Consider the following 230,686-nt stretch of genomic DNA (forward strand, 5'->3'; position numbering starts at 1 on the left):
CGGCGCCGACGATGAGCACCTGCGGCGAGTGCGGCATCTGCTGACTCCTTCGGTCGGGTGTCCCGCCTGGAGCGCGGGGCCGGCGGGCCGCGGCGCGCGAAGGCGCGGGGGTGCGGGGGTGCGGGCTTGGTACGGCCATGGGGCGGGAGACGCGCTGGGAAACGACGGCGCGCGAGGCAGGCGAAAGGGCGGTACGCGGGCCGCTTTCTCCGGGACGCACGACCAGTTAAGGGTGCGGCGCGCGGCGGCCGCAAGCAGGTGAGAACGGGGTGAGAGGCCCCTAAGAGCGGGCGGCCTGGCGGTGATACCGGTTTGAGAACAGGGCTCGTTAGCGTCACGCCCCGACGAGGCCGCGCCTTGTCCCGAGCCCGCTGGGGCCTCCCGTCCAGGGGGCCTCCGGAGGGTCGGTCCCGCCCGCGAAGAATTCCGTTGTCCAGCCCGCTGGGAGGCGTCAGGTATGACCGCTGAAGGGCGGGAACCGTTCCGCGCACCGGATGCCCGAGACCTCGAAGCCCTCCTGGGCATCCGCCACTTCGAAACCGTGCTGCTGAGGATGTTCTCCGAGGGGCGGCTGAACGGGACCACGCACACCTGCCTGGGGCAGGAGTACGTCCCGGTCGCCCTGGCGCCGCTCCTGGCGGGTGACTTCGTGCTCAGCAACCACCGGGGCCACGGCCACTACCTGGCCCTGTTCCGCGACCCCGCCGGCCTGCTCGCGGAGATCATGGGCCGGGCCGGGGCGGTGTGTTCGGGTGTCGGCGGCAGCCAGCACATCCGGCGCGAGGGGTTCCACTCCACCGGTGTCCAGGGGCAGAGCCTGCCGCTGGCGGTGGGGCTCGGCCTGCACTGCAAGCGCACCGGGTCCGGCCGTATCGCCGTGGCGTTCACCGGTGACGGCACCTGGGGCGAGGGCGCGGTGTACGAAGCACTCAACATGGCCGCGCTGTGGCAGGTGCCGGTGCTCGTCGTCGTGGAGCACAACGGCATCGCCCAGTCCACGCCGACGCACCTGGAGATGGCCGGTTCCCTCGCGGACCGCGCCGCCGCGTTCGGCATCGACTTCCTGGAGATCACCGGCCACGGCATACCGGAGATCCGGGAGCGGATGGCGCCGCTGGTGCGGCGGGTGCGCGAGGAACACCGCCCGGCGGTGGTGCAGTTCACCACGCGCCGCCTCGGCCCGCACAGCAAGGGCGACGACACCCGCCCCCGCGACGAGGTCGACGCCCTGTGGGCGGCCGACTGGCATCAGGAGCTGGCCGCCCGTCTGGGCCGGCCGTTCCTCGAACTCGACGCGCGCATACGAACGGAGATGGAGAGGGTGGCCGAGGAGGTGGAGGCGCGGCCGCCGGCCCAGTGGACGGCGGCCGGCCCGAGCGACACGAGGATGGTGAGCTCATGAGCGAACTGACCCGGCTGGTGGCCGACGTCCTGCAGGTGCCCGCCGAGGAGGTGACCGAGGACACCGGTCCGGCCACCACGGCGGCCTGGAGCAGCCTGCGGCACGTCCAGATCGTCGCCCACGTGGAGAAGAGGTACGGGATACGGCTCACCGCCCGTGAGGCACGCGCCTGCCGGTCGGTCGGCAGGCTGCGGGCGATCCTCGCGGAGAAGGAGAGGGAGAAGGAGAAGGAGAAGGGGAGCACAGGGTGACGACGCAGCCCGCGCCCCGGGTCGTGGAGGCCCTCAACAGCGCCCTGCACCGGCTCTTCGACGAGCGGCCGGCCCTCCATCTGCTCGGCGAGGACGTACACGATCCCTACGGCGGCGCCTTCAAGGTGACCCGGGGTCTTTCGACCCGCCACCCGGACCGGGTGCTGACCACCCCCCTGAGCGAGGCGGGCATCTCCGGGGTCGCGGCCGGCCTCGCGCTCGCGGGCGATCAGGCCGTGGTGGAGATGATGTTCGGCGACTTCGCCGCGCTCGCCTTCGACCAGATCCTCAACATGATCTCCAAGTCGGTGACCATGTACGGCGACCGGGTGCCGATGCGGGTGGTCGTGCGCTGTCCGGTGGGCGGCAACCGGGGCTACGGCCCGACCCACAGTCAGAGCGTGCAGAAGCACTTCCTCGGCATCCCGAATCTGGCGCTGTACGAGACGACGCCGTTCCACGATCCCTACGCGCTGCTGTCGCAGGGGCTGGATGACGGGCCCGCGATGCTGTTCGAGGACAAGGTCCTCTACACCCGGCGCCTGTTCCGCCACGGTGTCGTGGACGAGGCCCACCGGTTCTCCCTGCTGGACGGTCCGACCGGCTGGGCGCACGTGAGCGCCACGGACGACAGCCGCGCCGACGTGGTGCTGCTCTGCCCCGGCGGGGTCGCCCACCGTGCCCTGGACGCCGCCCGGCAGCTGCGCGAGCGGGGACGGGGCGTGCGGCTGCTCGTGCCCGCCCGGCTGTATCCGCTGGACCTGGAGCCGGTGCTGCCGCTGATCACGGGTGCCCGGCTCGTGGCGGTGGCCGAGGAGAGCACCGAGGGCGGCACCTGGGGGGCCGACGTGGCGGCCCGGATTCATCAGCTCGCCTGGCGCGAGCTGCACGCCCCGGTGCTGCTGCTGTCGTCGGCCGACTCCGTGGTTCCCACCGCGCCGCACCTGGAGGCCCAGGTGCTGCTCGGGGTCCGGCAGATCGTGGACGCGGTGACGCAGGCCCTCGCGCCGGACACGCGGCCGGCCGGACCGGCGGCGCGACAGACCGCCCCCGACACGCGGACAGCCGCCCCGGACACGCAGGCGGCCGAGCCGGACACGCGGGCGGCCGGAGTGCCGGTCGCGGTGCCCAAGCTGAACAACAACGACACCGCCTACCTGGTGCTCGACTGGCAGGCCGAGGACGGACAGTACGTGGAGCAGGGCGCGCCGCTGGTCGAGGTCGAGACCTCCAAGGCCGTGGAGGAGATCGAGGCACCGGCGTCCGGGTACCTCAGGGTGCACGCCCCGGCCGGCGTCGAGATCGGGGTGGGCGAGTTCCTCGCCGAGCTGTTCACCGCACCCCCCGGCCCGGCCTTCGCCCCGCCCCCCGGCCCCTCCCCCGCCGCGGCGGCCGAGGAAGCCGTACCTCCCGTGGCGGCCGAGGAAGCCGTACCCGCCGCCCGCGCGGCCGGGCCGGGCCGGCGTATCCATGTCCTGGACCGTGTCCAGCAGGGCACCGCCGCCGTGGTCTCCCGTGCGCACCGCGAGGTGCCCGCTGCGTTCTCGGCGGTCGAGGTCCAGGTGGACGCCCTGCTGGCGCGCCTTCGGACGCTGTCGGAGAAGTCCGGCGCGGACGTCGGCCTGCCGGAGGCGGTCATCAGGGCGGTGGCCGCGGCGCAGCCCGTCTTCCCGCACCTGTTCGGCACGCTCCTGGACGAGCGGACCGTGGAGCTGGCCGACGGCGCGGACGTGGCGGTGACCGTGGACGTCGGCAACGGCCTGTACGCCCCGGTGCTGCGGGACTGCGCCGACCGGCCGCTGACCGAACTCGCCGACGACCTGATGGACTTCCGGCTCAAGGCGTTCCGGGGCGAGCTCACCGCGGGAGAGCTCGCCGACGGGGCCATCACGGTGTCGCTGAACGTCGAGCCCGGAGTCGTCGTCGTCCAGCCGATCGTGATGTGGCCGCAGTTGTGCATGGTCTCGGTGGGCGGCCCGCTCACCCGGCTCGTCCTGGCGGACGGGGCGCCCGTGCCGGCCACGGTGGTCACCCTCGGTCTCGCCTACGACCACCGGGTGGTCAACGGCCGGGAGGCGGTCGCGTTCCTGCGGGCCGTCTCGGACTCCCTCAGCGACCCCGAACAGCTCGAGCGACTCGTCGACCTACCGTGAGGTGCGCCAATGGATTACGGGTTGAGTGCCTTCGGCGTCGCCCTGGGCGAAGAGATCGCCGTGAAGGACATCGTGGCCGAGTACACCGAGGACATCGAACGCGTCCTGGGATACGGCTACGAGTACCTCCACCGTGCGCTGCCCGAGGTGAGCGTCACCGACCTGGCCGTGGAGGCGGGCGCGCGGGCCCTGCGGGGCGTCGACCCGCGCGATGTGGATCTGGTCGTGGTGGCCCTCACCGACCTGGCCGACCACCTGTACTGGGACGCCGCGGCCCGGGTCCAGCAGGCGCTGGGCCTGGTCCGTGCCGAGGCCGTGCTCGTGGACCAGGGCTGTGTCGGCGGCGTCACCGCCCTGGACACCCTGGCGGGCCGGTTCGCCACCCACCCCGACTACGGCACGGCCCTGGTGATCGGCGCCAACCGCACCGTCGAGGCGTACTGGAACCGTCTGGACACCCACTCGCTGCTGTTCTCCGACGGCGCCGCCGCGGCGCTCGCGGTGCGGGGCGCGCCGGGTCTGCGCTGGCGGGCCTCCTACGCGGAGAGCGACGGGCGGTACGCGGACTTCTTCCGGATGGACGTCGGCGGCGGGCGGCACCCGTTCGTGCCCGGGACCGAGATGCCCGCGGTGCGCGACGCCTGGGACATCGTCGAGCACTTCGGCCACGACGCCGACCGGATGGCCGCCTTCGCCGAGGAGATCGACGAGCGCACCGCGCGCGCGGTGCACCGCGCCTGCCGCCACGCCGGGTGCACGGAGGAGGACCTGGCACGGCTGGTGCTGCTCAACGACAACACCCGGGTGCTCGGCGCCCAGGCCGAGCTGATCGGGGTGCCGGTGGAGCGGACGAACGCCCGCCTGGCGGCCCGCCACGGACACTTGGGCGCCGCCGATCACCTGTTCTGCCTGGCCCGTCTCGACGAGGCGGGCGAGCTGGCGGCCGGGGACCTCGTGGCGCTCGCCGCCAACGGCCGCGGGATGCACTGGGCGTGCGCGATCCTCCAGCGCTGACCCCTGCCCCGGCTTCTGCCGGGGACCCCTTTTCCTCTCTTCGTCTCTCGTGCCGAGCCGATGACCACCGGATAGATCGGAGCGCAACATCATGACCCGTCACCCCGTTCGGCGTGCCCTGGCCGCGGCCGCGGCGCTGGCGTGCGCCACCTGGGGAGCTGCCGCGTGCGGCAGTTCCTCGGCCACGGAGCCGCCGGCCTCCGACACCCCGGCCTGCACGATGCTGCGGCCCGTCGCGCAGGAGCTGGGCCTGAGCGAGCCCGCCGTCAGTTCCATCGCCGAGGACGGCTGCACCGCGCAGGAGCACGAGTACGGCACGCTCACCCTGAGGCCGGAGGACCGCCCGCTCGACGCCGCCGTCTCCGGCGACGGAAAGCGCACGAAGATGGAGATCAAGGGCAGGGACGCCGTGATGCTGGAGGGCGCCCTCAACGGCGTCTGCAAGGTCTTCCTGGCGGACGGGGACCGGTCCAGCGTCGAGCTGCGCCTGTCGCGGACCACGGCGATGACCCCGCAGATCTGCCGTGACGTGAAGAAGGCGGCCGGCGTCCTGGCCGGCCGCCTGCCCGCGCAGCAGCAGACGGGCTGACCCGTCGCCGCCCCACGACGGCCCGTGCGGCCCGTGCGGCGCGTGAGGCAGGAACGGCCCGGGCCGGGTGATCCGGCCCGGGCCGTTCTGTGTGGGCCGGCCGGCGGCCCGGCGGCGGCCACACCTTCTGCCCGGCGGCGGGAACTTCGGCGCCGGCGCACGCTGTCGGCTGCGCGCACCGGGGGTGGGGTCCGCCGATGTCGGTGCGCTGCCGGGGTCGGGGAGGCCCGCGGGGAGGCTTCACGGCCCGGCGTGGCCTCGGCCGTCGCGGGCCTCTCTAGCCGAGTGTGCGGGCGGTCATGACCATGGTGGCCTCGCTGAAGGAGGCCACGCCGAGGGCCGGGGGGCGGGGTTCGGACCGCGGCTGGTCCCCCGGGTCGGCCGGCGGTCCCGTCGTGCGGTCGATGACCCGGACGGTCACCGGTCCCGGTGCCAGCTCCAGTTCCAACCGCAGTCCGCGGTCGGGTACTTGGCGGACCCACAGCTCCCACGGCGGGTTGCCGGCCGGGGTGTCCCGGTGGTGTCCGGGTACGCCGGTGAGGGTGTAGCCGCGTACGGCCGCGCCCGTCACCAGGAACACCAGTTCCCGGGCGCCGCGCCGTGATGCGGCGGTGACGCGCACGCGCCGCCCGTCGGCGCCGTCGTCCCCGACGAGTGTCGTGGTGAGCTTGGGGGCGGCGAGCGGGCGCACTGCGGCCGGGCCGCGCCGGACCGGTACCTGCCAGCCCGGCCACAGGTCGGCCACCGAGGCCGGCTCGGCCCCCTGGGGCAGGAACCGCTCGCTGGACGCGTCCGGCGGGGAGCCGCTCAGCCAGTGCGCCCGGCGCCGGTCCGCGTCGAGGACGTAGAGCAGGTCGGCCCGGCCGGGGTGGTCGTCCCGCACGGGGAACAGGGCGGTGGCCGCGAGGAGCGCGGCGCTGACGGCCGCGGCCGTGGCCGGGACGAGCGGCAGCAGCCGTGGCCGCGGCGCGGGCGGCAGCACGGCGGGCAGCAGTGCGCTCATCAGGACCACGAACACCACCGGTCCGGCCACCAGGCCGAGCCCGAGCGCGGTCGGCAGGAGCAGTACGAGCGGGAGGACGAGCAGGCCGAGCGGGAGGACGCCGAGGACGGCCGCCAGGATCCGGTCCGCCGTTGCCGCGCCGGCGCGGGAGGTGAGCAGCGCGGCGGCGACGAGGCCGAGGGCGGGCCAGGTGAACACGTGGCTGGCGCCGGGCAGGAATGCCGCCGTGGCGCAGGCGAGCAGCAGCCAGAGCACGATCGCGCCCGTGACCTGGTCGCGGCGGCCGGCCCAGCGGCGGGTGAGCAGCGCCAGTGCCGTGCCGAGGGCGAGCGCGAGCAGCAGGAACCCGGTGACGGCCGGCCCGTGGCCGGGGATGTCGCCGTAGTGGCTGAACTCGGCGTGCCCGGACGCCGTCAGCGGTGCCAGGGCGAAGGCGGCACCGCAGGCGAGCAGCACTTGGCCCAGGACGACCGTCAGGCCGCGGGCGGTGCCCTTGACGGTGACCGTCGCCCGGGCGCGGAGCCGCAGGAACAGGGCCAGGGCGAGGCCGGTCACCGCGAGGGCGGTCGGCAGGGCCACCGCCGCCGGATAGGAGAGGAGCCGTCCGGCGACCTGGAAGTAGACGGAGTCGCCGCGCGGGGTGTGCGCGAGGTCGGCGGCGCCCAGGCCGCGGGCCAGGGCGAGGGCCTGGTCGCCCTGGTGCTGGACCGTGGCCGGGTCGACGTTCTCGGGGCTGTCGTCCGGCCCGTGGTAGTGGGTGTAGCCGTCGAGGTAGGCCAGGTTGAGTCCTTGGTGGCCGGCCCTTTTGAACACGGTGAAGTCGGTGAGGTTGGGCAGATAGCCGTAGGCGGCGTCGAGCAGGGAACTGGTGCGGGGGTCGGGGGCGTGGTCGGCGAGCGCGTCGACCAGCCAGGCGGCGTCGGGCCCGGTTTCGAACATCAGGCTGGGCCCTTTGCTGCCGCGTGCCTCGAAGTTCAGCACCACGGCGTCGCGCGGCAGCACGTCGGGTGAGTTCACCAGGGCCTGCGCGCCCAGCAGGCCGCTCTCTTCGGCGTCCGTGAGGATGAACAGCACGTCGTTGCGTGGTGGGGGGCCGGATCGCAGCGCGCGCGCCGTCTCCAGGAGCACCGACACCGGGACCCCGGCGTCGTTGGCGCCGGGGCCGGCCTCCACGGAGTCGTAGTGCGTGACCAGGGCGACCGGGCGGGTGCTGTCCGTGCCGGGGATACGGGCGACGATGTTGTCCAGGCGCAGGCTGGCGTACCGGGAGTCCGCTCCGGTGGGGGACAGATCGGGCATGTGGGCGGCGGCGGCTCCCGTGTGGACCCGGGTGTCGATGCCGAGGCCGGTCAGGGTGCGTACGAGGTGATCGCGGGCGCGTGACTGCGCGGCGGACCCGTGGGGGCGCGGTTCCTGTGCGATGGCGCGGACGTGCGCGGTGGCCCGCGCGGCGGAGAAGGTTCCGGCGGGCGCGTCGGGTCCGCGCGGCCCGGGCATCCGGCTGTCCCACGCGGCCAGGGCCAGGCACAGCAGGGCGAGGACGAGGGTGGCGGACAGCGGCCACCACGGCCTCGGCGCCGTGGTGCGGCCGTCGCCCGCGGCGGCGGGCGCGGGGCGCGGTGTCCGCCGCCGGAGCGCGGGCGGCTCAAACCACTTGACTGCCATAGCTCCTTGACTTTCCGTTCGGGTGGTGGCGGCCGGTGCCCGCGGCGGACAGCTGTCCCGGCCGCAGGGGGCGCGCGATCCGGTCGGCCGTGCCGCGTGCGGCCGGTCCGAGTTCCGCTTCGGCGCGCTGCCAGGCGTAGTCGCGCACCAGGGGGTTGAACCCGTAGGTGGGGCCGTCGGCCGCGTCGCCCGGGGCGACGGTCAGCAGGTGCTGGTTGACCAGGGTGTCGAGCATGCGCTGGGTGTCCTCGGCGGGCCGGCCGGAGAGGGCTGAGGCCGTCCGCTCCGGGACGGCCTCCAGGTCGCACTGGCTGAGCCGCAGCCACAGCTGGTAGCCGGCCGGGGAGAGCTGGTCGAGGGTCGAGGCCAGGCGCGCGCCCACGTCCAGGGAGCCGATGGAGAGTTCGGCCGTACGGTTGTGCCGGTCCTCCAGGCGGTCCACGAAGCTGCTCAGGGTGCCGTGCGGGCGGGTCCGCAGGCGCGCTCCGGCTGCCCGGATGGCCAGCGGGAGACGGCCGCACAGTTCGGTGATCTGCCGGGCGCTGTCCGCCTCCGCGAGGACCCGTTCGACGCCCGCCACCGAGGCGAGCAGGTCCAGTGCCTCCTCGGCGGGCAGCCCGTCGACGCGGTACTCGATCAGGCCGGGGATCTTCAGGAGGCTGGCCCGGCCGGTGCACAGCACCGCGCTCTCCCCGCTGGGCAGCAGGGCCTCGTACCGGGTGGACTCGGCGATGTCGTCGAGGACGATGAGCAGGCGCTTGCCGGCGGTGGTGCTGCGGAACAGCGCCGCCCGGGCGGCGAGGCCGGCCGGAATCCGGTGCTCGGGCACGCCGAGGGCGTCGAGGAAGCCCCGCAGGGCCTCCTGGGGCGGCACGGGCTCGCTCTGGCCGCGCAGATCCGCGTAGAGCTGGCCGTCGGGGAAGTGTTCCTCGACGCTGTGTCCCGCGTGTACGGCGAGTGCGGTCTTGCCGCTGCCGCCGCAGCCCGCGAGGGAGACCACGCGGGGTCCGCCCACCGCGCGCAGGTCCCGGGTGATGCGGTGGATCAGATCGTGCCGGCCGGTGAAGTCGCTTATCCGGGCGGGGAGCTGGGCGGGGGGACGGCCGGGCCGCGGGGTGCGCCGCGGTGCGGTGGGCGGTGGTGCGACCGGCTCGCCGGCGAGGATCTGCTGATGGACCTCCTGGAGCCGGGCGCCGGGTTCCAGGCCGAGCTTGTTGATCAGTGTGGTGCGGCTGTTGCGGTAGACGGCGAGTGCCTCGGCCCGGCGCTGGGAGAGGTACAGCGCCGTCATCAGCTGGGCGCACAGCCGCTCGCGCATCGGGTACTCGGCGACCAGCGGCTTGAGTTCGCTGATCAGCTCGGCGTGCCGGCCGAGGGCGAGCGAGACGTCGAGCCACTCCTCCAGGACGGTGAAGCGGCGCTCGTCCCAGTGGGCCGCGACGCTGTAGGCGAGCGGCCCGGTGAGGTCGGCGAGCGGCTTGCCCCGGAACAGGGACAGGGCGCTCTGGTAGCGGGCCATGGCGCTCTCCAGGTCGCCGGCCGCAGCCTGTTCGCGGGCCTGGCGCACGGTCGTCTCGAAGACGTGGACGTCGAGGTCCTCGTCGGTGAGCCGCATCCGGTAGCCGCCCTGGGCGGTGTCGATGAGCCCGGCCGGGGCGCCCGCGGCCGCGAAGGCGTTGCGCAGCCGCCAGATGCAGGTCTGGATCTGTTTGTCGGCGGTGGCCGGGGGTTCGGAACACCACACCGCGTCGACCAGGGAGCCGACGGGGACGATCTTGTTGGCGTTGAGGAGCAGCACGGCCAGGACGGTCCGCTGGCGGTTCCTGCCCATGCGGATCGGCTTGCCGTCGATGACGACCTGCAGGGGGCCGAGGATGCCAAAGGAGATGTCGCGGCCGGTGTCGTCGGTTTCCGCGAGGGGGTGGCCGCACGGCTGAGGGGAGTTTCCCGTGTGGGTCGGCAAGCTGGGCCTCCACGATTCGTCGAAGAGAGAGGAGCCGGCCGCCCGGGGCTTTGGGGCTGTCGGCCGCCTTGGCGCATGCGGGAGTCAGGGGCTGGTACCGGTCGGGCGGTGCGCGGGGGGCGCCAGGCCGCCCGGTGGGCGGTCGAGCCGGGCTCGACGCACCCGCCCCGGCCGCCGGTTCGCCGGCGCGCCGCGGAGCAGTACCGTTTCGCCAGACCTCATACCCGCACAGTGCCCTGACCGGCGGGAGGAGGGACAGGCCCACGCGCAGGGGTGCTAGGGAACGTCGAGCCGGGCTCGACCGTCCTTCCGGCGGCCGGCCGCCGGGGCACGCCGCAAGAGGCCGCGCCGCGGGCGCCTGGGGTGCACGTGGGGGTTGTCGTAGCGGGGCGTGGAGGAGCTGTTCAGGCGCCGTATCCAACCCAGCATCGGCCACATGGGAGGTCTCCGGTTCTCTGGCGGTGGGACGTGACGAAGGCGCCGAGGACTGTGGGGGGAGCCTGGGCGCCGGGCGGGGCCCCTCCGGTCGAGGATCTTCAGGGGTGCGGCCCGAGGACGCCGTCCCGGCCCGGCGTGGTGGCGGGCGGAGGCGGGCGCGGTCGCCGGTCCGGACGCGCGGTCCCCTTCGGACGGGTGGTGCGTGGCGGTCGGGCCGGCCGGGTCCGCGACCACGCCAAAGGGCGAGGACACGGGGGGCGGTCCCGGGCCGGGGGGGTGCACCGTGGTCGGCTTTCGGGTTCGCCCTGTCGTCATGGTCCGGGCGGCTGCTCGAAGGCGCGTCGAAGGATGCTCGAGGTTCGCTGCCGCCGGGGTCGCGGAACGCCTCCCCTTCCCGCATGGGGCGGGTGGGTCCGCGGGACGTGCGAGCCGTGCTCGACCAGGATTCCGGGGCGGTGCCGTCGAATCGTGACCATGTGCTTGCCCCGGGTGGACCGTGGGCGGGCGCCCGGGACCGGCAGGCCTGACGTCAGGAGGCGACCGTGCGGCAACTCAACGGCGAGCAGCGGGAGGCGGCGGTTGCCTCCCGCAGGATGCTCTACGACCAGCTTCCGTCCCGGGCGCTGGTCGTCGTGGTCCAGATCGGCGTTCCGGACCTGCTCGCCGAGGGCCCGCTGGCCGTCGACGTGATCGCGGAGCGTACCGGTACCGACGCGGCCGCGCTCAACCGGCTGCTGCGCGCTCTGGCCGTTCTGGGTGCCTTCGAGGAAGTCGCCGAGCGGGTCTACGGGCTCACCGCGCTCGGCAGGGCCCTGACCCTGGACCACCCGGCTTCCGTGCAGCCGTCGGCGAAGCTGGTGGCGGGAGTGTTCGGGTCGGCCTGGGACGACCTTCTGCAGACGGTGCGCACCGGCACGTCGCCGCTCGAACGGGCGCGGGGAGCGTCCCTGTTCACGCTCATGGAGCGGGACGACGAGCTGCGCCGTGTCTTCGACGACTCCCAGGGCCGCGGGCTGGTGCTCGAACTCGACGAGCTCCTGCGGTACGTGGACTTCTCCGGGTACGGGACGGTCGTCGACGTCGGCGGCAGCGACGGCACGTTTCTGCGCCGGATCCTGGAGAAGCATCCGCAGACGCGGGGCATCTGCTTCGATCTGCCGGGCTCGGTGTCGCTGCAGGCCCAGCGGGCGGAACCCGATCCGCTCGCCGACCGCTACCGCGTCGTGGGCGGTTCGTTCTTCGACAGCGTCCCCGGCGGCGGGGATCTCTATCTGCTGTCGCACATCCTCCACGACTGGGACGACGACAAGGCCGTGCACATCCTGCGGACCGTCCGGGCCGCCATGACGGACTCCTCGACGGTGATGATCGTGGATCTGATCGGGGCGGGCCTCGGACAGCGTGACGAGTGGCTGCGCACCGCGGCCGTCATGGACCTCTACATGCTCTCGCTGTTCGGCGGCACCGGCGGGCAGGAACGCACCACCGCGCAGGTCGAGTCCCTGCTGTCCAAGGCCGGGTTCCGGGTCAGCCGGGTCGACGCCCTGCCCAGTGGCATGAATGTCATCCGCGCCGTTCCCGCCGAGGCCACCGGGGTGTGATGCGCCGCATCGCTGTCACCGGCTCCCGCGGCACGGCGCGGTGCGGTGCGGTGCGGCTGCCGGTTCCTGCCGCGGCCACCCGTACCCGCCCTCCGTACCGGCCGTGCCGCGCGAGCGCCCGGCTCCTCGTGCCCCGGCGGACCGGCGTCGGCTCTCGGGGGAGTTCCTGCGGCCACCTGGCGCGGTGCACCGGGCGCCGTCGCGTCCACCGCCTGGAGGCGCGCTGCTCCCACACCCGCCCGCCCCGGCCCACATCGGCCTGAAACCTTAGGAGTTCTTCCATGCCCTCGCCCACAGCCCACTTTTCGGACTTCAAGGTCGCTGACCTGTCCCTGGCCGAGTTCGGCCGCAAGGAGATCACGCTCGCCGAGCACGAGATGCCCGGCCTGATGGCGATCCGCAAGGAGTACGCCGAGGCCCAGCCTCTCGCCGGCGCCCGCGTCACCGGCTCCCTGCACATGACCGTGCAGACCGCCGTCCTCATCGAGACCCTGGTCGCCCTCGGCGCCCAGGTCCGCTGGGCCTCCTGCAACATCTTCTCCACCCAGGACCACGCCGCCGCCGCGATCGCGGTCGGCCCGAACGGCACGGTGGACAACCCGCAGGGCGTCCCGGTCTTCGCCTGGAAGGGCGAGACCCTGGAGGAGTACTGGTGGTGCACGGAGCAGGCGCTGACCTGGCCGGACAGCCCGACCGGCGGCCCGAACATGATCCTGGACGACGGCGGTGACGCCACCCTCCTCGTCCACAAGGGCGTCGAGTACGAGAAGGACGGCAAGGTCCCTGCCGTCGACACCGCCGAGAACGACGAGCACCGCGTCGTCCTCGAACTCCTGAACCGCACCATCACCGACGGCTCCCAGAAGTGGACCCAGCTCGCCTCGGAGATCCGTGGTGTGACGGAGGAGACCACGACGGGTGTCCACCGGTTGTACGAGATGCAGCGTGACGGTGTGCTGCTGTTCCCGGCGATCAATGTGAACGACGCGGTCACCAAGTCGAAGTTCGACAACAAGTACGGCTGCCGGCATTCCCTGATCGATGGCATCAACCGGGCCACGGATGTTCTCATCGGCGGCAAGACGGCCGTCGTGTGCGGTTACGGTGATGTGGGCAAGGGCTGTGCGGAGTCGCTGCGGGGGCAGGGCGCCCGGGTGATCGTCACCGAGATCGACCCGATCTGCGCGCTGCAGGCGGCGATGGACGGCTACCAGGTCACGACCCTGGACGAGGTCGTGGAGACGGCCGACATCTTCATCACCACGACCGGCAACAAGGACATCATCATGGCCTCGGACATGGCCAGGATGAAGCACCAGGCGATCGTCGGGAACATCGGCCACTTCGACAACGAGATCGACATGGCCGGTCTGGCGCGGATCCCGGGCATCGTCAAGGACGAGGTCAAGCCACAGGTCCACACCTGGACGTTCCCCGGCGGCAAGGTCCTCATCGTGCTGTCGGAGGGCCGTCTGCTGAACCTGGGCAACGCCACCGGTCACCCGTCGTTCGTGATGTCCAACTCCTTCGCGGACCAGACGCTGGCCCAGATCGAGCTGTTCACCAAGCAGTCGCAGTACCCGATCGGCGTCTACACGCTGCCCAAGCACCTCGACGAGAAGGTCGCCCGTCTCCACCTCGACGCGCTCGGCGTGAAGCTGACCACGCTCCGCCCCGAGCAGGCCGCCTACATCGGTGTCGAGGTCGAGGGCCCCTACAAGTCGGACCAGTACCGCTACTGATCCGCCCGGCGGCGACCGACCGACCCAGACCACCCAGTACCGACCGGCCCCGGCCCCGGCCCCGGCCCCGGTCCCGAGACGGAGTCCTGCCAAGGTGATCGGAATCCCTGAGCCTGTCGAGTCCCTGCACACCGTCACCGTGATCGGTGCCGGCCTGATCGGCACCTCGATCGCGCTCGCGCTCAGCGGGCAGGGCGTCGCAGTGCATCTGCAGGATGTCCGCCGCGAGTCCCTGCGCATCGCCGAGGCCATGGGCGCGGGCACCGCCCGCGCCCCCGGCCGCCCGACGGATCTGGCCGTGCTCGCGGTGCCCCCGCACCAGGTGTACACCGCCGTCGCCGAGGCGCAGCGCCGCGGTATCGCCCGCCACTACACCGATGTGGCCAGCGTGAAGGCCGCTCTCGCGGGGGGCGGGGCGGATGTCGAGGCCTCCCTCTTCATCGGCGGGCACCCCATCGCGGGGCGTGAGCTGCACGGCCCCGGGGCCGCCCGCGAGGACCTCTTCCGCGGCAAGCCGTGGATCCTCACTCCGTCGGCGAGCACCTCGGCCCAGACCGCCCGGGCCGCCCTGCTGCTGGTCGAGCTGTGCGGCGGGCATGCCGTGACCATGGAGGCCGAGGCCCACGACCGTGCCATCGCCGTCACCTCGCATCTGCCGCACCTGGTCAGTGCCGTGACGGCCCGGATGCTGCGCTCCTGTGACAGCAAGACGCTCGGCCTGTGCGGGTCCGGTCTGCGTGACTTCACCCGGATCGCGGCCGGTGACGCGGAGCTGTGGACCGACATCCTCGGCTCCAACGCCTCGGCGGTCCTGGACGCCCTGGACATCCTCGTCGAGGATCTCGGTCTCGTCCGGCGCTCGCTGTCCGCGCTGGCCGGCCGTGCCCCCGACGGGCCGGCCGACGAGGGGGCCGCCTACCGCGAACTGCTGCGCCACCTGCTCGACCAGGGGCGCGCCGGGCAGGCGCTGATCCCCCAGAAGTACGGTGCGCAGGGCCGCTCCTACCAGGATGTGCGGGTGCCGCTGGCCGACCAGGAGGGTGAGCTGGCCCGGCTGCTCGCCGATGTGAGCCGGCGCGGGGTCAACGTGGAGGATCTGCGGATCGAGGAGTCCCCGGCCTCCCCGACGGGCATCGCCGTCCTGTCCGTGCAGGCGTCCGCCGCCGACCCGCTGGGCGACTGGCTGCGCGTGCGGCGCGGCTGGCCCGTACTGCGCGACCACCCGACGCCTCCCCCCGCCCCCGCCCCCGGCGCCTCCTCCCCCGCCTCCCCTGGCGCCTCCCCTGCTCCCGGCGCCGAGAAGCCGGAGCCGGTGCGGACGGCTTCGTAGGCACGCCTTTCGGCCCGCAGCGCGGCGCCCCGGTCCACGCCCGGGGGCCGGCCCCCGCACACGAAGGGGCCCGGCCCCCGGGCGTTGGCGGTCCGGGGGCCGGGCGGTGCGCGGACCCGGTGGTGTACCGGGGGCGCGGTGCTTACTTGGTGGCGATGATGACGCCGTGCGGAGTCCAGCCCGGGAACTCGATCCGCTCGAAGGCGGACTCGTCGAACCCGGCCTTGCGCAGGGACTCCTCGTAGGTCTTCCAGGGGTAGATCATGCCTCCCTCGGCCGGCAGCGCGGCGAAGTAGACGCTGTCCAGGGCGGCCACGACGGGGCCGTCCCCCTCGTCGTTGGACATGGAGTTGAAGATGATGACGCGGCCGCCCTCGGGCAGCGTCTCGTACGCCTTGCGCAGCAGCGCCGTGTTCTCCTCCGGGGTCCAGATGACCAGCTGGTGGGCGAACATGACGGTGTCGTAGCCGGTGGGGAACTCGTCGGCGTGCATGTCGCCCGGCTTGACGTCGATGCGGTCGCTGAGACCGGCCTCCTCGATCTTCTTCTCGGTGATCGGGGCGGTCGCCGCGATCTCCAGGATGGTCGCGGACAGGTGCGGGTTGGCCTGGGTGAGGGCGATGGAGTTCACCGCGTCGCCGCCGCCGCAGTCGAGCAGCCGGCGGCTGCCCGACAGGTCGAGTTTCTCCACCAGGTGCTGGTTGGCCAGCTCCGACCAGGACCGCATGTACTTGTAGAACACCGACTCCATGTGCGGGTTCTCGCTGAGGCGGTGGTACAGGTCGCGGCCGGTGCCGCGGACACGGCGCAGACCGACGTTGCTGTTGGTGCGCAGCGACTCCGTGAAGTCGAGCTGGCCCTCGTAGACGACGTACTGCTCGAAGGCGACGGTGTCCTTGAAGCGCTGCCAGTCGGGGGTCTTGACGAGGTCCGAGAGGACGGCCGCCACCTGGTAGCGGCCGTCCTGGACGGTGAGCGTGCCCAGGGAGGCGGCGCCGAGCAGGAGGATGTCGGTGGCCCGCTCGGCCAGGCCCAGCTCGGCACCGATCTCCTCGCCGGTCAGACCCGGCTTCGCCTCGAGGAGCTCGTACAGGTTCAGTTCACAGGCCGCGTTCAGGTACTGGAACGCGGCGTGGCCGAAGAGGATCCAGGCCAGGCCGTCCATGTCCAGCGGGGTCCTGCCGGTGGGCGGGCCGCCGGCGGCGGCCGTGAGCGGGGACAGGTCCGGGGCGTTCAGGGTCATGTGATCTCCTTGTCGGTTCCTGCGGTGTCAGGTGGCAGCCGTCGGTTCGGGCCAGACGGACGCGATGTTCTCGAGGCAGGCGTCGCGCGGCCCGCTGACACCGGTGGCGCGCCAACCCTCGGGGATCGCGCGCTCCTGCGGCCAAATCGAGTACTGTCCCTTGTCGTTGACGACCACCGCACATGCGACGGAGTCGTCTTCTCCCAGGAAAGTGGGCACCCTCTGCGTTCCTCTCGAGTCTGGGTCGACTGTCATTGCGGGTGAGTCCGGGCCGGTATCCGCACGGTGGCCGCCACCAGTGAGGCGTTGCCCCAGGTGTCGACGTGCAGGGCGGCTGCCGGGTGGTGCTCCCCGGGGCCGGTGCCGCCCGCCGGCAGGCCGGCGGGTTCCCGGGGCAGTCCGTCCACCCGGTCGAGCAGCCTCAACCGCACCGGAGCGGACGGAAGTTCGAGTTCGACCCGGATGCCCGAGTCGGGTACGCCGTGCAGCCACAGCTCCCAGCCGCCGTCCTGGGGGCCGGCCGGCGCGTGGGGTGACGGGGTGCGGGCGGTGGGTTCGCTCCACGGGCCGTCCTCGACGCGCCAGCGCCGTACCCCGGTGTCCAGGGCCGCGAGCGAGAGCTGGCGGGCGCCCCGCGGGGAGCGCAGCAGCAGCCGTACGCTGCGGCAGCCCGCCTCGCCGGGAGCCTCGCCCTCGATGTCCGCCCGTGGTGCGGGCAGGTCGACGGTCGGGGCCGGGGCGTGGTGGAAGGAGTAGTTCCAGCCGGGGAACAGCTCGGGCAGCGGGCCGTGTTCGGGGGTGTCCCCCAGGGCGGCCCGGGCGCGCGGGGTGGGGGTGGCGTCGCTGCTGAGCCACAGTGCCTCGCCGCGCTCGGGGAGGTGGAGATGGCTGAGGGTCTCGGGCGGCGGGGTGCCTTTGCCGCGGCGGGCCAGGCGCCGGGCGGCGACGCCGGCGGCGAGCAGCAGTCCGCCCGCGACGGCGGTGCGGCGCACCCGGGGGTCGAGTCCGGCCAGGGCGGGTGCCGCGAGTTCCCCGGCGAGCTGGACGGCGACGACACCGGTCCCGGCCAGGCGCGGGGTGAGCCCGTCGAAGAGCAGCCGGGTCAGCGGCAGGAGCAGCGCGGCGGCGGGCACGGCGGCCGCGGTGGCGCCGGCGGCGTGCCGCAGATCGGCGGCCCGGCCGGTGTCGTCGGCGGTCAGCAGCCACAGGCCGGTGCCGGCGCCGAGCCAGGGCCACAGGGTCAGATAGCTGCCGCCCGGAAGGGCGCCCGCCAGGGCGGCGGACGCGGCCGTCAGCGGCAGGGTGGCGGCCGCGGCCCGTGAAGCGGCGCGGGAGCGGTCGCCGCGCTGGGCGAGGGCCGCGGCCGAGGCGAGGCCGAGGACGGCCGCGTACACATCGCCCGAGCCGTGGAAGTCGCCGTGCCGGCGGAACTCGGGGGCGGCCCTGCCGAGCGCCGCGGTGAACGCCGTGCCGGCGGCGGCGCCCGCGAGGGCCTTGGCGGCGAGCAGGGCGCCGTCACCGGCGAGGCGGCGGCCGTCGAGGGTGCCGCGGCGCAGTGCGCTGCGCAGGCCGCCGGCCCAGACAAGTCCTGCGGTGGCGGTCAGCGCGGGCACCGCGGCTGCCGGGAGGCGGGCCAGGGTGCCGCGTTTGACGGGGAAGAACACCGCGTCGCCGCCGGTGAGTTCGGCGAGGTCGGCGTCGCCGAGGCGGCGGGCCAGTGCCAGGGCCAGGTCGCCGTGGTGCTGCAGGGCCCGGTGGTCGACGTGGTCGAGGTCGTCCAGGGGGCCGTGGTAGCGGGAGAAGCCGCCGATGTGGGCGAAGTTGAGGCCCGGCAGGCCGTGCTGCTTGGCGACGGAGAAGTCGGTGGCGTTGGTCATGCGCCGGTAGACGGCGTCGAACAGGGAGCTGGCGAAGACGGGGACGCCGGTCCGGGCGAGGTGTTCGAGGACGGGGCCGTTGCCCGGCCCGGCCTCGAACATCAGCACCGGGCCGCGGGTGCCGCGCGCCTCGAAGTTGAGGACGACGCCGACGGTGGCGGCGAGCGGGTGCTGGTCGAAGAAGGCCCGGCCGCCCAGGAGTCCGGCCTCCTCGCCGTCGGTGAAGACCACGAGCAGGTCGTTGAGGAGGGTGCGGCCGTCGGCGCGCAGTGCGCGCACCGCCTCCAGGAGGGCGGCGACCGGCACGCCCGCGTCGCTGGCGCCGGGGCCCTGCGGCACGGAGTCGTAGTGCGTCATGAGCAGGACGGACCTGCCGGGCACGGAGCCGGGCAGGCGGCCGATGACGTTGCGTACGCGGCCCGCGGCCAGGTACTCGGGGCCGTAGGGGGTACGGCCGACGGCGTGGCCGGCGACGGCGTCCTGGACCTCGGTCTCCAGGCCCAGTTCCTTGAGTTCGGCCAGGAGGTGGGCGCGTACCCGGTCGGCGGCCGGGGAGCCCGTCGGGTGCGGTTCCGACGCCACTTCGCGCAGGTGGCGCAGGGCGCGGGCGGCGGAGAAGTCGCGGTCGGGGGCGTCCTGGGGGCGGGGGCGCGGCGCGGTGAGGGCGGTGGCGGCCACCGCGGCGGCGGCGGTGGCGGCCGCGGCCGGGCCGAACCGGGTCAGGGCCCGCCGCAGGGCGTGGGTCGGGCGGCTCACGTGGGTTCCCCGTGCGCGGCGGGCGGGGCGGGCGGGGTGGACGCGGGAGCGCCGGTGCCGGAGTCGGCCGGGCACGCGTGAGGTGCTGCGGCGGCGTCCGGGGCGGTGGTGTGCGATGCGGCGTCCGGGTCGGCGGTGGCAGGGGCGGTGGTGTGCGATGCGGCGTCCGGGCCGGCGGTGTGCGATGCGGTGTTGGGGGCGGCGGTGTGCGGGTCGGCGGTGGCAGGGGCGGTGGTGTGCGATGCGGCGTCCGGGCCGGCGGTGTGCGATGCGGTGTTGGGGGCGGCAGGGGCGGTGGTGTGCGATGCGGTGTTGGGGGCGGTGGCGTCCGGGTCGGCCGGTGTCGGCAGGGCGCCGAGGCGGACGCGGCGCAGCTGGGAGAGGACGCCGACCGCGGAACGCGAGGAGCGCTGGGTGGCGAGCAGGCTGGGTGCCATGTCGCCGACGAAGTGCCCGCACACGCCGCGGTGCGCGTCGTAGGCCTCGCCGAGCACGTGCCGGAACTCGCCGAGCAGGCCCGGGCGCCGGGCCTCCAGCCACTGCCAGGCGGGGCCGCTGCGGCCCAGTTCCACGATGAGCGCCTCGTGGTCGCGCCAGTGCAGGCCGCTCATCTTCGGCGGGGCGACGGGCGGCATCAGGGTGGGCCGGATCTGCTCGTTGTACTGGTCGCGGTTGGCGCTGCCGGCGTAGGCGAGCGCGCCGTGGCAGCCGCGCATCAGTTCCACGGTGGCGGCGGCGGCCGCCGCGGCGGCGCCGGGGTCGGCGTGTTCGGCGCTGTTCTGCAGGACGCGGGCGGCGGTGGTGGCGGCCTGCGCGAACACCATGAACACGTGGTGTCCGCGCACCCAGCGGCGCAGCGCGTCCTGCGGTGCGGGGGCCGCGGGCGGTCCGGCGGCGGGCATCGCGCTCACCGCGGGGGCGCGGCCGGGGTCGGCGAGCCAGCCGAAGAGGGCGTCGAAGCCGCCGAGGAAGCGCTGCCAGGTCGGGGCGTCGAGGTCGCTGCCGTGGTCGGCGGCCACCTCCAGGATGCCGATGAGGGCGTGGACGCCGGCGTCGACGAGGAGTTCGGCGGCCGGGCCGCGGGTGCGGACGATGCCGAAGGCGAGGTCGTTGTCCCCGTTGGCCTCCGACTCCTCGGGGTCCTCGCCGACCGGTCCGGTGCCGGTGGGGGTCAGCTCGTCCCGGGCGGTGCGGGCGGCGGACAGGAGGCCGGCGAGGCTGTCCCGGGCGCCGGGCCCGGACAGCCGGCCGAGTACCTGTGCCGCCCGGCCGGCGGCGGCGTCGCGGATCCGCGGGCCGGTGGCGGGCAGTTCCTCGGGGCGGCCGAGCAGGAAGGGCACCGTGGCCACCTGGGCCACGTAGTCGGGCCGGCCTGAGGGCGCGGTGTGGTCGAGGTCGGTCATCGGGTCTCCCCTGCGGTCCAGGCGTCGGGCACGATGTCGGCGGGCGCGGGCATGAAACCGGTGCGGACCAGGTAGTCCAGGACGGCGTGCGCGTCGGCCTCGGTGGTCGGCGGGCAGTGCACGTCGCTGCCCTGGAGCATGCGCAGTGTCCGGGCGCATTCGAGGGCGGGCCGGACCTCGTGCAGGTACTTGGGGTCCAGGGCCCGGTGCGGCTCGGCCTCGGCGTCCTTGATCAGCGGTACCAGCGGGTACAGCAGGTGGCCCGGGCCGACGCCGAGGGCCCGCCGCCTGCCCTCCTCGAAGGGCACGGTGTCGAACTCGTAGCCGTAGCTTCTGATCCAGTCGCAGAAGGTGCGCAGCGGCACCGGTGCGGGGTTGAACAGGTGGTAGAAGCCGCCGAGGGCTTCGGGTTTGCCGGAGATGTGCACGATGGCCCGGGCGACGTGGTCGACGGGGATGACGTCGAAGATGCGGGGGTAGTCGGGCAGGATCCGCATCGGCAGGTAGCCGCGCAGGGCGACCAGCAGGTAGTCGATGGTCTGGGTGGCGCCGTTGCGGGTGTGGCCCAGGATGAGGCCGGGGCGGTAGACGCAGACGGGGATGCCGCGTTTGCGGGCCTCGTTGACGACTTTCTCGGCGACCCACTTGCTGCCGGTGTAGCCGGCCGGGACGCCGACCGCGGAGTTCAGCGGGGCGTCGGTCTCCAGGAACGGGCGGGGCATGTGGGTGGCGAGCAGGGTGTCGATGGTGGAGACGTGGTGGACGCTCTTCAGCCGGGTGGTGCAGGCCAGTTCGATGACCCGCTGGGTGCCGCCGACGTTGGCGGCCTTGAGCGCGGAGTAGGGGTAGACGAAGTTGACCAGGGCGCCGTTGTGGTAGATGACGTCGACGGTGGCCGCCAGGTCGTGCCACTGCCGCGGGGTCAGGCCGAGGCGTTCCTCGGCGAGGTCGCCGCTCACGCAGGTCACCCGGTGGAGCTGGTCGTCGATGTCGATCTCGTAGAGCGCGAAGCCGTCCCGGAGCCGCCGCATGGCGTGTTCGGCGTCGCGGGCCCGGCACAGCGTGACGACCTCGGCGTCCGTGCGGCGCAGGAGCTGCTCCAGGAGGTGGAGTCCGAGGTAGCCGGTGGCGCCGGTGAGGAAGACGCGCCGGGGGTTGTCCCAGTCGGCGCGGGGCAGCCCGTCGGGGGTGATGGACGCGTCCAGGGTGCCGTCGTTCTCCAGCGTCGCGGCGTGCTTGCGGCCGAGGACTCCCGCGATGCCCTCGCGCCGGTACACCTCGATGGTCTCGGCGACGCCGGCGGCGGTCGGGGTGCGGAAGAACTCGTGCAGCGGGATGTCCACGTCGTGCCGGTCGCCGAGCAGGGAGGCCAGCCGGGCGAGCATCAGTGAGGTGCCGCCGGCGTCGAAGAAGTCGGCGTGGAGGTCGACGGCGTCCACGCGCAGCACCTCGGCGAAGGCCTGGGCGACGGAGCGCTCCACGGCGTTGCGGGGCTCGGTGGTGCCCTGGGGTGTGCCGTGGCCCGGCTCGGGTGCGTCGGCGAGGAGTTCGGCGACGCGGCGGCGGTCGGCCTTGCCGTTGGGGGTGCGCGGCAGCTGGTCGACGACCAGGAACCGGTCGGGCACCAGATGGGCGGGCAGCTGCTGGGCGAGGGCCTCGCGGAGCCGCTCGGGCGTGGGACGGCCGTCCTGGCCGTCCTGGCCGGGCAGGACGACGGCGGCGGCCAGCCGGGCGTGCTCGGTGCCGGCGTCCAGGGCGGTGACGCAGGCGTCCAGGACGCCGGGTACGGCGGTGACGGCGCTCTCGACCTCGGACAGTTCGACGCGGTGGCCGCGGATCTTGACCTGGTCGTCGATGCGGCCGAGGAACTGGATGTTTCCGTCGGGCAGCCGGCGGCCCAGGTCGCCGGTGCGGTACAGGCGTCCTGCGGGGGTGTCGAAGGGGTCGGGCAGGAAGCGCCGGGCGGACAGCTCGGGCCGGTCGTGGTAGCCGGCCGCCAGGCCGGCGCCGGTGACGACGATCTCGCCGGGTATGTCGTCGGGTACGGGCCGCAGTTGGGCGTCGACGACGTGGACGCCGGTGTTGTCGACGGCGCGGCCGATCGGCAGCGGCATGGTGCGGGCGCCGGCGGGCACGGTGTAGGCGGTGGCGTCGATGGTGGCCTCGGTGGGCCCGTACAGGTTGACGACGTCCGCGGACCAGGTGGTGGAGATCCGCTCCAGGAGGGTGTCGGTGAGCGGCTCGGCGCCGGACAGGACGAGGCGGACGCGGGTGCAGGCTCCGGCGTCGCGGTGGTCGAGCAGCACGGTGAGCAGGGAGGGGACGCCGCCCAGGACGGTGACCTGCTCGTTGCGGAGGGTCTGCAGCATCGCGTTGGGGTCGGTCATCTGCTCCTGTGCGGCCAGGACGACGCACGCGCCGGCGGCCAGGGGCCAGAACACCGCCCAGATGGCGGGGTCGAAGCTGAAGCTGTGGTTGTGCAGGACCCGGTCGTCGGCGTTCAGCGGCCAGGTGCGCTGCCGCCAGCGCAGGTTGTTGACCACGCTGGAGTGGCGGACGAGGACGCCCTTGGGGCGGCCGGTGGATCCGGAGGTGTAGATCATGTAGGCGGGGGCGTGCGCCGGGACCCGTTCGGGTCTGGCGGGGCCCTGGGTGGGGGTGGCGGGCAGCCGGTCCAGGAGGAGGGTGGGCACGCCGGGGTCGGCGGATCCGGGCACCGAGCTGTCGCTCACCACGAGCGCGGGCCGGGCGTCGGCCAGGAGGTAGCGGACCCGTTCCTCGGGGTAGGCGGCGTCGACGGGTACGAACACGGCGCCCGCGGCGAGGACGGCGAGCAGGGTGGTGACGGTGGCGGGGGTGCGGTGCAGCCAGACGGCGACGCGGTCGCCGGGGCGCACGCCCCGGGCAGCCAGTTCGTCGGCGAGGCGGGTGGCGCCGGCCCACAGCTGGGCGTAGGTGAGGTGGGTGTCGCTCTGGCGCAGGGCGAGGGCGTCGGGGGTTTCGGCGGCGCGGTCGCGGACCAGGTCGACCAGGGAGTTGCCGCAGTCCTCGATGGGTGTTCCGCGTCCCGCCCGGACGGCGCGGGCGGCCGCGGCGTCGTCGTGCAGGACGACGGTGGCGGGGGTGAGCCGGGCGTCGCCGCCGGGCAGTACGGCGTCGAGGACGGCGGCGAACTGGGAGCCGAGGCCGCGCACGCGCTCTTCGGGGTGCAGGGCGCTGTCGTAGTCGATGCGCAGGTGCAGGGCGTCCTGGTCGGGGCGGAGGGTGAGTTCGAGGTCGTATTCGGTGCCGCCCGCGGCGCCCGGCACGGGGCGGGCCGCGCCGCGCCCGGCGCGGTGGGTGCGCACGACGGTCTGCAGATACGGGGTGCGGCTGAGGTCGCGGCGCGGTGGCGCGCTCTGCACGAGGTGGGCGAAGGGCACGTCGGCGGCGGGGGTGCGCAGTTGTGCGGCGACCTCGGTGAGGAGGTCGCCGAGCGGGCGGTCGGCGGCGTCGTCCACGCGGACCGGGCGCAGGGTGTCCAGCGGGCCGGCCACGGCGGCCAGTTCGGCGGGCCGGCCGGTGCGGACGCCGCACTGGGCGGCGCCCGTGGCCTGGTTGCGCAGGAGCACGGTGAGCCAGGCGGTGGCGGCGTGCGCGTCGAGGTCGTCGGTGTCCGCGGCGCGGGCGGCGAGGGCGGCGGGCAGCCGCAGTTCCACGCGGGCGTGGGCGTTCTGTTTGACCTCGGGGCGGGGTCCGTGGCCGGGGATGTCGGTGGCGGCGGGACGGGCGAGCTGCCCGGCCCAGGCGGTGAGCCGGGGTTTGAGGCCCTCGTCTGCCAGGGCGGTGCGCTGCGCGGCCAGGGCCGTGGAGAGGGCGTCGGGGGGTTCGGTGACGTCGGCGCCGAGGAGTTCGGCGGCGAGCAGGTCCAGGGAGGTGGCGTCGAGGGCGAGTCGGTGTCCGGCCAGGACGAGTTCGCTGTCCGTGCCGGCGGAGCGCAGCAGCAGGACGCGCAGGAGCGGGCCGTGGCCGAGCGGGAACTCCTCCTGGACCGTGTGGCGCACGAGTTCCTCGACGGCGGCCGGGTCCTGCCGGCCGGTGTCGTCGACGGTGCGCATCAGGGGCTGGGCGAAGGGCAGCACCAGGCGGGCGGGGCGGCCGGCGACGTCGACGAAGACGCTGCGCAGCGTCTCGTGCCGGGACACCAGGGTGGCCAGGCGCAGCTGCAGTTCGGCGGGGTCGGTGGCGGCGGGGATGCGGTAGCGGGCGCTGACCACCGCCCAGGCGCCGTCGGCGATGCCGCCCAGCAGCCACAGCCGTTTCTGCTCCGCGGACAGCGGGGCGGCGGCGTCCGCGCCGCGCTCGGCCAGCACCTGCTGCAGGGTCTGGCCGAATGAGGGGGCGTCCTGCTTGCTCACTGCACAACCTCCTGGTGAACGGGGACTTGGCCGGGCACGGTGCGGCGGACGGCGGGGAAGTCCCAGTCGTCGGCGGGGGCCGGCTGCCCCGGGGACGCGGGCTCGGTGTGCTGTGGCGTTCGGCCGTGGGGGCCGTGGAGTGCGGTGTCGTCGCCGTGCAGCTGGCCCACGGTCCGGGCGAGCCGGGCGACGGTCGGTTCGATGAAGAACTCGGCCACGGGCACGCGGGTGCCGAGGTCGTCGTCGATGCGTTGCAGCAGCCGGGCGGCGAGCATGGAGTGGCCGCCCAGGCCGAAGAAGTCGTCGTGGATGCCGACTTCGGGCAGGCCCAGGAGTTCGCACCACAGCCGGGCGACGGCGCGTTCGGCGCCGGTGGAGGGTGCGACGCGCTCGTGGCCGCCGTCCAGGCGCCGTCCGCTGCCGGGCAGGGCACGCCGGTCGACCTTGCCGTTGGGGTTGAGCGGCACGGCGTCGAGCGCGTACAGCTCGGTGGGGAGATACGCGGCGGGCAGCACCTGGGCGAGGCGGCCGCGCAGGGCCGTCGCCGCGTCGGGGGCGTCGAGGGCGTCGCCGTCGGCGACGAGGAAGGCGGCGATGCGGGCGGCGCCGCGCGGATCGAGGACGGTGGCCGCGGCGTGGCGTATGCCGGGCAGGGCGTGCAGGGCGGCCTCGATCTCGCCGAGTTCGATGCGGTGGCCGCGCACCTTGACCTGGTCGTCGGCGCGGCCCACGAACTCGATCAGGCCGTCGGGGCGGACCCGCACCAGGTCGCCGGTGCGGTAGAGGCGTTCGCCGGTGCGGTCGGGGTCGGGCACGAAGCGGGCGGCGGTGCGCCGCGGGTCGCCGAGGTAGCCGGTGGCCACGCCGGGCCCGCCGATGAGGAGTTCACCGCAGACGCCGGCCGGGACGGGGCGCAGTGCGGCGTCCGCGACCAGGACGCGGGTGCCGGGCAGGGGGTGGCCGATGGTGACCGGCTCGCCGGGGCGCACGGTGGCGGCGCAGGACCAGATGGTCGTCTCGGTGGGCCCGTACAGGTTGTGGACGTCGGCCGGGGTGCGGGCCAGGGCGTCGGCCAGGTCGGGCGGCAGGGCCTCGCCCCCGGACAGCAGGGTGAAGCCCTGTCTGGGCTGCCAGCCGGCGGACAGGGCGAGCCGCCACACGGCGGGGGTGGCCTGGGCGACGGTGATGCCTGCGGCGCTGAGCCGGTCGGCGAGTTCGACGGCGCCGCGCTGGGCGGAGGCGGGGGCGACGACGACGGTGGCGCCGGTGACCAGGGGCCCGAGCAGTTCGAGCAGGGAGATGTCGAACGCGGTGGTGGTCAGGGCCAGCCACCGGTCGCCGGGGCCCAGTTCGATCCGGCCGGTGAGGGCGTGCAGGAAGGAGGTGAGGCTGGCGTGGCTGACGGCGACGCCCTTGGGGCGTCCCGTGGAGCCGGAGGTGAACATCAGGTAGGCGGTGTCGGGCGGGCGGGCACCGCCGGCGGGCAGCGGCGCGGACGCGACCGCTGCCCGGGCGGCGGCGGGTGAGGGCCGGGCGGGCGGACGGGCGGGGTCGGGGGCCAGGGCGGCGGCGGGCAGGGTGCGGGCCCGGTGGGCGTCGGGGACGGTCGCCGGGTCGGTGGCGACGACGACGGCGGGGGCGGCCTGGTCGAGGATCATCGCGCGCCGCGGCGGCGGGGCCGCCGGGTCGAGGGGCACGTACACCGCCCGGAGCCGCCAGCAGGCGAGCAGGGCCACGACGGTGTCGGCGTCCCGTTCGACGCAGACCGCGACGCGGTCGCCCGCGCCCGCTCCGGCCCGGTGCAGCCGGGCCGCGGCCGTTTCGACGCGGGCGAGCAGGGTGGTGTAGTCGAGGGCGCGGCGCTCGTCGCGGACCGCCTCGGCGTCGGGGTGCCGGCCGGCGATCTCGACGATGCGCGGCCACACCAGCGGCCAGGGCTGCTCCAGCGGTCCGCCGTCGATGCGGGCGGTGGTGTCGCCGCCGACGCCGGTGAGGTCGACCGCGGAGACGGGCACGTCCGCGTCGCGCAGCAGCTGGTTCAGCACGCGGTGGAGCTGGTCGGCGAACCGCTCGACGGTGGAGTGCTCGAACAGCGCGGTGGCGTACTCCAGGAATCCCTCGAAGGCCCCGGAGCGGTCCTCGAAGAGGAACAGCGACAGATCGACGCGGGCGCTGCCGCAGTCGGCGTCGGTGACGTCGACGTGGAGTCCGGGCAGGTCCCAGCTGCGCCGCACGTCCTGCTGGAGGCCGAACAGCACCTGGAAGAGGGGGTTGCGTTCGGGCATGCGCGGCGGCGCGAGCAGGTCGACGAGTTCACCGAAGGGCAGGTCGGCGTGGTCGAGGACGCCGGTGAGCGTGGTGTAGAGCGTGCGGCTGAGGTCGCCGAGGGTCGGGTCGGTGCGCAGGTCGGCGCGCAGGGGGCAGGTGTTGGCGAGGTATCCGACGGTGCCGGACAGGTCGGGGTGGCCGCGTCCGGCGACGGGCAGGCCGACGAGCAGGTCGTCGCAGCCGCTGGTGCGGGACAGGACGACGACGTACGCGGTGAGCAGTGCGGTGAAGGGGGTGACCCCGTGGGCGGCGGACCAGTCGCGCAGCCGGTCGGCGTAGGCGGGTGCCAGGCGTACGGGGACGCGGGCGCCGGCGTGGGACTGCAGGGCGGGGCGGCGGCGGTCGGTGGGCAGTTCGAGGATGTGGGGGGCGCCGGTGAGGGTGTCGGTCCAGTGGTCGCGGGCCCGCCGGCGGCGCGCGGCCCACTGGGGGTCGGGGGTGCCGTCGTCGTCGGGGGCGCCGCTGTTCCAGACGACGTAGTCGGCGAACTGCAGGGGTTCGGTGTCCGGGTCGAGGCCGCCCTGGGTGTAGGCCTGCAGCAGGTCGCGCAGGACGATCTGCAGGGAGAGCCCGTCGCACACGGCGTGGTGGACGGTCAGCAGCAGCACGTGGTGGTCGTCGGCCAGGCGGGCGAGGAGGCAGCGCAGCAGGGGCGGCTGGGCGAGGTTCCAGGGGCGGCGGGTCTCCTGGCCGAGCAGCCGGTCGAGTTCGCGGCGCCGGCACTCGTCGTCGTCTGCGGCGGTGTCGGTCAGGTCGACCAGGGGCAGGCCGGCGGTGATGCCGGGCACGACGACCTGGGTGAGCCGGCCGTCGACCTGGCGCAGTGCGGTGCGCAGTGCTTCGTGGCGTTCCATGACGCGGTTGAGGGCGGCCTGCAGGGTGGTGTGTTCCAGGGCGCCTTTGAGGTCCAGCCGCAGGGCCAGTGTGTAGGCCCGGCTCGCCGTGGCGTTCATCCGGTCCAGGAACCACAGCCGCTCCTGGCCCGGGGAGGCGGGAAAGAGGTGCGCGTCTGGCGGTATCCGGTCTTTCACTGGGGCTCCAAGGCGTCGCAGCCGAATCGGGGCGGGCGGGCGGTGTCGGGCGGGCGGCGGGAGGCGGCCAGGCCGGGGACGCGGGTCAGGGGGTGCCGCGGCTCCGGCCGGCGGCCGTGTAGCGGCTGCGGTCCAGGCGGCGTGGGGAGCCGGGGGTGGCGGGGGTCGGCGGGGCGGGCTGCCGGGCGAGTTCGCTGAGGTAGGCGGCCTGTTCGGCGACGGTGGTGCGGGTGCGCAGCTCCGTCAGGGGTACGTGGACGTCGAAGGCGCGGCCCAGGAGGTGGGCGAGGCGGCTGAGCATCAGCGAGTGGCCGCCGAGGTCGAGGAATTCGTCGCTCACGGCGACTTCGGTGGTGGGCAGGACCTGCCGCCAGCAGGCGGCGACGCGCCGTTCGGGCTCGTCGCGCGGGGCGATCCGGCTGCCGGTGCGCAGTGCCGAGGCCGGGATGTGGGCGAGGCGGTGGCGGTCGAGTTTGCCGTGCCGGTTGCGTGGGAGTTCCTCCAGGACGGCGTACTGGCCGGGCACCATGTAGCCGGGCAGTTCGCGGCCGAGCCGGCGGCGGATGCCGCGCAGCCAGGGGGCGGGGTCGCCGTCGAGGGGCTGTTCGGGCACCAGGTAGGCGGCCAGGCGGCGGCCGGTGCCCTCGCCCAGTGCCAGGACGGCGGCGTCCTTGAGGGGGGCGACCGTGCGCAGTGCCTTCTCCACGTCGCCGAGTTCGATGCGGAATCCGCGGACCTTGACCTGGTGGTCGGTGCGGCCGATGAACTCCAGCTGTCCGTCGGGCCGCCACCGCACCAGGTCGCCGGTGCGGTACCGGGTGCGGCCGGGGCTGTCGGGGTCGGGCAGGAAGCGGGCGGCGGTCAGGTCGGCGCGGCCGGCGTAGCCGCGGGCGACTCCGGCGCCGCCGATGAGGAGTTCACCGGTGCCGCCCGGGGGCACCGGGCGCAGGTCGGCGTCGACGACGGCCAGGGTGGTGCCGCCGACGGGGCGGCCGATGGGCACCGGGTCGGTGGTGCCCGGCGGCAGTTCGGCGTAGGTGGAGTAGGTGGTGGTCTCACTGGGCCCGTACAGGTTGACCACGCGGACGCCGGGGAGGGTGTCGTGCAGGGTGCGCACCAGGCCGGCGGTGAGGGGTTCGCCGGCCACGTTGACGGTGCGCAGCGAGGCGGGCAGGGTGCCGCGCTCGGCGAGGGTGGCGACGGCCGAGGGCACGGTGTTGAGGAGGGTGGCGCCCCGGGCGTGGGCGGGGGCGTCGGACAGGTCCAGGACGCTGTCGAGGATGTGTACCTGGCAGCCGCGGGCCAGCGGCACGAACAGTTCGAACACCGACAGGTCGAAGGTGGTGGGGGTGACGGCGAGGGTGCGGGCCAGTTCGTCGTCCCGGTAGGCGCGGCCGGCCCAGCGGACCAGGTTGACGGCGCCGCGGTGGCGGATGACGACTCCTTTGGGGCGTCCGGTGGAGCCGGAGGTGAACAGCAGATACGCCGGGTCGTCGGGGCCGGTGGCGGTCTCCGGCACCGGGATGTGGGTCCGGTGTGCGTCGCGGAGGGCGGCGTCGAGGCCGACGAGGGTGACGGGCAGGAGGTGGTCGCGCTCCACGGCCACGGAGCCGGTGAGGACATGGCGGCAGCCCGCGTCCTGGAGGACGGCGGCGACACGGTCGGGCGGGGTGGCGGGGTCCAGCGGGAGATAGGCGGCGCCCGCGCGCAGCACACCGAGGAGTGCGGCGGGCAGGTCGCGGCCGCGGGGGGCGAGGACGCCGACGGTGCTGCCGGGGCCGCATCCGGCCGCGGCGAGGGCGGCGGCCACGCGGGCGGAGCGGTCGGCGAGTTCCCGGTAGCTGAGGCTGCCGTCGTAGGCGACGACGGCGGTGCGCCCCGGGTGGCGGCGGGCGGTGTCGAGCACCAGTTCGTGCAGCGTCGACTCGCCGTTCTCCGGCAGTGCCGGCCGGGACCAGCGCGCCATGCGGGCCCGCTGCTCGTCGTCGACGGCGCTGATGTCGTCGACGGCCCGGTCCGCTCCGGCGCTCAGGCCGTCGACGACGGCGGTGAAGGCCGTGGCGAACTGGCCGGCCAGCCAGTCGGCGTACCGGGCGGGGTCTGCCTCCACGCGGCCGGTGAGGGTGCCGTCGTTCTCGGTGAGGAGGGTGGTGAGGCCGAACGGGCCGATGCTCGGCGGGGTGACCGTCACGCCGAGGTGGAGGTCGCCGAGGCGCACGCCGGCGCCGAGGAGCCCGGTGCCGAGGCCGCGGGGGGCGCCGGGGGTGTCCTGCTGCAGCAGGAGGGCCGCGTCCGGTGCGGGGATGTCGGGGCCGTTGTCGGCGGCGGACAGGGCGACGAGTTCGGGGTGGCCGACGGTGTGGTGGGCGAGGGCGCCGCGCAGGGCGTGGGAGGCACGGGCGACCAGGTCGCCGACGGTGCCGGTGGCGGTGTCGAGGGGCACGGGGACGGTGGAGACGAGAAAGCCGACGGCGTGATGTGTGCCGGAGGTGCGGCCGTGCATCGGGACGCCGACAGGGACCCTGGCGGTGTTGGTGAGCCGGGCCAGGGTGAGGGACTGGGCGGCGAGCAGGACCGCGTACAGGGTGGCGCCGCATTCCTTGGCGAGGGCCTTCAGGGCCCGGGTGCGGGCGGCGTCCAGGGTGAGCGGGGCGTGGACGGCGGTGCGGGCCAGGCCCTTGCCCTCTTCGGTGTCCTTCTCGGGGCGGGTCTGGGCGGGCGGGAGCTGGAGAGGGTCGACGCCGTGGCCCCAGAGTTCGCGCCAGAACCGCCAGGCGCGAGCGGTGCGCCGGGGGTCGGGGCGGGCCGCGGGGGTGGCGGGCGGGGCGGGCAGTGCCGCCGCGGCGGTGGCGGGGTCCACCTCGGTGAGGAGGGCGGCGAGTTCGGTGGCGAGCACGCCGATCGACCACAGGTCGGCGACCGCGTGGTGGACGGTGACCGCGAGGTGGGCGCCGTAGGTGCCGCAGAGCACCATCTCGGCGTGGAACAGCGGGCCTTCGGTGAGGTCGGGGACGCGGCGGCAGTGTTCGTCGAGCAGGCCGAGGAGTTCGTCCTCGCCGGTGGCGAGGAGGCGGGTGAGCGCGCAGTAGCGGCCCCAGGTTGCGGCCGGGTCGGGGGCGGCGTCGATGACGCGGGTCCACTCCTGGCCGCGGCGCAGCAGGCGGCTGCGCAGCGCGGGGTGGCGGGCGACCAGGGCGTTCAGGGCGCGGGCGACGTGTTCGGGGGGGATCGCCTGCGGCAGGGCGAAGGCGATACCGAGGGACAGGCCGGGGGCGGCCGGGTCGAGTTCGTGGAGCAGGGCGAGGGACTCCTGGCCCGGGGTGAGGGGCGCCGGCCCGTCCGGGGCGGCGAGGGGTGCGCCGGCGGTGGGCGCGGACCGGATGAGTTCGGCGAGCCGGCCGGCGTCGACGCCGGCGAGCACGTCGGCGGGCGGCAGCAGGATCCGGAAGATCCGTGAGGTCTCGCCCGCCAGGCGGGCGGCGGTGAGGGAGTCCGGGGCCCACGCGGGGGCGTCGCCGCCTGGGCCCCCGGTGGGGGCGTCGCCGCCGCCGAAGTGGGCGATGACGGTGGCCGCGAGCGCGTGCAGCAGGTCGCCGTCGGCCGTGTGGGGGGCCGCCGGGTTCCCGGCCGGCCGGGGCCCGGTGCCGGGCGGGGGCGGGGAGGCGGCGCCGGGCGGGGGCGGGGAGGCGGCGCCGGGCGGGGGCGAGGAGACGAGGGCGGGCGGGGGCGGAGAGGCAACACCGGGCGAGAGCGAGGAGACGGCACCCGGCGGGGGCGAGGAGGCGAGGGCGGGCGGGGGCGGAGAGGCAACACCGGGCGGGGGCGGGGAGGCGGTGTCGCACCACAGTGTGTCGAGGGAGCCGTCGAGGTGTGCGGCGCGGGCGGCCCGGCGCCGCACCTTGCCGCTGGAGGTCTTGGGCAGGGTCGCGGGGCGGATGAGGTGGACGGCGGCGACGGGCACGGAGTGTTCGCGGGCCAGGGCCGCACGCACCGCGGCGGCGGTGCGGCGGGCTGCGGCCGGGTCGCCGGCAGCCTCCTTGCGCAGTTCGGCGACGAGGAGGATCTCCTCGCTGCCGTCGGGGCCGGGCAGTGCGCTGACGGCGACACAGCCCTTGCGGATCGCCGGGTCGGTGTCCTGCGCGGTGCGTTCGAGGTCCTGCGGGTGGATGTTGCGGCCGCGTACGACGATGACGTCCTTGACGCGGGCGACCGGCACCAGTTCGCCGTCGTCGGTGAGGAAGCCGAGGTCGCCGGTGCGGATCCAGGTCCTGGACGATCCGGCGACGCGCACGCCGAAGACCCGTGCGCTCTCCTCGGGTTCGTCGTGATAACCGGTGGCGACGCCGTCGGAGGCGACGAGGATTTCTCCGACGGTGCCGGCCGGGCGGCGGCTGCCGTCCAGGGGGTCGGCGATCAGCACGTCGGTGCCGGCGACCGGGGGGCCGCTGGTGACCAGTTCGGTGACGGCGGCGCCCTCCCGGGGCTCCTGGACGCGGCCTTGGGCCAGCGCGTCGGTGTCCGCGCGTACGGTGCGCGGCCCGGCGCCGGCCCGGGCGCCACTGACGATGAGGGTGGCCTCGGCCAGTCCGTAGCAGGGCAGGAAGACGTCCGGGCGCAGGCCGGCGGGGGCGAAGGTGTGCGCGAAGGCCCGCAGGGTTGCCGGGTCGACGGGTTCGGCGCCGCAGAAGGCGACCTCGAGGGCGCTCAGGTCGAGGGCGGCGATGTCCTGCCGCGTGGCGCGCCGGGTGGCCAGCGCGTAGCCGAAGTTGGGGGCACCGGTGTGTGTGGCCCTGGTCCGGTCGAGCAGCCGCAGCCAGCTCATCGGGTCGGCGAGGAACGACAGGGGCGACAGCAGGTGGACGGGGAAGCCGGTGAGCAGGGGGGTGAGGATGCCGCCGACGAGCCCCATGTCGTGGTAGGGCGGCAGCCACAGCGCGCCGGTGCTGGTGGGGCCGAGCCCGAACCGGCCGGTGATGGCGGCGACGTTGGCGAGCAGGTTGCGGTGCGCGACGACGACGCCGCGCGGGGTGCCGGTGGACCCGGAGGTGAACTGGATGAACAGCGGGTCGTCGGCGCGTACGGCGGGCTCGCGCCATGCGTCGGCGAGCGCGTCGTCGGCCGCGGTGTCGAGGAGCCGGGCGGGGTCGATGTGCGGCAGCCGCTCGGCGAACAGTGCGCGCAGCGGCTGGAGCAGGCCCGGTTCGGTGAGCAGGGTGGCGTCGGGGAGCTTGGCGAGGATCGCGCCGAGCCGGGTGAAGTCCCGCCGTACGTCTGCGGGGTTGGGCGGGTAGACGGGCGCGGCGGGCAGCCCGGCGTAGGTGGTGGCGAGGAAGGCGGTGAGGTAGTCGGGGCCCGGCTGCATCAGCAGCAGGACGGGCGCGTCGCCGTGGCGGCGCAGTCCGACCGCGAGTGCGCGGGCGGCGCGGTCCAGGCCGGCGCGGGTGAAGCGGGTCTCGTCGGGCCGGCCGAGCGCGGGCTGGGCGGGGAACACCGCGGCCACCGCGCCGGGGTCGCGGTCGCACGCCGACCGGATGGCGGCGAGCACCGTCTGCTCGTTCGTACGCGCATGCAAGGCGCTCGCCCTTTCCTCGATGCTTCTTCGCGGTCGTCGCGGCCCACGCGAAGGGGGCGTTCGGACGTGGCCCGGGACCCAGGACACCTGAACCGCCTTGCGCGGTCCCTGAGTGGAATTAGGGCGTCGCTGGACGAGGGGCTGAGCCTCGGTGCACCGCATGTTTCTTTTCCGGGGAATTCTGTTCGGCGCACCGTTTTCGGGTGATGGTTTGACGGGTTGGGACACGCGGCTTCCGTACGCGGGCACCCGAAATCACGAACGCACGTCATTCGGCACGTCGTTCGGCACTTTTTTCGGCACGTTTTTCGGCACGTTATTTCGAGAGGACAATCGCCATGCCTCGACCTTCTCCCGCCCCGGCCGGGGCGGGACGGCTTGCCGGACCGGCGGATGTGCTGGGGCTGCGCCGGATGGCGGCGGGGCTGAACCTGCTGCGCCGTCCGCTGCCCTTTCTGTGCCGGCTGCGGCGCGAGTACGGTGCCGTGTGCGCGCTGCCCGCGTCCCGGCCGCGCACGCTGTTCGCGTTCGGTCCCGAGCAGGCGCGTCAGGTCCTGACCGGCGCGGGCTTCGTGTCGGACTCCTTCCGGCACCTGCGGCTGCCCGCGGGCTCCCCGATGATGCTGTTGACCAGCGGGCTCCTGCGGTTGAACGGCACGGTGCACCGGCGGCACCGCCAGGCCATGCAGCGGGCCTTCTCGCCGCGGTACGTCAACGCCTACAGCGATGCCATCGTGCGGTTCACCGACGAGATGCTCGACCGGTGGCGGCCCGGCGCGCAGGTGGTGCTGCACGAGGAGCTGGCGCGGCTGGTGACCCGGATCTCCCTGGCCACGATGGCCGGGCTGGAGGATCCGGTGGCCGCCGAGCGCCTCAACGACAAGATGGTGCGGCTGGCCGCGGCGGCCGGTCATCCGCTGACCGCGCTGGTGCAGGTGCCGCTGCCGGGCACGCCGTACGCGCGGATGACCCGGCTGGCGGCCGAGATCGAGGAGATCCTGCGCGCCCTGGTCGCCGACCGTCGCGCCGGCGGGGCGGGCGGTGACCTGCTGGGCAGGCTGGCGGGGCCAGAGGGGCAGGAGGGGGAGCGGCTCACCGATGACGAGCTGCTCGGCGAGGCGTACACGGCGTTGTGCCACGACAGTGTGGCCTCCTCGCTGTTGTGGACCCTGGTCCTGCTCGACCAGCACCGCCCGTGGTGGCGGCGGCTGCGCGAGGAGGTGGTCCAGGTCGCCGGGCAGGCGCCGCCGACGCCCGCGACGCTGGCCCGGATGCCGGTGCTCGGCCGGGTCGTGAAGGAGAGTCTGCGGCTGATGCCGCCGGCGTCGTTCGGTGTGCGCTACGCCGACGAGGGGGCCGAGGTGGACGGGTGTCCGGTGCCGCGCGGCGCGATGGCGGTGGTGAGCTCCTTCGTGACGCACCGCGACCCGGCGACGTTCCCGCAGCCGCTGCGTTTTCGCCCGGAGCGCTGGGAGGACGCCAGGCCCGCGCAGCACGAGTACTTCCCCTTCGGGCTGGGTCGGCACAACTGCATCGGCCGGAACCTGGCGCTCCTGGAGATGCAGCTGGTGCTGACCCGGATCATGCAGCGGGCGCCCGTCGTCCTTCCGGCCGGCACGGTCATCGACCCGGTCGTGCGTATCTCCACGGTCCCCGGCGGCACGGTGCGGGCCCTGGTCACGGCGCCGGGAGCCGAGGCGCCGGCCTGTGTCCCGATATCCGGTTCGCTCACCGAGCTGGTCGCCCTGCCGCGCTGACGGCGAAAGTGTTCCTCAAGTAATTCTCAAGTGGCTTGCCGGTATGGCCCGTTATGGTGACGGGCGGCGTAAGAAGTGCACAGCAGGAAATTCGACGCCCGTGCCACGAAAGGGTTTGGAGACCAATGCTCGCCAACCTGTCCGAAGACGTCACCGACGTTCTGCGACGAGTACGAGTCTGTGAGCTCGCCACGCTTTCCAAGGAGGGGCGCTCCGTCGCCTGGCCCCTGGCGTATCTGTGGAAGCCCGAGCAGAACGAGATCGTGCTGAGCACGGGGGTGGCCTATCCGCGCAAGCTGGAGCACATCCACCGCGACGACCGGGTCTCCCTGCTCTTCTCCGACTTCACCGGCAGCGGTCTGCCCTCCACCACGGCTCCGGTGCTCGTCCAGGGCCGCGCCACCGCGCCGGACGAGCTGCACACCGCCGAGGGCCTGGAGGACTTCTGGGCCGAACTGTTCCGCAGGCAGCCCGACTCGCTGCACGGCGTCCTGTCCCCCGAGAGCCGGGAGATGACGCCCAAGGGCTACTGGTGGCGGGTGCGGATCACCGTCACCCCCGAGCGGGTGTGGACCTTTTCGAAGAACGAGACGGGCGAGCAGATCCTGGAGCGTGTGGCATGACGGCGTGGTCCGAACTCGACAAGTACCTGCACCTGTTCAGCCGTCCGGTGCTCTCCTTCGCGGACCTCGACGGGTACCCGTTCAGCCTGCGGGTGCAGCCGCGCCAGGACCGGGAGTCCTCGGTGATGGTGCTCGCGCTGCCGGAGGGCACCCCGGCCGCGGAGGGGCCGGCGTGGCTGCTCTGGCACAGCCACGACGAACGGCTCGGCTCGATCCAGCTGCTGTCGGTCACCGGCCGCCTGGCCCGGCACGGCGAGGGCTGGGGGTTCACGCCCGAGCGGGTCATTCCCGGGCCCGGTCTGGGCTCGGAGGGCTGGGCGGGCGTCGCCGAGGCCATGGAGCGTGAGACCGCGCGCTACCTCAAGGCGCGCGGGCTCACGCCTCCGGAGTCGATCCAGTGGGACAGGCTGGAGGAGATCGCCCGGTCCGTGCTGAAGGAGAGCCAGGACTTCAGCCCCTGACCCCGGCCCCGGCCCCTGCCCTGGGCCTGGGCCTGGGCCCGGCCACGGCGGGGCGGGCAGCCCTCACGGGAGCGGCGGGCCCCCTTCATGTGATGGGCCCTGCGTCTTGGTGATGTGCCCTGCGTCGACAGCGCCGGAAAGGCGGAGCAAGCCATGGCAGACCCCGGACACGTGCGCACCTTCAACCGGATCGCGCCGCGCTACGACGCCAAGTTCGGCAAGGACTGCGTGGCCGCCCACGACCTGGTGCTCGGCTGGGCCCAGCAGGCCCGTCTCGCCCCGGACACCGTGCTCGACATCGGCTGCGGCACCGGGCAGCTGCTGTCCGCGGCCGCCGAGCGGTGGCCGGGCGCCCGCCTGCACGGCGTGGACCCGGCCGAGGCGATGCTCGCCATCGCCGGCAAGCGGCTGCCCGCCGCTTCGCTCCACGCCGGCCGCGCCGAGAGGCTGCCGCTGCCGGACGGCGGTGTCGACCTGGTGCTCAGCACCACCTCGTTCGGCCACTGGACGGACGCGGAGGCGGGGCTCAGGGAGGTGCGGCGGGTGCTGCGCCCGGGCGGATCCGTCCTGATCGCCGAGCACGCCCCGCCGGGAGCGCTGCTCACCGTGGTCCTGAAGGCTCTGGGCCGGCTGCCCCGGCTGTACGGCGCCGAGGAGATGCGGGCCCTGGTACGGCGGGCCGGCCTCTGCCCGCGCCGGGCGGAGACCCACCCGGGCGTCTTCGTCGTCACCCACGCCGTACGCCCCGTATGACCGCTGCGGCCCGACAGGCACCTTCAGGAGCGCCGATGTCCACGTCCCCGTCCGTCCTCGTGGTGGGAGCCGGGCCCACCGGTCTCACGCTTGCCGCGGAGCTGTGCGCGGCAGGCCTCACCTGCCATGTGATCGACAAGCGGCCGGCGGCGTCCGACCGCTCCCGGGCCTTCGGTCTGCTCCCGCGCACCCTCGAACTGCTCGACCTGCGGGGCCGCGCCGAGCCGTTCGTGGAGCGGGGGCTGCCGTGGGCGCACGCCGCCCTGGGCGACGGCAAGGGCTGGCTGGACTACGGCAGGGCCGACACCCCCTTCCCGTACATGCTGGTCATCCCGCAACACCGGACCGAGGAGCAGCTGCGCCGCTGGGCGGTGGAGCGCGGCGCCCGCATCAGGCGTGGTGTCGAACTGACCGGGCTGCGGCAGGACGCCGGCGGTGTGAGCGCCGACCTCACCACCGCGGAGGGCACCACGGTGCTGCACACGGACTTCGTGGTCGGCTGCGACGGGGCGCACAGCACGGTGCGGCGGCTGGCCGGTATCCGGTTCGAGGGGTCGGCCTATGAGAGTTCGCTGATCGTCGCCGACGTGCGGCTCGCCGTCGAGCCCGACCCGGTGGTGTACGCGCGCATGGGGCGGCGCGGCATGGTGGTCCTCTTCCCGTTCGGTGACGGCACGTTCCGGCTGATCGTCCTGGACCGTGAGCGGATGGCGGTGCCGGTGGACACGCCGGTGACGGTGGCGGAGCTGCGGGACAGCTGCCGGTCGGTCCTGGGCACCGACTTCGGTCTGCACGACCCTTTGTGGATGTCCCGGTTCCGCAGCGAGCAGCGGCTCAGCGAGCGTTACCGGCTGGGCCGGGTGCTGCTCGCCGGTGACGCCGCGCACACCCATATCCCCTCCGGCGGCCAGGGGTTGCAGACGGGTGTCCAGGACGCGCTGAACCTGGGCTGGAAGCTCGCGGCCCATCTGCGGGGCCGCTGTCCCGCGCATGTCCTGGACACCTACCAGCGCGAGCGCCGCCCCATCGCCCGTGCCACGCTGCGCACGACGGATCTGCTCTACCGCTTCGAGGTGTCCAGGTCGCCCGCCGCGCGCGTGGTGCGTTCGCTGAGCACCCGGCTGATGGGGCTGCCCCTGGTGCAGTCCGCGGTCGTCGATCAGTTGTCCGGTCTCACGCTGCGGTATCCGCCGCTGCCCGGCGCCGTTGACGGCCCGGTGCACCGGCTCGTGGGGCGCCGGCTGCCGGATGCGGCGCTGCGGCCGGCCGGGGCCGGCCCCGGGCCCGGGGCCGGGCGGCTGTACGAGCTGTTCCGGGAGGGCACGTTCGTCCTGCTCGACCAGTCCGCGGGAGGTGTCTGCGCGGGTGCCGCCCAGGGGTGGGCCGACCGGGTCACCGTCGTACGGGGCCGGGCGGAGCGCACCGATCTGGCCGAGGCGCTGCTCGTGCGGCCGGACGGGTACATCGCCTGGGCCGGTCACGGCGGTGGCACCGGGCAGCTGCGGCACAGCCTGCGGTACTGGTGCGGCCCGGCCCGCCCGGGCGGCGGCGCCCGGGCGGGCGCCGGCGCCCGCGGGGGGACGGCCCCCGCCTGAGGCGGCGGCGTGAGGACCCACCGGTGCGGTGCCCCTCGCCTTCGGGCCCGCTCGGCGAGCAAAGGCACGGGCCGGCCGGTATGGCCGGCCCGTGCCGGTCAGCGGACGGCTTCCTCGGCCGGGCCCGGCTTCGCGGAGCCGCCGTCGCCGGTGCCTGCGCCGTCCGGCTGCCCCGCCCGTTCGCGGGGCAGCGCCAGGACGCAGACGACCATGAGGACGGGCAGTGTGAGGGACCACAGGAAACCCGCCCGGAACCCGTCGGTCAGCGCCTGCGGGCCGCCGCCGGCGGCGACCGCGGCCACCACGGTGTTCAGGGCCGCGAGGAAGACGGCCGCACCGATCTGCTGCGAGGTGCCCAGGATCCCGGAGGCGAGCCCCTGGTCCTCGTCGGCGACGCCGGTGGTGCACAGGATCATCGCCGGGGTGAAGCTGAGCGCCGCGCCCAGGCCGCTGAACAGCAGCCCGGGAAGCACCTGCACCCAGTAGGAGCCGTCGACGGTGACCAGGCTGAGCAGCAGCGCCCCGATCACGAGGCAGAGCGCGGAGACATGCAGCAGCGTCCGCACGCCGAACCTCTTCACCAGCGGCTGGATCCGCATCGACACCACCAGGATCAGCGCGGTGACCGGGACGAACCCCAGGCCGGCCGTCATCGGGCTCAGGCCGAGCACCTGCTGCAGGTAGAGGGTGGTGAGGAACACCGAGACGGTGCCCACGCCGGAGGTGAGCATGCACACCAGGTTGCCGTAGGCCACGTACCGGTTGCGGAACATCGACAGGCGGACCACGGGGTGGGCGGCCCGGGATTCGTGGAGGGTGAAGGCCACCAGGACGAGCAGCCCGCCGGCGCCGGTGGCCAGGACACTGGTGTCCAGGGCGTGTTCGGCCGCCCGGGTCACCGCGGTCACCAGCAGGACGACGCCCGCGGTGAGCAGCGCCGCGCCCGGCAGGTCGATGCGTCCCTGGGCGCGGGGCCGGTCCTTGCGCACATACGCCGCCACGGCGACGATCACGGCGATGCCGATGGGCACGTTGATCAGGAAGATGGAGCGCCATCCGGCCAGGTCGGTGAGGACTCCGCCGAGCAGTTGTCCGGCGATCGCGCCGCCCGAGGAGACGGCCCCCCAGATGCCGAGCGCCTTGTTGCGGTCCTCGCCCTCGCCGAAGCTGGTGGTGACCAGGGTCAGCGCGGCCGGGGAGACGAGGGCGGCGCCGAATCCCTGTACGGCGCGGGCGACGAAGAGCAGGCCGCCGCCGGGGGCCAGGCCGCATGCGGCGGAGGCGAGAGCGAAGACGGCCAGGCCGGCCAGGAGGATGCGCTTGGGTCCGAAGAGGTCGGCCGCGCGGCCCGCGGCGACCAGGAAGCCGCCGAAGGCCAGGCCGTAGGCGGTGGAGACCCACTGGATGTCCGCCGTGGAGACGCCCAGTTGGGACTGGATCGAGGGCACGGCCACCGCGACGACGGCGAGGTCCAGGATCAGCATGAACTGAGCCATGCAGAGCAGTGCGAGGAGTATCTTGCCCGCACCGTTGCTCGTGCCGGCTCGTGGGTCGGCCATGTGTGTCACCTTCTTGGTCGGGTATCGGATTTCCACCGGGGGTCGTTCACCGGAGGGGCGTTCACCGGCTCCGGTGGCGCCAGTCGGGCCGGTCGCCGGTCACATCCGTGAAGCCGTGCTCCTCGGCGAGCTCCCAACTGGCGTACAGGTCTCCCGACCTGCCGGGTGCGTGCGGGTCGGCGGCCGGCCGCGCCACACCGCGCCGCAGGTGGCGCGGGCTCGCGGAGAACGCGAAGAGCGCGTCGGCGGCGATCGCCTCGCGCCGGTTCTCCTCGCTCACCCCGACGTGGTCGGGCATCGCCTGCGAGCGCGGGAGTCCCGGGGTGACGGCCACGGCCGCGACGTGGTGCCGTGCCAGTTCCGCGGCCTGGGCGCGGGCGAGCCGGACCACCGCGTGTTCGGCCGGGTCGCAGCAGAGGTCGTCGCGGTGGCCGTCGGTGCCGCCGGCCTCCTGGACCAGGGCCGCGGTCTCCTCGGTGGTCTCCGGGCGGCCCCTCTCGAAGGGGGTGCCCGGCACAGGTGCGGCCGGTGACGTACACGGTCGCGCCGGCTGCGCCGGGTCCGGTGGCGATGCCGCGGCCGCAGCCGCGTGGCCGTCGGCGACGACGGCCACGCGGCCTTTGAGCGGGTGCCTGGAGCTCACACGATCCCCTGTGCGAAGGAGAACAGGCGGTGCGGGTCGTAGGTGCGCTTGACGGTGGTGAGCCGCTCGTAGTTCTCGCCGTAGTAGGAGGACTTCCAGTCGGTGAGCGCGGGGTCGATGAAGTTCTGGTAGCTCTCCTTGTTGGAGAGCGGGTCGATGACCGCGAAGGCCTTGTCGTCCCAGGCGCGGGCGGCCGCCTCGTCCTCCGGGGTGGGGCTGGGGTCGGACAGCCCCACCGAGAAGCCGGTGTAGAACTCGGTGTCCCGGTGGACGTACGCCGCCGCGGTGCGCTCGACGTCGTTGGCGGCGCCGCCGAAGGCGAAGAGGCTGAGGTAGCGGAACTGCCCGGGGCGCCGGTCGGCGTAGAAGACGTTCAGCATGTCGTGCAGGCCCTGGTCGGGGACGGGGCCGGAGAACATCCGGTTGCGGTCGAGCGCGAAGTTCTCCCGGGGCAGTTTCGCCTCGGGGGTGTAGCCGACGGTGTGGCACTGCTGCGGTGTCAGGTCGGCGCAGCCGTACCAGGACATCATGGCGTCGCGGTAGGACAGTTCCTTGATGTCCCGGGTCGCGGGTGCCGAACCGGCCATGGAGATCAGCGAGTCGAGGACCGCCGGGAACCTGTCCGGCGCGCCCAGCCAGGCGCCGTAGACCATGAGGTCGACGGCGTCGCTGCCGGCGTCGGTCATCTGCAGGCCCAGGGCCGCCCCCAGTTCGCGGGGGCCGTCGATCACCCAGTTCTGCCAGGCGGCCATGAGCCGCTGGGCGGCGTCGGCCGGCCAGGTGAGCTGGAAGTTCACCATGGAGCGCACGTCGAACGCCCGCATCTCGTAGCGGGTGACGACACCGAAGTTGCCGCCGCCTCCGCCGCGCATCGCCCAGAACAGGTCGGGGTGCTCCTTGGGGGAGGCCCGCACGACGCGCCCGTCGGCGAGGACGACCTGCGCGGAGACGAGGGTGTCGCACGCCATGCCGTACTGGCGGGTCAGCCAGCCCAGGCCGCCGCCCTGCACGAAGCCGCCGGGGCACACCCCGGGACAGATGCCGCTGGCCACGGCGATGCCCTGGGGGGCGAGTTGCTGGAGGACGTCGACCTGCTGGGCGGCGGGGCCCACGTGGACGGTGCGCGTGCCGAGGCGGACCGTATCGAGGCGGGAGAGGTTGAGCACCAGGCCGTCGGAGACGGAGTAGCCGCCGAAGCTGTGGCCGCCGCTGCGGATCGTCGGCCGGATCGCGTGGTCCTGCGCGAACTTCAGGGCCGTGCGGACGTCCTCGGTGTTGTCCAGGTAGGCGACGGCCTGCGGTCTGACCCGGTCGTAGTAGCCGATGTAGATCTTGCGGGCGCGGTCGTAGTCCGCCTCCCCCGGCAGGACGACGTCCCCCGACAGGTGGCGCCGCAGCGCGTTCCAGTCGGGGCCCGCGGCGCGGCGGCGGCCGGACGGCGCGGCCCCCGCGGTGGGGGCGGACAGGGCACCGCCGAGTGCGGTGGCGGCGCCGGCGCCTATGCCCAGGCGGACGGCTCCTCTGCGGTTGATCATGGTTCTCCCCCGGTTGTCGGCTGTGGTGCGGAAAAGGGCGGTGCGGGTGGGACAGGCGGGGCGCAGGGCCGGTTGTGGGTTCCTCGCCGGCCGTCGGCCTTGAGCACCGTAACGGGCCGCGCGGGGCAAAACGCCGTTTTCCGCCCGGACTCGAGCGGTCGTCGAGCGGAAGTCCAGCGGGCCGCCGGATGCCTGCCCGGCGGGGGCGTCTCAGAGGGGGGCGGCGTCGTGGCCGTGCACCGGGTGTCCCAGGCGGTAGACGCCGCGCACCTCGGTCAGCGCCGCCATGTCCAGGACCGGGTCGGCCCCCAGGACGAGCAGATCGGCGTCGGCGCCCGGCGCGAGGCGTCCCTTGCGGCCCTGGACCCCGCAGGCCTCGGCCGCCTCGCCGGTGACCATGCGCAGCGCGGCGGCACCGTCGACGCCGAGCCGCACGGCATCGCGCACGCCCTCGACGAGTGCGTCGTGGGGCTTGGTCGGCCCGATCCCGGCGTCCGAGCCCAGGACGATCCGGGCGCCCGCCGCCCTCAGCGGCGGCAGCACCGTCGCCAGGCACTGGAGCATCTTCGCGGCCAGCGGCGGCGCGGCGGCCCGGTCCGCGCAGACGTCCCCGGCCGTCAGCGAGGCGAAGGTCCCGGCGCTCACGAGCGCGTCGATGACGGCGGCCCGCGGACGGAAGCGGTCGCCCGTCATGAACGAGACGTGTTCGACCGTCGCGAAGCCCGCGCGCGCCGCGTCGAGGATGGCGGCCGGGGCGTGCGCGTGCGCGGCCGTGTTCATTCCCAGAGCGTGCGCCTGTTCGGCCACGGCCCGCAGTTCGTCCGCGGTGAACTGCCGCAGGGAGGGGTCGCTGCCCGGGGTGACGCTGCCGCCGCTGGCCATCACCTTCACCGTGTGGCAGCCGCGGTCGAACCGCTCGCGCACCGCGCGCCGCAGCGCGTGCGCCCCCGCGGTGCCGCCGCCGAGGAAGTGGCAGTGGCCCCGGGGCGTGGTCAAGGGGGGCCCGGCGGCGAGCAGTTCGGGCAGTTCGTGCCGGCGGGGTGCGGCGGCGTCGCGTACCGCCACGACCGCGTAGTCGCGGTCGCCCAGGTCCCGGACGGTGGTGATGCCCGCCCGCAGGGCGCGGGCGGCGGCCGCCCGGACGTTGGCGTGCAGGGTGGCCTGCGGGTCCGCGGTGACGGCGGCGACGGCGTCGGGCCCGGCGTTCCAGCACAGATGGCTGTGGGCGTCGATGAGCCCGGGCAGCAGGAAGGAGCCGGGCCCCAGTTCATGGACGGCCGCGTCGCAGGGGGGAGCGGTGTTGGCCGTCTCGACGCCGGTGATGACCCCCTGCCGTATGAAGACGGTGCCCGGTCCGCGCACCCGGTCACCGTCGAAGATGTTCGCGGCCCGGACGGCGGTCAGGCGGCCGGGCTCGGCAGGGGCGGGTGGGTGCACGGTCGGCTCCGTCTTCTTCTCGCGTGCGGGCCGGGGCCCGGGGCCCGGTGGCGGACGCCGCGGCCGGGCCGCCGGCCCCGGGGGGGTGAGGGCCGGCGGCCGGCGGTCGCGGGGGGGGCTGGTTCCCCAAGTGAAGCGGGGTCCGCCCGGCAGGGCCACGGTCCCCCACCGGGGCTCGAGCGATCCTGGAGGGCACGGGGCGCACGGGGCGCACGGGGCGGGGGCGCGTCCGGCCGGCCAGGACACGGACGTCGGCCGGGCGGTGGCCGTGTCACCATCGGCCGGCGGTGGCCGCCGGCCCCGCTGCACCAGCGGTGCAGTTTCGCTCGGGGATCCGTCGAGCACGGCGCGGAATTCGCGGCGGATGTCCTCCTCTGTCCCGTGTGGGACCGCCTCCCCCCGGGGTGACGCACGTAGCGTGCCAGGCGACGCATGCCAGGGGAGGATCACATGGACAGCAGCACGATCGCGGTCGTCACCGGTGCGGCGCGCGGCATCGGCCGGGGCACGGCGCTCGTCCTCGGCGAGGCCGGCGCGACCGTCTACGTCACCGACCGGGAGTCCCGCGGGCGGCGCTACAGCGACCTGCCGGGAACCGTGGAGGACACGGCCGAGCAGGTGACGGCCCGTGGCGGCACGGGGATCGGGGTGGTCGTCGATCACGCCGACGACAAGGCGGTGGCCGCCCTGTTCGACCGGATCCGTGCCGAACAGGGCGGCATCGACCTCATGGTCGCCAACGCCTTCAACGGCAACGCGCTGCCCTTCGTGGGCGGGCCGTTCTGGACACTGCCGCTGGAACACTGGTCGAACATGGTCGACGTCGGTGTCCGCAGCCACATGGTCTCCGCCTGGCACGCCGCACCGCTGCTCATCGAGCGTCGCGGCCTGCTGGTCTTCACCGGCTACACCGATCCCGGCTCCGAGGTCCTGGGCGGGCACGTGTTCTACGACCTGGCGATGACGGCCGTGAGCCGGCTCGCCCGCACCGTCGCGCACGACCTGCGCCCGCACGGCGCCACGGCGCTGGCGCTCTCGCCGGGGTTCACCCGCACCGAGGCGGTCATGGCGGCGACCAGCGCGGACCGGATTCCGGCGGACACCGACTCGCTGGAATTCCCCGGCCGCGCAATCCACGCGCTGTTCGAGAGCGCGCACCTCGACCGGTACGCGGGGCGGACCGTTCCGGTCGCGGAACTCGCCTCGGCCTTCAAGCTCCGCGACATCGACGCCTAGGGGCTTCTGACGGAGCTCCGTGGAAGAAGGAGCGGCGGTCGGTGCGTGCTCCCGGCGTGCCGGGCGGAAGTCCTCGTAGCGGAGCTAGTCGGGCTTTCGTCCGGTGCGGCGAGAGTGCGTGCCGGGCGTCGCGACGCCGCGGAGATCCATCAGAAGCCCCCTAGCCGCCCGCACCGCGCTCCCGCGCGGTGCGGGTCCGGCGGCTCCACGGACGGTCAAGCCCGCCTCGACCGGCGCGGTCGTGACCGGACCGATACTGCCGATGTCCGTGCACCGTTCCGCCGTGCACGGCGACCACTTCGACCAGGGAGGGCCGCGGTGCCCCTGTTGACCCGTCCCCTGCCCCGTCCCCGAGCGCGGCGCAGACGCCTGGGCGCGCTCGTGGCCGCCGCCGGGCTCCTGTGCACGCTCCTGACGACGACTCAGGCGGGTGCGGCCCCCGGCCCCGGCACCACCGCGCCGTCCCCGGGCGGCGTCCCGGCTCCCGACGGGATCGTCCACTCGGCCAACATCGAACCCGTGGCCAGTCTCCCCAACCAGGCGCTGCCGGGCTTCAACACGGATATCGCCTTCCAGGGGAGGTACGCCTTCGCGGGCAACTTCGACGGTTTCCGGATCTTCGACATGAGCGTGCCCGCGTCCCCGAAGACCGTCGCCCAGGTCTTCTGCCCGGGCTGGCAGAACGACATATCCGTCTCAGGGAACCTGCTCTTCCTGTCCACCGACTCCTCGCGCAGCGACGACTCCTGCGCCAGCACCGAACAGCCGGAGACCGAGAAGTCCTCCTGGGAGGGCATGAAGGTCTTCGACATCAGCGACAAGGCGAACCCGAAGTACGTCGCCGCCGTCGAGACCCCCTGCGGCTCGCACACCCACACCCTGGTGCCCGAGCGCCGGAGCGTCTACATCTACGTCTCCTCCTACGGCCCCAGCGCCACCTACCCCGACTGCCGGCCGCCGCTCGACGGCATCTCGGTCATCAAGGTGCCGCGCGGCGCCCCGCACAAGGCCGCCGTGGTCGGCTTCCCGGTGCTCTTCCCCGGCGACGGACCGGACGGCGGCGGCAACCCGGGCGAGCCCACCCACCCGGGCGTCACCAAGACCACCGGCTGCCACGACATCACCGTGCTGCCCTCCGAGGACCTCGCGGCAGGCGCCTGCATGGGCGACGGCGTCCTCCTCGACATCGCCGACCCCGAGCGCCCCCGGGTCATCGACCAGGTCCAGGACAACGTCAACTTCGCGTTCTGGCACTCGGCGACCTTCAACCAGAAAGCCGACAAGGTCGTCTTCACCGACGAGCTGGGCGGCGGCGGCGCGGCCACCTGCAACGCGGAGATCGGACCCGACCGAGGCGCCGACGGCATCTACGACATCGTCGGCAAGGGCGACCGGCGCAAGCTCGTCTTCAGGAGCTACTACAAGATCCCGCGCCACCAGACGGCCACCGAGAACTGCGTCGCCCACAACGGCTCACTGATCCCGGTCAAGGGCAAGGACATCATGGTCCAGGCCTGGTACCAGGGCGGTGTCTCCGTCTGGGACTTCACCGACTCCGCCAGGCCCAGGGAGATCGCCTACTTCGAGCGCGGCCCGCTCACCACGGACGCCGTCGCATGGGGCGGCTCGTGGTCGGCGTACTACTACAACGGCCACATCTACTCGAGCGACCTGGTCAAGGGGCTCGACGTCCTGAAGATCAACGACAGGCGGACCGACCCCGCGCGGAAGATCCGGCTGCGCGAGCTCAACGTGCAGACCCAGCCGGACTACTTCGGCGCCGACGACTGACCGCGCACGGGGGCCGGCGCAAACGCGGCCGCGGGCACGGGTTCCGGCACGGACGCCCGGCCCTCGGCGCCGGGTGCCGGCGCCGAGGGCCGGGCGCTCACACGCCGCTGGCGGCGGGACGGTCGTCGCGGGGCGCGGCGGGCAGGCGGCGCGGGGACGTGCCGGCCCGGTAGCGGGCCGGGCGGACGGTACCGGGCAGGACGCGTGCGGGCAGCGGTGGCGCTCCGCAGTCGGCGGCCAGGTGCCGGGCGCGCCGCAGGACCCCGCCGGCGGTGAAGTCGTCCCCCAGGTCGTGCAGGCAGTCCCCCAGGTCGGCCAGCGCACGGGCGAGCTCCGGGCGGTCGGCGCAGGCGCGCAGTTCGACGATCGCCCGGGCGAGCGTGGCCGGCCGCCGGGCCGGTTCCTCGGTGGCCGCCAGCAGACGCAAGGCGACGCCCCGGTACCTGGGGCCGAGGACGGCGGTGCGGGCGAGCTGTTCGCGGACCAGTTCCGCGGCCTGCCGGCAGCGGCCCAGCCCCAGCAGGGCCTCGGCCGCGTCGGTCCGCCAGGGAAGGTGCAAGAACAGGCCCGCGTCGGGACGGTTCACCCCTCCCCCGGTCCGCCGGAAGTCGGCGAGGGCCTCCGCGGGGCGCCGCACGGCCAGGCGGTGCCGGCCGCGGGCCCTGAGGTACGGCAGGGCGTACGCCGTGGACGGCAGCGGTCCGCGGGCGGCGTCGCGCAGTTGCCGGTCCGCCTCCTCGTACCGGCCCGTCTCGGTCAGTGTCTGCGCCAGGACCGCCGCCGGCCACAGCACCAGGGCACCGCCGGGCGGGGCGGCCCGTACCGCGGCGGCGGCCTCACGCTCGGCCCACCCGGCGTCGCCCAGGCACAGCAGGGACTCCGCGCGCAGCGCGCCGAACGCGGCCTGCCAGCCGGGTGTCCTGGCGTGCGGGGCACCCCCGAGCAGGTGTGCGCAGCGGTCGGCCGCCCGGCGCGGGTCGCCGGACAGCAGCAGGGCCTGGGCGTCCCGCAGCCGGGGCTCGGACAGCATCGGGCACGGCGGGAGCTGCGCGTGGAGGGCCATGGCGCCAAGTGAACCCCGGGCCCGTGGCAGGGGCCACGGATCTCGAGCGCGGCTCAAGCGGTCCTGCGGGCCCCGCCCCGCCCCGTCCCGCCCCGTCCGGTGCGGCCGGTCCAGTGCGGTGCGGTGCGGCGGGGTGCGGTGCCTGCCGTGCGCGCCGCCCGTGCCGATCCGGTGTCAGCGGGCGGCCGAGAGGGCGTGGGGACCGCGCAGGGCGCGGTGGATGTTCCGGTGGATCTCCAGGGTCGCGGTGGACCGGTTGAGAGTGATGTAGTGCAGGCCGGGAGCGCCCTCGGCCAGCAGCCGTTCGGCCATGGCGGTGGCGTGCTCGACGCCGACGCGGTGTCCGTCCGCCGGGTTGCCGCGGCAGGCGTCCAGCCTTCGGGCGAGGTCGTCGGGGAAGGTGGCGTGGGACAGTTCGGCGAACCGCGCGATCTGCCGGACGTCGGTCGCGGGCATGATCTCGGGGATGACCGGGGTGTCGCAGCCCGCCGCCGCGACCCGGTCGCGCAACCGCAGGTAGTCCTCCGCCCGGAAGAACATCTGGGTGACGGCGTAGTCGGCGCCCGCACGGCACTTGGCCACGAAGTGGCGGATGTCGGTGTCCCAGTCGGGCGAACGGGGGTGGCGCTCGGGGAAGGCGGCCACGCCCACGCTGAAGCCGCCCGACCTGCGCACCAGCGAGACCAGTTCGTGGGCGTGGGTGAAGCCCCCGGGATGCGGGACCCAGGGCGCGTTCGGGTCGCCCGGCGGGTCGCCGCGCAGTGCGAGCACGTCGCGCACGCCCGCGTCCGCGTACTGGCCGATGATGTGTCTCAGCTCGTCGGCGGAGTGGCCCACGGCGGTCAGGTGCGCCACGGGCCGCAGCGTGGTCTGGGCGGCGATGCGTTTGGTGACCTCGATCGTGCGCTCCCGCGAGGAGCCGCCGGCCCCGTAGGTGACCGAGACGAAGGTGGGGGCGAGCGGTTCGATCCGGCGGATCGCGTTCCACAGCGTCCGGGTCCCGGCGTGTGTCTTCGGCGGGAAGAACTCGAAGGAGACGGAGTGGGCGCCGCCCGCCAGGATCTCCCGCAGGGTGCTCAAGGCCGGCCCCCCGCGCTGAAATAGCCCGCCTCGGGGTGGTGGACCACGAGGGCGTCGGTGGACTGTTCGGGATGCAGCTGGAACTCCTGCGACAGGCGCACACCGATGCGTTCCGGCTGCAGCAGTTCAGCGATCTTGGCGCGGTCCTCCAGGTCGGGGCAGGCCGGGTAGCCCAGGGAGTAGCGGCACCCCTGGTACTCGGTGCGCAACAGGCCGTCCAGTGAGCGGGCGTCGCCGGCGGCGATACCGAGTTCGGCGCGCACCCGGGCGTGCCAGTACTCGGCGAGTGCCTCGGCCAGCTGCACGGACAGCCCGTGCAGTTCGAGGTAGTCGCGGTAGGCGTCGGCCTCGAAGAGCCTGGCGGTCTCCTCGCCGATGCGGGAGCCGACGGTGACGACCTGGAGGCCGACGACGTCCATCTCGCCGGAGTCCTCGGGGCGGAAGAAGTCGGCCAGGCACAGCCGGCGGCCGCGGCGCTGGCGGGGGAAGGAGAAGCGGGTGCGTTCGTTGCCCTGCTCGTCCAGGATGATCAGGTCGTCGCCCTTGGAGACGCAGGGGAAGTAGCCGTGGACGACGGCCGCTTCGAGGAGGTTGCCGGTCTGGAGCCGGTCCAGCAGGCCGCGCAGGCGGGGCCGGCCCTCGGTCTCGACCAGCTCCTTGGTCAGGCCCCACTGGCCGCGGAACAGCGCGGTCTCGTCGAGCCAGGCCGCGTACTCCTTGAGCTGGATGCCCTTGACGACGCGGGTGCCCCGGAACGGGGGTGTGGGGACGGGGTTGTCGGTGGCCACGTCGGAGCGGACGTGCCCCTCCTCCGGGCGCTCCTCGACCGCGGTGGCCGTGGCCGTCGCCCGTACCCGGCGCTGCCTGAGCTCGGGCAGCTTCGCGCCCGGCACGCCCCGTTTGACGCCGATCAGGGCGTCCATCAGCCGCAGCCCCTCGAACGCGTCCCGGGCGTAGCGGACCTCGCCCTCGTAGATCTCGTGCAGGTCCTGCTCGACATAGGCGCGGGTCAGGGCGGCCCCGCCGAGGATGACCGGGTAGTCGGCGGCCAGCTTGCGCTGGTTGAGCTCCTGAAGGTTCTCCTTCATGATCACCGTGGACTTGACCAGCAGCCCGGACATCCCGATCACATCGGCCCGGTGCTCCTTGGCGGCGTCCAGGATCGCCGAGACCGGCTGCTTGATACCGAGATTGACCACCGTGTAGCCGTTGTTGGACAGAATGATGTCCACGAGGTTCTTGCCGATGTCATGGACGTCACCGCGCACCGTGGCCAGCACGATGGTGCCCTTGCCCTCGTCGTCGGTCTTCTCCATGTGCGGCTCCAGATGCGCCACCGCACTCTTCATGACCTCGGCGGACTGCAGCACGAACGGCAGCTGCATCTGGCCGGAGCCGAACAGCTCACCGACCACCTTCATCCCGTCCAGCAGCGTGTCGTTGACGATGTCCAGCGCCGGCCGCTCCCGCAGGGCCGCGTCCAGGTCGGCCTCCAGGCCGTTCTTCTCACCGTCGATGATGCGGCGCTTGAGCCGCTCCTCCAGCGGCAGCGCCGCCAGCTCCTCGGCCTTGCCCGCCTTCAGCGACCTGGCGGTGGCGCCCTCGAACAGCGCCATCAGCTTCTGCAGCGGGTCATACCCCTCGGCCCGCCGGTCATGGATGAGGTCCAGAGCGGTGGTGACCTCCTCCTCGCTGAAGCGGGCGATCGGCAGGATCTTCGAGGCGTGCACGATCGCCGAGTCCAGGCCCGCCTTCACACACTCGTCCAGGAAGACGGAGTTCAGCAGGATCCGGGCGGCCGGGTTCAGACCGAAGGAGATGTTCGACAGCCCCAGCGTGGTCTGCACCTGCGGATGGCGGCGCTTGAGCTCACGGATCGCCTCGATGGTGGCGATACCGTCCCCGCGGGACTCCTCCTGACCGGTACAGATCGTGAAGGTCAGGGTGTCGATGAGGATGTCCGACTCGTGGATACCCCAGTTCCCGGTCAGATCCGCGATCAGCCGTTCGGCGATCTCGACCTTCTTCTGCGGGGTGCGGGCCTGCCCCTCCTCGTCGATGGTCAGCGCGATCAGCGCCGCCCCGTGCTCCCGCGCCAGCTGCGTGACCTTCGCGAAGCGGGAGGCGGGGCCGTCACCGTCCTCGTAGTTGACGGAGTTGATGACCGCCCGCCCGCCCAGCTTCTCCAGCCCGGCCCTAATGACGGGCACCTCGGTGGAGTCCAAAACGATGGGCAGGGTCGAGGCGGTGGCGAACCGGCCGGCCAGCTCGGCCATGTCGGCCACACCGTCACGGCCCACATAGTCCACACACAGGTCGAGCATGTGGGCGCCCTCACGGATCTGGTCGCGGGCCATCTCCACACAGTCGTCCCAGCGGGCCTCCAGCATCGCCTCACGGAACTTCTTCGACCCGTTGGCGTTCGTCCGCTCCCCGATCGCCATGTACGCGGTGTCCTGGCGGAAGGGCACGCTCTGGTAGAGGGAGGCGGCACCCGGCTCGGGACGCGCCTCGCGCGGGGCGGGCGTGAGGCCACGGACCCGCTCCACCACCTGCCGCAGATGCTCGGGCGTGGTCCCGCAGCAACCGCCGACCAGGGACAGACCGTACTCGCGGACGAAGTTCTCCTGGGCGTCGGCCAGGCCCTTGGGACCGAGGGGGAAGTGGGCGCCGTCCCTGGTCAGTACCGGCAGGCCGGCGTTGGGCATGCACAGCAGCGGGATGCGGGAGTGGCGGGCCAGATGGCGCAGGTGCTCGCTCATCTCGGCGGGGCCGGTCGAGCAGTTCAGGCCGATCATGTCGATGCCCAGCGGCTCCAGCGCGGTCAGCGCGGCGCCGATCTCCGAGCCCAGCAGCATGGTGCCGGTCGTCTCGAACGCCAGCGACACCAGCAGGGGAACCTGGGCGCCCGCCGCCCGCATCGCGCGGCGGGCGCCCAGGACGGCGGCCTTCGTCTGGAGCAGGTCCTGCGTGGTCTCCACGATCAGCGCGTCCGCGCCGCCGGCGAGCAGGCCCTCCGCGTTGGCCTGGAAACCGTCCCGGATCGTCGTGTACCCGATGTGGCCCAGGGTGGGCAGTTTGGTGCCCGGGCCGATGGAGCCCAGCACCCACCGCTGCCGGCCGTCGCGGGCGGTGTACTCGTCCGCCGTCTCGCGGGCGATCCGCGCCCCCGCCTCGGACAGTTCGTGCACACGATCGGGGATGTCGTACTCCGCCAGGGCCGCGTGGTTCGCGCCGAAGGTGTTGGTCTCCACGCAGTCCACACCCGCCTCGAAGTACGCGGCGTGCACCGAGCGCACGATGTCGGGGCGGGTGGCGTTGAGGACCTCGTTGCAGCCCTCCAGCTGCTGGAAGTCCTCCATGGTCGGGTCCTGCGCCTGCAGCATCGTGCCCATCGCGCCGTCGGCGACCACCACACGGGTGGCCAGCGCCTCGCGCAGGGCGTCCGTCCGGGTCGTGTTCACTACGCCTCCCTCGGGCTGGGGCGGCCGGCCGTTTCAGAGGCCGGCCGCGTCCTTCAGGTGCCGGGCGCGGTCGGTGCGCTCCCAGGTGAAGTCGGGCAGTTCGCGGCCGAAGTGGCCGTAGGCGGCGGTCCGCGTGTAGATCGGGCGCAGCAGGTCGAGGTCGCGGATGATGGCGGCCGGGCGCAGGTCGAAGACCTGGGCGATGGCGTCCTCGATACGGTTCTGGGGGACCTCGCCGGTGCCGAAGGTCTCCACGAACACGCTGACCGGTTCGGCCTTGCCGATCGCGTACGCCACCTGCACCTCGCAGCGCTCGGCCAGGCCCGCGGCCACGACGTTCTTGGCGACCCAGCGCATCGCGTAGGCGGCGGAGCGGTCGACCTTGGAGGGGTCCTTGCCGGAGAAGGCGCCGCCGCCGTGGCGGGCCATGCCGCCGTAGGTGTCGATGATGATCTTGCGGCCGGTCAGGCCGGCGTCGCCCATGGGGCCGCCGATCTCGAAGCGTCCGGTCGGGTTGACCAGCAGGCGGTGGTCCTCGGTGTCCAGTTTGATGCCGTCCTCGGCCAGGCCGGCCAGCACGTGGTCGACGACGTGGCGGCGGATGTCCGGCGCGAGCAGTGTGTCGAGGTCGACGTCGGCGGCGTGCTGCGAGGAGACGACGACCGTGTCCAGGCGGACCGGGGTGTGGCCCCGGTACTCGAGGGTGACCTGGGTCTTGCCGTCGGGCCGCAGGTAGGGCACGGTGCCGTTCTTGCGCACCTCGGCCAGGCGGCGGGACAGCCGGTGGGCGAGCTCGATGGGCAGCGGCATCAGGGACGGTGTCTCGTCGGTGGCGTAGCCGAACATCAGGCCCTGGTCGCCGGCGCCCTGCCGGTCCAGTGCGTCGTCGGCGCCGGCCGTCCGGGCCTCGTAGGCGGTGTCGACGCCCTGGGCGATGTCGGGCGACTGGGCGCCGAGGGAGAGGGAGACGCCGCAGGAGGCGCCGTCGAAGCCCTTGGCGGAGGAGTCGTATCCGATGGACAGGACGGTGTCGCGGACGATCTGGGCGATCGGCGCGTAGGCCGTGGTGGTGACCTCTCCGGCGATGTGGACCTGGCCGGTCGTGATCAGTGTCTCGACGGCCACACGGGCGTGGGGGTCCTGGCGCAGCAGGGCGTCCAGGACGGCGTCGCTGATCTGGTCGGCGATCTTGTCGGGGTGGCCCTCGGTCACGGACTCCGAGGTGAACAGGCGACGGGACATGTCTCTCCAGGGGTGTAGGGGGTCGCGTGACGGCCGGCCGGCCGTCCCTGGCTCATGGCGGCGCCGCCGGGGCCGGTCATCCGGTGCGTCCGGGGTGCCCGGCCTGGGCGGCGGCGGTTTCGAGCAGCCGGGCGAGGCGGTCCGCGCCGGTCGCGGCGCCGGTGAGCACCGTGAGCGGGGGCCGGCCGCCGGCCGCCGCGATACGCCGGGCGATCTCGTAGGCGGTGCTTCCGCCGCCGGAGAAGCCGCCCAGGACCAGGAGCCGGCCGGCGCGGGCCAGGGGGCGTAGCGCGGTGTACCGGGCGTGCGGCCCGCCGGGTACCGCGCGCAGCAGGATCACCGCTTCGGGGCCCTGGTAGGCGCGGGCGAGCCGGTCGTAGCGGGCGCGGGGGACGTGGGGGGTCTGGAGCAGGCAGACGGTGCCCGCCCGGGCGTCGGCGGCGGCCCGCAGCGGCAGCAGTGGGGGCTGCGCCTGGGCGTGTGGCCGGGTGTCCGCGCGGTGGGCGGCGCCGGTGGGTGGGGTGGGGGGTGACGCGGGCGTCGTGGTGGTGTCGGCGGCGGGCAGCAGCCGCAGCAGGTCGGCCACGGTCGTGGAGTCGTCGGCCACGTAGGGCAGTTCGCCCAGGAGCAGGGCGCTGTGGGTCAGGACGTCGGTGGCGTCGGCGATCCGGGAGCGGTCGTGGACGGCGGTCAGGACGAGCTGTTCGTCGCCGTCGTGGTGGGCGACGAGCGTGAGGGGGAAGGCCGTGGGGGTTCCCAGGGTCTCGGGGTGCTCCACGCGGATGCCGCGGGCGGCGAGGGCGGCGGTCAGGTCGTCCGGGTCGCGGAACCTGTTCTCGAAGACGAGGAGGGTGCCGTCCTCGGTGCCGGTGGGGCTGCGCGTGCCGTCCTCGGTGCCGGTGGGGCTGCGCGTGCCGTCCTCGGTGCCGGTGGGGCTGCGCGTGCCGTCCTCGGTGCCGGTGGGGCTGCGCGTGCCGTCCTCGGTGCCGGTGGGGCTGCGCGTGCCGTCCTCGGTGCCGGTGGGGCTGCGCGTGCCGTCCTCGGTGCCGGTGGGGCTGCGCGTACCGTCCTCGGTGCCGGTGGGGCTGCGCGTGCCGTCCTCGGTGCCGGTGGGGCTGTGCGTACCGTCCTCGGTGCCGGTGGGGCTGTGCGTACCGTCCTCGGTGCCGGTGGGGCTGTGCGTACCGTCCTCGGTGCCGGTGGGGCTGTGCGTACCGTCCTCGGTGCCGGTGGGGCTGTGCGTACCGTCCTCGGTGCCGGTGGGGCTGTGCGTACCGTCCTCGGTGCCGGTGGGGCTGTGCGTACCGTTGGCCGCGTGGTGCTGCGGGGCCGTCCAGGAGCGGATCTGTCCCGGTGAGAGCCATTCATAGGCCGAGCGTTCCAGGATCCGGTCGCGCAGATCGCTGAGCAGCGTCGCCACGGTGGAGTGGGGGGCGACCTCGACGGACAGCGGCCAGGCGGTGCTCAGCGCGGCCGGCATGCGGGGGGCGCCCTCGAAGGGGATGCCGCGTCCGGAGGCGGTGACGCTGAACCGGACGGGGGCCGCGGCCCGGGCCCCGCCGGCCCGGTACAGCAGCAGGGACCAGACGGCTTGCAGTGCGCCGCTCTCGGTGCTGCCCCAGCGTGCCGCCCAGGCGGCGAGCCGCTCGGTCTGGGCGGCACTCAGGCGCAGCCGGGTGCGTCCGACGGGGCCGGCCGGGGCGGGGGCGGTGTGCCGGGCGGGCCAGGCGGCCGCGGTGCGCGGCGGTACGGCCCGCGTCCAGAAGTCCCTGGCCGGGGCGGTGTCCTGACGGCGCAGCCAGCGGACGTAGTCGCGCAGATCGGGGCGCCGTTCACCGCCGGGCAGGCGGCCGTCCGCCAGGTAGGCGCGGTAGAACGCCCGCAGCAGCAGGCGTGCGCTCCAGTCGTCGAGCAGGGCGTGGTGGTAGGTGAGCAGGACCCGGGCGGGCTCGGCGGGGGGCGTGGGGGCGGGAGCGCCGGCGAGGACGGTGACGCGCAGGGCGCCGGGCCGGCGCGGGTCGATGCCGCGCCGGCGGTCGTCCTCCAGTACGTCGGGCCAGCGGGCGGTGCCGTGCGGCAGCCACAGCACCTCGGCGTCGGTGTGCTCGTGCCGTACGAGGAGGGGTTCGCAGCTGTCGTCGAAGGCGGTGCGCAGCACGCTCTCGTGGTCGACGACCGACTGCCAGGCGGTGTGGAAGCGTTCGCTGTCCAGGGGGCCGTGCCAGGCCCAGGCGAGCTGGGCGAGGTGCCGGCCGGGGAGGGCGTCGGCGTCGGCGAGCAGCTCGCGCTGCAGCGGGGTGGGCACCAGGGTGGGGGCGGGCCGTGCGGGCGTGGAGCGGGTGAGCAGGTCGGCGAGCAGGCCGTAGGGGAAGGCGTCGCCCGGTGTGTGCACGTCGTCGGCGGCCAGCCGCAGCGCGTGGTGCTCGTGGCCGAGGCGGTCGATCCGGTGACGCCACACCGGCGCGTCGGGGTTGTCGGCGGCGAGGTGGTCCAGGGCGGCCTCGAGCCGGGCCGGGCCCAGCGGGCCGCGCAGTTCGAGGGCGGGGGTGTCATAGGGGGGCCGGCCGAGGTCGACGACGACGGTCGTCATCTCCTCGGGCGGCGTGGATGAGGTGTGGTCGGCGGTCATCGGCTGTCCGGGGCGCGCACGTCCGCGTGGCCGCGCGTACGCCGCCCCTGGACGCGTACGGCTGTGTGCACGGCTTGTGCGGACGACTGCGGAGAACCCCCTGCCTCCCCTCTCTGCGAGCGCGCAACGAGTATGCGAAGGCCGGCCCATACGGGCCTGACACGGCGCTGACACGGCGGTGGTCCGGCGGTGGCCCCGCGGGTGCGGCGTGCCCGGCCGGGCACGGCGGGATGGCGCGGGTGCGGCCGGGCGGGAGCAGCGCGGGTGCCCTCCCCCAAGGCGACGGCGCGGGTGCCGTTTCGAAGGCGCGGCTCGTCCTGGCGTGCGGCCGGGCGGGAGCGGCGCAGGTGCCCTCCCCAAGGCGCGGCTCGTCCTGGCGGTGCGGCCAGGCGGGAGCGGCGCAGGTGCCCTCCCCAAGGCGCGGCTCGTCCTGGCGGTGCGGCCAGGCGGGAGCGGCGCAGGTGCCCTCCCCAAGGCGCGGCTCGTCCTGGGGTGGGCGGGAGCGGCGCGTGCACCGGCCGCTCGCCGTTGGGCCGGGAACCGGCGGGCGCGTGCCCTCGCCTGTCGCCCCGGTCGGGGGCGGAATTACCGGCCCTGCGTGGCGGTGCCGTCCAGCCGGGGCGGGGCAGCCCGGCGCCCGGGGGCGAGAGAGAGGGGTCAGCGCCGGGGCGGGTCGTCGGGGTGCAGCAGGCCGGCGACGGCGCTTATGAAGCCCTCGTCGAGCATGGTGTGGGGGGCGGTGTCGCGGGAGGTGTCGAGGCCGGTGTCGTAGCAGGCCACGCTGATGAGGTAGCGGCCGAGCACGCGGTGGGTCGCGAACGCCCATTCGTCCCGGGCCGCGGGCCGGCCGTCGGGGGTGAGCAGGCCGTTGCCGCCCACGCCGAAGCCGAACTCGGTGAAACCGAGCCGCATTCCCTGTCCGAGGGCCTTGGTGTAGGCCTCCTTCAGGGTCCACAGCCGCAGCAGTTCGGCGGCTCGCCGGGCTTCGGGCAGTTGTTGCAGTTCGGCGCGCTCGGCGGGTGTGCACACGTGGCTGTGGAGCAGGTCGAACGACATGGGCCGTCCGGCGGGTTCGGCGTCCACGCCGATCCGTCCGTTGCGGCTGACGCCGACGGCGATCAGGTCGTCGGTGTGGGTGAGGCTCACGTCGATCTGGTCCAGGCCGCGCAGATAGGGGCGTCCCCCGATCTTGTAGGCCAGGTCGAGTGCGGCCGGCTGTGTGCCCAGCGCGGCGGCGGCCGTGAACTTCGTGGCCATGCGGGAGGCCACGAACCGCAGGCGCACGACCGGTTCGGTGGTATGCCGGTAGCGCTGCCAGTCGCGGCCGAGCAGGTGCCGCAGCGTGGGGTCGGTGACGGCGGCGGTGAGCCATTCGCCCCAGGTGGTGTACACCACGGCGCTGCCCCGCAGGTCCATGTCCTCGCGCACCCCGTGCCAGGGCCCGTCGGGGCCGCTGACGTGGACCGGTTCGGGGATGCGGGCGGCGCCGGTCGGCCGGGCCGCCGCGGCCGGTTCGGTGTGCGTCAACGGGTTCACCCTGGCTGCCCTTCCTGTTCCGCGTTCTGCCCTTCCTTGCTCTGCCCTGTCTGTGCCGCCGGCCCCTTGGGCGGCCGGCGCCTTGGGCGGCCGGCGCCTTGGGCGGCCGGCGCCTTGGGTTTTCGGGGCCATCCGTCGGGCCGGCGCGCGTGCGGGGGTGCTGTCACTGGGCCAGGAGCGTGGCGTCCAGGTCGCAGCTGAGGCCGGTCCGGTAGCGGCGGAGCAGTTCTTCCAGTACCCGTGCCGCACAGCCGTCGGGCAGGTCGGGCACGGGGACGCCGAGCCGCTGGCCGATCCGGGACAGGGCGAGCACGGCCCAGGCCGGGTCGGAGAGGAAGGGGTCGCTGCCGTCCTGGCCCTCCCAGATGCCGAGGACCGCGGCGGCGCCGACGATCAGGCTGTAGCGGTCGCCGAGTACGCACACCGCGGGATCGGCGAGCGCCGGGGACCCGTACCCGGGCAGCCGCCGGCATGCCTCGCGCAGGGCCCGCAGTTCGGTGACGAACACCTCGGCCAGCGCGGCCAGCGCGGTGATCTGGCCGCCGGCGCGGCGGGCGGGGGCGAGCCGGGCGGCCGATCCGAGGAGGGAGGCGGCCATGAAGTCGCCGCCGCCGGCGATGCCCAGCAGCCGGTAGTCCAGCGGGGGCAGTTCGGCGCGTTCGCGAAACAGCGCGGGCGGCGGCTCCTCCTCGATGAACCAGGAGCTCTCGGCGAGGGTCCTGAGCTGCGGCACGATCACGGCCTGGCAGGCGGCGGTGCCGGCGTGGCCGAGTCCGGCGACGGGCAGGTCCCGCAGGAGCTTGTCGAGGGCGCCGTAGTGGGGGCTGCCGTGTTCGTAGCCGCGGGCGCCCAGCACGGTGGCGAGTTCCTCCAGGTCCTCCCGCAGCAGGTCGGGCACGACGTACTTGACGGCGGCGGCGAACAGATGGGCGGCTTCGGGCAGCAGCCCCAGGGCGCGCAGGGCGACCGTGGCCATGCTGTCGCAGGCCAGCAGGTCGGCGAAGACCCCGGTGAGCGGCTTGCCCCAGCGGCGGGCGACGGGGCCGCTGCGGCCGTCGGTCGCGGCCCGGACCGCGGAGTGCAGGACGGTGCCCGCGGCCGCGGTGAGGACCCCGCAGATCACGCTGCGGTTGACCTGGAACGTGCGCAGGGCGAGGGCGATGCCGTCTCCCGTGCCGCCGACGAGGGCGTCGCCGGGGACGGGGCGGCCGGTGAACTCCAGCCCGGAGAAGAGCGCCCCTCGCATGCCGGAGGTGGGCACCCGCGGGAGGTGGCGCACGCCCTCGCCGCCGGGCGGCCCGGCGTCGAACAGCACCGAGTGGCTGCGCGGGCCGCTGCCGGTGCGGGCGTAGACGACCCGCGCCGTGGCGCGTGCGGCGTTGATGATGACGTCCTTGCGTCCGTCGAGCCGGTAACCGCCGCCGGGCACGGCGCGGCCGGTGAACTCGTGCCGCAGGATCGCGTTGGCGTGGGCGAGTTCGTGGTGCAGGATCGCGGCCCGGCCGCCGGCGAGCAGCAGGCCGGCCAGGCGCCGGCGCTGTTCGGGGGTGCCGGCCGCCCAGACGGCGCCGGCGGCGAACAGCGAGGTGATGCCGTGGCCGAAGCCGAGGGCGACGTCGCGCCGGAAGACCGGGCGCAGGACGCGGGCGAGGAGATCGGCCCGGGTGAGCCGGCCGCCGTACTCGGCGGGCACGAACTCGGCGGCGAGCGCGGCCCCGGTGAGCAGTTCCTCGGTGGCGGCGGGCGGCTGACGGCGCTCGTCCGCGGCGAACAGGGCGCGCAGCCCGTGCGGGTTGGCGGGGTCGTAGGGGTCGCCGAGCAGGGCCTCGAGCCGGGCCGCGCGGCCCCGGGTGTCGGCCTCCCACTGACCGGGGCCGGCGGGCGTGGTCCCGATGGCGGTGGTGGTCATGGCTGACATCCTGACGAAGGCGGCTCAAAAGCGGTTCCAAAGCGGCTCGAAGACGACTCGAAGACGGCTCGGAGGCGGCTCGGAGGCGGCTCGGAGGCGGCTCGGAGGGCGGCTCGATCGGGCGCCCGGGTTCGGCCGGAGCACCGTTTCGCGCGCCTCCGGCGGCCGCTTGAGGACCTGCGCATGCGCGGGCCGGCACCGTCGCGGCCCTTCACCGCGGTCGACGGCACGGCGGAAAGGCTCCCGCCCGGTGCGTGCCGTCGCCTCCTGCCCGGCGACGGGCGGCCCGGTCACCGCGGCCCGGTCACCGCGGCCCGGTCATCGCGGCCCGGTCATCGCGGCCCGGTCATCGCGGCCCGGTCACCGATTCCGCGTGCCGGCGGGCCAGGTGGAGGGTGGCGGTGGAGTTGCGGCCCAGGGCCTCGCGGACGTGGCGGCGGGCCTGGGCGAGGTCCGCGTCGGGGCCCAGGACGCGCCGCACGGCCTCCTCGCGGAGCAGGACGCTGTGCTGCGCGACAGCCATCACTCCGTGTTCACCGTGCAGGACGTTCCACTCGCCGGTGTGCGCCTGCATGAGGGCCGGCGTGACGGTCTGCTTGTAGACGATGCGGCCGGCGTGCGGGAAGCACAACCGGAGCGAGGCGGTGGTGACCAGCCCGTCGGCGGTGAGCGTGTCCATCGTCACGACCTGCACCCCGGGGGTGTCCTCGGTCAGCTCCAGCCGCGACACGTGCGGGATCCGCCGGGGCCAGTCGCCGACCCGGTACAGGAAGTCGTACACCGGCTCGACGGGCGCGTCGATCGCCACCGCGTCCTCGAAGGAGAGCACCAGTTCGTCGAACCGTGTCCACCGCTCGGCGAGCGAGCGCAGACTGCCCAGCTCGGCCGGGGAGTTGACGCCCAGGGCCCGCTCCGTCCAGGCGACGTCCTCGGCCCGGTCGCCGTGGACCGTGAAGTCGTGCAGCAGGGTCAGCAGGCTGCTCCCGCCCGGACGTTCCTCGACGACCCAGGTGCCGTTCATGGTCCTCACGGGCGCCTGCAGGTGCTGCTGGCAAAACTGCACGCACCGGGTGCGCGGGTCCTGCACGCGCGTGGAGATCCAGGATCTGACCTGGCTGCCGGCGGTCGCCCACATGCGCAGCCGCTCGTTGGTCCCGTCGAACTCCAGCCGCTCCACATGCACGGTCGAGGGCAGGAGCAGAGGCCACCGGACCGCGTCCGAGATCAGTCCGTACACGACACCGGCCGGTGCGGCCACCTCGATCGAGTGCGACGTACGGTGCACGCGCTCACCCGTCACCACAAGCACCCTTCCCTTCGTCGTCGAGACCTCGGCCGCGGTCGGCACCGCGGCCACATCCGCCGAACCCGCCGAACCCGCCGAACCCGCCGAACCCGCCGAACCCGCCGAACCCGCCGAACCCGCCGAGCCCGCCGAGCCCGCCGAGCCCGCCGAGCCCGCCCGGCCGTGGGGGCGACGCCGGGCGCGAGGCCCCGGGAGGCGCCGGTCCGGCTGCCGGGAGACCTCCGGCCCCGGAGCGCCCCGCCCCGCCCCCGCCCCCTCCCCCGTCCCGCCCGGTCCCGCCCGGTCCCGTTCCGTTCCGTTCGGTCTCGTTCTTGTTCCGTCGGTGACCGGTGCGGCGGGTGGCGGGCCGCGGTCAGTGTTCCCTGGGCCGGTATGTGGAGGCGGGCCGGGCGACGTCCGGTTCGGGGGGTGCCTGCCCGGCCAGCGGGGCGGCCGGGCGCAGCGGGGCCAGGGCCCGGTTCAGCGCGGCGCGGGTGAGCCGGTCCCCGCGTGCGGCGACATAGCCGTCCGGGCGCACCAGCAGCCAGCAGCCCGGGGCCAGTTGGAGCGCGGCGCGCAGCCGGGCGCCGGTGTCGGCGAGGGGGGCGGGCCCGTCGGGGCCCGTACCGCCCACCGTCCGCACCGACAGCCACTCGCCGTACTGGACAGCGGCCGTCAGGGCCACGCCGACGGGGGTGTCGCCGGGGCCGGTGCCGCCCGCGGCCAGCAGCAGCGACCAGCGGGGATCGCGCAGTTCGTCGTGCAGGGCGCGGCAGCCCGGCGCGCGCGGGTGGTGGACCGGCGCCGCCGTGATCCGTGTGCCGGGGGCGGGGGTGGCCGGGGGGATCCGCACGGGCACGGACATCGCCAGGAAGCCGGTTTGGGCGTCCTCGTCGCAGGCGGTGGTGGTCAGGCAGGACGCGCCGTATCCGATGCGCAGTCCGGACATGCCGCCGAGCACCTTGCGCTGGACGGCGCGGCGCAGCGCGGGCAGCGCCCGTACGGCGGCGAAGACGGCCGGCAGCGCGGCCGCGGCGAGCAGGTTCTTCAGCTGGACGAGGAAGGTGGCGGTGCGGGCGGAGCCGAGCAGCGCCTCGCCGAGGGGCACCCGCTCCTGGCTGTAGGTGGCCAGCAGTTCGCTTCCGGCGTGTCCCTGTTCCACCTGGGCGAGTTTCCAGGCGAGGTTGTACGCCTCCTGGATGCCGGTGTTCATGCCCTGTCCGGAGGCGGGGCTGTGCACGTGGGCGGCGTCCCCGGCCACGAAGACGCGGCCGTCCTGCATGCGCTGCACCATCCGCTGCCGGAAGGTGAACACGGAGGTCCACACGGGTTCGCCGACCCGGACCCGGCGGCCGAACCCGGCCGGCAGCCTGGCGCTCAGCCGCTCGGCGGCACCGTCTTCGCCGGATGCGCCGGGGGCCGGGGCGGTGTCGAGGAGGCGCCAGTGCCCGTCGCGGGCGTAGGGCACCGTCAACCGGGCCTGGCCGCCGGTGTGGGTCCAGTAGACGGTGTCGGGCGGCAGGTCGGTGCCTGCGGGCGCGTCGGCGAGCATCCACGTCTCGCTGCTGTGGCCGGGCAGTTCCGGACCGAGCAGGCGGCGCACGGTGCTGTGTCCCCCGTCGCAGCCGACCAGCCAGCCGGTCTCGGCGCTCTCCTGGCCGCCGTCGGCCCGTGCCAGCCGCACGCGCACCCGCTCGGTGTCCTGCTCCAGTCCCGTCAGCCGTACGCCCCACTCGATGTCGACCCCGCACCGGGCCACCGCTTCGCGCAGCACGGCCTCGGTCTCGGTCTGGGGGATGACCAGCGTGTACGGGTAGGAGGTGGGCATCGTGGAGTAGTCGGCCTCCAGGCGGACCGGCCGGCGTCCGCCGGCGTACATGGTGAAGGCCCGGTTCTTGCGCCCGCGTGCCGTCATGGCGTCGACGACGCCCATCTGCGCGAACGTCTCCAGTGTGCGCGGATGCACGGCCACGGCCCTGCTGGTGCGGGCGGGCCCGGCCGCGGCGTCGACGACCCGCACCCGCAGCCCCCTGCGGGCCAGTTCGTAGGCGGCGGTCAGTCCGACGGGGCCCGCGCCGACGACCATCGCCCGGGGCCGGCCGGGGTGGGCCCTCACGCGCTCGCCTCCACCGTCTCGTACCGTCCCCGGTCGGGCGTGGCCGGCGGGCGCAGGCTCTGGAGCAGGGTCTGGAACTCCTGGCCGCGCACGGCCCGGCGGTGGGCGGCGGTGTCCTGCCGGAGGGCCGGTTCCAGGAAGCGGCCGAGGCCGCCGTGCACGGTCAGCTTGTTGACGAAGGTCACCATGTTGACGGTCAGCTTGTTGACGAAGGTCACCATGGTCTGCTCCTGGCGGGTTCGGTCAGGGGTGGGGGTGAACGGCCCGACGGCGGCCCGTGCCCGCAGCCGGGTGCGGACCAGGGCACGGGCCGGCTTGCCGGTGGGGGTGCGGGGTACGGCGTCGCAGGCTTCGGTGAGGCGGATCCGCCCGAAGGGGGCGAGGCGTTCGTCGGCGCGGGCCGCGATGGCGTGCAGGGGGCCGTCGCCGTCGTGGTTCCCGGGCGTCTCGCGCAGGACGATGCCCGCCCGGACGAGGTGGGCGAGCGCGGTCTGGCGGGCGTTGGCGACCGGATCGCGGTGGGTGAGCAGTACGCGTACACCCTTGGGCCGGCCGGTGGTGCCGGTGGTGAACTGCGCGCAGGCGACGGTGTCCCGGCCGGGGGCGGTGCTCGGCGGGGGCGTCGGGCGCGGTGTCCAGGGCGGTGCGCAGCGGCAGGCATCCGCTGGGCACCGTGCCGTCGGGCGGGCCCATCACCACCAGGGTGCGCAGCGCGGGCAGCGCGTCCCGCGTCCTGGCCGGCAGGCGGGCCGTGGCCAAGGACACCAGGGCGATCCGGGCGGCGGCCGCGGCCAGGACGTACCGCAGCCCGTCCTTGCCGGTCAGCGGGTTGACCAGGACAACCGTGGCACCGGCGCGTATCACTCCGTAGTAGGCGGCCGCGAAGACGGGGTCGTCGAGGACGCCCGCGACGGCGACATGCACGCCGGGCCGGCCGGCGGTCTCCTGCTGCACGAACGCGGCGATCCGGCCGGCCTGGGCGTCCAGTTCGCCGTAGGACAGCGCCGTGCGCGCGGCGCGGACGGCGACGCTGTCGGGGCTGCGGGCGGCGGCCGTGCGCAGCAGGCCGTCCACCGGGAGGCCGGGGTACGTCAGGTGCGCCACGGCTGGTGTCCTCCGGGTCTCGGCGGGCGGCGCGTGCACCGCTGGGGGCTCTCACGTTCTGCCTGTGCGCTCGAGGACCGTTCGAAGAGCGCTCGCGGCCCCTGGCGCACCCGGGTACGGCGTCCTCCGTGACGGCCTCCGTGACGGCCTCCGTGACGGCCTCCGTGACGGCCTCCGTGACGGCCTGCCGCCGAGGCGTCCGGCGGTCCGGCGGTCCGGCGGCGGGGCCGGTGGGCCGGTGGGGGCCGGCCTGTCCGGGCCGCCGCGGGCGGGGGTGTCAGGTGTGCTCTGTCCGGGGGCCTTTTTCGAACAGGTCGGTCAGGTCGGTGCGTACGGTGACGGCGTCGGCGCCGTGGGCGATGCGGTGGGTGCGGTGCTCGCCCAGCCGGGAGCGGGTGAGCAGTGCGGCGGCGCCGGAGCGCAGCTGTGCGGTCACGGGTCCGCCGCGGCCGAGCGGTGCCCTGGGCCTGTATCCGCTCCCATGCGGTGCACGGCCGCGGCCGTGCGGGCGCGCCGCTGCTGGTAGGGCGGCAGCCGCATCCGGCTGGTGTCGCCGGCGTGGAGCGCGTCGAGCAGCACGGGGTGGGCGGCGGCCGCGTCCTGCAGGGCGAGGTTGATGCCCGCCGGCGGGCCGGCGGTGCCGCAGCGCGCCGGGGGCGCGGGCGGGGCCGGTGCCAGGCGCCCAGCGACGCGGCAGGCCTCTCCCGGCGGCCGGGGTGGTGCGGGTCCGCGGACGAAGAAGGGGCCGCCCGGCTGTTCGTCGCGCATCGGCCGTTCCTCCTGGTGGGTCCGCGCCTGATGAGGGTGGCGCCGGCGCCTGGAGTGCCGTTGGGGTTCAGACCGCGTACAGGTTGAAGGTGGAGGTGCGGCGCGGCCCGCACACCACGTCCAGGGCCGGGTCGACGGTGAGCATCGCCTGGTGCAGCCGTTGCAGCTGCGGCGAGGGCTCGATGCCCAGTTCCTCGATCAGACGCATGCGCAGCCGGCGGTAGACGTCCAGTGCCGTGGCCTGCCGGCCGGAGCGGTAGAACGCCACCATGGCCTGGGAGTGCAGCCCCTCGTGCTTGGGGTGACGTGCCGTCAGGTCGGTGAGTTCGGCGATGAGTTCGGTGTGCCGGCCGAGTCTGAGGTCGGCGTCTATGCGCCGCTCGACGGTGACCAGACGGCTCTCCTCGAGCCGCATGACCTCGATCTCGAGGATGGGACCGACGCGTACGTCGACCAGCGCGGGTCCCTGCCACATGGCCAGGGCGTCGCGGAACAGGTCCGCCGCCCGTGTGTCCTGGCCCTCCTCGCAGGCCGACTGTCCGGCCGTGACCAGCTGTTCGTAGCGGTGGACGTCGACGCTCTCGGGCGGGATCTGCAGCACGTAGCCGCCGTGCCGGGTGGCCAGCACCTCCTTGGCCGTTCCGGGGGCGTCGGGGCCCATCGCGGTCCCCAGGCGGCGGCGGAGCTGGAGGATGTACGTCTGCATGGTGGTCATGGCGCTCTGGGGCATGTGGGCGCCCCAGATCTCCTCCATGAGCATGGACACGGGCATCACCCGGCTGGGGTAGAAGGCGAGCAGGGCGAGCATCTGCCTCGGCTTGCCCGCGGTCGGGACGATCGACACCCCGTTGACCTCAGCGCTCAACGGTCCCAGGACCTGCAACTCCATGGTTTCCTCCCCGTATCGATCGAGTTCCCTCGATGGCTTGAGAGCCGTCGGCCGTTCAGCACGCTAGCCCCGTTCCCGCCACCCCCCTCGGTAGCTCCAGCCAAGTTCGAGTGACCTTCCACAGCCGGGGCCCGCCCCGCCGGGCCGGTCCGCTCAAGAACGCTTGTACGGATGGTGGAACCTGCCTCGTGCGCCCGGCCGCCGCCCCGGCCGGGCGGATATCGTCCGACCGGCCGGGCGCCTCACCCGCGCTCACCAGGTGCCCGGGCGACGAGCACCGCGGGGCCGCCAACGGCCACCGCCGCCCGGCCGGCAGCCGACGGCCATGGCCATGGCGATGGCGATGGCCAGCCGCCCGGCCATCGGCTGCCGGCTGTCGGCTGTCGGCTGCCGGCTGTCGGCTGTCGGCTGTCGGCTGTCGGCTGTCGGCTGTCGGCCAGGAGGGGAGTCACGATGGAGCTGCGGCTGTTGGTGTTTCGCCACGCCGGTGGTTCCCCTGCGGCCTGCCGTGAGCGGCCGCGCCGGTTCCCCGGCGGCTCGCGGATCGCCGGGGGCGTCCGCCGGGCCGGACCGCACCGCGCGGTGGCGCGGTGAGCGTGCCGGGCGGGGGCGCGGCGTCCGCCGCCGGAGCGGACAGCGCCGGGGTTCTTGCCGTGCCCGCCGGGGGGACGGAGTTCCGGCTGCTGGGGCCGGTGGAGATACACGACGGCCGCACGGGCGAGGACATCGTGCCGCCGGGGTCCAAGCAGCGCGCCCTGTTCTCGGCGCTGGTGCTGTGTGCCGGCCGGCTGCTGTCCGCCGAGGAGCTCACCGAGGAGCTGTGGGGCGGGCACCCGCCGTCGAACGCGGGGAACGCGCTGCAGGCGCATGTGGCCCGGTTGCGGCGGCTGCTGCCCGAGCCGCGCCTTGCGGTGCCCGGCCACGAGTGGATCACCACGCTGCCGACCGGCTATCTGCTGAGCCTGGGCCGCGCCACCACCGATGTCGAACGGTTCTGCCGGCTCTCGGCGAAGGGCCGGGCGGCGGCCGCCACCGATCCGCGGTCCGCGGCCCGGCTGCTGCGCGGCGCGCTGGCCCTGTGGCGCGGGCCGGCGCTCCAGGACAGCCGGTACGGGCCGATCTGCACGAGCGAGGCGGACCGGCTGGAGGAGAACCGCCTGAGCGTGCTGGAGACGCTGTACGAGGTGTGTCTGCGCTGTGCGCAGCACGACGAGATCACCGGCGAGCTGGAGAAGCTGACGGCCGATCATCCGCTGCGCGAGCGGTTCTACGACCTGCTGATGGTCGCCCTGTACCGCGGCGGCCGGCAGGCCGAGGCGCTGGGTGTCTACGAGCGGGCCCGGCGCCGTCTGGTGGAGGCCCTGGGGATCGAGCCGGGTCCGGTGCTGCGCGGCCGGCTGGAGGCGATCCTCAACCATGCCCCCGACCTGTCCGTCCCGGCCCGCCCGGACCTGCCGTCCGCTGCGACGACACCGGCGCAGGCGCAGGCGCTGGAACTGGGCGCCGAGATCGCCCGGCTCCAGCAGCGTGTCGAGGAACTGGGCCGCCGCCAGGAGGTGTTGCTGCGCCGCTTCGACGCCCTGGCCACCCGGCTGCCGGGGACGACGTAGCCGCTCGCCGCAAGCCGGAGGCGGCGTGACGGCACGCGGCACGCGGCACGCGGCACGCGGCGTGGGGCGTGGGGTTCGGGGTGCGGGGTGCGGGGCGGTGGACCGTCCAGGAGCGCGGGAGCGGGGCGTGCCGGCTGGTCCTGCTGCACGACTTCACCGTGGGCGGTGACCGCGCCGAGGACGCCGAGTGGGTCCGCCGGGCCACCGACACCAACAGCAGGGCGGAACTCTGCCGGCTGAAGGACCTCGCCGAGCGGTGGGAGCGACTGGATCAGCTGGTGCTGTCCTTCGAGGACAGCATCCGGGTCCAGGGCCCGCCCGAGCCGGTCTACGGCTTCCTCCACCGCGTCGCCGACTGGCCCCGGCTCCTGCCCCGCGTCGCCCGCCTGGAGGTGGCCGAGGACACCCCCGGCGTGCAGGTCATGACCATGGACACGCGGACCGCCGACGGCGCCGCGCACACCACGCAGTCCGTACGCGTCTGCTTCCCAGACAGCGGCCGGATCGTCTACAAGCAGACCCGCACACCGGCGCTGATGCACTCCCACACCGGCCAGTGGTCCGTCGTCCCGGACGCGTCGGGTGTCACCGTCACCTCCCGGCACACGGTCCTGCTGCGGGAGGAGGCCATCGGGCCCGTCCTGGGCGAGGGCACCACCGTGGAACAGGCCCGCCGCTGCCTGCGCCGGGCACTGGGCCACAACTCCACCGCCACCCTCGCCCTGGCCAAGCGGCATACGCAAGCCACCCCACACGGCCCCCCACACGGCCCGGTGACAGCACCGGCTGCGCGCCCGCGCCCGGCGGGCCGGGCACCTCGGTGACCGTGGGCCCGCCGCCCGGCCCACGGCCGGCAGGCAGGCAGGCAGGCAGGCCAGCGGGCCGGACACCTGCCCCGCCCGCCCTGCCCCCCCTGCCTGCCCTGTCCCTCTGTCCCTCTGTCCCTCTGCGGTCCTGCACCCGGCCTACACCCGGGCGCGGGCGGGTTCGGGCAGGGGCAGCAGCCGGGGAGCGGCTCGCCCCCACGGGAATCCGTGGTGCAGGTGGAGCACGGCCTGTGTGCCGGTGTCGGCCAGGACGGCCACGGCGGCCAGCACGCCGGGCACCGGCTCCAGTTCCACAAAGCGCCACCGCGGGTCGGCGTCGTTGTCGGGCGGCCGGAAGCCGGTCACCCCCAGGTCCTCGGCCAGGGTGAAGGAGAACGCGTCGAAGGGCAGTGCGAGGCCGAGGCCGCGGGCCTTGGAGTAGGCCTCCTTCAGTGTCCACAGCCGCAGCACCCGCCGGTCGCGGGCCCGGCCCGGCGCGGCCCGCGCCACCCACCGGCGCTCGTCCTCGGCGAAGGACGCCACGACGGCGTCGAAGCCCTGGCCGCCGCGGTCGAGCCGCTCCACGTCCACCCCGATGCGGTGGCGGCGCACCACGCCGAGCAGGTTGTGGCCGCCCGAGTGGGAGAGGTTGAAGTCCAGCTCCCGGCCCCCGCGCGGCAGCCCCTCGGGCGGTTTGTGCAGGAACGGCCGGCCGCGCGAGGAACGCCAGATCACCGCCTCGGCCTCCGGGATACCGCTCTCCAGTGCCAGGACGCGTCGTACGAGGGCGTGGGCGACGAGGTACTGGCGCCGGTCGCGTTCGAAGAGGAAGCGGCCCGCGGTCTCCCGCTCGTGCTCGTCCAGCCAGTGCGCGGCCAGGATCGCGGTCATGCCGGGGGCGAGTTCCTCGTTGGGGCAGAACCACAGTTTCACCGGCTGCGGCCCCTGCCGGGCAGAGGTGTGCCGCCCCGGGTCCTGGCCGGTCATCCGGCCCGCTCCGTACCGGACGCCGGGGTACCGGACACCGGAGAGCCGGACGCCGGGGTGGCGGGGGCCGGGGTGGCGGGGGCCGGGCCGGACGCCGGGGTGGCGGGCGCCGGGCCGGACGCCGGGGTGGCGGGCGCCGGGCCGGACGCCGGGGTGCCGGGGGCCGGGGTGCCGGGGGCCGGGTCCAGCCACAGCGGCCGGCGCAGGAACGCCGAGGGCGGCGGTACGGCGGCCGGTGTCCCGGCACCCGGACCCGGTTCCAGCGCGGCCCAGTCGACGTCGAGCCCGGACAGCCACAGCCCGGTGAGCTGCCGGAGGTGTCCGCCCCGCCACAGCGCGGCCAGGTAGGCGCCGGTCTCCGGCAGGGCGCCCAGGCCCATCGGGTCGCCGCCGTGCCCGCGCAGGTCGGCGTAGCGGACGTCGCCGCCGGCGGCCGGGTGTCCGGCGAAGCGGCGCAGCCCGGCGACGAGCCGGGGCAGGTCGGTGACGAGCAGCGCGATCCGGCAGGGCAGGGCGGCCCGGCCGGTGCGCAGGGCCCGCGCCACGTCGGCGAGGACCGGCCCGCCGGCCGCGCCTCCGCCTCCGCCTCCGCCGTCGCCGTCGCCGTCGGGCGGTGGGGTGGGCCGGGTGAGCCAGTCGGCGAGCCTGGCGGCGGTGGCGGCGAGGTGGGCGGGCGTGGGCGCGGACACCACCACCAGTTCCTCGCGGCCGGGGGTGTCCTCCGGTGCCGGGGGGCGGTGCGCCGGCGGGGGCGCGAGGTGTTCCTGGAGGACGACGCGTGCGGTGAAGCCGCCGTCGGCCGCCACCTCGACCGTGGCGGTACGGGGCGTCGGGCGCCCCTGTCCGTCGCGGGGGCGCGGCCACGGCCGGGCGGTGGGCCGGCTGGCCGCGGGGGCGAGGGTGCCGTGGCCGAGCTGGAGCACGGCGGCGGTCAGGGCCGCCAGTCCGGTGGCCGCCCCGGCGTCGCCGATGCGGCGCACGGTCGCCTCGCGGGTCTCGTGCAGGCCGGCGGCAGGCGCGGGCGCGGGGGGCGGGGCGAATCCGCTGGAGGTGGCGCGGATGACGGCATACACCCGGTCCCCGTCCGCGAGCGCCCGGCGCAGCGGTTTGACGACGGCCGCGCCGACGCCCTCCCCCGCGGCGTCCCGGGCCCGTGAGGGGTGCAGCAGCAGTTCGGCGGCGCCGACGACGGCGGCGGCGCATTCACCGCGGCGCAGGGCCTGCACGGCGAGGTGGAGGGCGGTCAGGGCCGAGCACTGGGCGGTGTCGACGGCCTGCCCGGGCCCGCTCAGGCCGAGCAGCGCGGCCAGCCTGCCGGGCAGGCCCCAGTGGCCGCTGCGGGGCACGGCGGGCCGGCCGCGGCTGAAGGACGCGGCGGCCAGCAGCGCGTAGTCGCCGGCGCTGGCGCCGACGAAGACACCGACCGCGCGCGGGGTGCCGTCCGGGCCGCGCAGCGCGTCCAGCCGGGCTCCGGTGCAGCCCGCGTCCTCCAGCGCTTCCCAGGCGGTCTCCAGGAAGAGCCGCTCCTGCGGGTCCGTCAGAGCGCCTTCCTCGGGGGCGAACTGGAAGAACTCCGCGTCGAAGTCGGCGGCACCGTCCAGGAAGTGCCCGCGCTGCCCCTCCTCCAGGGGGGAAGGGCCGGGCCGGCCGGCGGGCGCGTCCGAGGAGGTGTCACGGCCCTCGCGGAGGTTGTCCCAGAAGACGTTCAGGTCCGCCGCCGCAGGGTAGCGCCCGGCAAGGCCGACGACGGCGTAACCGTCCTCCACACCCGGGATGTCACCGCCCGCCGCCGGTACGGCCCCGGCCCCGGCCCCGGAGGGAAGGACCGGCCCGCACTCCGCCACGACGGGCGGAAAAGGCCGGGACACCGGTGCCCCCGGTGCGGGCGGTGCGGGCGGTGCGGGCGGAGACACCGATGCCCCCGGTGCCGCCGGGGACACAGGTGCGGCCGGGGACACAGGTGCCGCCTGGGACAGGGGCGCGGCCGGGGATACCGCAGGGGACACCGGTGGGGGCGGGGACACAGGTGCCGCCTGGGACAGGGGCGCGGCCGGGGACAGGGGCGGGGCCGGGGACGGGGGCGCGGCCGGGGGTACCGCAGGGGACACCGGTGGGGGCGGGGACGGGGGTGCGGGCCGGGGGGTTTCGGGTCCGCGCCGTGTCTGCCGCGTCAGCAGGCGGGTGGCCTGCTCGCGGTCGAGGGTTCCGGCCCTGAGCCGGGTGAGGATCTCGCGTTCGTCCATCGTCCGCGGCCGTCAGGCGCGCCGGGGCAGCAGTTCGAGCGCCTCGTCGACGGAGATCCGGTGGTCGGACACGGCGTCGAGGAGGGCAGCGAGTCCGATCGCCCCGGCGGCCGTACCGGACACCGGGACCTGTACCGGAAGCGAGACCGCGGGGACAGCCGCAGAAGCGGCCGCGAACGCGGGTGCGAACGCGGGTGCAGAAGCGGACACGGACGCGGGGGCGGGTGCGGGTGCGGGGACGGGGACGGTGGCGGACGCGGGTGCGGGGATGGCCGCGGGTGCGGGGACGATGGCGGCCGCGGGGGCGGCGACTGATGCGGATACGGGTGCCGGGACGGATGCGGATGCGGGTGCGGTGGCGGTGGCGGTGGCGGCGATGTGGGCGGCCAGCGCCGCGAGGCTGGTGTGGTCGTAGAGCGTGACGGGCCGCTCCCGCAGACCGTAGATGCGCCTGACCTCCGCCACGAACTCCGCCCCCAGGATGGAGTCCACGCCCAGGAGACTGAAGGCGGCCGTGGTGTCGATGTCCCACGGGTCGCAGCACAGGGTGCGGGCCAGTTCCTCGCGCAGCACGTCGAGGACCGCTTGCTTCGTGAACGCGGGCCCGGGCCACAGGAGCGCCGCCGGAGCGGGAGCCTGCCGGCCGCGGGCCGGGGGGCCGGAGGGAGCCGCGTGCGGGGTCTGCCGCTCGCCCGCCACGTACCGGGCGAACGCGAGGGGGGTGGGGTGGTCGAACAGGGCGTCGGCCTTGACGTCCGTGGCGTAGCGGGTGTTGACGGTGGCGACGAACTCGACGGTCAGCAGCGAGTCGAGTTCCAGCGACCGGAACGTCTGCCCGGGGTCGATCTTCTCGGCCTTCAGCCGCAGCACGGCGGCGAGGATCTCCACGAGTCCGGTCAGCAGATCGGCCGGCGGGGCGGGGAGCGGGGCGGCCGGGAGCGGCCGGCTGTCATCGATCATGTGTGACTCCAAGGGACGGTCCGTCCCGGCCGGCCGGCGACGGACGCTGCTGGGGGTGCGGGACGCGGCCGCCGGACGCGGCCGCCGGGGGCGGCGGGCACCGCGCCGAGGGGCGTGGCCGTTCAGGGCCGCTTCACCAAGGCCCCGCCCCCGGCCGGGGCGGGCCGGGGCGGGGCGGGGCGGCCGTGGGCGTCCCCGGGGATGCTCCGCCGCCGGGGACGGCGGCAGGCCCTCCCGCCACCCGCCCGCGTCGCGCCGGAGCCGGGGGCAGGACGTAGGCCGCTGCCGGACAGGACCGGCGCGGGCCGCCGCCCGCGCATCCGTGCGTCCGCCCCGGGGGCCGGAGCGGCGCCCGTACCGCCCCCGGCCCGGATCCCGCCCGCCTGCCCCGGGAGAGGTCACGCGCTGCTGAGGGCATGACGGCCGGTCAGCCGACGCGGGTGAGGCGCTCGTTGCGCACCGGCGTATCGAGCGCCGGCTCCGGACCGGCCACCAGGATCGAGCGCTGCAGCCGGCGCAGCCCGGCCGAGGGCTCCAGGCCCAGCTCGCGGACCAGGGCGTTACGCAGCCGCTGGTAGACGTCGAGGGCCTCACTGCGCCGGCCCGAGCGGTGCAGGGCCAGCATGAACTGGCCGTGCAGCTTCTCATGGGTTGCGTAGCGGCTGACCAGGACGGTGAGCTCGCCCAGCAGTTCGCGGTGGCGGCCCAGCCGCAGATCGGCCTCGATACGCTGATCGAACGCGCACAGCCGGGTCTCCTCCAGCCGCCTGGTCTCCATCCCCAGCTGCGGGCCGGTCTGTATGTCGGCCAGAGCGGCGCCGGTCCACAGCGCGAGGGCCTCGCGCAGGTGGCGGGCCGCGCCGGCGAAGTCACCGGCGTCCATGGCCCGGTACCCGCTGCCGGCCAGCCGCTCGAACTCCCCGACATCGCTGGCACCGCCCCAGGTGTCGAGCCGGTACCCGCCCGGCGTGGTGACCAGCACATCCTTGGCCGTACGCGCCGGGGCGCCCGCCGCGTCGCGCGCCAGGGCCGCGGAGATGAGCTCACGCAGCTGCAGCACGTAGGTCTGCAGCGTGGTGCGCGCACTGCGCGGGGGCCGCTCGCCCCAGAGTTCCTCGATCAGCGCGGCGACCGGCACCACCTGGTCGGCGTGCAGGGCCAGCAGCGCCAGGACCTGGCGCGGTTTCGGCGCCGTGGGAGTCACCGAGACCCCGTTCTCCCGGACGTCCAGCGCGCCCAGTACAGCGATGTCCATGCCGTCCCCCTCATTTGCTGCATGAAGTCCTGCACGAGTGCGAGCAAGTGGTCAGTCCTTTTCGCGCCTGGTCCCGGCGGAGCCGCTGCCGGCATGCCCCCCAGTAAAAAACGGCACGGACGGTTTGTCAATATCAAACCGTCCGTGCTGTTTTTTGTTCGCGCGACCGCCTCCGGCCCCACCCCGCAGACACGCCCCGGCAAACCCCCCGGCCACCGGGACGGCCGACGGCAAACGCGGGCACTTCACCGCACGCGGAGACCCACCGGCCTACCGGCGCGGGCACTTCACGGCGGGGAGACGCACGGGCGCACCGGCGCGGGCACTTCACCGCACGCGGAGACGCACAGGCGCACCGGCGCGGGCACTTCACCGCACGCGGAGACGCACAGGCGCACCGGCGCGGGCACTTCACCGCACGCGGAGACGCACAGGCGTACCAGCGCGGGCACTTCACGGCGGGGAGACGCACAGGCGCACCGGCGCGGGCACTTCACGGCGCGGAGACGCACGGGCGCACCGGCGCGGGCACTTCACCGCACGCGGAGACGCACAGGCGTACCAGCGCGGGCACTTCACCGCACGGAGGCGTACGGGTGTCCGGGTGTACGGGCAGGGGGCTTCCCGGCGGGGAGAGGTACGGGTGTCCGGGTGTGTGCGGGTGGAGTGCGCAGGGCCGGAGCGGTCCGGCAGGGTGTTACCGCCGCGGCCCGCTGTCGCCGGCGTCCCCGGGCACCAGGGCGTGCGGGGCGGTCAGCCGGGGCAGCAGCAGGCCCCACAGCCCCGTGACCTTCCGCTCGGAGAGCCACGCCCGGTCCGTGCCGGCGAGCACCTCGAAGCCGACCGTGGCGGCCACGACGGCGGTCGCGGCGTCATCCGCGGAGACCCCCTCGGCCAGCCAGCCGTCCCGTTCGGCGCGCAGCAGCGTCTCCTCCACCCAGCGCTGCCACTCCCCCCGCAGCGAGGAACCCTCCCGGCGGCGCGGACCGCCGCCCAGCTCGAACCCCGCCCGCACCACGACGTCATCGGCGATCCGGCCCATCAGGCCGTACGTCGCCTCCACCAGCACCCGCAGAGGGCCGCCGTCCTGGCGCAGGGCATCACGCACGACCTGCCGCATCCCTTCCAGCGCCTCGGCCTCGACCGCCTGCGCCAGCGCCTTCTTGCTCGCGAAATGGAAGTGCAGCGCACCGTTGCTGACCCCCGCCCGTCTGCTGATCGCCGACAGCGAAGCGGGCGCGAAGCCCTCCTGCGCGAACACTTCGGCCCCGGCACGGATGAGTGCCCCGCGGGTACGGGCCGCGCGCTCCTGCTTGACCATCGGCTGTCTCCTGGCTGGCACTGCGGTCCCGCGGCACCCCCGGCAACAGGGCGTGCGGCGTCCGGTGGATCATCGGTTCGCTCATCACACGAGGGCGGGTCGGGCGTGTCCGCGCACGGGCCGGCGCGCCACGCCCCACCCGCGCAGCACCGGACCCGGACGGACCGGCCACGCACCGGACGCCGACAGCCCGCCGCCCGGCGACACGGCCACGTCACCGGCCGTGTCACCGGCCGGTGACGTGGCCGGCCAGGCCGTGCCCCGGCCGCGCGGCCGGGGCACCCCGCCCCGGCCCGGCACACCGTGACCGCCCGCCCGCCCGGGGGAACCCCGGCTCCGGCACCGCGCCGACGCCGACGCTGGCACTGGCACTGGCACTGGCACTGGCACTGGCACTGGCACTGGCACTGGCAGACCGTCCCCGCACCCGCGTCCCCGCAGGTGCGTCCACGCGCGCGCCAGGCCCGTACCGGCGGGCACACCGTCCCTCACGACGCACCCACCACCGTAGGCCTTGCCACCGACCAGCCGGCGCAGGGCCCCCGCCCGCGCCGCACGCAGGAGTCCGCCCCCGGCCCGCGCCCCGGCACACACCCAGCGGCACCACGCCAACCCCGCCCCGCCCCGCCCCCGCCCGGCCCCGCCCGCGAAACCCCGGCACGCCACCGAGGACACCCACGCCCCGGACACCGGCAGACACCGCCCGCAGGCCCCGCCCCGCCCCCGCCCGGCCATCACACCAACGGGGTACGGCCCGTCCCCCCACCGGCCCGGCACCCGCCACACGCCGCCCCGGACCGCCCTGGCCCCGCCGAAGAGACCCGGACCGCGCGGCCGCCCGGCCCCACCGCCGGGACCCGGACGCGGGGCGGACCGCTCCGCTTACGGGCCGCCGCGCCGCCCCCCACCTGCCGCGCCGCGCCCGCCCTCCCGCCGCACGCGGCCCAAGCCCGCACACCGGCCCCCGGTGCCGCCCCCGCACACCGGACGGCACCCGCCACGCCAGACCCCTTCCGCGACAGACCGAAGGAGATCCCGCCCCCGCTCCCGGCCCGGCAGCCGGCCGCACGCTCCGCCGTACCGCGCAGCCGCTCCCCCTCACCGCCAACTCCCCGGCGGCCGGCAGCCATCACGCCCCCCGCACCAGCCCGGCCCGCCCCCCGCACCAGCACCGCCGGCCGGCCCCGCCGCCCGGACAGCCGGGCCGCCGCACAGCACGAACAGCACGAACAGCACCACGGCAACGGCCGCCAGTCCCCTCCCACCGGCCCCACCGCACTCCACCCGCAGCACCGGGGCCGCTCCACCACGCCCGTCCATGGATCCCTCCCGCCGGCCATGCTCCACCGCCGCCCTGGAGAAAACCCTTGGTTCCGCTTGAGCCCCGCCCGGCCCGCCGCGCCCGCACCCTCACCCCGCCCAAGTGCGCGGCAACCGCCGCCCGCACCCCCCGGACACACCCCACCGCACACCCCCCCGTTCCGGATTAGCGGAGTCCCGGCTACCGCTAGAAACAAAACCGGTTGGTATGTATGTTGGGGCGCCCAGAGGGCCCCAAGGCCCCCGCCAGGGGGCCGGACGGCCCACCTCCCACAGTCGTGTTCAAGGGGGATCAATGACCGCGAGCACATTCCAGGTCGAACACCCAACGCTCCGCACAGCACCGCCGAAAGCCCTCACCGGGGCCTCCAGCCTCCCCGGCGCCTTCGACCACCTCGCCCTCACCACCACCGTCCCCAAAGAGTTCGTCCACCGCGCAGCGGTCGCGGAAGTCCTGCTCACCGGCTGGGAACGCACCGACGACACCCGCTTCACCGTCAGAGCCCAATGGCCCCGCGCCCACAGCTTCTTCACCGCCGTCGAAGGCCGCCACGACCCGCTCATCGCAGCCGAAACAATCCGCCAGGTCGGCTCACTCCTGGCCCACGCAGAATTCGGCGTCCCCCTCGGCCACCACTTCCTGATGTGGGAACTCAACATCGCCGTACACCCCGAACAGCTCCACATCGGCGCCGCCCCCGCCTCCCTGGAACTCGACATCACCTGCCCCGACATCAAACGCCGCGGCCGCACCCTGGCAGCCCTGCGCTACGAAGCAGTGATCCGACGCGACGGACAACCCCTCGCCACCGGCAGCGCCTCCTACTCCTGCGCCTCCCCCACCGTCTACCAGCGCCTCCGCACCCCCCACACACCCCCCACCACACACCCCCGCCTCCCCCTCACCGCCCCCGTCGCACCACAAACCGTCGGACGCACATCCCCCACCGACGTCGTCCTCACCCCCCTCACCACACCCCACCACTGGCAACTACGCCTCGACACCCGCCACCCCGTCCTCTTCGACCACCCCGTCGACCACGTGCCCGGCATGGTCCTGATCGAAGCCGCCCGCCAGGCCACCGCAACCGTCCTGCCCCACCCCCTCCTCCCCCTCTCCCTCACCAGCACCTTCCACCGCTACGCCGAACTCCACACCCCCTGCATCATCAAAGCCACCCCCACCCCCAACCCCGGCCCCAACCCCGGCCCCCACACACCCGTCCAGATCACCGGCCACCAAAACGGCCAACCCGTCTTCCACTGCACCGTAACCCCCACCCCCCACTGACCAGCACAAACCACCCCACCCCACCCCACAGACACCAACCAACACACCAGGCACCCACACCACCACCCCACACCCAACAACCCACCCCCCCCCACAGACACACCCCCAGCACCCCAGCACCCCAGCACCCCAGCACCCGAGCCGGTCTCCCCCTCCAGCCCGCACCCAGCCCCCAGCCCCAACTGCCGGAAGCCGGACCCAACACCCCCACAGACACACCCCCAAGGCAGACCCGACACCCCCGGCACCCCCACCCCCCGCTGCCGGAAGCCGGACCCAACACCCCTCAGGGCAGGCCCAACACCCCCGGGACGGGAACCCAACACCCCCCAGGCACAGGTCAGGCACCCCGGGAGAACCCCCGCCACCGAAAAACCAAGCCCGCCGGACCCCCGGGAGCCCCCCACACCCGCGGGCGCAGGTCAGGCACCCCGGGGGAACCCCCGCCACCCAAGCCCGCCAAGACCACACACACCGGGAGCAGGCCCGACACCCCCCAACACCCCCGCGGGCAGAACCCCACACCCCCGCAGGCACACACCCCCAAAGACACGGCAACAAAACAACAGCGCCAGCCAGGAACAAACCAGCCACTACGACAGCCCCAAACCCCACCACCACACACACCACACACGAGCCAGCCCGAGCCAGCCCGAGCCAGCCCGACCCAGCCCGACCCAGCCCGACCCAGGCCAGGGCAGCCCGAGGCAGGCCGAGGCAGGCCGAGGCAGGCCGAGGCAGGCCAGGGCAGCCCGGAGCAGACCGGCGCGGCGGACATCACCCACACGAACCGGCCGCACCCCCACCCCCGGACAACCCACCACACCACCCGGGAAAGCACACCCCCACCACCCCACCACCCCACACCCCAGCACCCCGGCACCCCGGCACCCCGGCACCCCAACACCCCGGCACCCCAGCACCCCAGCACCCCAGCACCCCAGCACCCCAGCCGGTCTCCCCCTCCAGCCCGCACCCACCCCCGGCACCCGCACCCCGGCCCCCCGCTCACCGCACCCGGCACAGCGGACCACCCCACCCCCCACCCCACCCCCGCTGTAATATACGTACTAGGCGGTTTCTTTACCGGAGCCCGTCAGCCACGACACACACGGGGAGACCGCATGGCAAAACAGGACCGGGCCATCCGCACACACCGAACCATCCTCCTCGCCGCAGCCAAAGTATTCGAAGAACGCGGCTACCAAGCCGCCACCATCTCCGAAATCCTCAACTGCGCCGGAGTCACCAAAGGAGCCCTCTACTTCCACTTCCGATCCAAAGAAGAACTCGCCCTCGGCGTCCTCGACGCCCAGGACAACCACTTCCACATCCCCCGCAGACCCTGCAGAACACAAGAACTCGTCGACATCGTCATGCTCCACGCCCACCGCCTCCAGACCGACCCCATGGTCCGCGCCAGCGTCCGCCTCGCCATGGACCAAATGGCCACCACCCTCGACCGCACCGGCCCCTTCCAACGCTGGAGCCAACTCATCCAGGAAATCCTCGAAAACGCCCAAACCCAAGGCGAACTCCTCCCCCACATCCACCCCCCCACCACCTCCGACGTCATCGTCGGCTCCTTCGCCGGCATCCAATCCATGTCCCAAGCCTTCACCGACTACAACGACCTCACCACCCGAGCCACCCACCTCCTACGCCACCTCCTCCCCACCATCACCCAACCCCCCATCATCACCAACCTCCACCTCACCCCCACCCGCGGCGCCCACGTCCACCAAGAAACCCAACAACCCCAAAACCAACCCACAACCACAACCACAACCAGCTAGCCAAACCACAGCCCGCTGAACCCCAAACACCCCGCCCGCGCACTTCAAGGACACACCGGCACACCCTCACCCAGCGGACCCCACGGCGCCGGCGCCCACTGGCCGGTTGCACCCACAACTCCCCCGCCACCGACCACCAAGAGGGCCCCAACATGAAAAGACTGGCCGGCAAAACAGCCCTGGTCACAGGAGCCAGCCGCGGAATCGGCCGGGGCATCGCACGCAAACTGGCCCAGGAAGGAGCCCTCACCGCAGTCCACTACGGCACCAACGAACAAGCCGCCCAGGAAACCCTCCGCCTCATCACCCAAGAAGGCGGCCACGCCTTCCCCATACGCGCCGAACTAGGCACCCCCAACGACATCAACACTCTCTACACCCAACTCCAAAACGGCCTCACTCAACACGGGAAAAAAAACCAACTCGACATCCTCGTCAACAACGCGGCAGCCAGCGGATCCGCCCGCATCCACGAAGTCACGCCCGAACTCTTCGACCACCTCTTCACCATCAACACCAAATCACTCCTCTTCCTCGTCCAACGAACCCTCCCCCACATCCCCAACGGCGGCCGCATCATCAACATCTCCTCCGCAGCGACCCGCATCGCCTACCCCGAATCCATCGTCTACTCCATGACCAAAGGCGCCCTCAACACCTTCACTCTCGCCCTCGCTAAAGAACTCGCCCCCCGCGCCATAACCGTCAACACCATCAACCCCGGATATATAGAAACCGACATGAACAAACGCAAACGCACCACACCTGCAGCCACCACTCACCTCGCCAACCAGTCCGCCTTCAACCGCCTCGGCCAACCCACCGACATCGCCGACATCACCGCCTTCCTCGCCTCCGACCAATCCCGCTGGATCACCGGCCAACACCTCGACGCCAGCGGCGGCACCCACCTTTAACGCCAGGGGGTGCGCTCGCTGTTTCTTGTGTCGCGTCTGGGCTCGGACGCCGACACCCTCGAAGCCGCCCGGCAGGCGGGAGTGGAGCACATCGTGCTGGTGTCGTCCATCACCGTCCAGACCCACCCGCACCTCGGCCCCGCCGACGAGAACCTTGCGGTGGAGCAACTGCTCAAGGAAACCGGCATGGCCTGGACGATCCTGCGGCCGACGCAGTTCGCGTCGAACGCCCTGATGTGGGCTGCGTCCATCCGTGGCCGCGAGACCGTCCGCGCGCCGTACGCCGAGACCGCGCTGCCGACCATCCACCCCGCGGACATCGCATCGGTGGCACGGATGGCACTGACCGAGCCCGGCCACCACGGACGCACGTATGCCTTGACCGGGCCAGAGCCGATAACCGCCCGACAGCAGGTCGAGGCCATCGCGGCAGTACTGGGTCGGGAGGTTCCCTTCGCCGAGATCAGCCGTCGGCAGGCCCACGCGCAGATGGTCGCGGTCTTCGGGGTCAAGGCCGCGGACGCGGTGCTCGACGTCACTGGTGGAGACGTGAACCCCGAGCTGCTGATGGTGCGCGACACGGTTTCTCAGGTCACCGGAACGCCAGCTCGCCCGTTCCGGCAGTGGGCTTCGGAGAACGCCGACGCCTTCCGTTGAATCGCCAGGGCCTGAGCACGTTCATCCGTACCCAGGTGCGCATTTTCAGGAGTACGCCGACACCCGTTCCCAAACCGTGGACCTCATGGCCTCGAACGCGTGGAATGGCCCGGCGGAACGGGTCATGTGGCCCCGTTCAATGATCTTCGAGGTCCCTCGTGAACGAGTCGATCGGCGCCAGGAGGTGGCCGTCGTAGCGTGCTTGTCGCCGCGTTGGGCGAGCCGTCACACGACTGATCACGAGCTGCCCAGTCTCGTGACCGGGTCGCCGATCCGTACCGTGCCGGGTTCGAGGACGTCCAGATATACCCCGACGCACGACAGCCGGCCCAGGTCGAAGACCGGTATGCGGTGCTCGCGGGCGACGGCACGCATGATGCCGGGGTCGGCTGGCAACTCTTCCTGAGCGAGCGTGGGGATCACGCACCGGGGTGTGGGCACCACGACCCGGAAGAGAGCCTCGCCGATGCGCAGATGGGAATGTATCCAGGCATCCTCGGGGAATCCTGGCCCGTCGTGCGGGTCGACGACCAGGTTGGGGCGGAAGCGGCGCGGGTCGAAGTCCCCCGTGGGGTACGTGGCGCGCAGCCGTGCCAGGGCAGCTGTGGTGACGAGGTGGACTGTGCCGTAGTCGAAGAAGGTCCCCGGTGCGACCTGGCCGGAGGTGATGGCCGCGCCGGTAGCGTCGGTGGTTGCTGTGCTCCGGAGGGCGTCTGGGACACCACCCTCGTATTCGGGCACTGCCCGTTCGAGCACGCCGCCGTGCTCCCGTGGGGTGTCCGACAAGGAAACGTGGCGACCCAGCAGCTTGGACAGCCGCGCGTCCAGGTCAGGGTCTCCGGCCGACTGGACGATTCCGTCCGGCAGCTCGACCATGACCGTGTCGGTGCCGTTCAGCGTGGCGCGGCAGCGGAGCAGCGGGCCCCACTTGCGGGGGTGCTTGGCGCTGCCGACCGTGCCCGAATCGTCGAGAACGGCGGACACCCGGTCTCCGCGCAGCCCGCGTTCGGTGACCGCCACGCTTGTCAGAGCCTCGCCGAGCATGGACTTCACCGGGTACCGGCGTAACGCCGTCACGGTTCCCATGGATCAATCATGGGCGCTGTCACACCGCCCCGCGTGCGTTTCAGACCAGGGTGATCGCGACTCTGCCGGCGACCGTACGGCACGTGCGCGCGATGGCTGGTGTCCGCAGAGGTCGTGTGCGGGTGACCCCGTGTGGCGATGAGCAGGCGTGTCATTACGGACCACTTCGCGACGCAGGCAGCCGGAGATGTTGCGTTCCGAGATCATCGACGTGATGCGCACCACTCTCCGGGTGCTTGGGGTCGGGCATGCGCGATCATGATCTGAATGGAGTCTCGTTTTCTTGGTATCGCTGATCTGGTGGAAACCCCGTCGGTCGCGGTCGTGGTCGACGTCATGCGTGCTTTCACCGTGGCTGCCTGGGCCTTTGCTCAGGGGGCGGAAAAGATCGTTCTAGCTGAGTCGCTGGACGACGCCCGGGCCCTCAAGGCTCGCCACCCGGACTGGGTGGCGCTCAAGGACGGGCCGCCCGCGCCCGGGTTCGACATGGTCAACTCGCCGGGCCTGCTGCGCTCTGTTGACCTCGGCGGACGGACCGTTGTGCAGAAGACGACGGCAGGGACGGTCGGCGCCCTTGCGGTCAAGGAGGCGCCGCTGGTGCTGTGCGCCAGTTTCGTGGTGGCGGAGGCAACGGCGCAGCTCTTGCGGACGCGCAAGAGCGACAGTGTCACGTTCGTGGTCACTGGCGACGATGGGCAGGCCGATGAAGATATGGCGTGTGCTCAGTACATCGCTCGGAGGGCCACCGGGTCTGGGACGGATGCTGCCGGGTTTCTCCGCCGCGCTGCAGAGTCGCGCGCTGCCGCCGAACTGACGGAGGGGGTGCGCCAAGGCGTCCATCCTGATGACGTTGCGCTCTGTCTTGAGGTGGACCGGTTCCCCTTTGCCATGGTGGCGACCTTGGAAGGCTCGCTCATGGTCCTGCGTCCACGAGCGATGCCTTCGCTGACTGACGAGGACCCGGTCCGATAGCTGGTGAGGTCCACTTTCAACCTGCGCGAGCGAGCACCTGGTCGGGCTTGCGGCAGGAACTGCATGTCCCGATGGCTGTGGTTCGGAGCGGCGGCAGGCGGCTGAACCGGGTTGTTGCGGCGGCGACTTCGCCGAGCCGGTCCGCGCTGCCGTGGGCAAGTGTCTGCGCCAAGTGGGCGTACAGGCGCAGCCGTACGCCGCGCTGTCCCGGGCCCCCCGGTCGTACGGTCGCCGGCGGCGATCGCCCACTGGTCGGCGACAACGGCCTGGAGGGCGCCCGCGGTCGCGTCGGCGGCGGCCGCGATGTCCACGACCACGAGGCCGGCCGTGCCACACGTACTTCCTGGAGCGGCTCCCTACCCAGGACGACGGGCGGAGGCAGCGAGTTCACCCGGCGTTGTGTCCTCACCCCACCGGGTACACCCCTGCTTCGGGTTGCCGACGGTGGTGAACGGGCCTGCGGCACAAGCGCGACGGCGGTCCGCCGCAACGGGTGGGCGCGGGAGCGGTCGGCCAGGCATGCCGAGGCGCGACCTGCCGTGGTCGGGGTCATGGGGTGTCCCATCACCGTGGTCGGGCTGTTGGTCGGGGCGACGATTCAGGGGGTGTCACCGGAATAGTAGAAGCGGCAGCTCACCCCCGGGCCCGGTGTACGCGGATCGCCGGGGCGTGGGTCGTAGAGCGCCCGCCCGCCGGGAAACTTCCCCAGTTCGGTGGGCAGGGCGACGCCGTCGTCGACCTCCTCTGGCCGCCAGCCCGTGATGTCCAGCAGCAGGCCGTCCAGCGGCCCGCCTGTGAGCGTGGCGTAGGTCTGCCACGGGCGTGGGCCCGGGTCGGGGTCGTCGTGGTCGTGGCCGTAGACCCGGCCGCGCAGCAGCTGTTCGTCGCCGTTCATGGCGTCCAGCCTTCCAGCCGCCACTGACATTGATACGCGTAAGCGGTTCCGATGATCGTGGCTCTGCCACTGACTGACTGACTGACGCGGCGCGGGCTGGTGGGGTAACGGCGGCCTGGCCGCGCGGCAGGGCCAGTGGGAAACTCGGCGGTCGGCATGATCAGCGACTTCGGGGCCATGAGTATCCGCTCGGCGAGGTCCGACGCGACCATCACCCGGCCTACCCCCGTCACCGGTACGCGACGCCCTCGAAACCGAGCTTGTTCCTCGACGCTCAGGCTTCGGGGTCGAGCAGGCTGACCATCGCGGCCGTCGCGAGGAAGCCGGTGGGCGGACAACGGCGCGCAGGCTCTTGGCCGTTGGGCGCGGCAAGTGAGATCGTCCGGAGGTGACCGACGCTGCTGGGGAAACGATTTCCGCACGACCGGACGACCGGGGTGCGTCCGGCCTGCGCTTCGCGGTGGAACTCGTCGCCTGGGTGGCGACCCCCTGGGCGCTGGCCGGCCACTCATGGCTGCTTGCCGCCCTGTCCGTGGTGTTCTTGATCGGCCTTCCCACGTGCCTGTCCACTCCGGGTGACAAGGCACATGTGATCATCCCAGTTCCGGGCTGGGTCACGATCCTTCTGGTGCTTCTCCAGCTTGCCTCGGCCGTGGCTTCCTCGTGGCTGGCCTGGCCCGCGTGGGCGGCGTGTCTGGTGACCCTGTTGGCCGCCGCCACCCTCGTCACGGAGCGCCGACGCTGGCGATGGCTGGCCTCCGGCGAACCAACTCGTCGGCTGAGGCGCTCGTCCACCGACTGAGGCACTCAGGCCGCCGTCTGCGCGCCCGCGTCGGTATGACTTACCAGCCATCTCATGGGGCTGGTGAGGACGCCCGTATCTGCCGAGACGCCCCAGCCCGGCCCACCGGAGTCATGGCGTGTGAGCAGCCAGGGTTCACGTGTCGGAGTGTCGTCAAGGCTCCGCGTCAGGACGGGGCGAGGACGCAGAACGCGTGGCCCTCCGGGTCGGCCAGGCACGTCCACGGGACGTCGCCCTGGCCCACGGCGGCAGGCGTCGCACCGCAAGACCGCAGGCGCGCGACCGGCTCCGCCTGATCGGCCACAGAGGTGGTGGCGAGATCGAGGTGCAAGGGGTTCCTTGTCGTCTTGAGTTCCGGGACGGCAACGACATCGACGCAGACAGTGGCAGGGTCCAGCCAGTCGAAGCCGACGGGTTCAACGGCGATCACGCCGGGTTCCTCGTCGATGGCACACCAGCCGAGCGCCTCCTCCTTCCCCGGCACCGGCCGACCGCCGGGGCATCGAGAGCCTCTATGTGCACCAGAACAGGTTGCAGTGCCCTGCCTGCGATCCTCTGCGCCCGCTCTGCAATGACCTTCGCAAGCACCGTCGCCAGACTGAGATCAGCTCGCTCACCAGCCGCGGTGCTCTGCTCGCCAACCAAAGAGTCGGTGTGTGAAGGCGGATGACGCGTGCGGGCCCTGTGCGCTGGTCGTTGTGCAAGAGGCCCCACTGCGGTCCGGAACGAGGCCTGCGATGGCCTGGTAGGCGGCGGGCAGCCGGTCTCGGCGGTGGTCCAGCGGGTCGGTTGCCGCAAGCGTTTGTGTCGACGAGGGCGTGTTCGGCGGTTGCGTGCTCAGTGTGAACCGCCGGATGCCCGGCCCGTGTTCAGCCGGGCATCCGGCCGTTGGCGACGGCGACGTTTACGGTACGGAGACGGTCGGCACCGTCTGCACCCTGCCCCGGGGACGCGGCGAAGACCAGCTCGGGCTCTCCGGTGCGTCCGTGGGGGCACTCGGCTGTCTCCAGGCCCGGTGGGAAGGCCCCGGAACGCGGGCCCACACGCCCCTAGAGGTCGCGTCGCACGAGGAACGCCGCCAGCGCCCGTAGCTCGTCGCCGACCGTGCCCCGCACCGAGACGTCCGCCAGTGCGACCTGCGCCGCCGAGATGTGCCCCCGTGCCTCGTCCAGCGCCGCCGCCCGGCCGCCCGCCGCCGCGACGAGTACGGCCGCCTCCTGTGGGTCCGCTCCCGACTGCAGCAGCGCGGCCAGACGCCGCGCCTCAGGGGATGGAGAGTCGAGCGCAGCCAGCACGGGGAAGGTCTTCTTGCGCTCCCGAAGATCGCCGTGAACGGGTTTGCCGGTGACCTCGGGGTCGCCCCAGATGCCCAGCAGGTCGTCGACGATCTGGAAGGCCAGCCCGAGACGGCGGCCGGCCCGGTCGAGAGCGGCGACCGCGGACGGCGGGCCGCCGCCGAGCAGGGCGCCGAGCGCGGCCGCGCAGCCCAGCAGCGCGCCTGTCTTGCGCTCGGCCATCGTCCGGTACTCCGCCGGTCGCACACGCCCCGGCCCCGTCCAGGGGCGTGCGGCGAACAGCAGGTCGTCCGCCTGCCCGCGCACCAGATCGCCCAGCGCCGCCGACAGCATCCGCAACGCGGACGCACCCCCCTCGGTGGCGGCGAGCGTCTCTACGGCCAGCGCGAACAGGGCGTCGCCCGCGAGAACCGCGGGCCCGGTGCCGTATGCCTTCCAGACCGCGGGGCGACGGCGCCGGGCCTGGTCGCCGTCCATGATGTCGTCGTGGAGCAGTGAGAAGGCGTGCACCAGTTCCACCGCGACCGCCGCGGGTACCCCGGCCCGGCCAGGGGCACCCACCGCCTCGGCCCCGAGCACGGCCAGTGCCTGCCGCACCCCCTTGCCACCGGATGAGGCAGCGGGAGCGCCGCCCACCTCACACCAGCCGAAGGAGTACGAGGCCATCTCACTCACCCAGGGATGCATCCGCCCGACCGCCTCCAGCAGCGCGGGCCGCACCATCTCACGGCAGCGTTCCAGGACGAGGGGGACCTCGACCGGAGCCTGCAGCGCCGAGGAGATCGGCGTCACCGTGCGACCTCCGCCGGGACGCCGCGATCCTCCTGGGCGGCCCGCGCACCGAGTTCGCCCCGGGCCCGCACACCGAATTCGTCCTGCGCCCGCACACCGAGTTCGTCCTGCGCCCGCCCCACCATCTCCCTGGCGTGCCGTAGCCCGATCCGTTCCAACTCTCGTGCCAGATCGGCCAGGTCGGCAGCCGTCTCGGCGCGGTCGCGGCCCAGGCGGGCGAGTGACTTGGCCAGCCCCAGCCGGGCCAGCGCCTGCCCACGTGGCTCGCTCATCTCGCGGAACTCCGTCAGTGCACGCTCGTACGTGTCGCGCGCCTCGGCGTAACGCCCGGCCCGGTAAAGGACGTTGCCCCGCATCTTGTGGTTGTAGGCCAGCGCGCTGGAGAGCCGCATCGCCCGGCAGGTGGCCTCCGCCTCCGACAGCAGGGCGAGTGCCCGCTCGACGTCCCCGTCCCGCGCCGAGACGATGTCGGCAAGCCCGCGCAGCGCCCAGGCGTGGCCGCGCCGATCGTCGGCGCCCGCGGCTATTCCGGCCGCCTCCTCGAACATCGCGTACGCGCTGTCGTACGCCCCCCGCTGGCGGTGGATCTGCGCGATGCCCTCCAGCGCCCACACCGTGTGCCGGGCCTCACCGCGCCGCCGGGCCTCGGCCAGCAACTGCTCGTGCAGCCGGGCGACGGCCTCGTAGTCGCCCTGGATCCTGCCCGTCTCAGCCAGCCCTGCGAGGGAGTAGCCGCGCACGACGACATCACCTCCCTGTTCACCCAGCCCGGCCGCGAGTCCGAGCAGGCGCCGGGCCAGCGCGAACGAGCCCCGTTGCCGGGCAAGAGTGCCGCCGCTCCACAGCGCCCAGGCCATCGCCCCCTTGTCTCCCACCACCCGGGCCGCCCGGTAACTCGCCTTCCACGCCCGGTCGGCCTCCCCGATCTGTCCCAGCCGCCGGTGCGCCTCGGCCACCGCGAGCCCGGAGCGCGCCGCCTCGCCGTGTTCCCCGGCGCGCTCGGCCTCTCTCAACTGCCGCGTGCCGGCCGCCAGTACCTCTGGAAGAGAGGAGTTCACGGACAGGGTGGTCAGGGCGCCCTGGTATTCGGGGGCGAACGCCTTGCCGTACATGGTTGCCTTTCGGTCCGTACGCATGCCGTCTATACACGCGATCTATACATAGCGTGTATACATGATGTGTATAGAGCGTCGGAAATGAACGCTTGCCCGGGGGCCTCGGCATCATCTGTTGCCGATCAAGACGTCATGTGCACCAAGGTGGTTGCCCCTGAGGCGCAGATCACCTCACGAGGGGCCGAGAGGGCCGCCTTCCCCACTGGTCAGCCCTTCATGTCCTGCTTGATCATTGCCAGTTGGGCCATGGCTTCGCAGTGGTGGGGTGCTCGGAGGGGCCACCTCCTCGATGGAGGCTTGGCCGGCGACGGCGTCCCGCACGCTCGCGGCCGCGATCCAGCACCGCCAGGAGCAGGCCGGCTGCGGTGGTGCTCCGTGAGTCGATGACGCACGACCAGGCTCGGCCTCCCGGCTTCCCTGCCAGCAGACTTGGCGGAAAGTGCAGCTGACGAGGTGTCAGCGCCCGCTTATGCGGCACGCCGGTTGCAGATACCCGTGGTGGAGGCCGACGCGACGTTCATGGCCGAGGCGTAGCCCTTGAACCGCCGGGTCGGGCGAGGGGGCCCTCGACCGCCCACCGGGTCTCGATGACGTCCGATGCCACGCCCTTCGGACGCCGTTTTGCCGGACCGGCAACAGGAGTGGCAGACCGGAACGCGGTGGGCGACGGTGGGCCCGTGACCGACAACATCGCAGCAGGATCGCCCGCGTCCGACATCCCGTCGCCTGCCGACGGATACGTCGGAGACCCCGCAGTTCGGGCGGAGTGGGACAACCGGTACGCCGACCGACCACAGTTGTGGAGCGGCCGGCCCAATGGTGCGCTCGTGGCCGAGATCGACGGGCTCATACCCGGGCGGGTGCTCGACGTCGGCTGCGGCGAAGGCGCGGACGCCGTCTGGCTCGCGCGCGGCGGCTGGGACGTGACCGCGATCGAGGTCTCCGGCGTGGCGCTGGAGCGGGCGGCCGGACACGCGCGGGACGCCGGCGTCGCCGTTCACTGGGTACACGCCGCACTCACCGAGGCGACGCTCCCGCCGGCCTCCTTCGACCTGGTCTCCGCGCAGTACCCGGCCTTGCTGCGCACCCCCGACGCCGCCGCCGAGCGAGCGCTGCTCGCGGCCGTCGCGCCCGGCGGCGTGCTGCTGCTCGTCCACCACGCGGGGATGGACACCCAGCAGGCGCACGACAACGGCTTCGACCCGGCTGACTACGTCTGGCCCTCGATGGTCGCCGATCTCCTCGACGACGACTGGGAGGTAGAGGTGGACGAGCAACGGCCGCGCGTGGCACCAGAGGGTGGTGCCGGCGCGCACCATGCCGACGACCTGGTGCTGCGGGTGCGCCGACTGCGCTGAGACCCTCGGCTCGCGGCGGGACCGGTCGTCGCCGCGGCTGCCCGCTGGGTGGAGTGAGACAACTCGCCGTGCGGCCCGGGGCTGCTTCGACCGGGGCGCAGGTGTGCGAGGCGGTCACACACCCTTGCCGACCCTCGGTGTCTGCGGGCATCAGCCGCGGGTCGGCGTCGGAAGGCCGTGCCGGGCCGGCCGCCGTATCGTCGGGGCGTCAGAAGCCTGTCGGCGAGCCGACGAAGTGAGGCTGATGCCATGAGCGTGCTTCAGATCGCACTGCAGGAAGGTTTCCAGGGCGAGCACGTCGTGGTCGCCGTGGACGGAACCGTCGTCCTGGACGATGCCTCGGTGCACACCAGACGGCAGATCGGCCTGGCCCGCTCCCTCGAGGTTCCGGTGCGGGACGGCGGGGTCACGGTGGAGGTCTCGGTCCGGGGAGGGCCACGCGAGAGCGTGGAGATCGACACCACCGTCAGCAAGGCGGTCCTGGTCGACCTCGACGCCGACAACGCCCTCATCGTCCGCGCGAGCGGAGACCTCCCCGGTTACGTGTGACCGGGGAGCGTTACGTGTGGACGGGGAGGTCTGCCGGGCGAGGCGCTCCACGGACGGGCTCGATCGGGCGTGGTCGAATTGCGATCCGGGGTGGCCGGGCTTCCACTTGAAGGGGTCCGGCCTTCCGACGGCGGGTGTGTGCGCTCAGCGGCGCAACCGGACGGGGCACACGCTCCGGCCCGGTTCGGCAGCCGTCCGCATCGCGCTCAGGCGTGCCCACCGTTGCAGCTCCCTGCCCTGACGCGGCACGCCATGTCGGCACGCCAGACGCCCGCAGACCGCGCGTCAACGCGTCCCGAAGCGGCCGGACACCCACCCCTTCCGCTGCACCACCACGCCCGGGCGACGGATCCCGGGCTGAGGAGAGGCCGGCATGACCACACAGAAGCACCGTCCGCCGAGTGGGCTCGACGAGCTCGTCCGCGCCGTCGTCGAGGAGATCTCCCGCCTCGCCGGTGACGGCCGGGAACGAGCCGGGTACGGCTCGGGCCCGTACGCCGAGGGCGTCCAGGACCGCTGGGACACGGCGGCCGACGCTCAACCAGGAGCGGCAGCGGCCCTCCTGGTCCGGCGCAGCGGCGTGTACGTCCGCACTGACCTGCCCATCGTCCCCACCCCCGAGCACGACGGCGCGCAGGTCGTGCAGAGCGTACCGGCGATGCCCGGCATGGCCGCGACCGTCGCGCCGGAGGTGCGGCCGACCGGTTCGGCGATGCCGGGAGGTGTCCTTCCCGAAGAGAACGGGACCCCGGTCGAGCAGCCCCGGACCGGTCAGCCGCCGGCGGAGACGATCCCGCCCGGCGCCGCCCTCGGACTGTTCGAGGAACTCCGCGTGGACGTGGACGGGCCGGCCCCCACGATGACCGTCTCGGGCCGTGTCTGGCGCCTCATGACCGGCGGTCTCACCTGGATCGCCAAGGTGACCAAGCAGCCGGACGGCTCGTACACCGGCCCTATCACCCACCGCGACGGCAACGCCGCCCTGCGGTCCGCCACCAGGATCCGCGTGCAGCTCTCCGGCCGGCCACCGCTGCAGCCTCCCGCCGCGCGGGTGACCTTCAGCAGCCCGGGCGCCGCCGATCTGGTCCTCGGCTACACCTTCGCCCGGTCGGCGTTCCGCGAGGTCGGGATCGAGTTCGACCGCGTCGAGGGAGCCGAGCAGACGGATGCGTACGCGCTGCACGACCACCCGGTGCGCCCCGCCGGCCTCCCCGACATCACCCTCACGGTGGAGGACGCCTACGCCCGCCAGGGAATCAAGGTCACCCGCACCCGCGGCAGCAACGTGATCCCGCGCTCGGCCTCCGTCAACGACAAGTGGTCCGACATCGAGATGCACGACGCGATGCAGCAGCACTGGTCCGAGTGGAAGCCGGGGCCCGGCGGGCAGGGCGTCGCCCAGTGGCAGGTGTGGACCCTGTTCGCGGGCCTTCACGACCTGGGCCGAAGGCTCGGCGGCATCATGTTCGATGACATCGGCACCGCCCAGCGGCAGGGCTGCGCGATCTTCTCCGACTCGTTCATCTCCGAGCTCCCGCCGAACGACCCCGCGCCCGAGGCGTTCGCCCGCCGGATGCGCTTCTGGACTGCCGTGCACGAGATCGGGCACTGCTTCAACCTCGCGCACGCCTGGGACAAGGAATCGGAGTGGGGAACTCCGTGGATCCCGCTCGCCAACGAGCCCGAGTCCCGGAGCTTCATGAACTACCCGTCCAAGGTCAACGGTAGGGAGCCGGCGTTCTTCCGCGACTTCCAGTACTTCTTCTCGGAGAACGAACTGCGGTTCCTGCGGCACGCGCCCGAGCGGTTCGCGCAGATGGGCAACATCCCCTGGTTCGACCACCATGCCTTCGAGCAGGTCCGCCAGTACTCCGCCCCCAGCCCGCTGACGCTCTCTCTTCGGGCCAGCCGCAACCCCGACCACCAGGGTGCGTACCGCTACGGCATGCTCGAGCCGGTGATCGGGGAGCTGAAGCTGGCCAACACCTCCACCGACCCGGTGATGGTCGACGGCAACGAGCTGATGGGCGACGGCATCGGCATCGTCATCCAGCGCGAAGGGGAGGCCGAGGCCCGGATGCACCGGCCGTACTTGAAGTACTGCATGCGCCCCGAACCCATCGTGCTGCAGCCCGGCGAGGCTCTCTACGAGCAGATCGTGCTCAGTTCCGGACTCGGCGGCTGGCAGATCGCCGAACCCGGCACGTACCGCGTGTACGCCGCGCTGCGCACGGCCGTCGGCGGCGCAGCGGCCTCCGTCGCCGGTGCCTCGGCCGGACAGGTCATGGCCGCGCCGCTCATGCTCCGGGTGGAACGCCCGGCCAGCCGTGAGCAGGAGCGGCTGGCGGACGACGTCTGCACGGACGCCGTGGGACGTGTGCTGGCGCTGGGCGGAAGCCGGGTGCTGCACGCGGCCAACGACGTGCTGCGCGAGGTCGTGGACCGGATTCCCGGCGAGGCCGTCGCCAAGCACGCCGCCGCCTGCCTGGCGCTGGCAGAGACCGTCCCTGGCAAGGTCATGCGGGGTGGTGGCGACGGTTCGGGTCCGCGCCTGGAGCTCACGACGGCCGACACCGAGTCGGGTCGGCAGCGCGCCGAGCAGGCGTACGGAGACCTGAACGCCGCCGCCGAGACGTTCGGCCACATCCGTCTGGCCCGCGACATCGAGCACCTCGCCCGGTCGCTCGACCAGCAGGGCAAGAGCGAGCCCGCCACCCGGCTGGTGAGCGGTCTCGCCCGGACCCTGGAGAACCGCCGGGTCAAGCCCAGTGTGGTGAAGCGGGCCCGCAAGCTGGAACAGCAGCTCGCCGGCGACGGCCAGTAGGCGGCCGCCCCCGCCGGGCTGTGTCACCCGCCCCCTCCCGGTGTTGTCCGGGAGGGGGCGAGTGCGGCGGGCTGGTCGCTGAAGTTGACCGCGTCCGGGCCGACCACCTCGCGCGTGTACGGGTCCGCGAAGGTCTGCCCCATGGACTCGAGGTCGTCGAAGTACAGCTCGGTCACGGAGTCGCGAGGCAGCGTCACCTGGTAGCCCACATCGCCGAGCGCGCCATAGGCGCCGTCGAGCACATGGTTCTGGACGTATTTGCGCACGGTCAGCCTGTCGGCGAGAGCTATCCCGCCGTGCACGTTCTCGATGTACTCGGCGTACTCGGCGTGCGTCATGCCGGGGCGTCGCCGTACGGCGGCCACCAACTTGATCATTGATTCTCCTGGTGTGGCGAGGTGGGGCAGATGGATGTGGCGGATGTCCGTGACGGCCCGGTCAGGGGGCGAGGGTTCCCTTCAGGGCGTCCGCGAGGAGGGAGCGGAGGACGTCTTCGGTGACCGGTCGTGGATTGGCGTAGGGCTGAGCCTGCGCCTGGGCGGTGATTTCGTCGAAGTCGCGCTCGGTGAGGCCCAGTTCGGCCAGGGAGCACGGGGCGCCGAGTTCGGCGGACGCTCGCGCGAGGTGCTTCGGTACGTCGTCGGTGGCCAGCGCGCGGCACAGGGCATGCTCGGCGGCGGGTGCCGCGGGGAGGTTGAAGGCGGCGACGTACGGGAGCAGGACGGTGTGGGTGGCGGCGTGGGGCAGGTCGAAGGTGCCGCCCAGGATGTGGCACAGCTTGTGGTGCAGCGACATGGTCGTGGCCCCCAGGCACGCCCCGCACAGCCACGCTCCACGCAGCGCGTCGGTGCGGGCCCGCAGGTCGCCGGGGTCGGCGGCGACGACCGGCAGGGCCGCGACCAGCGAGCGCACCCCTTCCTCGGCCATCAGGGACACGATCGGTGAGGCGTCCGGCGCGTACAGGGCTTCCACGGCATGGGCGATGGCGTTGAAGCCGCTGGTCACCGACAGGTCCGCGGGGAGGCCGACGGTGAGTTCGGGGTCGTAGAGCACACTGCGGGGCAGGACCGCGCGGTCGCGGCCGGTGCGCTTGCGTCCGTCCTCGGTGAGTCCCCATACGGTGGTCATCTCCGAGCCGGCGTAGGTCGTCGGCACACTGATCACGGGCAGGCCCGAGCTCAGGGCGATCGCCTTGCCCAGACCGATGGTGGAGCCGCCGCCGATGGCCAGGCAGCCGTCCGCGTCGGCATCGTGTGCGGCCGTACGGGCCGCTTCGGCGACTTCGACCGGCACGTGCGTCCGGGCCCCGGTGAACAGTGCGACGCACGCGTCGCCCAGCAGGCCGGCCGCGTGCTCGGCGAGAGCGCGCTGGCCGGGGGTGGACAGCACCAGCAGCCGTCGCAGGCCCAACCGCTCGACTTCCTGGGGAAGTCGGCGCAGGCTTCCGGTGCCGAACACCACCCGCATCGGCAAGGCTTCGTAGGTGAAGGTCATCCTGCCGCCTCGGCTTCCGAGGCCAGCACGATGTCGAACCGGGCGTGTGTGAAGGGGACGCTCACACCGAAGCGCTCGGCCTCCCGCTCCTCGTACGAGGCGGTGAAGTCGGTGATCAGGCCTCGCTTGACCGCGAAGACCGCGTCGGAGTCGACGTACGGGCTGCCCGCGACGAACGCGTGGGTGGTGACCGGGCGGTGGTGCCCGGCACTCGCGATGAAGTGGATGTGGGCGGGCCGGTAGGGGTGCCGGCCGGTGGCTTCGAGGAGACGGCCGACGGGGCCGTCGGTGGGGATCGGGTAGTGGGAGGGGACGACGGTACGGAACCAGTAGCGGCCTTCGCCGTCCGTGCGGAAGAGCCCGCGGCCGTTGCCCGGCGGCTGTACGTCGGGCTGCTGCACGTCGTAGACGCCGTCCTGCGAGCACTGCCACACGTCGAGTTCGGTGTCCGGCAGCGGGGTGCCGTCGGCGGCGAGCACGCGGCCGGACACCACACACGGGCGGCCGGTGCCGAGGAGGTCGATGCGGGCGCCGAGCTCGCGGCGGGGTGACTCCGTCATGTGGAAGGGTCCGAGGACGGTGCTCTCGGTTCCCTCCTCGGCCCCGTTCAGGGTCTCGACGAGCATGGAGACGCCCAGGACGTCGGAGAGCAGGACGAACTCCTGGCGGGTGTCGTCGCAGGTCTGGCCGACGGCGGTGAGGAAACCGATCGCGGCCTCCCATTCCTCCATGGTCGGTTCGATGTCCCGCACGAAGTCGTGGAGGTGGCGGGCCAGACTCTCCATGACCTGCCGCAGCCGCTGATCCTCGGTCTGCCGGAAGCTCTCCACCACCGCGTCGGTGGCGGTCTCGACGGTGAAGTCCACTGGGTGTTCCTAACGGTTCGGGGTGGCTTGGCCGACGAGGAGGTCGCTGAACCAGTCACCGGTGAGCGCGTCGCGTTCGGCCGCGTGGTTGTAGAGGGTGTGCTCGCCGTCGGGCCAGATCCGCACGGTCGAGGTGGCGGGGTCGGCGGCGTGGAGGAACGGCTCCTGGTCCTCGTAGCGGGCGAGGGGGTCACGGCCGCCGTGCAGCAGGAGCAGCGGGCAGCCGATGCGGTGCTTGTCCGGGTCGAAGCGCAGGCCGTTCATGACCTCCGCCACCCGCACCAGGTCGTCGGTGCCGACCACGGCGGCCATCTGCTCGCGGGCGGTACGGAATTCCGGGACGGTCGGGACCGCTGGAGCACCGTTGACGACCACCGCGCCGACGCGCGGATCGGCGGCGGCCAAGTGGGCGGCGAACAGGCCGCCGAAGCTGACGCCCTGGACTCCGATGGCACCGTCGAGGCGGGGATCGGCCTCGACCAGGTCGACGAAGCGGGCGAAGCCGTCGGTGACGTGCTCGTCGACGTACAGTCCGTGGCGCAGCCGTGACTCGCCCTGACCGGGGCCTTCGGCGAGCAGACAGGCCAGGCCGCGCGCCGTGTACGCGTCGGCGAGGGCGAGATACGCGGCCCCCCAACCGCTCAGACCGCCCCACACGATGACGGTGGCCCGGGGCGGGGCGGCCTCCGGCAGCGACAGCCAGCCGCCGAGGACGCCGCCTCGGTGAGTGATCTCCACCCGCTCCACGCGGGGTGCGAGAGCTGCGGTCGCGGCGGTGTGGCGGGCGTACAGCTCCCGCTTCTCCGCCGTGTCGCTCTGGTAGGCCATCTGCGCGAACATCAGCGCCGCGGAAGCGAACCGGTAGGCCTGCGAGGCGGTGGTGCTGTGCCCGGAGGCTTCCGCCGACCGCGCGCGCTCCAGTTGTACGTCGGCGACCAGCGCGGCGGCATCCTGCCACGGGATTCCGGCGCTGGTGTCGGCGAGCAGCCGTCGGGCGTCGGCGAGGTCCATGCCGCAGTCGGTGAGCCGGGTGAAGGGCATGGCCCGGTGCTGGGCGGCGACCAGCGGCGGCAACTGGGCCCCCGCGCCGGGATCTCCGGTCGTCATACGGCCGCACCCACTGTCCCGGACAGTGCGACGTCGAGGTCGTCCACCAGAGCGCCCAGGTCAGTGGTGTCGGCCGCCGTACCGAACAGCACGAAGTCGGGACGTGCCAGATACGCGACCACGCCGAGCCGGTGGAGGTACTCCCGGTGTCGTCCGTCGAGGTCCTCGACCGTGTCGAGGGGGACCACGGCGCAGTCCAGGCGCTCCAACCGGGCGAGCCGCTCGGGCCCCAGGGCGTCGGCGGGATCCTCGGCGGTGACCAGGGTGAAGCCGTATCCGGTCAGGTCGTCGAGTCGTCCGGTGCGGCCGTCGGCCAGACGGATGCGGCCCTGGGGGGTGAGGGTGCCGACCGGCGTGCCGGCTTCCCTGCGCAGCACTCCGCCGCTCAGCGGGGGGAACGGCGGCGGCGGGGGCACCTTGCCGCTGAAGAAGGCCGCGTCCCGGGCCGCGGCGGCCTCGGTGTCGTGCATGTTGGCGACCTTGCCGAGGCCGATCGCCGCGTGGGTGATCGCGGTGACGTGCGGGCGGCGCTCGCTCTCGTAGGTGTCCATGAGTGCGTCGGGCGCCAGGCCGCCGAGCACGAGGTGCAGCTTCCAGGCGAGATTGGTGGCGTCGCGCAGGCCGCTGCACGCGCCCTGGCCGAGGTACGGCGGCATGGTGTGGGCGGCGTCGCCGGCCAGGAAGACCCTGCCGGTCCGCCAGCGGGTGGCGATGCGGGCCTCGAAGCCGTAGACCAGCTGCCGGATGATCCGCACGTCCTCCGGGCCGAGGTCGTGGTACTCGCGCAGGAGCCGCCAGGCGGTCTCCGGGGTGTTCATGTCCTCGCGGTTCTCGCCCGGGAGGAGGGCGAACTCGAAGCGCTGGCGGGTCGCGCCGATGTTGATGGTCATGTGCCCGCGCGCGGGATCGCAGTACTGGGTGCCGTACGCGAACTGGGCGGGCTGGGGGCACAGCCACTCGGCGTCCACGTTGACCCACTGCTCGTTGAAGCCGAAGTCCTGGCGCTCCACGTCGAGCAGTTCGCGGATTCCGCTGCGGCTGCCGTCGGCGGCGATCACATAGCGGGCCCGGACGCTGTCGTGCGGTCCGTCCGCGCACATGGCGTCGGTGTTCCAGCCGCGCAGACGCAGGTCGACACCGTCGTCGTCCTGGTCGATGCCGGTGACCGCCCAGCCCTGACGGACGTCGACCGTGCCGTAGCCGCGCAACCGCCTGTCGATCGCGTTCTCCACATCCGGCTGGTACATGGAGATGTGATCCGGATACCCCATCGGGCCCTCGGGGTTCGCCGGGATGGTCACCAGGTTCTCGCCCTTGCCGTTGACCCACACGTACTGGCACATCGACGAGTCCCGCAGCGCCTCGTCGACATCACCGGCCGCCTGGACGGTCCGGGCGGTCTCGTCGTCGATGTGGGTGAGTCTGGGCAGCCCGTAGAGGCCGGGCCAGCGCTCGCAGACCACCACCCGGTGGCCCAGCCGGCCGAGCAGGGACGCGGCGGTGAGGCCGGTCGGTCCGTAGCCGACGACGGCGATGTCGTAGAGGGGAGCGATGAGACACCTCCAGGAACAGCCCCGCGCCATGGCGAGGGGTGAGGTGGGAAGAGAGAGGGGCGCGGCTCGGCCGTTCACGCCGAGGTCCGCATGTGAAGCGCGATTCACATTTAATGTGAGTGGAGATTCACATACCAGCGACATGGACGTCAAGAGGTCGGTCGATAAACTGCGCGGGTGACCGAGCCCTCCACCGGCAGACCTGCCGCCCTCCAGGAACGCAGCCGCCGTTCGCAGCAGGACATCCTGCGGGCCGGGTACGCACTGCTCGCGGAGGGCGGAGTGGACGCGCTCACCGTGGCCGCCGTCGCCGAGCGGGCCGGCATGGCGGTCGGCAGCATCTACCGGCGGTTCGGCGACAAGGAAGGCCTGCTGCTGGCCATCCAGCGCGCGTTCACCGAGAACCTCCAGGCCGAGATCACGGGGCGCATGTCCGCGGAGCGCTTGCGGATCCTGCGCGATCCGGCCGTGGCGGTCGCCGAGGCGGTGGGCGCGATCACCGACAGCTTCCAGGCACATGAGGCCCTGCTGCGCGTCTTCCTGCTGCTCGGCACCCGCCACGAAGCGGTACGAGCCGAGGGCTCCCGAGTGAGCCTCGAGGGCAATCGCCACTTCACCGAGGCACTGCGTCACACACCCGTCGCACATCCGGACCCCGAGGTCGCGCTGGACTTCGCGTACCGCCTGATCTACGCCACGGTCGCGCACCGCATCACCCAGGGCGAGTTCCTGGAGTCCGACCGCCCGCTGCCCTGGAACGAACTGCGCTGCCACCTCCAGACCGCCGTCGTGTCCTACCTCCTCGGGACCCCGGAAGGGCGCTGAGCCCGGATTCCCCTCTCACGGAGAGGTGCGCGCGGCCCTGGACGGTCGATGCGGCGGTATGTGAGCTTGCCGTCCGACTCAATGCGAGTCCCAGTTCACATCAAGGGGGCCTCTGTGTCCGAACCGCCAGAGTCCGGCTGACCCGAGTCACGACGCGGGGCCGGCCCGCGAGCACTGTCGGCGCGCGAACGGCTCCCCCGCCGACGGTGCCTTCGTGAACCAGCACCACCAGCACCACCAGCACCACCGGCACCAGCAGTTCCAGGACCAGGGAGGCGGAAGAAGTTCCGGCGGCGCGCGGCGTGACGACCGTCCGGGTGCGGACCCGCTGAGCCAAGTCGCCGTCTTCACTCGACCCGTCGCTCCGAACACATCCTACGTATCGGGTCGGCTGGCCTGAGGGTCGAACGCGCCTGACCGCCGCTACCTCGGTATTGATCTGGCGATTTCTGTCGAGACTATAGACAGGCCCCTAGCCGGCATCTACTAATACATCCGATGTTGCTTAGCCGAACACCCGCTGCACGCAAGGCCGTCATGACACCACGTGCTGCCCTGCGAGCGGCTCTCTCTTCCCGGGCGACGACGGCGCGGCCGGCCAGGGCAGCCCTGTCGCCTGCAGCCGGGCACACCCCGGCACCCAGGCCACCGCCGACCGTCCCAGCAGGCCGTCACCACAAGCAATGCCATCGATCCACAGGAGTGGACCTTGTCCTCATCGAGAATGTCTCGCCGTACGTTTCTCGGGGCGGCGGGTGCGGCGACCGCCGCGACCGCCCTGCCGATCGTCCCCGGCTTCTCCGGTCTTCTGTCGCAGGCGGCCGCCGCGGACACGCAGACCAACCTGAGCAGGATGGTCGACATGCGGTTCGGCATGTTCAACCACTTCAGCCTGGGCACGTTCACGAACCAGGAGTGGGCCGAACCCCACCAGAGCCCCACCCTCTTCGCTCCCCCGAGCGTCAACTGCGCGCAGTGGGCCGACGCGGCGGCCGCCGCCAAGATGAGTTACGGCATCCTGACCACCAAGCACCATGACGGTTTCGCCCTGTGGCCGAGCGCCCATGGCACCCAGAACGTCGCGAACAGCTCCTACAAGCAGGACGTGGTGCGGGCGTACTGCGACGCGTTCCGGGCGAAGGGACTGAAGGTCGGGTTCTACTACTCGATCTGGGACCGTACCTTCGGCGTCGAGGCGTGGGAGAGCCGGCACAAGGTGACCGGGCTGGAAATCACCGATGCCATCAAGCCCGACCACATGACCTTCATGCTCGGTCAGATCCGCGAGCTGCTCACCAACTACGGCACCATCGACATGTTCATGACCGACGGTTACGCATGGCAGATGGGACAGCAGGCCGTCTCCTACCAGCGGATCCGTTCACTGGTGAAGGAGCTGCAGCCGGACTGCGTCATGATCGACATCGGCGGGCTGTCGGAGCCCTTCCTCAGCGACGCGATCTTCTTCGAGGAGCCACTGGGCGTCACGGCGCCGGCGGGCAACACCTACGCCGGCATGCAGGGACAGACCATCAGCAACGGCTGGTTCTGGCATCCCTCCACCCCGACCGAGGGCCTGATGAGCAAGGCCGCGATCCTCTCCCACCTGGCCGACCTGGAACCCAAGTACACCTCCTTCATCCTCAACTGCCCGCCCAACCGCAACGGCCTGCTGGACACCAACGTCGTCAACCGGCTCGCCGAGGTCGGCGCGGCCTGGAGCCCGAACACCTCCCGGCCGCCGCTGCCCACCCAGCCACTGCGCGCCGAACACCCCGTCACCCCGGTAAACGCGTACGCCACCGCCTTCCGCACCGGCGAGGGACCACTCAACGCCATCGACGGACTCAGCGACGTCCGCTACGAGACCTGCTGGTCGACCTGGGGCCTGTCCCCGGCCCTGCCTCACTCGATCACGATCGACCTGGGCGGCGTGTGGAGCAACGTCTCCACCCTGGAGTACCTGCCCAAACAGTGGAACCGAAGCAACTCCACCGACGGCGACATCACCTCCTACACCATCCTCACCAGCACCGACGGCGTCACCTTCACCCAGGTCGCCACCGGCACCTGGGCCGGCAACGGCAAGTACAAGCTGGTCGAGTGGCCCAACCGGAACGTGGGTTTCGTACGCATCCAGGTCAACGCGGCCACCGGCGGTTACGCCAACATCAGCGGCGTCAGGATCGGCGGCCGGTCGGTCAAGCCTGCCCTTGTCTCGAGGGTCCTGCCGGGCGACGGCACCGTGTACCGGCTGGTCAACCGCAACAGCGGCAAGGTCGCCGACGTGAGCGGGAACGGAACCGCCAACGGCACCAACATCCTCCAGTGGCCCTGGCTGAACCGGAACAACCAGAAGTGGACCTTCGCCTCCACAGGCGACGGCTACTACGAGATCAAGGGCGTCAGCAGCGGCAAGCTCATGGAAGTGGCCGGGCTCTCCCGCGACGACGGCGGCAATGTGGCCATCTATGCGGACTCCAACGTCCCCCAGCAGCACTGGGCCGTCACGCCCACCGGTGACGGCTACTACTTCCTCATCAACCGCTACAGCGGCCTCTGCCTCGGCGTCGACGAGGGCAGCACCGCCGACGGAGCCAACATCGAACAACAGCCGTACGCGTCACAGACACGGCAGCAATGGCAGATCGTCCCCGTCTGATCCTGCCCTCCTCCGCCGACTTCCCGGCCTGTTGTGAGGAGCGGCGGTGACGGCCCTCTGCGGGCGCGGGGCGCTTGAGCACCCCGCGCCCGCACAACGCGCGCGTGCCTGATTGCCCTGGTCGTCATTCCAGTCCTACAACCACCCCGACTGCTACATCCGCCACTACGCATACCTGCTGCGGCTCGAAACGATCACCACCGCCGCAGGACGCGGCGACGCCACCTTCCGGGTGACGGGCTGACCTGACCGGGATGCTGTGCCGGCGACGCGGCCGTATCTGTCTCGCGGTCGGGACGACCTCGACGCAGTGGCCGGACTCGATCAGGGCATGCCCGCCGGGATCCGTCCCTCGGTCCTGCCGATCGGACCGACCCCGGCGGTCACACCGCGTCAGCAGGTCACGGCAGGGGCGGGTAGGCGTTGCGCAGCAGCTGCTGGAACTGGGCGGAGAACCAGTGTCCGGCCAGCGGCGAGTCCGGCAGCGAGCCCGGAGGGTTGTTGCCGTTGCGGGCGTTGCCACCGTACGTCGGGTCGCACATCCGGTCGAAGCCCTTGCCCTCGTCGTTGGGGACGGGGGTGCTGTTGCCGTCCGACTCCCCCGGCGGCTTGACCCACACGTAGGCGTCGATGCCGGCGGCGGGAGCCGCGGTCGGTCGTGCGCCGATGCCCGCACCGCTCTGGTTGCACCAGTTGCCGGCGTGGATGCGCCGGTCGATGCGACTGGCGTCGACGTAGCCGTCCACGGTGGTCTGCGCTCCGGGACCGCCGGGCCGGGCGGAGCCGCCCCAGCCGTTGCGTGAGGTGTCGATCAGCATGCCGAGTCCGGAGTTGAATCCGGCCGCGACGAGCTTGTCGCGGAGCGCCTGGGCGAAGGACTGCTCGTCCACGTACTGGTTCCAGTCGACCCACTTCGACTGACGTACGGTCTGTCCGCCCACCGTGTCGGTGACCTTGAGGTACGGCTCCTTGGTGGGGCTGTAGTTCGCGGTGTTGACGATGAAGCCGGCCACGTCGTTCACGCTCGCGCCGTTCGTCGTCGCCACCTTGTGGAACTGCTGCACCGCGGGACCGAGGTTGCTGTCCCAGCCGAGCCAGCCGTGGTGGGCGGCGTCGATGTAGTTGTAGACGTTGGGGATGGCGCCCAGCTTGTCCAGGGCGTAGCTGACGCCCTTCTCGTAGTTGCCGTTGCCCTTCATGGTCACGCAGGCGTCGGTGGTGGTCGGGGTTCCACCTGCGTTGGTGACCAGGTTGGGCAGCGAGTCGGGCTCGATGACGGTGGCGATCCGCAGGCCCGCGTACTTGGACTCGGACAGGATCGCCGTGATCGGGTGGATGTACTGGGACTTGTACTTGTCGAGATCGTTGGGTCCCAGCTCGCCGTTGGAGGCGAGGGCAGCGCAGTCGCGGCCGGCCAGGTCGTAGATGACGAGCTGGACGACGAGGTCGCCGGAACCCTTCTGCTTCAAGGCCTCGTCGAGGTGGGCGCGCAGACCCATGCCGCCCTTGACTCCGTTGATGGCGGCGATGCGGTCGAGCCAGACTGCGGCCTGCAAGGTGGCGTACGGGGCGAACTCCTGGCAGGGCGGCTTCACCGCCGACGTCACCATCACCAACACCGGATCCTCCCGCGTCAGCGGCTGGAAGCTCGCGTTCACCCTCCCGTCCGGGCAGCAGATCACCCATGCCTGGAACGCGAACATGTCCGGGTCGTCACGAGCTGTCACAGCGAGCAACGTGGTCCACAACGCGGAGCTGGCGGCCGGCGGCCAAGCGACCTTCGGGTTCCAGGGCACCTCCAGCGGCACCTTCGCCAAGCCCACCGATTTCAGCCTGAACGGGACCGCCTGCACCACCGGGTGACACCCGCTCACCCTCCGGGGCCCGCCCGGTCCCTCCACACCGACCGGCGGGTCCCCGGAGGCCGCACGGCGTCCCCGGCTCCACCGTGTTTCCCCCCTCCGGGAAAGCCGACGCCGTGCTCGGCTCGGCCTTCGCGCCCGCGCCGGCCCCGGTCGGCGGGTGGTTCGGAGGGGGCCCACTGGTGGCGGCGGGGTCAGTGCCGTGCGAACTGGAACCGCGTCGGCTGCACAACCTCCGGCCGCAGAGCGATCCCGTCGATGGTCAGCCGTTCTCCGTAGATGTCGGTGATCCTGATCGCGCCGCCGCACCCGCTGCCGTCGGGGGAAAGGAAGTAGTTGTAGTCGGTACGGGTCAGTTGGCGCCAGCCGCCACCGGTGCGGACCTCCAGCCGAGCGAGCGGGTTGCGGTGGCCGATTGCCTGAATGCCGCACCAGTAGGGGCTGGATCCGTTCTTGTAGCGGATCGAGATCGTGCCCGGCGTGCTCGGGCTCAACAGGCTCCAGGTGATCGCGATCCGGCCGGTCGAGACGGGGGCCAGTTCGGCGAAGGCCTGTTCGCTGAGGTCGAGTTGCCCCGGCGCACAGGGCAGGGGGCATTCGTTGGTGATCCGGACCGTGACGGAAGCGCCGTTCGCCGCGCGGACGAGCACGTAGGCCCCACAGGCCGCGGAGGTCTCGTAGTCGGTGGTGTTCATCGCCGCGATCATCATGTCGCCGCTCGGGCCGTACGAGCAGGCACCGTCCCCTACGCCGGCCTTGTAGACCGTGGCGACTCCCTGATACGTGCTCTTGGGGCGGATCCGTCCGGCCAGCGATGACGTGGCTGGAGCCTTCCGCGGAGAGGCCGATGACGGGGACGGGGACGGGGACGGGGACGGGGAGGCCTTCGGCTTCTTGGCGCCGGCCGACGGGGACGCGGAGATCTCGGACGGGGAGGGTGCGAGGGACTTCTTCTTCCCGGACGATGTCGGCGGGTGACTCTCCTGGGAGTTGGCGACGGCCGTGGCCGGGGCTCGCCCGGCATCCTCCTCGCGGTCCGGCTGCATCGTCATGACCAGGCAGACGAGAAGACCTGTGACGACCAGCCCCGCGGTGGTGCCCACCATCAGCCGGCGTCTGCGTCTGCGCTGCCGCGCGGCCTGGCGTGTTTCTTGCATGTTCATCCGTTCGGAAGCGCGTTTCGGTGTTGCACTGCTCAGTGGCCGCAGGTGGCGAAAAGGTTGCCGCCGATTTTCGGTCGGACCGGATGCCGGGACATGTGCCGCGGATGGAGACGCTGGGACGGTCTCCGCGACGTCCACGTGCTCCCACCCAACGTCTCTCGGGTGGGAGCACGGCCTGCTTGCGCAGTTCACTGCTTCTGCGGGGTGGTGATCACCCGCAGGGTCGGCCGGGACCGGCAGGATGACCACCGCATCGGTACCGGGTGAGCCGGGGTGGCGGACCAGGGCGCGCCACCCCGGGGATGCTCAGCCGACCTTGGTCATGTTCCACTGCTGCGGGGCACCGCCGTTGGGGGTCCACTGGATGACCTGGGTGTTGTCCGCGCCGTTGTTGGCGTTGTCCAGCGCCTTTCCGCTGTGCCGGTTGATGAGCCGGAACGCGCCGCCGCCCAGCGCGGTGACGGCCCACTGTTGCTGACGACTGCCGTTGTCGGTCCGCTGCACCATCACCGCGCTGTCGGACGTGCTGTTGTTGTTGTCGAGGGCCTTGCCGCTGCGGGCGCAGACCAGCTTGTAGTAGCCGTGGCCGAGGTCGGTGACCGTCCACTGCTGCGGCGAGCCACCGTTGACGGTCCACTGGATGATCGGGGTGCCGTCGCCGCCGACGTTGCCGTTGTCGAGAGCCTTGCCGCTCCGGGCGCAGACCAGCCGGTAGACACCATGGGCCAGGACGGCCGGCATGCCGTTGACCTCCACGCAGACCACGGAGTCGTTCGCGTTGGGCGCGGTGGTCGGCACCTGGACGTTGATCTGGCCGCCGCTGACCCAGTAGGTGAGGTTGGTGCCGGGGTTGTTCATCAGGTAGACGCGGTTGATCGTGTTGTACACCGCCGGAATCTGCAGGGTGCCGCCCGTCGGCCAGTTGAAGACGTGGGCGAAGAGCTTGCCGTTCTTCTTGGTGATCCTGCCCCAGGACGGTTCGGTGGCGAAGGGGCTGCCGCTGGTGCCGTGGATGCTGTCGCCGTGGGTGGCCATCCACGAGGCCATGCCGTTCAGAACGGTCACGGTCCCGGCGGTCACGGAGCCATCGCCCTTGGGGCCGATGTTGAGCAGGTAGTTGCCGTCCCGCGAGACGACGGTGACCATCTCCCGGATGATGGTCTGGACCGAGCGGTACTGGTTCTCCTTCCACTCGTTGTAACCCCAGGCGTCGTTCATGGTGGCGCAGGCCTCCCACGGCCGCTCCAGCGGCGCGTCGGGGATACCGAACTCCGCGACCGCGTAGTCGCCGAGACCGTGGTCCCGCTTGACGCGCTCGTTGACGACGAGGCCTGGCTTGCGGGCCATCAGCCAGTTGTACAGCTCCGCGCCGTCGGCCTGGGTCCACCAGTCGTCGAGGTTGGGGGTGGAGGGGTTGGCGCACCAGTCACCGTCGAACCAGAGGACGGCCGGGTCGTAGCGGTTCAGCAGTTCCTGCAGTTGGGCCTTCATGTCGTTGATGTAGGCCGTGCGGGCGGACAGCGACGACATGTCGGAGAAGTAGGCGCCGCGATCGATGGTCTGGGAGGGGTGGCTCCAGTCGAGGATCGAGTAGTAGAGCCCGAACTTGATGCCCCGGCTCTCGCACTCGGTCTTCAGCTGGGCCAGCAGGTCGGGCTGAAAGTTGTTGTAGTCGCGCAGGTTGTACAACTTGGTGCCGGTGACATCGGTGAAGCCCGGGACGTTGGAGTCCCACATCGCGTACCCCTCGTGGTGCTTGGCGGTGATCACGAGGTACTTCATGCCGGCGCTCTGGGCCAGTTGGGCGATGGTGGCCGCGTTGAAGGCGTTCGGGTTGAACTTCGAGGTCACGTCGGCCTGGTAACTGGCCTTGGTCCAAAGAGGGTTGGAATCGGCGCTGAACGCCCACTCACCGCGGCCGAGGTAGGAGTAGGACCCGAAGTGGATGAACATCCCGAACCGGGCCTGGTACCACCAGTTCATCTTCGCGTCGACGGAGTAGGCCTCGGCCGTGGCGGGCCACAGGGCCTGCGGCAGACCGAAGGCCACGGTGCCGCCGGCGAGGGCCGCGGCCTTGATGAGGGAGCGCCTGCTGAGGGGAGCGGAGGACATCGTGCGGCTCCTGGAGGGTGAAGGACTCAGGGTGTCGGCAACTGCTTGTCCGCGGCACCGCACAGACAGCGGAGTACGAGTACGGCGGTCCGGGCCCGGCGGGGACTTGAGCAGCCCCCAGGGACATCGGATGTATTAATAGGCACAGCCTCACCCCGTGTCCAGCGCGCTGACAAATAATTCAGGACATCCCTGTTCGTGGCCCCGTAGCTCAAATTCCTAGATAGAAGAGATAGGATGTCTATCCAGCTGCCCGGTGGTGGAAGAGGACGTTCGGTCGGCGGAACACGGCGGTGACCGTGCGAAGGGGGTAGGTCGTCGGGGCGCTCGGTACCGGCTCGCCGGACAACGCTCCCCGCATCGCGCTCAGGACGGTCTCGCGGCCGTTCTTCGGAGCCATGCGCATGGGGTTTCCTGGGGCGGGGCCTGCCGTGCGGTGACGGGCAGCCCGCAGGTCCGCACGGCCGTGCCGGTGAAGACGTCATGGCGCTCGGCCGGCCCGACTCCGGCCGTCAACTCGCTCGCGGCGGCGATCACTTCGGCGTACGCGGCGGCGAGCCGGCAGACGGGCCAGGCGCACGCCTGGTGGTGGGCGTCCACGATGCCGGGCACGGTTTTGGGCAGGGAACAAGTCCGTGCCGCTGCGCAAACCGTCCGTTCCCTCACCCCACGGCACGGATGACAGCGGTGAGTTCCTCGGGTGCCCTCGATGCGCGGCCTCGTAGTGCCGGGTCCGGTCGGCGCGGACCTAGGTGGGCAGGGCGGCTGTCATGACGGCTTCGTCGACGGCTTGGCTTCCCCGGTCGGCATGGCTTCCCCGGTCGGTGCGGCTTCCCCGGTCAGTGCGGCTTCCCCGGTCAGTGCGGACGTCCTCGTTGGGGATCCAGGGTGCATGCTCGAGGCGCCGCACGAGCCCCTGCCGAGGAGGACGGCCACAGCGGCTCGACTGCCCTCGACGTACGGGATTCCGTTCGCGCAGCCCGTCTTCCACCAGGTACGCGCAGAAGGACCGCACGGCCACCACACGTTGCTGGACGGTCGCGTTCGCCAGTCCCGTCTCCGGATGCAGCGGCGCCTTCGCTGATCGCTGGCGGGGACGGTCGAGCATGTCCCCGATCCAGGCGGCAACCGTGTCCGCACCGGCCAGTACGGGATCCGTGCCTTCAACGGCACAGAACCGCAGGTCGTCCTCGACCGCCCGCCCGTACGCGTCGATCGTGTTGGAAGCCCGACCGATGTTCGCCATTAACTGCAGCCACCGGCGGGCCAGTTGATGTTCAGCGAGAGTGGGGAACTTGCCCCACGGGATGGGGGCCATGACAACAGGCCAGTAGTGGCGACCGTGCCTACTTGCGCACGTGGAAGCGCAGCATGGTGACCCCGCCCGACTGGACGTTGCTGAACGGTTCCAGGTCGATCCGGTCGAGGCCCGGCGGCGCGAAGCGGACGCCGTCGCCGAGCAGCACCGGCAGCACGTACACCAGGATCTCGTCGACGAGGCCGCGCTGCAGGCACTGGGCGGCCACGTCGGCGCCGAGGATCTCCAGGTTCTTGTCGCCGGCGGCGCGGCGTGCCGTGGCCACGGCTTCCTCGATGTCGCAGGTGAGGAAGGTGACGTTGGGGTCCGGCTCGTCGGGCGGGCGGTGGGTGAGGACGAACTGCGCCCCGCCGTCGTAGTCGGTGTTCTCGTCGGACATGCGCTTGCCGACTTCGTACGTGCCCCGGCCGATGAGCATGGCGCCCGTGGCCGCCATGACCTCCGGGAACGTCGCCGACGTCATGTGCTCGAAGATCCAGTCCATCGTGTGGCCGGGACCGGCGATGAACCCATCGAGGGACATCACCCTGTTCACGACCACTTTGCCGGTGCTCGCATCCGTCATGCGTCTTCTCCAAGCAGGTGGAGGGCCGGGATCGCATCATAGGTCGGTGAGCAACATCTTCTCCGGCGGTAGCCACGACCTGGACCGGTCCAATGGCGCCACCGTGGTGTTCATCGACGTGCTGATGCCGGTCGTGTCCGATCTCGCCTCCGAGGACTGGGACTTCCGCTTCGCGGCGCTGCTGACCCCGCAGGACGTGCGACGGAGCGGGAACGCGCCCGCGCGAAGGACTTCGTGCTGCGTGCCACAGCACTCGCGGCGAGCGGACATCGCTGGAGCGAGCTGGGCTACCACCCGCCCCGCGTGCATGACTACCTGCACCGCTTCACGACCATGGTGGAGTCCTGCACCCCGCCCGCCGACAGCAGCGCCGCACGCGGCTTCCCCGGCCCGGACGAGGCCGCGATGGCCTCGTGCGTGCGTCACCGCGTCCTCAGCGCGCTCGGAATCTCCAGGTCTAGCACGGCATCCAGCCTCGACTCCGAGTCGGCCAGGATGCCGTCCAGTGCCTCCGCCTGGGCAAGATTGCGGGGGAAGCCGTCCAGCAGGAATCCACGCTCGGTGTCCGGGCGGGCAAGGCGTTCTTTGATCACTTCGATGGTGACCTCGTCCGGTGCCAGAAGGCCGGCGCGTATGTGCGTGTGGGCGTACTGCCCGAGCTCGGTGCCCTGGTCGATGTGCTCTCGGAACAGGTCACCGGTGGAGATGTGCTGGATCGACAGATGCGCGGCAAGACGCACTGCCTGCGTGCCCTTGCCGGCTCCGGGCGGCCCGATCAGGAGGATGCGCATCGATGAGGTGTCCCTTCGTCATGCGTGGCATCAAGCCGTCTCTGTGACACACGATCGCCGCGCACCGATGTCATTGCCCATCCAGTAAGCCACCCCCTGGCGGTGGGGATAACCACACCATGGGACATCGCCGCGTTGAGGTTGATGCTCCTCCGGTCCCGATCCCGATCCCGGTCCCGATCCCGATCCCGATCGTTCGGACAGAGCCAGGTCCAGGCCGAAAACGATGAGCACCGTTCGGGTGGCCGATCAGGTTCAGAAACACGTACTGACGGATGAGGCGATCGACAAGATCAAGGCGATGATCGTCGCCGACGAACTCGCGCCCGGCTCCCGGCTGCCCAAGGAGGAGACCCTCGCCGGACAGCTCGGCCTGTCCCGGAACTCCCTGCGCGAGGCCGTCCGGGCACTGACCGCCATGCGGATCCTGATCACCCGCCAGGGCGACGGCACGTACGTCTCCAGCCTTGAGCCCCATCTCCTGCTGGAAAGCCTCTCCTTCGCCGCCGACGTCTCCCAGGGACACACGGCTCTGCAGTTGGTCCAGGTACGACGACTGCTCGAACCGCAGGCGACAGGGCTGGCCGCCGCGCTGCTGAAGCAGAAGGACCTCCGGGAACTGCGGAACATTCTGGACCGGTCCCGGACCGTCACCACCGTGGAGGAGTTCGTCGCCCATGACATCGCCTTCCACCTCAGGATCGTCGAAGCCGTCGGCAACCCGAAGCCGTCGGCAACCCCGTGCTGTCGATGCTGCTGCAAGTGCTCTCCGCCCGCACCCAGCGTGTTCGCATCGTCCGCGGCAGTCAGACCGGTCACGCCCTCAACAACGCCCACCACGACCACGAGCAGATTCTCAGCGCGCTTCAGTCACGCGACGCCGTGCTCGCCGCCTCCGCGGCGACCGTCCACATCACCGCCGTGGAGCAGTGGCTGGCCACCAGTCTGACCGATGACCCGATACGGGCGATCGACGACTGACCTCGCGCTTCCCCCCACCCCCGCCGCCATCCGGTCTCCCCTTCCCACGCCCCGACCGGGTGGCGGCGCCATGCCCGGAACGCACCGGCGCCGCGTCCCCCCGCATCCGTTCGGGGGCGGCGCCCGGTCCGGTTCGGGCCCGCGCCATGAACGCACCGGAGCCGCCCCCGACCCGTTCCGCGGGCTTTCCGCGCGGGCCGTCGCGGCGGGCGATCGCCGGGCAGTGTCCACGTCGGGTGCGTCCAGCGCGCTGTGGCTCAGTGCCGTTGCATTGAGACCAGGCACCTCAATCAAGTGACATGAACGAGCGACATTGTCAGCTGACAATGTCGCCTGTATGGTTTGGGGCACCCGGTACCACTGACGGCAGGGAGTGACCATGAGCAGCACGCGGACCACGGACGTCACCACGTCACGTCAGAGCCGCAGGGCGGACGTCGTGGTGATCGGTGCGGGGCTGGCCGGACTGACCGCGGCGCGGGAACTCATCGCGGCGGGCAAGTCCGTGGCCGTCCTGGAGGCCCGTGACCGGGTCGGTGGCCGACTGCTCAACCACGACCTCGGTGACGGCCAAGTCACGGAGATCGGCGGGCAGTTCGTCGGTCCCACCCAGGACCACATCCTGGCGCTGGCCAAGGAGGTCGGTGTGGACACCTACCAGGCAGCCGTCCCCGGCGAGACCGTCTACGTCCACGACGGCAGGGCCAAGCGCTTCTCCGGCCACACCCCTCCGGACCTGTTCGCCCTGCCGGACATGGGCATCGCCCTGGCTCGCATCGCCAAGGAGGCCGCCAAGTTGAACCCGGCCGCCCCGTGGCGGGCCCCCCACGCCCGCGAACTCGACGGTATGACCTACGAGACCTGGCTGCGCAGGGCCGAACTCACCGGCGACGCCGTCGACATGATCAGCCTCTTCCTCAACTCCGCCTACGGCGGCGAGGCACGCGACGCGTCCGCCCTGTTCAGCCTCTGGTATGTCGCCACCTTCGGCAACGAGACCCACCCCGGCACCATGGAACGCGGCACCGGCACCACCGGCGGCGCCCAGGACAGCCGGTTCGTCGGCGGCTCGCAGCTCGTCGCCCAGCGGCTGGCCGAGGAACTCGACGGCCGCGTCCACCTGTCCGCCCCGGTACGGCGCATCAGCCAGGACTCCTCCGGCGCCACCGTCGTCTCGGACGCCGGTGACTGGCGGGCCGACCAGGTGATCGTCGCCATCCCGCCGCTGCTCGCCGCGCGGATCGTGTGGGACCCGCTGCTGCCGCCCCAGCAGGACCAGCTCTTCCAGCGGCTGCCGTTCGGCACCCTCATGAAGTGCGTCGCCGTCTACGACAAGCCGTTCTGGCGCGAGGACGGCCTGTCCGGCATGGGTCTGCTGCGTGGCGGCTCCCCCATCCGCGAGATGTTCGACAACACCCCGCCCGACGGTGGACCGGGCGTCCTCATGGGCTTCCTCGGCGGCCGGGAATGGCGCAAGTGGGCCCATCGCCCGGCCGCCGAGCGCCGAGGAGCGGTCCTGCGCTCCTTCGCGCAGGTCGTCGGGGACCGGGCCTTCGACACCGTCGACTACGTCGAGCAGGACTGGACCGCCGAGCAGTGGACCCAGGGCGGCCCCACCTCCGTCGCCGCCCCCGGCGTGCTCAGCGACTTCGGCCAGTGGATGGGTCGGGCCTTCGGCCGTGTGCGGTGGGCGGGCGCCGAATTCTCCCCGTACTGGAACGGCTTCATGGACGGCGCCGTCCGCTCCGGCAAGCACACCGCCACCGAAGTCCTGGGTCGGGACTGAGCGCAACAGACACCGACCAACCGACCAGAGGCACCAGGCACCAGGCACCGAGCACCGAGCACCGAGCACCGAGCACCGAGCACCGACAGGACAGGACAGGAACACCGTGATGAACAAGTACGTGGTCACCGAGCAGGCCGTCATCAACGCACCCGTGGGACACGTCTGGGACGTCATCTCCCGCACCGACCGGTACGCCGAGTGGGTCGCCGGGGCGATCGAGGTCACCGACCACCACGGCATCGCCACCGTCGGCAAGACCTACGCCGAACGCAACCGCACGCTCGGCCCCTTCAAGACCGACTCGGTCTGGACGGTCAGAGAGAGCGAGCCGTACGAGCGTCGCGTCGACACCGGCACCGGATTCGCCCCGCTCCAGGACGTGACCAACGTCTTCGCGTTCCGGCCGATCCGGAGCGGGGACGGCCGGGAGATGACAGAGATGACCTACCAGGTCGAGTACGCCATCGGGCTGGGACCGCTGGGGGACTTGCTGAACCGCGTCCAGGAGCCGGGGATGCGCTCCGCGATGCGCACCTCCATGACCAACCTCGACAGGTTGCTCCGTTCGGAGAACTCGACGACCGCCCGTTGACGGGTAGGAAGACATGCCATGTCTGACCATGAATGAATGGCTCGAAAGGCTGTATAGCCCTCAAAGTGCCCTCTGCGTGCGGCCTTTCATCCCTCCACACCGTTGACATTCCGGTGTTGCTTGCCTGAACTTCATGCGTAACGTCTGGCGCCCGAGACTCGTGAGTGCCGCAGCACCCGTGTGTCTTCTCCGTACCAAGGATGCCCTCACGCACTTCGGCGGGCTTGCGCTGTTCCCCTCCCCGCAGCCGGAGAGGATTCGGCTCCTTCGGAACGGTCCTGTGGCGCTGAAGCCACCGAAATGGGAGTGAGAGCATGCCGTCAGGAAACCTGTCCCGCCGTACGCTGCTCGGGGCCGGCGCCGCTGCCGCCGCGACGGTGCTGCCCGTGGTCCCCGGCTTCTCGGGCCTGGTGTCCGAGGCGGTGGCCGCCGATCCCCAGACCAACCTGAACGACATGGTGAACATGCGGTTCGGCATGTTCAACCACTTCAACATGGGCACGTTCACCAACGAGGAGTGGGCCGCCCCGAACCACGACCCCGCCCTGTTCGCCCCCACTGCCGTGGACTGTGCCCAGTGGGCGGCCGCCGCCGCGGCGGCGAAGATGAGCTACGGCGTGCTGACGACCAAGCACCACGACGGCTTCTGTCTCTGGCCGACGGCGTACACCGACTACAACGTCGCCAACAGCTCCTACCAGCAGGACATCGTCGCCCAGTACGTCGACGCGTTCCGGGCCAAGGGTCTGAAGGTGGGCCTGTACTTCTCGATCTGGGACCGCACCTACAGCGTCCAGGCGTACGACACCCGGCACGGCGTCGCCGCCGACCAGACGATCCAGCCCGGCGACCTCACCTACATGCTGAACCAGATCACCGAACTGCTGACCGACTACGGCACCATCGACATGTTCATCACCGATGGCTACGCGTGGCAGATGGGCCAGCAGGCCGTCTCCTACCAGCGGATCCGCGAGCATGTGAAAGCGCTCCAGCCGGACATCGTCATGATCGACCACGGTGGGCTGTCGGTACCGTTCCTCGGCGACGCGATCTATTTCGAGGAGCCGCTGGGCATCACCTCGCCGGCCGGAAACACCTACGCCTCCATGCAGGGACAGACGATCAGCAACGGATGGTTCTGGCATCCGTCCACGCCGACCGAAGGCCTGATGAGCAAGGCGTCGATCCTGTCGCACCTCGCTGACCTGGAACCGAAGTACACCTCGTTCATCCTCAACTGCCCGCCCAACCGCAACGGCAAGCTGGACACCAATGCCGTCAACCGGCTCGCCGAAGTCGGGGCGGCATGGAGCCCCGACACCTCCAGGGCGCCGTTGCCGACACAGATGCCACGCGCCGAGCACCCGGTGACACCCGTCAGCGCCTACGCGAGCGGATTCCACACCGGCGAGGGCCCGATGCACGCGATCGACGGGCTGAGCGACAAGGGCTTCGAGACCTGCTGGTCGACTTGGGGACTTTCCCCGTCCCTCCCCCACTCGATCACGATCGACCTGGGCGGGGTGTGGAGCGGGGTCTCCACCTTGGAGTATCTGCCCAAGCAGTGGAACCGCAGCAACTCCACCGACGGCGACATCACTTCGTACACCGTCTCCACCAGCACCGACGGCACGACCTTCACCCAGGTCGCCACCGGTTCCTGGGCCGGCGACCGCGTCACCAAGGTGGCCGAGTGGAGCGCCAGGAATGCCGGTTTCATACGGATCCAGGCCACCGCCGGCACCGGCGGATACGTCAACGTGGGCGGCCTCCGGATCGGCGGCAGGACCGCCAAGCCGGCCCTCGTGTCGCGTGTCCTGCCGGGCGACGGAACCGTCTATCGCCTGGTCAACCGCGACAGCGGCCTGGTCGCCGACGTGTACCGGAACCGAACCGCCAACGGCACGAGCATCCTCCAGTGGCCCTGGCTGAACCAGGCCAACCAGAAGTGGACGTTCACCTCCACCGGCGACGGCTACTACAAGATCAAGAGCGTCAGCAGCGGCAAACTCATGGAAGTGGCCGGCCTCTCGCGTGCCAGCGGCGGCAAGGTGGGCATCTGGTCGGACGACAGCGTCTTCCAACAGCACTGGGCCGTGACACCCACCGGCGACGGCTACTCCTACCTCACCAACCGGCTCAGCGCACTGTCACTCGACGTCGACCGCGCCTCCACCGCCAACGGCGCCGGCCTCGAGCAGGAGACGTACGACCGGGCACCCCAGCAGCAGTGGCAGATCATCGCCGTGTGATAGATGGGCGGCTCGGCGACGGCGCGCTACACGCTCCTGTCGGACGCGAAGGACGTCGTCACCGGAGTCGACCACACCTGCCGCGACCGCACCCGTGCGGTGCGGCCGCCGCAGGTGGCTGCCGCACCGTTCCACCGGGCGGATACCTGCCGCCATCACCGGGTCACTTCGGCGAACTCCCCATGACGGCGCAGGCCGTGCCGTTGAGGGTGCAGGAACTCGGCGGGGCGGTATCGCCGGTGTGGGTGGCCTGGAAGCCCGAAGTTCTGGACGGTGCAGCCGCTGTTCCTGACGAACCCGTCCCGCATCGTCCGTCCGCCGGAGATGCCGAGGACACTGTCGCGGAGGCCGTGCACCCCGAGGTAGGCGATGGGCCGGGTGCCACCGCTCCGCTGAGCTGCCCGCCGCTCTGGACCGCGACCGCACGGAAGACCGTCGCCCGGAAACACGCGAGCGCGTACGACATGGCGGCGCTGTAGCTGAATCTGAGAGCGAAGCGCTGGGTCGTGTCCACACACAGGTCCGCTTCGATAGAGAGGTCTTGTGCTGGTCATCATGCAACTCCCTTTCGGAGCATCGCCGTGTGCGGACAGAGGTCCGACTGCGCGCTGAGCAAGCTCATGAGGACGTGCTTCGGGGCCGGGCCATCGGGGTGCGGTCGCGGAAGAGGCGCGGGTTTCCCGTCAGGGCTCGTTCGTAGTATCGAACGTCATTCGGATCGCCAGGCAGTTCCGGATCATAGAGATGCAGCCCACCCTGTCAACAGCTTTCGACTCATCGGCCGCGGGATCAGGACACCCCGAGAAGGCGCCACGGCCTGCCGACCGGCCCCGCGTACGCCGGTCACGGTTCGAGGGACGAAGAGATGCCCCCACCAGCAACCGCGCCACGACCTGCAGCAACCCGCTCAGCTGAAGAGCGGCAGAAGAACGGGACCGCGGCGGTCCGTCACCGGGAAGGGTCTGGACCAGGCGCGCGAACCCCCGAGAAGCGATCGGCGCCCGACCGCTCGGAGCGCACCGGCAGAGCGAAATGTTTCGATGTCGGGAGCGAATCATGCGAGAGGTATTGACGGGGTTCGTCAGCCTCCTATCATCCAGAATGCTCGATGTGCCGATGGGTGTCCGAGATGGCGAACCGGGGTCGACCGACCCGGCCGCCGCGCGCCGCGAGAAGAAGCAGACCCCCCGCCCCACGCACGTCGGCACAGCGTCCACTCCTCAGCCGTGAGACTCACGGCGGTTGCACGTGCCACCCACAACGGCTCGGCCGTACAAGGAGAACGACATGGATATGTCATGCCCTCATCAGCCGATGGGTCGCCGTCGAGCGCTGGCCGCGGCCACCGGTCTGCTGACGAGCGCCTCCCTTCCCCTGGTGGGAGCGTCCCGGAGCACCGCGGCCTCCGGCGTCGCCCGAGGGCAGGCCCTCGCGGCCGCTGCGGAGTACACCAACCCGGTCATCTGGCAGGACTTCGCGGACATCGACGTGATCCGCGTCGGCGGCACCTACTACGCCTCGGCCTCGACGATGCACTACTCACCGGGCGCCCCCGTACTGCGCTCGTACGACCTGGTGAACTGGGAGATCGCCGGGCATTCGGTGCCGACCCTCGACTTCGGCGCCAAGTACGACCTCAGCGGCGGCCGTGGCTACGTCCGGGGCATCTGGGCGTCGTCGCTGGCCCACCGCCCGAGCAACGGCACCTTCTACTGGCTCGGCCAGATCGACTTCGCCAGGACGTACCTCTACACCGCCACCGCGGTCGAGGGGCCGTGGAACAGACTCACCACGATCAGCACGCCGTACTACGACGCCGGCCTGCTCGTCGACAGTGACGACACCCTGTACGTGGCGTACGGAAACACCACCATCAGCGTGGCCCAGCTCTCGCGCGACGGCCGCACCCAGGTCCGCACGCAGCAGGTGTTCACCACCCCGTCGAGTGTCGGCACCCTGGAGGGCTCCCGCTTCTACAAGATCAACGGGCAGTACTACATCTTCCTGACCCGGCCGGCCAACGGCCAGTACATCCTCAAGTCGTCGAGCGGCCCCTTCGGTCCGTACACGCTCCGGCAGGTCCTGCTCGACCTGCGCGGGCCGATCCCCGGCGGTGGCGTTCCGCACCAGGGCGGGCTGGTGCAGACGCAGAGCGGCGCCTGGTACTACCTGGCCTTCGTGGACGCGTACCCCGGCGGCCGGGTGCCCGCGCTGGCGCCGGTCAGCTGGACCCCGGACGGCTGGCCCGTCGTGCAACTCGTGAACGGCGCGTGGGGCACCTCGTATCCCCACCCGACCGTGCCCACCCCACCCCGCCAGGTCACCCCCATGGTGGGTGTCGACACCTTCGACGGTACGACCCTCAAGCCGAAGTGGGAGTGGAACCACAACCCGGACAACACCAAGTGGTCGGTCGGCAACGGGCTGACCCTGCGGACCGCGACCGTCACCAACGACCTGTACTGGGCCCGCAACACGCTCACCCACCGCATCCAGGGGCCCACCTCCACCGCCACGGTCGAGCTCGACTTCTCGGCGATGCGGGACGGCGACCGGGCCGGACTCGCGCTGTTGCGTGACTCCTCCGCCTGGATCGGTGTCAAACGCGACGGTGGCGTGACGCGGGTGGTGATGGTCAACGGGCTGACCATGGACGGCAACTGGAACACCACCGGCACCGGCACCGAGGTCGCGAGCGCGACCGTGTCCGGCAGTCGTGTGCGGCTGCGCGCGACCGCGGACATCCGCCCCGGCGCGGCCCGCCCCGGAACCTTCTCCTACAACGTCGACGGCATCAACTTCACCCGCCTCGGCCCCTCCTTCTCCATGGGCAACGACTGGCGGTTCTTCATGGGCTACCGATTCGCCCTCTTCAACCACGCAACCCAGGCACTCGGCGGCGCGGTCCGCTTCCCGCGGTTCGAGCTGTCCACGCCCTGACCCGACCCCACCGATCGCACCACCCAACCCCCCGCCAACCGTACGAGGAGAACCATGAACCCGCTGAAACGGCTCGGCCGTCGCCGAGCCTCGGTGTTATCCCTGCTGGCCGTGGCCACCCTGGTATCGCCGGAGGCCGCGACCGCCGCGCCCGACTCGCCCGACGCCGTCCGGGCCTCCGCACTCGGCGCGCAAGCCGCCCAGTCCGGACGGTACTTCGGGACGGCGGTGGCCGCCGGAAAGCTCGGTGACGGCGTGTACACCGGCATCCTGGACCGCGAGTTCAACTCGGTGACAGCCGAGAACGAGATGAAGTGGGACGCCACCGAGCGATCCCGCGGCTCGTTCACCTTCGGCCCCGCCGACCAGATCGTGAACCGCGCGACGGCCCGCGGTCAGCGCGTGCGCGGCCACACGCTGGTGTGGCACTCCCAACTGCCCGGCTGGGTCAGCTCGATCACGGACGCGAACACGCTGCGCAGCGTGATGAACAACCACATCACCACGGTGGCGAACCGCTACAAGGGCCGGATCCACTCCTGGGACGTGGTCAACGAGGCCTTCGCCGACGGCGGCAGCGGCCAGCACCGCCCCTCGGTGTTCCAGAACCTGCTGGGCAACGGGTTCATCGAGCAGGCCTTCCGCACCGCGCGGTCGGCGGACCCGGCGGCCAAGCTCTGCTACAACGACTACAACATCGAGGACTGGAACGCCGCCAAGACCCAGGGCGTGTACCGCATGGTGCGCGACTTCAAGGCGCGCGGCGTGCCCATCGACTGCGTCGGCCTCCAGGCCCACTTCGGCGCCGGCGGTCCGCCCGCCAGTTTCCAGACGACGCTGTCGAGCTTCGCCGCCCTCGGCGTGGACGTACAGATCACCGAGCTGGACATCGCGCAGGCACCGACGACGGCGTACGCGAACACGGTCAGGGCCTGTATGAACGTGGCGCGCTGCACCGGCATCACCGTCTGGGGCATCCGCGACAGCGACTCCTGGCGCAGCGGGGAGAACCCCCTGCTGTTCGACCGCAACGGGAACAAGAAGGCGGCCTACCAGTCGACCCTCACCACCATGGGCGGAACGCCGACGACACAACGGGCATCCGCGTCGGCGACGGGCGCAACGAGCGACGCCCGGCCGGCCGACTCCCGTTCGCCCGGGTCCGCCGCCGCGCTGCCCTCCCGCTTCTCCTGGAGCTCCAGCGGAGCGCTGATCTCACCGAAGTCGGACGCCACCCACAACATCGCCGGAATCAAGGATCCGACGGTCGTCCAGTACAACGGCAAGTACCACGTGTTCGCCAGTACGGCGAGCTCCTCCGGATACAACCTGGTGTATCTGAACTTCAGCGACTGGTCACAGGCCGGCTCGGCCACGCACCACTACCTGGACCGCGGCGCCATCGGAGCCGGGTACCGGGCCGCGCCGGAGGTCTTCTACTACGCGCCGCAACGCCTGTGGTACCTCGTGTACCAGACGGGCAACGCGTCCTATTCCACCAACCCCGACATCAGCAATCCGAACGGGTGGAGCGCACCGCGCAACTTCTACTCGTCGATGCCCGACATCATCAGGCAGAACATCGGCAACGGCTACTGGGTCGACATGTGGGTGATCTGCGACAGCGCCAACTGCTATCTGTTCTCCTCCGACGACAACGGGCATCTGTACCGCTCCCAGACGACCGTCGGGCAGTTCCCGAACGGCTTCACCAACACCGTCATCGCGGCCCAGGACTCCAAATACGCCCTGTTCGAGGCGAGCAACGTGTACAAGGTGCAGGGATCCAACCAGTATGTGCTGCTGGTCGAGGCCATCGGATCGGACGGCCGACGCTACTTCCGCTCCTGGACGACGAGCAGCCTCGCCGGCTCGTGGACGCCCCTGGCCGCGTCCGAGAGCAACCCCTTCGCCAAGTCGAACAACGTCACCTTCCCGTCGGGCGCCTGGACCAGGGACGTCAGCCACGGTGAGATGATCCGTGCCGGTTACGACCAGACACTGACCATCCCCGCCTGCCGGCTCCAGTACCTCTACCAGGGCATGAACCCCAACGCGAGCGGCGACTACAACACCCTCCCGTGGCGGCTCGGCCTCCTCACCCAGACCAACTCGGCCTGCTGACCGACACAGGCCCCCGGCGCAACCTTCCGGGGGCCTGTCCCTCCGGCGGAGCCCCGTGCGTCTTCTCAGCCCCAGCGCAGGATGCGTGGGGCGAAGGTTCCCTCGGGGCCGTCGGCGCGGCCGACCGACCACACCGTCGCCGTGCCGGGTACCGGTGCCAGCTGCAGCCGAGAGGAGTCACCCTCCCCGGCCACCGCCGGTTCGCCGTACCCGGTGAACGACTCCCCGTTCCAGGCGAGGAAATCCGGGCCGGGCACGAACGGCGGATAGCTGCCCGGCGGGCCCCACTTCTGCGAGCGGGCCACCGAGACCCAGGCCAGCGCGCCGGAGGTGTCGGGCGCCAGTGAGGTGACCGAGCCGAAGTCGGTGGGCATGGTCACCCGGCTCCACGCCTGCCCGTCCCAGCGCACCAGCAGGGGCGGAATCGGCCGGCCCACGGGGCCGCCCACGAACCCGGCGGTGCCACCCGCCCACACCTCCGTCGCCGAGACGGCCAGCACACTGCCCACGGCCGACCGCGGGAACCCGTCCACGATCGTCTGCTGCCACGCCTGGCCGTCCCAGTGCGACACGGCCGCACCCGAGCCGGTGGCGCCCGCGGCCCAGACGTCGTCGGCCGCCAGGCTGTGCAGGCCGTACACGGCTCCCGGCGGCACCGGCACGTCCCGCCAGCCGCGCCCGTCCCAGCGCAGCAGTGCCTGCGCGCCGTCCCGCGAACCGATCAGCCAGGTCTCACCGCCGCCGGCGACGACCTTCGTCAGTACGACACCGCCCGGCGGCCGGCTCTCGGACCAGGATCTGCCGTCGAAGCGGAGCAGGTGGGCGCCGCCCGCCGAGTCACGGCCGACCGCCCAGACCGCGGTCGGTGAGGTCGCGGCGACGGACACCAGCTCTCCCTGCCAGCCGATACCGGGCAGAGGCTGGCGCTGCCACGCGGTCCCGTCCCAGCGCAGCACCAGCGGGAAGCCCGGTGCCTCGCGACCGACGGCGTCGGCACCCACCGCCCACGCCCGGTCCGGCCCGAACGCCACGGCCTCGTTCAGCCCGGCCTGCGGGCGTACCTGCGCCGGGACCGGAACGTGTTGCCAGGACAGGGTTTCCGCCGCCGCCGAGGCCATCAGGGTCATGAAGGCCATGGCGGCAGCGAGGGCCGCGACGACAAGTCTGCGTGCCATGGTCAGCCTCCCAGCCGCTCGCTCATCAGATTCGGTTTCGAGCCGTAGATCTCGACGGTCCCGAAGGACAGCAGTGAGAATCCGGCCTTCGACAGTGCACGCGGTTTGACGTCGATCGCGTTCGTGCGCTCCGGGCCGTAGGAGAAGGTGGTGCGGGGGCCGTCCACGCGTGCGTACTTCGACTGGAACGCGCGGTCGCTGCGCACCGGCAGCCACAGCGCACCGTCCGGGCCGCGCACCATGTCCTCGGTGTAGGTGTCGCCCAGCGGCGGGTAGGTGGTGCGCCAGGCGTGCCCGTTCCAGGTCATCAGGTAGGTGCGGGCCGCGCCGTCGGTGTACTGGCTGCCGCCGATCGTCACCCGGCCGGACGGTTCGGGCAGGATCGTGTGGACGTTGCTGTTCGGCGGCAGCGGCACCCGCGCGTCCCGCCACGCCGTGCCGTCCCAGCGCAGGACGGTGGTCCCGGTGCTGGTGTCCGCCCAGGCCCAGGCGTCGGTGGCCGTACGCGCGGTGATCCCCATCAGATACAGCACGCCGTCCGGGGCGGACTGTGTGGTCCAGCCGGAGCCGTCGTAGTGCAACACCTTCAGCCCGGTGTCGTCCTCGCCGACCACCCACGCGGCACCCGGTACCGCGGTGAAGTCCTGGTAGGTCCACAGGGGCCGCGGCAGCGGGACGGCACTCCAGCCGCCCGCCGACCGGCGCAGGATCTCCCCCGCCCCGACCCGTTCGTGGAAGATCCACACCTCTTTGCCGACGAACTGCACCTTGCCGAGCCGGCCCAGTTCGTCGGCGCCGGGGAAGGTGGTGTCCCGGCTCCACGCCGTTCCGTCCCACCGGTACAACATCGGCCGCGGTCCATCGGCGGCTTGCTCGTACCCGGTCGCCCATGCCTCGCCCGGCCCGCGGGCGGCGAGGTCGGACACGGTCACCGGCGGGGCCGCTGCCGGTACCGGCAGCGCGGACCAGCTCGGCGTCACGGCCGCGGCCGGCGACACCACCGCGACACAAGCGATCACAAGGCACACAAGGACTGTACGGAGACCGTTCATGGGACCCCCCAGTACGCGAAGGTCGCACAGGCTATGGGCGTTCACCCACCCGTGAACAGACGGCATTCGGCCGAACACGGCCCCCTCCGGAGGCCCACCGTGCCGTAGGACTCCCGCAACCACGAGCGCGGCCCGGGGCCGCACAGAACACAGGCACCTTTCGAGTGCCGCCCCCCCCCCAGGGCGGGCGGTGCCACACTGGCGCCATGGGAAAGCCGCAGACGATCGACGCGTACATCGAGGGGTTCGCGGGGCCCGGCCGCGAGATCCTTGAGCAGCTACGGGCGCTGGCCGGCGAGGCGGTGCCCGCGGCGAGTGAGGCGGTCAAGTGGGGCCATCCCGCGTGGGTTCACCCGTCCGGGACGATCCTGTTCATGGTCAGCGGCCACGCGAAGCACGCGAACGTCGTGTTCACCCCCAGCACCCGCGAGGCGTTCGACGCCGATCTGGCCGACTTCACCACCGGCAAGGGCTCGGTCAAGCTCCCGTACGGCCGGCCCGTGCCACACGACCTGCTGCGCCGGATGATCGCGTTCCGTGTGCGCGAACACCAGGACGACGGCGTGCTGTGGATGTGACGGCCGGGCAGACCGGCGGAGCGGTGGCCAGAACCCCACAGCTCCCCTGGGGCACGCGCCCGGGTCCCGCGCTTCGGCATGCCCCGAACGCGGTCATGTGGCTGCCAGGAGGATGGCCGTGTAGTGCGCGGTGAAGGCGGCGATGGTCAGGGCGTGGAAGACCTCGTGGAAGCCGAACCAGGCCGGTGACGGGTCGGGGCGCTTGAGTCCGTAGACGACGGCGCCCGCGGTGTAGAGCAGACCGCCGGCGATGACGAGTACGACGACCGCGGTGCCGCCGGTGCGTGCGAAGTCGGGCAGGTAGAAGACGGCGACCCAGCCCAGCGCGATGTAGCACGGGGTGTACAGCCACCGGGGAGCCCCGATCCACAGGATGCGGAAGGCGATGCCGGCCAGGGCGCCCGCCCACACCAGGGCCAGCAGCACCAGCTGCCGGCCCGCGGGCAGCAGCAACACCGCCAGCGGGGTGTAGGTGCCGGCGATGATCAGGAAGATGTTCGCGTGGTCCAGCCGCCGCAGGACCGCCTCCCCGCGCGGCCCCCACGTCCCGCGGTGGTAGACCCCGCTGGTACCGAACAGCAGGCAGGTCGACAGCGCGTACACCGTGCAGGCCGCCACTGCCGCCGCCGAACGCGAAAGGGCGATCAGGACGATGCCGCCGACCAGAGACAGGGGGAACATCCCGGCGTGCAGCCAGCCCCGCATCCTCGGCTTCAGAGCGGCGGCCGCGCGCTCCACCCCGTCTTCGAGGTCGGCGGCTGTCCGCGCGGCAGCCAGCCGGCCGGTTGTGCCCGCAGGCGAATCAGCCGCCGGGGTGCGGAGGGAGTCGGGCGTGGTGCCGGGGCGGGGCGTGGACTTCCGTCCGCGTGCCGACGGCTGGGCGTCTTCGGCGGTCATGCGCTCACATCAGAAATCGGCGGAAGGGTGCGGCATCGGATCCTTGCCGCGGACCGCGGGTCAGATGCCCGCCGTGTGCGGGGATGCGGTGCGCCGGTGTTCGGCGTTGATGCGCTGCGCTTCCTCGAGTTGGTCTTCGAGGACGACGATGCGGCAGGCGGCCTCGATGGGGGTGCCGGCGTCGACGAGTTCACGGGCGCGGGCGGCGATGCGCAGCTGGTATCGGGAGTAGCGGCGGTGGCCGCCCTCGGAGCGCAGCGGGGTGATGAGGCGCGCTTCGCCGATGGCGCGGAGGAAGGCGGGGGTGGTGCCGAGTATGTCCGCGGCCCGGCCCATGGTGTAGGCGGGATAGTCGTCATCGTCGAGCCGGCCGTACGAGTCATCTGCTGTCATTGCACCTCTCTGTGGAACGCGTGGAGGGGCTCTGGTGCCGTACGGCACCAGAGCCCCGAAGGAACTGGCTACACCATCGGCCGGCCCTGGTACTGCGCCGGCCTACTGTTTCCGCAGCCCCGACGAAGTCGCTGTCGGGGGTGCTGGGATCGCGGTTGCTCGACCGGAGACCACCTCACTATCGATGTCCTGCGGTACCCGGGCTCAAGACTTCCGTCCGGGCGATCCTGATGGCGCTCGGCTCCTCCGTTCTTCCCTCGGTGATCAACTGCTGACAAGCGGGGTACTGCGTACTGCTGGGTACTGCGAACTGCACCTACAGGTACTGCCACTGCGTGAACTGCGGTACTGCTCGTGGCGGCCCCTGATCACTGCGGGCCACCCGGTGCGGTCGTCACTCCCGTCGCCGTCCTGCATCAACGCTGGCTTCGGAAGTCCACCACCGCACCGCCCTGCGAACTGCAACTGCGTACTGCCGCCCGGCAGTTCGTGTCTGCCGGGCCCTGTTGTCTTTCTGGGCTACGAGAGAAACCATAACCACAGCACCGGCCAATGTCTACTCTGACCACCATAGATTTCTGCGTGTTCGACAGTGAGGTAATCGTCTTCGAACAGTGAGGAAGGGGTGGAAGGGCTGGAAGGACTGGGGAGGACGCAACCGGCCCCCCACCCGGTCGGACGGAGCCGTCGCGCTCACCGTGCCCCGAGCGAAGGCAGGGCATCGAACAGTCCTCTACCGCACCAGGCAGGGGCGCTTGCTGTCGAACTCCCAGTCAGGGACGAGGTAGTGCATGGTGACGGCATCGTCGCGTGCCCCCAAGCCCTTCTCCCGGTAGAGGTCGTGGGCCGCGAGGAGCCGGTCCATGTCGAGGTGGACGCCGAGCCCGGGGGCGTCCGGGACGGCGATCTCGCCGCCGACGATGCACGGCGGGGTGGTGGTGAGCCGTTCCAGCCCTTCCTGCCAGATCCAGTGGGTGTCCAGGGCGTTGTACTCGCCTGGGGCCGCGGCGCCGCAGTGGGTCACCATGGCCAGGGAGATGTCGAAGTGGTTGTTGGAGTGGCAACCCCAGGTCAGGCCCATGGCGTGGCACAGCTGCGCCACGCGCACGGAGCCCTGCAGGGTCCAGAAGTGCGGGTCGGCCAGCGGAATGGAGACCGACTGGAGGGTCAGGGCGTGAGCCATCTGGCGCCAGTCGGTGGCGATCATGTTGGTTGCGGTGGGAAGGCCGGTGGCGCGGCGGAACTCGGCGAGGATCTCCCGTCCGGAGTAGCCGCCTTCGGCTCCACAGGGGTCCTCGGCGTAGGCCAGCGTGCCCACCAGTGGCCGGCACAGCTCGATCGCCTCGCGCAGCGACCACGCGCCGTTCGGGTCGAGGGTGATCCGGGCCTCGGGGAAGCGGTCCTTGAGGGCGCGTACGGCCCTGACCTCCTCGGCGCCCTCCAGGACACCCCCCTTCAGCTTGAAGTCCCGGAACCCGTAGAGGTCGTAGGCCGCCTCGGCCTGGCGGACAATCGCCTCCGGGGTCAGTGCCTCCTCGTGCCGGATCCGGTACCACTCCACCGGGGAGTCGGGTTCACGGACGTACTCCAGGTCGGTGCGGTCCGGGTCGCCGACGTAGAAGAGGTAGCCCAATACCCGAACCGAAGCCCGTTGTTGGCCGTCGCCCAGGAGTGCCGCGACGGGCACGTCGAGGTGCTGGCCGAGGAGGTCGAGCAGCGCCGACTCGACGGCGGTGACCGTGTGGACGGTGGTCCGCAGGTCGAAGGTCTGGGCGCCTCGTCCGCCGGTGTCGCGGTCGGCGAACCGGTCGCCGATCTCGCGCAGGACGCGCTTGTAGTCGCCCACCTTCGCCCCGAGGACGAGGGGTTCGGCATCACGGAGCGTCTGTGTGATCTTCTCGCCGCCGGGCACCTCCCCCAGCCCGGTACGCCCCTCCGAGTCGGTGAGGACGACGATGTTGCGGGTGAAGTAGGGGCCGTGCGCGCCGGACAGGTTCAGCTCCATACTGTCCCGCCCGGCGACCGGGTAGACGGAGAACGCCGTGACGGTCGGCTGTCCGATGCTCATCGGGTGCCCTTCTGCGGTGAGGTGGTGCGGGTGGTCGGGAATGTCGCGCGTTCAGAGGTGGAGGATGTCGAGGGCCCACTCGGCCACCAGGACGCCGCCCAGGCCGAGGACTGCGAGCACCGTCGTATAGGTGGTACGGACCTTGATCGCTTCGATGACGGAGAGGTTGAAGTACTCCTTGAACAGCCAGAATCCCGGGTCGTTGACATGGGAGCAGGCGATGGAGCCGCAGGCGACGGCGAGCACCATCATCTCCGGGTGGACCCCGCTGCCCGCCAACAGCGGCAGCACCACGCCGGAGGCCGTGACGACGGCGACCGTCGCCGAGCCGAGCGCGATGCGGAGGATGACGGCGACGAGCCAGGCGAGGGCGATCGGCGAGATGGACCAGCTGTCCGTGGTGTCCTTGATGTAGTCGGAGATCCCGCCTTCGACGAGGACGTTCTTGAAGGCCCCGCCGGCGCCGATCACCAGGAGGATCATCGCCATCGCCTTCGCCGCCGAGGTGCAGGAGGCGCCGACCTCCTCCAGGCTCCGGCCGATCCGCGGCCCGAACGCCCAGATCGCCAGGCACAGGGTCAGCAGCAGCGCGATCGGTGCCGAGCCGATGAAGGCGACGACGTTCAGGAACGGGCTCTCGGCGGAGGTGGCCATGTCGGTCACGGCGGCGGCCACGATCAGCACCACGGGGAAGAGCGCCACGAACAGCGACCAGCCGAGGCCGGGCATCTCCTCGTCGGTGAACTCGCGCTCGCTGACCAGGCCCTTGGGGATGGCCGGGTCCATCGCCCCGACGAAGGGGAGACGGGGCCAGGTCAGGGCGATGAACGCACCGGCGGGAACGGCGATGAACAGGCCGTAGAACAGCGTCAGTCCGACGGAGGCGTGGAACGTCGCGGCGACGGCGGTGGGGCCGGGGTGCGGCGGCAGGAAGCTGTGCATGGTGGACAGCGCGATGGACATCGGCAGACCGACCCACAGCAGCTTCGCCCCGGTGACCCTGACCAGGGTGAACGCGATGGGCACGATGATGATGAAGGCGACCTCGTAGAACATGGTCACGCCGATCAGCATGGACGTGACCACCATGGCCACCTGGACCCAGCGCGGACCGAAGGCGTCGAGGAGCTTGCCGGCTATCCGCTGCGCGGCGCCGGAGTCCCCCATGACTCGGCCGACCATGGCGCCGAGGCCGATGGTGAGCATGGTGTCGCCGATCTGGCCCCCGATGCCCTCGGAGAGGACGTCCGGGATGGTCGCCACCGGAATTCCCCGGACCAGTGCGACGCCGACGGCCACGAGCAGGAGGGCGGCGAAGCCGTTGAGTTTGAGCCTGGTCATGAGCAGCAGCAGGATCAGGACACTGATCCCGACTACGATCAGGGGCATGACAGTTCTCCTTTGAACTGTTGACGGTCGAAGGCTCCGGCGGCTCTGCGTGCGGCCCACGGTTGGTCCGGGGCCACGGTTGGTCCGGGGCCGCGGCCGGTCCGGGCCGCGGGTCATCCGGCGGCGCGACAGGCGCCCGCGGGTTCGTCGGGGTGGGCACGGAGCGTGCCCGCGCCTGTCAGGCGGATCGCCGTACGGCGCCGACGAGGCTCAGGCCGTGGTCCAGCACCTTCTCCAGGTCGGCGAGGTCGGTAGGGCCGGGGTCGGTGAGCGGGGCACGCACCGGACCGACCGGGAGGCCGCGCAGCCTGGCGGCGGCCTTGACCAGGGAGACGGCGTACCCCGACACCCGGTCGCGCAATTCCACCAGCGGGACGTAGAACTCGCGCAGGTACGTGGTCACACTGGCGTCGTCCCCGTCCCGCAGGGCGGCGAAGAAGGCGTTCGCGATCTCGGGCGCGAAGGCGTGGACGGCCGACGAGTAGGCGGGGACACCGACGGTGGCGTAGGCGCGGGCCTGGATCTCGGCGGTGGCGGCGCCGTTGAAGAAGAGGAAGCCTTCGGGCGCGGCGAGGGTGAGGCGCTGGAGCCGGTCCAGGTCGCTGTGTCCGTCCTTCAGTCCGACGACGGTGGGGATCCGCGCGATCCGGCGCAGGCCGTCGGCGGTGAACGTGACCTGGCCGCGCTGGTACGCGATCAGCGGTAGCCGGGTCCCGGCGGCGATGCGGCGCAGCTGCTCCACCAGACCGTCCTGTGGGGCTCCGACCAGGTAGTGGGGCAGTACCAGCGCGGCGTCCGCGCCGACTTCCTCCGCGATACGGGCGAACCGCAGCGCCTGCGCCCAGCCGTAGCCGACGCCCGCGACGACCGGCAGCCGCCCGTCGGCGACCTCGACCGTCGCCCGCACGACCGCCCGGTACTCGTCCTCGTCCAGCGAGAAGAACTCACCGGTCCCGCAGGCCGGGAACACCGCGCCGGGTGCGGTGGCCAACCGGTCGGCCAGGTACGCCCGGTAGGCGTCCAGGTCGAGGCCGCCGTCGTCCCGGAAGCCCGTGAGGGGGAAGGACAGCACCCCGTTCGTCATTCCGTCACGGAGCCGCTGGGCGACCCCTGCGATCTCCGCGCTGATGCCTGCCATCACTCTCATCCCCATATGCAGATGCCGTCCACGTATGCAGATGGAGGTTAGATCGGTGAACGGGACGGGTCAATGGGTGATCGACCTCATCGCCGCGCACAACGGAGGCATCCGGCCCCGCGAGATCACCCGGAACAAGATTCTTCTCTGCTGCTCGAAGCCGCTGGAAGTCGTCGTGATCGACGCGTGGCAAGGGCCCCTGACGCTCGGTTCGCATCGCGATCCCGAGCCGGCAGGGGCCCTTCGTGAGGCCGGTCAGAGTGGGTTGACGGCCGTTCAGTTGATGCGGACGATCTTCCAGAGCTGGTCGTCGTTGCTCACGTCGTTCCACTGGACGACCGGAGCGCCGTTGCTCGTGGAGGACTGGGCGACGCCGGCGTGGAATCCGCTCCTGACGTTCTTGAGTTCGTAGTAGCCGTCGCCCGCTTCGACGAGGGTCCATTTCTGTGAATCGGCGGCGGAGGGGGTGTTCTGGACGACGACGGCTCCGGCGGTGGTGGAGCTGTCGCGGATGTCGAGGTTGAGGCCGCTGTTGACGTTCTTGATCGCCCAGGCTCCGCCGCCGGCGGACTGGAAGGTGAACAGTTGGCAGACGCAGGCGGAGTTCTGCCACTGGTTGGCGGCGGTGTTGGTGGCGGTGGAACCCTGGGGGATGTCGAGGTACTTGCCACTGTTCTTGTTGACGAGGATGTACTGCCCGGTGCCCAGGGGCGGCAGGGCGGTCTGGGTGAAGTCCCAGCGCTGGCAGTCACAGCTGGTGCCGCTCCACTGGACGGCGTTGGTGCCGGTGGCGGTGGATGCGTTGGGTATCTCCAGGTGCTTGCCGCTCACGCGGTTGGTGATCGTGTAGCCGCCGGCGGGGTGCGGGGCGACGGCCCATTCGTGGTCGAGGGTGCCGTTGTCGTCCCACTGCAGGATCCTGGCGCCGTTGGCGGTGGACTGGTTCTCCACGCCGAGGACCTTGCCACTGGCCACGTTGAAGATCTTGAAGTAGCCGGACGACTGCTGGACGAAGCGCCACCGCTGATCCGTGGCGGTGGTGGAGTTCTGCTGGGTCGCGCCGGTGCCGTTGGTGGTGGAACCGCCGGCGATGGTGAGCCTCAGGTCACTGCCCGCGTTGGACAGGGTGTAGGTGGCACCGTCCGAGATGCCGCCGCCCAGATCGATGGTGCTGTACGTGACCGGGTTGACGCCGGTGCTTCGCGCACTCCCCCCGCTGAGCACCAGCAGGCTGTGGCCGTCGGCCAGCGGGAGCATGCCCCGGCTGTATCCGGGGGCGACGTTGGAGTTGATGCGGGTCCAGGTGTTGGCGGCGCCGTTCTGGGTGTTGAGGAACAGGTCGCCTGTGCTGTAGGCGCCGACGACGAGGGTGCCGTTCGGGCCGCCGGTGGGCAGCCAGGTGATGTAGGGAGTGCTGGTGGGAACCACACCGTCCGTGGACCGCAGGGGGATGCCCGTGACGGAGTCGAACGCCTCCGGGTCGGAGGAGATCTTGTAGTAGACGGCGAAGTTGCCGGCAGGGGAGCCGCCGTACTCGTACGTCATGACGTAGTTGCCGTTGGGCAGTTTCGCGACGGTGGCCATGCCGGGGCGCTGGCTGAAGGTGGGCATCGCCACGTCGTCCACGACCGGGCCCCAGTTGCGGAGGTCCGTGGAGACCTGGTGGACGAGCTTCTGGCCGTGGTCGGGGTCGCGCTGGTCGGAGTAGTAGACGATCAGCTTGCCGTTGGCGACGAGGAAGAACGGCTCCCACACGGGAGTGTTGCCATTGCCGTTCTGGTCGTATGCCGGGCCGCCGGTGGCGATGTTGCTGACGAAGCTCCAGGTCTGTCCGCGGTCGGTGCTGGCATAGACATCGATCTTGATGGCCGAGCGGTCGGCCGGAACGGAAGCCCCGGCGGCGAGGATCGTTCCTGCGGGGAAGCCGCCCATCGCCGTGGGCAGTTCGAAGAGCTCGGGCTGCCAGCGCATGCCCCAGCCGTTCTGGGTGTCGGCGACCTCGGAGATCTTCGTCCAGGAGTTGCCGTTGTCGGTGCTGCGGTAGATCGGGAAGACCGGCGTGCCGGAGGTGTACTGCTCGAAGGTGGCGAGCATCGTGCCGTTGGCCGAGCCGTTGTACTGCAGTCGCATCGCCCGCGGATAGTACGACCCGGGTGAGGGCGCGTTCGACGGCGGCGTGTACATCGTCTGGGACGGACGCGAGAGTGCGTCCGCCCGGCCGGCGCCCGGCAGGACCAGCGTCGCCACCGCTGCGAGCAGGGCGACCATCAACGTCAGGAGGGAGAAGGGACGGGAACGCGGAACGGCGCCAGGTCTGGCGTCTGTCTGCGCAGGGGACATTGCGGCTCCCGGGGGAAGGGATGGGGATGTGTATCACGGCCCGCCGCGCACCGGATGGGTCCAGGCACAGAACGGCGGAGTAGAGGGGTGACGTCGACCGGTACGACCGGGCGGACGACGTGGAGGTGGAGAGGGAGAGGGAGAGGGAGGGGCGCGACGGGGCTGGGCTCAGGTGGTACCGGGTGCCGTCCGGCCCGGGCGGGAGGGCGGGGGTGCGGTCGAGCCGCGGAGGACGAGTTCGACCGGTAGTTCGCTCGCGGGAGGCAGGTCGGTGTCGGGCGTCTCGATGGCGTGGACGAGGAGTCTGATTCCCTCTCGTGCCGCCTCGTCGAAGGGCTGTCGCACAGTGGTCAGGGGCGGGGTGACGTAGGCGAAGACGGGGTTGCCGTCGAAGCCCACGACGCTGATGTCCTCCGGCACCCGCCGGCCGGCTTCCCGCAGCGCGTGGATCAGACCGATCGCCATCTCGTCGCCCGCCGCGAACACCGCCGTCACCGAGCCGTCCGCAGCCAGCTCACGGCCCGCCGCGTAGCCGGACTCGGGTGACCAGTCACCCTCGATCAGAGGAGGTTCGGGCGCACCCCGTTCCGCGAGAGCCGCCCGCCAGCCCTCGACACGGTCCGTGGAGGCGTACCAGCGTTGCGGACCGGCAAGGTGGTGAACGGTTGCATGGCCCAGATCCAGCAGGTGAGCGGTGGCCGCCCTCGCCAGTTCGTACGCGCCCACGCCCACGGTCAGGGTCCGGGCGGAGGCGAAGGCCGGTGGCGCGCCCAGGAAGAGGACGGGCGCGTCGATCATGACGGGCACCTCCCCTTCCACGACGGGCTCGGAGACGACGACACCGTCAACTCCCTGTTCGAGGAGCGACATCACGGCGCCGGCGATGCCTTCGGGGTCACCGTCCACCGTGTTGACCACACGGAGCGCGTAGCCTGCGTCCCGTACGGCCCTCTCGATGCCCACCAGGAGCGAGGCCGTTCCGTATCCGGCGGTCCCCAGGGCCACGACACCGATGGACCGGCTCCGGCCGGAGGCCAGCGCCCGCGCCGCATGGTTCAGGCGGTAGCCGAGCTCCTCCGCGACTTCGAGGACGCGTCGACGGACCTCGTCGGAGACGTACGGCTCGCTGTTGAGGACCCGCGACACCGTCTTGCGCGAGACCCCGGCCGCACGAGCCACGTCCTCGCTGCGCGGCGCGGGGGAACCCACGTCACGCCCCACCACTCGTGTCATGAGAGCTCCCGACGGCCGAATGCATCGAACGAGGTCAACCGTATGACCGCGCGGTCACTGACCGCGCGGTCATGTCTACGCAGCCGCATACTCCCGCGTCAAGAGAACGCACAGCATTTCTTGCCTCGACAGGCCGGACGGCCCCGGCCGGAGAGGTCCGCTCGACGCGTTCTCCGCAGAGCCTTGACAGCGAACCCTCGGAGAGCTCACTCTTCGACGCGTCCACCGATCGACTTTGTCCGATCGCGTTTCTTTCCGGCCGCATCGTCGACCGCCTCCCGCAGGGCGGCCGACACCTCCGCGTGCTCACCGCTGCAGATGAAGGCGCTCGCCACCTCGCGGCGCACGGTCTCAGCCTGTCGGCGTGATCGTTCGAGCCAGGTACGGTCCGGTCGCGCTCCCCTCCGCCCGTGCCACTTCGGCCGGCGTTCCCGCCGCCATGATCCGCCCGCCCGCGTCGCCGCCGCCCGGTCCCAGGTCGATCACCCAGTCGGCGCCGGCGACCACGGCCATGTCGTGCTCGACGACCACCACGGTGTGCCCGGCGTCGACGAGGCCGTGCAGCTGGCGCATCAGGACCTCCACGTCGGCCGGGTGGAGGCCGGTCGTGGGCTCGTCGAGGACGTACAGGGTGTGGCTGCGGCGCCCGTGTCGCAGTTCGCCGGCGAGTTTGATGCGCTGGGCCTCGCCGCCGGACAGCTCGGTCGCGGGCTGGCCGAGGCGCAGGTAGCCGAGGCCCACGTCGAGCAGCGTGCCGAGACTGCGGGCGGCGGCCGGGATGTCCGCGAAGAACTCCGCCGCCGCCTCGACCGTCAGGTCCAACACCTGCGCGATGGTGTGACCCCGGTAGGTCACCTCCAGTGTCCGAGGGTTGTAGCGGGAGCCGCCGCATTCCGGGCAGGGCGCGTAGGTGCTGGGCAGGAACAGCAGCTCCACGCTCACGAAGCCCTCGCCCTGGCAGGTCTCGCAGCGCCCGCCCGCCACGTTGAAGGAGAACCGCCCGACGCCGTAACCGCGCTCGCGCGCCCCGTCAGTGGCCGCGAACACCTTCCGTACGACATCGAAGAGGCCGGTGTACGTCGCCAGGTTCGAGCGCGGGGTGCGACCGATGGGCTTCTGGTCGACCGACACCAGCCGTCCCACACCCGCCGCGTCCTCCCTGAGTTCACCGATGAGCGTGGACTTCCCGGATCCGGACACCCCGGTGACCGCGGTGAACACGCCCAGCGGAAATTCCGCCGTGATTCCGCGCAGGTTGTGCCGGGTCACCGGCCCGACCTTCAACTGTCCCCGAGGGGAACGGTTGTGGCGGGCCGGTGCGGGAGAGTGCCCGAAGAGGAAGCGGGCTGTCGCCGACTCCGCGACCGAGGCCAGCTCCGACACCGGCCCGCTGTGCAGCACCCTCCCGCCGTGCTCGCCGGCGAGTGGGCCCACGTCCACCAGCCAGTCGGCGCCGCGCATCACGTCGAGGTGGTGCTCCACCACGAACACCGAGTTGCCCGCCGTCTTCAGCCGGTCCAGCATGGTGAGCAGGGCCTCGGTGTCCGCCGGATGCAGTCCCGCGGACGGCTCGTCGAGGACGTACACCACGCCGAACAGTCCGGACCGCAACTGCGTGGCCAGCCGTAGCCGTTGCAGCTCGCCCGCCGACAGGGTGGGCGTCGCACGGTCCAGGCTGAGATAGCCGAGACCCAGTTCGAGGATCGGCTCGATGCGGGACCTGAGGTCGTCGGTGAGGACACGTGCCGTCGGGGAGGTGCCGACCGGCAGGTCGGCCAGCTCCGCCAGCGGTGACGCGGCGAGTTCGGCGATCGTGCGGCCCGCGAAGGTCACCGCCAGGGCCTCGGGCCGCAGCCTGCTTCCGCCGCACGCCGGACAGTGCTCGCTGTGCAGGAAGCGTTCCGCCTTCGTTCGCAGGGCCGCGCTCCTGGTGTCGGCGAACGTCTTCATCACATACCGGCGGACGCTCATGTACGTGCCCTTGTAGGGGCGTTGGATGCGGTCGGCGTCCCGGACCGGATGCACCGTGACGACCGGCTGGTCGTCCGTGAACAGGATCCACTCCCGCTGGTCGGCGGGCAGGTCGCGCCAGGGCCGGTCCACGTCGTATCCGAGCGCGTCGAGGATGTCGCGCAGGTTCTTGCCCTGCCACGCACCGGGCCACGCCGCGATGGCACCCTCGCGGATGGACAGGGAGGCGTCCGGGACCAGTGACTCCTCGGTCGTACGGTGCACGCGGCCGAGCCCGTGGCACTTCGGGCACGCTCCGGCCGCCGTGTTCGGGGAGAAGGCGTCCGAGTCGAGGCGCTCCGCGCCGGGTGGGTAGGCGCCCGCGCGGGAGAAGAGCATCCGCAGGGAGTTGGACAGGTTCGTGAGCGTCCCGACCGACGAGCGCGACGTGGGCGCCGCGCGCCGCTGCTGCAGCGAGACGGCGGGCGGCAGACCGGTGATCTCGGCGACCCTCGGTGCGCCGACCTGGTGGATGAGACGGCGGGCGTACGGTGCCACCGACTCGAAGTAGCGGCGCTGCGCCTCGGCGTAGATCGTGCCGAACGCCAGCGACGACTTGCCGGAGCCGGACACGCCGGTGAACACCACGAGCGCGTCGCGTGGGATGTCGACGTCCACTCCCCTGAGGTTGTGCTCGCGAGCGCCGCGGACGCGGACGTACGGGTCATGGGGACCGGGCATGGTGGAGGCTCCGTACGGGTCTGGTGCCGAGCAGGGACAAACCCTGCGATTTTACGCCAGGGGCATGCGGCCTTCCGCGCGTCCGGCCGACAGCCGGGGCGGCGAACCCTGGAGCGCCCGAGAGGCTCGCTCGCGGGCAGGGTTCCCCCGGCACTCGTTCCGGTGCCACATGGCTGCGGCCCACGTCTGTCGGTGCCGGCGATCGACCGCCGCCTCACACGCCCACGGCACCAGGAGAAGGGAGGCCGCGCTCACCGAGGGTCGATCAGGGGCGGCGCCGCGAGCGGCAGGGCAGCCTGCAGGGTCAGTAGGCGACAGGCCATCCGCTGCTCCAGTTCAGCAGGTTGATGCCGAGCTTCGGGGTGCCGTTGTCCTGACCGTCGTAGTAGTGGTAGACGATCAGGTCGCCGTCCGCGTCGTTCATGATCGACTGTCCGCCTGGGCCGATGTACCGGCCGTGCGACTCCAGCACAGGCGTACCGCCGTTGTTCATCATGGCGACGCCGTTCTTGTCGTGGTACGGGCCGGTGACGCTGGTGGCCCGGCCGACCTTGACCTTGTACGTGGAGCTGGTGCCGGCGCAGCAGGTGTCGTACGAGGCGAACAGGTAGTAGTAGCCGTTCCGTTTGACGATGTAGGGGGCCTCGACGGCCTTGGTGCCGGTGGGGCGGGAGGCGAGCGAGTAGCGGGTGGTGTTGGACGAGAGCTGCTTCCCGGTCGACGGGTTGATCTGGATCATCTTGATCCCGGTCCACCAACTGCCGAAGGACAGCCACCACTTGCCGTCGTCGTTCACGAAGAGGTTCGGGTCGATGGCGTTGTAGTCGTTCGACGAACTCGACGTGTAGACGATGCCCTGGTCGGTCCAGCTGCCCGGCCGGCCGGTCGTCGACGTGGCCAGCCCGATGGCCGAGTTCTGCGAGCCGAAGGACGAGACGGAGTAGTACATCAGGTACTTGCCGCCGTGGAACGAGATGTCGGGCGCCCAGGCCTCCGGCACGGAGGAGTAGGTGCGCCACCAGCTCGGCCTGCCGGCGAAGGCGTCCGCGCCGCCGGTGAAGGCGATGCGGTTGGTGGAGGCGCGGTTGCCGATGCCGCCGCCGGTGGCGTACAGCAGGTACTGGCCCGCCGAGGTGCGGATCATCGTCGGGTCGTGGACCACGATCGAGCCGGTGACGGTGCCCGGGTTCGGATACGCGGACGCCGAGCTCGGGACGAGTGCGAGCAGGATCGCCGCGGGGACGGCGAGGAGAGCGGTTCTGCGGGAGGTGCGGCTCACGCGGATCCTCCATGTGTGGGGGCGGAGGGAGGGACGAACCCGTTCGAAGACGTTCGACATGATGAACGCCGGTCACGACTTCGAACGGGACCGTAGAATCGAACCCCTTGCGCGTCAACGGTTCGCGCAGCGACTCCCGTCACGACGGTCGTCGAACCGCGTTCGACGACTCATCTGCCACACGGGCCGCGGCGCCCCTCACTGCCCTGCCAACCCCGTGTGCGCCACCCCCCGCACGATCTGCCGCTGGAACAGCGCGAAGACGATCAGGAGCGGCAGGCCCGCGATGACGACCGACGCCATCATCTGCTCGTAGCGGAGGCCGTAGGACGTCTGGACGTTGACCAGGCCCACCGGGAGCGTCATGCCGCCCGGGTCCGTGGTCACCAGGAACGGCCAGAGGAAGTTGTTCCAGGTCGAGATGAACGTGAAGATGCCGACCGCCGCCAGGACCGGACGGGACAGGGGCATCACGATCGTCCAGAAGACGCGCCAGCGGCCCGCGCCGTCGACGAAGGCCGCCTCCTCCAGTTCACGGGGGACGCCGTCGAAGAACTTGACCAGGATGAACACCATGGCGGGCACCGCGACTTGGGGCAGAATCACACCCCAGTACGTGTCGACCAGGCCCAGCTGCACCATCTCCGCGAACAACGGGGCCATCAGGACCTGGGGCGGGACCATGATCCCGGCCAGGACGACGGCGTACAGCGCCTTGCGGCCACGGAACTCCGTGCGCGAGAAGCCGTACGCCGCCATCGCGCACAGCAGGACCGTCAGGATCGTCGTCATCACCGAGATGTACGCCGTGTTGAACATCCAGCGCCCGATGTCGCCCGCCTCCCACACCTTCCGGTACGCGTCGAAGGTGAAGTGGGAGCCGAGCCAGCGCAGGGGTGTCCGTGTCGCCTCGCCTTCCGGTTTGAAGGACGTCGCCAGGGCCCAGGCCAGAGGAAGGACCCACACCACCGCCAGAAGCAGCGCCGCGGCCAGCATCACACGTCGGCCCGGGGTCCAACGGACCTTGCGGCCCTCGTCCGTTGACAGCAAGGCGCTCATGCCGACTCTCCACTCCGCCGCGAGAACCGCAGCTGCACCAGCGACACGATCACGATCAGGGCGAAGAAGAGGTACGAGACCGCCGAGGCGTAGCCGATGCGGTAACCGGTGAAGCCGGACTGGTAGACGTACTGGAGGATCGGGCGGGTCGAGTCGTCGGGGCCGCCTCCGGTCATGATGTACACCTGGTCGAAGATCTTGAGGGAGGCCAGGATCTGGAGGACCAGGACGACTCCCGTGGTGCGCTTCAGCAGGGGGAGGGTCACATGCCGCAGCCGCTGCCAGGCGCCCGCGCCGTCCAACTCCGCCGCCTCGTACAGGTGTCGCGGAATCGACTGCAACGCGGCCAGGTAGAGAAGGAAGTTGAAGCCGACCGTCCACCAGACGGTGGCCGCCACGATCGACAGCATCGCGTACCGCTCGTCCGTCAGCCAGCCGATCCCCGGGTGCAGGCCGAACCAGGCGAGCAGCTGGTCCGCGAAGCCGAAGTCGGAGGGGAAGATCACCCAGAGGAAGAGCAGCCCGATCACGCCCGACGGCAGGAGGAAGGGCGCGAACCAGGAGAGCCGCCACAGCCACTGGACGAACCGCAGATGGTGCGAGAGCAGGGCGAGGACCAGGCCCGTCACCACCAACGGGACCGTGGACAGGACCGTGAACCAGATCGTGTTCCCCAGCGACGACCAGACATGGGGATCCCGGAAGGCCTCCGTGTAGTTGTCGAAACCGACGAACTCCCCGCCCTCACCGGTGATGTTGTCGCTGCGCAGGCTCATGCCGATGCCGGACACCAGCGGCCAGAGCAGGAACAGCGCATAGGTGAGGAAGAAGGGAGCGATGAACACCAGACCGTGCTCGGTCCACCTGCGGCGGACGGTGACGGGTTTCTGCGTCGGCTGCTCCGCCGGGACCGGGACCACGGTCGTGGTCGTCGTCGTGGTCACGCGGCACCTCCTTCGCCGACCAGTGCCTCGCTGCCGAGAGCACGACCGCCGGGGCCGCCGGGGCCGCTGTCGAGCGGATCGGGCGTGTCGAGCAGCTTCCGCAGCCGCTTCTTCGCCTCGCGCAGGGCGCCCGACGGCGTGCGCGATCCGGTGAGTACCCCGGAGAAGACAGCGCCCAGCTGGATCCACATCGGCGAGGCGGAGCCCGCGAACCAGGCGGGCTGGTCGAGGGCCACGTCGTCGATGACGGACCGGTACGCGGACTGTGGCTCCAGTTCCAGATAGTCCGGTCGCGTCAGCGTGGGCAGATACGCCGGTACGTGGCCGCCCTTGGCCCAGTCCACGGAGTGCTGGAGCATCCAGGCGACGAAGGTGTGGGCCGCCTCGTTCGCCCCGTCCGAGCGGCCGTCCTGGTGTGGGAGCACGAAGGCGTGGCAGTCGGCCTGGGCGGTGGGACGCCCGAACAGCGCGGGTACGCGGGTCATGGAGAACGGCAGCCCGGCGGCGGTGAAGGTCGACACCTCCCACTCGCCGTTGAGGTGGAAGGCGGTCTTGCCGGCGTTGAACACCCCGATGGACCCGGGGTAGTCGAGGCGGCGCGCCATCAGCCCCTCCGCCGTGAGCCGGGCCATGAACTCCAGGATCTCCAGGGCCTTGGCGTCGTCGAGTGCGAGGCGTTTGCCGTCCGGGGACAGGACCGTGCCGCCCAGCTGTGCGTAGAAGGTGGCGAACAGCCGCCAGGGGGTGACGCAGTCCGGTCCGGTCGTCTCGGCGCACAGCCCGGGCGCGCCCGTGGTCTTCTTGGCCGTGCGCAGGGCGTCCATGAACTCCCGCGCACCGCGGACGGGGCGGAGCTGACCATCGTCGCCGAGCAGCCCGGCCTTCGCACAGACGTCGGTGTTGTAGTAGAGCACCATGGGGTGGGTGTCGAGCGGAATCGCGTACTGCCGCCCGTCGACCGTGCCGCGCTCGAAGATGGCCTCGGGAAACTGGTCGGCCCCCACGCCCAGTTCGCGCAGCAGGTTCAGGTCGAAGGGGTCGAGGAGCCGCCCGGGCCCGAACCCCGCGAGCCGTGCGAGGTGGAGCACCGCGACCTCGGGCGCCCGTCCGCCGGCCCCCGCCATGCCCAGCTTCGTGTAGTACGGCGTACCCCATTGAAGCTGGGTCGCCTCCAGGCCGATATCAGGGTGTTCCTCGGCGAACGCGTCGACCAGCGCGGTCATATTGGCCCCGTCGCCTCCACCGAAGAGGTGCCAGTAACGCAGCCGGGCCTTCCCCTCGGCACCGAAGGAGGGCGCGGCACATCCCGCCGCGCCCAGCGCCAGCCCTCCGGTGCCGACGAGTAACTTCCTTCTGCTCAGGCGTGGTTCATCGGTCACGGCCCATCCCTCAGTCGTCCGAAATGCCGAACTGTGCTCGTGAATTCGGACGGACGGTAGAGTCGAAGCGCTTCCGAGTCAACGGTTCACACAGGCATTCACTCGGGACACCTCCCCCGTCGACCCCCGTCGTCAGCCGTCTCAGCCATCTCAGCCGCCTTACGCCTACGCCTCAGCCGCCTCAGCCGTTGGCCGCAGCCGTGCGCGGCTGCCGGTAGGGCCGTACCGCGCGGCGCGCTATGGCGAAGCGATGCGTCTCCGACGGGCCGTCGTAGATCCGGAACGGCCGTACCTCCCTGAACAGTCGGGCCAGCGGGGCGTCGTCGGCCGAGATGCCGAGGGCTCCGCAGATCTGCACGGCCCGGTCGACCACCCGGTTCACCGCCTCCGCCACGAAGGTCTTGGACACGGAGGTGAGTTGGGAGGCGGCGGCGGAGCCGGTGTCCAGCTCCCAGGCGGTCCGCAGGATCAGGGCGCGGCTCGCCTCGATGTCGATCTCGGAGTCGGCCAGCATCTGCTGGACCATGCCGAGGTCTCCCAGCGCCGAGCCGAACGCCATCCGGCTGCCCGCCCGTTCCAGAGCGACGTCCTGGGCTCGGCGGGCCGCCCCGAGCCAGCGCATGCAGTGGGTCATCCGGGCGGGGCCGAGCCGGACCTGGGCACCTTCGAAACCTCGGTCCACCTCACCGAGCACCTGCTCCTCCCCCACCACGCACGCGTCGAAGACGATCTCGCTGTGCCCGCCGAAGAGCGATTCGTCCAGCGTCTCGATGGTGCGGACGAGGCGCATGCCGGGAGTGTCGGCGTCGACCAGGAACATGGTGGCGCCGCCCGGGTCGCCGGGGCTGCCGGAGGTGCGGGCCATGACGATGGCGAAACCGGCTCCCTGGGCACCGGTGATGAACCACTTGCGTCCGTCGAGGCGCCAGCCGCCGGAGACCCGGGTCGCGGTGGTGCGCAGGGAACGGGGGTCGGCACCCGCGCCCGGAGCCGGTTCGGTCATGGCGAAGCAGGACCGCGTCCCGCCCGCGGCGAGTGGACGCAGATACGTCTGCTTCTGCTCTTCGGTGGCGAGCTTCTCCAGCAGGTGCATATTGCCCTCGTCCGGGGCCGCGCAGTTCAGCGCCAGCGGTCCGAGCAGCGAGTAGCCCGCCGCTTCGAACACCACCGCCTGCCCGCGCAGGTCCAGCCCGTGTCCGCCCCAGCGGGTCGGCACGTGCGGAGCGAACACGCCCGCTTGGCGGGCGGCTTTCTGCAGGGTTTCCCGCAGCGCCTCGGGGGCGTCGTGCACGGAACCGCCGCACTCACGCTCGGCCGGAATGACCACCTCGCGCACGAACGCGGCCGTGGACTCGGCGAGTTGGGCGACGGTCGGATCGATATCGAACTGGATGGGCACGGGGCCTCCCGCCGGCAGGCGTACGGGCATCGGTGCCCGTCGCGTCCTAGAAACTGTATAGCGTCTTCAGTATCTTGCGGGGAAGCACCCGGCGACGGGAAGACGACAGGAGAAACGCCAATGAGTCCGACCGTGAGCACCGAGCCGGTCCGGATCGTCCGCCATCCCGGCGGGGTCGTCGAGCTGAGACTCGACGATCCGGGGCGGGGCAATGCCCTGGACCTGAGGACGGCCGAGGCACTGCGGGACAAGGCCGCCGACGTGGCCGCGGACCCGGGCGGCGCCGTCCTGCTGCGGTCCGCGGGCGGCAGCTTCTGCGTGGGCGGTGACCTGCGCGCGTTCGCCGGTCGCGGCGCCCGGACCGGCGCCTACGTGCACGCCGTGGCGAGCGCCGCGCACGCCGCGATACAGGCGCTGTACGACCTGCCGGTGCCGTTGGTGACCGCCGTGCGCGGCGCGGCCGCGGGCGGCGGGATCGGTCTCGCCCTCGTGGGCGACATCGTGCTGGCGGCCCGGTCCGCGCGGTTCCGGCTGGCGTACACGGCGATCGGCCTCACGCCGGACTGCGGGGCCTCCTGGTTCCTGCCGCGCCTGGTGGGCCCCCGCAGGGCGGCGGACCTGATTCTGACGAATCGGGTCCTGACCGGCGACGACGCCGAACGATGGGGCCTGGCCTCCCGGTGCGTGGACGACGGGGAACTGGACGACGCGGCACACCGCGCCGCGGCCGATCTCGCCGCCGGCGCCGGTGACGCGCTACGCGCCGCGAAGGGTCTGCTGCGCGCCGGCGCCGGTGACGACCTGCGCCGTCACCTCGACGAGGAGGCACGGTCGATCGCCGCGCTGGCGGACGGCCCGGAGGCGCAGGACCGCATGGCGTCGTTCCTCACCGCGCGGGGCCGCCCGAAGGCGGGCGACGACCGGGCCGCGGACAGGGAATCCGAAAGTGTTTCTTGAGACCCTCTTCACTAACACGTCCGCCGAGGCGTAACCTCCGGGCAACACAGAACCGATGGAACCGGTCACCACAGAACCGGGGAAAAGGTGTGGCGATGCAATCTGCTGCCGTAGGCCTTCCGGACACTCTCGACGGGCCCCTCACCGAAGCCGTCGTCGACCTCGTTCTGCGGGGGATGTGGCGCGGCCGGCCGGAGTCCGAGCACCGTCCGCTGGTCGACGCCGGCCTGGCCATGGTGAAGGGGCCGGTGGTGCTGCCGACCGAGCCCGCCAAGGCCGTCGCCGCGCGGATCCTGCGGGTTCCCGCAGGATCCGAGCAGGAAGAACGGATCACCGCCGCGTACGAGGCGTTCCTGCCGGTCAACCGGAAGATCCGCGATGTGTGCACGGCATGGCAGTGCCGCCCCGACGGCACCGTCAACGACCACTCCGACGACGTCTACGACGCCGGGGTGCGCGAGTCGCTGGAAGACGTGCACGAGGCCATCCAGCCCGTGCTGCGCAGGCTGGACCTGGTCCTCGCGGGCAGCGGACGCTACCTGACGGCCCTGGCGGAGGCCCTCGACCGCTTCGACGACGGCGCACCCGAGTGGCTGGCCTCGCCGCTGTGCGACTCGTACCACACGGTGTGGATGCGGCTGCACCAGGAGCTGCTGTTGGTGCTGGACATCAGCCGGGCCGAGGACGAGGCCCGTGAAGAGGAGCTGGTCACGGGGAGCCGGGGTTGAGCGTCACCGACCGCGAGGCGGACCCGCGCGCACAGTCCGGCCTTCCGCTCACGCGGTCCGGGGCTCCCCTCGCGCAGGCCGAGGCCCCTCTCCCCCGGGCCGAGGCGGCTCCCCTCACGCCTTCCGGAGCCCCCGGCCGGATCCTGGTCCCCTACGGGCAGGGACGTATCCGGGGCCTGGACGCCGACGAGCTGGGTGCGCACGGCGCGGCGATGGACCGGCTGGTGGCCCTCGGGCTGCCGGTCGTGCCGGGGCTCACCGTGCCCGCCGGTGCCGCCGCGTCGCTCTGCGACTCCGACACCGCCGAAGCCGCCGTGGAGCTGGTCGAACAGCTGGCGGGGCGGCGGATCGGGGACACGGCCCGGCCGCTGCTGCTGCGCCTGTCGGCGAGCGCGCCGACCGAGATCGCCGGACTGCCGCCCGACCTGGCCTGTCTCGGCATCGCCCCGGCCCGTGCCGACGACCTGTGCGCCGTCATCGGACGCGCGGACGCACTGCACGAGGTGTGGGCCGCCACCGTGCGCATGATCGCCGAGTACGCCCTCGACGTGCCCGGCGCGGTGCTCGACGACGCCCTCCTGGACGCGCCCGGGCCACGGGCACGGGTGGAGGTGCTGCTGTCCCTCGTGGCGGAGCACGGCTCCCACCCCTTCCCCGACGACCCGGCGCAGCAGCTCGCGCTGGCCGCCCGCGCCCTTCTCGGCCGGTGGGACTCACCGCGTGCGCGAAGATCCCGCCGGGCCCAGCGGCTCCCCGCCGAGCTGGCCCTCGCCCTGCATGTGCAGGCGCTGCGGATCGGTCCGGCGGACCACTCCGGCTACGGCACGGCCGTCAGCCGCGATCCCGAGACCGGGCGCCTCTCCCCCCGGGGCTCCTTCTTCCGGGGAGTGCGCCGCAGCGCCCCGCCGCCGGACACCGGTGAACCGCTGGACCGGCTCGCGGGCGGCACCGCGCTGCTCGAGCACTCCCTGCTCACCCTGGAGCGGCACCTGCGCGCACCGGTGTCGGTCGACTTCGAGGTGCGCGACGACGAGATCTCGCTGCTCGCCGCCTCGGCGCAACTCCGCCCGCCGCTGCGGGCCTCGGTGTGTCTGGCCGCGGACCTGGCCCGGGACGGGGCGCTCGCCCGCGAGGAGGCCGTACGACGGATCACCCCCGCGCAGGTGCAGGAACTGCTGCACCCCCAGCTCCGGCTGACCGGCGGGGAGGAGCTCCTGGTGAGAGGGCTGCCCGCGTCGCCGGGGGCGGCGACCGGAGCGGTCGTGCTGTCCAGCGAACGTGCCCTCGAACTGGCCGCGGACGGTACGCAGGTCGTGCTCGTGGCCGCCGAGACGACCCCGGCGGACGTCCCCGGGATGCTGGCCTCCGTCGCCGTACTGACCGGCAGTGGCGGCATCGCCTCGCACGCCGCCGTGGTGGCGCGGGGCGCCGGCAAGCCCGCCGTGTGCGGCGCCGAGGGGCTGCGCGTGGAGCTGGCCGCCGGGACGGTCCGCTTCGGGGAGCGGGTGGTGCGCGAGGGCGACCCGGTCTCGCTGGACGGCCGTACCGGCGCCGTCTACGCGGGGACGCTGAGCGTCAGTGTGGCCGGGCCGCCGCCCGAGCTGTCCACCTTGTTGGAGTGGGCGGACGGCGTGCGCCGACTGGGCGTGCGGGTCAACGCCGACACGGCCGCCGAGGTGGACACCGCCCTCGCCCTGGGCGCGGAGGGGGTCGGGCTGTGCCGTACGGAGCACCAGTTCCTCGGCGAGCGGCTGCCGCTGATCCGCCGGGTGCTGCTGGCCGCCGACCCGACCGCCCGCGACGAGGCGCTGCTCGCACTGGAGCGCGCCCAGCACGAGGACTTCACCGCGCTGCTGGCCGCCGTGGGGAACCGCCCGGTGACCGTGCGCCTGCTGGACGCGCCGCTGCACGAGTTCCTGCCCGCCCCCGGGCAGGCCCTGGACGCGGCCGAGGAGCAGCGGGCCGTCGCGCTGCGCGAGGCGAACCCGATGCTCGGGCTGCGCGGAGTGCGGCTCGCGCTGCTGCACGAGCGGCTCTACCCGGCGCAGGCCGAGGCGCTGTTCACCGCCTGGGCCGATGTCGCCGCCACCGGGGTACGGCCGGAGCTGGAGGTGATGATCCCGCTGGTCAGCATGCCGGAGGAGCTGGCCGCCGCGGCCGCGTACGTACGCGGTGCCGCCGACGCGGTCGCCGCCCGCACCGGGGTGGAGGTGCCGTACCGGCTCGGCACGATGATCGAGACCCCGCGGGCCGCGCTGCTGGCCGGCGAGCTCGCCGAACACGCCGAGTTCTTCTCCTTCGGCACCAACGACCTGACGCAGCTCACCTACGGGTTCTCCCGGGACGACGTCGAACGCCAGGTGCTCGCCTCGTACCAGGAGCGCGGGTTCCTGACCGCCAGCCCGTTCGCCCGGCTCGATCCGCACGGGGTGGGCGCCCTGGTCGCCCTGGCGGCCGAGCGGGCACGGAGCGTTCGGCCCGGCATCAAGCTGGGCGTGTGCGGTGAGCACGGCGGGGATCCCGAGTCGATCGCGTTCTGCGACGACCTCGGTCTCGACTACGTCTCCTGTTCCGCGCACCGCGTGCCGGTGGCCCGGATGGCGGCCGCGCACAGTGTCCTGCGCCGGCGGCAGGACGAGCAGCGGCAGGACGAGGAGCGGCACGACGAGGGCGGGAGCGCACGATGACGAGCACCGCGACCGAGGGCACGGCCCTGTCGGACACCGAGCTGGAGGACCTGCGCGAGACCGTTCGGTCGGTGTGTGCGGACGCCGGCGGCACCGCCGCCGTACGCCGGATGTCCGAGGAGGCTCCCGGCATCGACGCCGGGTTGTGGGACGCCCTCGGCCGGCAGGTCGGCCTCGCGGCCCTCGGCCTGCCCGAGTCGGCGGGGGGCATCGGCGGCCTCGCCGAGATCGCCGTCGTCTGCGAGGAGCTGGGCCGGACGCTGGCCCCGGTCCCGCTGCTGTCCTCCACCGTGCTGGCCGGGCAGGTGCTGGCCGGCTGCGGTACGGCCGACAAGGCGCTGGCCGAGCTGGCCGGGGGCGTCGTGCATGCCCTGGCGGTGGCCGCGCCCGACGGGACATGGCGGGCCGACGCCGTGCCGGTGGCCGTCTCCTGGCGGGGCGGCGTTCCGCTGCTGGACGGCGCCGCGCCGTTCGTCCTCGACGGCGCCGACGCCGAGGCGCTGGTGGTGGCCGCGGCCGGGGCCGACGGCGTGGACCTCTTCCTCGTCGACCCGCGCGAGCCGGGGGTCACGGTGCGTCGCGTGCCCACGCTGGACCTCAGCCGGGGCCAGGCGGTGGTCACCTTCTCGGGGGTCCGGGCCCGGGCGCTGACCGCCGGAGGTGAGGGGGCGGATGTCGTCTCCTGTGCCCTGGACGTGGCCCTGGTGGCGCTGGCCGCCGAGCAACTGGGCGGTGCGCAGGCCGCGTTGGACATGACGCTGGCCCATGTGCGTGACCGTACCCAGTTCGGCAGGGCGATCGGCGGCTTCCAGGCGGTCAAGCACGCCTGCGCCGACATGCTGCTCCAGGTCGAGGCGGCGCGGTCGGCCGTGGTGCGCGCGGTTCTGGCGGACGGCTCGCCTCAGGCGTCGGCCGAGGCGGCGGCGGTGGCGCAGGCGTGGTGCGGTGAGGCGTTCGTCTCCGTGGCCGCCGAGTGCGTGCAGTTCCACGGCGGCATGGGCTTCACCTGGGAGCACGACGCGCACCTGTACTTCCGGCGCGCCCAGTCGGACGCGGTCCTGCTGGGCGGCGCCGCACACCATCGGGAACGGCTGGCCGGGCTGCTCGGCTGGTGACATGGAAGGCGGGACGGCATGGCCACCAGACTCATCGACGAGTCCCTGTTCGAGAACGGGGAGTACGGCGACGGGGATCCACCGCGTCTCGTGGGCGCCCGCTGCTCCGGCTGCGCCACAGTCGTCTTCCCCCGGCAGGACTCGTGCCCCAGGTGTTCGGACGGGACGATGACGCCGCGGGTGCTGCCGGTGAGCGGGCGGGTGTGGTCGTGGACGCTTCAGGCGTTCCCGCCGAAGTCGCCGTACCGGGTGCCGGCCGGCGGCCACCGGCCCTACCACGTGGGCTATGTGGACCTCGGTGAGGTGCTGGTCGAAGCGCGGCTCGCGGTGCCCCGCGCGGAGATCCGGATCGGACTGCCGGTCCGGCTCACCACCGTGCCCGCCTACCAGGACGAGGACGGAACCGAGGTGGTGACCTTCGCGTTCCGCCCGGAGCGGGACGGAGAGCGATGAGCGGGTCGGACGACGTGTACGTGGTCGGGTGCGGGATGCATGCCTTCGGCCGGGACGAGAGCGTCACGGGAATGGACATGGCCGAGCGCGCGGTGCGCGAGGCGCTGGCCGACGCCGGTGTCGCCTGGGAGGACATCGGCTACGCGGCCGGCGGGTCCGACGTGTCCGGCAAGCCCGACACACTGGTGGGCCGGCTGGGCCTGACCGGAGTGCCGTTCGTCAACGTGCAGAACGGCTGCGCCACCGGTGCCTCCACCGTGCTCACGGTGGCGAACGCGCTGCGCGCGGGCGAGGCCTCGCTGGGGCTCGCGGTGGGGTTCGACAAGCACGAGCGGGGCGCGTTCCACGTCTCCGCGGCCCGCTACGGTCTGGGCGACTGGTACGCCGAGACCGGCATGATGCTCACGACGCAGTTCTTCGCGCTGAAGACCCAGCGGTATCTGTACGAGCACGGGATCTCGGAGCGGGCGCTGGCGATGGTGGCCGCGCGGGCCTTCCGCAACGGCTCGCACCACCCCCTGGCGTGGCGGCGCAAACCGCTGACGGAGCGGGAGATCCTGGACTCCGCCGAGGTCAGTCCCCCGCTCACCCAGTACATGTTCTGTTCCCCGGGACAGGGCGCGGCGGCCCTGGTCCTTGCCCTCGGCGACCGTGCGTTCGACCTGTGCGACCGACCGGTCAGGCTGGCGTCGCTGGCCTTCCGGACCAGGCGGTTCGGTTCGTTCGAGGTGTTCTCGCCCTGGCTGCCGCCGGGGCCGCACCGCAGCCCCAGCGTCGACGCCGCGGAGGCGGTCTTCCGCGCGGCGGGGGTGCGGCCCGCCGACGTACGGGTCGCGCAGTTGCAGGACACCGACAGCGGCTCGGAGCTGATCCACCTGGCGGAGACCGGGCTGTGCGGCCACGGCGAGCAGGAGGAGCTGCTGGCCTCGGGGGCCACCGAACCCACGGGCCGGATACCGGTCAACACCGACGGCGGCTGTCTGGCCGGCGGGGAGCCCGTCGGCGCCTCCGGGCTGCGCCAGTTCCACGAGGTCGTACGACAGTTGCAGGGCCGGGCGCCCGGTGTGCAGGTGCCGGGCGCCCCCCGGGTGGGCTTCACCCATGTGTACGGGGCGCCCGGGATCAGCGCCTGCTCGGTCCTGACGGTGTGAGAGGCGGGGAGCACGTCATGCGGCACGGCGGCAGAACAGCGCTGGTGACCGGCGGGGCACGCGGCATCGGTCTGGAGATCGGCCGACAGCTCGCGGACCGGGGGCTACGGGTCCTGGTCGGGGCGCGGCAACGGGCGGCGGCCGAGGAGGCGTGCCGCGCCATCGGCCGGGCGGCACTGCCGCTGGCGCTGGACGTGACCTCCGCGAAGAGCGTCGCCGAAGCGGTCCGGGAGGCACGGGAGCTGACCGGCGGGATCGACGTCCTGGTGAACAACGCGGGAGTGTCTCTCGACGGGGAACTGCGGCCCCCGTACGTCGACGAGGACATTCTGCGGGCGACGCTGGACACGAACCTCACCGGCGCCTGGCGCGTGGCGGAGGCCGTCGTTCCGGGCATGGTGGAGGTCGGCTACGGCCGAATCGTGAACGTGACCAGCTCGTACGGTTCGCTGGCGCTGATGGACTCCGGCCGGCACCCCGCCTACCGCATCTCCAAGACGGCGCTCAACGCCCTGACCCGTATGCTCGCGGCCGAGCTGGCCGACACGGGTGTCCTGGTCAACGCCGCCGACCCCGGCTGGACTCGAAGCGGCATGGGCGGTCCGTCCGCCCCGCGCGGGCCGGAGGAGGGTGCGGACACCACGGTCTGGCTGGCGACCCTCCCCGAGGGCGACCGGACGACGGGCGGGCTGTTCGCCGAGCGCGGGCCACTTCCCTGGTGAACCGCCTCAGCTCGGGGACGTGGCCGGGGCCGGTGCCGGCTTCGCCGGGTTCTGCTCGGTGGCGACGATGCGCAGCGCCAGCTCCCTGACCGCCTCCAGCACGGACCGGGAGGGCAACTGGGACAGCGGTCCTCCCTCCGCCCGCAGCGCGGTGACGAGCACGGTCGTACTGATGAGCGTGCGGACCGCGAGGGCCTGTGCCGCGTGCCGGGCCTTCGCCGCCCGGGGGCTGCGGGTGGTGCTCTCCGGCAGATAGTCGTAGCCGCGCTGGATGTGCCGCTGCTCGAACTCGTCCCGCAGCACCTTGACGCTGCCGTTGGCCGAGGCGACCTGGACCTGGTAGAGGCGGGCCTCGTCCGGGTTCTTCTCCACCCAGTCCCACACGGCGTCGATGACGCGGATCAGACCCTCTTGGTCACCCGGCTCGGACTCCGGCCGGGCCGCCTCCACGACCGCGTTCAGCTGGTCGAAGACCCGGCGCATGGCCAGTTCGAGCAGCTCCTCCTTGCCGTCGAAGTGGTAGTAGACGGCCGTCGGCACCACCTGCGCCTCGTCCGCGATGTCCTGGATGCTGGTCTCCGCGAACCCGTTGCGGCCGAACACCCGGACGGCGGCGGTGATGATGTGCTGCCGCCGCGAGGGGCGGTGGGCGGGCTGCTTGCCGTTCTTCGTGGTGGCCATCATGCTCCCTGCCGACTGCCGTGAACCCTCGTCCGTGGTCCCTGCGTACTGACCATTCTATGCAGTAACTCCAACCACCGGTCGGCATAATTCCTGTTACGGATGGGGATCCGAGGCCCTCGGGTCCCGGCATACTTGACAGCATGACGACCTCCCGGACCCGCGCCGCTCACCGTCCGTCGCGCAAACAGTGGGTGATCGAAGCAGCCACCGAGCTGTTCGCCACCCAGCCGCCGGACGAGGTGACGGTGGCCGACATCGCCGCTCGCGCGGAGATGACCTCGGCAGCGGTGTACTACCACTTCTCCTCCAAGGACCAGGTCCTGGCGGAGGGGATGCGGGTGTTCGCCGCAGCGCTGCGCGAGCAGTTGCAGGCGCTCACGGATGCCCACGAACCCGGCGCGGACATCGCGGCGGCGGTCACCACGCTGCTGGCCTGGATGGGCGAGCACCGATCCGCCGCCACCGTGTTCTTCGTGTCGTCGGCCGGCATGAGCCAGGACGCGGAGGCACTGCGCCAGGAAAGCCGTAGCGAGTTGCTCGACGAGCTGATGCGGCTGATGCGCAAGGCCCGCGAGTCCGTCTCCGACGCCGAGGCGGCGGTGATCGGCCTGGGCCTGCTGGCGTTGCTGGAGACCGCGGCGATCTCACAGGTCCGGGGCGACGACGTCTACCGGTCGCTGGGGCACCGTTCCTTCGTCCGCGAGGTCGGCGAGCTGGCGGAACGGATCGCCGACCCGACCACCTAGTGTTCTGAGTCGGGAATTCTGTTCAGATAACTGGCGAGGCGTTCGAGGATCTCGTCTGCGGTCTTCGTCCAGACGTAGGGCTTCGGGTCGGTGTTCCAGGCGGCGATCCAGTTGCGGATGTCCTTCTCCAGGGCTTGGACGGACCTGTGAACGCCGCGCCGTATCTGCTTGTTGGTCAGTTCGGCGAACCATCGCTCGACGAGGTTCAGCCAGGACGAGCCGGTCGGTGTGAAGTGCAGGTGGAAGCGGGGGTGGGCCGGCAGCCACTTCTTGATGGCGGGGGTCTTGTGGGTGGCGTAGTTGTCGCAGATGAGGTGGACATCCAGGTCGGCGGGCACCTCTTTGTCGAGCTTGGTGAGGAACTTCTTGAACTCCTCAGCCCGATGTCTGCGGTGCAGGGAGCCGGTCACTTTGCCGGTGGCGACCTCGAGGGCGGCGAACAGGGTGGTGGTGCCGGCGCGGACGTGGTCGTGGGTCACCCGCTCGGGAACCCCGGGCATCATTGGCAGCACGGGCTGGGATCGGTCCAGGGCCTGGATCTGCGACTTCTCGTCGGCGCAGAACACCAGGGCCCGCTCGGGCGGGTCCAGGTAAAGGCCGACGACATCGTGGACCTTGTCGACGAAGTACGGATCGGTCGACAGTTTGAAGGTCTCCGACCGGTGCGGCTGCAGGCCGAAGGCCCGCCAGATCCGTGAAACCGACGACTGCGAGAGGCCCGTCTCCTTCGCCATCGACCGCGTCGACCAGTGCGTTGCGTTCTTCGGAGTGGATTCCAGCGTCTTGGTGACTACCGCGGCAACCTGCTCGTCCGTCACGGTCCTTGGGCCGCCCGGACGCGGCATGTCACCCAGACCGGCGATCCGGTACTGCACGAACCGGGCCCGCCAGCGGCCCACCGCATGGGGTGTGGAACCGAGCTGAGCAGCCACGTCCTTGTTCGAGGCGCCCTCGGCGCAGGCCAGGATGATCCGACACCGCAACGCCCATGCCTGCGGCGTGGAACGTCGCCGCACCCACTCCTCGAGTGCGGCCCGTTCTTCGTCCGACAGTGTCAACTCGGCCTTCGGCCGCCCCGTCCGTGCCATGGAGCAAGCCTATACATCTGAACAGAATTCCCGACTCAGAACACTAGGGCGAGTTTCGGAAGTCCCTTCGTCGCCCGAAGGGCGGCTCTGCGGCGTCCGGTGCGTGCTCTCGGCGCGCCGGACGCCGCAGAGCAGAAGGGACTTCCGAAACACGCCCTAGCGAGCGTCTGGACGGAGTCAGGGTCACGGCAGAGAAACGGCGCTGTAGTCGTCGGCGCACGAATAGGTGAAGGTGCTGCCCACGGCACCTGACGGGAAGTCCATGACGCCGTAGTGGAAGTGGTTCAGCGTCGTGTCGCTGCGGTCCAGTCGAACGTTCTCCGGGTACTCCTCCGCGCCGCCCTGGTCGAGGCACGACGTCTGGGGGCTGCGCAAGGTCGCATCTCCGGCGGAGGCGAACACCAGTTGCAGACCGCTGGACGTACGGTCCGCAGACAGGACGACGGCGAAGAACTCGTCGCTGTAGATGGAGATGCCGATGTGGGGCACGGTCGCTGTGCCCAGGGCGACGTCCGAGTAGTCGTCTCGGCAGGAGTAGCGGAGAACGTAGCTGCCCGACACGAGCAGCGGGAAGGTGAGCGTCCCGTCGAAGACACCGGGCCGGGCCGTCTCCGCGTTCTGTTCGGACGGACGCACCGTGAACGTCCCGTCCGGTCCCCGCACGACGAGACATGTGGTGTCCGCCGCCCGCAGGTCCGCCTCGCCTCTCGCCCGCAGGGCGACCGTCAGCCGATGGCCGTGCGCCTCCACGGAGGTCACCGTGGCCGCGTAGCCCGGGTGTTGGTAGCGGGACACGCCCAGTGTCCCGCGCGTGAACGTGGGCGGCTCGGGTGCCGCGGCCGACGGAGCGCGGGCGGGCTCCGCCGGTGTGCCCGCGGGCGTGGCGGTGTCCGGGGGCGGGGTGGTACCGCTCGACGCCTTCCCGTCGTCGAACGGCTCGGCCGAGGCCGTGACCGTCGTGCCGGGCGCGGCACCCGGTACTCCGTCCTCGGCCCCGGACCCGCTGTCCTGTCCCGCCAGTGACACACCCGTCACGACGAGCAGGCTCGCCGCCAGCACCAGGGCGACGGTGAGAGCGAGCCTCTTCCCGGAGGCGGGCGGGGGAACGAAACCTGCCGGACGGCCGGTCGGGCTGGTGGGGACCCGCGTGGACGCCCCACCTCCCGAGTGCGCGTGCGCGGTCGCCGTGGGCTGCTGGTGAGCGCCCGCGGACCGCGGGTCGAGCGCCGTCGGTGGGTGGGTGACGGCCAGCAGCCCCTCCGAACTCCGGCGCACCGAACGGGAGACGGAGTCGGGAAGCCACCGGTAGGTGCCATGGCCGTCGGGACGCGGGAGTTCGGCCAGCATGCCGGGAACCTCGTCCGGCGACGGCCGGGCGTCCGGGTTCCGCGTGAGGCACTTCCGCACGATCGTCCGCAGGTCCGGCGGCAGGGACGTGAGTGAGGGGGTGCGGCCGTCGACGGCGTCGGCCGCGAGCGGGGTGCCCTGCGCGGAGAGCACCGCCTCGCCCGACGCCTCGGCGAGCACGACCCCGAGCGAGAACATGTCGCTCCGCGGACCGACCTGTTGGGCGAGTAACTGCTCGGGGGAGGCATAGACGACACTGCCGACGAACTGTCCCGTGGAGGTGAGCCCGACCTGTCCCACGGGCCGTGCGACCCCGAAGTCGACGAGGCGTGGCCCGGTCTCGGCGAGGATGATGTTGGACGGCTTCACATCACGATGCACGATGCCCGCGGTGTGGATCGCCGTCAGCGCCTCCGCCAGACTGGCCGCCAGGACACGCACGCTGCCCTCGGGCAGTCGGCCGTGCGCGGCGAGCACGTCCGCGAGGTTGGGGCCGCGGACGAGTTCCGTCGCCAGCCAGGGCACGTCCGCCCCGGCGTCGAAGTCGACGAGTTGCGCCGTGTGCACGCTGCGGACCGCCCGGGCGATCTCGATCTCACGGGCGAAGCGTTCGCGGTAACCCGGTTCCGCCGAGAGCTCGGCCCGGATGGTCTTGAGCGCCACGAGCAGACCTCCGCCGGTACGGCGAGCCAGGTACACGCTGCCCATGCCGCCGGAGCCCAGACGGCCCATCAGCTCGAACGGGCCGACACGCCCAGGATCCGTACCATGCCGAAGCGGCTCCACCACGATGCACCCTCACCCGTCCGTCGACGTCCCCACAGACAGCCGCGCCGTCTGCCGGGAGCCATGACCGACGGTCGGGGCGCGGCCACGGACGCGGCAAGGGCCGGGAGACTCGTGTCCCCCGTGCCGAACCGGCTCCGATCTCCGTGAGCCGAGGGGTGACATTCTGACGAGCCACGCCCCATCGCCACAGGGCGCACAGCAGCGCAGACGGCGCGCGGGCGGCGTGAGGAGTGGCTCTGCCCCTCACCTCACACCAGGAGGCGGAGGGGCTTGTGCAGCAACTCACCGACCGTGCGCAGGTATTCGGCGGCGGGTGCCCCGTCGACGGCACGGTGGTCGAAGGTGAGGCTCAGGGTGAGCACCCGTGTCCGCAGCGGTCGGTCGTCGTCCCACTCGACGCCGTCCCTGAGCCTGCCCACCCCGAGGATCGCGACGTTGCCGGGGTTGATCACGGGGGTGAAGAAGTCGACGCCGTATCCGCCGAGCGAGGTGACGGTGAAGGTGGCCCCTTCCAGTTGGGCGGGGGAGATCCGCCCCTCGCGCGCGGCGTGGGCCAGGGCCCTCGTCCGGCGGGCGATCTCGGGCAGCGGCAGTGCCACCGCGTCCTCGATCACGGGCACCATGAGGCCGCCCGGGACGGCCACCGCGAAGCCCAGGTGGATGCCGTCGAGCAGATGGATGCCGTCCTCCCGCACCGTGGCGTTGAGCAGCGGATGCTCACGCAGGGCCAGGGCGGCGGCCTTCAGGAGGAAGTCGTTGAGGCTGGGCACCGGCAGGTCGCTGTCGGCCCATTCCTCCCTGAGGCGCTCCCGCAGGGACACCACGGCGTCCATGCGCACCTCGTAGCCGTGCGTCAGCTGTGCCATCTCCTGGAGGCTGGCGTGCATCCGGCGCGCGATGGTCCCGCGCATCCCGGTGAGCGGGAGGACGTCGCCGGGACGAGGGGCCGCGTTCCGGCGAACGGGCGCGGGAGCGACGGCGTCGAGGTCGGAGCGGCGGACCCGGCCGCCGGGGCCGGTGCCGTTCACCCCGGAGAGGTCGATGCCCCGCTCCTTCGCGAGCTTGCGGACCAGCGGCGAGGAGGGGGCGCCGCCCGACGGGGCCGACGGGGCCGACATGACGACGTCGTCGGCGAGGGCGGCGAGGAACTCCTCCACGTCCTCGGAGACGATCCGGCCGCCCGGCCCCGTGCCGTGTACGGCGGCGAGGTCCACGTCGGCGTTCGCGGCGACCCTTCGAGCGTTCGGTGAGGACGGCAGCCGGTCGGCGGTGCCGTTGACGGAGGGCACCCCGGCGTCGGGGGCCGCACCGGTGCCGGTGAGCGTCGGCAGGACGCCCGGACCCACGCGGCCGTCGGGGGCAGGCACGGTGGCCGGTTTTCCACCGCCGTTGTCCAGGGCGGGCACGACCGCCACACCCGCGCCGGAGCCGGACCCGGCGGGCATCGGCGTACCCCCCGGGTCCGGTGGCTGCTCGCCCTCGGCGAGCAGCCAGCCGATGAGGGCCCCGGCGGGGACTGTGGCGCCCGCCGGGACCACCGGGTGGAACAGTCCCCCGGCCTCCGCCTCGACGTCCACGTCGACCTTGTCGGTGGCCAGCCGCATCAGTGCGTCGCCCTCCGCGACGGCCGCGCCGGTGGGCACCAGCCATTCGTCGATCGTGCCTTCCTGCATGGTCAGGCCGATCTTCGGCAGCAGAACCTCGACCGCCACGTCGGTCACGACCTTTCGAGGAGACGTCGGCAGCCCTGGGCGATACGGGCGCGATCGGGCACGTACGCCTTCTCCAGGACGGGCGAGAAGGGCACCGGGGAGAAAGGGGCGCCGATGCGCAGGACCGGCGCGTCCAGGTAGTCGAAGACCACGTCCTGGATCTGGGCGGCGATCTCCGCACCGAGCCCGCCGAAGGTGACGGCCTCGTGCACCACGAGCACCCGGTTGGTGCGGCGGACGGAGGCGAACATCGTCTCGGTGTCCAGGGGTTGCACGGTGCGGGGGTCGATCACCTCGATCTCCACGCCCTCGGCGGCGAGTTCGTCGGCGGCCGCGAGGGCCTCCCCCACCATGCGGCCGAGGGCGATCACGGTGACGTCGGAGCCCTGCCGGGCGGTGTGCGCCTGGCCCAGCGGGATGCCGTAGATCTCCTCGGGCACCTCGCTGGTGCTGCCGAGAAGGACCTTGTTGAGCATGACGACGACCGGGTTGTCGTCCCGGATGGCCGAGACGGTCAGGCCCTTGGCGGTGTAGGCGTCGCTCGGCATGACCACCTTGAGGCCGGGCACGTGGGCCAGCCAGGCCTCCAGGCTCTGGCTGTGCTGCGCGGCGGCGCCGAGGCCGGCGCCGGAGGCGGTGGTGATGGTCAGCGGCACGGACAACCCGCCGCCGAACATGTACTTCATCTTGGCCGCCTGGTTGACGATCTGGTCGAGGCAGACGCCGATGAAGTCCATGAACATCAGGTCGACGACGGGGCGCAGACCCCGGGCGGCGGCTCCCACCCCGAGGCCGACCAGGGCGGCTTCGGAGATCGGGGTGTCGATCATGCGGCGGGGGCCGAACTCGTCGAGCAGGTTGTCGAACATGCGGAACACGCCGCCGTATCCGGCCACGTCCTCGCCGGCGACGAAGACGTTCTCGTCCTCGCGCATGGCCTGCGCGAGACCTTCGTTGAAGGCCTTGACGTAGGACAGCTTGCGGGCGGCTGCGACCGGGGCGCCGGCCGGTGCTTCGGTGGTGAGGGTCATGGCGGTCATCCCGAATAGACGTTGAGGAGCAGGTCGGCGGGGTCGGGCAGGGGGCTCGCCTCCGCGTACGCGATGGCTTCGGCGATCTCGTCGCGCGTGCGCTGCCACACGTCGTCCAGCTCCGCGCGGGTCGCGGTACCGTCGGCGACGGCGCGAGCCTCGATCAGGTCGATGGGGTCGCGCGACTTCCACTCGGCGACCTCCTCGTCCGAGCGGTAGGGGTGCCGCAGGCCCTTGACGCCCTGGTGGTCGAAGAAGCGGTAGGTCTTGGCCTCGATCATCATCGGGCCCGCGCCGGACCGGGCCCGTTCGACGGCCTCGGTGGCGGCCCGGTGCACGGCGACCGCGTCCATGCCGTCGACGATCACGCTCGGCATGCCGTAGGCGGCGGCCCGGTCGGCGACGTCGGTGATCAGCATGTGCGCGGACTGCGGGGTGAACTCCGCGTAGCCGTTGTTCTCGCAGACGAAGACCACGGGCAGGCCGAGGATCGCGGCCATGTTGGCGCCCTCGTGCCAGGCGCCGATGTTGGTGGCGCCGTCCCCGAAGAAGGTCACCGCGATGTTGTCCTCGCCCTTGTACCGGGCGGCGAAGGCCGCGCCGACGGCGATCGGGACGCCGGCCCCGACGATGCCGTTGGCGCCGAGCATGCCGCGGGTGAGGTCGTTGATGTGCATGCTTCCGCCGCGGCCGAGGCAGGCGCCGGTGACCCGGCCGTACAGCTCGGAGTACATCTCGCGGAAGCCGACGCCCTTGGCCACGGCGTGCCCATGACCTCGGTGGGTGGAGGTGATCTGGTCGTCGTCGCGCAGGGCCGCCATCACGCCGGCGGCCACGGCTTCCTGGCCGACGTAGAGGTGCAGGAAGCCGGGGAGTTTGCCGGCCTCCATGAGCTTTCCCGCCTCGGTCTCGAAGAGCCGGATGCGCACCATGCGTTCGTGTAGGTCCCTGATGACCTGCGCGGATGCTTGGTGTGTGGTCTTCGCGGCCGACTTCCGCGGTGCTTTTTGAACCATCGTCCGCCCCTTCGCCCCGTTGCGAGGTTTCCAACCGATCGGACTTTCTGTTGCCGGTCTACAGTAACCAGCAGGGCGCACCTTACTGAAGAGGTTCTCTAATTACTATGGGCCGGGTTCAACGGGTCTCCTGGTCACCGCCTCGCCGGTCCACCAGTTCGAGGACGTTGCCCTCCGGATCCGCCCAGAAGCTGATCCGCCGGTCCCGCGCCACCACGACGATCGGGGACGACAGCGGCCGGGCACCGGCGGCCGGCAGTGCGGCGACCACCGGCACGATGTCGTCGAAGTGAAAGGTGACATAGGACAAGCCGCGGCGTGCGGCCAGCGGTACGGCCGACGGCCGCGCAGCCGCGCCCGCATCCGCATCCGCATCCGCCCGAAGTCGTATCAGCTTGATCCGGCCCCCGGACGGCACCTGAAGCCAGACGACCAGCAGGGGCCCGCCCAATCCGGCCGGGCCGCCGATCGCGTGCGGGATGTGCGAGTGGTGCACCGGGACACAGCCGAGCACCTCGCGATAGAAGCGCTCCAACACCTCCAGGTCCCGCACCACGACACCGACCTCGAAGGGCTTGGTCATCGCCACTTCTCGGGACACCCGAGCCGGCTCGGCCATCTCATCGACCACGGGACCCCTTCCACCCACTCGCCACCCGCACCCACCCTTCGGCTGGAGTCGATCCCCAGAAAGATCGACCTGAGCGGGGGTTACCCTCGCAGCAGAAAGCGAAGGTGACCTGCGGAATGCCGCACAGCCGAACTTCGGGACTTTCTATTGACACACAACACTAACTCCTGTTGTTGTGGCGGTCACAGCGGAGCTGTAGCACAGGAACCCTTCATCAGCTCGCGACTGGGAGGATTGAGGACATCGTGGTCCAGATCTCACCGGAGACCCGAGCGGCAGGCGACGAGCGCCCCTTGCCGCCCCCCGCCCCGGAATACCACTCATGGATCGGCCAGGACCGCTCCAGCGATGACGCGGGCAAGGCGATGCGGCAGGATGCGGCCGACCTTGCCGAGCGTGTCATCGAGCACTACCGGAACAACACGACCCACGAGGCCGAGGAGCAGTGGACGGAGCCCGTCGACAACTACCTCGACGTCGACCGCTGGCTGCGTGAGATGGACGCCGTCCACCGGAGCGTCCCGCTGCCGCTCGCCATGTCGTCCGAGCTCCCCAAGCCCGGGACCTACAAGGCACTGGACGTGCTCGGCACCCCCATCCTCATCACCCGGGACCGCCAGGGTGTGGTCCACGCGATGATCAACGCCTGCCGGCACCGCGGCGCCGAGCTCGTCGAGCCGGGCTGCGGCGTGGCGAAGCGGATCACCTGCCCGTACCACGCCTGGTCCTACGACCTGTCGGGGGAACTGCGCGGCGTGTACGCCGAGAAGACCTTCGGCGACGTACCACGCGAGAAGCGCAGCCTGATACAGCTCCCCGTCGGTGAGCGCGCCGGCATCGTCTTCGTATCGCTCGATCCGAACGCCGAGCACGACCTGGACGCCTGGCTGGGGGATCTGCAGCCACTGCTGGAGGGGCTCCGCTTCGCGGACTGCCACCACTACGCGACCCGAGAGCTGACCAGCCCGAACTGGAAGGTCACCCTCGACGGGTACCTGGAGACGTACCACTTCGCCTCGCTGCACACGAAGACGGTCTTCGAGACGAACTTCTCCAACATGATGGCCCACGACACCTGGGGGCCCCACCAGCGTCTCGCTGCGGCCCTGCGGCCCATCGCCGACATGGTGGACCTGCCCGCGGACAAGCGTGACCCCGGCGACATCGTCGGAGCCATCTACTGGCTCTTCCCCGGCCTGGCCATCGCCGGCACGTGGCGCAACAAGATCGCCGTCTCCATCGTGATCCCCCGGACGGCCACCGAATCGGTGACCCAGCAGATCATCCTGCTGCGCCAACCGGCCGTCACCGAGGAGGAGCGCCACGCCGCGGACCAGTTCGGCGAGTGGTTCTACGAGGTGGTCCGCGACGAGGACTACGCGACCACCTACGGAGTCCAACGGGGGCTGAAGGCCCTCGCCGGGACCGACTTCGTCTTCGGACGCAACGAACCCGGACTGCAGCACTTCCACCGCACCATCCACCGCCTCCTGGACGAAGCATCCAGATGACGAACCCTCAGAAACCGCAGGAGAACAACATGGTGGCTACGGGCAGCCTCGACGGACGTGTCGCGGTGATCACGGGCAGCACGCGCAGTATCGGCCGCGCCATCGCCGAGGCCTTCCTGGCCGACGGAGCCACGGTCGTGCTCAGCGGCCGCTCCGAGATCAAGGGCAAGCAGGCCCTGGAAGAACTCCAGGCCGGCGACAAGGCCGTCTTCCACACCTGCGACTCGAGCCGCCAGTCGGACATCGAGGCGCTGGTCGACTGGACGGTCGAGCGCTTCGGTCGACTGGACGTCATGGTCAACAACGTCGGAGGCACCGAGGGCTTCGCCCCGGTCCACGAGCTGAGCGACGAGGCGTGGCACAAGGCGCTCGACCTCAACCTCAACGCCTACTTCTACGGCACCCGCCGTGCGCTCAGGCCCATGCTGGAAGGCGGCTGGGGCCGGGTCATCAACATCTCCTCGGTCGAGGGCAAGCAGGCCAACAAACCCGCGATCAGCCACTACATCACCAACAAGCACGCCATCCACGGTCTGACCAAGGCGACCGCCTTCGAGTACGGCACCATGGGCATCACCTGCAACGCGATCTGCCCCGGCGCCGTCGACACCGACCTGATGCGGGCCGCCGGGCCGGCCGCGGCCGAGGCCGAGGGCATCTCGTACGAGGAGTGGCTGGCTCGGTTCGCCGAGCACGCCGCCACCAAGAAGATCACCACCGTGGAACAGATCGCGGGCGTCGCCTCGCTGCTCGCGAGCGACGCCGGCGCGGGCATCACGGGCACCCTGATCAGCGTCGACGGCGGAACGGCGCAGTGGTGAGCGCCGGAACGGACGGCGGGAGCCCCCTCGCCATGAAGCACTGGATCACCGACTGGCAGCGCAGCGAGCGGCTGCCCCACTACACCCGGGCCAACGCGGGCGAAACCCTGCCGGAGCCGGCCAGCCCGCTGGGCTGGACCCTGGTATGGGGGCGCGGCCTGCAGGGCTGGCGTCGCGGTTTCATCGAGTTCGGCGTCTACCGCGGGGACGAGATCAGCGGCCCTCGCCCTCCGTTCGTCGGAATCTTCGGCGGTTACTTCTACCTCAACCTGTCGCACCTGCGGCTGTTCGGCATCCGCATGGGGCAGACCGCGGACCAGATCGACACCGCCTTCGTGGGCCAGCGCTCCGACACGCCGGTGTACGTGCCGCACCCCGACGACCTGGACGCGGAGCTGACGGCCAAGGCCACAGCGACGCTGCAGGGGATGCTCGGCCAGGCCGACTACCCGGAGGGCGACGCCGACCATGAGCGGCTGCGCCGTATCAGGCGCGAGCGACCCGACCTGACGCTCCTGTCCGACGTCGAGTTGGTGGCCTACGCCCGCTCGTTGCTGGCCGACGTGGAGACGACCTTCCAACGGCATGTCGAGTCCTCGCTGCCCGCGTCCGTCGGGCCGGCGATCCTCGGACCGCTGTGCGCGAGCGTCGACCGTCCCGGCGCGATGCTCGACCTCATCGGCGGGCTGGGAGGCGTGGACTCCGCCTCTCCGTCAACCGGGCTGTGGACGCTGTCCCGCCAGGTGGTCGCCTCGGCGGAGCTGACAGCTCTGTTCGACCGGGGTCCGGCCGCGGTGCAGCAGGCCCTCGAAGGGGCGACCGGAGACGTCAAGGCGTTCCGTGACTCCTTCGACGAGTTCATCGCCGAGTCCGGCGACCGCGGCCCCAACGAGTGGGACATCCACGCGCTGTCCTGGGAGGCGGCGCCGGTCCAGGCGCTGGCTCTGGTCGATCGGATCCGGCACACCTCCGACGACAACTCTCCGGCCGCGCGTCACCGCAGGCTGACCGAGCGCCGCGAACAACTCGCGGCGGAGATCCGAGCGGCCCTCCCCGAGGACACTCGGCCGGTGTTCGACGCCGGCATGCACGCTTCCCAGGTGTGGATCCCGGCACGTGAGCGGACCAAGGCCAACTGTGTGACCGTCATCAACGAAATCCGCATGACGGTGAGGGAGCTGGGGCGCCGCGGAGTCGAGGCGGGACGCTTCGCCGAGCCCGAGGACGTGATGATGCTGCTGGAGACGGAGCTCGACGACTATGTCGCCGACCCCGGCGGCTTCGAGTCCGTCATCGCCCAGCGGCTTCAGGAATACGCCGGGCTGCGCGAGCTGGAACCGCCGTTCTTCGTCGCACAGGACGCACAGACCGAGATCGACGGCTGGCCGCGGCGCAGCGAGGATGGCGTCGCGACCGCCGCCGAGGGCGATGTGCTCACGGGCGTCGGCGGAAGCCACGGCGCCTACACCGGCAGGGTGCGGGTGGTCACCGACCCGGCCTCGTGCGAGGCGCTGGAGCCGGGCGAGGTGCTGGTGGCGCCGATCACGGACGCGGCCTGGACCCCGCTGTTCCTCGTGGCGGGAGCAGCCGTCGTGGACGTGGGCGCGCTCAACAGCCACGCCGTCGTGGTCTGCCGCGAACTCGGCATCCCGGCCGTCATCTCCGTCGAGGGCGGTACGCGGCGGCTGCGGGACGGCATGGTGATCACGGTCGACGGCGAGAAGGGCACGGTCACCGTGGACGGCGTCCCGGCGGCACTCGGCATCTGAGCAACCATGGGCCCGTCGCTCCTTCCTGACAGAGGGGCGGCGGGCCCACGGTCATGAGCCATGACCGTGGAAGGGGAAAGGACCACCGTGTCAGAGGAAATCATCGTCGCCGGCTGGATGGACTACGAGCCCGCGGACCGCGACACGATGCTCAGGCACCTCGTCGAAGTCGGGAAGCGCACCCGCGAGGAAGAGCCCGGCTGCCTGGACTACGCCATGACGGCGGACCCCACGGACGGCCGCCGGATCCGGGTGTTCGAGCGGTGGGTGTCCCAGCAGGCCCTCGACGAGCACTTCGCCACCCCGCACATCAAGGACTTCCGGACCGCCGTGGCCGGACTGACCCGGTTGGGGGTCTCCCTGCAGGCACATACGGTCGCCGCGTCGCGGCCCATGCGCTGACCGTGGTCCCGGCCCATGCGACTGGCGGGGCCCGCGTCGCGGGCGCCGCCAGTCGTCAGCCATTCAGCCATTCATTCAGTCATTCAGTCATTCAGTCATTCAGTCGGACCAGCATCTTGCCGATGTTGCCGCCCCGCAGCAGGGACAGCAGGGCTTGTGCCGCGTTGTCCAGACCGTCCACGACCGTCTCGCGCGCGGTGATCCGGCCCTCGGCGAGCCAGCCCGCGACCCGCCGTTCGAACTCCGGCCGCAGGTCGTCATGGTCGCGGACGATGAATCCGCGCAGGGTCAGCCGTTTGAGGACCGCCTGGATCAACTGGTTGAGGTCGGCGGACCGTCGGTCGCCGCCGAACTGCGACATCATGCCGCACAGGGCGACCCGGCCACCGGTGCGCAGCGCGTGCAGCGCGGCGGCGAGCTGCTCACCGCCGACGTTGTCGAAGTACACGTCGATGCCGTCGGGCGCCAGCCGGGCCAGCGCGTCCCGCACGGGCTCCGCGCGGTAGTCCGCGGCGGCGTCGTAGCCGAACTCCTTCACCAGCAGGGCGCACTTGTCCGGGCCTCCGGCGGTCCCGATGACGCGGTCCGCGCCCAGCAGACGCGCGAACTGGCCGGCCGCGGTGCCGACCGCGCCGGCCGCCGCCGACACGAGGACGGTGTCGCCCGGACGCAGTTCCGCGATCCGGGTCAGGCCCACGTACGCGGTGAACCCGGTCTGGCCGAGCAGGCCCAGCCAGGTGGGCAGCGGGGCGAGCCGGGGATCGATACGGCCTGCGCCGTCGGTGTCCGCCGCGTCGAGCACGGCCCGCTCCCGCCAGCCGAGTTGGTGGCGTACGTACGTGCCCGGCGGCACCGAGGCGCAGCGGCTCTCCTCCACGACACCGAGGGCGCGGCCGTCGAGCGGCGAGCCCGGGGTGAAGTTGTGCGTGTAGTGCTTCTCGGTGCTCTCCAGGCGCCCGCGCATCGACGGGTCGACGCTCATGTAGAGGTTGCGCACGAGCAGCTGTCCCTCGCCCAGGGGCGGCAGCGGGCGGTCCTCCACGGCGAAGTCGCCGGGGAGCGGTTCACCGTCGGGTCGGCGCACCAGACAGACCACCCGGGTGGTACGGGGCGTCACGGGGTTCACCGCTCCGGCTGCGGGGGCGTACGCCGCTGGGCGAGGCGGCCGACCCAGCCGGCCATCTGGAGGTCGGCGTGGCGCAGTTCGCCCGACTGCCACCGGGCCTGGAAGTCGAAGACGCCCTGCGCCCCTGTCCCGGGGTCGGTCACCTCGACCAGTCCGTCCTCCGTGAGCCGGTACACGTGCCCGGTGAGTGGGTGGATCACTTGCTTGGACATGGTGGCCTCACTCCTGCACTCGGCGGCGCACGCCGCGCTTGGTCACGGTCACCGGGCCGTCGACCCGGAGCCGGCAGGCGAGCCGGGTCAGGCCGTCCACCGGTCTGCGCAGGGACTCGATGCCCTCGCGTTCCAGCGGGCCCACCGGGGAACAGTTCTCGGCGCCCTCGTCGACCTGGACGAAGCAGGTACGGCAGGTGCCCCTGCCGCCGCAGACGGTGGGCCAGCGGTAGCCGAGCCGCTGGGCGGCGGTGAACAGGTCCTCGCCGTCGAGGACTTCGAGTTCGACGCCGGAGGGTCTGACCGCCACCCGGTGGGTCACTTGTTCATCCACTGGTCGAGCGTCTGGTTGAAGTGGCGGATGCGGCTCTCCTGGTAGTTGGCCAGAGTGATGCCGGGCTTGCGCATCGCCTTCAGACCCTGCTGGACGTAGGGCAGGTTCTCGCAGTCCTGGTCGAAGACCGGGCCGAGCACACCGAGTTCGGGGATGTCGGCGAAGAGCATGTCCTCGGGCACCCAGCGGATCTTCGCCGGGGGTGGCGTCTCGCCGGGCTGCTTCGGGGAGGACATGAAGATGATCTCGGCGGTGCAGGAGTCGGGGTCGAGTCCGTGGGGCCGGAACCGGTAGATGATGTTCGACTTGGCGCCGCCCCAGGGGTTGAAGTTGGGGAAGAGCAGGTAGTTGATGGCGTCCAGCAGTTCGGTGTCGGGGGTCTTGGAGAAGTCCTGCTGCGAGGTGGCCTCCAACTGCGCGCGCATCCGCTCGGCGAGGACCTGCCGGGCGGTGCCACCGGGCGGGATCGCCGGCAGTGCGTCGCCCTCCCCCATCACCAGGTCACGGCCCTGGGCGGCGGCGTAGAAGGACCGCGAGTCGTAGAACGTCTCCAGGACGTCCTCCTCCGTGACGGAGTCCGCCACGTGCGGACTGGGCGCGCCCTGGATGTTGATCATCCGGTTCCAGTTCGGCTGGTCCGCCATGACGTCGTACTGCGAGTTGGCGTCGGCGAGCCACGGCAGCATCTGCGGGTGCGTGGCGATCACGTGGAAGGACTCGATGAACGCGTCCTGGGCGACCTTCCAGTTGCAGGGCAGCACCTTGCCGATGTGCAGCGACTTGTAGCGGTTCTCCAGCGGCCAGATGTAGTAGTCGTCGAAGGTGCCGCGGTAGCTGTCGAAGGACTCGGCGTACGGGTCCATGTTGATGAAGACGAAGCCGCGCCAGGTGGCCACCTGGGCCTCGGGGAGGGCGAACTTCTCCGGGGTGACGTGGGGGAAGTCCCAGGCGCAGGGCGGGGTCCGCATCGTGCCGTCGAGGTTCCAGGCGAAGCCGTGGAACGAGCAGCGGAACTCGCTGACGTTGCCGCCGCCGGTGCGCAGTTTGCGGCCGCGGTGCAGGCAGACGTTGACGTAGGCGCGGATCTCGTCGGGGGCCGTGCGGACGACGATGAGGGAGTCGTCACCGATCTCGTAGACCTCGTGGTCGCCGACCTCGGGGATCTCGCTCTCCAGGCAGGCGAACTGCCAGACGCGCCGCCAGACCTGCCGCATCTCGCGTTCGGCCCACTCGCGGGAAGTGAAGCGGGCGGTGTCGATGTCCTCGCTGCCGAGGTAGTCGTTGCGCTCGTACCTCAGGGCGGGGGGAACGGGGCGGCTGTCCCGGTCGAGGTAGTCCTGGACGCTGGGCCCGGGGCACCGCGCCGTGGGCGGCTCCGACGTTTCGTCCATCATCTCTCCTCCGGCAGAAACTTTAGAGTGAGTGTAGTTACGGGTGGCGGCATGGAGCAACACTCATGCCGGTGGCCGACCCCTCGCGTTTTCCTCGCCCACCACGACATTCACCGCTGAGACCGGAATTTCTTACGGCGGCCCTCTCCCCAAGACCGCTGGGGCATGTCACACTCCGACCCACTTGAGGCTGTAGTTCCTCAAAAGTTTCTCCGTTCCTGGACGGTCTCCGCCGTCCCGGCCCCAGCGCCGCGGCGTCCTCGCCCCGGGGCGACACAGAATCGATCCGCCTGACCGGAGCCCGACCGCCGCGGACGCGGGAGCGACGCGGGTCGCGGCAGCGCAGGCGACACCTCTCGGGAGTACTCAACGATGAGTTCCAGACCCCGTCGCGCGGTCCGCCGTGCCCTCACCGCAACCCTCTCCGTCGCCTCACTGCTCGCCCTGGCGGCGTGCGGTACCGGCACCACTCCGGCCGCCGACTCCACGCAGGCGGCCGCACCGGGCTCCCCCGGCCTGACGGCGGCCCGCGAGGCCCTGGCGAAGTACTCCGAGCGCCCGGAGTCGATCTCCGTCACCCAGCCCGTCGGCAAGAAGATCCCCAAGGGCAAGAAGATCGACTTCATCCTCTGCGGCGTCCAGTCCTGCAAGGACCTCGCCGACTTCTTCACCGAGGCCGCCGAGGAACTCGGCTGGGAGGTGAAGCAGATCGCCACCCAGGGCACCCCGGAGTCCGTCCAGGCCGCCTACGAACAGGCCCTGCGCGACAAGCCGGACGCCGTCATCGCCTCCGGTTTCCCGCGTGCCGTCTACGCCAAGCAGCTGGCCCGGCTGAAGGCCGCCGAGATCCCCGTCATCCAGTCGAACGCCGACGACCTGCTGGGCGACGGCATCTCCCTGCTCAAGAACGGGCCGGACGACGTCGGCGTCCAGGGCGAGATGCTCGCCTCATGGGTGGTGTCGAACAGTGACGCCAAGGCGAACACGGTCTACTTCGACCTTCCGGCCTACACGATCCTCAAGCCCGTCAAGGACTCCTTCGCCGCCAAGTACAAGAAGTGGTGCGACGGTTGCGGGCTGGACAACGTCGATGTGCCGATCACCGCCGTGGGCAAGGACATGCCGGACCGCGTGGTGTCGTACCTCCGGTCGCACCCGAAGGTGACCCACGTCGTCTTCTCCCTGGGCCTGCTCAACGTGGGCGTGCCGACCGCGCTGAAGACCGCCGGCATCACCGGCAAGCACATCGTCGTCAACGTCGGTGACGCGCAGAACTACCAGTACATCCAGAGCGGTCTCACCGACGGCGCGATGGCGCTCAACTCCCACGAGACGGCCTGGCTCCAGGCCGACGCGCTGGCCCGGCACTTCACCGGCCAGCCCATGGACGTGGACCAGAAGGCCGCACTGCCCAACATGCTCGTCACCAAGGACAACCTGCCCTCGGCCGACGGCGACTTCCCGATCGTCGAGGACTACCAGGCGCAGTTCAAGGCGCTGTGGGGGCTGAGTTGACCGGCCCGGTGCTGCGGGTGGCCGCCCTGTCGAAGAGATTCGGCGGCACCCAAGCGCTCGAAGACGTCGATCTGGAGGTCGCGCCGGGCGAGATCCACGCCCTGATCGGGCCCAACGGCTCCGGCAAGTCCACCCTCATCAAGATCCTCGCCGGCTACCACCACGCGGAGCCCGGCGCCGTGGCCGAACTCGACGGTGAGCCCTTCGACCTCGGCCAGGTCACGGCTTCCCGGCACGACCGGCTCCGCTTCGTCCACCAGGAGCTGGGGCTGGTGGGCGAGTTGAGCGCCATCGACAACCTCGCGCTCAGCCACGGCTTCGCCAGAACGGCCTTCGGCAACATCCGCTGGCCGGAGATGGAGCGGCGCACGAGCGCCCTCGTCGAACGGTTCGGCCTCGGTATCGACGTACGCCGGCCGCTGGCGACGGCGACCCCCGTCCAGCGCACGGTGGTGGCCATCGCCGCCGCGCTGCAGGGCTGGGAGGGCCGGCGCGGTGTCCTGGTGCTCGACGAGCCGACCGCCGTGCTGCCGCCCGGCGAGGTGGCCCGCCTCTTCGACATCGTGCGGGAGGTCCGCGACGCGGGCGCCGGCGTCCTGTACGTCTCGCACCGGATGGACGAGATCTTCGCGCTCGCCGACCGGGTCACCGTGATCCGCGGCGGACGCCGGATCGCCACCCGCCCGGTCGCCGAGCTCACCCCGCGTGCGCTGGCGGAGCTGATGGCGGGCGAGGAGATGGAGACCGACCACCGACCACCGCCCCCTGCGAGCCGCGCCGACCCGGTGCTGGAGGTCAGGGACCTGTGGGCCGGGCCCCTGCGGGGCGTCGGGTTCGACCTGGCCGGCGGCGAGCGTCTGGGCATCACCGGCCTGGCCGGCTCCGGCCACGAGATCGTGCCGTACGCGGTGTGCGGGGCCCATGCCGGGCGGGTGAACGGCAGGCTGCGGCTGCCCCGGCGCTCCGAGCGGTGGACGCAGGCGCGCGACGCCGACGGTCTGGGCCTTCCCCTGGTTCCCGCGGACCGGGCGGGCGAGGGCGTGATCGGCGACTTCTCGGTCGGCGAGAACCTCACCCTGCCGCTCCTGGGCCGATTGCGCGCCCGTTCCGGGCGGCTGCGCCGACGCCGCGAGTCCGCCCTGGTGGAGGACTGGATCCGGCGGGTCGGTGTCCGAACGGCCGGCCGCGGGGCGCGGATCACCACGCTGAGCGGCGGCAACCAGCAGAAGGTCGTGATGGCCCGCTGTCTGGCACAGCGCCCGCCGGTGCTGGCGCTGTGCGAACCCACGGCGGGCGTGGACATCGCCACCCGTCTGCAGCTGTACGACCTGATAGAGCGGCAGGCCGACGAGGGCATGGGCGTCATCGTGTCCTCCACCGACACCCAGGACCTGCTCGCGCTGTGCACCCGCGTCCTGGTGGTGCGGGACGGCCGGATCGCACGGGAGATCAGCGGCCGGGACATCACCGAGTCCGCGCTCGTGCACGCCATGGAAGGAACCGAGTGACATGTGCCCTGGAAGGAACCGAGTGACATGACGTCCACCCCGACCCGGGCGGCGGGGCTCCCGCCGTCCGCACCGGAGAGATCCATGGTGTCCGTACCGGGGACAGCGGTCCGACGGGCGGTGGCCGCCCTGTCGTTCCGGAACATCGGCGCCGTGTACGTGTGGCTGGTCATCGTCGTGCTCTTCTCCGTGTGGGCGCCGAACACGTTCCCGACCGCCATCACGGTCAAGCAGGTACTGAACGGCAACGCCGTGGCGGGCCTGGTGGCCCTCAGCGTCGTACCGCCGCTGGCGGCACGGGTCTTCGACCTCTCGATCGCCTACACCATGTCGCTCACCAGCGTGCTGACCGCCTATTTCATGGTCTCCGCCGGGCTCGGGCCCGGCACGGCCATCGCCCTGGCGATGACCGCCGCGCTGCTGATCGGGGTCGTCAACGGCATCGTGGTGGTGGTCCTGCGCGTCGACTCGTTCATCGCCACCCTGGCCACCGGCGCGCTGATCCAGTCGCTGATCACCATGGTCACCAACGACAGCTCGATCACCGGTGTGCAGCTGCTCGCCGAGCCGTTCGCGAGCATCGCCCAGCTGGACGCGGGCGGCATCACGCTGCCGGTGCTGTATCTGCTGCTCGCCGCCGTCGCCATCTGGTTCCTGCTGGAACACACCGCCACCGGGCGCCGGTTGTACGCGACCGGCTTCAACGCGGACGCGGCCCGGCTGCAGGGGGTGCGCACGGACCGGCTGCGCTTCCTGACCCTGGTGGCCTCCGCGCTGCTCTCCGGTTTCGCCGGCGTCGTCTTCGCGTCGTCGGTCGGCTCCGGCTCGCCCACCGCGGGCACCCCGTATCTGCTGGCGGCGTACGCCGCCGCGTTCGTCGGGGCGACCCAGTTGCGGGCGGGCCGCTTCAACGCCTGGGGCACCGTCCTCGCGGTCCTGCTGCTCGGCACCGGCATCACCGGACTCGGGCTCGCCACCAGCGCGCAGTGGGCCGCGAGCCTGTTCACCGGCTCGGTCCTCATCGTGGCACTGGTCCTCACGGGTGGCCGGATCGCCCTGCCCGCCGTTCTGCGCCGCCGATCGGGGCCTCGACCGGATATCACTACGGGCAAGGAGGTCTGAGGATGAAGGCTGTTCAGTACCGGCGGGTGGGGCATGCCCCCGAGGTCGTGGAGGTGCCCGTGCCCGAGCCGGGCCCGGGTCAGGTTCTGTTGAAGGTGACGGCGGCGGGGCTCTGCCACTCCGATCTGGCGGTGATGGGCTGGCCCGAGGACCGGTTCCCCTACGCGCTGCCGATGACACTCGGTCACGAGGGCGTGGGGACCGTGGCCGCGGTGGGCGCCGGTGTCGGCGCCCTCGCGGAGGGCGAGGCGGTGGCGGTGTACGGCCCGTGGGGCTGTGGACGCTGCCACAAGTGCGCCGAGGGCAAGGAGAACTGCTGTCCGCACGCCGCCGGACTCGGCATCCTGCCGCCGGGGCTCGGCTCACCCGGCGCCCTGGCGGAGTACGTCGTGGTGAACTCGCCCCGCCACCTGGTTCCGCTGCGCGGGCTCGACCCCGTGCAGGCCGCGCCCCTCACGGATGCCGGGCTCACCCCGTATCACGCCATCCGCAGGTCGATGCCGAAGCTGCTGCCCGGCAGCACGGCGGTGGTGATCGGCGTGGGCGGCCTGGGGCATCTCGCCGTGCAGCTGCTCCGCGCTTTGACCCCGGCCCGGGTGATCGCCCTCGACGTGAGCAAGGAGAAGCTGGAGCTGGCGGCCACGGTGGGCGCGCACGAGACGCTGCTCTCCGACGGCGAGGCGGCCGCGCGGATCCGGGAACTCACCGGCGGCACGGGCGCGGAGGTCGTCCTGGACTTCGTCGGGGCCGAGGCGACCCTGGCCGTGGCCGCCGCGTCGGTGGCCGTGGAGGGCGATGTCACCGTCGTCGGCCTCGGCGGAGGCACGCTGGCCGTCGGCTTCGGGGGAGGGCTGCCCTTCGAGGTGACGGCCTCCTTCCCCTACTGGGGCAGCCGGACGGAACTCATGGACATCCTGGAGCTCGCGCGGCAGGGTCTCGTGTCCTCCCACGTCGAGACCTTCACACTGGACCAGGCACCCGAGGCGTACGAGCGTCTGCACGCCGGGGAGATCAGCGGCCGCGCGGTGGTACTGCCGCACGGCCCACTCAGCCCGTCCGGCGTTTGAGGACAAGGCCCGTCCAGGGCCGGAGCGGGGGTCTGGGGGCACAGCCCCCCGGGATGGGAACGGGTAGGGGCGGCGGGGGCGAAATCCTCCGGCCGCCCCCGCCGCGCTCAACCGCCCGCCGCCCCCCGCACACCCACCGTCCGCTCCACGCACCGCCGCAGCACCGTCAGGAACTCCGGTGTCTGCCAGGGGCCCCGGTCCACGCGCCCCGTGTCGTCCACCCCGAGGTCCTGCACGTCGTAGCGCCCCCGGCAGTGGCCGAGGGTGAAGTAGCAGACCTCGCCGGCTCCGTGCCGCTTGAGATACAGCACCGGTCGGGGCGCGTCGTCGCGGGCCGCCGTGTCCCCCTCGGCGAAACCGCGGCACGGCCCCGTGTACTCGGCGTGCAGCAGCACCTCCAGCTCCCCGTGCAGCTCGCACACGTACAGCTCGTCGGTGACCGTGAACGGTGCGATCCCGGCGACCAGCGGATGGTCGGGCCGGGTCACCAGCACCTCGTACGGCTCGATCGGCGGGTGGGCGACGAACTGGCTGCCGAGCACCTGGGCCAGCTCCCCGAGCAGCCGTGGAGTCGTGAACTCCCGCGGCCCGTCGCTCGTCGACGGCTCGATCACGGCGTTGGTGCCGTGCAGGGCGAGCCAGCGCCCGCCCCGCTCGACGAAACGGGCCAGTGCGGCCCGCTGCGCCGGGCGGGGCCGGACGTCACAGGTGTAGGTGACCAGCAGATCGGCGTTGTCGAGGGCGGCCGGGCAGTCGTAGTCCTGGTACACCGTGGTGCGCACCCGTGGATGCTCACCGAGCAGCTCCAGCAGTCGCAGCCGCGCGTGGTCGAAGTCGTGCCACCGGCCGCCGCAGACCAGTACGGCGTCCAGGCGTCCGGCCGGGCCCGCCACGGCTCAGTACTGGACGCGGGTGAGCAGCCCGCCGTCCACCACGAGGTTGACGCCGACACAGAAGGAGCCGGTCCGCCCGAGCAGGAACGCCACCGCCGCGGCCACGTCCTCCGCTGTGCCGTAGCGGCCGATCGGCAGCTTGGCGAGCACCTCCTCGTACACCTCCGGACGGCTGGTGCGGATGGTCTCCCAGGCGCCGCCGGGGAAGTCGATCGGGCCGGGCGAGACGGTGTTGACGCGGATGCCCTTCGGCGCGAGGGCGTGGGCGAGGGCCGAGGCGTGCTGGACGACGGCCGCCTTGAGCGCGGAGTACGAGTTCGCTCCGGCCGGGCGCGCGGTGTCGGAGGCGTTGGTGGTGCCGATGGCCACGACGGCGGCCCGGTCGGAGGCCTCCAGGTGCGGCAGGGCCGCCTCGACGAGTCCCGCGAACGGGATCAGGTCGCCGCGCAGGCTCGCTTCCCAGGACTCGGGGCCCTTCACATTGCCCGCCGACACGTTGGACACCAGCAGGTCGAGCCCGCCGAGTTCGGCGGCCGCCCGCTCCACGAAACCCGCGAGGGCGGCCGGGTCGGTGACGTCGACCGGTTCCGCGAACACCGTGGCCCCCTCGCCACGCAGCTCGGCGGCGGCCTTGGCGAGCCCCTCCTCGCCCCGGGCGCACAGCGCCAGCGCACAGCCCTCGGCCGCGAGGGTGGCGGCGACCGCGCGGCCGATACCCCGGCTCGCCCCCGTCACCAGTGCCTTGGCGCCTGTCAGTCCCAGATCCATCGCTGTCACTCCTTCGTGATTGCCGAAACGGTCCGTGTGTGACCGGTGAACTGTGCCGGTGGCTCAGTTACCGGGAAGCTGTGAGAAGGGCGCCCGGTCCGCCCTCGGCTCCGGCGGCAGTTTCAGTACCCGTTCGCCGATCAGGTTGCGCTGGATCTGATCGGTGCCTCCGGCCAGCCGGTAGCCGGGGGCGCCGAGCAGATGCTGCGTCCAGGCGAACGTGCCCGGTTCCCCGGTGTCGGCGGTGATCCGCGCCCCCATCAGTTCGGCGGCCACCTGCCCCGTGCGGGTGAGCAGGTCGGAGGCCATGAGTTTGGTCAGCGACGCCTCCGGTCCCGGCCGGCCACCGGCGGCGCTCGTCCTGGCCACGCGGTCCACGGTGGCCGCGCGCAGGGCGGCCCGCACATACAGGTCGGCGAGGCGCTGGCGGACCAGCGGGTCCGAGGTGCGGCCGAGGGAGCGGGCGAGTGCCAGGACGTCGGAGAAGGTGCCGCCCTTGCGGCGGTTGCCGCTGCCGGACGCGGTCCGTTCGAAGGCGAGGGTGGTGGTGGCGACCTCCCAGCCCTGGCCCGGGCGTCCGAGCCGAAGCCCGTCCGGGACGCGTACGCCGCTGAGGAACACCTCGTTGAAGGAGGCGCCGCCGCTCATCTGCCGGATGGGGCGCGTCTCCACCCCGGGGGCGTCCATCGGCACCAGGAAGGCGGTGATGCCGGCCTGTTTGACGACGTCCGGGTCGGTGCGGGCGAGCAGCAGCCCGTAGTCGGCGAACTGGGCGCCCGAGGTCCACACCTTCTGGCCGTCGATCACCCAGTGGTCACCGTCCCGCCGGGCGCGGGTGCGCAGGGCCGCGAGGTCGGATCCGGCACCGGGTTCGCTGAAGAGCTGGCAGGCCAGCAGGTCGGTGCGCAGGAAGGCGCGTGCGTGCTCGTGGAGCTGCTCGGGCGTACCGAAGAGGGAGACGGCCATCGCGACCAGGCGCACGGTGACGCTGATCAGCTCGGTGGACGGCGGCACCTCGTACGCGGACTCCTCTTCGGCGAAGGCCGCCACATGGGCGGCGGTCAGGCCCGCACCCCCCTTGTCCACGGGGAGGGTCAGCGCCTGGTAGCCGGCGTCGAAGCGGGCTCGCTGATAGGCGCGGCAGCGCTCCAGCAGCAGGCGTTCCTCGTCCTCGGGGAGGTTGTGGAACACGGCGAGGTCGGCGTCCTGGTCGGGTTCCGGCGGCCGCGCCGGTTCGAGCACGGTGGCCAGCCACTGCCGGACCTGTGTGCGCCATGCGTCCGGATCGGGCTGCGACATGGCTCCTCCTCGGGGCACTTACCAGACGGAAGATTCAGTAACGGGTAACAGAGAGGGCGTCCACCCGACCCCTTGAGCGTGCGGGAATGGCTTCTCTCGGGACCAGAGTGTTCCGTACTTTCTTGATAAACGCTACAGTCTCCGCATCCCCTCTCCCCTCGAATCGGGAGAGGCCCCAGGAGCCGCCGGAGGAGCCATGTCGCTGCTGCCACTCGACCGTCGCGCCCAGGAGACACCCGATGAGCCCGCCCTGGTGGACGACCTGGCCGTGCTGTCCTGGTCCGGCCTCGCCGACCAGGTGGCACGGGCGGCGGCGCGGCTGCTGGAGTTCGCTCCGGGTCCCGACGACCGTGTCGCCGTCCTCGGCGACAACGCGATCCCCACGCTGGTGGCCCATCTGGCAGGCCTGCGTGCCGGAGTGGGGACCGTGGCCACGGCCCGGAACCTCACGTCCGGCGAGCTCGTCGACCAGATCATCGACGCGGGCGTGACCGGGATCGTCGCCGGCCCCGTCGGCGCGGGTGCCGCCCTCGACGCGGCCCGGGAACTGGGCCTGCCGCTGGTCATGCACGGAACCCCGGCGATCGGGCACGCCTTCGACTGGGACCTGTGGCTGGCGGCGGCGCCCGCCGGGCGCACCGTCCCGACGGACCGGCCCGCCCGGCCTCCGCTCGTCTACACCTCGGGAACCACCGGACGGGCGCGTGGCACCGAGGTGCGCTGGGTGAGCGGACCGGTCGCCGACAGCTCCGCCTACCTCACCGCGATGTCCGCCCGGCCCGGATTCCCGCCGGGACCGCACCTGGTGTGCGGCCCCCTGCAGCACAACGCGCCACTGACCTCGCTGCGACACCTGGCGGCCGGTCAGCCGGTGGTCGTCCTCGGCAGATACGACGCGGAGACGTTCCTCAGCCGGGTGGAGAGGTGGCGGGTGTCCTCGACGGTGATGGTGCCCACCCACTTCCAACGGCTGCTCGCCCTGCCGGAGGACGTCCGCGCCCGGTACGACGTCTCCAGCCTGCGGCAGGTCTCGCACACGGGCTCCGCGTGTCCGCCGGACGTGAAGCGGGCCATGATCGACTGGTTCGGTCCGGTGCTGACCGAGTCGTACGGCGCCAGCGAGGCGGGAACCGTGGCCCGCATCAGCAGCGACGAGTGGCTGGCGCACCCGGGCTCGGTCGGACGCGCCAGGCCCCCGTTCGAGGTCCTGGTCACCGACGACGACGGCCGGCGACTGCCGCGAGGCGAACGCGGGCTGCTGGCCTTCCGGGCACCCGACGACCAGGGCGTCCGCTACCACGCTGATCCGGACAAGACCAAGGCCGCCTATGTCGCCCCCGGCGTCTTCACGCTCGGCGACATCGGCTACGTCGACGCGGACGGCTACATCTTCATCACCGACCGGGCCGCGGACGTCGTGGTCTCCGGCGGCGTCAACCTCTACCCGGCCGAGAGCGAGGCCGTACTGCGGCAGCACCCGGTGGTCGCCGAGGTCGCGGTCATCGGCGTGCCCGACCCGGACTTCGGCGAGTCGCTGCGGGCTCTGGTCGTGGTGACGGGGGACGAGCCGCCGGCCGATGAGCTGGACGGGTTCTGCCGCGAGCGCCTCGCCACCCACAAGTGCCCGAAGTCGTACGAGTTCGTTCCCGAGCTGACGCGCAACGCGATGGGCAAGCTCGACAAGCGCGCGATGCGCCGCCCCTACTGGAGCTCGGAGCGGACCATCGCCGGCTGAGCCGATCCGCCCGCCCCTTCCGCCTTTCCCGCCTTCCCGCGTACGAAGGATCACCCATGACCGAACTCCTCCTCATCCGGCACGGCCTCCCCCTGGCGGGCGTGTTCGACCCGGGGCTGTCGCCGGAGGGCACCGCTCAGGCCGAGCGCCTCGCCGCCTGGCTCGTGCACGAAGCCGTCGACGCGCTGTACGTGAGCCCGTTCCGGCGTGCCCGCGAGACGGCGGCGCCCCTGGAACGGCTCACGGGCATGACGGCCACCGTCCTCGACGACCTGCGCGAGTGGGACACCGACGTGTCCCAGCCCTATACCCCACCGGAGCAGATCGGCACGGACGATCCGCGGGCGGTGGCGCTCGCCGAGGGGCGCTACGAGGACTTCGTACCCGATCTGGACTGGGACGCCTTTCGCGCGCGAGCCGTGCGGGCCATGGACACCATCCTCGACGCCCATCCCGGCGGGCGGGTCGCGGCCGTGTGCCACGGCGGCATCACCAACACCTATCTGGCGACGGTGCTCGGCCTGCCCTCGATGTTCTGGTTCCACCCCGACTACACGTCCGTCAGCCGGGTGCGGCGCATGCCCGGCGGCCGGATCGTTCCGCACTCGGTGAACGAGTCGGCCCACATGATCGCCGAACGCGCCGTCGGCGCGGTCGCCTGACCTCGTCCCACTCCCCAGGAGGTCCCGGCCATGCCCGGATCCGTCATCGTCGCCGGAGCGCGAACTCCCCTCGGCAGGCTGATGGGTGCCCTGAGCACCGCGTCCGCGGTCGACCTCGGCGCCCACGCCATCGGCGCGGCACTGGCCGCCGTCCGCCTCGACCCGGCGGCCGTGGAAGCCGTCGTCATGGGCCATGTCGTCCAGGCGGGGGCCGGCCCCAACTCGGCGCGGCAGGCCGCGATCCGCGCCGGCGTTCCGTTCTCCGTCCCCGCGAGCACCGTCAACAAGCTCTGTCTGTCCGGTCTGCACGCCATCGCCCTGGCCGACCTCATGATCACCTCCGGCCGTCACGAGGTGGTGGTCGCGGGTGGCATGGAGTCCATGTCGGGCGCCCCGCACCTGCTGCGCGGGGCTCGCAGCGGCTGGAGGTACGGTGCGGCCGCGGCGGAGGACGCCCTCGACCGCGACGCCCTCGTCTGCGCGTTCGACGGCGTCTCCATGGGCGCGGCCACCGAGCGCCACCAGCGGCCGTTCGGCCTGACCCGCGAGGAACAGGACGAGTACAGCGCGCTGTCCCACCAAAGGGCCGCCCGCGCCCAGGAGTCGGGCGCGTTGGCCGAGGAGATCGCCCCCTTCACCGTGGCCGGACGCCGGGGCGAGACGGTCGTGGACACCGACGAGGGGGTACGACCGGGAAGCACCGCCGAGAGCCTGGGCCGCCTGAAGCCGGCCTTCTCCGGCACGGGCACCATCACCGCGGGCAACTCCTCACAGCTCTCGGACGGTGCCGCGGCCGTCGTCGTGATGAGCGCGGAACGCGCCCGACGCGAGGGCCTGACCCCGCTCGCCGAGATCGGCGCCTACGGCACGGTCGCGGGCCCCGACCCCTCACTGCTCGTCCAGCCGGCCGGCGCGGTCCGCGACGCCCTGTCCCGGGACGGCCGGCTGAAGGCCGGCGACCTGGACCTGTTCGAGATCAACGAGGCGTTCGCCGGAGTGGCCCTGGCATCCGTGCGGGAGCTGGACATCCCGCTGGACAGGGTGAACGTCAACGGCGGAGCGATCGCGCTCGGACACCCGGTCGGCATGACCGGAACCAGACTGGTGCTGACTCTCGCGGCGGAACTGCGGCGGCGGGGCGGCGGCAGCGGAGCTGCGGCCCTGTGCGGGGGCGGCGGCCAGGGCGACGCGCTGCTGCTGCATGTGCCGACACAGGCCTGAACCCCGGAGCCGACCACCATGAACTACCAACCACCCCCGGTCGACACGACCCTTGTCGTCGCGACCCGTACGCTCGCCGCCGAAGGCGTCGTCTCCCTCTCCCTGCGCCGCCCCGACGGCGGGACACTCCCCGCCTGGGCACCGGGCGCCCACATCGACGTACTCCTGGACAGCGGTGACGGCGACGGCATTCTGATCCGTCAGTACTCCCTGTGCGGGGATCCGGCCGACCGCGAGGCCTGGCGGATCGCCGTGCTGCGCGAGCCGCGGGGACGCGGCGGCTCCGCGTACGTCCACGACCGTCTGCGCGAAGGCACCACCGTGCGGGTCCGGGGACCGCGGAACAACTTCCCGCTGCGACCCGCCGCCCGCCATCTGTTCATCGCCGGCGGCATCGGCATCACACCCATCCTTCCCATGGTCGAGGCCGCCGAGGCCGCGGGAGCCGACTGGCGTCTGCTGTACGGCGGGCGCACCCGTACCTCCATGGCGTTCCTGGACCGCCTCGCCCGGCACGGGGACCGGGTACTCGTCCGTCCGCAGGACGAGTACGGCCTGCTGGACCTCGCCGCCCACCTCGGCGTCCCCGAAGAGGGCACCCTGGTGCACGCCTGCGGTCCCGAACCCCTGTTGCGGGCGGTGCAGGAGCAGTGCGCGGGCTGGCCCCCCGGCACGCTGGGGGTCGAACGGTTCGCCCCGGTACGGACGGCCGAGACCGGCCCGGCCGAGGCGTTCGAGCTGGAGCTCGCCCGTTCCGGGCTCACCCTCACCGTGCCGCCGGACCGTTCGGTGCTCGAAACCGTGGAGGCGGCCGGTGTCGCGGTGGTCTTCTCCTGCCGGGAAGGCACATGCGGCACGTGTGAGACCGACGTCCTCGACGGCCGGCCCGACCACCGCGACTCGCTGCTGACCGAGGACGAGCGGGCCGCCGGCGACACCATGCTCATCTGCGTCTCCCGCTCGTGCGGGCCACGCCTGGTCCTGGACCTGTGACGGCGATCACTCCCAGCAATTTACTAGGACGTCCTACTATCTCTACGGACAGCAGTACCCCCGCCCCGTCCGGGAAGGCCCTCATGAGCGACCTGCACCGACCCGTGCACCCCGTCCGCCTGGTCACGGCTTCGGCCCTGTTCGACGGACACGACGCGTCGATCAACATCATGCGGCGGATCCTCCAGTCCCAGGGCGCCGAGGTGATCCACCTCGGACACAACCGCTCGGTGCGGGAGGTCGTGGACGCGGCGCTGGAGGAGGACGCGCACGGTGTCGCCGTCTCGTCGTACCAAGGCGGGCACGTGGAGTACTTCGAGTACCTGGTGGAGTCGTTGCGCTCGCGGGGAGCGCGGCACATCCGCGTGGTGGGCGGCGGAGGCGGCGTCATCGTGCCCGAGGAGATCACCCGGCTGCGCGACAGCGGGGTGACCATCTTCTCGCCCGAGGACGGCCAGCGGATGGGGCTGGCCGGGATGGTCAACTCGGTCGTGAAGGACTGCGACTTCGACCTCTGGGACGACAGGCCCGCCGACCCGGCGGCGGTCCTCGCGGGGGACCGTTTCGCGATCGCCCGCGCCATCACCGGCGCGGAACTGGGCAAGCTGCCGACGGAGTTCCTGGACCGGTTGCGTTCCGCCGCCGCGGCACAGGTCGTGCCGGTGCTCGGCATCACCGGCACCGGCGGCTCGGGAAAGTCCTCCCTCACCGACGAACTGGTGCGGCGTTTCCGCGTCGACCAGCAGGACAAGCTGCGCATCGCGGTGATCGCGGTCGACCCGACCCGCCGCCGGGGCGGCGGGGCACTGCTCGGTGACCGGATCCGCATGAACTCCCTCGACGGGAACCGGGTCTTCTTCCGGAGCCTGGCCACCCGTGGCAGCCACGAGCTGCCCGAGCACCTGTCCGACGTGATCGACGTGGTCAAGGCCGCCGGGTTCGACCTCGTGATCGTGGAGACGCCGGGCATCGGCCAGGGGGACGCGGCGATCGTGCCGTACGTCGACACCTCGCTGTATGTGATGACACCGGAGTTCGGTGCCGCCTCACAGCTGGAGAAGATCGACATGCTCGACTTCGCCGACGTCGTGGCGATCAACAAGTTCGAGCGGCGCGGCGCGCAGGACGCGCTGCGCGATGTCGGCCGCCAACTGGTCCGTAACCGCGAGGCGTTCGGCATGAGGCCCGAGGAGATGCCGGTGTACGGCACCTCTGCGGCGACCTTCAACGACGACGGTGTCACCGCGCTCTACCAGCATCTCAAGGCCGGCCTGGCCGAGAAGGGGCTGCCGCTGTCCGAGGGCGCGCTGGCACCGGTCCACGTGCGCCACTCCGCCGGCATCCGGCAGGTGGTGCCCGCGGACCGGGTGCGCTACCTCGCCGAGATCACCGACACGGTCCGCGCCTACCACGCCGAGTCCGGCCGACTGGCGGATGCCGCACGGCGGGTGCAACGCCTGGAGGCGGTCGGCGACGACCTCGTCGCGGCCGACTCCGACCCGACGAACGTGCGGTCGCTCCTCGAGGACGCCCGCAGGCAGCTCCCCCACCACATCACGGAGCAGATCGAGAACTGGCCCGCCGTCGTCGCCTCCTACTCCGGGGACGAGCTGGTGGTGAAGGTCCGGGACCGGGAGATCGTCACCCGCCTGACCCGCGAGTCCCTGTCCGGCAACAAGGTCCCGCGCGTCGCCCTGCCCCGGTTCACCGACCACGGGGAGCTGGTGCGGTTCTGGCGCGGGGAGAACCTGCCGGGTCACTTCCCCTTCACGGCCGGGGTGTTCCCCTTCAAACGCGACGGGGAGGACCCGGCGCGGATGTTCGCCGGCGAGGGCGATCCGTTCCGTACGAACCGGCGGTTCAAGCTGCTCTCGGAGGGCCAGCCGGCCACCCGCCTGTCCACGGCCTTCGACTCGGTCACGCTCTACGGCCGGGACCCGGACGAACGCCCCGACATCTACGGCAAGGTCGGCACGTCCGGAGTGTCGGTGGCCACGCTGGCGGACATGAAGGCCCTCTACGACGGCTTCGACCTGATCTCGCCCACGACCTCGGTCTCCATGACCATCAACGGGCCCGCCCCCACCATCCTGGCGTTCTTCCTCAACACCGCCATCGACCAGCAGACGGAACGGTTCCGAGCCGCCGAGGGCCGGGATCCGTCGCCCGAGGAGGAGGCCGAGCTGCGGGCCCACACGCTCGCGAACGTGCGCGGCACCGTGCAGGCCGACATCCTCAAGGAGGACCAGGGGCAGAACACCTGCCTGTTCTCCACCGAGTTCAGCCTGCGGATGATGGCCGACATCCAGGAGTGGTTCATCACCCACAAGGTCCGCAACTTCTACTCCGTGTCCATCTCCGGCTACCACATCGCCGAGGCCGGCGCGAACCCCATCAGCCAACTCGCCTTCACCCTCGCCAACGGCTTCACCTACGTCGAGGCCTACCTCGCCCGGGGCATGCGCGTCGACGACTTCGCCCCGAACCTGTCGTTCTTCTTCTCCAACGGCATGGACCCCGAGTACTCGGTCCTCGGCCGGGTCGCCCGCCGTATCTGGGCCGTCGCGATGAAGGAGAAGTACGGCGCGGGCGAGCGCAGTCAGAAGCTGAAGTACCACGTCCAGACCTCGGGACGCTCCCTGCACGCCCAGGAGATGGACTTCAACGACATCCGCACCACCCTGCAGGCCCTCACCGCGATCTACGACAACGCCAACTCGCTGCACACCAACGCCTACGACGAGGCCGTCACCACCCCGTCCGAGGAGTCGGTACGGCGCGCACTGGCGATCCAGCTCGTCATCAACCGCGAGTGGGGCCTGGCGATGAACGAGAACCCCCTCCAGGGATCGTTCGTCATCGACGAACTCACCGACCTGGTGGAGGAGGCCGTACTCCGGGAGTTCGAGCGCATCAGCGAGCGCGGTGGTGTGCTGGGCGCGATGGAGACCGGCTACCAGCGGGGCCGTATCCAGGACGAGTCGATGCTGTACGAGCAGCGCAAGCACGACGGCACCCTGCCCATCATCGGCGTCAACACCTTCCTCCGCCCCGGCGGCGACAGCCGGCCCCCGGAGCTGGAACTCGCCCGGGCCACCGAGGTGGAGAAGCAGTCCCAGCTGGAGCGGGTGCGGGACTTCCGGAGCAGCCACCGCGACCCGGCCCACGAGGCCCTGGCCGCTCTCAAGGACGCGGCGACCAGTGGCCGCAACGTCTTCGCCGTCCTCATGGACGCCACCCGGTTCTGCTCCCTTCAGCAGATCACCGAAGCCTTCTTCGAGGTCGGCGGCCAGTACCGCCGGAACGTCTGACCCACCCCCGAAACCACCCCGCAGCGATTTCTCAGATAGGACCTCCGATGGATCCCGTCAACCGTCTCGGCGTCGTCGGCTGCGGCCTCATGGGCTCCGGCATCGCCGAAGTCGCCGCCCGCAGCGGCATCGACGTCCGTGTCGCCGAAGCCACACCGGACGCGGTCGAGGCGGGCCGCCGCCGGCTCACCGCCTCCCTCGACATGGGCGTACGGCGTGGCAAGCTCAGCGAGGAGCAGCGGGACCGGGCCCTCGCCGGGCTCTCCTTCACCCATGACCTCGGCGACATGGCCGACCGTCAGTTCGTCATCGAGGCCGTCGCCGAGAACCGCGACATCAAGGCCGATGTCCTGCGTGCCCTGGACAAGGCGGTCGAGGACCCCGCGGCCGTCCTGGCCACCAACACCTCCTCGATACCCGTCGTCGATCTCGCCGTCGTCACCGGGCGGCCCGCGCAGGTCATCGGCATGCACTTCTTCAATCCCGTGCCCGTGCAGCAGTTGGTCGAGCTCATCCCCACCCTTCTCACCAGCGAGGACACCGTGCGGCGCACCCGCGGCTTCGCCGAACGGCTGGGTAAACAGGCCATCGAGGCGCCCGACCGTTCCGGCTTCGTCGTGAACGCCCTCCTCGTGCCCTACCTGCTCAGCGCGGTACGGATGGTGGAGTCGGGCTCCGCGCGGCCGGAGGACATCGACCGGGGCATGGAACTCGGATGCGCCCACCCCATGGGGCCGTTGCGTCTGCTCGACCTCATCGGCCTCGACACCGCCCAGGCCGTGGCCGAGTCGATGTACGAGGAGTACAAGGAGCCGCTGTACGCGCCGCCCGCCCTGCTGCGCCGCATGGTCGCCGCGGGCCACCTCGGCCGCAAGAGCGGCCGCGGCTTCCACACCTACGACGCCTGAACGGGCGTCGGCCGCCCCACGCCCGTGAGGACCTGGCCACGCGGCAGCGGAAGCGTTGTCAGGTCGGGTCCAGGTCGGCGCGCACCAGATGGTGGTCCGAGTACGGGGTGAGGTGCACGCGGTGCTCGAGCGGGGCGATGCCTCGCAGGAAGACGTAGTCGAACTTGCTGTTCCAGTCGGTGGTCAGCCCGCAGGGGCCGGCGGAGGAGGGACGACACCGGGGGTCCGTGTCCGCGGCCAGCTTCCATATAGGGGTGAGCTCGGGAGCGTCCGGCACGGCGTTGAAGTCACCGAGAAGGATCGCGCGGTCGTGCCGGGCGAAGTCCGCGGCGAGCACGGCGGTCTGCTCCGCCCGGACCGCTTCTTGCCGTCGCTGGGCGAGGTGTGTGTTGAAGACCCGGACGGATCGGCCGCCCACCGTGGTGGTGACCGCCAGGTAGCCGCGGTCCTCCGACCCGCCGTCGGGGTATTCCACGTTGACGCGGTCCGTCATCGGTGCCGCCGAGAGGATTGCCTGGCCGTAGCCTCCCGGACTCCACGGCGCTCCCCCGCAGCGGCCCCAGTTGCGAAGAACCGTCCCGTACTCGACGTGGTAGACCAGCCCGTGCAGGTTCTCCAGATGGTCCCGGATCCTCTCGACGTCACGCACGCAGGCTTCTTGCAGGCCGATGACCTGGGGCGCGTACGTGGCGATCTCCGCTGCCCGGTCGACGTCGCTCTCGTCGCAGGGGTTGCAGATGTTCCACGTCATGACCCGGTTCGGTACGACGTCCCTGACGGCATCGACGGGCAGCGACCTGGCGAAGAGGACCCCGCTCGGCGCACTGGGGCCGACGAGAACCATGCAGGCCACGGCCACGGCACCCGCGAGTAACCGCGTGTTCCTTCCCAGCACCATCGTCTCCTCGACCTGGATCCACCGACCTGGATCCCCACGGCACCTGACGTCTCCCCACCCGAGAGTAGGGGACGAGTCTGTCAACCAACCATGCTCCTCACCCTTCACCAGGCTCTCGTCGCCCACGGGGGCCCGACGGGCGCGGAGTTCGCGGGCCGCGATGTCGTCCGCGTCTTCCCGGTCGACGCGCCGGGCGCCTCCTCGTTCACCCCGTCTTCCACCCCGTACAACCCTTTGTGCACCGAGAACGTCGTACGGGCGTCGGATCATCGAAACGGGAGCATCACGTTGCGCATACGTACCCTGCCCGTGGCCACGGCTGCCGCCGTACTCGCCCTTGCCGTCACCGGGATCGGGGCGCCCACGGCTGTCGCGGCGCCCTCCGGTCCGGCGGACGACTTCAACGGCGACGGCTACCGCGACCTCGCCATCGGCACACCCAAGGCGAGCGGCGGCACGGTCACCGTCCTCTTCGGCTCCGCCGCCGGCGTCAGCCGCACCCGCTTCGTGAACGTCACCCAGAACACCCCCGGCGTGCCCGGCGCCTCGGAGAGCGTGGACAGGTTCGGCGAGAACGTCACCGGCGGCGACGTGAACGGCGACGGCTACGCCGACCTGATCGTCGGCGCGCCCGGCGAGGAGGTCACCGGCAAGCCGCGCGGCTCGGTGACGATCGTCTGGGGTGGTGCGCAGCCGTTCACGTCCGGTGGAATCGCGCTCACCGCGCCGACCGCCGAGGCCGCCGGCTTCGGCGAGGGCGCGGCCTTCGCCGACCTCGACGGGGACGGCACCGGCAACCTGGCCGTCGTCGGCACCGACACCTTCTGGTGGTACGCCGACGGCGAGCCCACCCAGGACGGCGCGTTCGGCCCGGAGATGGAGTTCCTGCCGGACGGCGTACAACTGGACGGCATCGTGGCCGCCCACTTCTCCTCCCAGGACGGCGGCAACGGTTTCGAGTACGTCCTGCACGGCCGCCAGTACGAGGCGGACGGCTCCCCGATGCCCGGCTACCTCGGCGTGCTGCGCGGCGGCCCCGGCGACATCGGCTCCTCCCACACGGTCCTCAGCGACGACGGGACGACGGGCTCCGCCGCGTGGTGGTCGTCGGCCGTCGCGACGGGCGACATCAACGGCGACGGGTACGACGACCTGGTCACCGCCGACGAGGCGGGCGTCGAGGGCGGTTCGTTCATGGTGCGGTACGGCTCGGCGACCGGTCTGCCGCTCAAGGGCCGCACGTACCACCAGGACAGCCCCGGAGTCCCGGGCACCGACGAGGTCGGTGACGACTTCGGTTCGGCGCTCGCCCTCGGCGACGTGACCGGCGACGGCCGCGCGGATCTCGCGGTCGGTGCTCCGTACGAGGACGTGAACGGCAAGCGCAACGTCGGCGACGTCGTGCTCCTCAAGGGCGGTGCCGACGGCCTGACCACGACCGGCGCCCAGTCCTTCCACCAGGCCACGACGGGTGTGCCGGGCGCCGCGGAGGCCGGGGACCACTTCGGCTCCTCGCTCCGGCTGCGCGACATCAACGGCAACGGCAAGGCCGACCTCGCGGTCGGCGCGTTCGGCGAGGACGTCCTGCCGGACGGTTACGACGACGGCGCGGCGTGGGTGCTGCGGGGCGCGGCCGCCGGCCTGACGACGACCTCGGTGACGTCCTTCAACGCGACGGACTTCGGGTACCCGGTGGTGTCGGGCCGGAAGTTCGCGGACGTGTTCGCTCGCTGAGCCGGGCGCCGCCGAGCACGGCTTCCGCTGGGGGTGTGTCGTTCGGGTCATCGGGAGGCGCAGGTCTGTCCGCACGAGCCTGCCACGCGGTGTCCGAGAAGGCTCATGGTCCGCGGGCGCCCGCACGGCCCGCGGACGGCTCGCGGACGGCCCCGAACGGTGCTCCGGTGTGCGCGCCACCCGCCCGCATCGGCCGCGAACAGGCGGCGCGGGGGCGTTTCCGGCGTGCTGGGCGGCCACGGCAGCACCGGTGGCGGTCAGGCCGTCGGCGGACGGAGTGCACCCCGTACGGGTGACGACGCGGCGGACGAGTCGGGCGTGGCCGACGTGGTCCCGGGACGGGTGTCCCGCCCCGACCGGGGAGGTGAGCAGCCGTGGCCACGTCCGGGCAGGTCGCACGGCAGGGGCGGAAGCCGACGGGACCCCGGGTGATCTCCGCCGGGCCGCAGCGACGATACTGGCAGGCGCACATGCCCCTGCTTCCCGATGGACTCATGCCGACCTCCCCCTCAGCCCGTCCCACGATTCCCCCGACGGTGTGGCCGGCTCGCGGCCGCCACGTCGGACCCGACGCGGAAGGCGTACTCCGTCATACCCTGCGACAGCTCAAGGACAGCCAGGCCATCGACGACTTCCTGGAAGTGCCCGATTCCGGGGCCGACTCCGGGGGCGACTCCCCTGAGCGGGTCTTCGAGGCGCGATGGCGGGTTCCCGACGAGGTGACCGTGCGCGCCCGGCTGAGCCTCGCGCCCGACCTGGGCGGCGGGCGGGAGTGGACCCTGCTCGCGGAGGCGGAACAGCCGTGGGACCCGGCATGGCCCTCCCCCGTCACCCGGTTCTGGCCGGAGTACGGCGACTGGGACCACGACGCCGCCACCGGCCTCTCGCTGAGCCGGATCACCACCCTGCCCGAGGACGACAAGGACGTACGGCGCCTGCTGAGGGACTCCGGGCACGACGGATGGTGCGTCCACGTCGTCGTCCACGAGGCCATGACCACGGACGAGCGCGGTCGGCTGCCTCTCACCCGATGGCTGCCGGCGACCCTGCGCCACCGCGTCGTGGAACACCGGGCCGCGCCGCATCAGCTGCGGGTCGTGAACTGGGCGCTGCGGGAGTTCGACGTGGAGGTGCCACGCGGCGGCGCGGTGGTGCTGCCCGGCACCCCGGCCCCGTCCGGCTACGACGCCGAGGACTTCACCGTGCGTACGGTGTTCCTGGACGGTTCGGAGCCGGCCGACCTCGTCGCGGCGGTGACGCGGTTCGCCGCGCTTCCGCAGCCGCTTCCGGACGGTGCCGGCGAGGCCCTCACCGCACTGCGGGAGGACTGGCACCTCCTCACTCTCGAGGAGGAACTCGCCCGGGAACGGAAGCGGGTGGCGATGTACGTCGAGGCGCTGGAGGCCATGACGCAGTCCCGGGACCTGTACCGGGAGGCGACCGAACGGGCCCATGAGGCGCTCGCCGCCTACCGCGAGTCCGCCGGGGCCGCTCCCGCCGGACAGCAGCCGTCCGGTGCGAGGACGACGTCTCCGTTCCAGCAGCTGACGCGCACGCTGGAGCGTCTGAAGGGCGGCGCCAAGGCCCTGCGCCCCGCCGCCACGGGCCAGGACAAGGAGGAGGACACGGACGCCGGGCCGAAGGGCTCGGACGGCTAGCGAGTGGCGGCCGAGGTTTCCGCGGCGAGCTCGGACCGGACGACGACTCGGACCGGACGACGACGACGCCGGTGTCCCGGTCGTGGACCGTGTCCGGCGCCCCGCGGTGGCGAGCAGCCGGTCAACGCGCTCCCGCTCGGTGGTGTGGCGTCATGCGAAGGCGTCGCGCAGGGCGGGCAGCAGCGTCTTCTCCGACCAGTCCAGATACGCGGGCTGCGACTCGCCGCCGATCTGCACCAGGGCGATCTCGGTGAACCCGGCCTCGGCGTACGGGCGTACGGCCTCGACGAAGGCTTCCGGATCGTCGCCGCACGGGATGGACGCGGCGACGTCGTCGGGCCTGACGAACTGTGTGGCCGAATCGAACGAATCCGGGTGCGGCAGCTCGGAGTTGACCTTCCAGCCGCTGCCGAACCAGCGGAACTGGGAATGAGCGCGCCGCACGGCGGTGTCGCGGTCGGGGTCGTAGCACACCGGCAGCTGGCCCACGCGCGGCTTGCCCGTGCCGCCGTGCCGGTCGAAGGCCTGGAGCAGCCCCGCCTCGGGCTCGGTGGCGATGACCAGGTCGGCGAGCCTGCCCGCGAGGGCGCACGACTGCTCGCCGGAGACGGCGATGCCGAGCGGCGGCGGCTCGTCCGGCAGGTCCCACAGCCGGGCGGATTCCACGTCATAGTGCGCCCCGTGGTGGTTCACGTGGCCGCCCTCGAAGAGTGCGCGGATGATCTCCACCGCCTCCTCGAGCATGTCGTGCCGTACGTTCACGGACGGCCAACCGCCGCCCACCACGTGTTCGTTGAGGTTCTCACCTGAACCGAGCCCCAGCCGGAACCGTCCTTCCGAGAGCAACTGCATCGTCGCCGCCTTCTGCGCCACCACTGCCGGGTGATAGCGGAACGTCGGGCAGGTCACGTACGTCATCAGCGGAATGCGCGAGGTCGCCTGGGCGGCCGCGCCCAGCACGCTCCACGCGTACGGAGCGTGGCCCTGCGAGCGCAGCCACGGGAAGTAGTGGTCGGAGGTGACCGAGAAGTCGAAGCCCGCGCTCTCGGCCCGAACCAGATGGTCGACGAGCTCACGGGGACCGGCCTGCTCGGTCATCATCGTGTATCCGATGTGCACCATGGGGCCCGGGTCCCCGTCCGGGGCGGTCGAAAACAACTCGTCGACGCCGCTCCGTCACGTCGTCGCGTGGGCGGGGGCGACGCGTCTCGGGCGGGGGCGCCTACCGGGCTCCGAGTACGGCCTCCAACTGCCCCAGCGGATCTTCGCCCACGAAGCGCAGGACGACCGTGTCCGCGCCGGCCGCCGCGAGGGCGCGGATGCCGTCGGCGGCCCGGGCGGCGTCGCCGGACACGGTGAAGACCTCCTCCTGGGGGCGGCCCAGCCACGCGCCGTGGCCCTCGGTGTGGGGGTGGAGGGTGCGCGCCACCTCGTCGGGGTCGTCGCCGACGCACGCGAAGGCGAAGACGGTCAGGGTGTGGTCGGCGGTGGCGCCGCCCTTGGCGGTCAGCTCACGGATGTGTTCCAGATCGCGCGGACCGTGGCCCTCGGCGATCAGCGTGCCGTCGGCGACCCGGCCGGACAGTTCGAGGGAGAGCGGGCGCACCACGCCCGCGACGACCGGCGGGACCTCGGCCGGCGGATGGACCAACTCGACCCCGTCCAGCTTCACTTCACGCCCCGTCACTTCGACACGCTCACCGCGCAGCAGCGCGCGCACGGAGGTGATCGTCTCCTCCAGCAGAGCCAGCGGGGAGCGGGGCGCGACACCGACCTGGACCATCCAGTCCCGCACGCCGTGCCCGATGCCGGCCACCAGCCGGCCGGGGAACACCCGGGCCAGTGTGGCCAGTTCCATCGCCAGCAGCGCCGGGCTGCGCAGCGGGGCCGGGGTGATACCGATACCGATCCGCAGGCGGTGCGTCGCGCCCAGGGCCACGGCCGCCGCCGACACGCCGCCGTTCCAGCCGAGGTCCTCCACCACCCACAGATCGTCCACACCGAGCGCCTCGGCCCGCCGCGCGAACTCGGGCAACCCCTCCGGGGCCCAGTCGCGGTCGTGCATCACACCGATCCGTACGTTTGTCATAGGGGCGAACCTACGCGGCTGACAACGAGCGGATCAACGGCGTTTCACGGCACATCCGCTGACGAACGTCCCATCCGACAACGCCTCGGCCAGGGCAATCAGCACGGTCCGCGTTCCCCGCCCTGAGCCAGCCCTTGGAGAAGCTTCGGCGCAGTCACCTCACCTCACTTCACCTCACAGCCGTCAACCGGCGAAACGCCGCGTACGTCATGCTCTGCGACGGCGGCCGGCCGCCCACAATGGGCCACCGACGAACCATGGGAGGAACCCCAGTGGCCGACTACTCACTGACCCTCGACGACTCGGAGATCGCGCGCTACCGGCTCATGGCCGACATCGCCGAGCGGCGTGAACGCGAGCTGTGGACGTCCGCCGGGGTGGCTCCCGGGGCGCGGATCGCTGACGTGGGGTGCGGGCCGGGCGCGCTCTCGGTGCGGCTTGCGGACATCGTCGCCCCCGACGGTGCCGTCTGGGCCGTGGACCGCGACGCTGACGCGCTGGCCGTCGCCGCCGCGCTCGCCGAACGCTCCGGCGTCCCCGTGCACACCGGCACCGGATCCGCCGACGCCACCGGGCTGGCCGAGGGCTCGTTCGACGTGGTGATGCTCCGGCACGTGCTCGCCCACAACGGCGGCCGGGAGCAGGCGATCGTGGACCATCTCGCCGAGCTGGCCAGGCCCGGCGGCGGCACGGTGTACCTCGTCGACGTCGACGCGACCGGCTTCCGGCTGCGGGGCGCCCCCGCCACGTACGACGAGATGGACGAGCGCTACCGCGAACTGCACCGACGCCGGGGCAACGACCTCGCCGTCGGCACCCGGCTCGACGAGCTCCTCACCGCCGCCGGTCTCGAAGTCATCGCCTACGAGGGCCACATCAACGTCATGACGCCCCCGCCCGGGATGCGCGGTCCCGCCTGGGCCGCCCGTGACGCCCTGCTCGCCGAGGGCCTCGTCACGCCGGACGACATCGCCCGATGGGACGAGGCGTTCCACGAGGTCGAACAGGCTTTGACCGACCTCCGCTTCTTCGGCAACACCTACGTCGCCATCGGCCGCCGCGCCTGACACCGGGCACCACGGTGCCGACGCGCCCGACGCAACCTGCGCGACCTGCGCGACCTGCGCGACCGACGGCCTGCCCGGTCCGGGCCGTCCGCCTGGGACCGGACCGATGCCGTGGTGGTGGCACGGCCGGAAGGACGCGTGCCACCACCACGGCGGTCGGAACCGGAGCAGGTCCGCCTACGACAGGGTGACGCGGTCCGGCGTCCCTGTCTCGTTTCGGGCGGACCGGCGTCGGCGGATCAGGGCGAGGACCACCACACCCACGGCCACCAGGGTCGACAGGACGACCTGGTCACGGCCGCCGCCGTCGGCCGTGTCGGTGAGCATGTAGCCCAGGACGAAGGTGATGAGGGCGATGGTGGCCCAGGTCAGGTAGGGGTAGAGCCACATCCGGACGACCAGCTTCTCCGGCGACTCCCGCTCGATGATCTTGCGCATCCGCAGCTGGGAGAAGCAGATGACCAGCCAGACGAACAGGGCGATCGCGCCGGAGGAGTTGAGCAGGAACTGGAAGACCGTGTCCGGCCACAGGTAGTTGAAGGCGACCGCGACGAAGCCGAAGACCACCGAGGCCAGGATGGCCGCCCGCGGGACTCCGCTGCCCGTGGTCCGCCCGAAGCCGGCCGGGGCGTCGCTGCGCCGGCCGAGGGAGAAGGCCATGCGCGAGGCGGTGTACAGGCCGGAGTTGAGACAGGACAGCACCGAGGTCAGCACGATGGCGTTCATGATCTGGCCGGCGTGCGGGATGCCGATGGAGCTCAGGGCGGCGACGTACGAGCCGTCCTTGAGGATCGCCGGGTCGTCCCAGCGCAGCAGCGACACCACGATCAGGATCGAGCCCAGGTAGAACACCGCGATCCGCCAGATGACGCTGTTGGTGGACTTGGTGACGGCGGCCCGCGGGTCGGCGGTCTCGCCCGCCGCCAGGGTGACGATCTCGCTGCCCATGAAGGAGAAGACGACCATCAGGACGCCGGTGAGGATCGCTCCGGGTCCGTTCGGCAGGAAGCCGCCGTGCGCGGTGAGGTTGGAGAAGCCGGACGCCGGGTGGTCCGAGCCGGGCAGCAGGCCGAAGAGAGCGAGGCCGCCGACCACGATGAACGCTGCGATCGCGACGACCTTGATGCCGGCGAACCAGAACTCGAACTCGCCGTAGGAGCTCACCGAGACGAGGTTGGTGGCGGTGAGGACGATCATGACGATCAGGGCCCAGCCCCACTGGGGGACCGCCGGTATCCAGCCCGCCAGGATCTTGGCTCCGGCGGTCGCCTCGACGGCGAGCACCACGACCCAGAAGAACCAGTACAGCCAGCCGATGGTGAAGCCGGCCCAGCGGCCGAGCGCACGGTCGGCATAGGCGGAGAACGAGCCGGAGGTGGGGTTGGCCGCGGCCATCTCGCCGAGCATGCGCATCACGAGAACGACCAGGACGCCGACGAGGGCGTACGAGATCAGGATGCCGGGGCCGGCGGCGGCGATGCCTGAGCCGGAGCCGACGAACAGGCCGGCGCCGATGACACCGCCGATGGCGATCATCGACAGATGGCGGCTCTTCAGTCCGGCCTGGAGGCCGGACTGAGGCTCTGTGGGAGGGCTTTTGGGGACGGTTGTGGTCATCTCGACATCCATGGAGGGAGTGCGGACCAGGGCGTCTGGAAATTAGTTCAGTACGATCGAAAAGAACAAGACTTGTTTAACTGTTCACCTTGCTCTATTTTTCGTGCAGCGCGGACGGCGTCCTCCGTCCTCCGTGGCTGCCACCGTGTCGTCCCCGTGTTCCGGTCCCCTGGGGAGTCCCCATGCACCACACCGCGGCATGGTCGCGAGAGCCTTACGAACGGATGCCGTCGCCGTGCGCCGTGCCCACGCCCAGCAGGCCGTTAAGGTGGCGTCGTGGTGAATGCAGCGGGCAAGTTCGGTCCCTACAACCAGCCGGCGCCCGCGCGGCCCGCGCCGCTCGGCGGGGCGTGGGACACCCGCGTCCTGGCCGGTCGGGGACCCACGGGAGCGGAACTGGTCAGGTCCAGGATCGCCCTGCGGTTGCGTCTGAGGTCCGTGGCGCCGGGCGACCGACTGCCGGACGCGGGCGTCCTCGCCGAGGAACTGGGGATCAGCGAGATCACCGTGCGCCGCGCGCTGGAGGCCATGTGTCAGGACGGTCTGCTCGACCGTCGTCGGGGCCGGGCGGGCGGGACCTTCGTCGCGCCGGACTGGGACACGGTCGTCGCCGTGCTGCACGACGTCGACGAGGCGGCCTCGCTGGACTCCTTCCATCTGCTGCTCGAATGCGGACTCGTGGCCCACAGCTCCGGCGAGGTCCCGGACGGGCGGCTCGACGGACTGCGGGCGCTGGTCGAGGAGATGGACGATGCCGAGGATCCGGCCCGGCTGCTGGAGCTGGAGACCCGCTTCCATCTCGACCTAGCGGAGGCCCTCGGTGGCGTCGGGATCCGTGAGTTCGCCGCGGACCTGCTCGGTCGGCAGTGCCTGCTGGGGCCCGCGCCGGATGCCTCGGTCGTACGGGCCCGCAACCGCTGCCACGCCGACCTGCTCGTCGAACTCGCCCGTGGCGCGATGGACCCGGCGGTGCACGCGGTGAAGGCACACCGGCACGCCGGACCGAACTGACCCCGCCCCCGCCCCCGCCCCCGTCCCCGTCCCCGTCTCCGCGTCTCCCGCCGGGACCGCCACCTCGCAAAAGGAACTGTCGCCATGCCTGACCCCGGACCTGTCGGCCCGTCGTCGACGTCGGGCCCCGCCGACGGCCCGCCGCAGCGTCTGCGCGGCGGTGTCCTGGGCATGGCCGACATCGCCGCCGCCACGATGGCCAACGTCGGCCCGGCGATGAGCTTCTTCTTCGGCTTCGCCTTCTTGGCCACCACCGCGGGGGTCGCGTCCCCGCTGACCATCGTGGCGGCGGGGGTGGCGGTCGCGCTGCTCGGCAACACACTGGCCGAGTTCTCCCGGGCGCACCCCTCAGCGGGCAGCTTCATCACCTTCGTCGGCCGGACGTTCGGGCCGGTCAGCGCGGTGACCACGGCCCTGCTGGCCGGACTCGGCTACATCATCGCGATGGCCTCGGTGATCGCGATCTCGGGTGGCTTCGTGCAGATCACCCTGCACCACTACACGGGCGTGGACCTGCCGTGGATCATCTGGACGCTGCTGCTGACCGGGCTGTCCGTGGTGCTGATGCTGCGCGGGATCGTGGTCTCCACCAAGTGGGCCGGTTACTTCTTCGGCGTGGAGATGCTGGTGCTCGTCGTGGTCTCGGTCGCGGCGATCGTCGAGCACCGCGGCGATCTGTCCGCCGCCCCGTTCATGCCCGGCCACCTCACCCACGGTCTCAGCGGGCTGGCAGCCGGCTTCCCGCTGGCGGTGTACCTGTTCATCGGCTGGGAGAACTCGGCGGCGCTCGCCGAGGAGACGGAGAACCCGCGGCGCAACGTCGGCCGCGCCGTGTTCTCCTCGGTCGCGATCATGACCGTCAGTTACATCCTCTTCTCCTACGCCACGGTGACCGGCTTCGGCTACGACGTGGAGCGGCTCGGCGCCTCCCGGATCCCCTTCATCGACGTCGCCCAGCACACCCTCGGCGCACTGGCGATCCTCGCCTACGTCGGCGGCCTGACCTCCACGCTGGGCGTACTGATCGCGGGCATCAACTCCCAGGCCCGCCTGGTGTTCAACGCGGGGCGCGAGGGGCTGCTGCCGTCCTTCTTCGGCTATGTGCACCCCACGCGCCGAACGCCGAACAACGCGATCGTCACCTTCACCGTCACCGCGCTGCTGATCATCGGAGGCTGGGGACTGGGTCACCTGCTCGGTTCCGACGGCGGCTCGATGAACCCCGTGGTCTTCTTCACGGAGTCCTCGAGCCTGGGCGCCATCCTGATCCTGCTGGTCTACCTCGCGTCCAACATCGCCCTGCCGCTGTACTACCGCAGATACCGCCCGCAGGAGTTCCGGACCGTACGGCACCTGGTACTGCCCTCGATCGGCGCCCTCGCCATCCTCGTGCCGTTGTACTACCTCGCCAAGCCGGGCCAGCCCGCCCCGTACAGCTGGTTCCCGTACGCGGCACTGGCCGCCCTGGTCGCGGCCGTGGGCTACGCGGCCGTCCTGGTCCGCCGTGATCCCGGGCTGGCCGAGCGGGTGGGCTCGGTCGTCGCCGACGCCGAGTAGCGAGGCGAGAGACGGGAGCCGGGTGTCGCAGTCGTCCTCGGCGGCCTGACGTGTCGCTCCGACGCCTCGTCCTCGTCGCGATCCTCGGCACCGACAGCCGTTCACGTGCGGATCCTGACCGCCCCGGCCGCCCCTCCCCCACCCGGAAGGACGGCGTTCAGGTCACGGAATCGGGACGGTGGGCGGCGAAGGCCCCGACGGTGAAGACGCCGGCGCCTCGTGCGGCGTCGAGGGCGTGTTTGCCGGCCTGGATCCGTTCGGCCCCGGGGCCGTCGTAACCGAGCCACTTCGGCCGGTCCTTGGGCGGGGTGCTGCCCCAGCAGGGGATGCCGGGAAAGAGGTCCTCGGCGAGGGTGACGAGGAATCCGGCGTCCTCCAGCATCGACTCGTAGTCGTGGAGGGTGCCGAGGCCGGCGAGGCAGACGGTGTCGTTGACCGGGTCGATGAAGTGCGCGATCGCCTCCGGCGTGCGATGGGGGCCGAACGGGCGTTGCAGCCAGTCGACACCGACGAGGGTCCCTCCTGGTTTCAGGAGCCGGTGGGCGGATCGGAAGAAGCGTTCTCTGCGCGGCAGATGGCACACGGACTCGTAGAAGGTGATGGCGTCGAAGCTCATGTCGGGCCAGGCGGCGAGGGTGGTGTAGTCCTCGTCGCCGACGGTGAGGAACTGCACCCGGTCGGCCAGTTGCCGCTCGGCGGCCAGTCGGCGGGCGCGCTGGGAGAGCCATTCGTTGTTGGACAGCCCGACGAAGGTCGCCCCCGTGCGGGCGGCCATGTGCAGGGTGGCGCCGCCCACGCCGCTGCCGAAGTCGAGTGCCCTGTCGCCCGGCCGCAGCCCGGCCAGGCGGACCAGCCGTTCCTCCAGTGCCCGGGCGGCCTGCCGGGGCGGCAGGCCGCGTGCCTCCGCCGCCGGGTCGCCGTGGTGCCAGGTGTCGTCCGTGAGCGCCTCGTAGGCGGGTCCGGCGTAGTCGTAGAAGGTGCGTACTCGCTGCTCGTGTCCCATGTGGTGGAGGGCCTTTCGTGAGGGGATGCCCGAGGAGGGCTGCCGGCGAGGCCGCGCCTAGAGGGCGACGGGGGCGAGCTTGGACCGGAACTGCCGTAGGGAGTCGGGCTGTTCGGTGATCCGCAGACCGGGGATGAGGTGGGCGTCGCGGACCGTGCGGGCCAGCGTCCGCGCGACGTGGTCGAAGTGGCCACGGGTGTACGTCCTGCGCGGAATCGCCAGTCGCAGCAACTCGTGCGGCGCGCTGGTGAGCGGGTTGCCGTGCTCGTCCTCCGTGCCCAGGTAGAGGGAGCCGAGCTCCACGCCGCGGATGCCGCCCTCCAGATACAGTCGACAGGCCAGCGCCTGACCGGGGAACCGGTGCGGCGGGATGTGCGGCAGCAGACGGCCGGCGTTGAGGTAGAGCGCGTGCAGCCCGGGCGGCTCGACGATGTCGACCCCCGCCGACCGCACGAGGTCCGCCAGGTACGCGGTGTCCTCGGCCCGCGCCCGCAGATACCCCGGATCGGTGACCTCGCTCAGGCCCTGGGCGACCATGTCCAGGTCCCGTCCGGCCAGTCCGCCGTAGGTGGGGAAGCCTTCGGTGGCGATGAGCAGCAGTTCGCAGCGCCGGGCGAGGCCGGTGTCGTGCAGGCCCAGGAAGCCGCCGATGTGGGCGATGCCGTCCTTCTTCGCGCTCATCATGCAGCCGTCGGCGAGCCGGAAGGCTTCCTCGGCGACCTGCCGCGGGCTGTGGTCGCGGTAGGCGGCCTCCCGTTGGGTGACGAGCCAGGCGTTCTCCGCGAACCGCGCCGCGTCCAGCAGCAGGGGCACGCCGTGCTCCCGGCAGAGCGCGGAGGCCAGCGTCAGGTTGGCCATGGACACCGGCTGGCCCCCGCCGCCGTTGTTGGTCAGCGTCATGATCACCGCGGCGACACGGGAGCCGTCCGGTCCGTCCAGGACGGCCTTCAGGCGGGCGGTGTCGATGTTCCCCTTGAACGGCTCGGTGCTGTCCAGGTCCAGAGCCTCGGGACAGGGCAGGTCCCAGGCCTCGCCCCCGCGCAGCGCGACGTTGGCCCGCAGGGTGTCGAAGTGCGTGTTGCTGACGAAGACCTTGCCGGGGCCGAGGAGCGTCGAGGCCACGAGCCGCTCGGCCGCCCGTCCCTGGTGCACCGGCAGGATGTGCGGATAGCCGGTCAGCTCCCGGACGGTGTCGTGGAAACGGTGGAAGGAGCGTGAGCCCGCGTAGGACTCGTCGCCGTTCATCGCGGCGGACAACTGGGCGGCGGACAGCGCGCCGGTTCCCGAGTCGGTGAGCAGGTCGACGGTGACCTCGTCGGCGCGCAGGTCGAAGAGGTTGTAGTGGACGCGGTCGAGGGCGGCCTGCCGCTGCTCGCGGGTGGTGACGGGGATCGGCTCGACGACCTTGATCCGGTACGGCTCCACGGTCGGTTTTCCCTTCGGGTATCCGTCGGCCGACGGGTCGGCCGAGCGGTGCGGGCTTGACTGATCGGACTTGACTGACGGGACTTGGCCGGTGCGGGACTAACTCGTGCGGATCTGGCCGGTGCGGGCTGCGGCCGGCCGGCCATCGGCCGGGGCGCTGGATCCGGTGTCCTCCCGTGGCGGGAAGACGTGGTACGCCTCGGAGGAGAAGTAGGTGGTGATCCGCGGTGCCTGACGGCCCGCCTGGACGAGACTCAGGTACGAGATGAGACCCACCCCCGCGCTCAGGTCCCGGTCGGTGAGCGCGGCGAGGGCTCGGTCGAGCGGAGCGCTGTCGACGCCGTACTGCCGCAGGAGCCGCACGGCGTGGTCGCGTGCCGCCCGGTCGTCGCGGACGTAGGCGCGGACGGGGACATGGATGCAGTGGCCGGTGGGACGGCCGGCGTCCGCGCCGGTGAACGAGTAGCAGGAGATGAGGGGAAGCCGGCTGAAGGGCTCGTCTGCGTTGACCCGGCGGCACAGATCCGCCACACGGTCGGGGCACGCCCCGGGCACGAGGCCGGCCGCGTCCGCCGCGTCGGCGGCCGTGGCGTGCTGGTGGACGACGTAGGCCTTCACCCGTGGCTCGGCCCACGGGCCCACGTCCAGGGCGAAGAACATCAAGGTGGCGCGCTCGGGGAAGCGGGGCTCCAGGTAACGCCGCACGGGCTCGAACGCCCGTGCGTGGCCGAGCCTCGCCATGGCCTCGCCGACGGTCTCCATGCTCCGCTCGGCGCCCCGCGCGCCGGGGTTCAGGTACAGCTTGAGTCCCGGTGGGCCGGCCGGCCGCAGTTCGAGGGCGCACCACAGGGTCAGCGGCCCCTCCGGCACCGGCGGCAGGAAGAGGTCGCTCACGCGCGTCAGCCCGTCGAGCCCGACCCCCCGTCGCGCGGCCAGCCGCCCCACGGCGGCCCATGCCGTCCGGGCGTTGTCCGGCAGGGCGCGGGCGGCGCACCCCGGGTCGACCAGCACCCGCAGTACGGGGGCGGCTCCGGCGGGGAAGGTCAGCGAGTACTCCACCGGCGTGTGATCGTCGGAGACGAACGACGGTGAAGGCGGCGGGCCGGCCAAGGACTGTGCGGCGGCCGGGCCCAGCAGTTCGACCAGCACCCGCTGGTGGGCGGCTCGTCGCTGCGCGTCGATCCCGGCGACGTCGCACAGCCGTCCCAGCTGCTCGGCGGCGAATCCGCCCAGCCGGTCCGGATCGCGGCGCCCCGCGGTGTTCTCGTCCGGACCGGTGGCCCGCAGCGGGCCGGTCAGCGGGGGCGGGGTGCCCACGGCCCCGGCCGGCCGTCCGGCGCACTGGCGCGTGTATGCGTTCATGTGTCCTCCCAATTCGGGTGTGCTCGCGGATCGGTCGTGCTCGCCGCGATGTGTCGTGTCTGCCGCGGATCTGTGTGCTGCCTCTCGGCAGGTCCGGGTCCGCATCGGTGTCGTGGCGTCGGCGTCGTGGCATCGAAGTCGTGGAACCGGAGTCGCGCACTCCGGTGCCGCGCACCGCCCGGCTGCGGCGCGGGCCGATATCCGATATGCAAGGGCTTTTCGGCCTCGGTGCGGGACCTGATGCACCGTTTGTATCCGCTGTTCGTTGTTCACGATCGGCGGACTGGCGCTGAACAAACGCATGGTGAACAATCCCGAATGGCTCGGGGAGGTGCGTGCAGGTGCCACGTGGAGAGCGTCCACTGGAAGCGGAAGGCGGTCCGCTGTCGGATTTCGCCGCGCAATTACGAAAGCTGCGGGAGCAGGCCGGTAGTCCGACCTACCGGGACCTCGCGCGGCGGGCGCACTATTCGATCGCGGCGCTCTCCGCCGCCGCGGCGGGACGCCGACTGCCCACCCTGGCCGTCACCCTCGCCTACGTCCGCGCCTGCGGCGGTGACGAGCGGGAATGGGAGTCGATCTGGCGCAGGACGGCCACCGAATGCGCCGCCGGGACGGTGGGCGCGGTCCCGGACCGGGCCGACGACACGACTTCCGCGCCCTATGTGGGTCTGGCCTCTTTTCAACAGGCTGACGCGGACGCGTTCTTCGGCCGTGAGAATCTGACGACCAGACTGGTCGAACACCTGAATAAAAAGAGATTCCTTGTTCTGTTCGGGGCTTCGGGATCCGGAAAGTCCTCGGTGCTGCGCGCCGGGGTTCTCCCCTGTTTCTCCGGAAAACCCGCCCTGGTGATGACGCCCGGCCCCCATCCCTTGGAGGAATGCGCGATCCAGCTGGCGGCCCGCGCGCATCTCACACCGGGGTCGGTGTGTGCCGAACTCGCCTCGGAGCCGCGCACGCTGCACCGCGTGGTGCGCCAGATCCTGACCGGCTCGCCGGACCCGGCCGACGAACTCATCGTCATCGTGGACCAGTTCGAGGAGGTGTTCACCCTCTGCCACGACGCGGAGGAACGCGAGGCCTTCGTCGCCGCACTCCTGCACGCCGCACACACCTCCGGCAGCCGCTGCCGGGTCGCCCTGGCCGTGCGGTCGGATTTCTACACGCACTGCACCCGGCTGCCCGCCCTCGTCGACGTCCTGGCCGAGGCTCACCTCCCCGTCGGCCCGATGACCCTCGACGAACTGCGGGCGGCGATCGTCAGGCCCGCCGCCCGCGCCGGACTGACCGTCGAGGGGGCCCTCCTCGCGGCGCTCACCACCGACGCCCACGGCCGGTCCGGGGCGCTGCCCCTGCTCTCGCACGCGCTTCTGGAGACCTGGCACCGCCGGCGCGGCAACGCCCTCACCCTCGCCGGATTCCAGGCGGCGGGCGGCTTCGAAGGCGCCCTCGCCCAGACCGCCGAAGCCTTCCACTCAGACCTGAGCGACACCCAGCGGAGCATCACCCGACAGCTCTTCCTGCGGCTCATCGCCCTGGGCGAGGGCACCGAGGACACCAAGCGCCGTGTACCGCGGCAGGAACTCGACGACACCCGTGACACCGCGCTGGTCCTCGAACAGGCCACCCGGGCACGTCTGCTGACCGTCGACCGGGACCACGTCGAGATCACCCACGAGGCCCTGATCCGCTGCTGGCCCCGCCTCGGCCGCTGGCTGAACGAGGACCGGGACCGCCTGCGGCTGCACCGCGCCCTCACCGAGGCCACCGCGGTCTGGGAATCCCTGGACCGTGATCCCGACACCCTCTACCGGGGCACGCGTCTGGCCGCCGCCAAGGATCTTCCCGAAGAGGCGCTGACCGCCCGGGAACGCGCCTTCCTCGACGCGAGCGAGACCGCGGAACGGGCCCAGGCGCTGCGCGCTCGTCACCGCGTCCGCCGTCGGCGCCGGCTCGTCGCGGCCCTCGTCGTCCTGCTGCTCTGTGCCGCGTCCGCCGTCGGCTTCGCGGTGCGCTCCCAGCGGATCGTCACCTCGCAGCGCAACCACGCCCTCGCTCTCAAAGCCGCCGACGCCTCGACGGCGCTGCGTGCCCGCGACCGCTCGCTCGCTGCCCAGCTCGCCCTGGCCGCACACCAGTTGGAGTCGAACCAGGCCACCCGCGACGGACTGCTCAGCGTGGCGCCACGCACGCTGGACCGTCATGTCCACGCCCTGGCCGTCACCCCCAACGGCCGCACGCTGGCCACCGCCTGCGACGACGGCAGTCTCCGGCTGTGGGACCTGACCGATCCCCAGCACCCCGCTGTCCTGGGAACCGTGGACGACCCTTCCGGCAGTGCCGTCAACCTGGCCTTCAGCCCACGAGGGGACACGCTGATCGGCACCGGCCAGGACCGTGAGATCCGGCTGTGGGACGTCACCGACCCGCAGGAGCCACGCCCGCTCTCCCGTACGCCGACGCACCACACCGACTTCATCTTCTCGCTGGCCGTGAGCCCGGACGGCCGGACGCTCGCCACCGGCAGCTACGACCACACCGTCCGACTGTGGAACGTCGGCGACCCGGCCCGGCCGCGCCTCCTGAACAAGCTCACCGGCCACACGCTCAACGTCAAACCGGTGGCCTTCAGCCCCGACGGCGCCACCCTGGCCTCCGGCTCCGACGACCGCACCGTCCGACTGTGGGACGTCACCGACCCCCGCCGTGCGTCCGTCATCGCCGTTCTCGAGCGACACGACAACTTCGTCGACGCCCTCGCCTACAGCCGCGACGGCCGTACCCTCCTCTCCGGCAGCGACGACCACACGGCATTCCTGTGGGACGTCACCGATCCGCTCCATCCCCGACGACTGGGCAGACTCCAAGGCCACACCGACGTGATCACGTCGGTGGAATTCACCCCCGACAGCCGCCTGGCGGTCACGGCCGCCCTGGACGGCACCGTACGCCTCTGGGAAACAGCCGACCGTCCGCGCCCCGCCGAACGCGCCTCCCTCACCGGCCTCTCCGGAGGACTCGCGACCGTACTCCCTCTCACCGCACACGGCACCATCGTGACCCTGAGCAACGACCACACCATCGAGATCTGGAACACCGACCTGAGCAGGGCGCACACGCACGCCTGCACACACGTCCGCACCCCCATCAGCCGCGCCCAGTGGTCCCGCCACTTCCCCGGTCTCGACTACCGCCCGCCCTGCACCGACCACACCTGAACCAGCCCCCTGAGCCTGTTCTCCAAGGTCAAGAGGATGGGTGGACCAGTCCGAGGTACCCGCCCGAGCGAGATGCCGCCCCGGCCTTCGCCCGGGCCCCAGGCCTTGCGGTTGCCGGGCCGCCGCACGCCAGGAAAGCGCTCGTACGGGGCACGACGGCGGCGGAAGTCCACCGGTGAGGCTTATCTACGCATTTGCCGGGAACTCGGCCTCCGCAACGGTCGCCGCAGGGCTCCGGCCCGGCGGACGATCTCGGGTACGGATGAGGGAGAGGCCGTGACCGTTCGTGTAGGCGTAGAGGAAGAGTTCCATGTTCTGGACGCGGAGAGCGGGCGGCTGGTCCCGGGTGCCGGTACGGTCCTCGGTCGCCTGCACAGATCCGAGTTCACGACCGAGCTGCAGCGGTCGGCGGTGGAGTGGAACAGCCAGGTGCACGAGTCGCTGGAATCCCTGCACGCCGATCTGTCCGGGGCGCGGCGGCGGCTGGACCGGGCGGCATCCGGGCTGGGGCTGGCCGTCGTCGCGGCCGGGACCGTGCCGTTCGCGCGGGTGACGCCCGGTGACGCGACCCCTGATTTCCGCTATCGGCACATGGTCGACGAATACCGCCAGGTCGCCGACGAGCATCTCGTCTGCAGCGCGCAGGTCCATGTCGACGTACCCGACCGTGACACGGCCGTCCGGATCATGTGCGCCGTCTCGCCGTGGCTGGCCCCGCTGCTGGCCCTGTCCGCCAGCTCGCCGTTCTGGCTCGGCGCGGACACCGGATACGCGAGCTGGCGCACGATGCTGTGGCAGCGCTGGCCGACCTCCGGCCCGGTCGGCTGCTTCGCCGGAGCCGCCGACTACGACGCCGCGGTCGAGGGCCTGATCCGCTCCGGCGTGATCACGGACCCGGGAATGGTCTATTACGACATACGGCCGAGCAATCACCAGCGAACCCTGGAGCTACGCATCTGCGACGCCTGCCCGCGCACCGAGACGGTCGTCCTCGTCGCCGGGCTGTTCCGCGCCCTGGTCGAGGAGGCACGAATCCGGCTGGAGCAGCACGGGTGGATCTGTGACGGCAGGCACGAATGGTTCCGGGCAGCGGTCTGGCGTGCGGCCCAGGCGGGTCTGGAGGGCACGCTGGTCGACCCCGTCACCCGTGTCGCCGCGCCGGCCCCGACCGTCCTGCGCGCCATGCTCCGAAGGCTGCGCCCGCTTCTGGAGGCCCTCGGCGACTGGGACACCGTACGCGTGCTCATGGAAGAGGCGCTGGCTCGGGGCAGCGCGGCCCACCGCCTGCGCGAGGTCGCCGAGGAAGCGGGCCTGCCCGCCTGTGTCGCGACGATGGCCGCCGAGACCCGGGGCGAGCATGGGCGGAGCGTCGGTCCCGGAGCCGTGCGCCGGCGGCCCGTCGCGGCAGCCGGTGCGGGCCCGGCGGGGGCTTCGGCAGGGTTCTCGGTGGAGACCATCGGCGGCTGACACCCGCGCGGCAGTGCAGACAGGCCGGCACCGGCCGTCACCCGCAGCAGCCCACAGCGCGGAGAACCCGGACGGAGAAACCGTCGTCCGCCCCGTGGCGCCGGTGCCATCCGTGATCAAGGAGTGGCTCGTATGCCCAGCAGCGATACCGACACGGACACTAAACCGACCGGCTCATGCTCGCCCAAGGCTCCGCCTCCGAGCACGGCCGACAACCGCCCCCTGCGAGGAGGTGCGGCCTGATGTGCGGCCTCAGCGGAGAGATCCGCTTCGACGGCGGACGGCCCGACCTGGCAGCCGTCGAGCGCATGACCGACCGACTCGCCCCCCGCGGACCCGACGGCAGGGGCCTGTGGTCGCAGGACGCCGTCGCCCTGGGGCACCGGCGACTGAAGATCATCGATCTGTCCGGGTGCGGAGCCCAGCCGATGACCGACCCTGCGGGGCGGATCGCCGGTGTCTTCAACGGCTGCGTCTACAACTACAAAGAGCTGCGCGCGGAGCTGCGCGCTCTCGGCCACCGCTTCTTCTCCGGCTCCGACACCGAGGTGGTGCTCAAGGCGTACCAGCAGTGGGGAACCGACTGCGTCGACCGCTTCTACGGCATGTTCGCCTTCGTCATCGTCGAACAGGCCACCGGCCGCCTCGTACTGGCCCGCGACCGGCTGGGCATCAAGCCGCTGTATCTGGCTCAGGCACCGGGGCGGCTGCGTTTCGCCTCGTCGCTGCCGGCCCTGCTGGCGGGCGGCGGCATCGACACCTCGCTCGACCCGGTCGCGTTGCACCAGTACATGAGCTGGCACGCCACGGTGGCCGCGCCCCGCACCGTCCTCGCCGGAGTACACAAGCTGCCCGCGGCCACGGTGCGCGTCGTGGAGCCGGACGGCCGCCACCGCGACATCCGGTACTGGCAGCCGTCGTACACCCGCAGGCCTCAGGACGCGCAGCTGGGCGCGGACGACTGGCGTGACGCGGTGCTCGACGCGCTGCGCACGGCCGTACGCCGGCGCATGGTCGCCGACGTGCCCGTGGGTGTCCTCCTGTCGGGCGGCCTGGACTCCAGCCTGATCGTGGCACTGCTGGCCGACGAAGGGCAGCGCGATCTTGCGACGTTCAGCGTGGGCTTCGAGTCCGAGGGCGGCGAGGAGGGCGACGAGTTCCGTTACTCCGACCTGGTCGCCCGGCACTTCGGCACGGACCACCACCAGCTGATGGTGCCCTCGGACCGGGTGTCGACGGCGCTGGACGCCGCGATCGAGGCGATGAGCGAGCCGATGATCAGCCATGACGTGGTGGCCTTCCATCTGCTGGCGGAGCAGGTGGCGAAGGAGGTGAAGGTCGTCCAGAGCGGCCAGGGCGCCGACGAGGTCTTCGCCGGCTACCACTGGTATCCGGACATGGCCGCCGTCCCGAGGGAGCAGGCACCGCAGGCGTACGCCGAGACCTACTTCGACCGGCCGCACACCGACCTCACCGGCATTCTGCAGCCTCACCTGATGCCCGATCACGACGTGTCCGGCCGTTTCGTACGGGAGCACATGGCGCACCCGGGCGCCGAGACCTCTCTCGACGCGGCGCTGCGGCTCGACACCCAGGTGATGCTCGTCGACGATCCGGTCAAGCGCGTCGACAACATGACCATGGACTGGGGGCTGGAGGCCCGCGTCCCGTTCCTCGATCACGACCTCGTGGAGCTGGCCGCCGTCTGCCCGCCGGAGCTGAAGCTCGCCGACGGCGGCAAGGGAGTCCTCAAGGCCGCCGGCCGCCGGGTCCTGCCCGCGGAGGTCGTCGACCGGCCGAAGGGCTACTTCCCGGTCCCCGCCGTCAAACACATGGCGGGCCCCGTCCTGGGGCGGGTCCGTGAGGCTCTGTCGGCGCCCGAGGCCAGGTCACGGGGTGTCTTCCGGGACGCGTACGTGGCCAGACTGCTGTCGGCGCCGGACGAGCACCGCACCAAGCGTGGGGCGAACGAACTGTGGCAGGTAGCTTTGCTGGAGATATGGCTGCAAACGCACGGAATCAGGTGACGGGGGCGCAGGGGACCCCTCCCCCACGCCCGACGACGCAGGCCCCGTCGCACCCGCGCACGGGATCCCGCTTCCACTGCCCCGCCGGCGAAGACGTCGTCGACGGGTTGCCGTGGCTGCCCGAGGACCACGACGCCGCCTCCGCGGTGCCGGCCGGGGGTCGCGCGGGGACGGCCACAGCGCCGATGCCGGCCTCCATGGCCCCGGTGCCGGTCCCGCTGCCCGACACCGCCGGACCGCTGGACACACCGCAGCCGCTGAAGTCCCATGGCTGCTGGTATCCGTCGGTGGATCCGAGCGGCAGGTACGTCGCCTTCATCTGCGACCGCGGCGGGGTTCCCCAGCTGTGGACCGGACCGGTCGGCGGACACGAGGTCCACCTGCTGGACTCCGATCCCCACCCGGTCAAGGAGGTGGCCTGGTCGCCCGACGGACGCTGGATCGCCTACACCACCGCCCCGGGAGGCGGCGAACACACCCGGGTGCTGTGTGTGCGCCCCGACGGAACCGGACGGCGCCTCCTCGCCGGTGCCGAGCCCGGCAGTTCCGCCTATCTGGGCTGCTGGCAGCACGACGGCTCGGCTGTCGCCGTGACCGTCGCCGAGCCGGTTCTCGCGCCGGGCGGGGCGGAGACGGAGGAGTGGCTCCCCCATGCGGAGCCGGGCCTCGCCGACCAGCACACGTACACCGTCCGCCGTCCCGCGGGCTGGGCCACCCGGGACGGCCGGGCCGTGCTGCTCGGCGGCCCGCACCACGGCGACGCCGGTCCCGCCGCCCGCGTCCCGGGAGGAGGGGGCGGGACCGCCCGCGTCCCCCTGCCGGTGGACACGTCCGGAGGCGGGCAGTCAGGGCTCCTGGGAGACGCGCCCCCCGAACGTGTCGGCACGGACGACGAGTTCCGCCGTGGCAGGGGGGTGCCCGGGCCCCGCGAGGAGGAAGTCGGCGAGGTGGCCCCGGAGGGGACAGCCGGCGGAGGGCTGGCCGCCTACCTCGTCGATCCCCTGGGCGTGGCGGCTCCCGCTCTGCTGGCCGTCGAACGCGACGCCGCCACCCTGCGCGTGTGCGACATCAGCCGGGACGGACGGCTGGCACTTCTGCGCCGGGGGCCGCGTGGCCGCCGCGAAGCCCTCGTCGTGCGCACCACCGATCTGCGGACCACCTTCGCCCTGCCGGTCGCCGACGGCGATCCGTGGATCGGCCGGTTCTCCCCGGACGGCACGACGCTGTGGCTGCGCAGCGACGCGGCGCGTGAGTTCGCCGCGCTGTTCGCCGTCCGCCTCGATCCCGGAGGGGAACGACTGGCGCTGACCGTCGCCGCGGAGCGCGCGGACAGCGGACTGGAGCTGCTGGCCCTCGGCCGCGACGGGCACACCGCGGTCCTGGCCTGGAACGTGCGCGGAGCCAGCGAGCTGGAGGTCACCGCCGTCACGGCGGCATCCGCCGGGGACGCGCGGGTGGGTCCGCCGCGGACGGTGCCGCTTCCGCATGAGGTGGTGACACGTATCCCGCAGGTCGGCGGCCGGGAGGGGCTGGTGCTGGCACTGTCCGGCTCGCAGCGCCGCCCCGGTGTGTGGTGGTGGTCCGAGGGCACCGCGCGGCGGACCGAGTGGTCGTCGCGGGACGAGGACGCCGTCCCGCCCGGCCGCCCACCCGTGCGTCCCGTACCGCTGCGGCTGACGGCGCGCGACGGGCTGCCACTGAACGGCTGGTACTACCGGGCGCCGGGCCGGGGCTCCGGGGAGCCGGCGCCCTGCGTGATCCATCTGCACGGCGGGCCGGAGGAGCAGGAACGTCCGGTGTTCAACCCGCTCTATCACGAACTGCTGGGCCGGGGGCTCGATGTCTTCGCTCCGGATGTGCGCGGCTCGTCGGGGCACGGCCGGTCGTTCGTCGACGCCGACCTCGGCACGGGTCGGTTCGCCGCGATCGAGGACGTCGCCGACTGCGCGGCCCACGTCGTCGTGGCCGGTCTCGCCGATCCGCGGCGGCTGGCCGTCATGGGACGCTCGTACGGCGGCTATCTGGTGATGGCCTCCCTCGTCTGGCACCCGGACCTCTTCCGGACCGGCGTGGCGGCCTGCGGCATGTCCGACTTCGCGACCTTCTACGCCGGCACGGAGCCGTGGATCGCGGAATCGGCCGCCCACAAGTACGGGCACCCGGAACACGACAGTGAGCTGCTGCGCGCGCTGTCCCCGATGACCCGTGTCGACGCACTGCGCGTGCCGCTCCTCGCGGTCCACGGTGAGCACGACACCAATGTGCCGCTCGGCGAATCCGAGCAGTTCGTGCGCGCGGCCCGCGAGCGTGGTCTGGAGGCCGAACTGCTGATGCTGCGCGACGAGGGCCACGACTTCCTGCGCGCGGACAGCCGGAAGCTCTTCCGCCGGACGGCCGCCGACTGGATCGAGCGCCATGTCGGCGCCGAAGGGGCGGGGACGCGGCGGTAGACCGCCCCCACGTCATTCGTCGGCGCGCCGCGGTGCGTCCGCGTCGGCATCCGGATGCTCCGCCGCTCGCCCGTCGGCCACGAACTCCGGCTCCCACGGTCGTGGCCCCACGCCGTCCTGCCAGCGCAGGAGCTGTCGCCCGTCGACGCACACGATGCCGCACTGCTCGGCGTACTCGATCGCGGGAGTGGTGAAGTCGCTGGTGGTGACCACGGCGGCGACATCGGCCTCGTGAACGGTGAAGCAGGTGCCGCCGAACCGCTGCATGTCCTGGGAGCCGACTCGGTTGGCGTCGCCGTACCGCTTGCACTGGATGACGACCCGGCGTCCGTCGGGCGTCCTCGCCACGACGTCGGCGCCCAGGTCACCGGCCCCGCCCACGACGTCCACATCGAGGCAGCCGTCACGGCGGCACAGCTCGGCTACGGCCTGCTCGAACTCGTCGGGGTCCAGCGCCTCGTGGCCGATCTCCCGGGTGTCCGCGGACATCTCCTCCACCGTCCCGGGGAGGAGCACGGTCCGTTCCCCGTCGAGGCGGCCGTCCCAGGGCTCGGTCCGAGCTGTCGCGGGGCCGGTGGCCGGCGCGGTCGGAGCGGAGTCGAGGGCTTCGACCGCCGTCTCCGTGGCCTCGTCCAGTGCTTCCGCGGCACGGCGCGCGAGCCTCGCCGCCGATATCCGGCGCCCCCTGCGGAACCCGGCCACGAGACAGGCGGCACCCACGAGGACGAGCACCACGGCCCAGGCGGGACGGCGTTCCACGACGGCCGTCACGGTACGGGCGACCGCACCGGCCAATGTCAGGAGGACGGCGAGCAGGACGAAGTACAGGGCCGTCGCCCGGAGTTCGAACCGGCGGGAGCGGCGCACGGAACGCGGACCTCGTGCGGGTACGGCCATGGTGATGCTTCCTCCCCTAGGACGCCAATGAAGATCAAGAAGCGTCTGCCCAGGTCCGGAGGGTTCTATCGAGCCGGTGCGCTCACCCGTCTCGCCGTGCTCCCCCACCGTCGACGGGTCCGGCGCGCGACGGCCTCCCTCGTGGCGCTGAGGGAGGCCACCGCCACGAACGGCGGCCCGCTTCGGCGGGGCGGGGCGGTCAACGGCCGAGGTAGAAGCGGATGGTGGTGCTGTCCTGGGCGGTGTGGAGGCGTACGAGGTCGGAGATGTAGTGGACGAGCATCAGGCCGCGTCCGCCCAGCTGGTCGCGTGCCGGCGGCCGACGGCCGGCCAGTGGATCGGCCAGCCGACCGCCGTCGCGGACCTCGCAGGCGATCTGCTCGCCCTCGGCCCAGATCCGCAGCGTCCCCGAACCGCCGCCGTGCACCACGCTGTTGGTGGTCAGCTCCGCCACCGCCAGCGTCAGATCCTGCAGCCGGTCACCGGCGAGGCCCAACTGCTTGGCTTCCTGGACCGCGAAAGAGCGGGCCTGCGGGAGTCCTTCCGCGTCGAACGTCAGGGACGCCGCTCCGGGCGGGTAGGTGAGCGGCTGGTTGTAGTGGGCGACGACCCGCTCGGGATCGTAGGCGTCGCTGGTCATTTCGACGCCGGCGTCGATGACGACGGGATGGGTGGCGTAGGCGTCGGCGAGCACCTCCGCCGCCAGGCCGTCCGCGTCGTACGGGCAGAGGATCGTCACCTCGCGGCCCTGGAAGGCAGCGTTGATGAGAGCCTCGTGCTGGACGCACGCCGGGTACTCCACGGCCGAACGGCCGGCCCAGATCGGTTCCCCGATGATCCGCACCCGGCCGGCCGGGTGGGCGTCGGCGAAGGCACGCAGCACACCGGGGATGATCCGGCCCGGGTTGCGGCCCGCCCGAGTCATGTCGAGGAGCGTGACCTCGGCGGCACTCGCTCCCAGTTCGGCCTTGATCAGCTCGAGGTTGGGACCGGGCACGGCGACCGCGACGGCCTCTCCGGCGGCCAGACCCTCCTCGAGGAACGGCACCGTGCCCGCCGTGTACTGCTCCGTGCCCCGGTAGAACAGCGCGGGGTGCACAAAGGGATCACTGTCGCTGGCCGTACTCATCGCCCCGCCACCTCAATCATCGCAAGGCCGGGCCAGAACATGTCCAGGAGCCGTTCCAGTTCCGGCGGCGGACGGTCCACGACGATGCGCCCGGTACCCAACTGCTGGGCGGTGACCGCCAGCGCCGCCGCGCCGCCCACATCGATGGACATCAGGTCGGACAGTTCCACGAAGGAGACGTCCGTGTGGGCGTTCGCCAAATCCTCCAAGGCCTGTTCCCAAAAAGAACGGGTGATCACGTTGATCTCTCCAGCGGCACGAATCCCAGGGCGACCGGACAGAGAGCGGATCTCCAGCACGGCGCCGCCGCGCGACGCCGCCAAGACCAGCCTGTCCACGTCGTGGGAGGCTTCCACGTTCTCTCCCCTGCCTCAGTGCCGTTGAACGGCGCTCCCCGTCTCTCCGCCGTACCGAGCCTACGGGACGGCGGGCTACGGACACGTCATCGTATAGCCCGCCGGCGCAAGGGGGATCGTGTGCCCGCCTGTCCGTCAGGGATGCCCGCTCCTCCTCGCTCGACGCCGCCGTCAACGGTGACGAGACCGGGGAGGCGGCGCCGGCGGACTTCATCGCCGAGGACCTCGGCTGCTCCCGGATGCATGTCTCCCACCTGCTCTCGCGCACCCTGACCCGCCTGCGCCGGGGCATGCTCACCACGAACTGAACCCGGGAGCGCTCAGCTGTCGCGCGGCCGGTCGGCACCGGCCGGGCGGAAGCACGCCGAGACCGTCTTGCCGTGCCGCTGGCACTTCATCTCCAGCTCGTCGGCGAGCATCCGTACGATCCCCACTCCGCGACCGGAGGTCTCACCCGCCTGGGGGTTGCGCTGGAGCGGCAGTGTCGGGTCCTCGTCGTGGACGCTCACCTGCAGGCAGTCCCCGTCCCAGGTGAGGATCAGATGCGCGTCGCTGTGCGCGTGGACATGTGCGTTGGTGAGCAGTTCGGACACCGTCAGGACGACAGCGTCCACCGTCTCGGGCTCAGCCGCGGTCCACGGAAGGGACTCCAGCTGCCTTCGCGTCCACCGCCGACCGGCGTGCACACCTCCTGACACGGGAAACGAATGTGCCCAGCCCATCGCCTTGATCGCCACCGGTTCCTCCGTCCTCCCGTCCAAGGCCGACTCCTACACACCGTGTGCCCGCCCACGGTGTTCGCAGACGTCCCGTCGACCAAGTCCCTGCCGTCACGACGCTGCGAGGACGGCTGCGGGCTGCCCGCCGGATGCCCCGAAGGCCTGTGGCGGCCAGGTTCCGCACCCCTACCGGCAGAGGGCCGTCCGCCACGTGCGGGCAGAGCTCGTTCAGCACGGCGATGAGGGAATCTAGGCCACCCGGACGCCCACGAGGCAGGTGTCGTCGTCCGTGTCGGACTTGCTGTAGGTGAGCAGGCGGTCCAGCTGCTGGTCGAGTGTGGGCGGCACCGTGCGCGCGGCCGTCAGCAGCTGGGCCAGGGATTCCTCCACGGACCGGTCACGGCGTTCGATCAGGCCGTCCGTGTACATCAGCAGGGTGTCGTCGACGGCCAGTTGGGCCTCGTGTTCCTCGTACGTCGCCTCGGGCAGGGCACCAAGCAGCAGGCCCTTGATCAAGGGCAGCTGTGTCGCTTCGCCGGCGCGCACCAGGACGGGCGGCAGATGGCCCGCCCTGGCCCAGCGCAGGGTGTGGCGGTCGGGGTCGTACAGGCCGCAGACCGCCGTGGCGGTGACGGCTCCGGTCAGATGGTGGGCCACCATGTTGAGCCAGGACAGCAACTGCCCCGGTCCTGCCCCCGTCACGGCGAGCCCGCGCAGCGCGTTGCGCAGGACGACCATGCTGGTGGCGGCCTCGATGCCGTGTCCGGCGACGTCTCCCACACACAGCAGCACCAGCCCGGACGGCAGCACCACCGCGTCGTACCAGTCGCCGCCCACCAGGTGCTGGGTCTCCGCGGGCCGGTAGCGAACGGCCACGCGCAGTCCGGGGGCCTCCAACGGGGCCTGCGCCGGGGGCATGATCGCGTGCTGGAGCTGGAGAGTGAGCCGGTTGCGTTCGCTCGCCTGCTGCTCGGAGTGGGCGAGCTGGTCGCGGGTGGCCGCGAGGGCAACCTCCGTCCAGTGGTGGGCGGAGATGTCCTGGTAGGCGCCCCGGACGACGAACAGCCGGCCGTCGGAGTCGAGGACCGGCTCGGCCACCACGCGGATGTGCCGGGTCACGCCGTCGGGCCGTTGGAGCCGGAAGGCGGCGGACGCGGGGCGACGGTGGTGCAGGAGGGTGCGCAGGAACCTGCCGATGGCGACGGCGTCGTCGGGGTGGGCGTGGGCGGGCAGGTCCTCCAGCGGGACCGGGCCGCTGACTGAGGGCTTGCCGTAGAGGCTGTAGAGCTGGCCGTTCCAGGTGATCTCGCCGGTGAGGAGGTTCTCCTCGAACCCGCCGATGCGGCCGAGGCGCTGGGCGTGCTGCAACAGGTTCGCCAGCCGTGCGGTCTCGTCCTCCATGCGCCAGATGAGGAGGACGCAGCCGCCGTGCCGGCTGATGTTGACGTCGGCGACCGCCGCCAGCGGGACATCCTCCACCAGGGCCGTGAGCCGCATGCGGCGGGCGCGGAACGGCTCGCCCGTGGCGTAGACACGTTCGATCTGCTCGAACAGCTCGCTCTCGCCGGCGGCCATCGGGTACGTCTCCAGGAGCAGGGCCCCGTTGACGACACCGCGTGGCCGGCCTCCCGGGTCGAGGAAGCGGCTGTTGACATGGTGGATGCGGAAGTCGATCAGCTCCCCGGTGGCGTCCAGGTGCGGGACGAGCACCAGCGCGGGGTCATGGAGGCCGTCGGTGAGGGCCATCAGTTCGGCGACGTCCGGCAGGGGCCCGGGCCGCGCTTCGCCGTCGGGGTGGGGCGGGGCGTAGATCTCCAGCGTGTGCGCGCACAGCTCGGCCAGGGCCTCGATCTGGCGGACGATCTGCGGAGGCTGGGCTTCCAGCCGTGTGGGCCAGACGATTTCCAGCACTCCGTGGATCCGGCCTCCGGTGCCCGCGGGTACGGCGACCCGGCCGCCTTCGGGGTGGTGGTTCCGGCCGATGGAGGGCAGGCCGGTCTCCGACAGGCAGCCGATCCACTGGCCCGTCCGCTCGCCGAGCCCGCGCCGTGCGACCGTCACCACGCCCGGCGGCACGTACCGCCAGCGTGCCGCCTCCGCGGCCGAGAATCCGGCGCTTCCCGCCAGGGTGAGGGAGCCGTCGGCGCCCAGCGCCCAGATGGCCACGGCTTCCGCGCCGAGCGGCGTGAGGGCGTGTTCCAGCAGGGAGTCGGCCACGGCCTGTGCGTCGTCGGCGGCCAGCGCACCGCTCTCGGCGGTCCGCAACCGTACGGCGGGGGAGCCGCTCCCCGACGGGTCGGTGGGGTCGCCATCGTTCGCGGTGGTCGCGAGGAAGGTGGTCGTCACTTCGGAGAGCCGGTCGCGCGCGGCCTGGTTGATGACCTCGACGGCGAATTCGAGCGGTGTCATGCCCGCCTGCTCGGTCAGTTCGGCGAGCTGACGTGCCGCCTGGGCCGGGCCGCACCCGAGCCGCTCGACAAGGATGCCCTTGGCCAGCTCGATCACGGCACGCCCGTCCGCTTCCGCCTGGGCCGCCTGCACCTCCCGGCGCAATCGCTCCACGGTCGCGGCGAGGCGGCCGACGGGGGACGGCTGCCCCTTGTCGTCCGCTCCTGCCGTACCCGCCACGGCCGGATCGTCGCCACGGGAGACGGGCGGCGTGTCGGGTGGGTCGGTGGACCACAGGTCGATGTCCGCCGTCGGGTCGTCGGCGAGCGGCTCGCCCGTCGAAGCGCCGGCGTCCCGCGACTCGGCCGGCTGCTGGGGATTGCTCACGGTCTGCCTGTTCCTCGGCTCGGGCGTCCGGGGACGCCACGCGGTCGGCTGGTACGCACCGGGGTGTGACGCCCCGTCATACGGACAGCCAGCGTCGGACGCGGCCGATGAGGTCGTCGGTGTCGACCGGCTTGGTGACGTAGTCGTTCGCGCCCGACGCGAGGCTCTTCTCCTGATCGCCGGGCATGGCCTTCGCGGTGACGGCGATGATGGGCAGTTCGGCGTACTGGGGCATCGCCCGGATCTCCGAGGTGGCGGTGTAACCGTCCATCTCCGGCATCATCACGTCCATCAGGACCAGCGAGATGTCCGGATGGGCGAGCAGCATCTCGATGCCCCTGCGGCCGTTGTCGGCGTGCAGGACGTGGAAGCCGTGCAGCTCCAGCATCCCGCTGAGCGCGAACAGGTTGCGCGCGTCGTCGTCGACCACGAGCACCGTACGGCCGAGGAAGGCGCCGTCGACCACCTGCGCGGCCGGGCGCTGGGACTCCTCCGCACGGACCAGCGACAGTACGTCCCCCGGTTCCTCGGCGGACAGATGCAGGGTGATCCGTTCGCGCAGCTCGTCCAGGCTGGAGAGGAAGTCCAGCGGGCGGCCGTCCGCGCGGGAGCGCAGCGTCTGCTCGTGCGCCAGGTCCACGCGATGACCGGTGTGCACGAGTACGGGCACGCTGGCCAGCGCCGAGTCGCCCTCCATGGCCTCCAGCAGACGCGCACCCTCGTCGTCGGGCATGCCGAGTTCCAGGACGACGCAGTGGCAGGGTTCGGCGGCCAGCGTGCTCGCCGCCTCCTGCGCCCCGACCGCCGTGATGATGTCGATCGCCCCGAGGGGATCGTCGGCGGGCGCGAGGTCGGCGACCGCCCGTTCGGCGACGAGGGTCAGCAGTCCGCGCGGGCGTTCCTCGACGACGAGCAGGCGGCGTCGGCGCTGCTCGGGCGGCGCGACGGGAGCGATCTCCGGCCGGGAGGCCGGCGGGAGCTCCCGGCCGGTGGTGTGCGGCTGGTCCGCCGGCCGGCCGCCGCCGTCGAGCAGTTCCTCGAAGTCGGCGCGTGCCACGGGAAGGTAGAGGGTGAAGGTGCTGCCCTGCCCGGGCGTGCTGTCGACCGTGACGGCGCCGCCGAGCAGATGGGCGATCTCCCGGGTGATCGACAGGCCGAGACCGGTGCCGCCGTACTTGCGGCTGGTGGTGCCGTCCGCCTGCTGGAAGGCCCCGAAGATCGTCTCCAGCTGCTGCTGGGGGATGCCGATACCGGTGTCCTTCACCCGGAAGGCCACGACGGGACCGCCGCGGAGGACGCCCGTGGGGACCTCCCGGTCCGCGGCGGGTTCGATGCGCAGGGCGACGCCGCCCTGTTCGGTGAACTTCACCGCGTTCGACAGCAGGTTGCGCAGGATCTGACGCAGCCGGGAGTCGTCGGTGAGCAGGTCTGCGGGCGTGCCCGGCGCGGTGGCCACCGTGAAGTCCAGGCTCTTCTGCGTCGTCATCGGGCGGAACGTAGCCTCGACGTACTCAAGGAGCTTGCGCAGCGGAACCCGCTCCGGAGCGACGTCCATCTTGCCCGCCTCGACCTTCGACAGGTCGAGGATGTCGTTGATCAGCTGCAGCAGGTCCGAGCCCGCCGAGTGGATGATGCCCGCGTACTCGACCTGCTTGGGCGTGAGGTTGCGCGAGGGGTTCTGGGCCAGCAACTGGGCCAGGATCAGCAGACTGTTGAGTGGGGTGCGCAGTTCGTGGCTCATGTTCGCCAGGAACTCCGACTTGTACTTCGACGCCAGCGCCAGCTGCTGTGCGCGCGTCTCCAGCTCCTGCCGTGCCTGCTCGATCTCCAGGTTCTTGGCCTCGATGTCGCTGTTCTGCGAGGCCAGCAGGGAGGCCTTCTCCTCCAGTTCGGCGTTGGAGCGCTGCAGTTCTTCCTGCTGCACCTGCAACTCCTCCGACCGCGCCTGGAGTTCGGCGGTCAGCCGCTGGGACTCCCCCAGCAGTTCGTCGGTGCGCGCGTTGGCCACGATGGTGTTGAGGTTGACGCCGATGGTCGGCATCAGCTGGGCGAGGAAGTCCTGGTGGATCTGGGTGAAGGGGGTGACGGAGCCCAGCTCGATGACACCGAGGACCTGGTCCTCGACCACGATGGGCAGCACCACCAGGGCGCTGGGCACGGCCTGCCCGAGACCGGAGGAGATGGTCACGTAGCCCGGTGGCAGCTCCTCCACGCTGATGGGACGGCGGTTGCGCGCGGCCTGCCCGACCAGCGAGCGCCCGACGGGGATGCGCTCGGGCCGGTCGGTGTCCTCGGGATAGCCGTACGAGCCCACCAGCCGCAGCTCGGGACCGCGCTCGGTGTCCTCGGCGAGGTAGAAGGCGCCGTACTGGGCGGAGGCCAGCGGCGCTAGCTCGTCCATGATGAGTTCGGCGACGACGGGGAGGTCGCGGTGGCCCTGCATCAGGCCGGAGATCCGGGCGAGGTTGGTCTTCAGCCAGTCCTGCTCCTGGTTGGCCCGTGTGGTCTCCCGCAGGGACTCCACCATGGAGTTGATGTTGTCCTTGAGGTCGGCGACCTCACCCGACGCCTCCACGGTGATCGAGCGGGTCAGGTCGCCCTCGGCGACGGCGCTGGTCACCTCGGCGATCGCGCGGACCTGGCGGGTGAGGTTCCCGGCCAGTTCGTTGACGTTCTCGGTCAGCCGCTTCCAGGTGCCCTCGACGCCCTCCACCTCGGCCTGTCCGCCGAGCCGGCCCTCGCTGCCGACCTCGCGGGCGACACGGGTGACCTCGGCGGCGAACGACGACAGCTGGTCGACCATCGTGTTGATGGTGGTCTTCAGCTCCAGGATCTCGCCGCGGGCGTCGACGTCGATCTTCTTCGACAGGTCGCCGCCTGCCACCGCCGTCGTCACCAGGGCGATGTTGCGGACCTGGCCGGTGAGGTTGTTGGCCATCGAGTTGACGTTGTCGGTCAGGTCCTTCCACGTGCCGGCGACGTTCGGCACGTGGGCCTGGCCCCCGAGGCGTCCCTCGGTGCCGACCTCGCGGGCGACACGGGTGACCTCGTCGGCGAACGCGGAGAGCGTGTCGACCATCGTGTTGATGACGTCCGCCAGGGCCGCGACCTCGCCCTTGGCCTCGACCGTGATCTTCTGTGACAGGTCCCCGCGCGCGACGGCCGTGGCGACCTGGGCGATCGAGCGGACCTGGCCGGTCAGGTTCGACGCCATCACGTTGACGTTGTCCGTCAGGTCCTTCCAGGTCCCCGACGCGCCCCGGACGATCGCCTGTCCGCCCAGATTGCCCTCGGTGCCGACCTCGCGGGCGACGCGGGTGACCTCGTCGGCGAAACCGGACAGCTGATCCACCATCGTGTTGATGGTGTTCTTCAACTCCAGAATCTCACCACGGGCATCCACCGTGATCTTCTGCGACAGATCTCCCTGAGCCACCGCCGTGGCCACCTGGGCGACGTTGCGGACCTGCGCGGTGAGGTTGCCCGCCATGAAGTTGACGGAGTCCGTGAGGTCGCGCCAGGTGCCCTTCACGCCCTGGACGTCCGCCTGTCCACCGAGCCGTCCCTCGGTGCCGACCTCGCGGGCGACGCGGGTGACCTCGTCGGCGAAACCGGACAGCTGATCCACCATCGTGTTGATGGTGTTCTTCAACTCCAGAATCTCACCACGGGCATCCACCGTGATCTTCTGCGACAGGTCTCCCTGAGCGACCGCCGTGGTCACCTGGGCGACGTTGCGGACCTGGGAAGTGAGGTTGCCCGCCATGAAGTTGACCGAATCGGTCAGGTCGCGCCAGACGCCACCGACGCCGGGCACCTGGGCCTGTCCGCCGAGCCTGCCTTCGCTGCCGACCTCGCGGGCGACGCGCGTGACCTCGTCGGCGAAGGCGGAGAGCTGGTCGACCATCGTGTTGACGGTCTCCTTCAGCTGCAGGATCTCGCCGCGCGCGGGGACGTCGATCTTCTGCGACAGGTCGCCCTTGGCGACCGCCGTCGCCACCTGCGCGATGTCGCGCACCTGCGTGGTCAGATTGCCCGCCATGGCGTTGACCGAGTCGGTCAGATCGGCCCAGGTGCCCGAGACCCCCGGCACCTCGGCCTGTCCGCCGAGCGTGCCTTCGGTGCCCACCTCACGCGCCACCCGGGTCACTTCCGAGGTGAACACGGACAGTTGGTCCACCATGCCGTTGAAAACCGTCGCGATGTCGCCGAGCAGGCCCTCGCCGTCGGACGGCAGCCGGGTGCCGAAGTCGCCGTCCCGTACGGCGGTCAGGCCGGCCAGGAGCTGCCGTAGCTCCTGCTCCCCCGGGGCCCGGTCGACGGCCTCGATCGTCTTGCTGCTCATGCGCACCCTCGTTCCGCTCCCCAAGAGCCCTCGCGCCGAGGGCTCGGAACCCGCGCCGGGCCGTGAGAGGCCCGCTCACCGACCGCATTTCCGCAGTTCACGGATCGGCCTGATGAGAAAATCCGGTGAAGGTTAACTCAGTTGTCGTCCGACAACCAAAGCCTGGTGCGGAGATCTCGTTCGCCCCGAAAAGATACCGCCCTGGGCCGAATGGACGGACGGTCGCGGGGCACTCGGGCAGATTCGGCATCGCCGCTTGTTAGAGCCGCACGGACACCTTCGGGATCGACGGGACCCACCGCGCGGCGGGGCATCACCGGCCTTGCCCGAGGGCGCGTTGCCCACAGGGACCGCGCCTCGCCCGCTCACCGCCCGACCGCGACCACTCATCCACGAAAATCCGAAAAAGATCGGCCGGCCATGTCGAGAACCCGCGACCGGCTCCGTCCCTGGTGTGAGCGCGACCAGAATGGGTCGCACGAGGACCGAGGAGAACCACGATGGCCAAGTACCTGATGCTCAAGCACTACCGGGGCGCCCCGGCCGCGGTCAACGACGTGCCGATGGACCAGTGGACACCCGAGGAGATCACGGACCACGTGCAGTACATGCGGGACTTCGCGGCCCGGCTCGAGGGGACCGGCGAGTTCGTCGACGGCCAGGCACTCGCCCCCGAGGGAACGTGGGTCCGGTACGACGGTGAGGGGCGCCCGCCGGTCACCGACGGACCGTTCGCCGAGACGAAGGACCTCATCGCCGGCTGGATGGTGATCGACGTCGACAGCTACGAGCGCGCCGTCGAGCTGGCCGGGGAACTCTCGGCCGCCCCCGGGGCGGGCGGGAAGCCCATCCACGAGTGGCTCGAACTGCGCCCCTTCCTGACCGCGCCGCCCACCATCACGGAGTGACCTCGCAGGTGTCCCAGATGAACGAGGCCCTGCTCCGGAGCCTCACACCGGGCGTGCTCGCCGTCCTCGTCCGCCGCGGAGCCGATTTCGCGGCGGGCGAGGACGCCGTGCAGGACGCACTGGTCGAGGCGATCCGGGTCTGGTCGGCCGACGCGCCGCGGGACGCGAAGGGCTGGCTGGTCACCGTGGCCTGGCGCAAGTTCCTCGACGCGACCCGCGCGGACACCGCCCGCCGTCGGCGTGAGGCTCTCGTCGACGAGGAGCCGACGCCCGGGCCCGCGCCCGCGGCGGACGACACGCTCCAGCTCTACTTCCTCTGCGCCCATCCGTCCCTGACGCCGTCGTCCGCGGTCGCGCTCACGCTGCGCGCCGTCGGCGGGCTGACCACCCGCCAGATCGCCCAGGCCTATCTGGTGCCCGAGGCGACCATGGCGCAACGCATCAGCCGGGCCAAGCGCACCGTCTCCGGAGTGCGGTTCGACCAACCCGGCGACGTCGCGACCGTGCTGCGCGTCCTGTACCTGGTCTTCAACGAGGGCTACTCCGGTGACGTCGACCTCGCCGCCGAGGCCATCCGGCTCACCCGGCAGCTCGCGGCCGGGATCGACCACCCCGAGGTGGCGGGACTGCTCGCCCTCATGCTGCTCCACCACGCCCGGCGCGCCGCCCGGACCACGCCCGACGGCAGCCTGGTGCCGCTCGCCGACCAGGACCGGGGCCGGTGGGACACGGAGTCGATCGCCGAGGGGGTCGAGATCCTGCAGGCGGCCCTGGCCCGCGACCGGCTGGGCGAGTTCCAGGCGCAGGCCGCCATCGCGGCCCTCCACGCCGACGCGCCCGCCGCCGAGGAGACGGACTGGGTGCAGATCGTCGAGTGGTACGACGAGCTCGCGCGCCTGACCGACAGCCCGGTCGTCCGGCTCAACCGCGCGGTCGCCGTCGGCGAGGCCGACGGGCCGCGCGCCGGTCTGGCGGCGCTCGCGGCACTGGACGACTCGCTCCCCCGCCACGCAGCCGTGGCGGCGTACCTCCACGAACGCGACGGCGACCTGGCGACGGCGGCACGCCTGTACGCCGAGGCCGCCCGGAAGGCACCCAATCTCGCGGAGCGTGACCACCTCACCCGCCAGGCCGCCAGGCTCAACGCCCGCCGACGCCGCTGACGGGCCGAGGCCGGGAGAACCAGGAAGACCAAAAGCACTTGAAAGATCGCGATATGCCCGAAGTGTCACGAGAAGGGATAATTCATCTATCGCGGTGACGCATGAGCGGCGTCCCCATGGACCACGAACAGGCAGGTCGGACCATGCCGAAGAAACCACGTTCGTCCGAGCCACCGCACGGAAAGGGCCCCAGCCGTCACCAGGGCACCGGTCAGCACGGCTGGTCACCCGATGTGGACGAGACGCATCAGCAGGACAACCCGAGCGCTCACCGCTCCTTCCGTACGGCGGAACACGCCGGCGAGGGGGGCCGGGGCCGGACGAAGTCCGCCGAGGAGTCGAAGTCCGTTCCGGGTGACACGGCGAAGAGCCACGGGGCGCGCGGCGAGGAGTACGGCGACGCGGACGAGAAGGGCCGACGCGACACCGGACGCAAGGGACGTTCCCAGCGCCCCAGCGGAACCAGGGACGCTTCCGCCGAGACCGGCGTGGACCCGCAGGACCCGTAGGACCCGCAGGACCCGCCGTCCGGCCGCCGACGGGATCGGGTCCCGTCGGCGCCCGGACGCCCGCCATTTTCGTCGACGCGCGAGGCCGCGAGGTCCAGGTCAGCAGATCCGCGGCAGTTGCTCCCCGATCGGCAGATCGACCACCCGCGTTCCCCCCAGGCCGGTGCGGGCCACGACCATGCCGGGATGCGCCTCGACGGCCTCACCGATGATCACGGAATCCGTACCCAGAGGATGGGCGCGCATCGCCTCGAGGACGGCGTCGGCGTGCTCGCGCGGGACGAAGGCCACCAGCTTGCCCTCGTTGGCGATGTACATGGGGTCCAGTCCGAGAATGGCGCAGGCATTGGCCACGGCCGACGGGACCGGGACCTCGCGTTCCCGGATGACGACCCCGGTGCCGGAGGCCTCCGCGATCTCGTTGAGCGCCGCCGCCAGGCCACCTCGGGTGGGATCGCGCAGGACGTGCAGATCCGGGGTGACGGCGAGCATGGCGTCGACCAGGCCGCCGAGCGCCGCGCAGTCGCTCTTGATCTCCACGCCGAATTCCAGGCCCTCGCGCACGCTCATGATCGCCACTCCGTGGACACCGATGGCGCCGCTGACGATCACGACGTCGCCGGGGACGACCCGCTGAGGACGCAGATCGACGCCCGCCGGAACCAGCCCGATGCCCGCCGTGTTGATGAAGATCCCGTCGCCGTGGCCGGCCTCCACCACCTTGGTGTCGCCGGTGGCCACCTCCACCCCGGCGGTGCGCGCGGCCGCGCCCAGCGCCTGGGACACCCGCGTGACCACGTCCAGCTCGACGCCCTCCTCCAGGATGAATCCGCAGGAGAGGTAGGCGGCGCGGGCACCGCTCATGGCGAGGTCGTTGACGGTCCCGTTGACCGCCAGGTCGCCGATGCTGCCGCCGGGGAAGAACAGCGGCCGCACCACGTACGAGTCGGTGGAGAACGCCAGCCGGGCTCCGCCCAGGGCGAGGACGGCGGCGTCACCCATCTGGGCGAGCACCTCGCCCCCGAAGGCCGGAGCGAAGATCTGCTGGACCAGTTCGGCGGAGAGGGCTCCTCCACCGCCGTGCCCCATGACGACACGCGGCCGGTCCCGCACGGGCGCCGGACACGTCCACCCCTCGATGTCCAGGGCGGTGGGGACGGGGAGATCGGTGGTGTCAGACAACGGGGCTCGCCTCCCGGGCCTTGGTCGTGGGCAGGTCCAGCCGCCGGTAGAGGTAGTACGCCGCGCAGGCGCCCTCGCTGGAGACCATGGTGGCTCCCAGCGGCGTACGGGGGGTGCACAGGGTGCCGAAGGCCTCGCACTCGTGCGGCTTGAGCAGCCCCTGCAGGACCTCTCCGCTGCGGCACTCGGCGGGTTCTGCCGTCCGGATCCCGCCGACCGCGAAGCGGTGCTCGGCGTCGTGGTCGCGGTACTTCGACGACAGCCGCCAACCGCTGTCGGGGATCACCCCGATACCGCGCCAGGCACGGTCGGTGACCTCGAAGACGTCCTCCAGCATGGCCCGGGCGGCCGGGTTGCCCTCCGGGCGCACGGCGCGGGCGTAGGCGTTGTCGACGGTGTGCTCGCCGCGCTCCAGCTGACGGACGGCCCGGCGCACGCCTTCTAGGATGTCCAGTGGCTCGAAGCCCGTCACCACGATCGGCACGCGGAAGCGCCGCGCGAGCTCCGGGTACTCCCCCACCCCCATCACGCTGCAGACGTGCCCGGCAGCGAGGAAGCCCTGTACCCGGCAGCGGGGCGAGGACATGATCGCCTCGATGGCCGGTGGTACGCGGACATGGGACACCAGCATGCTGAAGTTCTCGATGCCCAGTTTCCTGGCCTGATGGACCGTCATGGCGTTGGGGGGTGCCGTCGTCTCGAAGCCGATGCCGAAGAACACCACCTCACGGTCCGGGTTCCGCTGTGCGATCCGCAGCGCGTCCAGCGGCGAGTAGACGACACGCACGTCACCGCCCTCCCCGCGGACCTGGAAGAGGTCCCGCCCCGTGCCGGGCACGCGCAGCATGTCCCCGAAGGAGCAGAAGATCACCTCCGGCCGGGAGGCGATCTCCAGCGCCTTGTCGATGACCTCCAGCGGGGTCACGCACACCGGACACCCCGGACCGTGGATCAACTCGACCTGGTCCGGCAGGAGTTGGTCGATGCCGTGCCGGATGATGCTGTGCGTCTGGCCGCCGCACACCTCCATCAGCGCCCATGGCCTGGTCACCGTGGCGTGGATGTCGTCGAGGAGCCGACGCGCCAGCTCCGGGTCCTGGAACTCGTCGATGTACTTCACTGGTTGCGCACCTCTTCCACCGGGTCCATGCCCGCCTCCACCGCCGCCATCTCCCAGGGGTCACCGAACTCCTCCTGCAACAGGCCGAGTTCGGCGAAGAGTTCGAGCGTCTGCCGCGCCGACTCCTCGTCCAGCCGTTGCAGGGCGAACCCGACGTGGACGATGGCGTACTCGCCCACCCGGAGGTCGGGCAGATACTCCAGGCACACCTCCTTGACCACGCCGCCGAAGTCGACGGTGGCCATCCGGGTGCCGTCCCGTTCCTCGATGTCCAGCACTCTGCCGGGTACCGCCAGGCACATGAGCCTCTCCTCGCTGTGGGTCGCGCGTCGCTCAGTCGGTGGGCGTGGGAGTGGAAGTGGCGCGGGCGGCCACCATCAGCTGGCCCAGCGCCAGACCGCCGTCGTTGGGGGGCACCAGGTGGTGCCGCAGGACCGTGAAGCCGTCCTCGCGCAGGCCGGCGGCACAGGCCGACGAGAGCAGCGTGTTCGCGAACACGCCTCCCGTCAGGGCGACCGTGTCCAGCCCGTGCCGCTCCCGCGCCCGCTCGCACATCCGGCGCACCAGAGCGGACACACCCCGATGGAAGCGAGCCGCGACCACGGCCGGCTCGACGCCCGCGCGCAGGTCGCCGACGATCGCCGCGAACACCGGTGCCGGATCGGCCCGTACGACGCCGCCCCGGCTCTTCTCCGAGGCGTGCAGGGCGAAGGCGTACGCCGTGGTGTCCTCGGCGGGCGCCCGCAGAGCCGCGCCTTCCAACTCGACGGCGGCCTGTGCCTCGTATCCGGCGCGGTGGCACACACCGGTCAGCGAGGACACGGCGTCGAAGAGGCGGCCCATGCTGGACGTGGAGACACAGTTCAGGTCTCGCTCCAACTGCCGCTCCAGGACCTGCAGTTCGTCGGGCGGGCAGGCGGCCGTACAGGCGAGGTCAGCGGACCAGGGGATCCCGGCCGCCCGCAGATGGGCCAGTGCCATGCGGTACGGCCGGCGCACCGCGGCGTCGCCACCGGGCAGCGGGACGTACGCGAGGTGCCCGAACCGGGTGAAGCGGTCGTAGTCGGCGAGCAGGAACTCCCCGCCCCACACGGCGCCGTCGTCGCCGTGGCCGGTGCCGTCGAAGGCGACGCCGATCACCGGCCGGGTGCCGTCCAGCCCGTGCTCGGCCATCGCGGCGGCGACGTGCGCGTGATGGTGCTGGACGCGCACGACGGGCCGGTGCGCCGCGTTCCGGTCGGCCCACCGGGCGGAGCGGTAGCCCGGATGCCGGTCGGACGCCAGGGTCTCGGGCCGCACTCCCGTGATGGACCCCAGCTGCGCCGCCGCGCGCTCGAAGGCCCGCTGCGTGCCGACGTCGTCCATGTCGCCGATGTGCGCCGACAGCCAGGCGCGGCGGCCCGACCCCAGACAGAAGGCGTTCTTCAGGTCTCCCCCGACCGCGAGGGCCGGCCGCACGGACAGCGGCAGGGTGAGCGGCAACGGGGCGTAGCCACGCGAGCGGCGGATCACCAGCGGCTTCCCGTCGCAGACCCGGACCACGGAGTCGTCGCACGGGACATGGATCGGCCGGTCGTGTGTGAGCCAGGCGTCGGCCAGATGCGCGAGCCGCTCCAGCGCCTCGGTGTCGTCGGTGACGATCGGCTCACCGGAAACGTTGCCGCTGGTCATGACGAGCAGCCGGGGGCCGTCCGCGTCGCCGGGCAGGCCGAGCAGCAGATGGTGCAGGGGCGTGTAGGGCAGCATCACGCCGAGGTCGGGACTGCCGGGCGCGACGGCCTCGGCGGGCTTCGGATCCCCGGCGGCGTACGACGGGTCCGGGTGCCGCCTCAGCAGGACGACCGGCCGGGCCCGGTCTTCGAGCAGACTCCGCTCCTCGGGGCTCAGCCGCACGAGGTGGCGGACATCGTCCGGGGTCCTGGCCATGACGGCGAACGGTTTGTCCCCCCGCGCCTTCCGGCGTCGCAGGAGGGCGACCGCCGCCCGGCTCGTGGCGTCGCAGGCCAGGTGGTAGCCGCCCAGGCCCTTCACGGCGAGGATCCCGCCCCGCGTCAGCAGTACGCGCGCCTCGCCGACCGGATCCGCCCCGTCGACACCCCTGAGCCCCTCCTTCTCGGCGACGACCAGCCGCAGACGCGGCCCGCAGGCCGGGCAGGCGACCGGCTGCGCGTGGAAACGCCGGTCGGCCGGATCCGCGTACTCCCGGGCACAGTCGGGGCACATCCGGAAGCCGGCCATGGTGGTGTTGGCCCGGTCGTAGGGCACCGCGGTGACGATCGTGAAGCGCGGGCCGCAGTGGGTGCAGTTGACGAACGGGTGGCGGTACCGCCGGTCCGCCGGGTCGGCCAACTCGGCGAGACAGTCGGCGCAGGTGGCGGAGTCCGGGGAGACCAGGGTGCGTGCCGGTCCGTCGGCGCGGGAGGCGAGGATGGTGAACGCGGTGCCGCCGGCGGGAGACATCTCCGTGTGGTCGACGGACTCCACGCGGGCCAGCGGGGGCGCCTGGGCGGCGATCCGGTCGCAGAACCGGGCCACGGCCGAGGCGGTGCCCTCGACCTCCACGACGACGCCCTCCGGGGTGTTGGTCACATGTCCGGCCAGGGCGAGTTCGGCGGCGAGGCCGTACAGGTACGGCCGGAAACCCACGCCCTGCACCACTCCCCGGACGGTGACCCGGCGGCGTAGCGGGGTGTCCTCGGCGACGGCGGCCGGGGCCTGCGAAGCGCTCACGAGTGGGTGTGGGCCATCGTGCCGGTGGCCTCCGGGTGCGCGTGGGTGTGTCCGTGCGTGTGACCGTGGTGGGAGTGCCCGGCCATGACCGGCGAGTGGACGGGGGCACCGTCCGCGGCGGCCATGGCCCTGTCGAGCAGTACGCCGATCCCCTGCCCCCGTCGTGCCGAGGTCATGACCACCTCGACTCCGGGGTTGACCTGCTCCAGGTTCGCGCGGAACGTGATCGCGTCGAACTCGACGGCCGCCGCGAGGTCGGTCTTGGTGACCACGACCAGCTGGGCGAGGCCGAAGGCGGTGGGGTACTTGAGCGGCTTGTCCTCGCCCTCCGTGACGGAGGCGAGGACGACCCTCAGCGTCTCCCCCAGGTCGTAGGAGGCAGGGCAGACGAGGTTGCCGACGTTCTCCACGAACAGCAGCCGGGTGTCGTCGGGCAGCCACCCGTCCAGGTGCCCGGCGAGCATCCCCGCCTCCAGGTGGCACAGTCCGTCGGTGAGCACCTGCTTGACCGGGACACCCGAACGCGCCAGGCGGACCGCGTCGTTCTCGGTGGCAAGGTCGGCGCTCAGCGCCGCGACGGCCACGGACCGCTCCCGTGCCCGCAGCAGCTCCTGTTCCAGCAGCGCGGTCTTGCCGCTGCCCGGGCTGGACAGCAGATTGACGACCGCGGTGCCTCGGGCCGTGAGATGTGCGCGCAGTTCGTGGGCGCTCGCGTCGTTCTTCGCGAGTACGGCCTGGCGCAGGTCGGTGACACGGCACATGGTTCAGCGCTCCTCGGAGATCGGTTCGCGGGTGGACGGGTGCGCGGGGTCGCCGTCCTCCCAGTGCACGTCGACGATCTGCAGTTCCCGGCCCGCGAGCAGGTCGGTACGCGTCCCGCCGCACGCGGGGCAGGTCAGCCGGGGAGGCATACCGACGGCCCATTCGTGTGCGCAGGGCGTGCAGCGGGCCCGCCCCGGCACCGCCTCGGTGACGAGTTCGGCGCCTTCCAGCAGGGTTCCGGCACAGGCCAGTTCGAAGCAGAAGGCGAGTGCGTCGGGTACGACACCGGCGAGTTCGCCCACCTGGAGCCGCACCGATCGCACCGCCGTGACACCTTCGGTCCGGTCGGCGGCCTCCGCGACCTGGTCGACGACCTCCAGCGCGACGGACATCTCGTGCATGGGTATCCGTCCTTCCGCCGCCTGCCCTGACCGGGGTTCATTAGAGGCGCGCACACCCGGGGCGCACGGCCCGGCACGCCGTCACACGTCGGCAGGTACGCCGTTCGACGCAACCGGAGGGCACCCCGGGGTGGCACCCCGGTTCACATCCGTCGGATCCGCAGATAGCGCCTGAGGTCGGGAAGCACCTCGGCGGCGACGGCCACCAGGGCCGCCACGGCGGCTCCTCCAATGACGATCTTCTTCATCCCGTCTCTCCTCATGTCGAAGCCTCAGCGGTGGGGACCTGCGCCACGGACGGTTCGCCGTTCCGCAGGAGTTCTTCGATCAGCCGGACGGCCTCCGGCACGGCGTCGGACACCGGCGCGCTGAGCCCGATGCCCTCGTCCACCGAGGCCGGTTCGCATCCGACGACCAGGACACGGCGTGGTGGCCGGCCGCCGGTCCCGGCGCAGAGGGTGCCCAGCAGCGCCAGGACGGTGTCGGGGGTCATCCGGTGGCCGTCCAGGGCGGGGGCACCGGGCGCCGGGCTCGGGCCTGCGACCTCGTGCTCGATCACGTACAGCGTGCCGGGGGCTTCGCCGCGTGCCGTGGCGTCCACGAGGACGAGGGTGTCGTAGCCGTCCAGGAGTTGGTAGGCGAGGTGCACCCCGCGTACCCCGATGTCCACGACCTCGACGTGTTCTGGCTGGTCACGCTCGGAGAGTCGGCGCGCGGTCTCCACGCCGAAGCCGTCGTCGCGGAGGAAGATGTTGCCGATGCCCGCAACGAGAGTCCGTGGGCCGGCCGGTGGGGAAGGGTTCATGCGTCGTCCTCCAGCGGTGTGACCTCGTCGGGCTGGAAGTACAGGAAGCGGCCCTGCTCGCGGCGGATGTCGGCGCCCGGGTCGCCCTCGACGGTGACCGCCAGGTGCACCCCGCCGTCGACGTCGTGGAGCACCGCCTCGACCTTGGCGGTGCGGCCCCGCAGGAAGATGTCCTGTGCGTCGGTGCGCCGCAGGCCCGGGTGGAGCTCGACGCGGCTGCCCTTGCCCACCGACCGGCCGTCCACGACCACGCGGTCCTGCGCCGGGTCGAAGCCGGTGTCGCTCGCGGGGTCCCACCAGGGGGTCTCCGGCCGCCGCACCCCGAACTCGTCGGGGAAGCCGAGGTCCGGGGCGACGGGGGCCGGGCCGGTGACCTCGCGCAGGCTCCGTACCGCCCCGTGCAGTCGCTCCAGTACCTCGGCCGGCATCGAGTCCGCGAGTTCGATCACGGCGGCCGCCCGCTCGTCGGTGCCCCTGGCCTCGCGTTTCTCCTCGTCGGTGAGGGCCGCCGTGCGCAGCGCGAGGATCTCGTCGATCTCGGTGGCGTCGTAGAGCGCGCCGGGGCTCTCCGGTGCGATGGCCGGATGGTCCTCCAGGATGATCGGCGAGGACAGCACGAGGTCCGAGCGGCCGGGTTCACCGGCGAGTACGGGCCAGGTGTGCAGGTTGCGGCAGGCGGCGACCGCGCCCTTGGCCCACTCGGGGGGATCGGTCATCGACAGGAACGATCCGGCGCTGAGGGCCATGAGGAGGTGGGTGGCCACCAGGGAGTGCGGCAGCGCCGCGTCCCGGTCGGCGCCGCGCCCCTCGGGCGGTGTCCAGTCGCTGGTGTTCTCGACGACGGCGGTCAGCCGCAGGGTCCGGTAGGGGCCGTCGAGTTCGCGGGCGGACAGCCGGACCCTCCCGTTGATCTCCTCGCACCGCCGGACCAGTCGGCCCACGGTACGGCCGGCCGCGTCCAGGGCCGGTGCGGTGTCCTCCCGGGCGGGAAGTCGGAAGGTGTGGGTGACGCCGTCGCCGAGGAGTTCGTCCACCGGCGCGATCACCTCGACGCGTTCCTCGAACCCCTCGTCCCAGGGCACCAGCACCCGGTCGTCGAGGTCGAGTTCGGTGACGGTGTCGAAGCCGCCGTCCGGGCGGACCCGCTGCACGGTGCGCCGCCGGGCGTGCAGGAAGCGCACCTCGACCGAGAGGGTCGCACCCGCTTTCGGTTCCATCAGGCATTCGGTGTGCTGGAAGTCGTGCTCCTCGCACTCGGCGCCCCAGCCGGGCGGCACGAGCACCCCGAACTGCCAGCGCAGCCGGTTCTTGGCCGCCGAGGCGCGGTACGGGTAGAGCACATAGCCCTCGAAGAGGACGGCGTCGGCCACCTGCCGGGCGACGGCGAACCGCTCCTCGGTCTCGGGGGCGAACGCGGTCACGGTCACGGGTCGGTCCTTCCGGTGGTGCCGGTGAGCGTGCGGAACGGGTCGCTGCGGGGTGGGTCCGCGGCGCCGCCGCCGTCGAGCAGGGCCTTGAGGGTCGCTTCCCAGGAGGGCAGCGCGTGCCGGGAGCGGTAGGCGAGGAGGGCGTCCATGATGTCGCGGGGCAGCCGGATCCAGCCGCAGCCGGGGAAGTGCTGCTCGACCATCTCCCGCCAGGTGGCGACCGGCATCCGGAAGGAGGCCTCGCGGTCCCACGGGACCGGTTCGATCCGGAAGCCGCCGGCGCCGGTGAAGGCCGTGCCGGAGAACAGCATCAGGAGGGGTACCTCGCCGTCGGTGAGGGCGGTGAGATAGCGGGTGGCGGCGATCTCCATGTCGTACGTGCAGGGCACGACGAGGTCGGTCTCGATCTCTCCGGTGAAGCTCGGGACCATGACCGAGACCTGGGCGAACTGCACCGGCTGGAGCGTGCTGCCCCAGCGTGAGCGCTCGCCGAAGAGGTCCGCCAGTCCGTCGGCCTCGGCGGGCTCGTAGGCCCGGCGGGCGGGTTCGATGCGGATCTGGCAGCGCAGGGCGAGGGCGTGCACGCGGGCGTTGTCGGCGGCCGTGACGCGCAGCCGGAAGACGAGGGTCGGTCCGGCGGCGTACCGGTCGGCGCGGACGCCGACGCAGCCGAAGGAGAACTCCGTCACGGGCGCACCGCCTCGTTGGGCAGGTGGCCCGCCGCGTCCGACGCGTCCTGCGCCTCGCCCACGGGCCGGGCCCGTCGCGCGACGTCCGCGAAGAACGCGTCCAGCGCGGCACGGGCCTCGGCCCCGCCGTCGAATCCCTGCCACAACAGGCGCATGCGGCCGACGAGTTCGTAGCAGATGTCGATCGGTACGAGGTGGCACTCTCGGTGTCCGTCGGTGCGGCGCAACAGCAGTGCCTCCACGTCGGGTTCGAGGAGTTCGGCGAGGCGGCTGCCGCCGATGACCTCCGCCCAGGTGGCCGGTTCGAGTTCGCTCTCGGTGGCTCCGGCCGGGCTCGGGTAGAGGGCGACCAGTCGGTCGAGCGCCGCGTTGCGGAAGAGGAAGGCGACGCCGACCGGGATCTGCAACGCCTCCCACACGCTGTCGTCGAGGCGGTGTCCGGGGTCGGTGAGGTAGCGGGCCGGGACCGCGCGGAAGCGGCCCGCGGCGGCACCCGGCTGTTCCATCAGCAGCGCGCAGGCGGTGCAGGCGCAGACGAGGGCGCGTTTCTCGGTGTCGACGAGGTGGCGGTGGTCCTCGGGCACCACGGCCGCGCACAGTTCGCACCGCTCCGGCTGCGGCGGTCGCTCGGTGAGGAACCTTCGCAGGCCGGCGGGGGGCGCGGTGGTCGCGCTCATCGGGTCCCCGTCGGTGCGGTACCGATTTGGAGGAGGGTGGGCCCCTCGGGGGCGGTCTCCACGTCGACGGCCCTGACCTCGGGGGCGAAGCAGGCGAGCGCCGCCTCCGCGGCCTGCCGGACATCCGCGCCGGAGCCGCAACCGCAGCCTCCGGCCTCCCGGGCCCGGACCCTCAGCGTGCCGCTCTCCTCGTCGAAGTCCACGACCTCCAGGGTGTGTTCCCGGACGCTGTCGAGGGCCCGGGCGATACGGGTGTCGCAGTCCTCGGGGTGCAGGTCGTGCAGGACGAGCAGGCTCGCGACCAGTTCGTCACCGAGCAGTGCGGCCGACGGTGAGCCGGCGGAGGAGGCCAGCAGGTGGAGGATGCGGGCCAGGCCCGCGCCGTAGAAGTCCATGAGGGACCGGACGAGTTCCTCGGCCGCCGTGGCGGCGGCCGGGTCGCCGCTCGCGGCCAGTCGGTCCAGCACCTCCTCGACGCGGCGTCCGGTCTGCTCCGCGTTCATCGGCGCCGTCGCCGTCGCCGCGCTCATCCGCCCAGTCCGCTCAGGCCGGTGGGCACGTGCATCGACTTCACGGTCTTGCCGCCACCGACGTACATGTGGACGCCGCAGGGCAGACAGGGGTCGAAGCTGCGGACGGCGCGCATGATGTCGATGCCCTTGAAGTTGTCCGGGGTGTTCTCCTCGAAGATGGGCGTGTTCTGCACGGCGTCCTCGTACGGGCCGGGCGTGCCGAAGGTGTCCCTGGTGCTGGCGTTCCAGGGGGTGGGCGGGTACGGGTGGTAGTTGGCGATCTTGCCGTCGCGGATCACCATGTGGTGGGAGAGGACGCCGCGGACCGCCTCGGTGAAGCCGACGCCGATGCCCTCGTCCGGGACCTCGAACTTCTCCCAGGTCTGGGTGCGTCCGGCGCGGACCTCCGCCAGGCCCTTCTCCGCGCAGTGCAGGGCGACGGCGGCGGCGTACGCCTGGAAGTAGGTGCGGG

Annotated in this window: 172 protein-coding genes and 7 pseudogenes (2 of these 179 only partly in view); 71 read left to right on the forward strand and 108 right to left on the reverse strand. The window is 72.1% G+C overall.

The window, feature by feature from the left end; all coding sequences use genetic code 11:
• On the reverse strand, window positions 1-37 hold the 5' end (the start) of the coding sequence (locus tag OG272_RS00180) for an FAD-dependent monooxygenase (protein WP_327726205.1). The gene continues 1,442 nt to the left of window position 1, outside the view; 37 of the gene's 1,479 nt are visible here — the first part of the coding sequence; the start codon lies at window positions 35-37; its stop codon lies off the left edge, out of view.
• A gap of 420 nt (window positions 38-457) precedes the next feature.
• On the opposite strand from OG272_RS00180, the gene OG272_RS00185 reads away from it, so the two are divergent.
• The 5 genes from OG272_RS00185 (at window position 458) to OG272_RS00205 (ending at window position 5,409) form a co-directional block, all read left to right on the forward strand.
• On the forward strand, window positions 458-1,402 hold the full coding sequence (locus OG272_RS00185) for a thiamine pyrophosphate-dependent dehydrogenase E1 component subunit alpha (protein WP_327726206.1): 945 nt from the start codon (window positions 458-460) through the stop codon (window positions 1,400-1,402).
• Window positions 1,399-1,653, forward strand: a complete 255-nt coding sequence (locus OG272_RS00190) for an acyl carrier protein (RefSeq protein WP_405892074.1) — start codon at window positions 1,399-1,401, stop codon at window positions 1,651-1,653. The genes OG272_RS00185 and OG272_RS00190 overlap by 4 nt, the downstream gene beginning before the upstream one ends.
• Window positions 1,650-3,806, forward strand: coding sequence for a 2-oxo acid dehydrogenase subunit E2 (locus OG272_RS00195; protein ID WP_328222106.1), 2,157 nt, complete (start codon window positions 1,650-1,652; stop codon window positions 3,804-3,806). The genes OG272_RS00190 and OG272_RS00195 overlap by 4 nt, the downstream gene beginning before the upstream one ends.
• 9 nt (window positions 3,807-3,815) lie before the next feature.
• The gene (locus OG272_RS00200; RefSeq protein ID WP_326585338.1) at window positions 3,816-4,820 is read left to right on the forward strand and encodes a 3-oxoacyl-[acyl-carrier-protein] synthase III C-terminal domain-containing protein; all 1,005 of its coding nucleotides are present in this window, start codon (window positions 3,816-3,818) and stop codon (window positions 4,818-4,820) included.
• A gap of 91 nt (window positions 4,821-4,911) precedes the next feature.
• Window positions 4,912-5,409, forward strand: a complete 498-nt coding sequence (locus OG272_RS00205; protein WP_326585337.1) for a hypothetical protein — start codon at window positions 4,912-4,914, stop codon at window positions 5,407-5,409.
• A gap of 277 nt (window positions 5,410-5,686) precedes the next feature.
• On the opposite strand, the gene OG272_RS00210 is transcribed toward OG272_RS00205, so the two are convergent.
• Window positions 5,687-8,077, reverse strand: a complete 2,391-nt coding sequence (locus OG272_RS00210; RefSeq protein WP_405892076.1) for a M28 family peptidase — start codon at window positions 8,075-8,077, stop codon at window positions 5,687-5,689.
• Window positions 8,058-10,040: a BTAD domain-containing putative transcriptional regulator gene (locus OG272_RS00215; RefSeq protein WP_327726210.1), complete on the reverse strand. Its 1,983-nt coding sequence runs from the start codon at window positions 10,038-10,040 to the stop codon at window positions 8,058-8,060. Before OG272_RS00215 ends, OG272_RS00210 begins: the two co-directional genes overlap by 20 nt.
• Before the next feature lie 980 nt (window positions 10,041-11,020).
• Between OG272_RS00215 and OG272_RS00220 the strand changes: the two genes are divergently transcribed.
• From OG272_RS00220 to OG272_RS00230, 3 genes are all read left to right on the forward strand, one after another.
• A complete protein-coding gene (locus OG272_RS00220; protein ID WP_405892078.1) occupies window positions 11,021-12,079 on the forward strand; it encodes a methyltransferase in 1,059 nt (352 codons plus the stop codon).
• A gap of 281 nt (window positions 12,080-12,360) precedes the next feature.
• Entirely contained in the window at window positions 12,361-13,821 is a 1,461-nt protein-coding gene (ahcY, locus tag OG272_RS00225; RefSeq protein WP_405892080.1) for an adenosylhomocysteinase, read from the forward strand.
• A gap of 94 nt (window positions 13,822-13,915) precedes the next feature.
• A complete protein-coding gene (locus OG272_RS00230) occupies window positions 13,916-15,151 on the forward strand; it encodes a prephenate dehydrogenase (protein ID WP_327726213.1) in 1,236 nt (411 codons plus the stop codon).
• A 142-nt stretch (window positions 15,152-15,293) separates the two neighbouring features.
• On the opposite strand, the gene OG272_RS00235 is transcribed toward OG272_RS00230, so the two are convergent.
• The 7 genes from OG272_RS00235 to OG272_RS00265 all read right to left on the reverse strand — a co-directional run bounded on the left by OG272_RS00235 (window position 15,294) and on the right by OG272_RS00265 (window position 33,758).
• Window positions 15,294-16,394: a methyltransferase gene (locus OG272_RS00235; protein ID WP_326585331.1), complete on the reverse strand. Its 1,101-nt coding sequence runs from the start codon at window positions 16,392-16,394 to the stop codon at window positions 15,294-15,296.
• A gap of 27 nt (window positions 16,395-16,421) precedes the next feature.
• Entirely contained in the window at window positions 16,422-16,613 is a 192-nt protein-coding gene (locus tag OG272_RS00240) for an MbtH family protein (protein ID WP_327726214.1), read from the reverse strand.
• A 32-nt stretch (window positions 16,614-16,645) separates the two neighbouring features.
• Entirely contained in the window at window positions 16,646-19,027 is a 2,382-nt protein-coding gene (locus tag OG272_RS00245; RefSeq protein WP_405892083.1) for a M20/M25/M40 family metallo-hydrolase, read from the reverse strand.
• Window positions 19,024-20,430 carry a hypothetical protein gene (locus OG272_RS00250; RefSeq protein WP_405892085.1) on the reverse strand — a complete coding sequence of 469 codons (1,407 nt, stop codon included), beginning with the start codon at window positions 20,428-20,430 and terminating at the stop codon, window positions 19,024-19,026. Before OG272_RS00250 ends, OG272_RS00245 begins: the two co-directional genes overlap by 4 nt.
• Window positions 20,427-24,827, reverse strand: a complete 4,401-nt coding sequence (locus OG272_RS00255; protein WP_405892087.1) for an amino acid adenylation domain-containing protein — start codon at window positions 24,825-24,827, stop codon at window positions 20,427-20,429. Before OG272_RS00255 ends, OG272_RS00250 begins: the two co-directional genes overlap by 4 nt.
• Window positions 24,824-28,186 (reverse strand): non-ribosomal peptide synthetase, encoded by a 3,363-nt coding sequence (locus tag OG272_RS00260; RefSeq protein WP_405892089.1) that lies wholly within the window; start codon window positions 28,184-28,186, stop codon window positions 24,824-24,826. The genes OG272_RS00255 and OG272_RS00260 overlap by 4 nt, the downstream gene beginning before the upstream one ends.
• Before the next feature lie 85 nt (window positions 28,187-28,271).
• Window positions 28,272-33,758, reverse strand: a complete 5,487-nt coding sequence (locus tag OG272_RS00265) for an amino acid adenylation domain-containing protein (RefSeq protein ID WP_405892091.1) — start codon at window positions 33,756-33,758, stop codon at window positions 28,272-28,274.
• Window positions 33,759-34,096: 338 nt separating this feature from the next.
• On the opposite strand from OG272_RS00265, the gene OG272_RS00270 reads away from it, so the two are divergent.
• The 5 genes from OG272_RS00270 to OG272_RS00290 all read left to right on the forward strand — a co-directional run bounded on the left by OG272_RS00270 (window position 34,097) and on the right by OG272_RS00290 (window position 38,947).
• Window positions 34,097-35,515 carry a cytochrome P450 gene (locus OG272_RS00270; RefSeq protein WP_405892093.1) on the forward strand — a complete coding sequence of 473 codons (1,419 nt, stop codon included), beginning with the start codon at window positions 34,097-34,099 and terminating at the stop codon, window positions 35,513-35,515.
• Between the two features lie 125 nt (window positions 35,516-35,640).
• Window positions 35,641-36,138: a pyridoxamine 5'-phosphate oxidase family protein gene (locus OG272_RS00275; protein WP_326585323.1), complete on the forward strand. Its 498-nt coding sequence runs from the start codon at window positions 35,641-35,643 to the stop codon at window positions 36,136-36,138.
• Entirely contained in the window at window positions 36,135-36,599 is a 465-nt protein-coding gene (locus OG272_RS00280) for a hypothetical protein (RefSeq protein WP_326585322.1), read from the forward strand. The genes OG272_RS00275 and OG272_RS00280 overlap by 4 nt, the downstream gene beginning before the upstream one ends.
• Window positions 36,600-36,752: 153 nt before the next feature.
• Window positions 36,753-37,352 (forward strand): class I SAM-dependent methyltransferase, encoded by a 600-nt coding sequence (locus tag OG272_RS00285; protein ID WP_326585321.1) that lies wholly within the window; start codon window positions 36,753-36,755, stop codon window positions 37,350-37,352.
• Window positions 37,353-37,387: 35 nt separating this feature from the next.
• Complete coding sequence (locus tag OG272_RS00290) at window positions 37,388-38,947, forward strand: FAD-dependent oxidoreductase (RefSeq protein ID WP_327726221.1); 1,560 nt, start codon at window positions 37,388-37,390, stop codon at window positions 38,945-38,947.
• A 98-nt stretch (window positions 38,948-39,045) separates the two neighbouring features.
• On the opposite strand, the gene OG272_RS00295 is transcribed toward OG272_RS00290, so the two are convergent.
• The 4 genes from OG272_RS00295 to OG272_RS00310 all read right to left on the reverse strand — a co-directional run bounded on the left by OG272_RS00295 (window position 39,046) and on the right by OG272_RS00310 (window position 44,121).
• A complete protein-coding gene (locus tag OG272_RS00295; protein ID WP_327726222.1) occupies window positions 39,046-40,506 on the reverse strand; it encodes an MFS transporter in 1,461 nt (486 codons plus the stop codon).
• A 61-nt stretch (window positions 40,507-40,567) separates the two neighbouring features.
• Window positions 40,568-41,149 carry a hypothetical protein gene (locus tag OG272_RS00300; RefSeq protein ID WP_405892097.1) on the reverse strand — a complete coding sequence of 194 codons (582 nt, stop codon included), beginning with the start codon at window positions 41,147-41,149 and terminating at the stop codon, window positions 40,568-40,570.
• On the reverse strand, window positions 41,146-42,684 hold the full coding sequence (locus OG272_RS00305) for an FAD-binding oxidoreductase (protein WP_326585317.1): 1,539 nt from the start codon (window positions 42,682-42,684) through the stop codon (window positions 41,146-41,148). Before OG272_RS00305 ends, OG272_RS00300 begins: the two co-directional genes overlap by 4 nt.
• A 210-nt stretch (window positions 42,685-42,894) precedes the next feature.
• Window positions 42,895-44,121 (reverse strand): amidohydrolase family protein, encoded by a 1,227-nt coding sequence (locus tag OG272_RS00310; protein ID WP_327726224.1) that lies wholly within the window; start codon window positions 44,119-44,121, stop codon window positions 42,895-42,897.
• Window positions 44,122-44,571: 450 nt separating this feature from the next.
• On the opposite strand from OG272_RS00310, the gene OG272_RS00315 reads away from it, so the two are divergent.
• Together OG272_RS00315 and OG272_RS00320 are read left to right on the forward strand one after the other, a co-directional pair.
• Window positions 44,572-45,357, forward strand: a complete 786-nt coding sequence (locus tag OG272_RS00315) for an SDR family oxidoreductase (protein ID WP_326585315.1) — start codon at window positions 44,572-44,574, stop codon at window positions 45,355-45,357.
• 318 nt (window positions 45,358-45,675) lie between these two features.
• The gene (locus OG272_RS00320) at window positions 45,676-47,148 is read left to right on the forward strand and encodes an LVIVD repeat-containing protein (RefSeq protein WP_405892099.1); all 1,473 of its coding nucleotides are present in this window, start codon (window positions 45,676-45,678) and stop codon (window positions 47,146-47,148) included.
• Between the two features lie 97 nt (window positions 47,149-47,245).
• On the opposite strand, the gene OG272_RS00325 is transcribed toward OG272_RS00320, so the two are convergent.
• The 14 genes and pseudogenes from OG272_RS00325 to OG272_RS00390 form a co-directional block, all read right to left on the reverse strand.
• Complete coding sequence (locus tag OG272_RS00325) at window positions 47,246-48,211, reverse strand: hypothetical protein (protein WP_327726225.1); 966 nt, start codon at window positions 48,209-48,211, stop codon at window positions 47,246-47,248.
• Window positions 48,212-48,385: 174 nt separating this feature from the next.
• Window positions 48,386-49,291 (reverse strand): methylenetetrahydrofolate reductase [NAD(P)H], encoded by a 906-nt coding sequence (gene metF, locus OG272_RS00330; RefSeq protein WP_326585313.1) that lies wholly within the window; start codon window positions 49,289-49,291, stop codon window positions 48,386-48,388.
• A complete protein-coding gene (gene metH / locus OG272_RS00335; RefSeq protein ID WP_405892102.1) occupies window positions 49,288-52,755 on the reverse strand; it encodes a methionine synthase in 3,468 nt (1,155 codons plus the stop codon). Before metH ends, metF begins: the two co-directional genes overlap by 4 nt.
• Before the next feature lie 33 nt (window positions 52,756-52,788).
• Complete coding sequence (metK, locus tag OG272_RS00340; protein ID WP_326573073.1) at window positions 52,789-53,997, reverse strand: methionine adenosyltransferase; 1,209 nt, start codon at window positions 53,995-53,997, stop codon at window positions 52,789-52,791.
• A gap of 76 nt (window positions 53,998-54,073) precedes the next feature.
• Complete coding sequence (locus OG272_RS00345; RefSeq protein WP_405892104.1) at window positions 54,074-56,626, reverse strand: condensation domain-containing protein; 2,553 nt, start codon at window positions 56,624-56,626, stop codon at window positions 54,074-54,076.
• A 657-nt stretch (window positions 56,627-57,283) separates the two neighbouring features.
• Window positions 57,284-58,153 carry a 4'-phosphopantetheinyl transferase superfamily protein gene (locus tag OG272_RS00350; RefSeq protein WP_327726229.1) on the reverse strand — a complete coding sequence of 290 codons (870 nt, stop codon included), beginning with the start codon at window positions 58,151-58,153 and terminating at the stop codon, window positions 57,284-57,286.
• A 172-nt stretch (window positions 58,154-58,325) separates the two neighbouring features.
• Window positions 58,326-60,071: an acyl-CoA dehydrogenase gene (locus OG272_RS00355; RefSeq protein ID WP_327726230.1), complete on the reverse strand. Its 1,746-nt coding sequence runs from the start codon at window positions 60,069-60,071 to the stop codon at window positions 58,326-58,328.
• Between the two features lie 346 nt (window positions 60,072-60,417).
• Window positions 60,418-61,371 carry an aromatase/cyclase gene (locus OG272_RS00360; RefSeq protein ID WP_327726231.1) on the reverse strand — a complete coding sequence of 318 codons (954 nt, stop codon included), beginning with the start codon at window positions 61,369-61,371 and terminating at the stop codon, window positions 60,418-60,420.
• Between the two features lie 358 nt (window positions 61,372-61,729).
• Entirely contained in the window at window positions 61,730-63,472 is a 1,743-nt protein-coding gene (locus OG272_RS00365) for an FAD-dependent oxidoreductase (RefSeq protein WP_405892107.1), read from the reverse strand.
• Window positions 63,469-63,693 carry a hypothetical protein gene (locus OG272_RS00370; RefSeq protein WP_405892109.1) on the reverse strand — a complete coding sequence of 75 codons (225 nt, stop codon included), beginning with the start codon at window positions 63,691-63,693 and terminating at the stop codon, window positions 63,469-63,471. Before OG272_RS00370 ends, OG272_RS00365 begins: the two co-directional genes overlap by 4 nt.
• A gap of 505 nt (window positions 63,694-64,198) precedes the next feature.
• A pseudogene (locus OG272_RS00375) lies at window positions 64,199-64,615 on the reverse strand (AMP-binding protein); the annotation flags it as partial.
• Between the two features lie 238 nt (window positions 64,616-64,853).
• Window positions 64,854-65,012, reverse strand: coding sequence for a hypothetical protein (locus OG272_RS00380; protein WP_327726234.1), 159 nt, complete (start codon window positions 65,010-65,012; stop codon window positions 64,854-64,856).
• Entirely contained in the window at window positions 65,009-65,344 is a 336-nt protein-coding gene (locus OG272_RS00385; protein WP_326573091.1) for a hypothetical protein, read from the reverse strand. The genes OG272_RS00380 and OG272_RS00385 overlap by 4 nt, the downstream gene beginning before the upstream one ends.
• A gap of 67 nt (window positions 65,345-65,411) precedes the next feature.
• Window positions 65,412-66,233: an AfsR/SARP family transcriptional regulator gene (locus tag OG272_RS00390; protein WP_326573093.1), complete on the reverse strand. Its 822-nt coding sequence runs from the start codon at window positions 66,231-66,233 to the stop codon at window positions 65,412-65,414.
• A 590-nt stretch (window positions 66,234-66,823) separates the two neighbouring features.
• Between OG272_RS00390 and OG272_RS00395 the strand changes: the two genes are divergently transcribed.
• Together OG272_RS00395 and OG272_RS00400 are read left to right on the forward strand one after the other, a co-directional pair.
• Window positions 66,824-67,843 (forward strand): AfsR/SARP family transcriptional regulator, encoded by a 1,020-nt coding sequence (locus OG272_RS00395; protein ID WP_326573095.1) that lies wholly within the window; start codon window positions 66,824-66,826, stop codon window positions 67,841-67,843.
• A 68-nt stretch (window positions 67,844-67,911) separates the two neighbouring features.
• Window positions 67,912-68,667, forward strand: coding sequence for an SRPBCC family protein (locus OG272_RS00400; protein ID WP_327726235.1), 756 nt, complete (start codon window positions 67,912-67,914; stop codon window positions 68,665-68,667).
• Window positions 68,668-68,808: 141 nt separating this feature from the next.
• On the opposite strand, the gene OG272_RS00405 is transcribed toward OG272_RS00400, so the two are convergent.
• The 5 genes from OG272_RS00405 to OG272_RS00425 form a co-directional block, all read right to left on the reverse strand.
• Window positions 68,809-69,636, reverse strand: a complete 828-nt coding sequence (locus OG272_RS00405) for a 4'-phosphopantetheinyl transferase superfamily protein (protein ID WP_326573099.1) — start codon at window positions 69,634-69,636, stop codon at window positions 68,809-68,811.
• Complete coding sequence (locus tag OG272_RS00410; protein ID WP_327726236.1) at window positions 69,633-71,504, reverse strand: beta-ketoacyl synthase N-terminal-like domain-containing protein; 1,872 nt, start codon at window positions 71,502-71,504, stop codon at window positions 69,633-69,635. The genes OG272_RS00405 and OG272_RS00410 overlap by 4 nt, the downstream gene beginning before the upstream one ends.
• A 387-nt stretch (window positions 71,505-71,891) precedes the next feature.
• A complete protein-coding gene (locus tag OG272_RS00415; protein WP_328222125.1) occupies window positions 71,892-72,839 on the reverse strand; it encodes a phosphopantetheine-binding protein in 948 nt (315 codons plus the stop codon).
• A gap of 427 nt (window positions 72,840-73,266) precedes the next feature.
• Window positions 73,267-74,094, reverse strand: a complete 828-nt coding sequence (locus OG272_RS00420) for an AfsR/SARP family transcriptional regulator (protein WP_326573104.1) — start codon at window positions 74,092-74,094, stop codon at window positions 73,267-73,269.
• Window positions 74,095-74,791: 697 nt separating this feature from the next.
• Window positions 74,792-75,415: a ScbR family autoregulator-binding transcription factor gene (locus tag OG272_RS00425; protein WP_326573106.1), complete on the reverse strand. Its 624-nt coding sequence runs from the start codon at window positions 75,413-75,415 to the stop codon at window positions 74,792-74,794.
• 1,615 nt (window positions 75,416-77,030) lie between these two features.
• Here OG272_RS00425 and OG272_RS00430 point away from each other — a divergent pair.
• The 4 genes from OG272_RS00430 to OG272_RS00445 all read left to right on the forward strand — a co-directional run bounded on the left by OG272_RS00430 (window position 77,031) and on the right by OG272_RS00445 (window position 81,396).
• Window positions 77,031-78,026, forward strand: a complete 996-nt coding sequence (locus OG272_RS00430; RefSeq protein WP_327726238.1) for a ScbA/BarX family gamma-butyrolactone biosynthesis protein — start codon at window positions 77,031-77,033, stop codon at window positions 78,024-78,026.
• Between the two features lie 1,124 nt (window positions 78,027-79,150).
• On the forward strand, window positions 79,151-79,822 hold the full coding sequence (locus OG272_RS00435; protein WP_326573111.1) for a ScbR family autoregulator-binding transcription factor: 672 nt from the start codon (window positions 79,151-79,153) through the stop codon (window positions 79,820-79,822).
• A gap of 152 nt (window positions 79,823-79,974) precedes the next feature.
• Window positions 79,975-80,739, forward strand: coding sequence for an SDR family oxidoreductase (locus OG272_RS00440; RefSeq protein WP_326573113.1), 765 nt, complete (start codon window positions 79,975-79,977; stop codon window positions 80,737-80,739).
• 9 nt (window positions 80,740-80,748) lie between these two features.
• Window positions 80,749-81,396: an NAD(P)H-binding protein gene (locus OG272_RS00445; RefSeq protein ID WP_405892113.1), complete on the forward strand. Its 648-nt coding sequence runs from the start codon at window positions 80,749-80,751 to the stop codon at window positions 81,394-81,396.
• A 237-nt stretch (window positions 81,397-81,633) separates the two neighbouring features.
• Here OG272_RS00445 and OG272_RS00450 read toward each other — a convergent pair whose 3' ends face one another.
• A complete protein-coding gene (locus OG272_RS00450; RefSeq protein ID WP_405892114.1) occupies window positions 81,634-82,482 on the reverse strand; it encodes an MOSC domain-containing protein in 849 nt (282 codons plus the stop codon).
• 267 nt (window positions 82,483-82,749) lie between these two features.
• On the opposite strand from OG272_RS00450, the gene OG272_RS00455 reads away from it, so the two are divergent.
• Entirely contained in the window at window positions 82,750-83,454 is a 705-nt protein-coding gene (locus OG272_RS00455; protein WP_405892116.1) for a 2-phosphosulfolactate phosphatase, read from the forward strand.
• Between the two features lie 260 nt (window positions 83,455-83,714).
• Here the strand turns inward: OG272_RS00455 and OG272_RS00460 are convergent.
• Both OG272_RS00460 and OG272_RS00465 read right to left on the reverse strand, forming a co-directional pair.
• Window positions 83,715-83,771 (reverse strand): annotated as a pseudogene (locus OG272_RS00460) (hypothetical protein); the annotation flags it as partial.
• A 281-nt stretch (window positions 83,772-84,052) separates the two neighbouring features.
• Window positions 84,053-84,349 (reverse strand): hypothetical protein, encoded by a 297-nt coding sequence (locus tag OG272_RS00465; RefSeq protein ID WP_326573121.1) that lies wholly within the window; start codon window positions 84,347-84,349, stop codon window positions 84,053-84,055.
• A gap of 388 nt (window positions 84,350-84,737) precedes the next feature.
• On the opposite strand from OG272_RS00465, the gene OG272_RS00470 reads away from it, so the two are divergent.
• Window positions 84,738-85,151 carry a hypothetical protein gene (locus OG272_RS00470; RefSeq protein ID WP_327732021.1) on the forward strand — a complete coding sequence of 138 codons (414 nt, stop codon included), beginning with the start codon at window positions 84,738-84,740 and terminating at the stop codon, window positions 85,149-85,151.
• Between the two features lie 166 nt (window positions 85,152-85,317).
• Here the strand turns inward: OG272_RS00470 and OG272_RS00475 are convergent, their stop codons facing one another.
• From OG272_RS00475 to OG272_RS00485, 3 genes are all read right to left on the reverse strand, one after another.
• Window positions 85,318-85,581, reverse strand: coding sequence for a VOC family protein (locus tag OG272_RS00475; protein WP_405892118.1), 264 nt, complete (start codon window positions 85,579-85,581; stop codon window positions 85,318-85,320).
• 619 nt (window positions 85,582-86,200) lie between these two features.
• Window positions 86,201-87,238 (reverse strand): polyprenyl synthetase family protein, encoded by a 1,038-nt coding sequence (locus OG272_RS00480; RefSeq protein ID WP_405892119.1) that lies wholly within the window; start codon window positions 87,236-87,238, stop codon window positions 86,201-86,203.
• Window positions 87,235-88,350 carry a tetratricopeptide repeat protein gene (locus OG272_RS00485; RefSeq protein WP_405895967.1) on the reverse strand — a complete coding sequence of 372 codons (1,116 nt, stop codon included), beginning with the start codon at window positions 88,348-88,350 and terminating at the stop codon, window positions 87,235-87,237. Before OG272_RS00485 ends, OG272_RS00480 begins: the two co-directional genes overlap by 4 nt.
• Before the next feature lie 680 nt (window positions 88,351-89,030).
• Here OG272_RS00485 and OG272_RS00490 point away from each other — a divergent pair.
• The 3 genes from OG272_RS00490 to OG272_RS00500 all read left to right on the forward strand — a co-directional run bounded on the left by OG272_RS00490 (window position 89,031) and on the right by OG272_RS00500 (window position 93,084).
• A complete protein-coding gene (locus tag OG272_RS00490; RefSeq protein ID WP_405892121.1) occupies window positions 89,031-89,711 on the forward strand; it encodes a class I SAM-dependent methyltransferase in 681 nt (226 codons plus the stop codon).
• 249 nt (window positions 89,712-89,960) lie between these two features.
• Window positions 89,961-90,260 (forward strand): hypothetical protein, encoded by a 300-nt coding sequence (locus tag OG272_RS00495; RefSeq protein ID WP_326573132.1) that lies wholly within the window; start codon window positions 89,961-89,963, stop codon window positions 90,258-90,260.
• 373 nt (window positions 90,261-90,633) lie between these two features.
• Entirely contained in the window at window positions 90,634-93,084 is a 2,451-nt protein-coding gene (locus OG272_RS00500; protein WP_328222127.1) for a hypothetical protein, read from the forward strand.
• A gap of 23 nt (window positions 93,085-93,107) precedes the next feature.
• On the opposite strand, the gene OG272_RS00505 is transcribed toward OG272_RS00500, so the two are convergent.
• The 5 genes from OG272_RS00505 to OG272_RS00525 form a co-directional block, all read right to left on the reverse strand.
• Window positions 93,108-93,461, reverse strand: a complete 354-nt coding sequence (locus tag OG272_RS00505; RefSeq protein WP_326573136.1) for an EthD domain-containing protein — start codon at window positions 93,459-93,461, stop codon at window positions 93,108-93,110.
• Window positions 93,462-93,522: 61 nt separating this feature from the next.
• Window positions 93,523-94,578, reverse strand: a complete 1,056-nt coding sequence (locus OG272_RS00510; RefSeq protein WP_328222128.1) for a maleylacetate reductase — start codon at window positions 94,576-94,578, stop codon at window positions 93,523-93,525.
• On the reverse strand, window positions 94,575-95,444 hold the full coding sequence (locus OG272_RS00515; protein ID WP_405892123.1) for a dioxygenase: 870 nt from the start codon (window positions 95,442-95,444) through the stop codon (window positions 94,575-94,577). Before OG272_RS00515 ends, OG272_RS00510 begins: the two co-directional genes overlap by 4 nt.
• Before the next feature lie 9 nt (window positions 95,445-95,453).
• The gene (locus OG272_RS00520; protein WP_405892124.1) at window positions 95,454-96,551 is read right to left on the reverse strand and encodes an alpha/beta hydrolase family protein; all 1,098 of its coding nucleotides are present in this window, start codon (window positions 96,549-96,551) and stop codon (window positions 95,454-95,456) included.
• Window positions 96,548-98,182: a bifunctional 3-(3-hydroxy-phenyl)propionate/3-hydroxycinnamic acid hydroxylase gene (locus tag OG272_RS00525; RefSeq protein ID WP_405892125.1), complete on the reverse strand. Its 1,635-nt coding sequence runs from the start codon at window positions 98,180-98,182 to the stop codon at window positions 96,548-96,550. The genes OG272_RS00520 and OG272_RS00525 overlap by 4 nt, the downstream gene beginning before the upstream one ends.
• Before the next feature lie 99 nt (window positions 98,183-98,281).
• On the opposite strand from OG272_RS00525, the gene OG272_RS00530 reads away from it, so the two are divergent.
• From OG272_RS00530 to OG272_RS00540, 3 genes are all read left to right on the forward strand, one after another.
• Window positions 98,282-98,929: a helix-turn-helix domain-containing protein gene (locus OG272_RS00530; protein ID WP_326573144.1), complete on the forward strand. Its 648-nt coding sequence runs from the start codon at window positions 98,282-98,284 to the stop codon at window positions 98,927-98,929.
• 724 nt (window positions 98,930-99,653) lie between these two features.
• The gene (locus OG272_RS00535) at window positions 99,654-101,591 is read left to right on the forward strand and encodes an alpha-L-fucosidase (RefSeq protein ID WP_327732013.1); all 1,938 of its coding nucleotides are present in this window, start codon (window positions 99,654-99,656) and stop codon (window positions 101,589-101,591) included.
• Between the two features lie 112 nt (window positions 101,592-101,703).
• Window positions 101,704-101,835, forward strand: a complete 132-nt coding sequence (locus OG272_RS00540) for an AbfB domain-containing protein (RefSeq protein ID WP_405892126.1) — start codon at window positions 101,704-101,706, stop codon at window positions 101,833-101,835.
• 157 nt (window positions 101,836-101,992) lie between these two features.
• On the opposite strand, the pseudogene OG272_RS00545 reads toward OG272_RS00540, so the two are convergent.
• Window positions 101,993-103,138: pseudogene (locus OG272_RS00545) on the reverse strand (glycoside hydrolase family 6 protein); the annotation flags it as partial.
• Between OG272_RS00545 and OG272_RS00550 the strand changes: the two are divergent.
• Window positions 103,137-103,454: pseudogene (locus tag OG272_RS00550) on the forward strand (cellulose binding domain-containing protein); the annotation flags it as partial. The pseudogenes OG272_RS00545 and OG272_RS00550 overlap by 2 nt on opposite strands.
• A gap of 193 nt (window positions 103,455-103,647) precedes the next feature.
• Here the strand turns inward: OG272_RS00550 and OG272_RS00555 are convergent.
• The 6 genes and pseudogenes from OG272_RS00555 to OG272_RS00580 form a co-directional block, all read right to left on the reverse strand.
• The gene (locus OG272_RS00555; protein WP_405892127.1) at window positions 103,648-104,610 is read right to left on the reverse strand and encodes an expansin EXLX1 family cellulose-binding protein; all 963 of its coding nucleotides are present in this window, start codon (window positions 104,608-104,610) and stop codon (window positions 103,648-103,650) included.
• Window positions 104,611-104,922: 312 nt separating this feature from the next.
• Entirely contained in the window at window positions 104,923-106,728 is a 1,806-nt protein-coding gene (locus tag OG272_RS00560) for an alpha-L-fucosidase (protein WP_326573151.1), read from the reverse strand.
• Between the two features lie 366 nt (window positions 106,729-107,094).
• Window positions 107,095-107,340: a hypothetical protein gene (locus OG272_RS00565; RefSeq protein WP_405892129.1), complete on the reverse strand. Its 246-nt coding sequence runs from the start codon at window positions 107,338-107,340 to the stop codon at window positions 107,095-107,097.
• A gap of 136 nt (window positions 107,341-107,476) precedes the next feature.
• Window positions 107,477-108,046 carry a hypothetical protein gene (locus OG272_RS00570; RefSeq protein ID WP_327732010.1) on the reverse strand — a complete coding sequence of 190 codons (570 nt, stop codon included), beginning with the start codon at window positions 108,044-108,046 and terminating at the stop codon, window positions 107,477-107,479.
• 28 nt (window positions 108,047-108,074) lie between these two features.
• The gene (locus OG272_RS00575; protein ID WP_093903461.1) at window positions 108,075-108,611 is read right to left on the reverse strand and encodes a dihydrofolate reductase family protein; all 537 of its coding nucleotides are present in this window, start codon (window positions 108,609-108,611) and stop codon (window positions 108,075-108,077) included.
• Between the two features lie 443 nt (window positions 108,612-109,054).
• Window positions 109,055-109,402 (reverse strand): annotated as a pseudogene (locus OG272_RS00580) (adenylate kinase family protein); the annotation flags it as partial.
• 226 nt (window positions 109,403-109,628) lie between these two features.
• On the opposite strand from OG272_RS00580, the pseudogene OG272_RS00585 reads away from it, so the two are divergent.
• From OG272_RS00585 to OG272_RS00600, 4 genes and pseudogenes are all read left to right on the forward strand, one after another.
• Window positions 109,629-110,383, forward strand: a pseudogene (locus tag OG272_RS00585) (FadR/GntR family transcriptional regulator).
• A gap of 379 nt (window positions 110,384-110,762) precedes the next feature.
• Window positions 110,763-112,169, forward strand: coding sequence for an FAD-dependent oxidoreductase (locus tag OG272_RS00590; RefSeq protein WP_327732009.1), 1,407 nt, complete (start codon window positions 110,763-110,765; stop codon window positions 112,167-112,169).
• Between the two features lie 109 nt (window positions 112,170-112,278).
• A complete protein-coding gene (locus OG272_RS00595; RefSeq protein WP_405892132.1) occupies window positions 112,279-112,764 on the forward strand; it encodes an SRPBCC family protein in 486 nt (161 codons plus the stop codon).
• A gap of 314 nt (window positions 112,765-113,078) precedes the next feature.
• Window positions 113,079-115,019: an RICIN domain-containing protein gene (locus OG272_RS00600; protein ID WP_405892134.1), complete on the forward strand. Its 1,941-nt coding sequence runs from the start codon at window positions 113,079-113,081 to the stop codon at window positions 115,017-115,019.
• A gap of 263 nt (window positions 115,020-115,282) precedes the next feature.
• Here OG272_RS00600 and OG272_RS00605 read toward each other — a convergent pair.
• A pseudogene (locus OG272_RS00605) lies at window positions 115,283-115,551 on the reverse strand (cellulose-binding protein); the annotation flags it as partial.
• 782 nt (window positions 115,552-116,333) lie between these two features.
• Between OG272_RS00605 and OG272_RS00610 the strand changes: the two are divergent.
• Together OG272_RS00610 and OG272_RS00615 are read left to right on the forward strand one after the other, a co-directional pair.
• Window positions 116,334-117,959, forward strand: coding sequence for a glycoside hydrolase 43 family protein (locus OG272_RS00610; RefSeq protein ID WP_405892136.1), 1,626 nt, complete (start codon window positions 116,334-116,336; stop codon window positions 117,957-117,959).
• A 54-nt stretch (window positions 117,960-118,013) separates the two neighbouring features.
• Window positions 118,014-120,083: a non-reducing end alpha-L-arabinofuranosidase family hydrolase gene (locus tag OG272_RS00615; protein WP_327732006.1), complete on the forward strand. Its 2,070-nt coding sequence runs from the start codon at window positions 118,014-118,016 to the stop codon at window positions 120,081-120,083.
• A 65-nt stretch (window positions 120,084-120,148) separates the two neighbouring features.
• Here the strand turns inward: OG272_RS00615 and OG272_RS00620 are convergent, their stop codons facing one another.
• Both OG272_RS00620 and OG272_RS00625 read right to left on the reverse strand, forming a co-directional pair.
• Complete coding sequence (locus OG272_RS00620; protein WP_327732005.1) at window positions 120,149-121,258, reverse strand: hypothetical protein; 1,110 nt, start codon at window positions 121,256-121,258, stop codon at window positions 120,149-120,151.
• Window positions 121,259-121,260: 2 nt separating this feature from the next.
• Complete coding sequence (locus OG272_RS00625) at window positions 121,261-122,310, reverse strand: hypothetical protein (protein ID WP_405892137.1); 1,050 nt, start codon at window positions 122,308-122,310, stop codon at window positions 121,261-121,263.
• A 206-nt stretch (window positions 122,311-122,516) separates the two neighbouring features.
• Here OG272_RS00625 and OG272_RS00630 point away from each other — a divergent pair, with 206 nt between their 5' ends.
• Window positions 122,517-122,888 carry a DUF1801 domain-containing protein gene (locus OG272_RS00630; protein WP_326573166.1) on the forward strand — a complete coding sequence of 124 codons (372 nt, stop codon included), beginning with the start codon at window positions 122,517-122,519 and terminating at the stop codon, window positions 122,886-122,888.
• Window positions 122,889-122,981: 93 nt separating this feature from the next.
• On the opposite strand, the gene OG272_RS00635 is transcribed toward OG272_RS00630, so the two are convergent.
• The 14 genes from OG272_RS00635 to OG272_RS00700 all read right to left on the reverse strand — a co-directional run bounded on the left by OG272_RS00635 (window position 122,982) and on the right by OG272_RS00700 (window position 141,097).
• Complete coding sequence (locus OG272_RS00635) at window positions 122,982-123,785, reverse strand: hemolysin III family protein (protein ID WP_327732003.1); 804 nt, start codon at window positions 123,783-123,785, stop codon at window positions 122,982-122,984.
• A 60-nt stretch (window positions 123,786-123,845) separates the two neighbouring features.
• A complete protein-coding gene (locus tag OG272_RS00640) occupies window positions 123,846-124,178 on the reverse strand; it encodes a MerR family transcriptional regulator (protein ID WP_326573170.1) in 333 nt (110 codons plus the stop codon).
• 733 nt (window positions 124,179-124,911) lie between these two features.
• A complete protein-coding gene (locus OG272_RS00645; protein WP_405895968.1) occupies window positions 124,912-126,240 on the reverse strand; it encodes an enolase C-terminal domain-like protein in 1,329 nt (442 codons plus the stop codon).
• A gap of 57 nt (window positions 126,241-126,297) precedes the next feature.
• Window positions 126,298-127,635, reverse strand: a complete 1,338-nt coding sequence (locus OG272_RS00650) for a gluconate:H+ symporter (protein ID WP_327732002.1) — start codon at window positions 127,633-127,635, stop codon at window positions 126,298-126,300.
• Between the two features lie 178 nt (window positions 127,636-127,813).
• Entirely contained in the window at window positions 127,814-128,773 is a 960-nt protein-coding gene (locus OG272_RS00655; RefSeq protein ID WP_405892140.1) for a 5-dehydro-4-deoxyglucarate dehydratase, read from the reverse strand.
• Between the two features lie 276 nt (window positions 128,774-129,049).
• Window positions 129,050-131,113 carry an RICIN domain-containing protein gene (locus tag OG272_RS00660; protein WP_327732000.1) on the reverse strand — a complete coding sequence of 688 codons (2,064 nt, stop codon included), beginning with the start codon at window positions 131,111-131,113 and terminating at the stop codon, window positions 129,050-129,052.
• Between the two features lie 168 nt (window positions 131,114-131,281).
• The gene (locus OG272_RS00665; protein WP_327731999.1) at window positions 131,282-132,346 is read right to left on the reverse strand and encodes a LacI family DNA-binding transcriptional regulator; all 1,065 of its coding nucleotides are present in this window, start codon (window positions 132,344-132,346) and stop codon (window positions 131,282-131,284) included.
• Window positions 132,347-132,552: 206 nt separating this feature from the next.
• The gene (locus OG272_RS00670; RefSeq protein WP_326573179.1) at window positions 132,553-132,693 is read right to left on the reverse strand and encodes a hypothetical protein; all 141 of its coding nucleotides are present in this window, start codon (window positions 132,691-132,693) and stop codon (window positions 132,553-132,555) included.
• Between the two features lie 4 nt (window positions 132,694-132,697).
• On the reverse strand, window positions 132,698-135,037 hold the full coding sequence (locus tag OG272_RS00675) for an ATP-binding cassette domain-containing protein (protein WP_405892143.1): 2,340 nt from the start codon (window positions 135,035-135,037) through the stop codon (window positions 132,698-132,700).
• 304 nt (window positions 135,038-135,341) lie between these two features.
• Window positions 135,342-136,316, reverse strand: a complete 975-nt coding sequence (locus OG272_RS00680; RefSeq protein WP_327731997.1) for an arabinan endo-1,5-alpha-L-arabinosidase — start codon at window positions 136,314-136,316, stop codon at window positions 135,342-135,344.
• A 198-nt stretch (window positions 136,317-136,514) separates the two neighbouring features.
• Entirely contained in the window at window positions 136,515-137,375 is an 861-nt protein-coding gene (locus OG272_RS00685) for a carbohydrate ABC transporter permease (RefSeq protein WP_327731996.1), read from the reverse strand.
• A complete protein-coding gene (locus OG272_RS00690; protein WP_405895969.1) occupies window positions 137,372-138,295 on the reverse strand; it encodes a carbohydrate ABC transporter permease in 924 nt (307 codons plus the stop codon). The genes OG272_RS00685 and OG272_RS00690 overlap by 4 nt, the downstream gene beginning before the upstream one ends.
• A 20-nt stretch (window positions 138,296-138,315) precedes the next feature.
• Window positions 138,316-139,698 (reverse strand): extracellular solute-binding protein, encoded by a 1,383-nt coding sequence (locus tag OG272_RS00695; protein ID WP_327731994.1) that lies wholly within the window; start codon window positions 139,696-139,698, stop codon window positions 138,316-138,318.
• 181 nt (window positions 139,699-139,879) lie between these two features.
• Window positions 139,880-141,097: an acyl-CoA dehydrogenase family protein gene (locus tag OG272_RS00700; RefSeq protein WP_405892145.1), complete on the reverse strand. Its 1,218-nt coding sequence runs from the start codon at window positions 141,095-141,097 to the stop codon at window positions 139,880-139,882.
• 120 nt (window positions 141,098-141,217) lie between these two features.
• Here OG272_RS00700 and OG272_RS00705 point away from each other — a divergent pair, with 120 nt between their 5' ends.
• The 7 genes from OG272_RS00705 to OG272_RS00735 all read left to right on the forward strand — a co-directional run bounded on the left by OG272_RS00705 (window position 141,218) and on the right by OG272_RS00735 (window position 148,910).
• Window positions 141,218-142,054 carry an enoyl-CoA hydratase/isomerase family protein gene (locus OG272_RS00705; RefSeq protein WP_405892147.1) on the forward strand — a complete coding sequence of 279 codons (837 nt, stop codon included), beginning with the start codon at window positions 141,218-141,220 and terminating at the stop codon, window positions 142,052-142,054.
• 95 nt (window positions 142,055-142,149) lie between these two features.
• Window positions 142,150-142,782 (forward strand): hypothetical protein, encoded by a 633-nt coding sequence (locus OG272_RS00710; RefSeq protein WP_326573191.1) that lies wholly within the window; start codon window positions 142,150-142,152, stop codon window positions 142,780-142,782.
• Window positions 142,779-145,469, forward strand: a complete 2,691-nt coding sequence (locus tag OG272_RS00715; RefSeq protein WP_328505203.1) for a putative PEP-binding protein — start codon at window positions 142,779-142,781, stop codon at window positions 145,467-145,469. Before OG272_RS00710 ends, OG272_RS00715 begins: the two co-directional genes overlap by 4 nt.
• A complete protein-coding gene (locus OG272_RS00720; protein WP_405892150.1) occupies window positions 145,466-146,584 on the forward strand; it encodes an acyl-CoA dehydrogenase family protein in 1,119 nt (372 codons plus the stop codon). Before OG272_RS00715 ends, OG272_RS00720 begins: the two co-directional genes overlap by 4 nt.
• An 18-nt stretch (window positions 146,585-146,602) precedes the next feature.
• On the forward strand, window positions 146,603-147,037 hold the full coding sequence (locus OG272_RS00725) for an OB-fold domain-containing protein (protein WP_327731988.1): 435 nt from the start codon (window positions 146,603-146,605) through the stop codon (window positions 147,035-147,037).
• The gene (locus OG272_RS00730; RefSeq protein ID WP_326573199.1) at window positions 147,034-148,188 is read left to right on the forward strand and encodes a thiolase family protein; all 1,155 of its coding nucleotides are present in this window, start codon (window positions 147,034-147,036) and stop codon (window positions 148,186-148,188) included. The genes OG272_RS00725 and OG272_RS00730 overlap by 4 nt, the downstream gene beginning before the upstream one ends.
• Window positions 148,189-148,205: 17 nt before the next feature.
• Window positions 148,206-148,910, forward strand: coding sequence for an SDR family NAD(P)-dependent oxidoreductase (locus tag OG272_RS00735; protein ID WP_327731987.1), 705 nt, complete (start codon window positions 148,206-148,208; stop codon window positions 148,908-148,910).
• A 6-nt stretch (window positions 148,911-148,916) separates the two neighbouring features.
• Here OG272_RS00735 and OG272_RS00740 read toward each other — a convergent pair whose 3' ends face one another.
• On the reverse strand, window positions 148,917-149,594 hold the full coding sequence (locus tag OG272_RS00740) for a TetR/AcrR family transcriptional regulator (protein WP_327731986.1): 678 nt from the start codon (window positions 149,592-149,594) through the stop codon (window positions 148,917-148,919).
• Window positions 149,595-149,734: 140 nt separating this feature from the next.
• On the opposite strand from OG272_RS00740, the gene OG272_RS00745 reads away from it, so the two are divergent.
• Window positions 149,735-150,340: a helix-turn-helix domain-containing protein gene (locus tag OG272_RS00745; protein ID WP_327731985.1), complete on the forward strand. Its 606-nt coding sequence runs from the start codon at window positions 149,735-149,737 to the stop codon at window positions 150,338-150,340.
• Here the strand turns inward: OG272_RS00745 and OG272_RS00750 are convergent.
• The 6 genes from OG272_RS00750 to OG272_RS00775 all read right to left on the reverse strand — a co-directional run bounded on the left by OG272_RS00750 (window position 150,337) and on the right by OG272_RS00775 (window position 157,906).
• Entirely contained in the window at window positions 150,337-151,428 is a 1,092-nt protein-coding gene (locus OG272_RS00750) for an IS630 family transposase (protein ID WP_405892154.1), read from the reverse strand. The genes OG272_RS00745 and OG272_RS00750 overlap by 4 nt on opposite strands.
• Before the next feature lie 183 nt (window positions 151,429-151,611).
• Window positions 151,612-153,564 carry a serine/threonine-protein kinase gene (locus OG272_RS00755; RefSeq protein WP_405892156.1) on the reverse strand — a complete coding sequence of 651 codons (1,953 nt, stop codon included), beginning with the start codon at window positions 153,562-153,564 and terminating at the stop codon, window positions 151,612-151,614.
• A gap of 248 nt (window positions 153,565-153,812) precedes the next feature.
• Window positions 153,813-155,285: a dihydrolipoamide acetyltransferase family protein gene (locus OG272_RS00760; protein WP_405892157.1), complete on the reverse strand. Its 1,473-nt coding sequence runs from the start codon at window positions 155,283-155,285 to the stop codon at window positions 153,813-153,815.
• Entirely contained in the window at window positions 155,282-156,307 is a 1,026-nt protein-coding gene (locus OG272_RS00765; protein WP_327731981.1) for an alpha-ketoacid dehydrogenase subunit beta, read from the reverse strand. Before OG272_RS00765 ends, OG272_RS00760 begins: the two co-directional genes overlap by 4 nt.
• Window positions 156,308-156,312: 5 nt before the next feature.
• Window positions 156,313-157,239 carry a thiamine pyrophosphate-dependent dehydrogenase E1 component subunit alpha gene (locus tag OG272_RS00770; protein ID WP_327731980.1) on the reverse strand — a complete coding sequence of 309 codons (927 nt, stop codon included), beginning with the start codon at window positions 157,237-157,239 and terminating at the stop codon, window positions 156,313-156,315.
• Between the two features lie 202 nt (window positions 157,240-157,441).
• A complete protein-coding gene (locus tag OG272_RS00775) occupies window positions 157,442-157,906 on the reverse strand; it encodes a VOC family protein (protein ID WP_405892158.1) in 465 nt (154 codons plus the stop codon).
• Between the two features lie 293 nt (window positions 157,907-158,199).
• On the opposite strand from OG272_RS00775, the gene OG272_RS00780 reads away from it, so the two are divergent.
• The 4 genes from OG272_RS00780 to OG272_RS00795 all read left to right on the forward strand — a co-directional run bounded on the left by OG272_RS00780 (window position 158,200) and on the right by OG272_RS00795 (window position 162,457).
• Window positions 158,200-159,465, forward strand: coding sequence for an aromatic ring-hydroxylating dioxygenase subunit alpha (locus OG272_RS00780; RefSeq protein WP_326573215.1), 1,266 nt, complete (start codon window positions 158,200-158,202; stop codon window positions 159,463-159,465).
• Complete coding sequence (locus OG272_RS00785) at window positions 159,462-160,286, forward strand: SDR family NAD(P)-dependent oxidoreductase (RefSeq protein WP_326573217.1); 825 nt, start codon at window positions 159,462-159,464, stop codon at window positions 160,284-160,286. Before OG272_RS00780 ends, OG272_RS00785 begins: the two co-directional genes overlap by 4 nt.
• Window positions 160,287-160,318: 32 nt before the next feature.
• Window positions 160,319-162,055, forward strand: a complete 1,737-nt coding sequence (locus tag OG272_RS00790; RefSeq protein ID WP_405892159.1) for a PEP-utilizing enzyme — start codon at window positions 160,319-160,321, stop codon at window positions 162,053-162,055.
• 87 nt (window positions 162,056-162,142) lie between these two features.
• On the forward strand, window positions 162,143-162,457 hold the full coding sequence (locus tag OG272_RS00795) for a putative quinol monooxygenase (protein ID WP_257561681.1): 315 nt from the start codon (window positions 162,143-162,145) through the stop codon (window positions 162,455-162,457).
• A 91-nt stretch (window positions 162,458-162,548) separates the two neighbouring features.
• On the opposite strand, the gene OG272_RS00800 is transcribed toward OG272_RS00795, so the two are convergent.
• From OG272_RS00800 to OG272_RS00815, 4 genes are read right to left on the reverse strand one after another with little or no spacing between them, the layout of a single operon-like run.
• The gene (locus OG272_RS00800; protein WP_327731973.1) at window positions 162,549-163,574 is read right to left on the reverse strand and encodes an NADP-dependent oxidoreductase; all 1,026 of its coding nucleotides are present in this window, start codon (window positions 163,572-163,574) and stop codon (window positions 162,549-162,551) included.
• 5 nt (window positions 163,575-163,579) lie between these two features.
• Window positions 163,580-163,795, reverse strand: a complete 216-nt coding sequence (locus OG272_RS00805) for a transposase (RefSeq protein ID WP_326573225.1) — start codon at window positions 163,793-163,795, stop codon at window positions 163,580-163,582.
• 7 nt (window positions 163,796-163,802) lie between these two features.
• Window positions 163,803-164,129, reverse strand: a complete 327-nt coding sequence (locus OG272_RS00810) for a 2Fe-2S iron-sulfur cluster-binding protein (RefSeq protein WP_326573226.1) — start codon at window positions 164,127-164,129, stop codon at window positions 163,803-163,805.
• Entirely contained in the window at window positions 164,114-165,523 is a 1,410-nt protein-coding gene (locus tag OG272_RS00815) for an aromatic ring-hydroxylating dioxygenase subunit alpha (protein ID WP_326573228.1), read from the reverse strand. Before OG272_RS00815 ends, OG272_RS00810 begins: the two co-directional genes overlap by 16 nt.
• 369 nt (window positions 165,524-165,892) lie before the next feature.
• Here OG272_RS00815 and OG272_RS00820 point away from each other — a divergent pair, with 369 nt between their 5' ends.
• Genes OG272_RS00820 through OG272_RS00835 form a run of 4 tightly spaced genes read left to right on the forward strand, consistent with a single transcriptional unit; the run spans window position 165,893 to window position 170,732 of the window.
• Window positions 165,893-167,035 (forward strand): substrate-binding domain-containing protein, encoded by a 1,143-nt coding sequence (locus OG272_RS00820; protein ID WP_327731971.1) that lies wholly within the window; start codon window positions 165,893-165,895, stop codon window positions 167,033-167,035.
• A complete protein-coding gene (locus OG272_RS00825; RefSeq protein WP_327731970.1) occupies window positions 167,020-168,543 on the forward strand; it encodes a sugar ABC transporter ATP-binding protein in 1,524 nt (507 codons plus the stop codon). Before OG272_RS00820 ends, OG272_RS00825 begins: the two co-directional genes overlap by 16 nt.
• A 27-nt stretch (window positions 168,544-168,570) precedes the next feature.
• Window positions 168,571-169,665 (forward strand): ABC transporter permease, encoded by a 1,095-nt coding sequence (locus tag OG272_RS00830; RefSeq protein WP_405892160.1) that lies wholly within the window; start codon window positions 168,571-168,573, stop codon window positions 169,663-169,665.
• Between the two features lie 2 nt (window positions 169,666-169,667).
• Window positions 169,668-170,732, forward strand: coding sequence for an NAD(P)-dependent alcohol dehydrogenase (locus OG272_RS00835; RefSeq protein ID WP_405892161.1), 1,065 nt, complete (start codon window positions 169,668-169,670; stop codon window positions 170,730-170,732).
• 107 nt (window positions 170,733-170,839) lie between these two features.
• On the opposite strand, the gene OG272_RS00840 is transcribed toward OG272_RS00835, so the two are convergent.
• The 3 genes from OG272_RS00840 to OG272_RS00850 all read right to left on the reverse strand — a co-directional run bounded on the left by OG272_RS00840 (window position 170,840) and on the right by OG272_RS00850 (window position 173,692).
• Window positions 170,840-171,625, reverse strand: coding sequence for a ThuA domain-containing protein (locus tag OG272_RS00840; protein WP_326573237.1), 786 nt, complete (start codon window positions 171,623-171,625; stop codon window positions 170,840-170,842).
• 3 nt (window positions 171,626-171,628) lie between these two features.
• Window positions 171,629-172,393, reverse strand: coding sequence for an SDR family oxidoreductase (locus tag OG272_RS00845; RefSeq protein WP_326573239.1), 765 nt, complete (start codon window positions 172,391-172,393; stop codon window positions 171,629-171,631).
• Window positions 172,394-172,456: 63 nt separating this feature from the next.
• Complete coding sequence (locus tag OG272_RS00850) at window positions 172,457-173,692, reverse strand: acyl-CoA dehydrogenase family protein (protein WP_327731965.1); 1,236 nt, start codon at window positions 173,690-173,692, stop codon at window positions 172,457-172,459.
• 196 nt (window positions 173,693-173,888) lie between these two features.
• Here OG272_RS00850 and OG272_RS00855 point away from each other — a divergent pair, with 196 nt between their 5' ends.
• From OG272_RS00855 to OG272_RS00880, 6 genes are all read left to right on the forward strand, one after another.
• Window positions 173,889-175,427 carry an AMP-binding protein gene (locus tag OG272_RS00855; RefSeq protein ID WP_327731963.1) on the forward strand — a complete coding sequence of 513 codons (1,539 nt, stop codon included), beginning with the start codon at window positions 173,889-173,891 and terminating at the stop codon, window positions 175,425-175,427.
• 56 nt (window positions 175,428-175,483) lie between these two features.
• Window positions 175,484-176,089, forward strand: a complete 606-nt coding sequence (locus tag OG272_RS00860; RefSeq protein WP_326573242.1) for a histidine phosphatase family protein — start codon at window positions 175,484-175,486, stop codon at window positions 176,087-176,089.
• Window positions 176,090-176,119: 30 nt separating this feature from the next.
• Window positions 176,120-177,310, forward strand: coding sequence for an acetyl-CoA C-acyltransferase (locus OG272_RS00865; RefSeq protein WP_405892164.1), 1,191 nt, complete (start codon window positions 176,120-176,122; stop codon window positions 177,308-177,310).
• Window positions 177,311-177,328: 18 nt separating this feature from the next.
• Window positions 177,329-178,303, forward strand: coding sequence for a PDR/VanB family oxidoreductase (locus OG272_RS00870; protein WP_327731961.1), 975 nt, complete (start codon window positions 177,329-177,331; stop codon window positions 178,301-178,303).
• A gap of 83 nt (window positions 178,304-178,386) precedes the next feature.
• On the forward strand, window positions 178,387-181,614 hold the full coding sequence (gene icmF, locus OG272_RS00875; RefSeq protein WP_327731960.1) for a fused isobutyryl-CoA mutase/GTPase IcmF: 3,228 nt from the start codon (window positions 178,387-178,389) through the stop codon (window positions 181,612-181,614).
• Window positions 181,615-181,661: 47 nt separating this feature from the next.
• A complete protein-coding gene (locus tag OG272_RS00880; RefSeq protein WP_326573249.1) occupies window positions 181,662-182,522 on the forward strand; it encodes a 3-hydroxybutyryl-CoA dehydrogenase in 861 nt (286 codons plus the stop codon).
• 58 nt (window positions 182,523-182,580) lie between these two features.
• On the opposite strand, the gene OG272_RS00885 is transcribed toward OG272_RS00880, so the two are convergent.
• Window positions 182,581-183,420 (reverse strand): endonuclease/exonuclease/phosphatase family protein, encoded by an 840-nt coding sequence (locus tag OG272_RS00885; RefSeq protein WP_327731958.1) that lies wholly within the window; start codon window positions 183,418-183,420, stop codon window positions 182,581-182,583.
• A gap of 90 nt (window positions 183,421-183,510) precedes the next feature.
• Between OG272_RS00885 and OG272_RS00890 the strand changes: the two genes are divergently transcribed.
• Together OG272_RS00890 and OG272_RS00895 are read left to right on the forward strand one after the other, a co-directional pair.
• The gene (locus tag OG272_RS00890) at window positions 183,511-185,154 is read left to right on the forward strand and encodes an FG-GAP-like repeat-containing protein (protein ID WP_405892166.1); all 1,644 of its coding nucleotides are present in this window, start codon (window positions 183,511-183,513) and stop codon (window positions 185,152-185,154) included.
• A 494-nt stretch (window positions 185,155-185,648) separates the two neighbouring features.
• Window positions 185,649-186,812, forward strand: a complete 1,164-nt coding sequence (locus tag OG272_RS00895) for a hypothetical protein (RefSeq protein ID WP_405892168.1) — start codon at window positions 185,649-185,651, stop codon at window positions 186,810-186,812.
• 150 nt (window positions 186,813-186,962) lie between these two features.
• Here the strand turns inward: OG272_RS00895 and OG272_RS00900 are convergent, their stop codons facing one another.
• The gene (locus OG272_RS00900) at window positions 186,963-187,934 is read right to left on the reverse strand and encodes an LLM class F420-dependent oxidoreductase (RefSeq protein ID WP_326573257.1); all 972 of its coding nucleotides are present in this window, start codon (window positions 187,932-187,934) and stop codon (window positions 186,963-186,965) included.
• Window positions 187,935-188,034: 100 nt separating this feature from the next.
• Window positions 188,035-188,901, reverse strand: coding sequence for an LLM class flavin-dependent oxidoreductase (locus tag OG272_RS00905; protein WP_405892170.1), 867 nt, complete (start codon window positions 188,899-188,901; stop codon window positions 188,035-188,037).
• 257 nt (window positions 188,902-189,158) lie between these two features.
• Between OG272_RS00905 and OG272_RS00910 the strand changes: the two genes are divergently transcribed.
• A complete protein-coding gene (locus tag OG272_RS00910) occupies window positions 189,159-189,968 on the forward strand; it encodes a methyltransferase domain-containing protein (RefSeq protein ID WP_405892171.1) in 810 nt (269 codons plus the stop codon).
• Between the two features lie 177 nt (window positions 189,969-190,145).
• Here the strand turns inward: OG272_RS00910 and OG272_RS00915 are convergent, their stop codons facing one another.
• Window positions 190,146-191,585 (reverse strand): amino acid permease, encoded by a 1,440-nt coding sequence (locus tag OG272_RS00915; RefSeq protein ID WP_405892173.1) that lies wholly within the window; start codon window positions 191,583-191,585, stop codon window positions 190,146-190,148.
• 276 nt (window positions 191,586-191,861) lie between these two features.
• On the opposite strand from OG272_RS00915, the gene OG272_RS00920 reads away from it, so the two are divergent.
• Complete coding sequence (locus OG272_RS00920; RefSeq protein WP_326573265.1) at window positions 191,862-192,596, forward strand: GntR family transcriptional regulator; 735 nt, start codon at window positions 191,862-191,864, stop codon at window positions 192,594-192,596.
• An 84-nt stretch (window positions 192,597-192,680) separates the two neighbouring features.
• A complete protein-coding gene (locus tag OG272_RS00925) occupies window positions 192,681-194,153 on the forward strand; it encodes an APC family permease (RefSeq protein ID WP_405892174.1) in 1,473 nt (490 codons plus the stop codon).
• A gap of 157 nt (window positions 194,154-194,310) precedes the next feature.
• Here the strand turns inward: OG272_RS00925 and OG272_RS00930 are convergent, their stop codons facing one another.
• From OG272_RS00930 to OG272_RS00940, 3 genes are all read right to left on the reverse strand, one after another.
• Window positions 194,311-195,156, reverse strand: a complete 846-nt coding sequence (locus tag OG272_RS00930) for an SAM-dependent methyltransferase (protein WP_405892175.1) — start codon at window positions 195,154-195,156, stop codon at window positions 194,311-194,313.
• Window positions 195,157-195,213: 57 nt separating this feature from the next.
• Entirely contained in the window at window positions 195,214-196,581 is a 1,368-nt protein-coding gene (locus tag OG272_RS00935) for a tryptophanase (RefSeq protein ID WP_326573270.1), read from the reverse strand.
• Window positions 196,582-196,680: 99 nt separating this feature from the next.
• Window positions 196,681-197,943, reverse strand: a complete 1,263-nt coding sequence (locus tag OG272_RS00940; protein WP_405892176.1) for a tryptophan dimethylallyltransferase family protein — start codon at window positions 197,941-197,943, stop codon at window positions 196,681-196,683.
• 341 nt (window positions 197,944-198,284) lie between these two features.
• On the opposite strand from OG272_RS00940, the gene OG272_RS00945 reads away from it, so the two are divergent.
• From OG272_RS00945 to OG272_RS00960, 4 genes are all read left to right on the forward strand, one after another.
• Window positions 198,285-201,164 carry an XRE family transcriptional regulator gene (locus tag OG272_RS00945; protein WP_405892178.1) on the forward strand — a complete coding sequence of 960 codons (2,880 nt, stop codon included), beginning with the start codon at window positions 198,285-198,287 and terminating at the stop codon, window positions 201,162-201,164.
• Between the two features lie 276 nt (window positions 201,165-201,440).
• Entirely contained in the window at window positions 201,441-202,631 is a 1,191-nt protein-coding gene (locus OG272_RS00950; RefSeq protein ID WP_327731941.1) for a YbdK family carboxylate-amine ligase, read from the forward strand.
• Between the two features lie 242 nt (window positions 202,632-202,873).
• Window positions 202,874-204,658 carry an N-acetylglutaminylglutamine amidotransferase gene (locus tag OG272_RS00955; protein WP_326573276.1) on the forward strand — a complete coding sequence of 595 codons (1,785 nt, stop codon included), beginning with the start codon at window positions 202,874-202,876 and terminating at the stop codon, window positions 204,656-204,658.
• Window positions 204,631-207,108, forward strand: coding sequence for a S9 family peptidase (locus OG272_RS00960; protein WP_405892180.1), 2,478 nt, complete (start codon window positions 204,631-204,633; stop codon window positions 207,106-207,108). Before OG272_RS00955 ends, OG272_RS00960 begins: the two co-directional genes overlap by 28 nt.
• Before the next feature lie 12 nt (window positions 207,109-207,120).
• Here the strand turns inward: OG272_RS00960 and OG272_RS00965 are convergent, their stop codons facing one another.
• From OG272_RS00965 to OG272_RS00990, 6 genes are all read right to left on the reverse strand, one after another.
• Window positions 207,121-208,005 (reverse strand): restriction endonuclease, encoded by an 885-nt coding sequence (locus OG272_RS00965; protein WP_327731940.1) that lies wholly within the window; start codon window positions 208,003-208,005, stop codon window positions 207,121-207,123.
• Window positions 208,006-208,204: 199 nt separating this feature from the next.
• A complete protein-coding gene (locus OG272_RS00970; protein WP_405892182.1) occupies window positions 208,205-209,134 on the reverse strand; it encodes an anti-sigma factor RsbA family regulatory protein in 930 nt (309 codons plus the stop codon).
• Window positions 209,131-209,490 (reverse strand): hypothetical protein, encoded by a 360-nt coding sequence (locus OG272_RS00975; protein ID WP_326573281.1) that lies wholly within the window; start codon window positions 209,488-209,490, stop codon window positions 209,131-209,133. Before OG272_RS00975 ends, OG272_RS00970 begins: the two co-directional genes overlap by 4 nt.
• A 320-nt stretch (window positions 209,491-209,810) precedes the next feature.
• Window positions 209,811-210,227 (reverse strand): ATP-binding protein, encoded by a 417-nt coding sequence (locus OG272_RS00980; RefSeq protein ID WP_327732383.1) that lies wholly within the window; start codon window positions 210,225-210,227, stop codon window positions 209,811-209,813.
• Window positions 210,228-210,458: 231 nt separating this feature from the next.
• Window positions 210,459-212,984 (reverse strand): SpoIIE family protein phosphatase, encoded by a 2,526-nt coding sequence (locus OG272_RS00985; protein WP_405892184.1) that lies wholly within the window; start codon window positions 212,982-212,984, stop codon window positions 210,459-210,461.
• A gap of 76 nt (window positions 212,985-213,060) precedes the next feature.
• Window positions 213,061-217,329 carry a HAMP domain-containing protein gene (locus tag OG272_RS00990; RefSeq protein ID WP_327731939.1) on the reverse strand — a complete coding sequence of 1,423 codons (4,269 nt, stop codon included), beginning with the start codon at window positions 217,327-217,329 and terminating at the stop codon, window positions 213,061-213,063.
• A 500-nt stretch (window positions 217,330-217,829) separates the two neighbouring features.
• On the opposite strand from OG272_RS00990, the gene OG272_RS00995 reads away from it, so the two are divergent.
• The 3 genes from OG272_RS00995 to OG272_RS01005 all read left to right on the forward strand — a co-directional run bounded on the left by OG272_RS00995 (window position 217,830) and on the right by OG272_RS01005 (window position 219,909).
• The gene (locus OG272_RS00995; RefSeq protein WP_326573284.1) at window positions 217,830-218,237 is read left to right on the forward strand and encodes a YciI family protein; all 408 of its coding nucleotides are present in this window, start codon (window positions 217,830-217,832) and stop codon (window positions 218,235-218,237) included.
• A 17-nt stretch (window positions 218,238-218,254) separates the two neighbouring features.
• Window positions 218,255-219,400, forward strand: a complete 1,146-nt coding sequence (locus tag OG272_RS01000) for a DUF6596 domain-containing protein (RefSeq protein ID WP_327732381.1) — start codon at window positions 218,255-218,257, stop codon at window positions 219,398-219,400.
• 143 nt (window positions 219,401-219,543) lie between these two features.
• On the forward strand, window positions 219,544-219,909 hold the full coding sequence (locus tag OG272_RS01005; protein WP_327731937.1) for a hypothetical protein: 366 nt from the start codon (window positions 219,544-219,546) through the stop codon (window positions 219,907-219,909).
• 99 nt (window positions 219,910-220,008) lie between these two features.
• Here the strand turns inward: OG272_RS01005 and hypE are convergent, their stop codons facing one another.
• The 13 genes from hypE to OG272_RS01070 form a co-directional block, all read right to left on the reverse strand.
• On the reverse strand, window positions 220,009-221,091 hold the full coding sequence (hypE, locus tag OG272_RS01010) for a hydrogenase expression/formation protein HypE (RefSeq protein WP_327731936.1): 1,083 nt from the start codon (window positions 221,089-221,091) through the stop codon (window positions 220,009-220,011).
• Window positions 221,084-222,211 (reverse strand): hydrogenase formation protein HypD, encoded by a 1,128-nt coding sequence (hypD, locus tag OG272_RS01015; RefSeq protein WP_405892185.1) that lies wholly within the window; start codon window positions 222,209-222,211, stop codon window positions 221,084-221,086. The genes hypE and hypD overlap by 8 nt, the downstream gene beginning before the upstream one ends.
• Complete coding sequence (locus OG272_RS01020) at window positions 222,208-222,513, reverse strand: HypC/HybG/HupF family hydrogenase formation chaperone (protein ID WP_326573292.1); 306 nt, start codon at window positions 222,511-222,513, stop codon at window positions 222,208-222,210. Before OG272_RS01020 ends, hypD begins: the two co-directional genes overlap by 4 nt.
• Window positions 222,514-222,544: 31 nt before the next feature.
• On the reverse strand, window positions 222,545-224,941 hold the full coding sequence (gene hypF, locus OG272_RS01025) for a carbamoyltransferase HypF (RefSeq protein ID WP_405892186.1): 2,397 nt from the start codon (window positions 224,939-224,941) through the stop codon (window positions 222,545-222,547).
• Window positions 224,938-225,702, reverse strand: coding sequence for a hydrogenase nickel incorporation protein HypB (gene hypB / locus OG272_RS01030; protein WP_326573296.1), 765 nt, complete (start codon window positions 225,700-225,702; stop codon window positions 224,938-224,940). The genes hypF and hypB overlap by 4 nt, the downstream gene beginning before the upstream one ends.
• Before the next feature lie 3 nt (window positions 225,703-225,705).
• A complete protein-coding gene (hypA, locus tag OG272_RS01035) occupies window positions 225,706-226,104 on the reverse strand; it encodes a hydrogenase maturation nickel metallochaperone HypA (protein WP_405892188.1) in 399 nt (132 codons plus the stop codon).
• Between the two features lie 143 nt (window positions 226,105-226,247).
• A complete protein-coding gene (locus OG272_RS01040; RefSeq protein ID WP_405892190.1) occupies window positions 226,248-226,352 on the reverse strand; it encodes a DUF6893 family small protein in 105 nt (34 codons plus the stop codon).
• 11 nt (window positions 226,353-226,363) lie between these two features.
• Window positions 226,364-226,909, reverse strand: a complete 546-nt coding sequence (locus OG272_RS01045; RefSeq protein WP_326573300.1) for a hydrogenase maturation protease — start codon at window positions 226,907-226,909, stop codon at window positions 226,364-226,366.
• Window positions 226,906-228,336 carry a hypothetical protein gene (locus tag OG272_RS01050; RefSeq protein WP_327731931.1) on the reverse strand — a complete coding sequence of 477 codons (1,431 nt, stop codon included), beginning with the start codon at window positions 228,334-228,336 and terminating at the stop codon, window positions 226,906-226,908. Before OG272_RS01050 ends, OG272_RS01045 begins: the two co-directional genes overlap by 4 nt.
• Entirely contained in the window at window positions 228,333-229,025 is a 693-nt protein-coding gene (locus tag OG272_RS01055; protein WP_327731930.1) for a DUF6084 family protein, read from the reverse strand. Before OG272_RS01055 ends, OG272_RS01050 begins: the two co-directional genes overlap by 4 nt.
• Window positions 229,022-229,702, reverse strand: a complete 681-nt coding sequence (locus OG272_RS01060; protein WP_405892193.1) for a DUF5947 family protein — start codon at window positions 229,700-229,702, stop codon at window positions 229,022-229,024. Before OG272_RS01060 ends, OG272_RS01055 begins: the two co-directional genes overlap by 4 nt.
• Complete coding sequence (locus OG272_RS01065; protein ID WP_405892195.1) at window positions 229,699-230,232, reverse strand: hypothetical protein; 534 nt, start codon at window positions 230,230-230,232, stop codon at window positions 229,699-229,701. The genes OG272_RS01060 and OG272_RS01065 overlap by 4 nt, the downstream gene beginning before the upstream one ends.
• Window positions 230,229-230,686, reverse strand: partial view of a nickel-dependent hydrogenase large subunit gene (locus OG272_RS01070; RefSeq protein ID WP_327731928.1) — the 3' portion only. Its footprint extends 1,327 nt past the window's final position; the window shows 458 of its 1,785 coding nt (coding positions 1,328-1,785); the start codon falls outside the window, past its right edge; it ends in the stop codon at window positions 230,229-230,231. The genes OG272_RS01065 and OG272_RS01070 overlap by 4 nt, the downstream gene beginning before the upstream one ends.

It is taken from the genome of Streptomyces sp. NBC_00104 (genome assembly GCF_045160825.1).
Classification (GTDB): domain Bacteria; phylum Actinomycetota; class Actinomycetes; order Streptomycetales; family Streptomycetaceae; genus Streptomyces.

What these genes read in the sequence shown, in the direction of transcription:
- OG272_RS00185 (WP_327726206.1), top strand. Translation starts at nt 458, where the DNA reads ATGACCGCTGAAGGGCGGGAACCGTTCCGCGCACCGGATGCCCGAGAC.
- OG272_RS00190 (WP_405892074.1), top strand. Translation starts at nt 1,399, where the DNA reads ATGAGCGAACTGACCCGGCTGGTGGCCGACGTCCTGCAGGTGCCCGCC.
- OG272_RS00200 (WP_326585338.1), top strand. Translation starts at nt 3,816, where the DNA reads ATGGATTACGGGTTGAGTGCCTTCGGCGTCGCCCTGGGCGAAGAGATC.
- OG272_RS00205 (WP_326585337.1), top strand. Translation starts at nt 4,912, where the DNA reads ATGACCCGTCACCCCGTTCGGCGTGCCCTGGCCGCGGCCGCGGCGCTG.
- OG272_RS00210 (WP_405892076.1), bottom strand. Translation starts at nt 8,077, where the DNA reads ATGGCAGTCAAGTGGTTTGAGCCGCCCGCGCTCCGGCGGCGGACACCG.
- ahcY (WP_405892080.1), top strand. Translation starts at nt 12,361, where the DNA reads ATGCCCTCGCCCACAGCCCACTTTTCGGACTTCAAGGTCGCTGACCTG.
- OG272_RS00235 (WP_326585331.1), bottom strand. Translation starts at nt 16,394, where the DNA reads ATGACCCTGAACGCCCCGGACCTGTCCCCGCTCACGGCCGCCGCCGGC.
- OG272_RS00250 (WP_405892085.1), bottom strand. Translation starts at nt 20,430, where the DNA reads ATGACCGACCTCGACCACACCGCGCCCTCAGGCCGGCCCGACTACGTG.
- OG272_RS00270 (WP_405892093.1), top strand. Translation starts at nt 34,097, where the DNA reads ATGCCTCGACCTTCTCCCGCCCCGGCCGGGGCGGGACGGCTTGCCGGA.
- OG272_RS00275 (WP_326585323.1), top strand. Translation starts at nt 35,641, where the DNA reads ATGCTCGCCAACCTGTCCGAAGACGTCACCGACGTTCTGCGACGAGTA.
- OG272_RS00280 (WP_326585322.1), top strand. Translation starts at nt 36,135, where the DNA reads ATGACGGCGTGGTCCGAACTCGACAAGTACCTGCACCTGTTCAGCCGT.
- OG272_RS00285 (WP_326585321.1), top strand. Translation starts at nt 36,753, where the DNA reads ATGGCAGACCCCGGACACGTGCGCACCTTCAACCGGATCGCGCCGCGC.
- OG272_RS00290 (WP_327726221.1), top strand. Translation starts at nt 37,388, where the DNA reads ATGTCCACGTCCCCGTCCGTCCTCGTGGTGGGAGCCGGGCCCACCGGT.
- OG272_RS00295 (WP_327726222.1), bottom strand. Translation starts at nt 40,506, where the DNA reads ATGGCCGACCCACGAGCCGGCACGAGCAACGGTGCGGGCAAGATACTC.
- OG272_RS00305 (WP_326585317.1), bottom strand. Translation starts at nt 42,684, where the DNA reads ATGATCAACCGCAGAGGAGCCGTCCGCCTGGGCATAGGCGCCGGCGCC.
- OG272_RS00315 (WP_326585315.1), top strand. Translation starts at nt 44,572, where the DNA reads ATGGACAGCAGCACGATCGCGGTCGTCACCGGTGCGGCGCGCGGCATC.
- OG272_RS00325 (WP_327726225.1), bottom strand. Translation starts at nt 48,211, where the DNA reads ATGGCCCTCCACGCGCAGCTCCCGCCGTGCCCGATGCTGTCCGAGCCC.
- metK (WP_326573073.1), bottom strand. Translation starts at nt 53,997, where the DNA reads ATGTCCCGTCGCCTGTTCACCTCGGAGTCCGTGACCGAGGGCCACCCC.
- OG272_RS00345 (WP_405892104.1), bottom strand. Translation starts at nt 56,626, where the DNA reads ATGACCGCCGACCACACCTCATCCACGCCGCCCGAGGAGATGACGACC.
- OG272_RS00355 (WP_327726230.1), bottom strand. Translation starts at nt 60,071, where the DNA reads ATGACCACCACCGCCATCGGGACCACGCCCGCCGGCCCCGGTCAGTGG.
- OG272_RS00370 (WP_405892109.1), bottom strand. Translation starts at nt 63,693, where the DNA reads ATGGTGACCTTCGTCAACAAGCTGACCGTCAACATGGTGACCTTCGTC.
- OG272_RS00385 (WP_326573091.1), bottom strand. Translation starts at nt 65,344, where the DNA reads ATGCGCGACGAACAGCCGGGCGGCCCCTTCTTCGTCCGCGGACCCGCA.
- OG272_RS00390 (WP_326573093.1), bottom strand. Translation starts at nt 66,233, where the DNA reads ATGGAGTTGCAGGTCCTGGGACCGTTGAGCGCTGAGGTCAACGGGGTG.
- OG272_RS00405 (WP_326573099.1), bottom strand. Translation starts at nt 69,636, where the DNA reads ATGACCGGCCAGGACCCGGGGCGGCACACCTCTGCCCGGCAGGGGCCG.
- OG272_RS00415 (WP_328222125.1), bottom strand. Translation starts at nt 72,839, where the DNA reads ATGATCGATGACAGCCGGCCGCTCCCGGCCGCCCCGCTCCCCGCCCCG.
- OG272_RS00420 (WP_326573104.1), bottom strand. Translation starts at nt 74,094, where the DNA reads ATGGACATCGCTGTACTGGGCGCGCTGGACGTCCGGGAGAACGGGGTC.
- OG272_RS00425 (WP_326573106.1), bottom strand. Translation starts at nt 75,415, where the DNA reads ATGGTCAAGCAGGAGCGCGCGGCCCGTACCCGCGGGGCACTCATCCGT.
- OG272_RS00430 (WP_327726238.1), top strand. Translation starts at nt 77,031, where the DNA reads ATGACCGCGAGCACATTCCAGGTCGAACACCCAACGCTCCGCACAGCA.
- OG272_RS00435 (WP_326573111.1), top strand. Translation starts at nt 79,151, where the DNA reads ATGGCAAAACAGGACCGGGCCATCCGCACACACCGAACCATCCTCCTC.
- OG272_RS00440 (WP_326573113.1), top strand. Translation starts at nt 79,975, where the DNA reads ATGAAAAGACTGGCCGGCAAAACAGCCCTGGTCACAGGAGCCAGCCGC.
- OG272_RS00450 (WP_405892114.1), bottom strand. Translation starts at nt 82,482, where the DNA reads ATGGGAACCGTGACGGCGTTACGCCGGTACCCGGTGAAGTCCATGCTC.
- OG272_RS00455 (WP_405892116.1), top strand. Translation starts at nt 82,750, where the DNA reads ATGGAGTCTCGTTTTCTTGGTATCGCTGATCTGGTGGAAACCCCGTCG.
- OG272_RS00465 (WP_326573121.1), bottom strand. Translation starts at nt 84,349, where the DNA reads ATGAACGGCGACGAACAGCTGCTGCGCGGCCGGGTCTACGGCCACGAC.
- OG272_RS00485 (WP_405895967.1), bottom strand. Translation starts at nt 88,350, where the DNA reads ATGTACGGCAAGGCGTTCGCCCCCGAATACCAGGGCGCCCTGACCACC.
- OG272_RS00495 (WP_326573132.1), top strand. Translation starts at nt 89,961, where the DNA reads ATGAGCGTGCTTCAGATCGCACTGCAGGAAGGTTTCCAGGGCGAGCAC.
- OG272_RS00500 (WP_328222127.1), top strand. Translation starts at nt 90,634, where the DNA reads ATGACCACACAGAAGCACCGTCCGCCGAGTGGGCTCGACGAGCTCGTC.
- OG272_RS00505 (WP_326573136.1), bottom strand. Translation starts at nt 93,461, where the DNA reads ATGATCAAGTTGGTGGCCGCCGTACGGCGACGCCCCGGCATGACGCAC.
- OG272_RS00510 (WP_328222128.1), bottom strand. Translation starts at nt 94,578, where the DNA reads ATGACCTTCACCTACGAAGCCTTGCCGATGCGGGTGGTGTTCGGCACC.
- OG272_RS00520 (WP_405892124.1), bottom strand. Translation starts at nt 96,551, where the DNA reads ATGACGACCGGAGATCCCGGCGCGGGGGCCCAGTTGCCGCCGCTGGTC.
- OG272_RS00535 (WP_327732013.1), top strand. Translation starts at nt 99,654, where the DNA reads ATGTCTCGCCGTACGTTTCTCGGGGCGGCGGGTGCGGCGACCGCCGCG.
- OG272_RS00555 (WP_405892127.1), bottom strand. Translation starts at nt 104,610, where the DNA reads ATGCAAGAAACACGCCAGGCCGCGCGGCAGCGCAGACGCAGACGCCGG.
- OG272_RS00560 (WP_326573151.1), bottom strand. Translation starts at nt 106,728, where the DNA reads ATGTCCTCCGCTCCCCTCAGCAGGCGCTCCCTCATCAAGGCCGCGGCC.
- OG272_RS00570 (WP_327732010.1), bottom strand. Translation starts at nt 108,046, where the DNA reads ATGGCCCCCATCCCGTGGGGCAAGTTCCCCACTCTCGCTGAACATCAA.
- OG272_RS00575 (WP_093903461.1), bottom strand. Translation starts at nt 108,611, where the DNA reads ATGACGGATGCGAGCACCGGCAAAGTGGTCGTGAACAGGGTGATGTCC.
- OG272_RS00590 (WP_327732009.1), top strand. Translation starts at nt 110,763, where the DNA reads ATGAGCAGCACGCGGACCACGGACGTCACCACGTCACGTCAGAGCCGC.
- OG272_RS00595 (WP_405892132.1), top strand. Translation starts at nt 112,279, where the DNA reads ATGAACAAGTACGTGGTCACCGAGCAGGCCGTCATCAACGCACCCGTG.
- OG272_RS00600 (WP_405892134.1), top strand. Translation starts at nt 113,079, where the DNA reads ATGCCGTCAGGAAACCTGTCCCGCCGTACGCTGCTCGGGGCCGGCGCC.
- OG272_RS00610 (WP_405892136.1), top strand. Translation starts at nt 116,334, where the DNA reads ATGGGTCGCCGTCGAGCGCTGGCCGCGGCCACCGGTCTGCTGACGAGC.
- OG272_RS00615 (WP_327732006.1), top strand. Translation starts at nt 118,014, where the DNA reads ATGAACCCGCTGAAACGGCTCGGCCGTCGCCGAGCCTCGGTGTTATCC.
- OG272_RS00620 (WP_327732005.1), bottom strand. Translation starts at nt 121,258, where the DNA reads ATGGCACGCAGACTTGTCGTCGCGGCCCTCGCTGCCGCCATGGCCTTC.
- OG272_RS00625 (WP_405892137.1), bottom strand. Translation starts at nt 122,310, where the DNA reads ATGAACGGTCTCCGTACAGTCCTTGTGTGCCTTGTGATCGCTTGTGTC.
- OG272_RS00630 (WP_326573166.1), top strand. Translation starts at nt 122,517, where the DNA reads ATGGGAAAGCCGCAGACGATCGACGCGTACATCGAGGGGTTCGCGGGG.
- OG272_RS00635 (WP_327732003.1), bottom strand. Translation starts at nt 123,785, where the DNA reads ATGACCGCCGAAGACGCCCAGCCGTCGGCACGCGGACGGAAGTCCACG.
- OG272_RS00640 (WP_326573170.1), bottom strand. Translation starts at nt 124,178, where the DNA reads ATGACAGCAGATGACTCGTACGGCCGGCTCGACGATGACGACTATCCC.
- OG272_RS00650 (WP_327732002.1), bottom strand. Translation starts at nt 127,635, where the DNA reads ATGCCCCTGATCGTAGTCGGGATCAGTGTCCTGATCCTGCTGCTGCTC.
- OG272_RS00655 (WP_405892140.1), bottom strand. Translation starts at nt 128,773, where the DNA reads ATGGCAGGCATCAGCGCGGAGATCGCAGGGGTCGCCCAGCGGCTCCGT.
- OG272_RS00660 (WP_327732000.1), bottom strand. Translation starts at nt 131,113, where the DNA reads ATGTCCCCTGCGCAGACAGACGCCAGACCTGGCGCCGTTCCGCGTTCC.
- OG272_RS00665 (WP_327731999.1), bottom strand. Translation starts at nt 132,346, where the DNA reads ATGACACGAGTGGTGGGGCGTGACGTGGGTTCCCCCGCGCCGCGCAGC.
- OG272_RS00675 (WP_405892143.1), bottom strand. Translation starts at nt 135,037, where the DNA reads ATGCCCGGTCCCCATGACCCGTACGTCCGCGTCCGCGGCGCTCGCGAG.
- OG272_RS00685 (WP_327731996.1), bottom strand. Translation starts at nt 137,375, where the DNA reads ATGAGCGCCTTGCTGTCAACGGACGAGGGCCGCAAGGTCCGTTGGACC.
- OG272_RS00705 (WP_405892147.1), top strand. Translation starts at nt 141,218, where the DNA reads ATGAGTCCGACCGTGAGCACCGAGCCGGTCCGGATCGTCCGCCATCCC.
- OG272_RS00710 (WP_326573191.1), top strand. Translation starts at nt 142,150, where the DNA reads ATGCAATCTGCTGCCGTAGGCCTTCCGGACACTCTCGACGGGCCCCTC.
- OG272_RS00720 (WP_405892150.1), top strand. Translation starts at nt 145,466, where the DNA reads ATGACGAGCACCGCGACCGAGGGCACGGCCCTGTCGGACACCGAGCTG.
- OG272_RS00725 (WP_327731988.1), top strand. Translation starts at nt 146,603, where the DNA reads ATGGCCACCAGACTCATCGACGAGTCCCTGTTCGAGAACGGGGAGTAC.
- OG272_RS00730 (WP_326573199.1), top strand. Translation starts at nt 147,034, where the DNA reads ATGAGCGGGTCGGACGACGTGTACGTGGTCGGGTGCGGGATGCATGCC.
- OG272_RS00735 (WP_327731987.1), top strand. Translation starts at nt 148,206, where the DNA reads ATGCGGCACGGCGGCAGAACAGCGCTGGTGACCGGCGGGGCACGCGGC.
- OG272_RS00740 (WP_327731986.1), bottom strand. Translation starts at nt 149,594, where the DNA reads ATGATGGCCACCACGAAGAACGGCAAGCAGCCCGCCCACCGCCCCTCG.
- OG272_RS00745 (WP_327731985.1), top strand. Translation starts at nt 149,735, where the DNA reads ATGACGACCTCCCGGACCCGCGCCGCTCACCGTCCGTCGCGCAAACAG.
- OG272_RS00750 (WP_405892154.1), bottom strand. Translation starts at nt 151,428, where the DNA reads ATGGCACGGACGGGGCGGCCGAAGGCCGAGTTGACACTGTCGGACGAA.
- OG272_RS00765 (WP_327731981.1), bottom strand. Translation starts at nt 156,307, where the DNA reads ATGACCCTCACCACCGAAGCACCGGCCGGCGCCCCGGTCGCAGCCGCC.
- OG272_RS00770 (WP_327731980.1), bottom strand. Translation starts at nt 157,239, where the DNA reads ATGGTGCGCATCCGGCTCTTCGAGACCGAGGCGGGAAAGCTCATGGAG.
- OG272_RS00775 (WP_405892158.1), bottom strand. Translation starts at nt 157,906, where the DNA reads ATGACCAAGCCCTTCGAGGTCGGTGTCGTGGTGCGGGACCTGGAGGTG.
- OG272_RS00785 (WP_326573217.1), top strand. Translation starts at nt 159,462, where the DNA reads ATGACGAACCCTCAGAAACCGCAGGAGAACAACATGGTGGCTACGGGC.
- OG272_RS00790 (WP_405892159.1), top strand. Translation starts at nt 160,319, where the DNA reads ATGAAGCACTGGATCACCGACTGGCAGCGCAGCGAGCGGCTGCCCCAC.
- OG272_RS00805 (WP_326573225.1), bottom strand. Translation starts at nt 163,795, where the DNA reads ATGTCCAAGCAAGTGATCCACCCACTCACCGGGCACGTGTACCGGCTC.
- OG272_RS00815 (WP_326573228.1), bottom strand. Translation starts at nt 165,523, where the DNA reads ATGATGGACGAAACGTCGGAGCCGCCCACGGCGCGGTGCCCCGGGCCC.
- OG272_RS00820 (WP_327731971.1), top strand. Translation starts at nt 165,893, where the DNA reads ATGAGTTCCAGACCCCGTCGCGCGGTCCGCCGTGCCCTCACCGCAACC.
- OG272_RS00830 (WP_405892160.1), top strand. Translation starts at nt 168,571, where the DNA reads ATGACGTCCACCCCGACCCGGGCGGCGGGGCTCCCGCCGTCCGCACCG.
- OG272_RS00835 (WP_405892161.1), top strand. Translation starts at nt 169,668, where the DNA reads ATGAAGGCTGTTCAGTACCGGCGGGTGGGGCATGCCCCCGAGGTCGTG.
- OG272_RS00845 (WP_326573239.1), bottom strand. Translation starts at nt 172,393, where the DNA reads ATGGATCTGGGACTGACAGGCGCCAAGGCACTGGTGACGGGGGCGAGC.
- OG272_RS00850 (WP_327731965.1), bottom strand. Translation starts at nt 173,692, where the DNA reads ATGTCGCAGCCCGATCCGGACGCATGGCGCACACAGGTCCGGCAGTGG.
- OG272_RS00855 (WP_327731963.1), top strand. Translation starts at nt 173,889, where the DNA reads ATGTCGCTGCTGCCACTCGACCGTCGCGCCCAGGAGACACCCGATGAG.
- OG272_RS00860 (WP_326573242.1), top strand. Translation starts at nt 175,484, where the DNA reads ATGACCGAACTCCTCCTCATCCGGCACGGCCTCCCCCTGGCGGGCGTG.
- OG272_RS00865 (WP_405892164.1), top strand. Translation starts at nt 176,120, where the DNA reads ATGCCCGGATCCGTCATCGTCGCCGGAGCGCGAACTCCCCTCGGCAGG.
- OG272_RS00870 (WP_327731961.1), top strand. Translation starts at nt 177,329, where the DNA reads ATGAACTACCAACCACCCCCGGTCGACACGACCCTTGTCGTCGCGACC.
- icmF (WP_327731960.1), top strand. Translation starts at nt 178,387, where the DNA reads ATGAGCGACCTGCACCGACCCGTGCACCCCGTCCGCCTGGTCACGGCT.
- OG272_RS00880 (WP_326573249.1), top strand. Translation starts at nt 181,662, where the DNA reads ATGGATCCCGTCAACCGTCTCGGCGTCGTCGGCTGCGGCCTCATGGGC.
- OG272_RS00885 (WP_327731958.1), bottom strand. Translation starts at nt 183,420, where the DNA reads ATGGTGCTGGGAAGGAACACGCGGTTACTCGCGGGTGCCGTGGCCGTG.
- OG272_RS00890 (WP_405892166.1), top strand. Translation starts at nt 183,511, where the DNA reads ATGCTCCTCACCCTTCACCAGGCTCTCGTCGCCCACGGGGGCCCGACG.
- OG272_RS00895 (WP_405892168.1), top strand. Translation starts at nt 185,649, where the DNA reads ATGCCGACCTCCCCCTCAGCCCGTCCCACGATTCCCCCGACGGTGTGG.
- OG272_RS00900 (WP_326573257.1), bottom strand. Translation starts at nt 187,934, where the DNA reads ATGGTGCACATCGGATACACGATGATGACCGAGCAGGCCGGTCCCCGT.
- OG272_RS00905 (WP_405892170.1), bottom strand. Translation starts at nt 188,901, where the DNA reads ATGACAAACGTACGGATCGGTGTGATGCACGACCGCGACTGGGCCCCG.
- OG272_RS00910 (WP_405892171.1), top strand. Translation starts at nt 189,159, where the DNA reads ATGGGAGGAACCCCAGTGGCCGACTACTCACTGACCCTCGACGACTCG.
- OG272_RS00915 (WP_405892173.1), bottom strand. Translation starts at nt 191,585, where the DNA reads ATGACCACAACCGTCCCCAAAAGCCCTCCCACAGAGCCTCAGTCCGGC.
- OG272_RS00925 (WP_405892174.1), top strand. Translation starts at nt 192,681, where the DNA reads ATGCCTGACCCCGGACCTGTCGGCCCGTCGTCGACGTCGGGCCCCGCC.
- OG272_RS00930 (WP_405892175.1), bottom strand. Translation starts at nt 195,156, where the DNA reads ATGGGACACGAGCAGCGAGTACGCACCTTCTACGACTACGCCGGACCC.
- OG272_RS00940 (WP_405892176.1), bottom strand. Translation starts at nt 197,943, where the DNA reads ATGAACGCATACACGCGCCAGTGCGCCGGACGGCCGGCCGGGGCCGTG.
- OG272_RS00955 (WP_326573276.1), top strand. Translation starts at nt 202,874, where the DNA reads ATGTGCGGCCTCAGCGGAGAGATCCGCTTCGACGGCGGACGGCCCGAC.
- OG272_RS00960 (WP_405892180.1), top strand. Translation starts at nt 204,631, where the DNA reads ATGGCTGCAAACGCACGGAATCAGGTGACGGGGGCGCAGGGGACCCCT.
- OG272_RS00965 (WP_327731940.1), bottom strand. Translation starts at nt 208,005, where the DNA reads ATGGCCGTACCCGCACGAGGTCCGCGTTCCGTGCGCCGCTCCCGCCGG.
- OG272_RS00970 (WP_405892182.1), bottom strand. Translation starts at nt 209,134, where the DNA reads ATGAGTACGGCCAGCGACAGTGATCCCTTTGTGCACCCCGCGCTGTTC.
- OG272_RS00990 (WP_327731939.1), bottom strand. Translation starts at nt 217,329, where the DNA reads ATGAGCAGCAAGACGATCGAGGCCGTCGACCGGGCCCCGGGGGAGCAG.
- OG272_RS00995 (WP_326573284.1), top strand. Translation starts at nt 217,830, where the DNA reads ATGGCCAAGTACCTGATGCTCAAGCACTACCGGGGCGCCCCGGCCGCG.
- OG272_RS01000 (WP_327732381.1), top strand. Translation starts at nt 218,255, where the DNA reads ATGAACGAGGCCCTGCTCCGGAGCCTCACACCGGGCGTGCTCGCCGTC.
- OG272_RS01005 (WP_327731937.1), top strand. Translation starts at nt 219,544, where the DNA reads ATGCCGAAGAAACCACGTTCGTCCGAGCCACCGCACGGAAAGGGCCCC.
- OG272_RS01020 (WP_326573292.1), bottom strand. Translation starts at nt 222,513, where the DNA reads ATGTGCCTGGCGGTACCCGGCAGAGTGCTGGACATCGAGGAACGGGAC.
- hypB (WP_326573296.1), bottom strand. Translation starts at nt 225,702, where the DNA reads ATGTGCCGTGTCACCGACCTGCGCCAGGCCGTACTCGCGAAGAACGAC.
- hypA (WP_405892188.1), bottom strand. Translation starts at nt 226,104, where the DNA reads ATGCACGAGATGTCCGTCGCGCTGGAGGTCGTCGACCAGGTCGCGGAG.
- OG272_RS01040 (WP_405892190.1), bottom strand. Translation starts at nt 226,352, where the DNA reads ATGAAGAAGATCGTCATTGGAGGAGCCGCCGTGGCGGCCCTGGTGGCC.
- OG272_RS01045 (WP_326573300.1), bottom strand. Translation starts at nt 226,909, where the DNA reads ATGAACCCTTCCCCACCGGCCGGCCCACGGACTCTCGTTGCGGGCATC.
- OG272_RS01060 (WP_405892193.1), bottom strand. Translation starts at nt 229,702, where the DNA reads ATGAGCGCGACCACCGCGCCCCCCGCCGGCCTGCGAAGGTTCCTCACC.
- OG272_RS01065 (WP_405892195.1), bottom strand. Translation starts at nt 230,232, where the DNA reads ATGAGCGCGGCGACGGCGACGGCGCCGATGAACGCGGAGCAGACCGGA.